This is a genomic window from Actinoplanes rectilineatus, assembly GCF_000962825.1.
Taxonomy (GTDB): Bacteria; Actinomycetota; Actinomycetes; order Mycobacteriales; family Micromonosporaceae; genus Actinoplanes; species Actinoplanes rectilineatus.
Genome location: NZ_JZKF01000009.1, coordinates 1 through 203,381 on the forward strand (window position 1 = coordinate 1; position 203,381 = coordinate 203,381).

The 203,381-nt window shown below is 70.9% G+C and carries 178 protein-coding genes; 125 read left to right on the top strand and 53 right to left on the bottom strand.

Annotation, left to right across the window (positions count from 1 at the left end):
* Positions 1-247: 247 nt before the first annotated feature.
* Both WH85_RS09480 and rpmB read right to left on the bottom strand, forming a co-directional pair.
* The gene (locus WH85_RS09480) at positions 248-1,186 is read right to left on the bottom strand and encodes an endonuclease domain-containing protein (protein ID WP_045741390.1); all 939 of its coding nucleotides are present in this window, start codon (positions 1,184-1,186) and stop codon (positions 248-250) included.
* Positions 1,187-1,324: 138 nt separating this feature from the next.
* A complete protein-coding gene (gene rpmB / locus WH85_RS09485) occupies positions 1,325-1,516 on the bottom strand; it encodes a 50S ribosomal protein L28 (protein WP_026207002.1) in 192 nt (63 codons plus the stop codon).
* A 176-nt stretch (positions 1,517-1,692) separates the two neighbouring features.
* On the opposite strand from rpmB, the gene WH85_RS09490 reads away from it, so the two are divergent.
* Positions 1,693-3,372 (top strand): DAK2 domain-containing protein, encoded by a 1,680-nt coding sequence (locus tag WH85_RS09490; protein WP_045741391.1) that lies wholly within the window; start codon positions 1,693-1,695, stop codon positions 3,370-3,372.
* Positions 3,369-5,561 carry an ATP-dependent DNA helicase RecG gene (gene recG, locus WH85_RS09495; protein ID WP_045741392.1) on the top strand — a complete coding sequence of 731 codons (2,193 nt, stop codon included), beginning with the start codon at positions 3,369-3,371 and terminating at the stop codon, positions 5,559-5,561. Before WH85_RS09490 ends, recG begins: the two co-directional genes overlap by 4 nt.
* A 72-nt stretch (positions 5,562-5,633) precedes the next feature.
* Here recG and WH85_RS52820 read toward each other — a convergent pair whose 3' ends face one another.
* The gene (locus tag WH85_RS52820) at positions 5,634-6,944 is read right to left on the bottom strand and encodes a hypothetical protein (RefSeq protein ID WP_045741393.1); all 1,311 of its coding nucleotides are present in this window, start codon (positions 6,942-6,944) and stop codon (positions 5,634-5,636) included.
* 104 nt (positions 6,945-7,048) lie between these two features.
* Positions 7,049-8,068 (bottom strand): LPXTG cell wall anchor domain-containing protein, encoded by a 1,020-nt coding sequence (locus WH85_RS09505; protein WP_045741394.1) that lies wholly within the window; start codon positions 8,066-8,068, stop codon positions 7,049-7,051.
* A 322-nt stretch (positions 8,069-8,390) separates the two neighbouring features.
* Between WH85_RS09505 and rsmD the strand changes: the two genes are divergently transcribed.
* The 9 genes from rsmD to mutM all read left to right on the top strand — a co-directional run bounded on the left by rsmD (position 8,391) and on the right by mutM (position 14,709).
* Positions 8,391-8,954 (top strand): 16S rRNA (guanine(966)-N(2))-methyltransferase RsmD, encoded by a 564-nt coding sequence (gene rsmD / locus WH85_RS09510; protein ID WP_045741395.1) that lies wholly within the window; start codon positions 8,391-8,393, stop codon positions 8,952-8,954.
* Positions 8,951-9,430 (top strand): pantetheine-phosphate adenylyltransferase, encoded by a 480-nt coding sequence (coaD, locus tag WH85_RS09515; RefSeq protein ID WP_045741396.1) that lies wholly within the window; start codon positions 8,951-8,953, stop codon positions 9,428-9,430. The genes rsmD and coaD overlap by 4 nt, the downstream gene beginning before the upstream one ends.
* A 106-nt stretch (positions 9,431-9,536) precedes the next feature.
* The gene (locus tag WH85_RS09520) at positions 9,537-10,034 is read left to right on the top strand and encodes an SPFH domain-containing protein (RefSeq protein WP_045741397.1); all 498 of its coding nucleotides are present in this window, start codon (positions 9,537-9,539) and stop codon (positions 10,032-10,034) included.
* Positions 10,035-10,111: 77 nt separating this feature from the next.
* Positions 10,112-10,669, top strand: coding sequence for a YceD family protein (locus WH85_RS09525; protein WP_045741398.1), 558 nt, complete (start codon positions 10,112-10,114; stop codon positions 10,667-10,669).
* A 54-nt stretch (positions 10,670-10,723) separates the two neighbouring features.
* Positions 10,724-10,897, top strand: a complete 174-nt coding sequence (gene rpmF, locus WH85_RS09530) for a 50S ribosomal protein L32 (RefSeq protein WP_014694262.1) — start codon at positions 10,724-10,726, stop codon at positions 10,895-10,897.
* A gap of 35 nt (positions 10,898-10,932) precedes the next feature.
* Positions 10,933-11,901: a fatty acid synthesis plsX protein gene (locus WH85_RS09535; RefSeq protein ID WP_045741399.1), complete on the top strand. Its 969-nt coding sequence runs from the start codon at positions 10,933-10,935 to the stop codon at positions 11,899-11,901.
* Positions 11,891-12,646: a ribonuclease III gene (gene rnc / locus WH85_RS09540; protein ID WP_045741400.1), complete on the top strand. Its 756-nt coding sequence runs from the start codon at positions 11,891-11,893 to the stop codon at positions 12,644-12,646. The genes WH85_RS09535 and rnc overlap by 11 nt, the downstream gene beginning before the upstream one ends.
* Complete coding sequence (locus WH85_RS09545; protein ID WP_052720279.1) at positions 12,643-13,821, top strand: mannosyltransferase family protein; 1,179 nt, start codon at positions 12,643-12,645, stop codon at positions 13,819-13,821. The genes rnc and WH85_RS09545 overlap by 4 nt, the downstream gene beginning before the upstream one ends.
* Before the next feature lie 15 nt (positions 13,822-13,836).
* A complete protein-coding gene (gene mutM, locus WH85_RS09550) occupies positions 13,837-14,709 on the top strand; it encodes a bifunctional DNA-formamidopyrimidine glycosylase/DNA-(apurinic or apyrimidinic site) lyase (protein ID WP_045741401.1) in 873 nt (290 codons plus the stop codon).
* On the opposite strand, the gene WH85_RS09555 is transcribed toward mutM, so the two are convergent.
* Genes WH85_RS09555 through WH85_RS09565 form a run of 3 tightly spaced genes read right to left on the bottom strand, consistent with a single transcriptional unit; the run spans position 14,677 to position 18,709 of the window.
* Positions 14,677-15,252, bottom strand: a complete 576-nt coding sequence (locus WH85_RS09555) for a spherulation-specific family 4 protein (protein WP_045741402.1) — start codon at positions 15,250-15,252, stop codon at positions 14,677-14,679. The genes mutM and WH85_RS09555 overlap by 33 nt on opposite strands.
* Positions 15,249-17,204 (bottom strand): hypothetical protein, encoded by a 1,956-nt coding sequence (locus WH85_RS52825; protein ID WP_245673873.1) that lies wholly within the window; start codon positions 17,202-17,204, stop codon positions 15,249-15,251. The genes WH85_RS09555 and WH85_RS52825 overlap by 4 nt, the downstream gene beginning before the upstream one ends.
* The gene (locus WH85_RS09565; protein ID WP_045741403.1) at positions 17,201-18,709 is read right to left on the bottom strand and encodes a DUF3492 domain-containing protein; all 1,509 of its coding nucleotides are present in this window, start codon (positions 18,707-18,709) and stop codon (positions 17,201-17,203) included. Before WH85_RS09565 ends, WH85_RS52825 begins: the two co-directional genes overlap by 4 nt.
* Positions 18,710-19,276: 567 nt before the next feature.
* Here WH85_RS09565 and WH85_RS09570 point away from each other — a divergent pair.
* From WH85_RS09570 to WH85_RS09580, 3 genes are all read left to right on the top strand, one after another.
* On the top strand, positions 19,277-19,471 hold the full coding sequence (locus tag WH85_RS09570) for a hypothetical protein (protein ID WP_045741404.1): 195 nt from the start codon (positions 19,277-19,279) through the stop codon (positions 19,469-19,471).
* A gap of 229 nt (positions 19,472-19,700) precedes the next feature.
* Positions 19,701-23,279: a chromosome segregation protein SMC gene (gene smc, locus WH85_RS09575; RefSeq protein WP_045741405.1), complete on the top strand. Its 3,579-nt coding sequence runs from the start codon at positions 19,701-19,703 to the stop codon at positions 23,277-23,279.
* Positions 23,280-23,287: 8 nt separating this feature from the next.
* Entirely contained in the window at positions 23,288-23,902 is a 615-nt protein-coding gene (locus WH85_RS09580) for an HAD family hydrolase (RefSeq protein WP_045741406.1), read from the top strand.
* Between the two features lies 1 nt (position 23,903).
* On the opposite strand, the gene WH85_RS09585 is transcribed toward WH85_RS09580, so the two are convergent.
* Positions 23,904-24,362 carry a DinB family protein gene (locus WH85_RS09585; RefSeq protein WP_083448909.1) on the bottom strand — a complete coding sequence of 153 codons (459 nt, stop codon included), beginning with the start codon at positions 24,360-24,362 and terminating at the stop codon, positions 23,904-23,906.
* 110 nt (positions 24,363-24,472) lie between these two features.
* On the bottom strand, positions 24,473-26,152 hold the full coding sequence (locus WH85_RS09590; protein WP_045741408.1) for an alkaline phosphatase D family protein: 1,680 nt from the start codon (positions 26,150-26,152) through the stop codon (positions 24,473-24,475).
* A gap of 140 nt (positions 26,153-26,292) precedes the next feature.
* On the opposite strand from WH85_RS09590, the gene ftsY reads away from it, so the two are divergent.
* From ftsY to WH85_RS09630, 8 genes are all read left to right on the top strand, one after another.
* Complete coding sequence (gene ftsY, locus WH85_RS09595; RefSeq protein WP_045741409.1) at positions 26,293-27,519, top strand: signal recognition particle-docking protein FtsY; 1,227 nt, start codon at positions 26,293-26,295, stop codon at positions 27,517-27,519.
* 64 nt (positions 27,520-27,583) lie between these two features.
* On the top strand, positions 27,584-28,381 hold the full coding sequence (locus tag WH85_RS09600) for an aminoglycoside phosphotransferase family protein (protein ID WP_045741410.1): 798 nt from the start codon (positions 27,584-27,586) through the stop codon (positions 28,379-28,381).
* Positions 28,382-28,568: 187 nt separating this feature from the next.
* Positions 28,569-29,939: an ammonium transporter gene (locus tag WH85_RS09605; protein ID WP_045741535.1), complete on the top strand. Its 1,371-nt coding sequence runs from the start codon at positions 28,569-28,571 to the stop codon at positions 29,937-29,939.
* Between the two features lie 33 nt (positions 29,940-29,972).
* The gene (locus WH85_RS09610; RefSeq protein ID WP_045741536.1) at positions 29,973-30,311 is read left to right on the top strand and encodes a P-II family nitrogen regulator; all 339 of its coding nucleotides are present in this window, start codon (positions 29,973-29,975) and stop codon (positions 30,309-30,311) included.
* Between the two features lie 5 nt (positions 30,312-30,316).
* Positions 30,317-32,584: a [protein-PII] uridylyltransferase gene (locus WH85_RS09615; RefSeq protein ID WP_083448902.1), complete on the top strand. Its 2,268-nt coding sequence runs from the start codon at positions 30,317-30,319 to the stop codon at positions 32,582-32,584.
* Positions 32,585-32,647: 63 nt separating this feature from the next.
* The gene (locus WH85_RS09620; RefSeq protein ID WP_045741411.1) at positions 32,648-35,107 is read left to right on the top strand and encodes a glycosyltransferase family 2 protein; all 2,460 of its coding nucleotides are present in this window, start codon (positions 32,648-32,650) and stop codon (positions 35,105-35,107) included.
* 55 nt (positions 35,108-35,162) lie between these two features.
* A complete protein-coding gene (locus WH85_RS09625) occupies positions 35,163-36,209 on the top strand; it encodes an O-methyltransferase (protein ID WP_045741412.1) in 1,047 nt (348 codons plus the stop codon).
* 20 nt (positions 36,210-36,229) lie between these two features.
* On the top strand, positions 36,230-38,293 hold the full coding sequence (locus tag WH85_RS09630; RefSeq protein ID WP_052720280.1) for an acyltransferase family protein: 2,064 nt from the start codon (positions 36,230-36,232) through the stop codon (positions 38,291-38,293).
* Between the two features lie 206 nt (positions 38,294-38,499).
* Here the strand turns inward: WH85_RS09630 and WH85_RS09635 are convergent, their stop codons facing one another.
* Positions 38,500-40,887: a glycosyltransferase family A protein gene (locus tag WH85_RS09635; protein ID WP_045741413.1), complete on the bottom strand. Its 2,388-nt coding sequence runs from the start codon at positions 40,885-40,887 to the stop codon at positions 38,500-38,502.
* Positions 40,888-41,014: 127 nt separating this feature from the next.
* Here WH85_RS09635 and WH85_RS09640 point away from each other — a divergent pair, with 127 nt between their 5' ends.
* From WH85_RS09640 to WH85_RS09660, 5 genes are read left to right on the top strand one after another with little or no spacing between them, the layout of a single operon-like run.
* The gene (locus WH85_RS09640) at positions 41,015-43,207 is read left to right on the top strand and encodes a glycosyltransferase (RefSeq protein WP_045741539.1); all 2,193 of its coding nucleotides are present in this window, start codon (positions 41,015-41,017) and stop codon (positions 43,205-43,207) included.
* 2 nt (positions 43,208-43,209) lie between these two features.
* Complete coding sequence (locus WH85_RS09645) at positions 43,210-43,911, top strand: hypothetical protein (RefSeq protein WP_045741414.1); 702 nt, start codon at positions 43,210-43,212, stop codon at positions 43,909-43,911.
* A gap of 35 nt (positions 43,912-43,946) precedes the next feature.
* Complete coding sequence (locus tag WH85_RS09650) at positions 43,947-45,503, top strand: hypothetical protein (protein WP_045741415.1); 1,557 nt, start codon at positions 43,947-43,949, stop codon at positions 45,501-45,503.
* On the top strand, positions 45,500-46,471 hold the full coding sequence (locus tag WH85_RS09655; RefSeq protein ID WP_045741416.1) for a glycosyltransferase family 2 protein: 972 nt from the start codon (positions 45,500-45,502) through the stop codon (positions 46,469-46,471). The genes WH85_RS09650 and WH85_RS09655 overlap by 4 nt, the downstream gene beginning before the upstream one ends.
* Entirely contained in the window at positions 46,458-46,829 is a 372-nt protein-coding gene (locus tag WH85_RS09660) for a GtrA family protein (protein ID WP_045741417.1), read from the top strand. Before WH85_RS09655 ends, WH85_RS09660 begins: the two co-directional genes overlap by 14 nt.
* Positions 46,830-47,067: 238 nt before the next feature.
* Here WH85_RS09660 and WH85_RS09665 read toward each other — a convergent pair whose 3' ends face one another.
* The gene (locus WH85_RS09665) at positions 47,068-48,330 is read right to left on the bottom strand and encodes a nucleotide sugar dehydrogenase (RefSeq protein WP_045741418.1); all 1,263 of its coding nucleotides are present in this window, start codon (positions 48,328-48,330) and stop codon (positions 47,068-47,070) included.
* Positions 48,327-50,084, bottom strand: coding sequence for a stealth family protein (locus tag WH85_RS09670; protein ID WP_045741419.1), 1,758 nt, complete (start codon positions 50,082-50,084; stop codon positions 48,327-48,329). The genes WH85_RS09665 and WH85_RS09670 overlap by 4 nt, the downstream gene beginning before the upstream one ends.
* 211 nt (positions 50,085-50,295) lie before the next feature.
* On the opposite strand from WH85_RS09670, the gene WH85_RS09675 reads away from it, so the two are divergent.
* The 17 genes from WH85_RS09675 to WH85_RS09755 all read left to right on the top strand — a co-directional run bounded on the left by WH85_RS09675 (position 50,296) and on the right by WH85_RS09755 (position 63,155).
* Entirely contained in the window at positions 50,296-50,553 is a 258-nt protein-coding gene (locus WH85_RS09675; RefSeq protein ID WP_245673874.1) for a hypothetical protein, read from the top strand.
* Between the two features lie 61 nt (positions 50,554-50,614).
* Positions 50,615-52,171, top strand: a complete 1,557-nt coding sequence (gene ffh / locus WH85_RS09680; protein ID WP_045741420.1) for a signal recognition particle protein — start codon at positions 50,615-50,617, stop codon at positions 52,169-52,171.
* Between the two features lie 109 nt (positions 52,172-52,280).
* Positions 52,281-52,877, top strand: coding sequence for a Uma2 family endonuclease (locus WH85_RS09685; protein ID WP_045741421.1), 597 nt, complete (start codon positions 52,281-52,283; stop codon positions 52,875-52,877).
* 49 nt (positions 52,878-52,926) lie between these two features.
* Positions 52,927-54,003 carry an amidohydrolase family protein gene (locus WH85_RS09690; RefSeq protein WP_045741422.1) on the top strand — a complete coding sequence of 359 codons (1,077 nt, stop codon included), beginning with the start codon at positions 52,927-52,929 and terminating at the stop codon, positions 54,001-54,003.
* A gap of 119 nt (positions 54,004-54,122) precedes the next feature.
* A complete protein-coding gene (gene proS / locus WH85_RS09695) occupies positions 54,123-55,529 on the top strand; it encodes a proline--tRNA ligase (protein ID WP_045741423.1) in 1,407 nt (468 codons plus the stop codon).
* Complete coding sequence (locus tag WH85_RS09700; RefSeq protein WP_083448910.1) at positions 55,526-56,185, top strand: ribonuclease FAU-1 family protein; 660 nt, start codon at positions 55,526-55,528, stop codon at positions 56,183-56,185. The genes proS and WH85_RS09700 overlap by 4 nt, the downstream gene beginning before the upstream one ends.
* A gap of 359 nt (positions 56,186-56,544) precedes the next feature.
* On the top strand, positions 56,545-57,045 hold the full coding sequence (gene rpsP, locus WH85_RS09705; RefSeq protein ID WP_045741542.1) for a 30S ribosomal protein S16: 501 nt from the start codon (positions 56,545-56,547) through the stop codon (positions 57,043-57,045).
* On the top strand, positions 57,023-57,280 hold the full coding sequence (locus tag WH85_RS09710) for an RNA-binding protein (RefSeq protein ID WP_014447131.1): 258 nt from the start codon (positions 57,023-57,025) through the stop codon (positions 57,278-57,280). Before rpsP ends, WH85_RS09710 begins: the two co-directional genes overlap by 23 nt.
* A gap of 2 nt (positions 57,281-57,282) precedes the next feature.
* Positions 57,283-57,852, top strand: a complete 570-nt coding sequence (rimM, locus tag WH85_RS09715; protein ID WP_211275326.1) for a ribosome maturation factor RimM — start codon at positions 57,283-57,285, stop codon at positions 57,850-57,852.
* Positions 57,849-58,613 (top strand): tRNA (guanosine(37)-N1)-methyltransferase TrmD, encoded by a 765-nt coding sequence (gene trmD / locus WH85_RS09720; protein WP_045741425.1) that lies wholly within the window; start codon positions 57,849-57,851, stop codon positions 58,611-58,613. The genes rimM and trmD overlap by 4 nt, the downstream gene beginning before the upstream one ends.
* 122 nt (positions 58,614-58,735) lie before the next feature.
* Positions 58,736-59,092, top strand: coding sequence for a 50S ribosomal protein L19 (rplS, locus tag WH85_RS09725; RefSeq protein ID WP_045741543.1), 357 nt, complete (start codon positions 58,736-58,738; stop codon positions 59,090-59,092).
* Positions 59,093-59,260: 168 nt separating this feature from the next.
* Positions 59,261-60,160 (top strand): signal peptidase I, encoded by a 900-nt coding sequence (gene lepB / locus WH85_RS09730; RefSeq protein WP_052720281.1) that lies wholly within the window; start codon positions 59,261-59,263, stop codon positions 60,158-60,160.
* Positions 60,157-60,819 carry a signal peptidase I gene (lepB, locus tag WH85_RS09735; protein WP_045741427.1) on the top strand — a complete coding sequence of 221 codons (663 nt, stop codon included), beginning with the start codon at positions 60,157-60,159 and terminating at the stop codon, positions 60,817-60,819. Before lepB (WH85_RS09730) ends, lepB (WH85_RS09735) begins: the two co-directional genes overlap by 4 nt.
* Before the next feature lie 160 nt (positions 60,820-60,979).
* The gene (locus WH85_RS09740; RefSeq protein ID WP_045741428.1) at positions 60,980-61,432 is read left to right on the top strand and encodes an NUDIX hydrolase; all 453 of its coding nucleotides are present in this window, start codon (positions 60,980-60,982) and stop codon (positions 61,430-61,432) included.
* The gene (locus tag WH85_RS09745; RefSeq protein ID WP_045741429.1) at positions 61,432-62,277 is read left to right on the top strand and encodes a ribonuclease HII; all 846 of its coding nucleotides are present in this window, start codon (positions 61,432-61,434) and stop codon (positions 62,275-62,277) included. Before WH85_RS09740 ends, WH85_RS09745 begins: the two co-directional genes overlap by 1 nt.
* Positions 62,274-62,594, top strand: a complete 321-nt coding sequence (locus tag WH85_RS09750; protein ID WP_045741430.1) for a DUF2469 domain-containing protein — start codon at positions 62,274-62,276, stop codon at positions 62,592-62,594. The genes WH85_RS09745 and WH85_RS09750 overlap by 4 nt, the downstream gene beginning before the upstream one ends.
* Before the next feature lie 75 nt (positions 62,595-62,669).
* Positions 62,670-63,155, top strand: a complete 486-nt coding sequence (locus WH85_RS09755) for a murein hydrolase activator EnvC family protein (protein ID WP_045741431.1) — start codon at positions 62,670-62,672, stop codon at positions 63,153-63,155.
* Here the strand turns inward: WH85_RS09755 and WH85_RS09760 are convergent.
* Together WH85_RS09760 and WH85_RS09765 are read right to left on the bottom strand one after the other, a co-directional pair.
* Positions 63,136-64,320 (bottom strand): aminotransferase class V-fold PLP-dependent enzyme, encoded by a 1,185-nt coding sequence (locus WH85_RS09760; protein ID WP_045741432.1) that lies wholly within the window; start codon positions 64,318-64,320, stop codon positions 63,136-63,138. The two genes, WH85_RS09755 and WH85_RS09760, sit on opposite strands and share 20 nt — an antisense overlap.
* Before the next feature lie 101 nt (positions 64,321-64,421).
* Entirely contained in the window at positions 64,422-65,558 is a 1,137-nt protein-coding gene (locus tag WH85_RS09765; RefSeq protein WP_045741433.1) for a tyrosine recombinase XerC, read from the bottom strand.
* Positions 65,559-65,642: 84 nt separating this feature from the next.
* On the opposite strand from WH85_RS09765, the gene WH85_RS09770 reads away from it, so the two are divergent.
* A complete protein-coding gene (locus WH85_RS09770) occupies positions 65,643-66,104 on the top strand; it encodes a pyridoxamine 5'-phosphate oxidase family protein (RefSeq protein WP_045741434.1) in 462 nt (153 codons plus the stop codon).
* 202 nt (positions 66,105-66,306) lie between these two features.
* Here WH85_RS09770 and WH85_RS09775 read toward each other — a convergent pair whose 3' ends face one another.
* Positions 66,307-66,711 (bottom strand): GntR family transcriptional regulator, encoded by a 405-nt coding sequence (locus WH85_RS09775; protein WP_045741435.1) that lies wholly within the window; start codon positions 66,709-66,711, stop codon positions 66,307-66,309.
* A 1,259-nt stretch (positions 66,712-67,970) separates the two neighbouring features.
* On the opposite strand from WH85_RS09775, the gene WH85_RS09785 reads away from it, so the two are divergent.
* On the top strand, positions 67,971-68,156 hold the full coding sequence (locus tag WH85_RS09785; protein ID WP_045741544.1) for an AlpA family phage regulatory protein: 186 nt from the start codon (positions 67,971-67,973) through the stop codon (positions 68,154-68,156).
* 129 nt (positions 68,157-68,285) lie between these two features.
* Here the strand turns inward: WH85_RS09785 and dprA are convergent, their stop codons facing one another.
* Genes dprA through WH85_RS09800 form a run of 3 tightly spaced genes read right to left on the bottom strand, consistent with a single transcriptional unit; the run spans position 68,286 to position 71,367 of the window.
* Positions 68,286-69,470, bottom strand: a complete 1,185-nt coding sequence (gene dprA, locus WH85_RS09790) for a DNA-processing protein DprA (protein ID WP_045741437.1) — start codon at positions 69,468-69,470, stop codon at positions 68,286-68,288.
* Positions 69,467-71,008, bottom strand: a complete 1,542-nt coding sequence (locus WH85_RS09795) for a YifB family Mg chelatase-like AAA ATPase (RefSeq protein ID WP_045741438.1) — start codon at positions 71,006-71,008, stop codon at positions 69,467-69,469. Before WH85_RS09795 ends, dprA begins: the two co-directional genes overlap by 4 nt.
* A complete protein-coding gene (locus WH85_RS09800; protein ID WP_045741545.1) occupies positions 71,008-71,367 on the bottom strand; it encodes a YraN family protein in 360 nt (119 codons plus the stop codon). Before WH85_RS09800 ends, WH85_RS09795 begins: the two co-directional genes overlap by 1 nt.
* Positions 71,368-71,757: 390 nt before the next feature.
* On the opposite strand from WH85_RS09800, the gene rpsB reads away from it, so the two are divergent.
* From rpsB to WH85_RS09835, 7 genes are all read left to right on the top strand, one after another.
* On the top strand, positions 71,758-72,666 hold the full coding sequence (gene rpsB, locus WH85_RS09805; RefSeq protein ID WP_045741439.1) for a 30S ribosomal protein S2: 909 nt from the start codon (positions 71,758-71,760) through the stop codon (positions 72,664-72,666).
* Between the two features lie 72 nt (positions 72,667-72,738).
* Complete coding sequence (gene tsf, locus WH85_RS09810; RefSeq protein WP_045741440.1) at positions 72,739-73,569, top strand: translation elongation factor Ts; 831 nt, start codon at positions 72,739-72,741, stop codon at positions 73,567-73,569.
* Positions 73,570-73,721: 152 nt separating this feature from the next.
* The gene (gene pyrH / locus WH85_RS09815) at positions 73,722-74,429 is read left to right on the top strand and encodes a UMP kinase (protein WP_245673880.1); all 708 of its coding nucleotides are present in this window, start codon (positions 73,722-73,724) and stop codon (positions 74,427-74,429) included.
* A gap of 59 nt (positions 74,430-74,488) precedes the next feature.
* The gene (gene frr, locus WH85_RS09820; RefSeq protein WP_045741442.1) at positions 74,489-75,046 is read left to right on the top strand and encodes a ribosome recycling factor; all 558 of its coding nucleotides are present in this window, start codon (positions 74,489-74,491) and stop codon (positions 75,044-75,046) included.
* Positions 75,046-76,137 (top strand): phosphatidate cytidylyltransferase, encoded by a 1,092-nt coding sequence (locus WH85_RS09825; protein WP_045741443.1) that lies wholly within the window; start codon positions 75,046-75,048, stop codon positions 76,135-76,137. The genes frr and WH85_RS09825 overlap by 1 nt, the downstream gene beginning before the upstream one ends.
* A gap of 43 nt (positions 76,138-76,180) precedes the next feature.
* On the top strand, positions 76,181-77,359 hold the full coding sequence (rlmN, locus tag WH85_RS09830) for a dual-specificity RNA methyltransferase RlmN (RefSeq protein WP_045741444.1): 1,179 nt from the start codon (positions 76,181-76,183) through the stop codon (positions 77,357-77,359).
* 37 nt (positions 77,360-77,396) lie between these two features.
* On the top strand, positions 77,397-78,761 hold the full coding sequence (locus tag WH85_RS09835) for a DivIVA domain-containing protein (RefSeq protein ID WP_045741445.1): 1,365 nt from the start codon (positions 77,397-77,399) through the stop codon (positions 78,759-78,761).
* 57 nt (positions 78,762-78,818) lie between these two features.
* Here the strand turns inward: WH85_RS09835 and WH85_RS09840 are convergent, their stop codons facing one another.
* Positions 78,819-79,055 (bottom strand): DUF2631 domain-containing protein, encoded by a 237-nt coding sequence (locus WH85_RS09840; RefSeq protein WP_045741546.1) that lies wholly within the window; start codon positions 79,053-79,055, stop codon positions 78,819-78,821.
* Between the two features lie 166 nt (positions 79,056-79,221).
* On the opposite strand from WH85_RS09840, the gene WH85_RS09845 reads away from it, so the two are divergent.
* Positions 79,222-80,772: a Rieske 2Fe-2S domain-containing protein gene (locus WH85_RS09845; protein ID WP_045741446.1), complete on the top strand. Its 1,551-nt coding sequence runs from the start codon at positions 79,222-79,224 to the stop codon at positions 80,770-80,772.
* A 393-nt stretch (positions 80,773-81,165) separates the two neighbouring features.
* On the opposite strand, the gene WH85_RS09850 is transcribed toward WH85_RS09845, so the two are convergent.
* Positions 81,166-82,725: a phytoene desaturase family protein gene (locus WH85_RS09850; RefSeq protein ID WP_045741447.1), complete on the bottom strand. Its 1,560-nt coding sequence runs from the start codon at positions 82,723-82,725 to the stop codon at positions 81,166-81,168.
* An 11-nt stretch (positions 82,726-82,736) separates the two neighbouring features.
* Positions 82,737-83,552: a YhjD/YihY/BrkB family envelope integrity protein gene (locus WH85_RS09855; RefSeq protein WP_045741448.1), complete on the bottom strand. Its 816-nt coding sequence runs from the start codon at positions 83,550-83,552 to the stop codon at positions 82,737-82,739.
* Between the two features lie 26 nt (positions 83,553-83,578).
* On the opposite strand from WH85_RS09855, the gene dxr reads away from it, so the two are divergent.
* The 3 genes from dxr to ispG are packed head-to-tail and all read left to right on the top strand — an operon-like array spanning position 83,579 to position 87,224.
* Positions 83,579-84,787, top strand: coding sequence for a 1-deoxy-D-xylulose-5-phosphate reductoisomerase (gene dxr, locus WH85_RS09860; protein ID WP_045741449.1), 1,209 nt, complete (start codon positions 83,579-83,581; stop codon positions 84,785-84,787).
* Positions 84,787-86,046, top strand: a complete 1,260-nt coding sequence (locus WH85_RS09865) for a M50 family metallopeptidase (protein ID WP_045741450.1) — start codon at positions 84,787-84,789, stop codon at positions 86,044-86,046. The genes dxr and WH85_RS09865 overlap by 1 nt, the downstream gene beginning before the upstream one ends.
* 5 nt (positions 86,047-86,051) lie before the next feature.
* A complete protein-coding gene (ispG, locus tag WH85_RS09870; RefSeq protein ID WP_045741547.1) occupies positions 86,052-87,224 on the top strand; it encodes a flavodoxin-dependent (E)-4-hydroxy-3-methylbut-2-enyl-diphosphate synthase in 1,173 nt (390 codons plus the stop codon).
* 207 nt (positions 87,225-87,431) lie between these two features.
* Here ispG and WH85_RS09875 read toward each other — a convergent pair whose 3' ends face one another.
* Positions 87,432-88,028 (bottom strand): PadR family transcriptional regulator, encoded by a 597-nt coding sequence (locus WH85_RS09875; protein ID WP_045741451.1) that lies wholly within the window; start codon positions 88,026-88,028, stop codon positions 87,432-87,434.
* 123 nt (positions 88,029-88,151) lie between these two features.
* Here WH85_RS09875 and WH85_RS09880 point away from each other — a divergent pair, with 123 nt between their 5' ends.
* Entirely contained in the window at positions 88,152-88,991 is an 840-nt protein-coding gene (locus WH85_RS09880; protein WP_045741452.1) for a GNAT family N-acetyltransferase, read from the top strand.
* A gap of 73 nt (positions 88,992-89,064) precedes the next feature.
* Positions 89,065-91,047, top strand: coding sequence for a hybrid sensor histidine kinase/response regulator (locus WH85_RS09885; protein ID WP_045741453.1), 1,983 nt, complete (start codon positions 89,065-89,067; stop codon positions 91,045-91,047).
* A 9-nt stretch (positions 91,048-91,056) separates the two neighbouring features.
* Here the strand turns inward: WH85_RS09885 and WH85_RS09890 are convergent, their stop codons facing one another.
* Positions 91,057-92,046, bottom strand: a complete 990-nt coding sequence (locus WH85_RS09890) for an LLM class F420-dependent oxidoreductase (RefSeq protein ID WP_245673875.1) — start codon at positions 92,044-92,046, stop codon at positions 91,057-91,059.
* A gap of 113 nt (positions 92,047-92,159) precedes the next feature.
* Here WH85_RS09890 and WH85_RS09895 point away from each other — a divergent pair, with 113 nt between their 5' ends.
* From WH85_RS09895 to WH85_RS09905, 3 genes are read left to right on the top strand one after another with little or no spacing between them, the layout of a single operon-like run.
* Positions 92,160-92,969: an ATP-binding cassette domain-containing protein gene (locus WH85_RS09895; protein WP_063775479.1), complete on the top strand. Its 810-nt coding sequence runs from the start codon at positions 92,160-92,162 to the stop codon at positions 92,967-92,969.
* Positions 92,969-95,098: a YhgE/Pip domain-containing protein gene (locus tag WH85_RS09900; RefSeq protein WP_045741455.1), complete on the top strand. Its 2,130-nt coding sequence runs from the start codon at positions 92,969-92,971 to the stop codon at positions 95,096-95,098. Before WH85_RS09895 ends, WH85_RS09900 begins: the two co-directional genes overlap by 1 nt.
* A gap of 9 nt (positions 95,099-95,107) precedes the next feature.
* A complete protein-coding gene (locus WH85_RS09905; RefSeq protein ID WP_045741456.1) occupies positions 95,108-95,716 on the top strand; it encodes a TetR/AcrR family transcriptional regulator in 609 nt (202 codons plus the stop codon).
* Between the two features lie 1,281 nt (positions 95,717-96,997).
* Here WH85_RS09905 and WH85_RS09910 read toward each other — a convergent pair.
* The 5 genes from WH85_RS09910 to WH85_RS09930 form a co-directional block, all read right to left on the bottom strand.
* Positions 96,998-98,053, bottom strand: coding sequence for an ABC transporter permease (locus WH85_RS09910; protein WP_045741457.1), 1,056 nt, complete (start codon positions 98,051-98,053; stop codon positions 96,998-97,000).
* Positions 98,050-98,982: an ABC transporter ATP-binding protein gene (locus WH85_RS09915; protein ID WP_045741458.1), complete on the bottom strand. Its 933-nt coding sequence runs from the start codon at positions 98,980-98,982 to the stop codon at positions 98,050-98,052. Before WH85_RS09915 ends, WH85_RS09910 begins: the two co-directional genes overlap by 4 nt.
* A 50-nt stretch (positions 98,983-99,032) precedes the next feature.
* Positions 99,033-99,854: a response regulator gene (locus tag WH85_RS53985; protein ID WP_045741459.1), complete on the bottom strand. Its 822-nt coding sequence runs from the start codon at positions 99,852-99,854 to the stop codon at positions 99,033-99,035.
* Positions 99,851-101,107 carry a sensor histidine kinase gene (locus WH85_RS09925; protein ID WP_045741460.1) on the bottom strand — a complete coding sequence of 419 codons (1,257 nt, stop codon included), beginning with the start codon at positions 101,105-101,107 and terminating at the stop codon, positions 99,851-99,853. Before WH85_RS09925 ends, WH85_RS53985 begins: the two co-directional genes overlap by 4 nt.
* 98 nt (positions 101,108-101,205) lie before the next feature.
* The gene (locus tag WH85_RS09930; RefSeq protein ID WP_425394627.1) at positions 101,206-101,601 is read right to left on the bottom strand and encodes a MerR family transcriptional regulator; all 396 of its coding nucleotides are present in this window, start codon (positions 101,599-101,601) and stop codon (positions 101,206-101,208) included.
* 577 nt (positions 101,602-102,178) lie between these two features.
* Between WH85_RS09930 and WH85_RS09935 the strand changes: the two genes are divergently transcribed.
* The 7 genes from WH85_RS09935 to WH85_RS09965 all read left to right on the top strand — a co-directional run bounded on the left by WH85_RS09935 (position 102,179) and on the right by WH85_RS09965 (position 112,356).
* Positions 102,179-103,675, top strand: a complete 1,497-nt coding sequence (locus WH85_RS09935; protein ID WP_045741462.1) for an amino acid permease — start codon at positions 102,179-102,181, stop codon at positions 103,673-103,675.
* Positions 103,676-103,687: 12 nt separating this feature from the next.
* Positions 103,688-105,034 (top strand): glutamine synthetase family protein, encoded by a 1,347-nt coding sequence (locus tag WH85_RS09940; protein WP_045741463.1) that lies wholly within the window; start codon positions 103,688-103,690, stop codon positions 105,032-105,034.
* A 12-nt stretch (positions 105,035-105,046) separates the two neighbouring features.
* Positions 105,047-106,408 (top strand): aldehyde dehydrogenase family protein, encoded by a 1,362-nt coding sequence (locus WH85_RS09945; RefSeq protein WP_211275323.1) that lies wholly within the window; start codon positions 105,047-105,049, stop codon positions 106,406-106,408.
* A 2-nt stretch (positions 106,409-106,410) separates the two neighbouring features.
* Entirely contained in the window at positions 106,411-107,175 is a 765-nt protein-coding gene (locus WH85_RS09950) for a 3-oxoacyl-ACP reductase (RefSeq protein ID WP_045741464.1), read from the top strand.
* 169 nt (positions 107,176-107,344) lie between these two features.
* The gene (locus WH85_RS09955) at positions 107,345-108,064 is read left to right on the top strand and encodes a gamma-glutamyl-gamma-aminobutyrate hydrolase family protein (protein ID WP_045741465.1); all 720 of its coding nucleotides are present in this window, start codon (positions 107,345-107,347) and stop codon (positions 108,062-108,064) included.
* The gene (locus WH85_RS09960; protein ID WP_045741466.1) at positions 108,049-108,786 is read left to right on the top strand and encodes a gamma-glutamyl-gamma-aminobutyrate hydrolase family protein; all 738 of its coding nucleotides are present in this window, start codon (positions 108,049-108,051) and stop codon (positions 108,784-108,786) included. Before WH85_RS09955 ends, WH85_RS09960 begins: the two co-directional genes overlap by 16 nt.
* 69 nt (positions 108,787-108,855) lie before the next feature.
* Entirely contained in the window at positions 108,856-112,356 is a 3,501-nt protein-coding gene (locus WH85_RS09965) for a SpoIIE family protein phosphatase (protein ID WP_045741550.1), read from the top strand.
* On the opposite strand, the gene WH85_RS09970 is transcribed toward WH85_RS09965, so the two are convergent.
* The gene (locus WH85_RS09970) at positions 112,343-112,657 is read right to left on the bottom strand and encodes an STAS domain-containing protein (protein WP_045741551.1); all 315 of its coding nucleotides are present in this window, start codon (positions 112,655-112,657) and stop codon (positions 112,343-112,345) included. The genes WH85_RS09965 and WH85_RS09970 overlap by 14 nt on opposite strands.
* A 91-nt stretch (positions 112,658-112,748) precedes the next feature.
* Here WH85_RS09970 and map point away from each other — a divergent pair, with 91 nt between their 5' ends.
* Complete coding sequence (gene map, locus WH85_RS09975) at positions 112,749-113,606, top strand: type I methionyl aminopeptidase (protein ID WP_045741467.1); 858 nt, start codon at positions 112,749-112,751, stop codon at positions 113,604-113,606.
* 322 nt (positions 113,607-113,928) lie between these two features.
* On the opposite strand, the gene WH85_RS09980 is transcribed toward map, so the two are convergent.
* From WH85_RS09980 to WH85_RS09990, 3 genes are read right to left on the bottom strand one after another with little or no spacing between them, the layout of a single operon-like run.
* Complete coding sequence (locus WH85_RS09980; protein ID WP_083448911.1) at positions 113,929-114,636, bottom strand: nucleotidyltransferase domain-containing protein; 708 nt, start codon at positions 114,634-114,636, stop codon at positions 113,929-113,931.
* Positions 114,637-114,688: 52 nt separating this feature from the next.
* Positions 114,689-115,108, bottom strand: coding sequence for a ferritin-like domain-containing protein (locus WH85_RS09985; RefSeq protein WP_045741469.1), 420 nt, complete (start codon positions 115,106-115,108; stop codon positions 114,689-114,691).
* A gap of 22 nt (positions 115,109-115,130) precedes the next feature.
* Entirely contained in the window at positions 115,131-115,619 is a 489-nt protein-coding gene (locus WH85_RS09990; RefSeq protein WP_211275324.1) for a hypothetical protein, read from the bottom strand.
* A gap of 147 nt (positions 115,620-115,766) precedes the next feature.
* Here WH85_RS09990 and rimP point away from each other — a divergent pair, with 147 nt between their 5' ends.
* From rimP to WH85_RS10085, 18 genes are all read left to right on the top strand, one after another.
* The gene (rimP, locus tag WH85_RS09995) at positions 115,767-116,390 is read left to right on the top strand and encodes a ribosome maturation factor RimP (RefSeq protein ID WP_045741470.1); all 624 of its coding nucleotides are present in this window, start codon (positions 115,767-115,769) and stop codon (positions 116,388-116,390) included.
* Positions 116,387-117,403, top strand: a complete 1,017-nt coding sequence (nusA, locus tag WH85_RS10000) for a transcription termination factor NusA (RefSeq protein WP_045741471.1) — start codon at positions 116,387-116,389, stop codon at positions 117,401-117,403. Before rimP ends, nusA begins: the two co-directional genes overlap by 4 nt.
* 34 nt (positions 117,404-117,437) lie before the next feature.
* Positions 117,438-117,767 carry a YlxR family protein gene (locus WH85_RS48580; protein ID WP_342669777.1) on the top strand — a complete coding sequence of 110 codons (330 nt, stop codon included), beginning with the start codon at positions 117,438-117,440 and terminating at the stop codon, positions 117,765-117,767.
* 107 nt (positions 117,768-117,874) lie between these two features.
* The gene (infB, locus tag WH85_RS48585; protein ID WP_083448905.1) at positions 117,875-120,967 is read left to right on the top strand and encodes a translation initiation factor IF-2; all 3,093 of its coding nucleotides are present in this window, start codon (positions 117,875-117,877) and stop codon (positions 120,965-120,967) included.
* Positions 120,968-121,148: 181 nt separating this feature from the next.
* The gene (locus WH85_RS10020) at positions 121,149-122,177 is read left to right on the top strand and encodes a TRM11 family SAM-dependent methyltransferase (protein WP_045741474.1); all 1,029 of its coding nucleotides are present in this window, start codon (positions 121,149-121,151) and stop codon (positions 122,175-122,177) included.
* A 33-nt stretch (positions 122,178-122,210) separates the two neighbouring features.
* A complete protein-coding gene (locus WH85_RS10025) occupies positions 122,211-122,504 on the top strand; it encodes a DUF503 domain-containing protein (protein ID WP_045741475.1) in 294 nt (97 codons plus the stop codon).
* A 73-nt stretch (positions 122,505-122,577) separates the two neighbouring features.
* Positions 122,578-123,042 (top strand): 30S ribosome-binding factor RbfA, encoded by a 465-nt coding sequence (rbfA, locus tag WH85_RS10030; protein ID WP_045741476.1) that lies wholly within the window; start codon positions 122,578-122,580, stop codon positions 123,040-123,042.
* The gene (locus tag WH85_RS10035) at positions 123,039-124,052 is read left to right on the top strand and encodes a DHH family phosphoesterase (protein ID WP_045741477.1); all 1,014 of its coding nucleotides are present in this window, start codon (positions 123,039-123,041) and stop codon (positions 124,050-124,052) included. The genes rbfA and WH85_RS10035 overlap by 4 nt, the downstream gene beginning before the upstream one ends.
* A gap of 400 nt (positions 124,053-124,452) precedes the next feature.
* A complete protein-coding gene (locus WH85_RS10040; protein ID WP_045741478.1) occupies positions 124,453-125,778 on the top strand; it encodes an MATE family efflux transporter in 1,326 nt (441 codons plus the stop codon).
* Positions 125,779-125,852: 74 nt separating this feature from the next.
* A complete protein-coding gene (truB, locus tag WH85_RS10045; RefSeq protein WP_245673881.1) occupies positions 125,853-126,695 on the top strand; it encodes a tRNA pseudouridine(55) synthase TruB in 843 nt (280 codons plus the stop codon).
* A 35-nt stretch (positions 126,696-126,730) separates the two neighbouring features.
* A complete protein-coding gene (locus WH85_RS10050) occupies positions 126,731-127,663 on the top strand; it encodes a bifunctional riboflavin kinase/FAD synthetase (RefSeq protein WP_045741480.1) in 933 nt (310 codons plus the stop codon).
* A 114-nt stretch (positions 127,664-127,777) separates the two neighbouring features.
* The gene (rpsO, locus tag WH85_RS10055; RefSeq protein ID WP_045741481.1) at positions 127,778-128,047 is read left to right on the top strand and encodes a 30S ribosomal protein S15; all 270 of its coding nucleotides are present in this window, start codon (positions 127,778-127,780) and stop codon (positions 128,045-128,047) included.
* A gap of 240 nt (positions 128,048-128,287) precedes the next feature.
* Positions 128,288-130,624: a polyribonucleotide nucleotidyltransferase gene (locus WH85_RS10060; protein WP_045741482.1), complete on the top strand. Its 2,337-nt coding sequence runs from the start codon at positions 128,288-128,290 to the stop codon at positions 130,622-130,624.
* A gap of 33 nt (positions 130,625-130,657) precedes the next feature.
* Entirely contained in the window at positions 130,658-131,962 is a 1,305-nt protein-coding gene (locus WH85_RS10065) for a M16 family metallopeptidase (RefSeq protein WP_045741554.1), read from the top strand.
* Between the two features lie 93 nt (positions 131,963-132,055).
* Positions 132,056-132,964: a phosphatase PAP2 family protein gene (locus WH85_RS10070; protein ID WP_052720286.1), complete on the top strand. Its 909-nt coding sequence runs from the start codon at positions 132,056-132,058 to the stop codon at positions 132,962-132,964.
* Entirely contained in the window at positions 132,948-133,706 is a 759-nt protein-coding gene (dapB, locus tag WH85_RS10075) for a 4-hydroxy-tetrahydrodipicolinate reductase (RefSeq protein WP_045741484.1), read from the top strand. The genes WH85_RS10070 and dapB overlap by 17 nt, the downstream gene beginning before the upstream one ends.
* 38 nt (positions 133,707-133,744) lie before the next feature.
* The gene (locus WH85_RS10080; protein WP_045741485.1) at positions 133,745-134,179 is read left to right on the top strand and encodes a hypothetical protein; all 435 of its coding nucleotides are present in this window, start codon (positions 133,745-133,747) and stop codon (positions 134,177-134,179) included.
* The gene (locus WH85_RS10085; protein ID WP_045741486.1) at positions 134,179-135,018 is read left to right on the top strand and encodes an MFS transporter permease; all 840 of its coding nucleotides are present in this window, start codon (positions 134,179-134,181) and stop codon (positions 135,016-135,018) included. Before WH85_RS10080 ends, WH85_RS10085 begins: the two co-directional genes overlap by 1 nt.
* Positions 135,019-135,207: 189 nt before the next feature.
* Here WH85_RS10085 and WH85_RS10090 read toward each other — a convergent pair whose 3' ends face one another.
* Positions 135,208-135,618, bottom strand: coding sequence for a thiol-disulfide oxidoreductase DCC family protein (locus WH85_RS10090; protein ID WP_045741487.1), 411 nt, complete (start codon positions 135,616-135,618; stop codon positions 135,208-135,210).
* A 4-nt stretch (positions 135,619-135,622) separates the two neighbouring features.
* Positions 135,623-136,186 carry a GNAT family N-acetyltransferase gene (locus WH85_RS10095; RefSeq protein WP_045741488.1) on the bottom strand — a complete coding sequence of 188 codons (564 nt, stop codon included), beginning with the start codon at positions 136,184-136,186 and terminating at the stop codon, positions 135,623-135,625.
* A gap of 42 nt (positions 136,187-136,228) precedes the next feature.
* Between WH85_RS10095 and WH85_RS10100 the strand changes: the two genes are divergently transcribed.
* From WH85_RS10100 to WH85_RS10120, 5 genes are all read left to right on the top strand, one after another.
* Positions 136,229-137,458, top strand: coding sequence for a winged helix-turn-helix domain-containing protein (locus tag WH85_RS10100; RefSeq protein WP_045741489.1), 1,230 nt, complete (start codon positions 136,229-136,231; stop codon positions 137,456-137,458).
* Positions 137,459-137,463: 5 nt separating this feature from the next.
* Positions 137,464-138,018 carry a DUF2752 domain-containing protein gene (locus WH85_RS10105; RefSeq protein ID WP_052720287.1) on the top strand — a complete coding sequence of 185 codons (555 nt, stop codon included), beginning with the start codon at positions 137,464-137,466 and terminating at the stop codon, positions 138,016-138,018.
* A gap of 26 nt (positions 138,019-138,044) precedes the next feature.
* Positions 138,045-138,938 (top strand): 4-hydroxy-tetrahydrodipicolinate synthase, encoded by an 894-nt coding sequence (gene dapA / locus WH85_RS10110; protein ID WP_045741490.1) that lies wholly within the window; start codon positions 138,045-138,047, stop codon positions 138,936-138,938.
* Between the two features lie 14 nt (positions 138,939-138,952).
* Positions 138,953-140,641 (top strand): ribonuclease J, encoded by a 1,689-nt coding sequence (locus WH85_RS10115; RefSeq protein WP_045741491.1) that lies wholly within the window; start codon positions 138,953-138,955, stop codon positions 140,639-140,641.
* Between the two features lie 87 nt (positions 140,642-140,728).
* Positions 140,729-142,282 (top strand): S1 family peptidase, encoded by a 1,554-nt coding sequence (locus tag WH85_RS10120; RefSeq protein WP_045741492.1) that lies wholly within the window; start codon positions 140,729-140,731, stop codon positions 142,280-142,282.
* A 121-nt stretch (positions 142,283-142,403) separates the two neighbouring features.
* On the opposite strand, the gene WH85_RS10125 is transcribed toward WH85_RS10120, so the two are convergent.
* A complete protein-coding gene (locus tag WH85_RS10125; RefSeq protein ID WP_342669778.1) occupies positions 142,404-142,841 on the bottom strand; it encodes a type III secretion system chaperone family protein in 438 nt (145 codons plus the stop codon).
* An 86-nt stretch (positions 142,842-142,927) separates the two neighbouring features.
* Between WH85_RS10125 and WH85_RS10130 the strand changes: the two genes are divergently transcribed.
* The 7 genes from WH85_RS10130 (at position 142,928) to pspM (ending at position 150,818) form a co-directional block, all read left to right on the top strand.
* Complete coding sequence (locus tag WH85_RS10130) at positions 142,928-145,453, top strand: FtsK/SpoIIIE family DNA translocase (protein WP_045741494.1); 2,526 nt, start codon at positions 142,928-142,930, stop codon at positions 145,451-145,453.
* Positions 145,454-145,666: 213 nt separating this feature from the next.
* Positions 145,667-147,121 (top strand): 30S ribosomal protein S12 methylthiotransferase RimO, encoded by a 1,455-nt coding sequence (gene rimO / locus WH85_RS10135; protein ID WP_045741495.1) that lies wholly within the window; start codon positions 145,667-145,669, stop codon positions 147,119-147,121.
* Positions 147,118-147,714, top strand: a complete 597-nt coding sequence (gene pgsA, locus WH85_RS10140) for a CDP-diacylglycerol--glycerol-3-phosphate 3-phosphatidyltransferase (RefSeq protein ID WP_045741496.1) — start codon at positions 147,118-147,120, stop codon at positions 147,712-147,714. Before rimO ends, pgsA begins: the two co-directional genes overlap by 4 nt.
* A gap of 17 nt (positions 147,715-147,731) precedes the next feature.
* On the top strand, positions 147,732-148,235 hold the full coding sequence (locus WH85_RS10145) for a CinA family protein (RefSeq protein WP_245673883.1): 504 nt from the start codon (positions 147,732-147,734) through the stop codon (positions 148,233-148,235).
* Positions 148,236-148,395: 160 nt separating this feature from the next.
* A complete protein-coding gene (locus WH85_RS10150) occupies positions 148,396-148,806 on the top strand; it encodes a helix-turn-helix domain-containing protein (RefSeq protein WP_045741497.1) in 411 nt (136 codons plus the stop codon).
* A gap of 339 nt (positions 148,807-149,145) precedes the next feature.
* On the top strand, positions 149,146-150,006 hold the full coding sequence (locus tag WH85_RS10155; protein ID WP_045741498.1) for a PspA/IM30 family protein: 861 nt from the start codon (positions 149,146-149,148) through the stop codon (positions 150,004-150,006).
* A gap of 11 nt (positions 150,007-150,017) precedes the next feature.
* Positions 150,018-150,818 carry a phage shock envelope stress response protein PspM gene (gene pspM, locus WH85_RS10160; protein WP_045741499.1) on the top strand — a complete coding sequence of 267 codons (801 nt, stop codon included), beginning with the start codon at positions 150,018-150,020 and terminating at the stop codon, positions 150,816-150,818.
* Here pspM and WH85_RS10165 read toward each other — a convergent pair.
* Positions 150,772-151,569 (bottom strand): DNA-formamidopyrimidine glycosylase family protein, encoded by a 798-nt coding sequence (locus tag WH85_RS10165; RefSeq protein WP_045741500.1) that lies wholly within the window; start codon positions 151,567-151,569, stop codon positions 150,772-150,774. The two genes, pspM and WH85_RS10165, sit on opposite strands and share 47 nt — an antisense overlap.
* An 87-nt stretch (positions 151,570-151,656) precedes the next feature.
* Between WH85_RS10165 and WH85_RS10170 the strand changes: the two genes are divergently transcribed.
* On the top strand, positions 151,657-152,388 hold the full coding sequence (locus WH85_RS10170; RefSeq protein WP_045741557.1) for a hypothetical protein: 732 nt from the start codon (positions 151,657-151,659) through the stop codon (positions 152,386-152,388).
* A gap of 43 nt (positions 152,389-152,431) precedes the next feature.
* Here the strand turns inward: WH85_RS10170 and WH85_RS10175 are convergent, their stop codons facing one another.
* Positions 152,432-153,220 carry an SAM hydrolase/SAM-dependent halogenase family protein gene (locus WH85_RS10175; protein WP_045741501.1) on the bottom strand — a complete coding sequence of 263 codons (789 nt, stop codon included), beginning with the start codon at positions 153,218-153,220 and terminating at the stop codon, positions 152,432-152,434.
* Positions 153,221-153,293: 73 nt separating this feature from the next.
* Here WH85_RS10175 and WH85_RS10180 point away from each other — a divergent pair, with 73 nt between their 5' ends.
* A complete protein-coding gene (locus WH85_RS10180; RefSeq protein ID WP_045741502.1) occupies positions 153,294-154,217 on the top strand; it encodes an LLM class F420-dependent oxidoreductase in 924 nt (307 codons plus the stop codon).
* 223 nt (positions 154,218-154,440) lie between these two features.
* Here WH85_RS10180 and WH85_RS10185 read toward each other — a convergent pair whose 3' ends face one another.
* Positions 154,441-159,132, bottom strand: coding sequence for an Lhr family helicase (locus WH85_RS10185; protein WP_425394628.1), 4,692 nt, complete (start codon positions 159,130-159,132; stop codon positions 154,441-154,443).
* Between the two features lie 179 nt (positions 159,133-159,311).
* Between WH85_RS10185 and WH85_RS10190 the strand changes: the two genes are divergently transcribed.
* Positions 159,312-160,925: a serine/threonine-protein kinase gene (locus tag WH85_RS10190; RefSeq protein WP_245673876.1), complete on the top strand. Its 1,614-nt coding sequence runs from the start codon at positions 159,312-159,314 to the stop codon at positions 160,923-160,925.
* A gap of 70 nt (positions 160,926-160,995) precedes the next feature.
* Here WH85_RS10190 and leuE read toward each other — a convergent pair whose 3' ends face one another.
* Positions 160,996-161,646 (bottom strand): leucine efflux protein LeuE, encoded by a 651-nt coding sequence (gene leuE / locus WH85_RS10195; protein WP_052720288.1) that lies wholly within the window; start codon positions 161,644-161,646, stop codon positions 160,996-160,998.
* Between the two features lie 34 nt (positions 161,647-161,680).
* Positions 161,681-162,919: a bifunctional pyridoxamine 5'-phosphate oxidase family protein/GNAT family N-acetyltransferase gene (locus tag WH85_RS10200; protein WP_045741506.1), complete on the bottom strand. Its 1,239-nt coding sequence runs from the start codon at positions 162,917-162,919 to the stop codon at positions 161,681-161,683.
* A gap of 79 nt (positions 162,920-162,998) precedes the next feature.
* On the opposite strand from WH85_RS10200, the gene WH85_RS10205 reads away from it, so the two are divergent.
* From WH85_RS10205 to rny, 6 genes are all read left to right on the top strand, one after another.
* Positions 162,999-164,345 (top strand): aminotransferase class I/II-fold pyridoxal phosphate-dependent enzyme, encoded by a 1,347-nt coding sequence (locus WH85_RS10205; protein WP_045741507.1) that lies wholly within the window; start codon positions 162,999-163,001, stop codon positions 164,343-164,345.
* Between the two features lie 64 nt (positions 164,346-164,409).
* On the top strand, positions 164,410-165,072 hold the full coding sequence (locus WH85_RS10210; protein WP_045741508.1) for a UdgX family uracil-DNA binding protein: 663 nt from the start codon (positions 164,410-164,412) through the stop codon (positions 165,070-165,072).
* 36 nt (positions 165,073-165,108) lie between these two features.
* Positions 165,109-165,309 (top strand): DUF3046 domain-containing protein, encoded by a 201-nt coding sequence (locus tag WH85_RS48590; protein WP_083448907.1) that lies wholly within the window; start codon positions 165,109-165,111, stop codon positions 165,307-165,309.
* A 195-nt stretch (positions 165,310-165,504) separates the two neighbouring features.
* Complete coding sequence (gene recA / locus WH85_RS10215; protein ID WP_045741509.1) at positions 165,505-166,551, top strand: recombinase RecA; 1,047 nt, start codon at positions 165,505-165,507, stop codon at positions 166,549-166,551.
* A gap of 17 nt (positions 166,552-166,568) precedes the next feature.
* A complete protein-coding gene (locus WH85_RS10220; RefSeq protein ID WP_045741510.1) occupies positions 166,569-167,285 on the top strand; it encodes a regulatory protein RecX in 717 nt (238 codons plus the stop codon).
* Positions 167,286-168,322: 1,037 nt separating this feature from the next.
* The gene (gene rny / locus WH85_RS10225; RefSeq protein ID WP_045741511.1) at positions 168,323-170,035 is read left to right on the top strand and encodes a ribonuclease Y; all 1,713 of its coding nucleotides are present in this window, start codon (positions 168,323-168,325) and stop codon (positions 170,033-170,035) included.
* 398 nt (positions 170,036-170,433) lie between these two features.
* Here rny and WH85_RS10230 read toward each other — a convergent pair whose 3' ends face one another.
* The 4 genes from WH85_RS10230 to WH85_RS10245 are packed head-to-tail and all read right to left on the bottom strand — an operon-like array spanning position 170,434 to position 173,837.
* Positions 170,434-171,402, bottom strand: a complete 969-nt coding sequence (locus WH85_RS10230; RefSeq protein ID WP_045741512.1) for an amino acid ABC transporter permease — start codon at positions 171,400-171,402, stop codon at positions 170,434-170,436.
* Positions 171,399-172,109 (bottom strand): amino acid ABC transporter permease, encoded by a 711-nt coding sequence (locus WH85_RS10235; RefSeq protein WP_045741513.1) that lies wholly within the window; start codon positions 172,107-172,109, stop codon positions 171,399-171,401. Before WH85_RS10235 ends, WH85_RS10230 begins: the two co-directional genes overlap by 4 nt.
* 43 nt (positions 172,110-172,152) lie before the next feature.
* Entirely contained in the window at positions 172,153-173,034 is an 882-nt protein-coding gene (locus WH85_RS10240; protein ID WP_045741514.1) for a glutamate ABC transporter substrate-binding protein, read from the bottom strand.
* 59 nt (positions 173,035-173,093) lie between these two features.
* Entirely contained in the window at positions 173,094-173,837 is a 744-nt protein-coding gene (locus tag WH85_RS10245; RefSeq protein ID WP_045741515.1) for an amino acid ABC transporter ATP-binding protein, read from the bottom strand.
* Positions 173,838-173,972: 135 nt separating this feature from the next.
* Between WH85_RS10245 and WH85_RS10250 the strand changes: the two genes are divergently transcribed.
* Both WH85_RS10250 and miaB read left to right on the top strand, forming a co-directional pair.
* Complete coding sequence (locus tag WH85_RS10250; protein ID WP_045741516.1) at positions 173,973-174,461, top strand: hypothetical protein; 489 nt, start codon at positions 173,973-173,975, stop codon at positions 174,459-174,461.
* 21 nt (positions 174,462-174,482) lie between these two features.
* A complete protein-coding gene (gene miaB, locus WH85_RS10255) occupies positions 174,483-175,997 on the top strand; it encodes a tRNA (N6-isopentenyl adenosine(37)-C2)-methylthiotransferase MiaB (protein ID WP_045741517.1) in 1,515 nt (504 codons plus the stop codon).
* Between the two features lie 467 nt (positions 175,998-176,464).
* On the opposite strand, the gene WH85_RS10260 is transcribed toward miaB, so the two are convergent.
* On the bottom strand, positions 176,465-177,673 hold the full coding sequence (locus WH85_RS10260) for a DUF349 domain-containing protein (protein ID WP_045741518.1): 1,209 nt from the start codon (positions 177,671-177,673) through the stop codon (positions 176,465-176,467).
* A gap of 181 nt (positions 177,674-177,854) precedes the next feature.
* On the opposite strand from WH85_RS10260, the gene miaA reads away from it, so the two are divergent.
* The 3 genes from miaA (at position 177,855) to WH85_RS10275 (ending at position 180,741) form a co-directional block, all read left to right on the top strand.
* Positions 177,855-178,763 (top strand): tRNA (adenosine(37)-N6)-dimethylallyltransferase MiaA, encoded by a 909-nt coding sequence (gene miaA / locus WH85_RS10265; protein WP_245673877.1) that lies wholly within the window; start codon positions 177,855-177,857, stop codon positions 178,761-178,763.
* Between the two features lie 195 nt (positions 178,764-178,958).
* The gene (gene dapF, locus WH85_RS10270) at positions 178,959-179,786 is read left to right on the top strand and encodes a diaminopimelate epimerase (RefSeq protein ID WP_045741559.1); all 828 of its coding nucleotides are present in this window, start codon (positions 178,959-178,961) and stop codon (positions 179,784-179,786) included.
* 226 nt (positions 179,787-180,012) lie between these two features.
* On the top strand, positions 180,013-180,741 hold the full coding sequence (locus tag WH85_RS10275; protein WP_045741519.1) for a glycerophosphodiester phosphodiesterase: 729 nt from the start codon (positions 180,013-180,015) through the stop codon (positions 180,739-180,741).
* A 343-nt stretch (positions 180,742-181,084) separates the two neighbouring features.
* Here WH85_RS10275 and WH85_RS10280 read toward each other — a convergent pair whose 3' ends face one another.
* Positions 181,085-182,545 carry an NAD-dependent malic enzyme gene (locus tag WH85_RS10280; RefSeq protein ID WP_045741520.1) on the bottom strand — a complete coding sequence of 487 codons (1,461 nt, stop codon included), beginning with the start codon at positions 182,543-182,545 and terminating at the stop codon, positions 181,085-181,087.
* A 152-nt stretch (positions 182,546-182,697) separates the two neighbouring features.
* On the opposite strand from WH85_RS10280, the gene hflX reads away from it, so the two are divergent.
* Together hflX and WH85_RS10290 are read left to right on the top strand one after the other, a co-directional pair.
* Entirely contained in the window at positions 182,698-184,110 is a 1,413-nt protein-coding gene (gene hflX, locus WH85_RS10285) for a GTPase HflX (RefSeq protein WP_045741521.1), read from the top strand.
* Between the two features lie 92 nt (positions 184,111-184,202).
* The gene (locus WH85_RS10290) at positions 184,203-186,032 is read left to right on the top strand and encodes a hypothetical protein (protein WP_045741560.1); all 1,830 of its coding nucleotides are present in this window, start codon (positions 184,203-184,205) and stop codon (positions 186,030-186,032) included.
* A gap of 60 nt (positions 186,033-186,092) precedes the next feature.
* Here the strand turns inward: WH85_RS10290 and lexA are convergent, their stop codons facing one another.
* Complete coding sequence (lexA, locus tag WH85_RS10295) at positions 186,093-186,878, bottom strand: transcriptional repressor LexA (RefSeq protein WP_245673878.1); 786 nt, start codon at positions 186,876-186,878, stop codon at positions 186,093-186,095.
* A 743-nt stretch (positions 186,879-187,621) separates the two neighbouring features.
* Here lexA and nrdR point away from each other — a divergent pair.
* The 4 genes from nrdR (at position 187,622) to WH85_RS10315 (ending at position 192,724) form a co-directional block, all read left to right on the top strand.
* Positions 187,622-188,149 (top strand): transcriptional regulator NrdR, encoded by a 528-nt coding sequence (gene nrdR, locus WH85_RS10300; protein WP_045741523.1) that lies wholly within the window; start codon positions 187,622-187,624, stop codon positions 188,147-188,149.
* Between the two features lie 56 nt (positions 188,150-188,205).
* Positions 188,206-191,124, top strand: coding sequence for a vitamin B12-dependent ribonucleotide reductase (locus tag WH85_RS10305; RefSeq protein ID WP_045741524.1), 2,919 nt, complete (start codon positions 188,206-188,208; stop codon positions 191,122-191,124).
* A 230-nt stretch (positions 191,125-191,354) separates the two neighbouring features.
* Positions 191,355-192,053: an HAD family hydrolase gene (locus WH85_RS10310; RefSeq protein ID WP_045741525.1), complete on the top strand. Its 699-nt coding sequence runs from the start codon at positions 191,355-191,357 to the stop codon at positions 192,051-192,053.
* Entirely contained in the window at positions 192,050-192,724 is a 675-nt protein-coding gene (locus WH85_RS10315; RefSeq protein WP_045741526.1) for a response regulator, read from the top strand. Before WH85_RS10310 ends, WH85_RS10315 begins: the two co-directional genes overlap by 4 nt.
* Here WH85_RS10315 and WH85_RS10320 read toward each other — a convergent pair.
* Positions 192,679-193,197: a Shedu immune nuclease family protein gene (locus WH85_RS10320; RefSeq protein WP_052720283.1), complete on the bottom strand. Its 519-nt coding sequence runs from the start codon at positions 193,195-193,197 to the stop codon at positions 192,679-192,681. The genes WH85_RS10315 and WH85_RS10320 overlap by 46 nt on opposite strands.
* A gap of 56 nt (positions 193,198-193,253) precedes the next feature.
* Positions 193,254-193,763, bottom strand: a complete 510-nt coding sequence (locus WH85_RS46845; protein WP_052720284.1) for a hypothetical protein — start codon at positions 193,761-193,763, stop codon at positions 193,254-193,256.
* A gap of 174 nt (positions 193,764-193,937) precedes the next feature.
* Here WH85_RS46845 and WH85_RS10330 point away from each other — a divergent pair, with 174 nt between their 5' ends.
* Positions 193,938-195,131: an MFS transporter gene (locus WH85_RS10330; protein WP_045741527.1), complete on the top strand. Its 1,194-nt coding sequence runs from the start codon at positions 193,938-193,940 to the stop codon at positions 195,129-195,131.
* 247 nt (positions 195,132-195,378) lie between these two features.
* Here the strand turns inward: WH85_RS10330 and WH85_RS10335 are convergent, their stop codons facing one another.
* Together WH85_RS10335 and WH85_RS52210 are read right to left on the bottom strand one after the other, a co-directional pair.
* A complete protein-coding gene (locus WH85_RS10335; protein WP_045741528.1) occupies positions 195,379-196,281 on the bottom strand; it encodes an alpha/beta fold hydrolase in 903 nt (300 codons plus the stop codon).
* Entirely contained in the window at positions 196,278-196,976 is a 699-nt protein-coding gene (locus tag WH85_RS52210; protein WP_063775480.1) for a DNA-binding protein, read from the bottom strand. Before WH85_RS52210 ends, WH85_RS10335 begins: the two co-directional genes overlap by 4 nt.
* A gap of 53 nt (positions 196,977-197,029) precedes the next feature.
* Here WH85_RS52210 and WH85_RS10345 point away from each other — a divergent pair, with 53 nt between their 5' ends.
* The gene (locus WH85_RS10345; protein ID WP_045741529.1) at positions 197,030-197,269 is read left to right on the top strand and encodes a DUF5522 domain-containing protein; all 240 of its coding nucleotides are present in this window, start codon (positions 197,030-197,032) and stop codon (positions 197,267-197,269) included.
* A gap of 62 nt (positions 197,270-197,331) precedes the next feature.
* Positions 197,332-197,883 (top strand): hypothetical protein, encoded by a 552-nt coding sequence (locus WH85_RS10350; RefSeq protein WP_052720285.1) that lies wholly within the window; start codon positions 197,332-197,334, stop codon positions 197,881-197,883.
* A 245-nt stretch (positions 197,884-198,128) separates the two neighbouring features.
* Here WH85_RS10350 and WH85_RS10355 read toward each other — a convergent pair whose 3' ends face one another.
* The gene (locus WH85_RS10355; protein ID WP_045741530.1) at positions 198,129-198,812 is read right to left on the bottom strand and encodes an iron-dependent transcriptional repressor DtxR; all 684 of its coding nucleotides are present in this window, start codon (positions 198,810-198,812) and stop codon (positions 198,129-198,131) included.
* Positions 198,813-198,965: 153 nt separating this feature from the next.
* On the opposite strand from WH85_RS10355, the gene WH85_RS10360 reads away from it, so the two are divergent.
* Positions 198,966-200,147, top strand: coding sequence for an acetoin utilization protein AcuC (locus WH85_RS10360; protein WP_045741531.1), 1,182 nt, complete (start codon positions 198,966-198,968; stop codon positions 200,145-200,147).
* 61 nt (positions 200,148-200,208) lie between these two features.
* Positions 200,209-202,764: a bifunctional acetate--CoA ligase family protein/GNAT family N-acetyltransferase gene (locus tag WH85_RS10365; RefSeq protein WP_157410915.1), complete on the top strand. Its 2,556-nt coding sequence runs from the start codon at positions 200,209-200,211 to the stop codon at positions 202,762-202,764.
* A gap of 40 nt (positions 202,765-202,804) precedes the next feature.
* Here the strand turns inward: WH85_RS10365 and WH85_RS10370 are convergent.
* The coding region (locus WH85_RS10370; RefSeq protein WP_045741532.1) for a sigma-70 family RNA polymerase sigma factor at positions 202,805-203,381 on the bottom strand (577 nt) is incomplete at its 5' end.

Below are 203,381 nucleotides of genomic sequence, written 5' to 3' on the forward strand. Positions count from 1 at the left end.
GGGGTGTGCCTTGTCGCGTCCTGCCTTGTCTCGTCCGGCCTTGTCTCGTCCGGCCTCGTCTCGGTTCGGCGATCTTGGTGCGTTGATCGTTGCCGGCGATGGGTAGTGCACCAAGATCTGCTCGCGTTCCGCCTTCGTCTCGCCCCGTGTGGTTCGGTTCGCCGATCTTGGTGCGTTGGCCACCGCCCGCGATGGGTAGCGCACCAAGATCTACGGGGCGGGGCGGGGCGGGGCGTGGCGTGGTGGGTTAGTGGGGAGGGGAGTGGGAGAGGGCGGCCTTCAGTTGGCTGATCACGTCTTCGGGGTGGTGGCGGATTGCCCAGGCGGGGAAACGCAGCACCCGGTCGCCGGGGAGCCACAGCGCGTTCTGGCGTCGCATGTCGGCCCACCACTGCTGAACGTCCATGTGGTGGCTGCCGTCCACCTCGATGTGGAGACGGTGTTCCGGGAAGTAGGCGTCGAGGTAGCGCCGCCGGCCGGTGGCATCCCGGCGGGTCTGCTGGAGCACCGGCGTCGGCAGGCCCGCCCTGCGGCACAGTCGGAGGAAGTCGGCTTCGGGGAGCGACTGTGCGCCGCCGGCTGCGCAGTCGAGCGCTTCCGTCATTGCGGCGTGATGGCGGGCGCGGGGGAGCGCGGACAGCACTGATCTGATCGCGTCGATGTGGGTCAGGCGTTGCTGCAGGCCGGCGCTGACGATCGCCCACGCGCGACGCGAGGAAGGCTGCCACTGTGCGGCGTCGACCAGTGAACGGGCGGGTGCCGTCGACGGTGGGCGCCCGTCGGGTTGCGGGTCGAAGCCGGCCGGGACGATCGTGCGGTGGGCCACGACCCCCGTCGGCACTCGGCGGGGTGCGAAACCCCGGTCGGGCAGCAGTACGTGGATCTGCGTGTCGTCGAAGCCGCGGAACCCGGACAGTTCGAGTGAGGTGAGGCCACCGAGCCAGGCTTGACGGCCGGCGAGGGTGCCCAGGACGGCGATCCACAGGTGGGCGCGGCGTAGGACGGGGCCGGCGTGGGTCACGTAGACGGCACGGTGCGGTGACTGCCAGCGGCCGACGGCGAGGCGACGTTCGATCATCGGAGCGGTGAAGTGGCGTAGGGCCTGGTCACGGCTCAGCACATGGTCCTGGCGGTGCAGCAGGTCGTGGAGTTCGCGGGACATGACCGCTGCCAGTTCGGGGGACATGACCGGTGATGCTGCCGACTGGGCGGGAGCGCCGGGTGGGGCTGTGGATAACTTGTGGAGAAGGCGGAGATGCGTGTAGCCGCCCATCCCCGGAGGGAGGAGCGGCTACACGTACAAACAGTGAGCTCGAGGCTCAGGTCAGGCGCGCACGACCTTGCCGGCCTTGATGCACGAGGTGCAGACCTTGAGCTTCTTGGTCGTGCCGCCACCGGCCGGGGTGCGAACCGACTGGATGTTCGGGTTCCAGCGGCGGTTGGTCCGCCGGTGCGAGTGGGACACGTTGTGGCCGAAGCCCGGCCCCTTGCCACAGACGTCGCAAACGCTAGCCACGGGATACTCCTGGGTTTGAAACGAAAACTGACCTGATCCAAAAAATCGGGGCGCCCAGCAAAACACATCGTCCAGGCAACCCGGCAAGGCTACCCGATGCCACCGGAGAACAGCCAATCGCCCCCGGTCAGGGTGCGTGCCCGGCGATTGTCGGGGGTGGTTAGTACGCTTTTCGCGTGCTGGACACCCTCGATGCCGCCGCGGTACGCCGCTGGTGCGACGGTGGGCTGGCCTCCCTCCGCGCGCATCAGCACGAGATCGACGAGCTGAATGTGTACCCCGTGCCGGACGGTGACACCGGCACCAACCTGGTCCTGACCATGGTCGCCGCCCACGATGCGCTGGCCGCGGCCCCGGATGTGCAGGTGATCACTTCCCGGTCGGACGGATCCGGATCGGGTGACCGGGACGCTTCCGGGATGTGGCAGGAGCCACCGGAGGAGCCGAGGGCGGGACCCGCCGGCCGTCTGATGCGGCTGATGGCCCGGGGCGCCCTGCTCGGTGCGCGCGGCAACTCCGGCGTGATCGTGTCGCAGATACTGCGCGGGATGGCCGACTCGTTCGCGGCGTCGGTCGCGGTCCGCGGCGTCGAGCTGGCCGGGGCGCTGCGCACGGCGACGGAGGCCGCCTACGCGGCGGTGGCCCGGCCGGTCGAGGGCACGGTCCTCTCGGTGGTGGCGGCCGCGGCCGAGGGCGCCGGCCGGATCAAGTCGGACGACCTGGTGGCGGTGGCCCGGGCGGCGGCGGCCGCGGCGTCGGAGGCGCTGGCCCGCACCCCGCAGCAACTGCCGGTGCTGGCCCGCGCCGGAGTCGTGGACGCCGGCGGCCGTGGCCTCTGCCTGCTGCTGGACGCCTTGGTGGCGGTGGTCACCGAGGAGACCACCGACATGAGGACCGCCGCCGAAAGACCGTCTGGCCGGCCGCCGGGAGCAGCCGTGCCACACCACCACGCGGCGGCCGGCGAGGTGGCGTACGAGGTTCAATACCTACTGGACGCCACCGAGGAGAGCGTCGCCCGGCTGCGGACCGTCCTCGACGGCCTCGGGGACTCGCTCGTCGTCGTCGGGACCGGCGACGGCGATCCGCCCACGTGGCATGTGCACGTCCACGTCACGGACATCGGTCCCGCCGTCGAGGCGGGGATCGAGGCCGGTCGCCCGTACCAGTTGAAGATCTCCGCTCTGGAGGAGAGACGCCCGGACCGTGACGCCCGTGGCGCGGTCGTCGTCGCCACCGGTGACGGGCTCACCGCGCTGTTCGAGGCGGAGGGCGCCACCGTCGTCGAACGCAATCCGTCCACCGCCGAGATCCTCGCCGCGATCCGGGCCACCGGCGCCGGGACCGTCGTGCTGCTGCCCAACGACGCGAACACGCATGCGGTGGCCGTCTCCGCAGCCCGGGAGGCCGACGGCGAGGGCATCCGGGTCAGCGTCGTGCCCACCCGCTCGCCGGTGCAGGCGCTGGCCGCGCTCGCCGTCCGGGACGACCAGCGGCCGTTCGCCGACGACGTGATCGCCATGGCCGAGGCGGCCGGGGCGTGCCGGTACGGCGAGGTGTGCACCGCCCAGCGTGACTCGTTCACCGTCGCCGGTCCGTGCCGTGCCGGTGACCTGCTCGGTCTGGTCGACGGTGAGGTGCACGTCATCGGCACCGATCCGACCGAGGTGAGCCACCGGCTGCTGGACCGGATGCTCGGCGGCGGCGGTGAGCTGGTCACCCTGGTGCTCGGCGCGGACGCCCCACCGGAGCTGGGCGAGAGCCTGCGCGGTCACGTCCACCGGACGTGGCCGTTCATCGAGTTGCAGTGTTATGCGGGCGGTCAGCCCCGTTACCACCTGTTGGCAGGAGTCGAATGACCACGACCGACACCCCGTTGACCGAGGTGCTGAGCGCGAAGCAGGCCAAGGACTTCGCCACCCACCTGGACCTGCACACCGCGGGCGACCTGATCTATCACTTCCCGAGGAGGTACGACGAGCGCGGCGAGCACACCGACCTGCGCCGTCTGGAGATCGACGAGCAGGTCACCGTGCTGGCGCAGGTGCAGGGGATCGCCGTCAAGCCGATGCGGGCGCGCAAGGGCAACATGCTCGAGGTGACCATCGGTGATGGTTCCGGGGCCACGTTGACCTGCACGTTCTTCAATCAGGCGTGGCGTGAGCGGGAGTTGCGCAAGGGCGTCTGGGGACTGTTCGCCGGCAAGGTCACCGATTTCCGGGGGAAGCGTCAGCTGAACGGCCCGGCCTATCAGCTGCTTGCCGCGGACGCCACGCAGGACGATGCGGCCGCCGAGATCGAGGAGTTCGCCGGGGCGATGATCCCGGTGTACCCGGCGGCGGCCGCGGTGCCGACGTGGACGATCGCGAAGGCGGTGGCGAAGCTGCTGGAGACGTTCGAACCGCCGGACGATCCGATGCCGGCCGCGGTCCGGGCGAAACGGAACCTGGGCGGCATCGGGACGGCGTTGCGGGAGATCCACCGGCCGAGCTCCGACGAGGCGCTGTACAAGGCGAAACACCGGCTGAAATGGGACGAGGCCTTTGCCGTACAGCTGACTCTCGTGCAGCGGAAAGCGCGGGCCGCGGCAGCGCCCGGCACCGCACGGCCTCGCGGGGAGAACGCCGGGGAGGGGTTGCTGGCGAAGTTCGACGCCGGGCTGCCCTACGAGTTGACCGAGGGGCAGCGGGCGGTCGGCGAGGAGATCGCGGCGGATCTGTCCCGGCCGCATCCGATGCACCGGTTGTTGCAGGGTGAGGTGGGTTCCGGCAAGACGCTGGTGTCGGTGCGCGCGATGCTGCAGGTGGTGGACGCCGGCGGGCAGGCCGCGCTGCTGGCGCCGACCGAGGTGCTCGCGGTGCAGCATTTCCGGGGCATCAGTGCCCAGTTGGGTGCGCTGGGCCGGGCCGGTGAACTGGACGGCGATCCGGCGGGCACCCGGTTGACCCTGGTCACCGGTTCGCTGGGGGCGAAGGCCCGGCGTGCCGCGCTGGCCGAGCTCGCGGACGGGAGCGCCGGCATCGTCGTGGGCACGCATGCCCTGTTGTACGAGGGAGTCGACTTCCGCGATCTCGGCCTGGTGGTGGTCGACGAGCAGCACCGGTTCGGTGTGGAGCAGCGGGACGCCCTGCGCGCGAAGGCGTCGCGGCCGCCGCACGTGCTGGTGATGACGGCCACGCCGATTCCGCGGACGGTGGCGATGACCGTCTACGGCGACCTGGAGACGTCCGTGTTGTCGCAGTTGCCGCGGGGACGTTCGCCGATCGCGTCGCATGTGATCCCGGCGATGGACAAACCGGCCTATCTGGACCGGGCCTGGGTGCGGATCCGCGAGGAGGTGCGGGCCGGGCATCAGGCGTACGTGGTGTGCCCACGGATCGGTGACGGGCCGGAGGACGAGGACGCCCCGCCGCCGGACAACGAGCCCGCCCGCCGGCCGCCGCTGGCCGTCACCGAGGTGTTGCCGCTGCTCGAGGAGAAATACCTCAAGGGTCTGCGGATCGGCATGCTGCACGGCAAGATGCCGCCGGACGAGAAGGACGCGGTGATGCGGACGTTCGCGGCCGGCGACCTGGACGTCCTGGTGGCGACCACGGTGATCGAGGTCGGCGTGGACGTGCCGAACTCCACGGTCATGCTGATCATGGATGCCGACCGGTTCGGGGTGTCCCAGCTGCACCAGTTGCGCGGACGGGTCGGCCGGGGTTCCGCACCCGGCATCTGCCTGCTGCACACCGAGTCGGCCGAGGGGTCGGCCGCCCGGGAACGCCTGGACGCGGTGGCCTCCACCACGGACGGCTTCAAGCTCTCCGAGATCGACCTGGAGCAGCGCCGCGAGGGTGACGTGCTGGGCGCGTCGCAGTCCGGCAAGCATTCGCATCTGCGGCTGCTGTCGCTGATCCGGGACGAGAAACTCATCAAGGAGGCCCGGGCCGAGGCGTCCGAGCTGGTCGGCGACGACCCCGATCTGTCCCGGCATCCGGCGCTGGCGGCCTCGGTCGCCGCGCTGGTCGACCCGGATCGCGCCGAGTTCCTCGAAAAGGGATGACGAAAGGCGCGCCGGCCCCCGCGGACCGGCGCGCCTTCCTCCGTGCGTCTATCAGGCGGTTCCCCGCGTGTATCAGGCGGTGAAGTTCACCTTGCGGCGACGGGCCATGAAGAACAGGCCGACGCCGACGATGAGCAGCAGGGCCGCCCCACCGGCGATGCCACCGGCGGCGGCGCCGGTCAGCGGCAGGCTCTCGTCGTCACTGACCGGGGTGGTCGCGACCGGGGTGGTCGACGGCGACTCGCTGGGGGTCGTCTCCTCGCTCGGGGTCTCCTCGGCCGGGGTGCTCGGCGACGGGGAGGTCTCGGCGGCCGGGGTGACCGGCGGCAGGGTGGTCTCGCCGCAGTTCGCCGGCTTGGTCCAGACGACCTCGCCCTTCAGCGCGTCCAGGTCACCCTCGACCTTGACCTTGAGGCCCTCGGAGCCGACGAAGGCCACGTTCTCGGTCTTGCCCGGTGCCACGGTGACGGTCTGCGCGTCGCCCTTGTTCGGGGTGAAGGTGACGGTCAGGTCCTTGCCCTCGGCCGGGTTGGTGACGGTGAAGCCGAGACCCTCGCAGGCCTGGACCACGGAGGCCTCGGGGGTGGGCGCCTCGACGGTCTTGCAGTCCTCGGGCTTGGTCCACTCGCCGCGGTACAGCTCCTTGTCACCGGAGTTCACCACGATGCCCTTGGCGTTGGCGGCCGGGATGACGACGGTCTTCGGCTCCGCGCGGGCCGCGAGCTTCTCGGTGGTGGTGAAGCCGTCGGCGGCGGCGATGCTGAACGACGAGCTGAAGGTGCTGCGGTTGATCAGCTTCAGCGCGACGTTGCCGTCACAGTCGGACAGGGCCTCGACGGCCGGCTCGGCCTTGCAGGTGCCCGAGCCGCCGTTGTAGTACGCGTGCTGCGGGTTGCCCGGGACGGCGGTCGACTGGTTGCCGGGCTTGCTGCCCTCTTCGCCGACCTTGCGGTTGCCGTAGCGGTCGCTCGAGTCGGTGAGCGGGTTGATGACCGTGTCACCGAAGACGAAGTCGACCTGGGTGAAGCACTGCGGGACCTCGACCTGGAACTCCAGCTTGTTCGACTGGAGCTTGGCCGCGGTGGCGGGCTCGAACTTCTTCACCGAGGTGTCGAGCACGTGCTGCGGGGTGGCGAACCGTGCCGACGGGGCGGTGTAGGAGACCAGCGTGAACGACTGCTCGGCGCAGAGCGGGCCGTTGAGCAGTTCGATGCTCGCGGTGCCCGCCGGGCCGTTGAAGGTGTGCTGGTACTTGGCGTCCGCGGGCTGGACGCAGGTGGTGGTGGCGGACGCCGGGGAGGCGATGCCCACCAGGCCGGTCAGGCCGAGGAGGACACCGGCCGCAACGGCAGCAGCTCGGTGGATGCGGGGGATGGTGTTCATATTTTTGTGGGCACTCCAGAAGAGGGGAACGAGCAGGGCGCGCCGATTGGTGGTCGGCGCGCCCTGTGAGGTGCCGTGTTACTGAGGTGGTGCTACCTGCGAGATCAGGCGGTGAAGTTCACCTTGCGGCGGCGGGCCATGAAGAACAGGACGCCACCGACGGCGAGGAGACCGGCGGCACCGGCGGCGATGCCACCGGCGGCCGCACCGGTGACGGGCAGGCCGCCACCCGAGCCACCGTCGCACTCACCGTCGTACTCGTAGGGGATCGTGACGGTCTCGGAGAACGACTCGCCCTCGTAGGTCACCGCGATGGTGAGGTCGATCGAGAAGCCCTCGGTCGCGCTGAAGGTCTCGCTCTTCTTCTCGCCCGGGGCGATGGTGAGGTCGCGCTCCTCGCCCTTGCTGGTCTTGTAGTGCAGCTTGATCGCGATGCTGTCCTCGGGGTTGTCGAACCCGATGGTCATCGTGGTGCAGGTGACCTCGAAGATCGGCTCGGGCTCACCCGGGAGGCTGTCCGGCAGCGGGCTGTCCGGGGTCTCGCTGGCGCTCGGGGTGGGGGAGGCCGTGGTCGAGGTGGACTCGGACGGCTCCGGGCTGGTCGACTCGGAGACGCTCGGCTGCGGCGACGGCTCGTCCGACTCGCTCGGGCTCGGCGACGGGCTCTCCGGCGTCTTGCCGCAGGTGCCGTCGAAGTAGGCGGTGTCCGAGGCGGGCAGCACGGTGTGGCCGTTGTCGAACTCGGTGACCACGGTCAGGCGCGCGTACTTCTTGTCGGCCTTGACCCGCTGCTGGGCGGTGATGGGGGTGTTCGCCGGGTTGGCGAAGTCCTCCGTCACCTTGAAGCCGTCGAAGTCGACCGGCTTCTCGCCGCCCGGCTTGCCGTTGCCGACGGCGGCGTCGACCGACTTGAAGCGGAAGTTGTTCACACCCTCGGGCGCGTTGCCGGTGACGGTCCACTCGACGACCCAGTCGCCCTGGGCGGTGTCACACCAGGCGTTCTTGGCGATGCTGGCGTCGGTGGCGAACGCGGGGGTGGCAACGACGGCGACGCCGGCCAAACCGAGGACGGCGCCGGCGGCCAGCCCGGCCGCGCGACGGAGCGGGGATTGAGACAGGTTCACGCCTTCTCCTGTGACATGGGGGTCAAGAGGACGTGAGGAGACGGCCGGCTGTCGCTGGTGGACGGTAAGCGAGAACCCGCGACGACGCCTCCCCGCGTCGTCGGCGGACGGTCGACCCGGGGCCGTATCGTCCGCAACGGAGGTTGACCCTAGCCATTCCTCGAGATCAAAGAAATGTCCCAGCGCGCACTTAGATAGTTGTGACCAAGCTGAGATCTTTGCTCCACCGAACGGGACGGTACCGTTGCGCGTTGTGGCCATGACGAGGGAAATGTTCACTCGAGAGTGGCTCTGCCGGGGTGGTCAAGTAGCGTCCCCTGTGATGACCAGGATTATCGCGGGCACCCACGGCGGCCGTCGTCTCGCGGCCCCGCCCGGTGCCGGGACCCGGCCCACATCGGACCGCGTCCGTGAGGCCTTCTTCTCCTCTCTGGAGACATTGACGGAAATCTCCGGTGCGCGGTTCGCCGATCTCTACGCGGGATCCGGCGCGGTCGGCCTGGAGGCGCTCTCCCGGGGTGCGGCGCACACTCTTCTGGTGGAATCCGATGCCAAAGCCGCACGGGTGATCCGGGACAACATCGCCACCCTGCGGGTCGGTCCGTCCGCCCGGCTGGCGACCGGCAAGGTTTTGCAGGTGCTGGCCGGCCCGCCGGACGGCGGCCCGTACGACGTGGTCTTCGCCGACCCGCCGTACGCCCTGGGCAGCGACGAGATCCAGTCGCTCCAGGAACAGCTGGTGATCAATGGATGGCTGGCCGAGGACGCCGTCGTCATCTTCGAGCGATCCAAGCGAACCGGGCCGATGACCTGGGTGGACGGCCTCGAGGAGGAGCGCACCCGGCGTTACGGCGAGACCACTCTTTGGTACGGTCGCCGATCATGAGACGAGCGGTGTGTCCAGGCTCCTTCGACCCGGTCACCAACGGGCATCTCGACATCGTGGGACGAGCCAGCCGGCTCTTCGACGAGGTCATCATCGGAGTCCTGATCAATCAGTCGAAGACCGGTCTGTTCACCATCGAGGAACGGCTGGAGATGCTGCGCGAGGCGACCGCCGAGTACGGCAACGTCCGTGTCGCCGCGTTCCACGGCCTTCTGGTGGATTTCTGCCGTGACCAGGGCGCGGCCGTGGTGGTGAAAGGTCTGCGCGCGGTCAGTGACTTCGATTACGAGTTGCAGATGGCGCAGATGAACATCGGGCTCTCCGGAGTGGAGACCCTGTTCATGCCGACCAATCCGCTCTACTCCTTCCTCTCGTCCAGTCTGGTCAAGGACGTGGTCAAGTGGGGTGGGGACGCGTCCGCGTACCTGCCCGACCCGGTGCGGGAACGCCTGATCAACCGCCTGAAGCAGAACTAGGCACGCCCGGCGCGCCGGAAACAGCGGCGGCGGTCACGCAGTAACGTGATCGGACCACGCCGTGTGAAGCAGCGGTGGGACGGGAGACGACAGGAGAGAGGCGCCGGTGGATCCGCTCGACCGTATCGACGAGATGATTGATTTCGTCCAGGAGGCGCGTTCCGTTCCGATGTCACGGACGAATTTCATGTTCGACCGTGCGGAAATGATCGATCGGCTCGAGATCCTCCGTTCCGAGCTCCCGTCCGAGCTGCGCAAGGCCGCGGCGGTCCTCGACGAGCGTGACCGGATCATCGAGGCCGGCCGCCGTGAGGCGGACCGGATCATCAACGAGGGTGAGGGCGAGCACGCCCGCCTGGTCTCGGTCAACGAGATCACCGTCTCCGCCGAGCACGAGGGTGCCCGGATCGTCGCCGAGGCGAGGACCGAGGCGCAGCGCCTGCGGGAGGAGGTCGACGACTACGTCGACACCGCCCTGGCCAACTTCGAGCAGTTCCTGACCCGGGCGCTGGCCTCGATCGAACGCGGCCGTGACAAGATGCACGCGCTGCGCGAGATCGGAACCTTCCAGGGTGAGGACGCGGAGCGCCCCCTTCCGTTCTGACAAGCAGCCCGATTCGACGACGTCCAGCAAGCTCAGGTAATGTTTTCGGTCGGCCTACCCATGGCTGAGGAATCACGATGCCCAAGTCACCGCAGAAGCACCTGGACCCCAGGCAGCCGCTGGTCGTCGACACGACGAAGCTCCCGCGACAGCCTGGTGCGACGCGTGCCCTGAATCGGGTGGCCCCGGCCCCGGCGGACCTCGGCCTTGAGTTGATCTCAGTCCTCGAGGGGTCCGACCTCACGCTCGATCTGAGCCTGACGTCGGTCTCCGAGGGCGTCTACGTCAGCGGCACCGTGCGTGGCTCGCTCTCCGGCGAGTGCGGTCGATGCCTCAACGAGATCGACAAGCAGTTCGAGGTCTCCATCGCGGAGTTGTTCGCCTACGAGGACAGCACCACCGAGGAGACCACCGACGAGGACGAGGTGGGCCGGATGCAGGGCGACCTGATCGACCTGGAACCGGTGGTCCGGGACGCGGTGGTGCTGACCCTGCCGACCAATCCGCTCTGCCGGACCGACTGCCCTGGGCTGTGCCCCGAGTGCGGGGTGCACTTCGACGACCTCCCGGCTGACCACAGCCATGAGGACGTGGATCCCCGCTGGGCCGCTTTGCGCAATCTCCCGGCTGAGTAGTCTGAGGCGGCTCCGCCGCAACACCCGCAAGATCGTCATTGAGGAGTAGGAACCGTGGCCGTCCCCAAGCGCAAGATGTCGCGCAGCAACACCCGCTCGCGCCGGGCGAACTGGAAGGCGACCGCGGTTTCGACCGTGGCCTGCCCCCAGTGCAAGTCGCCGAAGCTGCCGCACACCGCTTGCTCGGTCTGCGGCACCTACAACGGCCGTCAGGTCCTCGAGGTCTGACGTCGCGCGTGACTCGCCCGATCTTCGGGCGGGTCGTGCCCGAACGGTGGCGAACCACCGGTGCCACGGCTCCCGGACAGCGGACTGTCGGGGAGCCTGGCACCGCGCGGATCGCCGTCGACCTCCTCGGCGGGGACCAAGCTCCCGCCGTCGTGGTTGACGGCGCTCTACGCGCCTGTCAGGCCGATCCGTCCCTTCACCTGACCCTCGTCGGTCCGGCCAAGGCCGCCGACGCGGTTCTCTCTGCCCTCTCACCGGCCGACCGTCGCCGGATCACCACCGTCCCGACCGCGGCGGACACCGTCCGCTCGGCGGTCAAGGTGGTCGCCGAGGGCGGCGCCGACGCGCTCGTCTCCGCCGGGGACACCGCCGCGACGGTGATCTCCGCCGCTCGTGAACTGGGCCGCTGGCCCGGTGTCCGCCGGCCCCCGCTGGCCGCGGTGCTGCCCACCCGGTCCGGCCGTCTCGTGCTCCTCGACGTCGGCTCGACCGTCGACCCGGACGAGGAGACCCTCGTCATGCACGCCCGGCTGGGTGCCGCGTACGCCTCCGTCGTGAACCAGGTCACCGCCCCGCGTGTGGGTCTGCTCACCATCGGCAGTGAACCCGGCAAGGGCGACCGCCTGCGCCGCGCTCTCCCCCCGTTGCTCGCCACCCGCCCCCTGCCCGCCGGCGCCCGGTACGCCGGCCTGGTCGAGGGCGGTGACGTCGTGCTCGGTGCCGCGGCCGACGTCGTGGTGACCGACGGCTTCACCGGAAACGTCCTTCTGAAGGGCCTGGAAACCGGTTACGCCCTGGTCGGCTCGCCGAATCCGGACACCGAACTGCCGCCCCGGGCCGCGCTGCTGCTCGGTGTCGCCGGCACGGTCGTGGTCTGTCACGGCGCGGCCACCGGATCTGATCTGGCCGCGGGCATCGCCTTCGCGGCCGACCTGCATCGCCGCGCCTCGGTCGCGGCTATCGCCGATCTGCTGAGGTACAGCGAGGTATCACATGATGGATAAACGTCGTCGCCCGTCCACCGCGCCTCTCGAGGAGTCGTTCGGCGTGCCGTTCGGTGCCGAACTCCTGGAACGGGCGCTCACCCACCGGTCGTACGCGTACGAGAACGGCGGCCTGCCCACCAACGAGCGCCTGGAGTTCCTGGGCGACTCGGTGCTCGGCGTCGTGATCACGTCCGCGCTCTTCCACAACCACCCCGACCTGCCCGAGGGCCAGCTCGCCAAGCTACGGGCCAGCGTGGTGAACATGCATGCGCTGGCCGACGTGGCCCGCGGTCTGGGGCCCACCGGTCTCGGGCCGTACCTGCTGCTCGGCAAGGGCGAGGAGACCACCGGCGGCCGGGACAAGGCGAGCATCCTGGCGGACACGCTGGAGGCCCTGCTCGGCGCGATCTACCTGGAGCACGGTCTGGAGATCGCCGGCGAGGTGATCCACCGGCTGTTCGACCCGCTGATGGCCGAGTCGGCCGGCCGCGGCGCGGCGCTGGACTGGAAGACCAGCCTCCAGGAGCTGACCGCCGCACTCGGCCTGGGCGTGCCGGACTACGAGATCGAGGACTCCGGCCCGGACCACGCCAAGACGTTCACCGCCTGGGTGGTCGTCGCCGGCGACCGGTTCGGCGGTTCCGAGGGCCGCAGCAAGAAGCAGGCCGAGCAGCGGGCCGCCGCGGCCGCCTGGCGCACGCTGACCGAGCGGGCCGAGGAGGCGGAGAAGGCGGTGGCCTCGGAGAGCGTCGAGCCGGCATGACCGCCACGGCCGCCGAGGAGGAGACGACCGGGCGGGAGCCGACCCGCCTCTGGGACGCGGCCGGCGCCTGGCCGGGTGTACTCACCGCGGTCGGGCTGCTCGGGCTGACCCGGGTCGGCCAGCTGTTCATGATCTGGTGGCTGGGCGGCGCGTCGACCGGGGACGGCGGTCTCTGGCAGCGTCTGCTGGTGTGGGACGGCGGCTGGTTCCTGCGGGTGGCGATGGACGGCTACCCGACCGGCTACACGTACGCCGCCGACGGCACGCTGGAGGCCAACGAGCTGGCGTTCTTCCCGGTCTACCCGATGCTGATCCGGTTCGGCGCCGCGCTCGGCGTCGACCCGTCGGTGGCCGCGGTCGGTATCGCCTGGCTGGCCTCGATCGGCGCGGCGGTCGCCCTGCACCTGCTCGGGACCAGCCTGTACAGCAAGCGGGCGGGCTGGGCGCTGGTGGCGATCTGCTGCTCCGCGCCGGTCTCGGTGGTGCTCTCCATGGCGTACTCGGAAAGCATCTTCCTGGCCCTGGTGGCCGGGATGTTCGTGGCCGCGCACCGCCGGGTGTGGTGGGCGGCCGGGCTGCTCGGCCTGCTCACCGCGCTGAGCCGGCCGACCGGCGCGGCCGCGGCCCTGGGCCTGGCGGTGGCCGCCGTGATGGCGATCCGGGCGGACCGCCGGCAGATGTGGCAGCCGCTGACCGCCGCGGCCGTCGCGCTCTCCGGTGTGCCGCTCTTCCTCGGCTGGGTGGCGCTGCGGGTCGGCGACATGGACGCCTGGTTCCGGATCCAGACCGCGGGCTGGGGCACCTCGTTCGACTTCGGTCACAGCACGTTCGAGTTCCTGCGCACCTCGCTGAGCACAGGCGACGGCTGGATCCCGGTGAGCATGGCGTGGATGCTGCTGGTCGCGCTCGCCGCCGCGGTGATCGCCCTGCTCGGCAGGCCGTGGCCGCCGCTCGCGGTCTACGGCGTGGTCGCCATGATCCTGGTCTACGGGCAGGCCGGCTTCTACCATTCCAAGCCGCGGCTGCTGCTGCCCGTACTCTTGACCCTGCTCCCGGCCGTGCTGGCCGCCGCCAAGGCCCGGCCCCGGGTGGCTGTCCTGTCGATCGCCGCCTGGGCCGTCTTCGGCCTCTGGTTCGGCGCCTATCTCGTCACCGTCTGGCCCTACACCTTGTAAGAGAGGGACACCCCCGTGCCCGAGCTTCCCGAGGTCGAGACCGTCCGCATGGGCCTGGCCAAGTGGGTGGCCGGCCGCACCATCGCCGGCGTCGAGGTGCACCACCCCCGTGCGATCCGCCGGCACCTGCCCGGCGACGGGCACTTCGTCGCGGTGCTGACCGGCCGGACCATCCTGGACATCGCCCGGCGTGGCAAGTACCTGTGGTTCCCGCTGGACTCCGGCGACGCGATCGTCGGGCACCTCGGGATGAGCGGTCAACTGCTGATGCAGCCGGCCGAGGCGGCCGACGAGAAGCACCTGCGGATCCGGTTCAGCTTCACCGACGGCGGTCCCCAGCTGCGCTTCGTCGACCAGCGCACGTTCGGCGGCCTGGCGGTCTCCGAGGGCGGCGCCGAGCTGCCCGCCGAGATCTCGCACATCGCCCGGGATCCGATGGACCCGCTCTTCGACGACGCGGCGTTCTCGGCCCGGCTGCGCGGGCGGCACACCGAGATCAAGCGGGCCCTGCTCGACCAGACGCTGATCTCCGGGGTGGGCAACATCTACGCCGACGAGGTGTTGTGGCGCTCGAAGCTGCACGGCGTGCGGCCCACCGACCAGCTGACCGGGCCGGCCGTGACCCGGCTGCTCCAGCACGTGCGCGACGTGCTCGGCGAGGCGATCACGGCCGGCGGGACCAGCTTCGACGAGCTCTACGTCAACGTGAACGGGGAGAGCGGCTACTTCGACCGGTCGCTGAACGCGTACGGCCGGGAGAACGAGCCCTGCCCCCGGTGCGGCACGGCCATCCGGCGGGAGCAGTTCATGAACCGCTCCTCGTTCAGCTGTCCTCGGTGCCAGCCGCGTCCCCGGTCAGTCGGCGGCGTGCGCGCCGCGACCGGCTGACGACGCCGCCGCCGCGCTCAGGAACGGGCTGACGTCGGTCGCCAGCCCGAACCCGGCGCCCCGGCGGCCCATCAGCCGCCGTGCCGCGGTCAGCATCGCGGTGGGCACCCCGTGCACCAGGTGCCCGTCACCCGGCCGGGTTCCGTCGCCGTCCCAGCTCTGGTACGCCTCCCAGTCCCCGTCGAAGGTGCAGATCCGGACACCCAGGTCGCGGTAGAGCGGGTGGGTCGGCACGCCCGGGTTCAGCACCACCCGGTGCAGACCGCGCCGGGCCGCCAGCCGGACGGTCAGCGCCACCGGCCCGACCCCGCCGGATCCGGCCGGCGCCCGGTCCAGGAAGAGTCCCTCCACCCCGTCCGCGCGCCAGGTGTCCACGTCGGCGAGCACGTCGGCGAGTGACCGGCTGCCCCAGTCCAGGTCGATCAGCCCGAGGGCCTGGTGCAGGGTACGGCGGTCGCCGGGGCGGTCCCGGACGATCCAGGTGTCGGTGTCCAGCTCCAGTTCGGGGGCGGGGTGGGCGTACGAGGGGAACAGGGTCTTCACGGCGTCCTCCGGAGGTCGGCGGCTGTCAGGGCGACGATGAGCAGTCCGGCGAGATGGGTGGCCGCGAGCACGATGACCGCGGCGGGCAGGGGACCGGACGGCGAGGGGAAGAGGGCGAGCACCACCGCGGCGAACGGTGGCAGGGCGGACAGCGCGGCGGCGATCAGGGTGCGGGTCCGGGCGGCGAGCAGGAACGTGACGGCGAAGACCCCGCCGAGCAGGGTTCCGGCGGCCAGCACCAGCACCAGGCCGCGGGCGTCGGAGGGCAGCCGGTAGGCGGCGAACGCCAGACCGGCCGCACCGGCGAGCGGCGGCATCAGCCCGGCCAGCGTGATCGCGGTGATGTTGCGGATGTGCCGGTCCAGTTCGGCGGGGGTCTCCGCGGAGTCGAGGCCGGCGTCGATGCGGGCGGTGTGCCAGGTGATCAGGGTCTCCAGGACCGGCACGGCGAGCAGCAGCGGCAGCGCCACCAGCAGCGGCGTCGCGACCGGGCAGGCCTGCCAGAGCAGGGCCACGCAGATCGCCTGGGCGGCGCCGATCACCAGGTAGCAGGCGCCGCGCTTACGTTCCGCGGTGGTGATCCGGGTGCTCCGGTGGTCCGGGGACGGGATGAGCGCCGGGCGGAAGGCCCGGATCGCGACGGCCACGATCGCGGCCGGCAGGAGGGTCTCCACCGGCAGTTGCGCGGCCCAGCCGACCCCGCCGGAACCCACGAGCACCGCGGTCGCCAGCATCCAGCTCGGCACGAACCAGGCGGCCACCGAGCCTTCCGAGCGGGTCACCAGGGCGGCGGTCACCGAGCCCAGGGTGAGAAGGCCACCGATGCCGACCGTCGCGGCGAGCGCCCGGTCCGGCCCGAGCAGCGAACTCGGCGCGACCCACACCAGGGCGCACCAGAGGCCGGTCACCGCCGCGAATCCGCCGCTGACCACCCGCCCCGCCGCCGAGGGTCCGGCCCGTCGCGCGACGGTCACTCCCACGCTGGTCAGGGCCTGCGCCGAACTCCAGCCGAGCAGCAGCATGACGGCGGTGACCGGCCAGGCGACCTTGCTCAGCGCGCCGGTCGCGGCCACCGCGACGCTCAGCGGTCCGAGGTAGAGGAAACATCGGACCAGCGCGGCGTCCAGGATGCCGCGCCGGGCCGTTGCGCGCCCCGAGCTCTGCGGTCTTTCCCGGGGGTACGCGTCACCGGGGCGCTCGTTCGCGTCAGAGGTTTCCGCGGGCCCCTCGTATTCCGGGTACGGGTCCGCGGCCGACGCCGTCCAGTCCGACGCCGACCCGGTCCAGTCCGCGGCCGACGCCGTCCAGTCCGGAGCCGGCCCGGCCCAGTCCTGCCGCTGCTCGTGGTGGACAGCTTCGCCCAGTCCGGTCTCCCACGGGTTCCAGCGCTGGTCCAGCCCGTACCCGGTGACCGGCTCGTCCTCGGTGACGACCCGGCGCAGTCCGGTCTCCCACTCCCAGCCCGGTTCGGCCACCGGTTCGGGCAGCTGCCGGACGGGCTCCTCGTCGGCCCACACCGGCGTCCCCGGGCGTTCCGGCGGCGTCCACTGCCGGTCGCCGTCGGGGTCGATCCGGGGCTGGGTCCGGGTGGCCCACGGGTCCCAGCCGGGTTCGGCGAACGGCCCGCTGGTCCCGGGCACCACCTCGGCGTCCCCGATGGCCTCGCCCAGCCCGGTCTCCCACGGGTTCCACTGTGGTTCCGGTGCCCGGTAGGCCGGGTCGTGGTACCCGTGTCCGTCGACGGCCGGGGTGAGCCCGGTGGCCCACGGGTTCCAGGCCGGGATCTCGTGCACCCCGCTGTCCTCGGCCGCGTGCCGTCCCCGGCGGCGGGGGTGGGCGAGTTCGTCGCCGTACGGCGTCTGGTGGGTCTGGTCGGTGGCGTGCCGGCGGCGGTTGCGGTTGCGGGCCGACCGGGTGGTGCCGCCCCATCCGCCGCGGTCAGTGGTGGTCATGGGCAGGCCTCCCGGGTCAGCCAGCGCACCGTGGCCGGCATGGTGGTGCGCGGCGCCGGGACGGAGAGGGTCAGTTCGAAGGAGTGGACCGGTGGCGGGGCGGCCAGGTCGGTGTAGAGCGCGCCGTACGCGCCGACCACCCGGTCGACGGTGAAGTGCCGCAGCGCGCGGAGCCGGGCGGCCTCGCCGAGGGCGCGGCGGCGGGCGGTGTCGCGGAGCATCCCGACGACGGCGATGGCCAGTTCCTCCGGGTCGCCGGCGGGCACCACCACGCCGGTGTCACCGAGTGTCTCGGCGACCGGCCCGACGTTCACCCCGACCACGCCGCGTCCGGACAGCATCGCCTCGACCAGCCGGTACGGCGGGTCGGCGGGGCCGGGGACGTGCGCGACGACCTGTCCGGGGGTGTACCGGTCGCCGGCGCGGGCGGAGGCCTCGATGCGGACCGCGGCGCCGAGGCCGCGGCCGGTGATCCGGGTGAGGCAGTTCTCCCGGTGTGCCGGGGTGACGCCGGTCAGGTGCAGCACGGTGCCGGGTATCGCGGCGAGCACGTCGGTGAAGGCGTCCAGCAGCAGGTCCAGGCCGCTGTCCGGGCCGCCGCTGCCGGACCAGACCACGGTCGGCCCGGGTCCCGGCTCGCCGCTGCCCGGGTGGTGGCCCGGGTCGACGCCGGCCGGTACCGGGACCAGCCGGGAGGGCTGCGCTCCGTGGTCGAGGGCCCAGGCGTGGTGGTACGCGCTGAGCGGCGCGATCAGTTCCGCCTCGGCGTAGCCGGTCCGGGCGACGGCGGTGCGGAAACGGCGCAGGACGGTGCGCACCGAGGCGGAGAGCCGGTCTTCGGCGGGCCGTTGCCGGGGCACCGCGGCCCGGGCCTCGGTGAGCAGCAGGGGCGTGCCGGTGCGCCAGTGCCCGGCGAGTGCCGCGAGCAGGGGTGTGGTGCCGCCGACGCAGTGCACCAGGTCCACCTCGGGCACCGGTACGGCCAGCGCCCGCATGGCGTGCCGCAGCAGGGTCGCGGCGGTGCGCGCGTCACGCACGCTGAGTTTGGGCAGTCCGGGCCGGCCGGTGCGGGCCCGGTGCCCGCGCCAGGCGTCGGCGAGGGCGTCGGCGAGGGGGACGGCGCTCAGTCCGCCGGGGCGCCCGGTCAGGCGGGATATCCGGCGCAGGCCGTCGGCGAATCTCTCGCCCGCGACGACGCCGTCGCCGAGCAGGCCACGGCAGAGCAGGTCGGCGGCTTCGGCGGCGTCGTCGCTCGCGGGACCGCGCCGCCGCTGGCGGCCGGGGTCACGTTCGAGCGCGACGGCGCGCGCGGAGACGACATGGAACGGGAGCGGGTACGCGGGGGCGGACAGTAGTTCACGGTCCGTGACGGTCAGCAGCTCGAAACGGAAGGCCCGCAGCCCCTCGACGAGGCTCCGGCACCATCCACCGAGGGCATCCCGCCGGTACGGGTACCCGCCGCCGGTGAGGAGACAGATGCGCTCGCGCGACGGGGTGTGATTCACGCTGGGGGCAACGACACAACGAGGCGAAGTCACCGGAGCATGTCGGCTAGGCGACACAATTACGCACCTTTTAGCCCAATTTGTCGCCCATGTTTGCCCGTTTTTGTCCGAAGGGTGGCGTCTGTTGGGCGGAAAGTGATCGTGAAACGTCGTTTCCCTTGCGTGGAAACGAATCGTTGATCGTCTATTCACTCTGCGTCGATCCCGGGAATGATCACGCGAACGTCCGCATTTCGAGATCGACAGGTCGAGTGAAGATGTATAAGCCCAGCTGACGACCGGTGGTGGCGTGTTTCACTAGTATCAAGCGGGCAACCGGCACGGCCTCGGCTTGACGGAGGATCGGTATCGGCGGACTATGGAGTTGTCGCTAGTCGCGCCCACTCACGCCCCGGTTCATTCGTGGTGTGAGCATCTGCACCTAAGAAGCTCGTTGCTCACCTAGGCGGGTTTCTGTGCTCTCGCGTGCCCGTGAGCACAGGTGTTCGCGTATGCACTGGGCGCACGTTGGCCGGCATCTCCGGCAACGCATAAACAACGAGACGCAGCGCGTCACAAGGAGTCACGATGGCGAAGGCCCTCTTCGGCCACGTAGGTGCGGCGCCCGATCGGCGCCTCATCGACGAGGTCACTCGACTGCGGTCCCGGGTGCAGTCCCTCGAGTTCGAGGTCACCCGTCTGCGGGCAGAGAATGATCGTCTCGCGGCGGCGGCCGCTGAGGCAGACGACATTCTGCGGCTCTCCGAGCCCGCCCTGACCTGATCCGCCTCACCGATCGCCGGTGAGATCCGCGGGGTGACCTCCCGGCGTTCATCCCCTCGCTCCACAGAAGCACCGAAGAAAGAGCGCGCCTCCACATCCGTGGCGGCGCGCAGCTTTTTCTCCCGCTCCGCCGGTTGCACCGGCCGGTTCGGGCTCGGCGTGTCCATGCTCCGCCGTTTCCCTGCGGGTAGCCTGCCACCAGCAGAGTTCCGCCGACCCCCGGAGATCCGTGCATCTCAAGAGCCTGACGGTGAAGGGTTTCAAGTCCTTCGCGTCCGCCACCACGTTGCGGCTGGAGCCGGGCATCACCTGCGTGGTGGGCCCGAACGGCTCCGGCAAGTCCAACGTCGTCGACGCCATCGCCTGGGTGCTGGGCGAACAGGGCGCGAAGGCGTTGCGGGGCGGGAAGATGGAGGACGTCATCTTCGCCGGCACCGCCGGCCGCGCGCCGCTGGGCCGCGCCGAGGTGACCCTGACCATCGACAACAAGGACGGCGCCCTCCCGATCGAGTACACCGAGGTCTCGATCACCCGCCGGATGTTCCGCGACGGCGCCAGCGAATACGAGATCAACGGCAACACCTGCCGGCTGCTCGACATCCAGGAGCTGCTCAGCGACTCCGGCATCGGCCGTGAGATGCACATCATCGTCGGCCAGGGCCGGCTGGACGCGATGCTGCACGCCAAACCGGAGGACCGCCGCTCCTTCATCGAGGAGGCGGCCGGCGTCCTCAAGCACCGCAAACGCAAAGAGAAGGCGGTCCGCAAGCTCGACGCGATGCAGGTCAACCTGAACCGGCTCGGTGACCTCACCCACGAGCTGCGGCGTCAACTCAAACCGCTCGGCAAGCAGGCCGAGGTGGCCCGCCGCGCGGCCGGCATCCAGGCCGACCTGCGCGACGCCCGGCTCCGGCTGCTCGCCGACGACCTCTTCACGCTGCGCGGCACCCTGGACAAGGAGATCGCCGACGAGTCGGCGATGCGGGAGCGCCGCCAGCAGGTCGAGGAGGAGAACCGCGAGGTCCAGCGCTGGCTGGCCGACCTGGAGGCGGCCCACGCCGAGGACGCGCCACTGCTGCAGGCCGCCCAGGACACCTGGTACAAACTGTCCGCCCTGCAGGAGCGGTTCCGCTCCACCGAGCAGCTGGCCACCGAGCGCCTGCGGCATCTCGCGGCCACCCCCGACGACGAGCGGCCCGGCCGCGACCCGGAGATGCTCGAAGCCGAGGCCGAGCGGATCCGCGAGCAGGAGGAGGAGCTGCGCGAGGCCCTCACCGACGACCAGATGCGCCTGGCCGAAGCGGTGGAGTACCGCCAGGACCTGGAACGCCAGCTGGCCGCGGCCGAGGGCGCGCTGCGGACGGCCGCCAAGGCGATCGCCGACCGTCGTGAGGGCCTGGCCAAGCTGACCGGCAACGTGAACGCGGCCCGGGCCCGCACCACCAGCGCCGACGAGGAGATCGAACGGCTCGCCGCGGCGCACACCGACGCCCTGATGCGGGCCGAGGCGGCACAGGCCGAGGTCGACCTGGTGGCCGACGAGACGTCCGAGGCCGACCGGGACAACGCCGACCTGGACGCCCGGCACGACGAGGCGGTCGCCGCGCACGACCGGGCCGCCGCGGTGGTCCGGGAGCTCTCCGACGCGGAACGCGCCGCGGAGAAGGACGCCGCGAGCTGGAAGGCACGCGAGGAGGCGCTGGCGCTCGGCCTCAAACGCAAGGACGGCGCCGGGGCCCTGCTCGCCCGGGCGGGTCAGGTGCCCGGACTGCTCGGCAGCCTGGCCTCACTGCTGACGGTACGACCGGGGCACGAGGTCGCCCTGGCGGCGGCGCTCGGCGGTCTCGCGGACGGTGTGGCGCTCTCCGGCGTCGACGAGGCGATCGAAGCCGTGCGTACCCTCAAGATCTCTGATGCCGGCCGCGCCGAGCTGGTAATCGCCGCCCCGGCCGGACCGGGCATGCAGGGCCCGCTCGCGACGCTGCGCCCGGAGCTGCCCGAGGGCGCCGTCTGGGCGCCCGAGGTGGTCGACTGCCCCGAGCAGATCCGTCCGGCGCTGCTGCGCGCACTGCGCGACGTGGTGCTGGTCCCGGACCTGACCGCCGCCGCGGCGCTGATCGCCGCCAACGGCGAGCTGCGCGCGGTCACCCCGGAGGGCGACGTGCTGGGCACGTTCGCGGCGGCCGGCGGTTCGGCGAAGGCCACCAGCTACATCGAGGTGCAGGCAGCGGTCGACGAGGCCAAGGCCAAGCGGGCCGCCGCCGAACAGGCGATCGCCGAACTCAAGGAGCAACTCGGCGCGGCCCGGGCCGAGGTGGCCGAGCTCAAACAGGCCGTCACGGTCGCCGCGCAGGCCAAACGGGCCGCCGAGGGCGAACGCAACGCCGCCGCCCGCCGGCTCGCCGAGCTGGGTGCCGCCGCCCGGTCGGCCAAGGCGGAGAGCGAACGTCTCGGCGCCTCCCGGCAGAAGGCCGAGGCCGCCCGGGAAGCCGACCTGATCCGGGTCGCCGAGCTGGAGGAACGGCTGCGGCTGGCCGAGGACACCCCGATCGACGAGGAACCCTCCACCGAGGAACGCGACCAGCTCGCCGCCACCGTCCCGCAGTCCCGGCAGAACGAGATGGAGGTCCGGCTCGCGGTGCGTACCGCCGAGGAGCGGGTCTCCTCGATCGCCGGCCGCGCCGATTCGCTGCTGCGCCAGGCCACCGCGGAACGCCAGGCCCGGGAACGTGCCGCCGCCCGCCGGGCCGCCCGGGCCCGGGGCGCCGAGATCGCCCGCGCGGTCGCCCTCGGCGCGTCCGCCGCCCTGGAACACGTCGCCGTCTCGCTGGCCGCCGCGGTCGAGCACCGCGACGAACTGGCCCAGGCCCGCACCAGCCGTGAAGCCGAGCTGCAGGAGGTCCGGGCCACCGCCAAGCGCCTGGTCGCCGAGCTCGAACGGCTGACCAGCGAGGTGCACCGCGACGAGATGGCCCGCGCCGAGCAGCGGATGCGCATCGAGCAGCTGGAGGCCAAGGCCGCCGAGGACTTCTCCCTCGACGTCGAGACCCTGATCAACGAGTACGGCCCGGAGCAGCCGGTGCCGCCGACCCAGGCCGACGTCGCGGCGGCCGAGAAGGACGGCAAACCGGTTCCCGATCCGGTGCCGTTCCACCGGCCCACCCAGGAGAAGCGGGCCAACAAGGCGGAACGTGACCTGACCCTGCTCGGCAAGGTCAACCCGCTGGCGCTCGAGGAGTTCGCGGCGTTGGAGGAGCGCTACAAGTTCCTCAGCGACCAGCTGGAGGACCTCAAGGCCACCCGCAAGGACCTGCTCACCGTGGTCAAGGACGTCGACGACCGGATCCTCGAGGTCTTCGCGTCGGCGTTCGAGGACACCGCCCGCGAGTTCCAGCAGGTCTTCCAGGTGCTGTTCCCGGGTGGTGAGGGCCGGTTGATCCTGACCGACCCCGACGACATGCTCACCACCGGCGTCGAGGTCGAGGCCCGCCCGCCGGGCAAGAAGATCAAGCGGCTGTCGCTGCTCTCCGGCGGCGAGCGTTCGCTGACCGCGGTCGCCATGCTCTGCGCCATCTTCCGGGCCCGTCCCTCGCCCTTCTACATCATGGACGAGGTCGAGGCGGCCCTCGACGATGTCAACCTGGGCCGGTTGATTACCCTTTTCCAGCAGTTGAGGGAGAAGAGTCAGCTGCTCATCATCACGCACCAGAAGCGGACGATGGAGGTTGCGGACGCCCTCTACGGCGTCACGATGCGCGCCGGCGTCACCCAGGTGATCAGCCAGCGCCTCAACCGCGAAGAGGAGTAAGACAGCTTATGCGCGACCGCGCCCGGGCCTTGATGATCGACCTGGACGGTGTGCTGCGCCGCTGGGACCCGGCCCCGATGATCGCCGTCGAGATCGAGTACGGGCTCAAGCCCGCCTCGCTGCTCGAGACGTCGATGTCGTGGGACATCTACCGGCCGGCGATGGCCGGTGAGATCACCGACGCCGAGTGGATGAAACTGGTGGCCGACCGGCTGCCGCTGGACGAGGCGGCCTCGACCGCGGCCGTGGCGGCCTGGCAGGCGTACCGCGGCGAGGTGGACCCGGAGGCGCTGGCCTTCGTGCGCGAGGTGCGGGCCGCCGGGCGGCCGGTCGCCCTGGCCACCAACGCCACCGACCGGCTGCGCGGCGACCTCGACGACCTCGGCCTGACCGGCGAGGTCGACCTGGTGCTCAGCTCCTGGGAGCTCAAGGTGCACAAGCCGGCCCCGGAGTACTTCGAGAAGGCCTGCGAGCAGCTCGGCCAGCTGCCCAAGCACGTGCTGGTGGTGGACGACGACGACCGCGTGGTCGCCGGAGCCCGGTCGGCGAAGATGTCCGGTTATCGCTGGACCGGGCCGGAACACGTGCCGTACCTGCGTAAGGTCCTCGACCTGCCGGCCTGACTCAGTCCCCGGTCACGCCGTCGATGCGTTCGCGCAGCAGGTCGGCGTGACCGTTGTGCCGGGCGTACTCCTCGATCATGTGCAGGTAGACCCAGCGCACGCTCATCGTCTTGCCCCGGGGGTTGATGAACTCGGCCTCCAGCGGCAGGCCGGCCACCGCGGCGTCGGCCAGCGGCAGCTCCGCCAGGAAGGCGGCGTGATCCGCGGCGGCGTCGGCGGTCGCCACGTTCTCGAAGTCGGCGTCCGGCTGCTCCGGGGTGCCGTAGAGGTCCGGCAGGTCCGGGTTGTCGGCCGCGCGCTGGCGGAACCAGGCCCGCTCGACGTCGGTCATGTGCCGGAGCAGGCCGAGCAGGGTCAGGTTCGACGGCTCGACGGCGGCGGTCCGCAGCTGCTCGGCGGTGAGGCCGGCGCACTTGCCGACCAGGGTCTGCCGGTGCCAGTCCAGCCAGCCCTGGAGCATGGCGCGCTCGTCGCCGGTCAGCGGTTCATCGACACGGTGCGCCTCGGGCGCGGTCCAGGAAGTCACAACTCGACATCCTGGACCAGCGCCGCGGGTGCCCGCCACCGGTTTCAGGGGTGGTACGAGACGGCCGCCACGTCGAACAGGTCACCGTCGGTGCTGGTGCCCTCGATCCGGGCGGTGGCCTTGACGCCGTCCAGGGTCAGGGTGCCGACCGCGTTGCCGAAGTACGGGCCGGCCCGCCGCTTCCAGCGGATCGCCGGTTTGCGGACACCGGCCGCCTTGGACAGTCCGCGGACCATCCGGGCCACCGCCCGGGACCAGGCGACCCGCATCAGCGGGCGCATCGGGGCCGGGACCGCGTTGTGGATCGGCGAGCACGTCAACTGGTAGACCGGGGTGGCCATGGCGTGCCCGAAGTCGGCGCGGGCCACGTACGAGTGGTGCACGTCGCCGGAGAGCACGCTGATCGAGGCCGGGGCCGCGTACGCCCCACCGGCGCCGACCCGGTGTCCCGGTGCGTCCGGCCCGCCCTCGCCGAGCCGCCGGAACAGTTCGCCCAGCGCGTCGAAGGACTTGCCGAACGCCGCCCAGTGCTCCAGGTCGAAGGCCCGGCGTACCTGCTCGCCGAAGGCCGCGGTCCGGGTGTCGGGCGACTCGGCGATCCGCTCGTTCCACGCCTCCAGGTGGTGGATGGCGGGCGGCATCAGCCAGGGCAGCGACGAGCCGACCACCAGGTGGTCGTAGTCGCCGTGTGCCCGGTCCAGGAACCAGGACCACTCGCTGGCCGGCAGCATGGCCCGTGCGCCCGGTGTGAGTACCCGGTTGCAGCGGTTGTCCAGCACCACCAGCCGGGTGCGGCCGATGTCCAGGGCGAAGCTCCACTGGTACGGCTGGTCGAGGTTCTCCGCCGACTCGGGCTCGTCGACGGTCAGCCCGAAGTCGTGCATCAGGTCGGTGGCGTCGTCGACCGAGGTCACCTTCTGGAAGAGGGGGTCGGCGGCCAGCTCGTCCGGGCTGAGGTTGCCGATGTGCTGGTAGATCCAGTAGGAGGCGAGCCCGGCCGAGATCCGTTCCCGCCACCAGGGCTGCCGGGAGATGTCGGCGCGCCAGGAGGCCGAGGTGTTCCAGTCGTCGATGATCTCGTGATCGTCGAAGATCATCACGCTGGGGACGGTGGAGAGCAGCCAGCGGACCTCCGGGTCACGCCAGGACTCCAGATAGAGCTTCGTGTACTCCTCGAAGGAGACGACCTGGTCCTCGGGGCCGTGGTGCTCACCACCCCGGCGACGGCGCAGATATCTGCGGACCTGGGCCGAGGTCTCGTCCGCGTACACCTGGTCGCCGAGCAGGACGATCTGGTCGGGCCGGGCCTGCGGATCGGCCATCAGCCGCCGGGCGTACGCGTCCAGCGCGTCCGGCGGCAGCTTCTTGCGCGACGACTGCGGCGTCGCCTCGCGGCAGGAGCCGAAGAGCAGGCTCACCGGCTGATCGTGGTCGTCGGCCTGCCGGGTCCGGAGCACCGGTGCCGGGTACGGCGACTCCTCCTCGGGCCACACCACACGATCGTCCAGGAACACCCGATAGGGGTGCGCCGAGTCCGGGGTCAGGCCGGCCACGACGACGAGCGCGTAGTGGTGCCCGTACGCCGAGAAGGTGTCGGCGGAGCCGGCGCCGCCGCCCTCCACCTCGACCCGCACCCGTGCCGGCGCGCTGGTCTCCAGCCAGAGGGTGGCGCGCACGTCGACGACACGGCGCAGCACAGGGCCGATGAGTAGACGGGCGCTCACCGGAGCGGTCGGGGGGTGTGACGCATGGGAGAGCCTCCACGCTGGTTGTCGGGGGTGTCCCATCCTCTGTTACCCAGGGGCGGCACCGCCAGTGCGTGGCCTCCGCCACGGCCGCACGGCTCATCTGTCAGGATTCGGGAATGGAATACGTGGTCGCCGCAGTGATCCTGCTCGTGGTCCTGGTCGTCGGCGCGGTCGGGCTGGTGGTCCCGAAGATGCGCCGCAAGGAGATCCCGCCGCCCGCCGGGGGATCGACCACGACGTTGGAGCGCCCGCCCGCGGAGCCGCCCACGACCACGCCCGTGGTCCCGCCCACCGACGAGCTGCCGCCGCTGATCGAGCGCCCGGCCACGCCGCCGGTCGTCGTCGAGCCCGAGCCCACTCCGGTGGTCGTCGAGCCGGAGCCCGCACCCGAGACGGCTCCCGAGCTGGAGAAGCCGGCACCGACCGCGGGCCGCCTGGTCCGGCTGCGCGCCCGTCTGGCCCGCTCGAACGCGCTGGGCCGGGGCCTGCTCAGCGTCCTCTCCCGGGACCACCTGGAGGAGGACGACTGGGAGGAGATCGAGGACAGCCTGATCACCGCCGACGTCGGGGTCGAGGCCACCCAGGTGCTGGTCGAGCGGCTGCGTGAGCGGGTCCGGATCCTCGGCACCCGGACCGTCTCCGAGGTGCGGGCGCAGCTCGCCGAGGAGCTGGTCGCGGCACTCGAGCCGGACATGGACCGCAGCCTGAAGACCCAGCCGCACGAGGGCCGCCCGGCCGTCGTGATGGTGGTCGGTGTCAACGGCGCCGGCAAGACCACCACCTGCGGCAAGATCGGCCGGGTGCTGATCGCCGACGGGCGCAGCGTGCTGTTCGGTGCGGCCGACACGTTCCGGGCCGCGGCCGCGGAGCAGCTGAGCACCTGGGGCGAGCGGGTCGGTGCGGAGACGGTCCGCGGCCCGGAGGGCGGCGACCCGGCCAGTGTGGCCTTCGACGCGGTGAAGCGCGGTATCGAGACCTCGGTGGACACCGTCCTGATCGACACGGCCGGCCGCCTGCAGAACAAGGTCGGCCTGATGGACGAGCTCGGCAAGGTCAAGCGGGTGGTGGAGAAGCACGGTCCGGTCGACGAGACGCTCCTCGTGCTCGATGCCACGACCGGGCAGAACGGTCTGGAGCAGGCCCGGGTGTTCACCGAGGTGGTGGATGTCACGGGAGTGGTGCTGACGAAGCTCGACGGGACCGCGAAGGGCGGCATCGTCATCGCTGTGCAGCGCAAGCTGGGGATTCCGGTCAAGCTCGTCGGTCTCGGAGAGGGACCGGACGATCTCGCTCCGTTCGAACCGGCCGCGTTCGTCGAAGCCCTTCTCGACGGTGACGCGTAGGCTCGTTCACGTCGTGGTTACACAAGCCACGACGAAACACTCGTCGGATGCCGGGAGGGCGTGAGTGACGCAGGAGCCGGTGCGCGAGATCCCGCTGCACGGTGGCAACGTCAGCACGGTGTCCAAGATCGGTGACACGGTCCGGCGCAACGCCGGACCGTGGACACCCGCGGTCCACGCGCTGCTCAACCATCTGGAGCGGGTCGGATTCACCGGGTCGCCGCACGCGTACGGGATGGATGAGAAGGGCCGTGAGGTCCTCTCCTACCTGGACGGCGAGTGCGGCGAGTATCCGTTGGCGCCACACTGGGTGACCGAGGAGGCGCTGGTCACCGTCGGCACGATGCTGCGGATGTTCCACGACGCCCAGTACGGTTTCGTGCCCCCGCCGGGTGCGGTCTGGCGTTCGCTCGGGCCGCCGCCGCCGGACACCGAGGTGATCTGTCACCACGACGCCGCGCCGCACAACGTCGTCTGGCGGCCGGACGGCACCCTGTCCCTGATCGATTTCGACCTCGCTTCGCCGGGCTCACGGCTCTACGACGTGGCGTACGCGGCGTGGACCTGGGTGCCGCTCTTCAGTGACCGCGACTCCTACACCCTGGGGTGGAAGCGGCCGAACCGTCCGCGGCGGCTGCGGCTGTTCGCCGACGCCTACGGGTTGATCCCCCGGGACCGGCACCGCCTGGTGCGGACGATCCGTAAGAGGATCGTCGACCACGTGGAAGGCATCCGGCGGATGGCCGCGGCCGGCGACCCGGCGTTCGTCCGGATCGTGCACAAGGGCCATCTGCGCCGCCCGATGCGGGACCTTCGGTTGCTCGATTACGAGCGGCACACCCTTGAATACGCCCTTCGGTAGGTTTGGACCTGCCCGAACGGACTACTGTGAGGCTTTCTTCACACGTCGGAAACACGCCGTCACTTGCCGGTAATCGGCTCGCGACGGTGCGCGAAACAGGGGACCGGAAAGCTTCCGCAGCATCCGGCCAGGGGGCGCTGACGCCATGCTGAGCCGGGAAGGAGGGTTCCGACTCAAGGAGGCCAGCGTGCCTGAACCGACGATCGATACTGGCAACACCGCCTGGCTGCTCATCTCCAGCGCGATCGTTCTGCTGATGACCCCTGGACTGGCGCTGTTCTACGGCGGCCTCAACCGGTCCAAGGGTGTTTTGAACATGATCATGATGAGCTTCAGTGCGATGGGGCTCATCTCCGTACTTTGGTTCTTCTACGGCTTCTCCCTGGCCTTCGGCTCGGACGTCGGCCACGTCATCGGCAACATCGGTGATTATCTGGGCACCAAGACCTTCCTCGGCGCGGGCGACCTGTGGGGCGCCAGCGACGAGAACCCGAGCGGCACCGGCATCCCGCTGTACGTCTTCATGGCGTTCCAGATGATGTTCGCGATCATCACCGTCGCCCTGATCAGCGGCGCGATCAGCGACCGCGCCAAGTTCGGCGGCTGGCTGGTCTTCGCCGGAGCCTGGGCCACCCTGGTCTACTTCCCGGTCGCCCACTGGGTCTGGGGCGGTGGCTTCATCTTCGACCTCGGCGCGCTGGACTTCGCCGGTGGTACCGCGGTCCACATCAATGCCGGCGCCGCGGCACTGGCCCTGGCCATCGTGCTCGGCAAGCGGGCCGGCTGGCCGCGTGAGGCGATGAAGCCGCACAACGTGCCGTTCGTCGCCCTCGGTGCCGGTCTGCTCTGGTTCGGCTGGTTCGGCTTCAACGCCGGCTCCGAGCTCACCGCCGACGCCGTCACCGGTCTGGCCTTCATCAACACCCAGCTCGCCACCGCCGCCGCGGTCCTCGGCTGGCTGATCGTCGAGAAGATCCGCGACGGCAAGCCCACCCTGGTCGGCGCCTCCTCCGGTGCGATCGCCGGTCTGGTCGCCATCACCCCGGCCTGTGCCTTCGTCGCCCCCTGGGCGGCCACCCTGCTCGGCCTCGTCGCCGGTCTGGTCTGTGCCCTGGCGATCAGCCTGAAGTACAAGCTCGGCATCGACGACTCGCTCGACGTGGTCGGCGTGCACTTCGTCGGCGGCTGGATCGGCTGCCTCTGGATCGGCCTCTTCGGCACCAGCGACGTCAACGCCCTGGTCTCCAACGAGGGCCTGTTCTACGGCGGCGGCGTCACCCAGCTGGGCATCCAGGCTCTCAGCGCCCTGATCGTCACGGTCTACTCCTTCGTGGTCGCCTTCATCCTGGGCTTCGTGATCAACAAGACCATCGGCTTCCGCCTCTCCAAGGAGGAAGAGGTCGACGGCATCGACCTGGCCGAGCACGCCGAGAGCGCGTACGACCTGTCGCCCTCCGGTGGCAGCGGTTCCGGTGGAGCGTTCGCGATGGCCGGCATCAAGCCGGGCGTCACGCCGCCGGCCGAGGATGCTCCGGTGACGGAGAAGGTTTCCGGTTAAGTTCTGATGGCTGCTCCGATGGAAGGACTGAGCATGAAGCTGGTGACCGCAGTCATCAAGCCCTACCAGCTCGATGCGGTGAAGGAGGCTCTGCACGCCCTGGGCGTCGCCGGTCTCACCGTGAGCGAGGTGCAGGGTTACGGCCGGCAGAAGGGCCACACCGAGGTGTACCGGGGTGCCGAGTACACGGTCGAGTTCCTGCCGAAGATCAAGGTCGAGGTGCTGACCGACGAGATCGACGTCGAGAAGATCGTGGACGCGGTGGTCTCCGCCTCGCGGACCGGCAAGATCGGCGACGGCAAGGTCTGGGTGACGTCGGTCGACGACGTCGTCCGGGTCCGGACCGGCGAACGCGGCCTCGACGCGCTCTGACCGACATGACCAACCCGTTGAGTGAGCCGCCGGCGCCACCGGCCCGCCCGAGTGCCGGCGGCTCCCTCGACAAACTGCGTGCACACATCGGCGCCGCCGCCCGCGACCAGCGGGCGGCGGCGCTCGACGTATGGCTGGGCGAACTCTTCCCGTCCCACCTGCCCGGCGTCAGCCTGATCGCGGTCGGCGGCCTGGGACGCCGCGACTGCGCGCCGTACAGCGATCTCGACCTGGTCCTGCTGCACCGCGGCACGGCCGGGATCGACCGGATCGCGTCGGCCCTGTGGTACCCGATCTGGGACGCCCGCCTCGGGCTGGACCACTCGGTGCGTACCGTCCCCGAAGCGCTCTCCGTCGCGCACGACGACGTGAAGGTCGCCCTCGGCCTGCTCGACGCCCGGCACCTGGCCGGCGACCCGGCACTCTCCGCCGAACTGATCGCCGCGGCCGGCGACCAGTGGCGGCGCACCGCGATGCGGTTGATGCCGCCGCTGCGCGAGGTCACCGCCACCCGCTGGAGCAGCCACGGCGAGCTGGCCTTCCTGCTCGAGGGCGACCTCAAGGAGGCATCCGGCGGGCTGCGCGACGTCACCCTGCTGCGGGGCATCAGCCGGGCCGGCGTCGCCGACCTGCGGCCCGCCGTCCGGGCCGCCGGCCTGCGCCTGCTGGACACCCGTGACGCCCTGCACCTCGCCGTCGGCCGCCGGGTGGACCGGCTGGTCGCGCAGGAACGGGCCGCCGTCGCGGAACTGCTCGAGATCGAGGACCCGGACACGCTGCTGCGGCGGGTGTCGAGTGATGCCCGTACCGTCGCGCACGCCGTCGACGACGCCTGGCGTGCCATCGACCGCCTGCGCGGTGGACGCCGCCGGGGCGGACCGCCCGCGCAGCCGCACCGCCGGCCGGTCGCCCGGGACGTGGTGGAGCAGGACGGCGAGCTGGTGCTGGCCCGCACCGCGATCGGCCCGGTCCCGGACCCCAGCCTCTCGTTGCGGGTGGCCGCCGCGGCCGCCGCCGCCCAACTGCCCATCGCCCGGGCCACCTGCGAGTGGCTGGCCGCCTTCTGCCCGCCGCTGCCCACACCGTGGCCGGACACGGCCCGCGCGGCGCTGGTCACCCTGCTGGGCTCCGGTCCGGGTCTGCTGCCCGCCTGGGAGACCTGCGACCGGTACGGCCTGATCGACGCCTGGCTGCCCGAGTGGGCCCGGATGCGCAGCCTGCCGCAGCACCACCCGATCCACCGGTACACCCTGGACCGGCACCTGGTGCAGGCCGCCTACGAGGCCACCCGGTTCACCCGCGAGGTGGACCGCCCCGACCTGCTGCTGATCGGCGCGTTCCTGCACGACGTCGGCAAGGGCCTGCCGGGTGACCACAGTGTGGTCGGCGCGCCGATCGCCGCCGAGATCGCCGGACGGATCGGTCTGCCCGCGCCGGACGTGGCGACCATCGAGAAGATGGTCCGCCTGCACCTGCTGCTGCCGGACGTGGCCGCCCGCCGCGACCTGAGCGACCCCAAGACCATCTCCACGGTGGCCGCCGCGGTCGGCGAGCCGGCCACCCTCGACCTGCTGCACGCGCTGGCCCGGGCCGACTCGCACGCCACCGGGCCGGCCGCCTGGTCGGACTGGAAGAGCCGGCTGCTCGCCGAACTTGTCCGGCGGGTGCACACCGCGCTGGACACCGGAGCGCTGCCCGAACCGCCGGCACCGGACCCGGAACTGCTCGCCGGCGACCTGCCGGCCGTGCACCTGGACGGGGACCGGGTGGCGGTCGCCGCCGCCGACCGCCGCGGCCTGCTCGCCGCGGTGGCCGCCTGCCTCGCCATGCACCGGCTGGACGTGATCGGCGCGAACACCATCACCGTCGACAACCGGGCCATCGTCGAGTTCTACACCTCGCCGCGGTACGGCTCGCCGTACGAGCCGGTCTCACTCGCCGCGGACCTGCGCCGGGTGGCCGGCGGCGACGTGTCGGTGACGCAGCGGGTCCGGGCCCGGGCGATGAGCGCCCGCGGCGGCACCGCCTCGCCCCGGGTGGTCTGGCAGCGCGACGTGGCCACCGACGCGGTGGTGCTGGAACTGCGCGCCGCCGACTCACCCGGACTGCTCTACCGCGTGACCAACGCCATCGACGAAGCCGGCGGTGAGATCCGCGCCGCCCGCATCTCCACCCTCGGTGGTGACGTCGTCGACGCCTTCTACCTGGTCGGGGCCTGGTCCGACGAGACCACCCGGGAACGGATGGAGGCCGCGGTCCTGGCCGCCGTCTGAGCGTCACCCCGAGCCGCGCCCGGCGTTGAGCTGATCGACATTTCGGGTACGGACGGAGAGTCGATGGCCGAGGCGCAGCCTGTTGCGTTGCTGGACGATCACGTCACGCTGGCCGGCGCCGGGGCGGAACTCTCGCTGCCGAACGCCGCGATGCGCAACCGCTCGGTGGCCGCCCGCCAGGTGCTGGCCCGGGCGGGCGTGGGCGCCGGCGTGACACTGGACGAACTACTCACCGCGGCGCGGGACGGTGACGCCCGGCGCCTGCGCCGGTTGCGCCGCCGTGCCCGGCCGGACCTGCTGGCCGGGCTGGCGCAGACCATCGCCCTGCAGGAGGAGCTGCCCACCGACCGGGGGGACGCGCTCGCCCTGTACGAGCTGATCCGCACGGCACTCGGCGCCGCCGCTCTGCCGCCGGCCCATCAGGCGCTGCACGCCCAGCTGGCGTACGCCTGGCAGGGCCCGGACCGGGCGAGGGCGCTGCTCCGGGCGTACCGGCGGATGCCGCGGGCGGCCCGGGAGACGCTGGAGATCGATCTGGCGAACCCGTACGCCGGTGGATCCGCCCCGGAGGAGACCTGGCTGGCCCGGTTCGGCGCGCTCTTCCCGTCGCCCCGCCCGGCTCTGACCGCCGGGTCGGAGCTGCCGCCGTTCGACCGGTTGACCGCGATGGTGGACATCCCGGTCGAGCCGACCGGTCCGCGGGTGTCGGTGGTGGTGACCGCGTACCGTCCCGGTCCCGGTCTGCTCACCGCGGTCCGGTCGGTCCTGGCGCAGTCGTGGCGCAACCTCGAAGTGATCGTGGTGGACGACGCCTCACCGCCGGAGCACGACGAGGTGCTCGCCGAGGCGGAGTCGCTGGACGGCCGGGTCCGCCTGCTGCGCCTGCCCGCCAACGCCGGCACGTACGCGGCCCGCAACGCCGGTGTCGAGGCCGCCCGCGGCGAGTTCGTCACCTTCCAGGACTCCGACGACTGGTCGCATCCCCGGCGGATCGAGTTGCAGCTCGCCCCGCTGCTGGCCGACCAAGCGGTGGTCGCGAGCACCTCCGAGGGCATCAGCGTCACCGACCAGCTGGTGATGACCCGTCCCGGCATCCGCCGGCTGCGCGTCAACGTCTCGTCGCTGCTGTTCCGCCGGGAACCGGTGACCTTCCGGATCGGCTGGTTCGACCACGTCCGCAAGGCCGCCGACTCGGAGTTCGCCGAGCGGATCGAGAAGACCTTCGGGCCGGGGTCGGTGGCCCGGGTGGCCCGTCCGCTGGCCCTGATCCGGCTCTCCGAGGGCTCGCTGTCGCGGGCCGAGATCCGGGCGTACTGGATGCATCCGGCGCGGACCGCGTACATGTCGGCGTACCGCTGCTGGCACGCCTCCGGGGTGCCGCTGCGCCAGGAGCGCGGCGGCCCGGACCGGGCGTTCGTGGCGCCGGCCCACCTCACCGGCGGCGCCCCCGCGCGCCGCTACGACGTGGTGGTGGCCGCCGACTGGCGGTTCCTGGCCGGTGTCCAGCGGGCCGCGCTGGCCGAGGTCCGGGCGTTGCGCCGGGCCGGGTTGTCGGTGGCGATCCTGCACCTGGAGTCGATGCGGTCGGTGCACCGGCTGCGCCGCTCGCTCAGCGGCACCGTCCAGCAGATGATCAATACCGGTCGGCTGGACCAGGTCCTGGAGACCGACGAGGTCGAGGCCGCGGTGCTGCTGGTCCGCCAGCCGGAGGTGCTGCAGTTCGCGCCGGAGGACGGCTGCCGGGTACGCCCGCGCCGGCTGCTGATCGTCGCCGACCGGGCGCCGGCCCGGCAGGACGGCAGCGACCGGCGGTACACGGTGCCGGCGGCCACCGACGCCGCGAAGCGCCTGTTCGGCGCGGAACCCCTCTGGTGCCCGCAGGACGCCGGGGTCCGCGCCACGTTGGAGGGTGCGGACCTGACGGAGTACGACCTGCCGGCCGTCGCCGAACTCCAGGACGTCGCGCGGCCGCTGCCCGATCCGGCCGCCCCGCCGGTGGCCGGCACCGACCTGTGCGACGCCGGTGAGTGGCCGCTCGACGTGGCCGCCGCGCTCACCGTCCCGCGGCGCTGCAAGGACGCGGACGTACGCCTGCGGCTGCCGGAGACCTCGGTCCGCCCGGCCGGGCTGCCCCGGTCCTGGCTGGTCTACGAGGCGTCCGACCTGGACCCGCGGACCTTCGTCGCGCAGCTCGACTTCTATCTGCACTTCCCACCGGAGCAGACCGCGGAACTGCTGTCCCGGCCGGCCCTGGAGGCGGCCGCCACCGGGTGCGTGGTGCTGGTCCCGGAACGTCTCGGGCCGGCGTTCGGCCCCGCCGCGGTGGCCTGCCGGCCGTCGGACGTACCCGCAGTGATCCGGCGTTTCCAGTCCGAACCCCGCCGGTACGCCGACCAGAGCCGCCGCGCCCGGTCGGCGATCGCCCGGGAACACCATCCGCAGGCTTTCGCCGAGCGGATCGGCGCCCTGGTCCGGGCCACCTCCGGCGCTCCGGCGCAGCGGGTGCCCGCCGACGGGGCGTAACGGTGGCGCGATCAGCAGCGTTACCGAGGGTGAATGTAGCGATGAGGAGTTCCCGATGAGCAACCTGTCCCGAATCGGCCGTCGGGTGACCCGCCGGCTGCCGCGCCTTTCCGGACGGCAGGTAGTGGCCCTGTTCGTGGTCGGCGCCCTGTGCGCGGGGGCCGCGGCGACCGCGCTCACCGGGTACGGCCGGGTGTCCGCGGCGCTCTTCGCCGCCCTGACCGGCGTGATCCTGTCCGCGCTGCTGATGCTCTTCCGCCGGTTGTCCCGGGTGCAGCGGGCCGGGGTGGCCGCGCAGAAGGACCTGCGGACGACGGTGGAGGAGATGCAGCGGCGCCTGGTCGCCGCGGTGGAGCGGGAACGCCTCACCGCCGGCGACCGGCACCTGGAGTTGGCCGAGGCGATCGCCCGGGTCAAGCAGGTCACCGACCGCAAGGCCGGTGCCGCGCAGCTGCTCACCCTGCCGCGTGAGCTGGAGGCGACCGTCCAGCTGTTCCAGGGCTTCGTGCCGCGGGCGCCGATGCCGTCCTCCGGCGACTACGCGCTGAACCCGACGGACCTGCTCGAGGTGCTGCACCTGATCCGGACCCGGCAACCGCGGCGGGTGCTCGAACTGGGCAGCGGCACGTCCACGGTGTGGATCGCGTACGCCCTGGAGAAGGCCGGCGGCCGGCTGATCTCGCTTGACCACGACGCGGAGTACGCGCGGCGGACCCGGGACGCTCTGGAGGCGCACGGTCTCAGCGGTGTCGCCGAGGTCCGCGACGCGCCGCTCACCCCGGTCCCGGTGGAGGGCCGCGAGTACCCCTGGTACGACCCGGAGGTCCTGTCCGACCTGACCGACGTGGACTTCGTGCTGATCGACGGCCCGCCCGCGGCGATCGGCGCGGACGCCCGCTACCCGGCCCTGTACGTGATCGAGAAGCGCCTGGCGGACCGGGCGACGATCGTCTTCGACGACGCCGGGCGCAAGGACGAACAGGCCGCGATGGCCGCCTGGACCCAGCGGTTCGAGGGCCTGACCCGGGAGGGCGAACTGCTCGGCCGGCACGCGGTGCTCTCCTTCGTCCGGCCGGCCGCAATGGCCGCCGCGCACGGCTGACCCGTTTCGCCGGCTGATCGATGACCACGACGCTGACCCGCCGCGGCCCCCGCGCCCCGGCGGTCATCGCCGCGCACCGCCCGGCCCACCGCGACGACATCGAGGGCCTGCGGGCCGTCGCGGTGCTCCTGGTGGTGCTGGCCCACGTGGGCGTACCCGGCCTGGCCGGCGGCTATGTCGGCGTCGACGTCTTCTTCGTCGTCTCAGGGTTCCTGATCACCTCGCTGCTGCGGCGCGAGGTGGCCTCCACCGGTCGGCTCCGGCTGGCCCGCTTCTACGCCCGCCGGGCGGTCCGGCTGCTGCCGGTCGCCACCCTGGTGACGCTGGCGACCCTGGCCGGCAGCTGGTTCCTGGCACCGGCGCCCCGGTTCACCGAGCATGCGATGGACGCGCTGGCCGCGGCCACGTACACGATGAATCTGCGTCTTGCCGAGGTCGGCACCGACTATTTCGCCGGCAGCGCGCCCTCGCCGTTCCAGCACTTCTGGTCGCTCGCCGTCGAGGAGCAGTTCTACCTGGTCTGGCCGGTGCTGCTGGTGCTGCTGATGTGGGCCGGCCGGGGACGGCGCCGGGTGGTGGTGCCGGTGCTGCTGGTGCTGGTCTGCGTGTCGTTCTGGTACAGCACCCGGGAGCTGGACCGGGCCGCGTCGTGGGCGTACTTCGGTTCGCTCAGCCGGGCCTGGGAGCTCGGTGCGGGCGCCCTGCTGGCGTTCGGTGCCGGCTCGTCACGGCGTCGCCCGGCGCTGTGCTGGGTGGGTGGCAGCGCGATCCTGGCCGGTGCGGTCTTCTTCGACGGGGCCACCCCGTTCCCCGGTACGGCGGCGTTGCTGCCGGTGCTGGGCACCCTCGCGGTGATCGCGGCCCGGGGCAGCCGGCTGCTGGAGGCCGCGCCGATGCGCTGGCTCGGCCGGATGTCCTACGGCTGGTACCTGTGGCACTGGCCGTTGCTGTTCCTGGCACCGACCGGTCTGGTCGCGCGCTGCCTGCTGGCGCTGGGTGCGCTGCTGCTCGCCTTCCTGAGCCACCACCTGGTGGAGAACCCGGTCCGCTACCTGAAGCCGTTGACCGCGGTGCCGCGCCGGGGCCTGCTGCTCGGTTTCGGGTTGTCCGGCACCGCGGCCGCGGCGGCGGCGTTCGGCCTGCTCTTCCCACCGGTGGTGCCGACCGGCGCGGCGGTGGCCGACGCGCAGCGGATCATCTCGCAGGCCCCGAACCGGGAGCTGGAGCTGCGGCGGCTGGTGACGTCGTCGCTGTCGGCCGGCACGTTGCCGGGCAACCTGACCCCGGCGCTGTCGATGGTCGCCCGGCAGAGCCTGCCCCCGCAGGACGACGGCTGCCACGTCGGGCTGACCGGACCGTTCAAACCCAAGGGCGACTGCGTCTACAGCGATGCGAAGGCCGACCGTACGGTCGTGCTCTTCGGTGACTCGCACGCCCTGCAGTGGTTCCCGGCCCTGGCCGACTCGGCCCAGCGGCGCGGCTGGCGGCTCGAGGTCTACACCCGCAGCGCCTGCAGCCCGGCAGCGGTGGCACTGATCGAACGCCGCACCCAGCGCCGGTACGACGAGTGCGACACCTGGCGCGACCAGATGATCGACCGGATCGGCCGGCTGAAGCCCGACCTGGTCGTCGTCTCGTCCAGCGTGAATTACCGCGACCTGCTCGCCGACGCGCCGGGCGACCCGGACGCGGTGTGGCGCGACGGCTGGAAGAAGACCCTCGGCGAGCTGCGCGACCACGCCGGCGCGGTGGCGGTCATCGGCGACACGCCGTACTTCACCGCCGAGCCGGTCGACTGCCTGACCAGCCGGTCCACCGCGATCGGCAGCTGCGCCGGCGCGGCCCAGCAGGTGGTGATGGAACCCCGCTGGCGGCGGATCCAGCGGTCCACGGCGGTCGGGGCCGGTGCGCTGGTGGTGGACCCGCTGCCGTGGATGTGCAGCTCCGACAGCTGCCCGCTGGTGGTCGGCAACACCCTGGTCTACCGGGACAGCAACCATCTGACCGAGGCGTTCGTGCGCCTGGTCGCGCCGTTGCTGGACAGCCGCCTGCCCTGGGTCGGGCACCGGGACCGGAAGAAGTAGGCGCCCCTGCCGCGGGGACACCGCGGACCGGTGTCTGTGCACCGCACATCGGCGAACACCCGGCCGGGACCTGGTCCCGGCCGGGTGTGCTGTCGTCTCCGTCAGGTCGCCGCTGCGCCGCGTCGGCACGGCGACATCAGGTCGCCGGGGCGGCGCGTCGGCAGGGCGGCGTCAGGTCGCCGGCGCGGCGCGGCGACGCGGCGGCGTCAGGTCGCCGGCTGGAGCAGCGCGGCGATCGCCTCCGCGTACCGGTCGTGGTGGTGGTTGCGCCAGACGAAGTCGACGCCCCGGGCACTCTGCGCCCGCAACGCCCGCGGTTTGCGGTGCAGCCGCTCCACCACCGAGGGCACCTCGTCCGCCGCGCAGTACAGCGCGGACGTGCCGAAGGTGGTCGCGTACCGCATCGGCAGCACCGGAACACACCCGGCGGCCAGCGCGATCAGCAGCTCCGGGCAGGCGGTCACCGCCTCCTCGTCGGACGGCATGTGCAGGTAGAAGTCCAGCTGGTGGAGGAAGCCGCGGGTGTCGACGTCGTCCGGGCCGTACACCAGCCAGCCCCGGCGCGGGTCGGTCACGGTGCCGCTGCGGTCCAGCAGGCGCACGTCCAGGGCCCCGGCGGCCGGCAGGATCTCCCGCAGCCGGGCGAAGGCCGCCGCGTCGCCGGACCAGAGCAGGCCGAGCACCGGGCGGTCGCCGCGCGGACCGGGCCGGTGCAGACGCCACTGCCGCAGGTTCACCGTGCCGGGCAGGTCGGCCTCGGCGAGCCGGTCCCCGAACGGCCCGGTCTCCAGCGCGAACCGCTCGGCGGGACCGGCCGGCGCCCAGGACGGCTCCACCCCGAACAGGCGGCGGGCCTCGGACGCGCAGACACCGGCGGCCCGGGCCCACGCCGGGTCGGCCTCGACCACCACCCGGTCGGCGCGGACCGCCGACGAGTACCCGGGCGGGAAGGCCAGGAGCGCGGGGTCGTTCACCACGATCAGCCGGGCGTGCACCTCGTCGGTGAGCACGATCTGCTCGACCGTGCCGGTGTTCAGCATCTCCTGCAGGGTCCGGTTCAGGGCCGGCGGCTTCCCGGTGACCTTGCCGAGGGCGTCCAGGTGCAGCAGCGCCACCGAACGTCCGGGCTGGGCGTACGCGTGGACCCGCTCGGCGGCCGGCCAGTCGGTGTCGCTGTGCGCGGTCCAGTCGCCGGCCAGCACCGTGTCGTAGACGCGGCGGCGCTCCTTGGCGTCCCCGGCGAGCCGGCGTGGTGCCGCGAAGACCCGGGTGTCCGGGGTGATCGGGCGGAACGCGTCGGCCCGTCCGGCGGCCACGTGCCGGTGCCAGGCCTGGAACGCCGACAGGTACGCGTGCCGCGCCGGATGCATCCAGCCGGCCGCGATGTCGGCGCTGGACAGTGAACCCGGGCTGAGCCGGATCAGGGCGAGCGGCTCGCCACCCAGGTGCCGGACCGCGGGCCGGCCGAAGACGGCACGGGCGCGTTCCACGTACTCGGCGTCGGCGCCCTTGCGGACGGTGTCCAGGTAACCGAGCCGGGCCAGTGCGGCGTCCCGCCGGATCATCAGCGACGACAGGTTGTACGACCGGAACTCCGGGTGCCCCAGCCGGGACACCACCAGGTCCTCGGTGACCCGGACGCCCACCGAGGTGGTCGCGACCAGCGACTCCTCCGCGAGCAGCGGGGCGACCTGCCGTTCCAGGCGCAGCGGGTGCGACCAGTCGTCGGAGTCCTGGAACGTCACGAACTCGCCGGACGCGGCGTTCAGCGCCATGTTGCGGGCCTGGTAGGTGCCGCCGTTGGCGGGCATCCGCAGGATCCGTACCCGGGGGTCCAGTTTGGCCGCCCGGTCCAGCACGACGTCGTACCCCGGACCGGAGCCGTCGTCGACGACGAGGATCTCGTGGTTGGTCCAGCTCTGCGCCACCAGCGACCGGATCGTGGTGAGCAGCGCCGTCCCCGGCCGGTACGTGGTCACGATCGTGGTGATCCGGTGCGGGGAGCCGTTCCGGGCCGCGGTGTTCGAGCGGATCCGGTCGAACCGGCTCGCGTCACCCGTGGTCACGGTCAGTCCCGGCGCCGGCAGCAGCTCGCCGAACCGGGCCGGCCAGTCCTCCTCGGCGGCCAGGTCGACGCCGAGCGCCACCCGGATCGCCTCGGGCACCTCCGGGTAGTCGGCGAGCAGTTTCGCGGTGCGGACCGGCTCGCCCAGGGCGAACGCCAGCTGGGCGTGCACCCCCTGGTGTGCCGGGGCCACGCCGGCCGCGCCGAACGTGCGCAGCAGCGAGTCGAACAGTGCCAGGGCGTCGGTCCGGTCACCGGGGAACAGGTCCTGGCAGGCGATGACCCGGGCCAGCTCGCCGAGCGCCCAGGGGTCGGCGTCCGGGAACAGCCGTCCGTCGTGTGCTCCGCCGACCAGGTCGTCGACCCGGCGGCGGGCGGCCGCGTACCCGAGGACGGTCCGTGCCGCCGCCGACCGGGTGTGCAGGGCGGCCGTGGCCGGTCCCGCCGGCCCGCCCGCCGTCATGGCCCGCCACTGTTGATCCAACAGGTCCGCGCCGTACGCGTCCGGAGTGGTGTGTTGCCTGCGCATGGGGTCCCTGCCGCTAGGTGTCGTCGTCGAGGGGATCAACGTGTCACCGGTCACGTGCGTGACGCCGGGCGAAGGCCGTTCGTTGTTCCCGCGGGACATCGAGGCACCGAGAATCGGAGAACACATCATGACCGCGAACGTCCATGACGTGGCGATCCTCTCGGACTTCCGGTATCCGGGGGGCACCTCGGCCAGCGTGGCCGCCGAGGTGCGCGCGCAGGCCCGGGCCGGGCTGTCCACGGTTCTGGTGCATGTGCGGTCGCCGCACCTCAAGCACGACCGGCCGTTCAACCCGCTGATCACCGACCTGCTGCGCGAGGGCCTGGCGGTGCTGGCCGCGGCCGGTGAGCAGGTCGACGCCCGGCTGCTGCTGATCCGCCAGCCGCGGATCTTCACCGAGGACCTGGCCGTACCGCCCCGGATCCGGGCCGAGCGCACCGTGATGGTGCTCAACCAGGCGCCCGGTGACGCCGCCGACCCGGCCCGCTACTACGACTTCGCGGCGGTCCGGACCCGGTTGGAGGGCTATTTCGGCACCGCGATCGAGTGGGCGCCGATCAGCACCCAGGTCCGCGCCGAGGTGCTGCGGGCCGCGCCGGGCGCACCGCTGGAGGGCACCGACTGGCACGAGATCATCGACGTGGCGGACTGGTGGTCGGAGCGACCGGGGCCCTCCGGTGAGCTGCCGGTGATCGGGCGGCACGGCCGGCCCGACCCGGTGAAGTGGCCGCGGACCACCGAGGAGTTGCTGCAGGCCTATCCGGACGCGCCGGACGTCCGGGTCCGGGTGCTCGGCGGCGGCGAGATCGCGACCGAGCGTCTCGGGCGGACCCCGGTCAACTGGGAGATCGTCGAGTTCGGGACCGAGGCGCCGGGCGACTTCCTCAAGACGATCGACTTCTTCGTCTACTTCCACGACCCGGACCTGGTCGAGGCGTTCGGCCGGACCATCATGGAGGCGATGGCGGCAGGCGTACCGGTGCTGATCGGCGAGCATTTCCGGCCGGTCTTCGGCGACGCCGCGCTCTACACCACCCCGGCCGGGGTGGTGCCGCTGGTCCGGGAGCTGCACGCCGACCCGGAGCGCTACCGCGCGGTCGCGGTCAAGGCGAGGGACCTGGTCGAGCGGCGGTTCGGCTATCCGTCGCACCTGGCCCGGCTGGCGGTCCGTGAGGTACGCCCGCCCGGCGAGCTGGAACTGCTGCGTTCCACCGTGAACCCGACCGACGGCCGGCCCCGCGGGGTGCTGCTGGTCAGCGACAACGGCGTCGGTCTCGGGCACCTGTCCCGGCTGATGGCGATCGGTCGGCGGCTGCCGTCCGACGTGCCCGCGGTGATCGCCACCCAGTCCCACGGGGTGTCGGTGGCGCACCGGGAGGGTTTCCTGACCGAGTACATCCCGTCCCGGTCGGTCCTCGGCCTGCCCCGGCAGCGCTGGACCGCGATGCTGCGCAGCCGTCTGGAGCACCTGGTCGACCTGTACCGGCCGGCCGTCGTGGCGATCGACAGCGTGCCGCACGACGGCATCGTCGAGGCCATCGCCGCCCGCCGGGACGTGACCTGGGTGTGGGTGCGCCGGCCGATGTGGCGGCGCGACACCGGCGCGGAGTGGATCGCCAAGGGCGAGGTGTTCGACGGCATCCTCGAGCCGGGCGAGTTCGCCGAGGCGGCCGACGAGGGCCCGACCGTGCCGGACCGCGGACGGGCGCACGGGGTCGCCCCGATCACCTATCTGGACCGGCACGAGCTGGCCGAGCCGGAGGCGGCCCGGGCCGCGCTCGACCTCGACCCGGAACGCCCGGCCGCGCTGTTGCAGCTCGGCGCGGGCAACATCAACGACATCTCCTCGCCGGCTGCCCGGATCGCCCGGCAGCTGCGCGAGTCGGGATTCCAGGTGGTGCTCGCCGAGTCGGCGATCGCCACCGAGCCGATGCCGCCGGTGCCCGGCGCCCAGGTGGTCAAGGTGTACCCGATCAGCCGCTATCTGCGGGGGTTCGACCTGGTGGTGAGCGCTTCCGGGTACAACTCGTTCCACGAACTGCTGGCCTTCGGGGTGCCGACCGTCTTCGTGCCGAACCGGGAGACCTCGCTGGACGACCAGGTGAGCCGGGCCCGGTTCGCCGCGGCGGCGGGCACCGCGCTGATCGTCGAGGACCCGGACGGCGAGGATCTGGACCGGGTGCTGGCCGAGGCGGTCCGCGAGGACGTCCGTGCCGAGCTGCGGCGCCGGTGCGCCGAGGTGGGGCCGGGTAACGGCGCGTCGGCGGCCGCGGACTGGCTCGTCGAACTGGCCGACCGAACCGTACGAACCGGAGTGTGACCATGTCCGACACGCCCACCCCGCTGCCTCTGCTCGGCGAGGAGCTCGAACCGGCCCGCATGGAGGCCCTCGTGGTCCGGTTGCGGACCGTCGAGCAGGAACGCGACGCGTGGCGGCAGCGCCATGCGGGCGCGGCCGAGGAACGTGACGAGGAACGGGCCATGGTCCGTCAGTTGCGGGGCAGCGGCTCGTACCGTCTGGGCCGGGCGCTGGTGTCGTTCGTCCGTGACCCGTTGCGGTCCTCGCCCCGGCTGTTGCGCCGGCTGGCGAGCCGGGTGCGCCGCCGTAAGGCCAAGTCGCCGCGCAAGACCCGCAAGGCCACCCCGAAGACCCTGCCCACGCATCTGTACGTGGCCCTCGGCCTGGACCTTCCGGCGCTGCGCTCGTTCGTGCTGGCCGTCCAGCAGCGCCTGCTGGTGGAGGCCGACCACCGGGCCGTGGTGCTCACCGACGAGCCGTCGTTCTCGCTGCTCCGCAAGGTGGGGCTGATCATCGAGTACCTGCCGGACCGGCAGTCCTGGCAGCGGCACCGGCCGGCCCGGCCGTGGGACGGGGTGCTCGCCGAGCGGCTGGCCCACCTGTGCCGGGACCACACCGTCGCCCAGGTGATCTTCGTCGATCCTGATCATCCACCGGTATTGGCGGAGCTCCTTCGCAAAACCGACACAACCCCACCGGTGCAGCGGTCGTTGCAGCAGATGTGACCGCTGGAACCGCTACAATCCCTCACCAACCGGACGTGGGCCGGGGGCCGGGAACGCTGGAGAACTCCCCGCGTCCCGGCCGCCGCCTCTGGGCGCACGTCGTCCGCCGCTGCCTGCTGGTGCCGTTCCTGGTGCTGGCGCCGCTGGCCGCCGTGGCGCCCCGCGGAGACCAGCGGTTCAACCTCTACTGGCACGGCGGCCTGTTCCGCGACGACCCGCTGCGGATCATCACGCACACCATCGCGACCACCGAGACCTACCTGCGGCTGGGCAACTTCCGGCCCCTCGGACGGATGACCGAGAAGACGCTCGACCTGCTCGTCTACATCGGCATGCAGCAGCTGCACCTGCCGGCCACCGTCCTGCTGCGCCTGGTGACGCTCGGCGCGGCGATCGCGGTCACGTTCGCCGTGGTGCTGCTCGCCGAGAGCGTGCTGACCCGCGGGCGGATGTTCACCACCGCACCGTCCGTCGTCGCGCTGCTGCTGCCGTACGCGGTCGGCGCCGGTTTCGTCGCAGCCGGCCGCAACAGCACCACCACCCTCTTCGGCGGCCTCTACCTGAGCACCACCGCGCTGGTACTGCTGGTCGCGGTGGCCGCCTGCCGGCTCGCACGGATGCGGTGGTGGCACGCGGTGTTCGCGGTCACCGCCGGCGGCGCGCTGGCGGTCTACAACGAGCCCGCCTACTTCGCCGTGCCGCTGGCCACCGCGGCGGTGCTGCTGCGCAACCGGTTCGTCCTCGGACAAGGGGCGCGGGAACTGCTGCGCTCGCCGGGCGTACGGTTCGCCGCCCTGCTCTGGGCCGGGTTCCTGCCGGTCTTCGGGACCGTCCGGTGGGTGATCCGCGGGTACTGCGCCGACGGAGGTTGCTATCACGGTTCGGACATGGTGGTGGACCCGGACAGCCTGCTGGTGCTGCCGGTCCGGATGCTCGCCTGGACCCCGCCGATGTCCTGGCCGGCAGCGACCGAGCGGGCCGGTGCGAGCTGGCCGTGGGGCATCCTGCCGGTGGTGGCGCTCCTGGTGCTGGCGGTGCTCGCGTTGCGTACCCTCAAGATCTCGCCGGAGGCGGACCGCCCGGCCGGACGTGCCCTGGCAGGTCTCGCCCTCACCGCCCTGGTTCTGTTGACCTTCGGGGCGCTGCCCGCGGCACTCAGCGTCGAGATCCACACCTACTACCCCGGACCGGCCCTCTGGCAGCAGGGCTGGCGCGACTCGGCGGTCACCGCCCCCGCCGGCATGCTGCTCGTCGCGACCCTGCTGGCGTTCGCCGCCCGCACCGGACGACGCTCCGCCGGCCTCGTCCTGGCCGTCCTCGTGCTCGCCGCCACCGGAACCGTCGCCGCCAACCGGGCCTACGCCGACGCCGCGGCCGGCTGGGAGGCGTCCCAGCTGGACAACCGGATCGCCCTGGCGCTGGGCGCCTTCGAACGCGGCCGGGCCGGCGACGCACGGCGCTGCGCACTGCTCGACGAGGCCCTGCGCAGCCAGCAGGACCAGCCCTCCAAACAGCAGAGATACACCGATTCGCTGAACACCGCCGCCGAGGACCTCGCCGGTGTCCCGTTCTGCCGGGGGAACACGCCATGACCGACCCGCTGATCTCCGTCGTCGCACCGATCTACGACGAGGGGCCGGGCGTCGAACAGTTCGTCGCCCGGATCGCCGAAGTCCTCGAACCGGCCGGCCTGCGCTACGAGGTGGTCCTGATCGACGACGGCTCCACCGACGACTCCTGGTCCCGGATCGTCGGACAGGCGCAGGCCGACCCGCGGGTCCGCGGGCTCCGGCTGTCGCGCAACTTCGGCAAGGAGTCCGCCCTGCTGGCCGGGCTCGAGGCCGCCTCCGGCGATGCCGTCGTGGTGATCGACTCCGACCTGCAGCACCCGCCGTCCGCCATCCCGGCCATGGTCCGCCGGTGGCAGGACGGCGCCCACGTCGTCGAAGCGGTCAAACGCAACCGGACCGGCCAGTCGATCGGCAACCGGCTCAGCTCCCGCCTGTTCAACAAGGCGTTCACCGGCCTCACCCGGGTCGACCTGGTCGACGCCACCGACTTCCGGCTCCTCAGCCGGGCCGCCCTGGACGCGCTGCACCGGATGCCGGAACACTCGTCGTTCTTCCGCGGCACCAGCAGCTGGATCGGCTTCACCCGGGCGACCGTCGAGGTGGACATCGACCACCGGGCGGGCGGGGCGTCCCGGTGGACGCTGCGGGCGCTGTTCCGGCTGGCCGTCAACGGGCTGACGTCGTTCACCTCCGCGCCGCTGCACCTGGTCACCCTCGCCGGACTGGCGTTCGCGGTGTTCTCGGTGCTGCTCGGGGCGCAGACCGTGGTCCGGTGGGTCAGCGGGCACTCGGTCGCCGGCTTCACCACGGTCATCCTGCTGCTGCTGGTCACCGGCACGTTCGTGCTGATCGGACTGGGCGTGATCGGCGAATACCTGGCGCGCATCCACGAGGAGGTGCGCGGCCGTCCCCGCTATCTGATCGAGGAACGGACCGTCCGGGACGCGATCCCCGAACAGTGGGTGGTCGAGCAGCGTGCCGAGCGTTGAGCGCCTTCTGCGGTACGGGGTGAGCGGCGGACTCAGCGCCGTGACCCATCTCGGCGTGGGCTGGGGCGGCCATCACCTCGGGCTGCCCCCGGTCCCGGCGTCGACGATCGGATTCCTGGCCAGCATCGTGGTGTCCTACACGCTGCAGCGCACCTGGGTGTTCCGCTCGGGCGCCGGCCACCTGTCGGCCGGCCCCCGGTTCCTGGCCGTGACGGCGGCGGCGTTCAGCCTCAACACGGTCGTGCTGTGGGTGGGCGCCGACCTGCTGCACGGTCCCTATCCGCTGGTTCAGGCGGTCGCGCTGGTCCTCATCCCGGCGCTGAACTACGTCCTCAACTCCCGCTGGACTTTCGCCTGACCCCTCAGGCGTGTTGAGTTCGGGCGCCGTGGACGCCCAAAGTCACCACGCCTTTCGGGGTGTGTTGAGTTGGGGTGCTGTGGGCGCCGAAAGTCAGCACGCCTTTCGGGGTGTGTTGAGTTGGGGTGCTGTGGGCGCCGAAAGTCAGCACGCCTTTCGGGGTGTGTTGAGTTCGGGCGCCGTGGACGCCGAAAGTCACCACACTCCGAGAGGTGTGGTGACTTTCGGGAGGCGGCGTTCAGAGGCGGTGGGCCTCCGGGGCGGCCGTCACACCGCGGGTGTCGAAGAAGCGCTTCGCCAGCTTCGCGAGGTTCTCCGCGTCGTACTCGCGGTGGTTCTGTACCAGGATGACCAGGTCGGCCGAGGTGACCGCGCCCTCCAGATCCTCGGTACGCGACACCGGCACCCCACCCACGTTCCAGGTCGTCACGTGCGGGTCGTGATAGGCGACCGTCGCGCCCAGCCCGGCCAGCTGACGGGCCAGCGGGGTGGCCGGCGACTCACGCTGGTCGGCGATGTTCGGCTTGTACGTGACACCCAGCAGCAGGATCGTCGCGCCCCGGACGGCCTGCCCGTCCGCGTTCAGCAGGTTCTGGGCGCGGCGGGCCACATAGGCCGGCATCGTCGCGTTGATCTCCTGGGCCAGCTCGACGAACCGGAACGGGTAACCCAGCTTGCTGCGGACATTATGCGAAAGGTAGTTCGGGTCGATCGGGATGCAGTGGCCGCCGACGCCCGGTCCCGGGTAGAACGCCTGGAACCCGAACGGCTTCGTGGACGCCGCGTGGATCACATCCCAGAGGTCGATGTCCAGCTCGTGGCAGAACCGGGCCATCTCGTTGACCAGGGCGATGTTGACGTGCCGGTACGTGTTCTCCAGCAGTTTCGCGGTCTCCGCCTCCCGGGTGCCCCGGGTCCGGACCACCGTCTCGACGAATCGGCCGTAGAAGTCCGCGGCCGCGTCGGTGCACGACGTGGTGTAGCCGCCGACCACTTTCGGGGTGTTGTGCGCGCCGAACGTCTCGTTGCCCGGGTCGATCCGTTCCGGGGAGAACGCCAGGTGGAAGTCGATGCCCGCGGTCAGGCCGGAGAACTTCTCCAGCAGCGGGCGTACCTCCTCGTCGGTGGTGCCCGGGTAGGTGGTCGATTCCAGCACCACCAGCATGCCGGGGCGCAGGTTGCGCCCGACCGCCGCCGAGGCGCCGAGGACGGCCCGCAGGTCCGGTCCGTCGCCCTCGGACAGCGGCGTCGGCACGCAGATCACCGCGGCGGCGGCCTCCGCGATCAGGGTCTCGTCGCTGGTCGGCCGGAAACCGCCGTCGAGCATCGCCCGGATGTCCGCGTCGTCCAGGTCGTCCACGTGCGAGCGTCCCTCGGCCAGCCCGCGCACCACGGTCTCGTTCACGTCGAAGCCGAGCACCGACATGCCGGACCGGATCGCCTGCTGCGCGAGCGGCAACCCGACGTATCCGAGTCCGAGGATGACAACGTCGTAGCTCACGAGCTCTCCTTCATAGGCATGGGGCGTTTCGGAGGTAGGGACTGTCGTGGGGCGGTGGCCGTCCGGGTCGCCGCCGCCAGTGAGGTGGTGCCGGGACGCGGATGGCTCAGTTCGAACGGCGACACGAACGGCAGGTACGCCGGCAGGAACTCGGCGACCAGGGCCTCCTGGTCGGCGACCGCGGCGCCGGCCACGTCCACGTCGTTGAGGCAGAAGGCGTCCACGTTGCGCCCGCGCAGCAGCCGGGCCAGCCGGAACGGGGTCTGCGGCTCGGCCAGGTCGGTGTAGAGGTACCGGATCCGGCCCGGCGCGGCCCGGCCGGTCAGGTACGCGTAGTACTGCTGCAGCGACGAGAGCAGCGAGATGTCGTCCGGGTGCCGGAACTGGTGCTCCGCCGTCTCGGCGACCTGCGCGGTGAATCGCTTCTCGATCTCGTCGATGACACTGCGCCGCGACGGGTGCGGGGTGTGCATCATCTTGCGGGTCAGCACCCGCCCGAACGCCTCCTCGATGAGGCGCCGGTTGTTCTTGGCGGCCGAGTCGGCGGGCCGGTCGCCGGGACCGCGCGGGGCGGTGTCCACCTGCTGCGTGGACGGGAAGAACTTGGTCAGCCCGCCCGGGGTGAAGAACAGGTCCGGGGTGACCGGGCGGCCCAGGATCACGTCGTCGTTGAGGTACAGGAAGTGCTCGGCCAGGCCCGGGATCCGGTGCAGGCGGGACTCGATCGCCTGCGAGTTGAAGGTGGGCAGCACCCCGGTGTCCCCGAAGACCTCCCGGTGGCCGACCAGGGTGAGCTTCGGATGCGACAGGTCGAGCCAGCCCGGCACCTGGTCGTCGGTGACCAGGAAGATCCGGCGTACCCACGGGGCGAAGCAGTGCAGGGCGCGCATCGAGTACCGCAGTTCGTCGCGGCTGGCGTACCGGGAGTCGTTGGCGGCCTGCCCGTTGATCTCGCCGACCCAGCTGTTCTCGGCCAGCGCCCGGCTCTTGCGCCGTTGCCAGGCCTCGTCGCCGCCGTCGACCCAGGTGTAGACCACGTCGATCGGGAAGTCGATGCGGTCCGGGTCGACACCGGTGAAGGCCGGCCGGGTGCGGTAGCCGGTGCTGTCGCCGGGCGAGCTGAACGGCCCGAAAACCGTCTCCGGGGCGATCACGGGCGGTTCATCGGCGGGCACCGAGTCGGCGAGCGGGTTGCGGCGTGGCGCGTGCAGGCGGCCGTCGGCGCCGCCGGTCCAGAACTCGACCTCGCAGGCGTGTTCGGCGCCGAGCACCAGGTTGCCGCCGGGATCGGTGACCGGCCAGCAGACGGCTGCGGTCTTCGGGCCGGGGGTGAACCGGCCGGAGTCTTCGGCGGCCAGTTCCCGGAGCAGCCGCAGGACCCGGTCGCGGTCGCTTGCGGGCACCGCGACGGCGGTGCGCAGCGGGTCGGGTGCGGGCACCCGGAACCAGTCGACGTCGGCCAGGTCGAGGGCACGGACGACCCGGTCCAGGTTGTGCCGGCGGGCGCCGGCCGGGCAGGCGTCGGCCGCGACCCGGGCGATCACCCACCCGTCGCCGGTCCGGACCCGGAGGGTGCCGGGCCGGGTGCGCCGCCTGCGCCCGGGGACCGGTGCCGGTCCGAGCGGCATGAGGGTACGCGCAAAGCCGAGTCGCCGCTCCGGGGCGATCCGGGGGAGGAGCCGTGTCTCGGCAGCCTCGAAGATCCGTCGCCGGACCGACCAGGGAGTCAGCCGCAGGATCTGTCGCAGGGTCACACCCGTCGTCCTTTCGCCGCACGTCCGGACCCCTTAACGGCCGGACTGAGACGGAAGTTGCGCTCTATATCAGGAGTTGCACCTGTTACCTGCGGTATACGCCTTTCGTGAGCATCCGGGGCCTTGTTCGGAAGTGCTCACCCTTAGGGGAACGCTTCAGGGGTACGGCCGATGCGGGTGCTTGCTCCGGGGCGGCATGGTGGAGGAGAGCGTGCAGCGACGACGGCGGGAGGCCGTGATGGGCAAGGCACTGGCGTTTCTGGCAGCGGTGGTCGCCGGAGTGATCGTGGTCGGCTGGGTGGTCAGCTCGCTGCTCGGCGGCTTCCTCTACTACCTGATCGTGGGCGCCCTCGTGGTCGGCGGCGGCCTCTGGCTCTACGGCCGGATCAAGGGTGAGCTGGCGCCCGGCACCCGCACTCAGCGGCGGATCGAGGCGGCCGCCAAGACGTACCGCATGCGGATCCGGTGAGCTTCGTCAGCTACGGCTAGGCTTGCGGAGACGGGATTTACGACCAAGGGGAAGCCGCACCGTGTTTGACACCTTGAGTGACCGCCTCTCCGGGATCTTCACCAAGCTCCGCGGCAAGGGCAAACTGACCGACGCCGACATCGACGCCACCGCGCGCGAGATCCGTCTCGCCCTGCTCGAGGCCGACGTGGCGCTGCCGGTGGTCAAGGCGTTCATCGCCAGCCTCAAGGAGCGGGCGCGCGGCGCCGAGGTCTCCCAGGCGCTCAACCCGGCCCAGCAGATCATCAAGATCGTCCATGAGGAGCTCATCACCATCCTCGGTGGTGAGAGCCGGCGCCTGCAGTTCGCCAAGCAGCCGCCCACTGTGATCATGCTGGCCGGCCTCCAGGGCGCCGGCAAGACGACACTGGCCGGCAAGCTCTCCCGCTGGCTCAAGAACCAGGGCCACCAGCCGCTGCTGGTCGCCGCCGACCTCCAGCGGCCGAACGCGGTCAACCAGCTGCAGGTGGTGGGCGCCCGGGCCGGCGTCGAGGTCTACGCCCCCGAGCCGGGCAGCGGCGTCGGCGACCCGGTCAAGGTCGCGAAAGACTCGATCGAGGTCGCGCGGCGCACCGCCAAGGACATCGTCATCGTCGACACCGCCGGCCGCCTCGGCATCGACGCCGAGATGATGCAGCAGGCCGCCGACATCCGCGCCGCCGTCAACCCCGACGAGGTCGTCTTCGTCATCGACGCGATGGTCGGCCAGGACGCGGTGCAGACCGCCGAGGCGTTCCGCGACGGCGTCGGCATCACCGGTGTGGTCCTCTCCAAGCTCGACGGTGACGCCCGCGGTGGCGCGGCCCTCTCCGTCCGGCACGTCACCGGCCAGCCCATCCTGTTCGCCTCCACCGGTGAGAAACTCGAGGACTTCGACGTCTTCCACCCGGACCGGATGGCCAGCCGGATCCTCGGCATGGGTGACGTGCTGACCCTCATCGAGCAGGCCGAGCAGGCCTTCGACGAGGATCAGAAGGAGAAGATGACCAGCAAGCTGCTCGGTGGCGAGCAGTTCACGCTGGAGGACTTCCTCGACCAGCTGATCGCGGTCCGCCGGATGGGCCCGATCGCCAACATCCTCGGCATGATGCCCGGCATGGGCCAGCTCAAGGGCCAGCTGGACGAGCTCGACGACAGCCACTTCGACCGGGTCACCGCGATCATCCGCTCGATGACCCCGACCGAACGCACCAACCCGAAGATCATCAACGCCTCCCGCCGGCTGCGCATCGCCAACGGCTCCGGCGTCACGGTGATGGACGTCAACCAGCTGCTCAACCGCTTCGCCGACGCGCAGAAGATGATGAAGCAGATGAGCGGCATGATGGGCCTGCCGGGCGGCCGCCGCAGCGCCACCAAGAGCCAGAAGAACAAGCGCAAGGGCACCAAGGGCGGCAACCGTCCCCGCGTCGGCCGCGCTCCCGGTGGGATGCCGGGCGGGTTCCCGGGCGGCATGCCGCAGCTGCCGCCGGGGCTGGACCCGAGCGCGCTGGCCGGTGGACAGGGCATGCCGCCGGGCTTCAAGCTGCCCAAGCTCGACTTCAACAAGCTGAGCAAGCCGCCGAAGGACGACAAGTAGCCACTGCGCAATCCCGCGGGAGAGCGGCAAGCAGTCACTGACGAGTGAAGACGGTTGAGGTCGTTGTCATGGTTCAGGGAGTCTCATGACACCCCCCAAGGAGGAACCCATGACTGCGGCCCTCAACCTGACCTCGTCCGAGTTGCAGGACAAAGAAGACTGGACCGTCGACGACCTGGCGAGCCTTCCGAAGGGCCTCCGCTACGAGCTCGTCGACGGAAGGCTGATCTCGCCATCCCCTACAGCCCTTCACCAGGAGTTCTGTTTAGAACTCGTCCTCATGTTGCGAGCCGGTGAGTGTCCACCGGATCACCGGCCGATCTTCGACATGTCAATCGAGATCAACCGGAGCAATGAACCCCGTCCCGATGTGGTGGTGATCGAAAAGCGTTACGCCACACGGTCACCGGTGCCGGTCGCCGGCGCGCTGCTCGTCGTCGAGGTGGTCTCGCCGACCTCACACTTCCGGGACATGCACGCCAAGACGAAGGTCTACGCGGCGGCGAAGGTCGAGGCCTACTGGGTCATCGACCCGGCCTTCGAGAAGGGCGTCGCGTTGACCGAGTTCCGGCTCGATGACAGCGGCGTCTATGAGGTGATCACCAATACCGACAAGGTGTTCACGACGGACGTGCCCTACCCGGTGACGATCGATCTTCCGGCGTTGACCGCCCTGCGTGACGAGCTGCGCGCGGCCGCGGACTGAGGGCCGGGGCCCGAAACCGATCCGGATCCGGATCCGGTAGGACTTACTCATGGCTTTGCATGTGCGTGGGGCGGTTCTGCCGGACGGGGACGTCCGGGATCTGTGGCTGGTGGGGGACCGGGTCACCTATGAGCCGGTCGGCGGGGCCGAGACGGTCAGTGACGGTGGGTTCATCCTGCCGGGGCTGGTCGACGCGCACTGTCATCTGGGGATCGCGTACGGGGCCAAGCCGATCCAGAGCGTCGACGACGCCCGGGAGCTGGCCATGATCGACCGGGACGCGGGTGTTCTGGCGTTGCGGGACGCCGGGTCGCCGTACCCCTATCCGGAGCTTGACGACGAACCGGGCGTGCCGCGCCTGGCCCGGGCCGGGCGGCATGTGGCCGCGCCTCGGCGGTACCTGCGGGACATCGGTGTCGAGGTGGAGCCGGAGGACGTCGCGGCGGCCGTCACCGAGCAGGCGAAGGCCGGGACCGGCTGGGTGAAGCTGGTCGGGGACTGGATCGACCGGGGTGTCGGTGACCTGGCGCCGAGCTGGGACGCGGCGACGATGGCCCGCGCGGTGGAGGCGGCGCACGCGGCCGGGGCGCGGGCGGCGGTGCACACGTTCTCCGAGGAGGGCGTGGAGATCATGGTGCGGGCCGGGGTGGATTCGGTGGAGCACGGCACCGGGCTGACGGTGGACCTGGTCGACGAGATGGCACGGCGCGGCACCGCGCTGGTCCCCACGATGATCAACATCCGGACGTTCGGGAAGATCGCCGATCAGGCCCGGGAGAAGTTCGCGGGGTACGCCGACCACATGATCGCCCTGCGGGACCGTTTCCCGTCCGTGGTGATGGCCGCCTACGAGGCCGGTGTCCCGATCTACGTGGGCACCGACGCGGGCGGCGGCATCCGGCACGGGCTGGCCGCCGAGGAGATGCTCCACCTGCACGAGGCCGGGATCCCGGCGGTGGACGTGCTGGCCGCGGCGTCGTGGCGGGCCCGGGATTGGCTGGGCTTCCCGGGACTGGTCGAGGGCGGGCCGGCCGACCTGGTCGTCTACGACGAGGACCCGCGCGTGGACCTACGGGTGGTGCGGGCTCCCCGCCGCATCATCCTGCGGGGAGCCGTCGTCCGTTAGCCCGCACCGGCCGGAGATCGCGGGCAGTGTCCCGAGGGCGATCTCCCGTCGTCGTCGAAGGGGGACACGGGACGACCACCCGGCGGGTTGCATGTGGCGCGCGACTAAGATGCTGCCTCATGGCTCGTGTGCTCACTCCCCGCGCGGAGGACTTCCCCCGGTGGTACCAGGACCTGATCGCCAAGGCTCAGCTCGCTGACAACGGCCCGGTCCGGGGGACGATGGTCATCCGCCCGGTCGGCTACGCCATCTGGGAGCGCATGCAGGCCGACATGGACCTGCGGATCAAGGAAGCCGGCGTCCAGAACGCGTACTTCCCGCTGTTCATCCCGGAGAACTACCTGCGCCGCGAGGCCGATCACGTCGAGGGCTTCTCACCGGAGCTGGCCGTGGTCACCCACGCCGGTGGCAAGGAGCTCGCCGAGCCGCTGGTGGTGCGTCCCACCAGCGAGACGGTGATCGGTGAGTTCATGGCCAAGTGGGTGGATTCCTACCGTGACCTGCCTCTGCTGCTCAACCAGTGGGCGAACGTGGTCCGGTGGGAGCTGCGCCCGCGCACGTTCCTGCGCACCACCGAGTTCCTCTGGCAGGAGGGGCACACCGCGCACGCGACCGAGCAGGACGCGCGTGACCACGCCCGGGACATCCACAAGAACGTCTACGAGAAGTTCATGACCGACGTGCTGGCCATCCCGGTCGTGCCCGGTCGCAAGACGAAGAGCGAGCGGTTCGCCGGCGCGACGAACACGATGACCGTCGAGGCCATGATGCGCGACGGCAAGGCGCTGCAGATGGGCACCTCGCACGAGCTGGGGCAGAACTTCGCGAAGGCTTTCGACATCACCTACTCGTCGGCGGAGCGCACGGTCGAGCACGCCTGGACCACGTCCTGGGGCACCTCGACCCGGATGCTCGGCGGCCTGATCATGGTGCACGGCGACGACAACGGTCTGCGGGTTCCGCCCCGGCTGGCGCCGGTGCAGGTGCAGATCATGGTGGTCAAGGCCGGCGAGGGCGTCACCGAGGCGGCGGTCAAGCTCCGTGACGAGCTCAAGGCCGCCGGGGTACGCGTAAAGCTGGACGACCGTGCCGACATTCCGTTCGGCCGTCGCGCTGTCGACGCGGAGCTTCAGGGGATCCCGATCCGGGTCGAGGTCGGTCCCCGCGACCTGGCCACCGGAAACGTGGTGGTGGCCCGCCGGATCACCGGCACCAAGACCCCGGTCGCGCTGGCCGAGGTCGCCGCGATGGTGGACGCCTCGCTGGCGGCCGACCAGCAGCTGCTCTTCGACGACGCGCTGGCGTTCCGGGTCGAGCACACCGTCGACGTGAAGACGCTCGACGAGGCGATCGAGGCGTCGGCGACCGGCTGGGCCCGCGTGCCGTGGTCCGCGGTCGGCGACGAGGGCGAGAAGACGGCGAACGGCAAGGCCGTGACGGTCCGGTGCCTGACCCGCGAGGACGGCTCGATGCCGGAGTCGGACGAGGAGCCGGGCCTGATCGCCTACCTGGGCCGGTCCTACTGAGCACCCGGTTCGCGCCGGGTCGCCTGATCCTGCACCGCGACACCCATCTCGGCCGGATCGCCTTCGTGCATCCGGCCCGGGTGGTGTCCGACGACGACCGCGGGCTGCTGGTCTGGCTGGCGGCCGACTCGGTGATCGCGGTGGAGCGGGCGCTCGACGGGCGCGGGCCGCGGGACATGCCGTTCGCCGAGTGGTCGGCGGTCGGGCATGAGCCGCGGCTGACGACCTGGCGGGGCCCGGGGCTGTTGCGTTTCTTCCCGGTCGGCGCCGGCCACTCGGTCTGGTTCTTCCGGACGGCCGAGGGCGTCTTCCGGGAGTACTACGTGAACCTGGAGGAGCCGGCGGTCCGCTGGGACGACGGTGACGTGATCGGTTTCGACGTGATCGACCAGGACCTGGACATCGTCGGGCACTCCGACGGCACCTGGGAGTGGAAGGACGAGGACGAGTTCGCCGAGCGTCTCGCCCTGCCCGAGCACTACTGGGTGCCGGACGAGGCCGCCGTCTGGGCCGAGGGCCGCAGCGTGATCAAAAAGATCGAGGCGCACGAGTTCCCCTTCGACGGCACCTGGACCGACTTCCAGCCCGACCCCTCCTGGACCACGATCACCGAGTTGCCGCCGGGCTGGGACCGCCCGGTCGTGGCGCGGCACTGAGGTTTTGATCTTCACCACTCACGCAGAATGAAGGGCCAGGGCCGCCGTCAGGTGGGCCCCGGCCCGGCCTCGGCGGGAGGCGACGCCATCCGACCGCCCCGCCCACCACCCAAAAGCGGAAGAAAACCTCCCCATGCACCCGGATGCGACATAGATCTTCTGTTTTTGATCTTTGATGGGTATGTGAGCGGGCCGATTGCCCATACCTGCTTGCCGTCTGGCAGAATGGCTAGCTGGTATCCGGCATTTTCGAGGCGCCCTCTAACCCCTCGACATCGCCAATCCACGAGACATCGGTCCCGCATCCCCACGTGGGTTCCGGTCGGCTCACCCACGCAGTCACCAGGAGCGAATACACCGTGGCCGTTAAGATCCGGCTCCTGCGGATGGGCAAGATCCGCAACCCGCAGTACCGCATCGTCATCGCCGACTCGCGCACCAAGCGCGACGGTCGTGCCATCGAGTACGTCGGCATCTACCAGCCGAAGGAACACCCCTCGGTCATCGAGGTCAAGTCCGAGCGCGTGCAGTACTGGCTCTCCGTCGGCGCGCAGCCGTCCGAGGCCGTGCAGCGCATCCTGGAGAAGACCGGCGACTGGCAGCAGTTCAAGGGCCTGCCGGCCCCGCCGCCGCTGCTGGTTGCGCCGAGCAAGCAGAACAAGACCGAGGTCTACGAGGCCGAGGCCAAGGCCGCTGCGGGCATCGCCGACACCAAGCCGGCCACCCCGAAGAAGGGCGCCAAGGCCGAGAAGGCTGAGAAGCCCGCCGAGTCGAAGCCCGCCGAGGCTGCTGAGCCGACCCGCGAGGCTGTCGCCGAGACGGCAGAGGACCCGGCCGGTGCCGGCGCCGACGCGAGCTGACGGGGCGCTCCGGCCCGCGCTGGAGCACCTCGTCAAGGGGATCGTCGACAACCCGGACGACGTCCGGGTTCGTCTGGTCGACTCGCGCCGCGGCAAGCGGCTCGAGGTTCGTGTGCACCCGGAGGACCTGGGAACGGTCATCGGGCGCGGCGGACGCACGGCCAAGGCCCTGCGCCAGGTGATCGGTTCGATCGGCGGGCGTGGCATCCGGGTCGACATCGTCGACGCCTACTGATGCTGCTCGTCGTCGGCCAGATCGGTAAACCGCACGGCATCCGGGGCGAAGTCTCCGTTGTCGTGCGCACCGACGAGCCCGAGGCACGCTTCACCGCCGGTTCGGTGTTCACCACGGAGGTCCCCCGGGACCGCCGGGTGAGCGCCGGCCCGGCGGGCGCGCCGGCTCCCGGTGTCCGTTTCGAAGTGCCGAAACAGCTCACCCTCTCCTCGATCCGCTGGCATCAGGGCCGCGGCATCGCGGTGTTCGAGGGCATCGACGACCGCAACGTCGCCGAGGCGATGCGCGGTGTCTTCCTCCAAGTCGACAGTGAGTCTCTGGAGCCGCCGGACGATCCGGACGAGTTCCACGACCACCAGCTCGTCGGGCTGCGTGTGGTGTCCGCCTCCTCCGGCGAGGAGTACGGCACGGTGCAGCGCATCGAGCACGCGCCGTCGTCGGACCTGATCGTGCTGGCCAAGACCGGTGGCGGGACGGCGTTGATCCCGTTCGTCACGGCGATCGTCCCGACCGTGGACCTCCCCGGTCGTCGCGTGCTCGTCGACCTCCCGGAAGGCCTCCTCGATCTGTGAAGGTCGACATCATCTCGATCTTCCCGGACTACTTCGCGCCGCTCGACCTCTCGCTGGTCGGGAAGGCGCGAACCACCGGGACTCTCGATCTCTCTGTGCACGATCTGCGCACCTGGACATCCGACGTGCACCGGACGGTGGACGACACGCCGTACGGCGGCGGCCCGGGCATGGTGATGCGCCCGGAGCCGTGGGGCCGGGCCCTGGACGCGGTCGTCTCACCGGCCGCGACCCTGGTGATCCCGTCTCCGGTCGGCAAGCGGTTCACCCAGGCCGACGCCTACGAGCTGGCCGCCGCCGAGCACCTGGTGTTCGCCTGCGGCCGCTACGAGGGCATCGACCAGCGGGTGATCGACGAGGCGGCGAGCCGGATGCCGGTCCGGGAGGTGTCGCTCGGCGACTACGTGCTCTTCGGCGGCGAGGTCGCGGTCATCGTGATCATGGAGGCGATCACCCGGCTGCTGCCCGGCGTGATCGGCAACGCGGACTCGCTGACCGAGGAGTCGCACGCGGCCGGCCTGCTGGAGGCCCCGGTGTACACCAAACCGGCGTCCTGGCGCGATCTGGACGTGCCGGAGGTGCTGCGGTCCGGCGACCACGGCCGGATCGCCCGCTGGCGGCGGGACCGGAGCCTGCTGCGGACCGCCGACCGCCGTCCGGACATGCTCGCCGCCTACCCGCCCCGGGACCTCGACAAGTCGGACCGGAAGACCCTGACCGAGGCCGGATTTCAGATCCCGCCCGAGGGTGTGGCAGAGTAGGGAGGTTGCCGTCCTGCCCCGCGCCGTGGGGTGGAGGCGAGGATCCCCTGGACTCAGGGGGGATCAGAATCACCCGTCAGCGCACCGAACTCCCGGTGCGCACCGAGCACGAGGATGCAGCGATGAACACGCTGGACACTCTTGACGCCCTGTCGCGGCGTACCGATATTCCGGACTTCCGGGCTGGTGACACCCTCAAGGTGTACGCCCGGGTCGTCGAGGGCAACCGCTCCCGCGTCCAGATCTTCCAGGGCGTGGTCATCGCCCGTCACGGTGCCGGTCTCCGCGAGACCTTCAAGGTCCGGAAGATCAGCTTCGGCGTCGGCGTCGAGCGGACCTACCCGATCAACAGCCCGGCGATCGACCGCATCGAGGTCATCACCCGTGGTGACGTGCGTCGCGCCAAGCTCTACTACCTGCGTGAGCTCCGCGGCAAGAAGGCCAAGATCAAGGAGCTTCGGGAGAAGCAGACCGTCTGACCGGACGACGTGGTGCGACAGGGGTGGGCGCGGGCGGTTTACGCTTGCGCCTGTTCCGGACGCGCTCTGGTGAACCTTTCCAGTCCTACCGCTCGTAACTTTCCCTAGCCGGGAAACTCGGGCGGTAGTGCTGTATCCGGGGGCGGTTCGGCCGGTGAGCGGCAGGAGATGCGAAGCGTGGAACCGATGGAAGGTTATGGGCCGTCCTCGCGGCGGCGGCGGTCTGTGATCAGACGCAACAAGGAGATGCCGCTCTGGCAGGAACTCCCGCTGTTGCTGGTCGTGGCGTTCTGCCTGGCGGTGCTGATCAGGACCTTCCTGGTCCAGGCGTTCTACATCCCCTCCGGGTCCATGGAGAACACCCTGCTGGTGCAGGATCGCGTCTTGGTCAACAAGGTCGTGTACGACATGCGTGACCCGTTGCGCGGCGAGGTCGTGGTGTTCCGCGGCACCGACAAGTGGGCGCCCGAGGTCACCGAGGTGGTCAGCAACACGTTCCTGGCCAAACTCGGACGGACCATCGGCGACCTGGTGGGTGTCAGCCGCCCCGGCGAGCGCGACTTCATCAAACGGGTGATCGGGCTTCCGGGTGACAAGGTCGCCTGCTGCGACTCCGAGGGGCGGATCACCGTCAACGGGGTCGGGATCGACGAGCCGTACATCGCTGACGGTTTCAACTCCGATCTGAGCCAGCCGCCGATCGCCGGGCAGTGCACCAGCCGGCGGTTCACCGAGGTGACGATCCCCAACGGGCAGATGTTCGTGATGGGCGACCACCGGTCGGTCTCGCAGGACGCCCGCTGCCAGGGGCCGGTTCCCATCGAGAACGTCATCGGCCGTGCCTTCGTGGTCGTCTGGCCCAGTGATCGCTTCGCCGGACTCAGCGTGCCCGATGTCTGGCAGCAGTTCGCTGCCGCGCAGCCCACGGCCGCCGGGGCGGGTCCGGCGCCGGCCCGGCGCACCGATCCCGTGGTCGCCACGGAGATCCTGCCCTTACTCCTCAGCGTGGTTTTATCCGCGCGTTCCGGCATGTCGTTCGCGACTCGACGACGTAGGCTCCGAGCGTGATTGACGAGCAGACCGAAAAGCGCCCAGGTTCGTTCTGGCGCGAGCTTCCCATCCTGCTTGGTGTGGCGATCCTCGTCGCCGTGCTGGTGCGTGCCTTCGTCCTGCAGACCTTCTACATCCCCTCCCCGTCGATGGAGCACACCCTCAACGTCTGGGACCGGGTCCTCGTCAACAAGCTGGTCTACGACTTCCGCGACCCGCGTCGTGGCGAGATCCTGGTCTTCAAGGCGCCGACCGCGTGGCAGTCCGGCGCCGACGGTGAGGACTTCATCAAGCGGGTCATCGGCGAGCCCGGCGACAACGTGGTGTGCTGTGACGACCAGCAGCGCCTCATGATCAACGGGAAGTCGCTGGACGAGCCGTACATCTACACCGACGACGACGGCACCCGCAACCAGGTCGCCGACCAGCAGTTCAACATCACCGTCCCGGCCGGCCGGCTCTGGGTGATGGGCGACCACCGCGAGGCGTCCGGCGACTCCCTCGAGCACTACGAGCAGAGTCAGGCCACCGACGAGGCCGGCAAGATCCAGGACGCGACGATCACCATCGACTCGGTGGTCGGCCGGGCGTTCACGGTCTTCTGGCCGGTCGACCGGGCCACCTGGCTGTCGGTTCCGGACTCGTACGACACGATCCCCGACGCCTCGGGCAACTAGGCCGTGTCGCGTGGGTTCCGCGGGGCTGCGGCGTGACCCGGCCGGCACCTGGCGGCAGCCACCACCCGGACCCTGCCTCGCGCTCACGCGACCCACGAAACAGGGCCTGCATGCCGCTCCGGGTCGCAAGATCCTCGTCGGGCGCAATAGGCTTGTCGGCGTGACCGTGATTGACCGCCGTGCCGGCCGCGTCCTCCTCGTCGACCGCGACGAGCGGGTCCTGCTGCTGCACGGCGGCGATCCTGGCCGTCCCGAGCAGCGCTGGTGGTTCACCCCCGGCGGCGGCCTGGAGGAGGGCGAGACGACTGCTCTCGCCGCGCAGCGGGAGCTCTACGAGGAGGTCGGTCTCCGCGTCGAGCCCGGCGACCTGTCCGGCCCGGTCCACCACGAGGTGACCGAGTTCGAGTACGACTCCCGGCACTACCGCCAGGCCCAGGACTTCTATCTGCTCCGGGTGCCGGCCTGGGAGGTCGACACCAGCGGCATGGACGCCGAGGAGCAGAGCACCATCATCGCGCACCGCTGGTGGTCCGCCGAGGAGATCGCCGCGAGTGACGAGGCGATCTTCCCGCTCGACCTGGCCGGCCTGCTGCGCCGGGTGCTGGAGGTCTGATGCTGGCCCCACCGCGCACCGTCGTCCGCCGGGAGGCGGGCCTCTACGCGCTCGAACAGGCCCTGCAGCGCCGCGGTTTCCAGCGTGTGGCGGGCGCCGACGAGGCCGGCCGGGGCGCCTGCGCCGGCCCGCTGGTGGCGGCCGCCGCGATCCTGCCGGAGGGCAGGCGCGGGGAGATCCCGGGCCTGGCCGACTCCAAGCTGCTGACCGCCGCCGCCCGGGAACGCGTCTACGACCAGGTGGTCGACAAGGCGCTGGCCTGGTCCGTGACGATCATTCCACCGGCCGAGGTCGACTCCCGCGGCCTGCACGTGTGCAACCTGGCGGCGATGCGCCGCGCGCTCGCGTCACTGACGGTCCGCCCGGAGTACGTGCTGACCGACGGTTTCCCGGTCGACGGCCTGGGCGTTCCCGGCCTCGCGGTGTGGAAGGGTGACCGGGTCGCGGCCTGCGTCGCGGCCGCCAGCGTGCTGGCCAAGGTCACCAGGGACCGGCTGATGGTGGAGCTGGACGCGAGATTCCCGGATTACGGCTTCGCCGTACACAAGGGTTACATCACCGACGAGCACAGTGCCGCGTTACTTCGGCACGGCCCCTGTGCCGAACACCGCTTCTCATATGCGAATGTCGCCGCCGCCTCCGGGCGCGGCAACCGGCCTCCCCGGGCGCGCCGACCTGCCGAGCGTCCGGCGGACACGATTCCGTCGCTGTTCGACTCATCCGTTACCGAGCCGCTGCTGCTTCGGGAGGCCACTGAGGGTACCGTCGGCGTGGCGTCGGGCGAGCAGCCTCAGCCGTCGCCGTCGGTGGGGGAAGATGAGGCCATGGAGGGCGAGAAACGATGAGCGCAGAGGATCTCGAGAAGTACGAGACCGAGATGGAGCTGCAGCTCTACCGGGAGTACCGCGACATCGTCCGCCAGTTCTCCTACGTCGTGGAGACCGAGCGCCGGTTCTACCTGGCCAACCAGGTCGACCTGCACGTGCGCAACTCCGACGGCGAGGTGTATTTCGAGGTCGAGATGCACGACGCCTGGGTCTGGGACATGTATCGGCCGGCCCGGTTCGTCAAGAACGTGCGGGTGATGACGTTCAAGGACGTGAACGTCGAGGAGCTGGAGAAGCCGGACATCTCGTTGCCGGACGACGCCAACTTCGGCTGATCGCGGTCATCCACATGCGGCGGCCGTCCACAGGGCGGTTCGCGGCAGCGGTGTGAGCCGGGCAGTGTCGGCGGCATGTCCATCGCCGCACACTGCCTGTTGTTGCTGATCCTGCTCCTGCCGGGCCCGGTCCGGTCCGGACTGTTCGGCTGGCCGGTCCCGTCGCCGCCGGAGGTGACCCGGCGTTTCGACCCGCCGCCCGACCCGTGGCTGGCCGGGCACCGCGGCGTCGACCTCGCGGTGACCCCGGGCGCCCCGATCCGGTCGGCGGGCGCCGGGACGGTGGTGTTCGCCGGCACGATCGCCGGCCGGGGTGTGGTGAGCGTGGCGCATCCCGGCGGTCTGCGGACCACCTACGAGCCGGTGACGCCGTCGGTGGCGACAGGCGACCGGATCCCGGCCGGGGCGGTGTTGGGGACGGCACAATCGGGGCACCCGGGATGCCCTCGGGCGGCGTGCCTGCACTGGGGACTACGCAGGGCGGACCATTATCTGGATCCGCTCGCCCTGCTGGGGTTGGGGCGTGCCCGCCTGCTGCCGCTCACCGTTGATAGTCCCTGAGTAGCGCCGGGAGCCGCTCGGCCAGGCGGTGGAACTCCTCCGGCCGGTTGTAGACCTGGGCGCTCAACCGCAGCAGACCCCGCCCACCCCAGGCGCTGACCTGCGTCTCCGCCGCCAGCTTGTCGGAGATGTGCTGCCGCAGCGCGATCGCCTCCGGCTGCGTGGACGCCAGCCCGGCCGGCAACGGCACCACCCGCATCGCCACGCCCGGTCCGGGGTCCGGCAGCTCGGAGGGCGCGAGGCCGAGAGCCACACCGACAACCCTCTGACCGTACGCGGCAAGCGCCTCGTTGTGCCGCCGGACGTCCTCGACACCGAGCGTGCGCAACGTGAACACACCGGCGGGCGCGGCCAGCCAGGGCGTGTAGTCGATGGTTCCCTGATACTCCACCGACAACGGGAAGCCCTCGTCGTGCTCCCAGGACACGATCAGCGGGTCGATCCGGCGGCGCCAGGCCGGCGCCACGTGCAGAAGCGCCGTGCCGCGCGGCGCCCAGCCCCACTTGTGCAGGTTCCCGACCCAGAAGTCGGCGCCGATCGCACCCACGTCGACCGGCAGCATCCCGGGCACGTGGGCGGCGTCGACAAGCACCGTGACGTCCAGTTCGCGGGCGGCGGCGGCGATCTCGCGTACCGGAAGGAGTTTCGCCGTCGCCGACGGCAGCTGATCGACCACCAGCAGCCGGGTCCGGCCGGGACGCAGCGCGGCCCGAATCCGGGCGACCACCTCCGCGGCCGGCGCGTCCAGCGGAACGGCGACGGTCCGCGCGCTCGCCCCGGTCCGCCGGCACTCCCGTTTCACGGCGGTGACCACCGCGCCGTACGCATGATCGGTGAGCAGCACCTCGTCGCCGGCCGCCAACCGCACCGACTGCAGCACCAGCGACACCGCGGCGGTGGTGGTCGGAACCAGCGCGCTGCCGTCCGGATCCGCACCGAGAAAGGTGGCGAGGTGACGTCGGGAGTGGATGATCCGGTCCAACAGCCCGGTGCCGTAGAACCGCAGCGGATTGGCCTCCATCTCGTCCCGCAGCCGCTGCTGGGCGCGCTGCACACCGATCGGCAGGGCGCCGAACGAGCCGTGGTTGAGATAGGACACCGCCGGATCCAGCGAGAACAGCAGCCGGGCGCCGGGAAGGGGTACGGGCGGGACGTCGGCGCTCATGCCTCGGATCGTACGACGGCGGTCGCTCTCAGGCTCGTGGATGTGCCTCTACGGGTCACTCGCATGCCCGCGGGTGCCGGGGCGTCGCTCTCCCGCCGGTCTCATGCCCGTGGATGCGCCTGCTTGAACGCCGAGCGCAGCCGTTCCGTCGAGACGTGCGTGTAGATCTGCGTGCTGGACAGCGAACTGTGCCCCAGCAGCTCCTGCACGGCCCGCAGGTCGGCGCCCCCGTCGAGCAGGTGGGTGGCGGCGGAGTGGCGCAGGTCGTGCGGCCTGGTGTGCGGAAGACCGGCGACCCGGGCGGCGTCGGCGACGATCCGGCGGACGACGGTGGGCTGCAGACGGCCACCCTTGACCCCGAGGAACAGGGCGTCCCGGCTGAGACGGCCGCAGAGCTCCGGTCGCCCGTGCCGGAGGTAGGCGTCGAGGGCGTCCCGGGCGGGATGGCCGTACGGGACGGCACGCTCCTTGGCGCCCTTGCCGAAGACCCGGATCACCTGACGGGAGTGGTCGACGTCGGCGCGGTCCAGGTTGCAGAGTTCGCTGACGCGTACTCCGGTGGCGTAGAGAAGTTCGAGAACGGCCTTGTCCCGTAGCCCGGTGGCCGGGTGCTCCCCGTCGTCCGGTCCGTTGGCATGGGGTTTCTCGCCGGGCGGGTCCTCGCCGTCGGGGTCCTCGCCGTCGGGGTCCTCGCCGTCGGGGTCCTCGTCGCCGGGGTTCTCGTCGCCGGGGCGCTCGGTGGTGGGGTCCAGCAGTTCGGCGGCCTGGTCGGCGCGCAGGACGGTGGGCAGCGAACGGTGGGCGCGCGGACTGGCGAGCTGGGCGCCGGGGTCGTCGGGGGAGCGCCCGGTGCGCTGGGCCCAGGCGGTGAACGCCCGGGCGGACGCGGCGCGACGGGCCTGCGAGGTCCGCGCGGCACCGGTGTTCATCCGGGCGGCGAGCCAGCTCCGGAGGATCCCGATGTCCAGGGCGGCGAGGCCCGTGCTGCTCTCGCCGGCGACGTGGTCCTCATCCGCGTCGGGGCCTTCACCGGTGATGTGGTCTTCACCGGTTGTGCGGTCATCACCGGCGGGACGGCCCTCGCGGGTGGCGTGATCCAGCAGGGAGACGACATCGCCGACATACGCCCGGACGGTGTGCTCCGAACGGCCCTCGACGACGGCCAGGTGACGGCCGAACTCGTCGACCGCCTCACGCAGGTCGGGCGGTAGCGCCTGGTGCAGTTCACGGGTACCCATCGGAAACGACGGTCCAACGAGCGTGTCCCCGGGTCAAGTCTTCGGCGCGGTGTTTCTGTCGTACCCCGGGATTAGGGTTTTTCCATGGCACGCTGGGAAGAGATCGAGACAGAGGCACCGGAGTTCGCAGCCCGGGTGCGGGCGCTGTTCGACGCGGGGACCAACAAGACCATCGCCACCCTCCGCCGCGACGGCGCACCCCGGATCAGCGCGATCGAGACGCGGTTCGCCGACGGCGAGCTCACCTTCGGCATGATGGGCGACTCGCTGAAAATGGCGGACCTGCGCCGCGACCCCCGGTTGGCGCTGCACAGCCCGACCCTGGAGCCACCGGCCGACAATCCGGAGTCCGGCCCCGGCGACGCCAAACTGTCCGGTCGCGCGTGGGAGATCCCACCCCCGCCGGACGACCAGCACGAGGGCGCCGGTTTCTTCCGGGTGGACATCGACGAGGTGGCCCTCACTTACGTGGGAGTCCCCGCCGATCACTTGGTGATCGAGTCCTGGCACACCGGCAGGGGCCACCACCGCCGCACCCGAGCCTGACCCGTCGCCCGTCGGCTGTTGCCCGTCGGCTGTTGCCCGTCGGCCGTCGGCCGTCGACCGCCGACCGTCGGCCCTCACTTGGGTCCTGTCGCCGTCCCTGGTCACCCGTCCTCGGTCGCCGGCCCGCGGTCGCGGCCGGCTGTTGATTCGGCAGCCTTACCCATCCCGCAAGAGCGGCAACGAAAACACCTACGGGAAGGGGTCAGGGGCGGGTCAGCTGTACGCGGTCGGCGGGGTGAACCTTTTCGGAGCCGTCGGGGGCGGTGATCACCAGGACGGGGACGCCCTCGGCCAGTTTGTGGCGGCGGCGCTCGACGTCGGTGGGCATGCGGGCGCTTACCTTGTCGCCACGGGTCAGCTGCAGGAGCTGGACCGGCTCGGGGATGCGGACGAAGGTGCCGCGTGGGCGGTCGACGGTTACCAGGCCCTCGGTGCGCAGCTGACCGATGGCCTGTCGCACCGTGGTTCGGCTGATGCTGTAATCCTGGGCCAGGCGCAGCTCGCTGGGCAGCGCCTCACCCGGACCCAGCTCGCCGGACTCGATCTGCCCGCGCAGCAGATCCGCCAGCTGACGGAAGACCGCACGGTCCGCGGAATGATCGATCATGGTAACTATTTTACGACTTCATGATGCTCCATCATGTTGTACCTACAGTCCGATGTTGCGCGAATGGGTTCGTCGCGCTCAGAAGGCCGAGCTTGGTCGGACGACGGGGTGGGCCGCGGGTGGTTGGCGGCCTTCGGCCAGGTCAGAAATGGTGCTGACGGAGCGCGGCGGAGGTCGTCGTCCATCCATCGAGGACAGTCCGGCTTGCGGGCGCGGTGTCGGGGTGTCAGGGGGTGTCGGGGCGGGTTCGGGTCCAGGTCAGGAAGCGGTCGTGGGGGTTGAGCGGCGGTTCGCTGTGGGTTCGGAGGTCTTCGAGGGCCTGGTGCATCTGCGCTGACATGTAGATCCTCAGCAGTGACGGAAACTCCCGGTATTCGTGGAGCAGTTCGTTTCGGGCTGTCGGGCACGGCCACGGTTGCCCGCATGCCTCGCAGTTCCAGAGTGGCCGCGAGTGCACGTGCGGCTTCTCGCCCGTCGTCACCGTTCCCCCGTCGGGTCTCGTCGGTCTCCTCCTGCCTGTCGCTCATCGGGACGGGTGCCGGGGGCGTCCGCGGCGACGACTGTCCGAAGTGGGCGGATTGTGGAGTGGTGGTGGCGGGTGGGCGGGGTGGTGGCCACCCGGTGGTGTTCGCGATGCGTGAAGAGGCGAAAGCGCTATTAGCCGCGAATGGGGAGCATTTGCTCGGCAGGTGCAGGCGTGGGGGCGGGTGGCGGTGGGAGCGGTGCTTTGCGCGTACGCGGTGAGCGGGGTTTGCATTCGATCTCTTCTGGTGTGGAGGGTCAGTGGTTCGGCCGGCGGTTGCCGTGTGGCCTTCGGCGGCCCGGCTGTCCAGCTCGATGCTGCTGAGCTGGGGTTAAGCGCCCGGCTCTGCCGACTGTGGAGTCGGCTTGGGGTGAACGTGGCACGGAGTTCCGCGTGCCAGGCGGGTGATCGTCGTCGGACTGTGCGTGGTGGGAGCGGTAGAGGCCTCCCCGGCGTCCCGCCTGTCGTTGCGGCAGGAAGGGCGGGAAGGGTGGGGTCGGCGAGGGCGGTCTGCGGTCGATGCAGGGGGCCGGCAGGCCGCAGATGCAGCGCCGCCAGAGGGTCCGCCAATCGCGGCGGTGCCTGGGATGATGCGGTACCGGGATCATTGTCAAGCGACCTCTAGGCATGCAGCCACTATAATGTGTGGAGGACTACCTGTCCCTTATCAACTGGATAGCCGACTAATAGTCCCGCGCCTACGGTCGATCATGTGGGAGTGAAGCCGATCCGCCTCATGGGCGCGCACGAGATCCGCATCCGTCTCGGCGGAGTCAGCCGACAGCGGGCGTACCAGATCACGAGTCGCACCGACTTTCCGAAACCGGTCGCTGACCTGGCACAGGGCAAGGTTTGGGCCACCGAGGACGTCGAGGCGTGGATGAAGGTCCATCGTCGTGATCTGGACGAGTCCGAGGACTGACAGGCGCGGCGGGAATCGACCGGCTTGTCGGCCCCGGAGTCGCCACCTCGAGTGGTGAGGCCGGAATTCGGCGAGCCGGTCCCAACCATGTCGAATTTTCGGGCCGGAAGACCACTCGAAGGGGACCGGTCATGTCGTTCGATCGGGCGCGAGGCCTATCCCCTCATCCGTTCGTGTGACTAGGCCCGCCCCTTCCAACAGTGGAAGGCGCCGCAGGACGGTCCGGACACTGACCCTGGCCTGCGCGGCGAGTTCGTCCGGAGTGGACCAGCCGCGGGCCGGCACCGCCTCGAGGATCAGCGCGGACTCCTCGTCCAGCGCGTCCCGCGGATGTTCCCGGCCGCGCGCCGGGGCGCTCAGGTGCTCGCCGATCCGGCCGACCTCCTCCAGCACGTCGGCCGCCGAGGTGACCAGCCGGGCGCTCGGTTGCGTCCGCAGCAGTTCGTGGCAGCCGACCGACATGGCCGATGTGACCGGGCCGGGCACCACCAGGGCCGGACGGTTCAAGGAGATCACCCGGCCCATCGTCTGGACGGCGCCGCTGCGGGCCGCGGCCTCGACGACGACCGTGCCGGCGGTGGCCGCGGCGATCACCCGGTTCCGGATCAGGAAACGGTGCCGGAGGGGTTCGGCGCCCAGCGGCCATTCGCTGATCAGCAGTCCGTTCTGGGCGATCTCCTCGAACATCGCGGTGTTGCCGACCGGGTAGGGGCGGTCCACCCCGCAGGCCAGGACCGAGACCGTGCGCCCGCCGGCGGCCAGAGCACCCCGGTGGGCGGTGGCGTCGATACCGAACGCGCCGCCCGAGACGATCGTCCACTCACAGCCGGCCAGGGCGAACGCCATCTCGGTCGTGACGTGGGTGCCGTACTCGGTGGCGGCCCGGGCGCCGACGACCGCCACCGACCGGTGCAGGGTCTCGGCCAGGGGCGGGCTGCCGCGTACCCAGAAGCAGAGCGGCGGCCGGGTGTCCTGCCCGACCCGGCCGGGGACGCCGAGTTCCAGGGCGGCGAGGTCGTCCACCCGGGACGGCCACTCCTCGTCCGCCGGGACGACCAGGCGTACGCCGAGCCGGTCGGCGTGCCGGAGCTGGGTCTCCGCGGCCCGGCGGGGGTCGGTGGCGGCCGTGCGGGCGGCCACCGCGGCCCGGAGCCGGGCGTCCGGGGCGTCACCGTCGAGCAGGGCGTCCAGGGTGTCGGGCGCGCCGTGGTCGCGGACCAGCGCCCAGACGGTGCGGTCGCCGGGTTCGGTGAGCCAGGTCAGGGCGGCGCGGGCGGCGCGGTCCTGGTGACTGCCGGGTCCTCTGTCGATCATGTCGTTCCTCTCCTCGGAGTACGGGTTTCGCCCTGCCGCAGTTCGTAGGCCTCGTTCACCTCGCCGGCCGCCGGGCGGTCCCGTCCGTCCAGGTCGGCGACGGTCCAGGCCAGGCGCAGGACGCGGTCGAAGCCGCGGCCGGACAGGGTGCCGCGGTCGACGGCCCGGTGCAGCACGGTGGTGTCGCCGGCGGGCAGGCGCCACGGTGGCCGGCGCAGCACCGGTCCGGGCACCTCGGAGTTGGTCCGCCAGCCTTCGGCGGACCAGCGGGCGGCCGCGGCGGTCCGGGCCCGGTCCACCCGGGCGGCGACGCCGGCCGAGGACTCGGCGGGTTCGACCTCGACCATCAGCTGTGCCGCGCTCAGCGGCAGCACCGTGATCCGGATGTCGATGCGGTCCAGGAACGGTCCGGAGAGCCGCGCGAGGTAGCGCCGCCGCACGGTGGGCCCGCAGGTGCAGTGCCGGTCACCAGCGGACGAGGCGCACGGGCAGGGGTTGGCCGCGACGACCAGTTGCACGCGGGCGGGGTACTCGACGGTGCCCCGGGCACGGGACAGCACCACCCGGCCGCTCTCCAGCGGCTGGCGCAGCGCCTGCAGCGTGGCCCGGCTCATCTCCGGGACCTCGTCGAGGAAGAGGACCCCGCGGTGGGCGAGGGACAACAGCCCCGGCCGGGCGAGGCCCGCTCCGCCGCCGAGCAGCGACACCGTGCTCGAGGTGTGGTGCGGGGCCTGGAAGGGCGGCCGGCGGATCAGGCGGCCGTCGGGTGGCAGCACCCCGGCGATCGACTGCACGGCGGTGACCTCGAGCGCCGCGTCGTCGTCCAGCCGGGGCAGGATCGACGGGAGGCGTTCGGCGAGCATCGTCTTGCCCGCTCCGGGCGGGCCGAGGAGTGCCAGGTGGTGGCCGCCGGCCGCGGCCACCTCCAGGGCGTAGCGGGCCGTGTGCTGGCCGGCGATCTCGGCCAGGTCCGGTCCGGGGGCCGTCGGGGCGGCCGGTACGGGCGGGATCTCCGGCAGGGGTGTGCCGTCGCGGAGGAAGGCGAGGAGGCCGCGGAGCGAGTCGACCGCCCGGACGGTGACCCCGGGGATCACCATGGCCTCGCGGGCGTTGGCGACCGGCACGATGACCCGGGTCATCCCGGCCCGGACGGCGGCGGCGACCATCGGCAGGACGCCCCGCACCGGCCGGACGGTGCCGTCGAGCCCGAGTTCGCCCAGGAGCACGACGCCGTCCAGCGCGGCCGGCGGCAGTTCGCCGGCGCTCGCCAGCATCGCCGTCGCCATCCCGAGGTCGAACCCGCTGCCGTGCTTCGGCAACGCGGCCGGCAGCAGGTTCACCGTTATCCGCCGATTCGGCCATTCCTCCCCGGAGTTGACCAGTGCGGCCCGGACCCGGTCCCGGGCCTCGTGCAGGACGGTGTCCGGCAGGCCGGTCAGGACGACCGCGGGTAGGCCGACGGAGAGGTCGGCCTCCACCTCGACGAGATGACCGGTGACGCCGACCAGGCCGACGCAGAGGACGCGGGCGTAGCTCATCAGAACGCCCCGCGGATGTGGACGACCCGGGCCGCGCCGCGCGGTTGCGGAAGCACCTCGACGACGTCGAACCGGATCTGGCGGGCATGCCGGCCGGACTCGGCCAGCCACTGTCCGGCCAGTCGCCGCAGCTTGCGGACCTTCTTCGGGTTGACCGCGGCGGCCGGTGGCCCGAACGTCCCCGACCGCCGCGTCTTGACCTCGCAGAACACGAGGTCGTCGCCGTCGATCAGGATCAGGTCGACCTCGCCGTCCGGGCACCGCCAGTTGCGGTGCAGCAGGACGAGGCCGTGTTCCTCCAGGTGCCGGGCGGCGAGGCGTTCGCCGTACGCCCCGACGGCCCTTCGCTCAGTCGTCATGCCGGGGGACGGTGGCACTGTCGCGGCCGCCGTGCGCCCCGGCCTGTGAGATCACCGGTGATGTGGATTGCCGGTCCGTGCCCGCGCGATGTGATACCGGCGGACACCAGGGCGGAAAGCGGACAGAGCGTCCGCAGGTCGCCGGGGTGGGACCGAGGGCGGCCCGGGTGGGCGCACCGGTTGGCGTATGCTTGTCGACGGCGACCGCCCAGGCGGTCGACCTCGCGCGCCCTCCGACCGTTGCCTGTCGCAGCTTCGTCTGTGGCGGGGCCGGCGGCGACGGCCCTCCCTGGTCCCGATCTTCTCGGGTCCGACTGTGGCTGCCGACCGGGCGCCAGGACGCTCACCGCCGGTGGGCGTGACAACCAGGGAAGACCAGGGAGTTACACCATGGCCGTAGTGACCATGCGTCAGCTGCTCGAGAGCGGTGTCCACTTCGGGCACCAGACCCGGCGCTGGAACCCGAAGATGAAGCGCTTCATCTTCACCGAGCGCAACGGTATCTACATCATCGACCTGCGCCAGACGCTCGACTACATCGAGAAGGCGTACGCGTACGTGCGGGACACCGTCGCCGAGGGTGGCCACATCCTCTTCGTCGGCACCAAGAAGCAGGCGCAGGAGGCCATCGCCGAGCAGGCGACCCGGGTCGGCCAGCCGTACGTGAACCACCGTTGGCTCGGCGGCATGCTGACCAACTTCCAGACGGTGTACAAGCGTCTGCAGCGCATGAAGGAGCTCGAGGCTCTGGGTGACCTGACCGGCACCGCCGCGGGTTACACCAAGAAGGAGACCCTGCAGCTCTTCCGCGAGAAGACCAAGCTGACCAAGACCCTCGGTGGTCTGCGTGACATGACCAAGACGCCGTCGGCGATCTGGGTCGTGGACACCAAGAAGGAGCACATCGCCGTCGACGAGGCCCGCAAGCTGGGCATCCCGGTCATCGCGGTGCTGGACACCAACTGTGACCCGGACGAGGTCGACTTCCCGATCCCGGGCAACGACGACGCGATCCGTTCGGCCGAGCTGCTGACCCGGGTCATCGCCACCGCGGTGGCCGACGGCCTGATCGCCCGCTCCGGCCGTGGCCGTGGTGGCAACGCCGAGGAGAAGCCCGAGGCTGCCGCTGTCGCCGCCGGCGAGCCGCTGCCCGAGTGGGAGCGCGACCTCTACGAGGGTGCCGAGAAGAAGGCCGAGGAGCCCGCCGCTGCCGCTGAGGCGCCGGCCGAGGTTCCCGCCGAGGCTCCGGCTGAGGCCGAGGCCGTTCCGGCTGCCGCCGCGCCGGCCGCCGCGGAGTAAGACCAGCTTCCGGTCGCCGCCGCTGGGGCGGCGGCGACCGCACACCTCCCGTCTGACATCGAGAGAAGAGTCATGGCCAACTTCACCGCCGCGGACGTCAAGAAGCTCCGCGACCTCACCGCCGCCGGCATGATGGACTGCAAGAAGGCGCTCGACGAGGCGGATGGCGACTTCGACAAGGCTGTCGAGTTCCTCCGCATCAAGGGTGCGAAGGACGTCGGCAAGCGCGCCGGCCGGACCGCGGCCAACGGCATCGTCGCCCACTCGGGCAAGGCGCTGCTCGAGCTCAACTGCGAGACCGACTTCGTCGCGAAGACCCCCGACTTCGTCGAGCTGGGTCAGCGTCTGGTCGAGTTCGGCGAGAAGAACGCCGTCGCGGACGCCGCGGCGCTGCTCGCCGCCACGCTGGAGGACGGCAAGACCGTCGCCGACACCCTCCAGGACTACGCCGCCAAGATCGGCGAGAAGATCGTCCTGAACCGCTTCACGGTTGTCGAGGGCACCGTCGCCGTCTACCTGCACCGCAAGGCGCAGGACCTGCCGCCGCAGGTCGGCGTCCTGGTGGAGTACGCGGGCAAGACCGACGAGGCCGGTGACGCGGACGCCCGTGCGGTCGGCATGCAGATCGCCGCGATGCGCCCGAAGTACCTCACCCGTGAGGAGGTCCCGGCCGAGGTCGTCGAGACCGAGCGCCGGGTCGCCGAGCAGACCGCTCGTGAGGAGGGCAAGCCGGAGCAGGCGCTGCCCAAGATCATCGAGGGCCGGGTGAACTCCTTCTTCAAGGACTTCGTCCTGTTCGAGCAGGCGTCGGTCACCGACAACAAGAAGACCGTCAAGCAGGTCGCTACCGAGGCCGGCATCGAGATCACCCGCTTCGTCCGGTACGAGGTCGGTCAGGAGTAAGGCTCCGCAATCATTGGCACGGGAGGTCGGTCACGCGGTTCTGCGTCCGGCCTCCCGGTCGCATAAGGTCTCCTGCAGAAACGAAGGGAAGGCGGGTCATGACTATGGTGACCGAGCAGTCCGCCACGGTTGACGATCAGAACCCGCCGACCATGCGGCCACGGCGGGTCGTTCTCAAACTCTCCGGCGAGGTTTTCGGCGGTGGCGCGGTCGGGGTCGACCCCGACGTCGTCCAGGCGCTGGCACGACAGATCGCGACGGTCAACCGCCGCGGCATCCAGGTGGCCGTGGTGGTCGGCGGCGGCAACTTCTTCCGCGGCGCCGAGCTGCAGAAGCGGGGCATGGACCGCAACCGGGCCGACTACATGGGCATGCTGGGCACGGTGATGAACTGCCTGGCGCTTCAGGACTTCCTCGAGAAGGAGGGCATCGAGACGCGGGTGCAGACCGCGATCACGATGGCCCAGGTCGCCGAGCCCTACATTCCGCTGCGGGCGATCCGTCACCTCGAGAAGGGCCGGGTCGTCATCTTCGGTGCCGGCGCGGGCATGCCGTATTTCTCCACCGACACGGTGACCGCCCAGCGCGCGCTGGAGATCCACGCGGACATGGTCCTGATGAGCAAGAACGGCGTCGACGGCGTCTACACCGCCGACCCGCGGGTCGACCCCGACGCCCGCAAGCTGGAGAACATCACCTTCCAGGAGCTTCTGCAGCGTGGACTGCGGGTGGCCGACCAGGCCGCGTTCAGCCTCTGCGAGGAGAACAAGCTCCCGATGCTGGTCTTCGGTGCGGAGGGCGACGACACCATCGTGCGTGCGTGTGCCGGCGAGCGGATCGGGACCCTGATCACCGCCTGAGCGCGTCCACGTCCCCACATCCCGCACCACCGAAGACAGCAAGGAGGCGAGAAGAGCCGGTGATCGAGGAAACCCTCTTCGAGGCCGAGGAGAAGATGGAGAGCGCGGTCGAGCACGCCAAGGAGGAGTTCGCCGCGATTCGCACCGGCCGGGCGACCCCGGCGATGTTCTCCAAGATCGTGGTCGACTACTACGGCGCTCCCACTCCCGTGACGCAGATGGCCTCCGTCGGTGTTCCGGAGCCGCGCATGGTCATCGTCAAGCCCTACGATGCGTCCCAGTTGGGCCCGATCGAGCGCGCCATCCGTGACTCGGACCTCGGGGTCAACCCGAACAACGAGGGCAACCAACTGCGCATCCACCTGCCGCAGATGACCGAGGAACGCCGCCGCGAGATGATCAAGGTGGCGCGGGGCAAGGCGGAAGAGGGCAAGGTCGCGATCCGCAACGTGCGCCGCAAGGCCAAGGAGCAGATCGACAAGCTGGTCAAGGACGGCGAGACCGGCGAAGACGACGGCCGCCGCGGCGAGAAGGAGCTCGACGACGTGACGCACCGCTACGTCGCCGTCATCGACGAGCTCCTCAAACACAAGGAAGCCGAGCTGCTCGAAGTCTGATGTCCTACGTCGATCCGCGTGCCGGGCAGGCCTCCGGCGACGACACCAACGTGCCGGCGCCGTATGCCTACGGCCCTCCCGGCCTTCCGGAGGACCCGTATGCCGATCCCCGGCGCAGTCCGGCGGCCCCGGCATACCCGAATCCAGCTTGGCACGCGGATCAACAGGCCGTCACGAAAGAACCGCCGGTGACCCCCGAGCCGCAGGACGGGACCGACGAGTCCCGCCCGAAGGGCAAGGTCCGGGGCCGGCGGCGAGCCAAGCGCGGCCAGAAGCCCGGTGGCAGCCGCGCCGGCCGCAACCTCCCGGCCGCCATCGGGGTCGGTCTCGGCCTGGGCGGGATGGTCCTGGTCTCCCTGCTGATCTGGCGTCAGGCGCTGCTCGGCGTGGTGGCCGTGGCCGCCGCCGTCGGTGTCTGGGAGATGGCGCGCGCCCTGTCCCGATCGGGCGCCAACCCGCCGCTGATCCCGCTGATCGGCGGCGGCGTCCTGATGACCGGCCTCGCCTGGTACGCCGGCCCGGACGCGCTCACCCTCGGCCTGGTCGTGACGATTGGCGCCGCTGTGCTGTGGCGGCTGGCCGACGGGCTCGCCGCGGTCCGGCGTGATTTCACTCCCACCGTGCTGACCGCGGTGTACGTGCCGTTCCTGCTGAGCTTCGCGGCACTGCTGGTCCAGCCGGAGGACGGTGCCCTCCGGGTGATCTGCACCCTGGTCGCCGTGGTGCTCTCCGACACCGGCGGGTATGCCGCCGGCGTCTTCCTCGGCGCACACCCGATGGCCCCGAAGATCAGTCCGAAGAAGTCCTGGGAGGGCTTCGCCGGATCGGTGACCGCAGCCGCGATCGGCAGCGCCGCCCTGCTCTTCTTCCTGCTCGACATCCCGGTCTGGTTCGGCCTGATCTTCGGTGCCGTGATGTCGGTCGTGGCGGTTCTCGGCGACCTCGCCGAGTCCATGCTCAAGCGCGACCTCGGCGTCAAGGACATGAGCAATCTGCTACCCGGACACGGCGGCCTGATGGACCGGCTGGACTCGATCCTGTTCGCCGTTCCCACCGCCTACCTGCTGTTCTCGATCATCGCCCCTAGCTAGCTGTGGGCGACCACCTCGGCAGGCGTGAGAAGCTGGATATGCCATGACGATTCTTCCGGTCATCCCGATCAGCCCCGACCAGCCCGACGCGGTGACGACCCGCCGTCGCCCGAGCATGCCCCCGCGCCACCTCGCCGACCTGGATCTCGCCGGTCGGCGCAGCGCGGTGACCGAGCTCGGCGAGCCCGCGTTCCGGGCGAAGCAGCTCTCCACCCACTACTTCGGCCGCCTGGTGCGCGATCCCGCCGAGATGACCGACCTCCCGGCGGCGTCCCGTGACCGGATCACCGCCGACCTGCTGCCGAACCTGCTCACCGCGGTCCGTGAGCAGGAGTGCGACGACGGCGCGACCCGCAAGGCGCTCTGGCGTCTGCACGACGGGGCCCTGGTCGAGAGCGTCCTGATGGGGTACCCCGATCGGGTGACAGCGTGCGTCTCGAGTCAGGCCGGTTGCGGCATGGCCTGTCCGTTCTGCGCAACGGGTCAGCAGGGCCTGACGCGGAACCTGTCGGTGGCCGAGATCGTCGACCAGGTCGTCTATCTGGCCGGGGTGGCGGCGTCCGGTGCGGTCACCGGTTCACCCCCGCGGCTGTCCCGCGTGGTCTTCATGGGCATGGGCGAGCCGCTGGCCAACTATCCGCGGGTCATCCAGGCGGTTCGGCGGCTCACCGCGCCTGCTCCGGAGGGCCTGGGCCTCTCACAACGGCACATCACGGTGTCCACGGTGGGTTTGGTGCCCGCAATGCGCCGGTTGGTGGCCGAACAGCTCTCGGTGACTCTTGCGCTGTCCCTGCACGCCCCCGATGATGATCTGCGCGATGAGCTTGTGCCCGTCAACCAGCGTTGGAAGGTGGCCGAGGTGCTCGATGCCGCGTTTGATTACGCGGCGCAGACCGGCCGTCGGGTTTCCATCGAATACGCCCTGATCAGGGACGTAAACGATCAGCCCTGGCGTGCCGACCTGCTCGCCCGCCTTCTGAACGGCAAGCTGGCCCATGTGAATCTCATCCCGCTCAACCCGACTCCGGGCAGTAAGTGGGATGCCAGCCCGAAACCCGTCGAGCGCGAGTTCGTCCGCCGTCTACGAGAGGCCGGCGTGTCGACCACGGTGCGCGACACTCGGGGACGGGAGATCGACGGCGCATGCGGCCAGCTGGCCGCCGGCGAGCTGACGCAAGCGAGCGCAGGGGGCGCCGCAGCCGACGCGGAGGTGGCACAGTGACTGGGCTCAGGTCCCAGCAAGCGGAGTGGGAGACGTTGTGACGAGTCAGGGGCAGCGTTTCCGAAGGCGTGCACTACGACGGGGATACAAGGTCGACGAGGTCGACGGTTTCCTGGACCGCGTCGAGGCGACCCTGGCCGGCGAGCAGGTGGGCCCGCCGGTCGGTGCGCAGGAAGTGCATGACGTCGTCTTCCGCGTGCGTTTCGGTGGCTATGACGAGTGGCAGGTCGACCTTCACCTGGACCGGGTCGAGCGTCAGCTCGCCGAGTTCGAGGAGCGCGGCGGCCGCCCGGCTGATCCGATGCGTGACTCCATGCGCAGTGGCCTCACCGCGGTGCCGCAGAGCCCGCCCGGACCGCCGCCCGGGATGATGGGGCAGGGCGGTCCCGGCCCCGGCGGTCCCGGCCCCGGCATGGGCGGCCCCGGTCCGGACCGGATGGGCCCCCCGGATCGCATGGGCCCGCCCGACCGGATGGGCCCGCCCGATCGCATGGGCCCCCCGGACCGGATGGGCCCGCCCGACCGGATGGGCCAGCCGGTCGGCATGGGCATGGGTCCCGGCCCCGGCGGCCCCGGTGGTCCCGGCGGCCCCGGTCCCGGCCCGGGGCAGGGTCAGGGGCAGGGCCAGCCGATGAACCGGGCGGCGCCGCCGACCGAGCGCATCCAGATGCCGTCGCGCGACGACCGGATGATGCCGCCGCAGATGCCGCAGCGTCAGCAGCAGATGCCGCCGCCGGACCCGTATGGCGGTCGCTACGACGAGCCGCCCTACGGCCAGCAGCAGCCGCCGCCGCAGCAGCCCCCGCAGCGTCCGGGTCCCCCGCCGGGTTACGACCCGGGCGGCTACGACCAGCAGCCCGGTTACGACCAGGGCGGCTACGACCCGGGTTACGACCAGGGCGGTTACGAGCCCGGCCGGCACGGCAAGGCCGACATGACGGCCGAGATCCGGATGCCCGAGCGTGAGCGTGACCCCCGTGGTTACGGCGGCCCGCCGATGCCGCAGGGCCCGATGCCGGGTCAGCAGGGCCCCGGCCCGATGGCGAACGCACCGATGAGCGGTCCGCCGATGGGTGGGGGCTACGGCGGCCCGCCTCCTCCGCAGCAGCCTCAGCAGCAGCAGTTCGGCCCGCCGCTGGGCGAGCCGGGAGGCGAGTTGTACCGCGTCGACCAGCTGCGCCGCACGTTCCAGCCGCGGCGCTTCGGCAGCGGGTACGACCCGTCGCAGGTGGACCGGCTGTTCGAGGGCATCCTGCAGGCGATGACCGGCCGCGGCCCGATGCCGGTGAACGAGAACGACCTCGACATGCTGCAGTTCGGTCTGGTGCCGAACGGCTACTTCGAGGCCGAGGTCGACGCCGCACTGCGCGAGGTCAAGGACATCCTGCTGCGCCACCGGTGACGGCCGGACAGACAGTGAAGAGGGGGCCGACGGCCCCCTCTTTGTCATCCGGCAGAGCTACTGGTCGTTCGGGCGCAGACCGGCCTTGCGCAGGATCACATCGCCGACGATGGCGGCGACGAGCAGCACCGCGGCCACCACGAGCCACACCTTCTCGGTGTTGCCCTGCTGGTTGCCCCAGAAGAACATCAGCATGATCACCGCGGAGATGAGTGCCCCGCGCTGGGCCCGCTTCCGGTTGCCCGGCTTCAGCTGGTCGGGCGCGTAAACCTCGTGGTGTTCATCCGCAGCCACGGTGGCATCCTCCTCGTCGATGGTGTAACGCGGAAACCAGTGTGTCACGGGGTCGGCGGGCGGCACCCGGCAACCCGGTTGTACTTTCAAGGCGTGCCAGCGCGGCGTCGCGCTCCGCGCGGCCCGGCGCAGGCACGGTCAGAAGCCGAGATTGAGGAGCGATCTAGTGCGGATCACGGGCACCGGCCATGCGAGCATGCGCATCGACACCGCCGCCGGCAGCATTCTGTGCGACCCGTGGGTGAATCCGGCGTACTTCGCCTCGTGGTTCCCGTTCCCCGACAACTCCCAGCTGGACTGGGAGACGCTGGGGGACTGCGACTACCTGTACGTCTCGCACCTGCACCGGGACCACTTCGACGCGGAGCACCTGAAGAGGTTCATCAGTAAGAAGGCGACCGTCCTGCTGCCGGAGTACCCGACGAGCGAGCTCGAGGACGAGCTGCGGGAGCTGGGCTTCAAGAGTTTCCTGCGGACCAGGTCGGACGAGGTGCACGAGCTCGACGGCGGCCTGAAGGTGATGATCCAGGCGCTGATCAGCCCGACCGACGGTCCGATCGGTGACTCGTCGCTCTGGGTCGAGCACGACGGCATCCGGGTGCTGAACCAGAACGACGCCCGCCCCACCGACCTGCAGCGTTTCGCCGAGCTGGGCCACGTGCACGCGCACCTGCTGCAGTTCTCCGGCGCGATCTGGTACCCGATGGTCTACGAGCTGCCGGAGAACGCGAAACGGGCGTTCGGCAAGCAGAAGCGGGAGCGGCAGTTCGACCGCACCTGGCGGTACATCGACGACCTGAAGGCGGACCACGTCTTCCCGATCGCCGGCCCGCCGTGCTTCCTCGACGACGAGTTGTGGCAGTTCAACGACATCTTCGGCGACGAGGGCAACATCTTCCCCGACCAGTCGGTCTTCCTCTCGGAGTACGCGAAGGTCGGTGGCACCAACGCCGTCGTGCAGCTTCCGGGCAGTGTGACGGTGCTGACCGACGGCGGCGCCACGCAGACCACCGAGCACCCGACGCCGGTCGACGAGTTCTTCGCCAACAAGAAGCAGCACCTCGAGGAGATGCGGGTCCGCAAGGCCCCGATCATCGCCGCTGAGAAGGCGTCCTGGCGGCACCCGGAGATCGACGTGCTGGGCGAGCTGAAGAAGCGGATCGAGCCTCTGCTCGAGGAGTCGATCTACCTGGCGAAGGGCGTCGGCGGCCCGGTCCGCTTCGACCTGGTCTCCTACGACGGCGACGAGGTCGAGTCGATCGTGGTCGACTTCCCCGGCAAGCAGGTGCGGCCCTACGCCGACGAGAAGGTGCGCTACCGCTTCCGCACGCAGCGGGAGCTGATCGAGCACCTGATCTTCATCGACGAGGGCGACTGGGTGAACTCGCTCTTCCTGTCCTGCCGCTTCTCCGCGGCCCGGATCGGGCAGTACAACGAGTTCGTCTACGCGTTCTTCAAGTGCCTCTCCGAGGAGCGCCTGCAGTACGCCGAGGGTTGGTACGACGAGCACGAGAAGGCCGTCGACGCCGAGGACATCCAGTTCGACGACTGGACCGTGCAGCGCCGCTGCCCGCACCTCAAGGCGGACCTGTCCCGGTTCGGGATCGTGGAGGGCAACGTGCTGACCTGCCAGCTGCACGGCTGGAAGTTCGATCTGCCCAGCGGCCGCTGCCTCACCAGCGTCGGCCACAAGATCCGTGCCGAGAAGAACAGCTAGGTCAAAACCTTCTTCATGTACGGGCGGGGCCGTCCACAGCACAGTCGTGCGGCGCTGGACGCCCCGTCCCTAAGCCTCCACCGGCAGCATCGCCCGCAACAGCCCCCGCCAAACCCGTGTGTTGATTTGCGGCGCCCACAGCGCCCGAATTCACCACACCGCTCGGGGTGTGGTGATTTGCGGCGTCCAGGGCGCCCTAATTCACCACACCGCTTGGGGTGTGTTGATTTGCGGCGTCCACAGCGCCCGAAATCAACACGCTGCTTGGGGTGTGGTGAATTCGGGCGTCCAGGGCGCCCGAAATCAACACACGGATGGGTTGAGGGGGAGTGGGCGGTTGGTGCGGCCCCGGATCGCCTCTTTCGCGAGGACGGGGCGGGTAGCGCGTACCCCTTAAAGGTCTTGAAGGATCTTGATCGCCGCGTTGTGGCCGGCTGCACCGATGACGCTGCCGGCCGGATGCGCCCCGGCTGACCCGGCGTAGAGGCCGTCGAGTCCGGTCGCGTAGGGCATCCGCTGGTCGAAGGCGACCGTGTTGTCGACGTGGTGGATGTGCCCGCCGGTGATGCCGAAGTGCTTCTCGATGCCCGGCGGGGTCAGCGGCATCACGTCGACGACCAGGTCGGACGTGCCCGGCGCGTAGCGGTCGCAGAGCGCCAGCAGCTGATCCACGTAGCCGGGCAGGAGATCGTCCCAGGACCCGTCGGCCGGCTGGTAGGGCACCGACTGCACGAACAGCGCCGACGAGTGGTTCCCGTCCGCGTCGCGCAGGGACTCGTCGACGGTGGTGTGCAGGTACCACTCGACGGTCGGCTCCGCGGGGAGGCGGCCGGCCTGCACCTCGGACCACATCCGGCGCACCGACTCCATCGGGGCCTCGCCGGGCAGCAGGTGGATGGTGGAGCCGAACGGCGACGGCGCGCCCGCCGGCAGGCACGAGAACCGCGGCAGGTCGCGCAGCGCCAGGTTGAGTTTGAGGGTGGTCCCTGTCCGGCGGACCGCCGCCATCCGGTCGGTGAGCGCGGTGGGCAGCGCGCCGTCCGGCACGAGGCTCATCAGACGGTACGGGTCGCAGCCGCCCAGAACCACGCGTGCGGTGATCGAACGGCCGTCCGCGAGCACCACGCCACCGACCGCGCGGTTGTCGACGGTGACCGCGGTGACCTCGGCGTCCGTGAAGATCCGGGCGCCCGCGGCGCGGGCCGTCTCCGCGAAGATCCGCGACACGGTGCCCATCCCGCCCTCGGCGATCATCCAGGTGCCGTCCGCGCCGGGCAGCCGGCACATGTTGTGCACCAGGAAGTTGTGGCCGGTGCCGGGGTCGTCGGGGCCGGCGTTGAGGCCGGAGAGGCCGTCGGTCACCACGTACATCGCGGTGAGCAGGTCGCTCTTGAAGCCGAACCGGGCCAGGTAGTCGACGACCGAGCCGCGCACCAGGTCGAGGAAGGTGCTCTGCAGCTGGGGACGGATGTGCCGGTCGGCGATCTCCTCCACCGAGCCGGGTTCCTCCAGCCAGGAGGGGGCCAGGTCGGCCCGCAGCGCGGCGATCTCCACGGCGAGCGCCTCGTCGGCGGCCACGTCCCGTGGCGAGAAGAACTCCGCCATCTGCCGGCGGGTGTCCTCGCGGTCCCGGCCGAACAGCAGGTACGGCGAGCCGGCCGGTCCCGGTGTCGGCAGGAAGTAGTGCGGGTCACGCCGCAGGGTGGGGATCGTCACGTCCAGGGTTTTCAGCAGCTCCGGCGGCATCAGGCCGAGGAGGTAGGACCCGGTGGACTGGCCGAGTCCCGGTGCCTTGGCGAACGGCCGTTCGGTGCGGGTCGCCCCGCCGATCCGGCCGGCCGCCTCGAGGACGACGACGTCGAGGCCGGCACGGGCCAGCAGGATCGCCGAGACCAGGGAGTTGTGACCGGCTCCGATGATCACGACGTCGGCGCGGCCGGGAATGGGCGTCATGGCGACGGAGATTACCCGGCGGGGCTGTCCGGCTCAGTCGGCGAATCGTCCGATAAATACGTCTTGACGGTGTGGGTGACCGCGAACCCGGCCAGAAGTACCAGGTGGAAGAGGTACAGCCAGAGGCCGACCGCCACCATCGCGCCGATCTCGGTGAATCCACCGAACGGGACACCCAGGTCCAGCGGCAGCGCGCAGAACAGCACGGAACCGTGCAGGAAGCCGGAGAGGTTGGCCGCGGTGAACGAGCCGATCAGGATCGTCGGGCGCCAGGGTGGGCGGCCGGGGGCGATGTAGCGGTACACCCAGATCACCACCGGTGTCAGGACCAGCCAGGTGGACAGGAAGGACAGGACCACACCGAGGACGGACCACCAGCCGCCCCGGACCCAGAAGCCGCTCGTGGTGGGCAGGGCGAGGAACGAGGCCAGCAGCAGCGCGGGCGCGGCGGCCAGGACCGGGAGCCAGAGGATCCGGCCGCGCCAGCCGACCAGGGATTCGCCGGGTTTCCGCAGCGAGACGAAGGCGCGGCGCAGCCCCTCGCCGTAGAGGGTGGCCGGGAGCAGGCTGGCGAGGGCCTGCAGCGGCGTCAGGCCGAGTCCGGCGGTGATCAGCTTCGTGAGGGCCTCGGGCGCGCCGATCGCATCCGGCAGGGCGGAAAGTGTCCTGTTTGTCAATTCAAGAACTATTTTTTCGGATATTGCCAGCCCGGTCAGCCAGATCGCCAGCAACGCGACCGGCACCACCGCGATACCGGCGTAGAAAGTGACGGCCGCGGCGTGAAGAGAGACGTCACGCCCCTTCAACGGCCGGAAGAGGTCCCGCATGGGGTGCCTTTACCCACTACGGAAAGATGGTCCACATGCGTGACCTCGTTCTGCTGGGCTCGACCGGATCCATCGGCACTCAGGCCATCGACATCGTCCGCCGCAACCCCGACCGGTTCCGGGTGGTCGCGCTCGGCGCCGGCGGCGGCAACGTCCCCCTCCTCGCCGAGCAGGCCCTCGAGCTGGGCGTCGAGGTGGTCGGCGTGGCCCGGTCGTCGGTCGTCCAGGACCTGCAGCTCGCGTTCTACGCCGAGGCGCAGAAACGTGGCTGGGCCACCGGTGACTTCAAGCTTCCCAAGATCGTTGCCGGCCCGGACGCGATGACCGAGCTGGCCCGGCACCCGGCCGACGTGGTGCTCAACGGCGTGGTCGGCAGCCTCGGGCTCGCGCCCACCCTGGCGGCGTTGGAGGAGGGCCGGATCCTCGCCCTCGCCAACAAGGAGTCGCTGGTCGCCGGCGGCCCGCTGGTGCGCCGGATCGCGAAGCCGGGACAGATCGTCCCGGTCGACTCCGAGCACTCGGCGCTCGCCCAGTGCCTGCGCGGCGGCACCGACCGTGAGGTGCGCCGGCTGATCCTGACCGCCAGCGGGGGAGCGTTCCGCGGGCGCCGCCGCGAGGAGCTGGCGAACGTCACGGTCGACGAGGCGCTCAAGCACCCGACCTGGGACATGGGGCCGGTGGTCACCATCAACACGGCGAACCTGGTGAACAAGGCCCTCGAGGTGATCGAGGCGCACGAGCTGTTCGGCATCTCGTACGACGACATCGAGGTGACGGTCCACCCGCAATCGGTGATCCACTCGATGGTCGAGTTCACCGACGGCTCCACCCTCGCGCAGGCCAGCCCACCGGACATGCGGCTGCCGATCGCGCTCGGCCTGGCCTGGCCGGACCGGGTGCCGGAGGCGGCGACCCCGGTCGACTGGACGCTCGCGCACAACTGGGAGTTCCGGCCGCTCGACACCGAGGCCTTCCCGGCGGTCGAGCTGGCCAAGGAGGCGGGCCGGATCGGTCATTGCCGGCCGGCCGTCTTCAACGCGGCCAACGAAGAGTGTGTGGCCGCGTTCGTCTCCGGTCGGCTACCTTTCTTGGGCATCGTCGACACCCTGGAACGGGTGCTGGCGGCGGCCCCCGATTTCGCGGAGCCGGGTACCGTCGAAGACGTGCTTGCCGCCGAGTCGTGGGCCCGTGCCCAGGCGCAGCGGACGATCGCGACTGTGGCTGAAGGAGCCTGATGCTGTTCTGGCTTGGTGCGGCGGCGTTCGCGCTGACCATCCTGATCTCGGTGAGCCTGCACGAACTCGGCCACATGATCACCGGCAAGCGTTTCGGGATGAAGGTGACGCAGTACTTCGTCGGCTTCGGCCCGACGATCTTCTCGTTCAAGCGCGGTGAGACCGAATACGGTCTCAAACTCATCCCGCTCGGCGGCTTCTGCAAGATCGTCGGCATGACGCCGCAGGACGACGACGTCGCCCCCGAGGACCAGCACCGCGCGATGTGGCGCTTCCCGGTCTGGAAGCGGACGATCGTGATGGGCGCCGGCTCCGTCACCCATTTCCTGCTCGCGCTGGTCGGCGCGTGGGGCATGGCCGCCACCGTCGGTCTGCCCAACACCGACATCCCGCAGACCGCCGACGCGCAGCGGGCCGCCCCCGCGATGATCTACGTCGGCGACTGCATCCGGACCAAGCTCGACGACACCGCCGCCGACTGCGTGCCCGGCACCGGCAGCGCGCTCGCCGCCCCCGCCAAGGCGGCCGGCCTGCAGACCGGCGACCTGATCACCAAGGTCGGCAGCACCGCGGTGGCCAACTACGGCGAGCTGACCGACGCGATCCGCGCCTCGGCCGCCGGCGCCACCCCGTTCGAGTACGTGCGGGCCGGCCAGACCGCCACCGCCACGGTCGACCTGGTCACCGCCGAGCGCACGCCGGTCGAGGACGCCGACGGCCCGGTCTCGCAGGTCTCGGTCGCCGGCATCAGCTGGACCACCGACGCGCCCTCGGTCCTGCACTACAACCCGCTCACCGCGGTCCCCGCCGCCGGCGACTTCAGCTGGTACATCGTGAAGGGCTCGTTCAAGGCGATGGCCCGGATCCCGGAGAAGGTGCCCGCCCTGTGGCACTCGATCACCGGTGACGAGCGCGACCCGGACACCCCGATCAGCGTCGTCGGCGCCAGCCGGATCGGTGGCGAGGCCATCGAGAAGGGCGTACCCGAGGTCTTCTGGCAGGTCTTCATCTCGCTGAACATCTTCATCGGCATCTTCAACCTGCTGCCGCTGCTGCCCCTCGACGGCGGTCACATCGCGATCGCCTGGTTCGAGCGAGTCCGCTCCTGGCTCTACGTGCGCTTCCGCCGCCCCGACCCGGGACGCGTCGACTACTACAAGCTGATGCCCGTCACATATGCGGTCATCCTCATCGGTGGCGCGTTTACCCTGTTGACAGTCACCGCGGACATCATCAACCCCATTACGATCTTCAAGTGAGTGAGATGACTGCTGTCAGTCTGGGAATGCCCGCCCTCCCCCCGCCGCCGCTGGCCCCGCGCCGCAAGAGCCGGCAGATCAACGTCGGTGGGGTCCTGGTCGGTGGCGGCGCCCCCGTCAGCGTCCAGTCCATGACCACGACGCTGACCTCCGACATCAACGCCACGCTGCAGCAGATCGCCGAGCTCACGGCGTCCGGCTGCCAGATCGTCCGGGTCGCCGTCCCGTCGCAGGACGACGTCCTGGCGCTGCCCGCGATCGCCAAGAAGTCGCAGATCCCGGTGATCGCCGACATCCACTTCCAGCCGAAGTACGTCTTCGCCGCGATCGACGCGGGCTGTGCGGCGGTCCGGGTCAACCCGGGCAACATCCGCCAGTTCGACGACAAGGTGAAGGAGATCGCCAAGGCGGCCTCCGAGACCGGCACCCCGATCCGGATCGGCGTCAACGCCGGTTCGCTCGACAAGCGTCTGCTGGAGAAGTACGGCAAGGCCACCGCCGAGGCGCTGGTCGAGTCGGCTCTCTGGGAGTGCTCACTGTTCGAGGAGCACGGGTTCCGCGACATCAAGATCTCGGTCAAGCACAACGATCCGGTCGTGATGATCCGCGCCTACCGGCAGCTCGCCGAGCAGTGCGACTACCCGCTGCACCTGGGCGTGACCGAGGCCGGCCCGGCCTTCCAGGGCACGATCAAGTCGGCGGTGGCGTTCGGCGCCCTGCTCGCCGAGGGCATCGGCGACACCATCCGGGTGTCGCTCTCCGCCCCGCCGGTCGAGGAGATCAAGGTCGGTCAGCAGATCCTCGAGTCCCTCGGTCTGCGTGAGCGCGGGCTGGAGATCGTGTCCTGCCCGTCCTGCGGTCGCGCGCAGGTCGACGTCTACACCCTGGCCGAGCAGGTCACCGCGGCTCTCGAGGGCTTCCCGGTGCCGCTGCGCGTCGCCGTGATGGGTTGCGTCGTCAACGGTCCCGGTGAGGCCCGCGAGGCCGACCTGGGCGTGGCGTCCGGCAACGGCAAGGGCCAGATCTTCGTCAAGGGCAAGGTCATCAAGACCGTCCCCGAGTCGATCATCGTGGAGACCCTCGTCGAGGAGGCTCTGCGCCTCGCCGACGAGATGGGCGCCGAGCTGCCCGACGAGCTCCGCGAGCTGCTTCCCGGCCCGACGGTCACCGTGCACTGACCGGTTCCTGAGGAAAGGCCCCGCGCTGCACCGGCGTGGGGCCTTTCTCTTGCGCTTTCTTCTCCTGTACGCCGGAAGCACTCTCGCTGCCGGAGCGCCTCCGAGCGGTCGGCCACCACCATGCCGGGCTCGCCACGATCACGGTCGTCTCCGTCATCCGCCGGTCCCGGCGCGCCCGTGGGGAGACGGGCGCGCGGGACGTGACCGTCACTCGCTGTCGGCGAGGATGGCGTACAGCTTGCGCTTGGTGTCGTTGAGCACCTCGAGCGCCTTCTGCCGCTGCTCCGGCGTGCCGCTGAAGCCGACCTGCTTGAGCGCGCTCATGATGCCGACTGCCGCGTCGCGGAAGTCCTGCACCTGATTCATCGTCTCGTCGCCGATCTGGGCCCACGGCGGGTTCTGCGCCGCGGCCTCGGCCTCGGCCCGGCCCTCGTCGGTGAGCTGGAAGCTCTTGCGGCTGCCGTCGGCGGTGGCCTCGATCTTGCCCTCGTCCTCCAGGAGCTGCAGGGTCGGGTAGACCGAGCCGGGGCTGGGGCGCCAGATGCCGTTGGTGCGGGCGTCCAGCTCCTGGATCATCTCGTAGCCGTGCATCGGCCGCTCGAGGAGGAGTGCCAGGATCGCCGGCCGCACGCTCTGCCGGCCGCCGCGTCCGCCCCGCCGGGGGCCGTGCCGGCCGAAGTCGGGCGGGAATCCGCCCGGCCCGCCGGGGCCGCCGAAGGGGAATCCCGGGCCGAACCCGAAGCCGCGCCGGCGGCCCTCGCCGCTCCAGCCGAACCCGCCGTGTCCCTCGTGCATGTTCCTCATTTCCTTCTCCGTTCGTTCGTCGATAGTTAGACGATATATCGGCAACGTGTCGGCGGCAAGGGTTTCTGGGATCGTGGGCTCGCGGCACGTGTCACGACGCCGGAATCTGGCAATGTGGTACCTGTGTTGACGGTGCCCATTCGCCAGCTCGGTGAGCCCGAGCGCGCGGCGGTCGAGCGGATTCTGGACGCCGACCCCTATGCGGGCGCGCAGATCTCCGAGAGAGTCGCCGCCCACGGCCTGAACTGGTGGCGGTCCGACGGCCGGATCTACGGTTTCGAACAGGGCCGCCGGATCGAGTCGATCATCTGGTCCGGGGCGCACCTGGTCCCGGTCGGCGCCACCCCCGCCGCCACCGCGGCCTTCGCCGACCTCCTCGGCGCCGAACCCCGGGTCTGCTCCTCGATCATCGGCCGGTCCGAGGCGGTCCTCGACCTGTGGAACCGCCTCGGCGGCCACTGGGGACCGGCCCGAGACGTCCGCCCCCACCAGCCGCTGCTGGTCACCGACCGGGACGCCCCGGTGCGGGCCGACCCGGGCGTACGGCTGGTCCGGTCGAACGAGATCGACCAGCTCTTCCCGGCGGCCGTGGCGATGTACACCGAAGAGGTCGGCGTCTCCCCACTGCAGGACGACGGCGGCCGCGGCTACAAACGCCGGATGGCCGAGCTCGTCAAACAGAAACGGGCCTACGCCCGGTTCGACGGCGACCAGGTGGTGTTCAAGGCCGAACTGGCGATCATCACCCGGCGGACCACGCAGGTGCAGGGCGTCTGGGTGCACCCCGATCACCGGGGCAGCGGACTCGGCACGGCGGCGATGGCGGCCGTCGTGGCGGACGCGCTGCGCCGGGTCGCGCCGACGGTCAGCCTCTACGTGAACGACTACAACGCGCCGGCCCGCCGGGTCTACGCCCGGTGCGGCTTCGTGTCCGCGGGATCCTTCGCCACGGTTCTGTTCTGAGCCTGCCACGGCCCGTCCGGTCGCGTTCGGCGAGCGGCTGAGAAGCGCGGACGGCCGACCTAGGCTGGAGAAGGTGAGCGCACCGTCCGACGCCGTGGTGATCGGCCTCCTCGAAGCGGCTCCGGACGCGATCATCGGCGTCGACCGGGACGGCCGGATCACCGTCGTCAACGCGCAGACCGTTCGCATGTTCGGATACGAACGGCACGAGCTGATCGGCGAGCCGATCGAGATGCTGGTGCCGCACCGCTTCCGGCCGCGGCACCCGGCCCACCGGCGTGACTACCTGATCGACCCGCAGCCACGGGCGATGGGGGCCGGCGTACCCCTGGCCGCGCTGCGCAAGGACGGCAGCGAGTTCCCCGCCGAGATCAGCCTGTCGGCGCTGGCCTCCGAGGACATGGTGGTCGCGGCGGTCCGTGACGTCAGCGACCGGATCCGGCGGGAGGCGAAGTTCCAGGGTCTGCTGGAGGCCGCCCCGGACGCCATCGTCGGCGTCGCCGGGGACGGCCGGATCACCCTGGTCAACGCGCAGGCAGAACGGCTGTTCGGCTATCCGCGCAGCGAACTCCTCGGCCTGCCGATCGAGACGCTGGTGCCGGATTCGGCGCGCACCCGGCACCCCGGCCACCGGCACCGGTACTTCGCCGACCCGGAACCCCGGCCGATGGGCTCCGGCAGCCAGCTCAGCGGGCGGCGGAGGGACGGCAGCGAGTTCCCGGCCGAGATCAGCCTGTCCGCGCTGGAGACCGAGGACGGACTGATCGTGTCCGCGGCGATCCGCGACGTCTCGGAACGGATCGAGGCGGCCGCCGAACGCCAGCGGATGGAAGCCGAACACCAGCGCCTCGCGGCGGTCGCCGAACGGGAACGCCTGGAGGCGCAACTGCACCAGGCACAGCGACTGGAGAGCCTGGGCCAGCTGGCCGGCGGGGTGGCACACGACTTCAACAACCTGCTCGCGGTGATGCTGAACTACACCACGCTGGTCGCCGACCTGCTTGAGGAGGCGGCCGCGGACGACCCGGGCGGCTCCTGGTCGCAGGCGGCCGGCGACCTGCAACAGGTGCTCCGGGCCGGGCAGCGGGCGACCGAACTGACCCATCAGCTGCTGGCCTTCGGCCGCCGCGAGGTGGTCCGACCTCGGGTCCTCGACCTCAACGTCGTCATCCGCGAAGTGGAACAGCTCCTGTTGCGTACGCTCGGCGAACACATCCGGCTGCACGCCGAACTGGACCCGGGCCTGCGTCCGGTACTGGCCGACCCCGGGCAGATCGAACAGGTGCTGCTGAACCTGGCGGTCAACGCGCGGGACGCGATGCCGGGCGGCGGGACGCTCACCGTGCACACCGGCAACCACGTGGTGGGCCAGGGCGGCGACCAGTCGATGCGCCCGGCCGCCCCACCCGGCCGGTACGTGCGGCTGCGCGTCGCGGACACCGGCGTCGGCATCCCCGCCGACGTGCTGGAACGCGTCTTCGAACCGTTCTTCACCACGAAACCGGCGGGCGAGGGCACCGGTCTGGGCCTGGCCACCGTCTACGGCATCGTCACGCAGGCCGGCGGGTACGCGAACCTGCACTCCACGGTCGGCGCCGGCACCACGTTCGTCGCGTTGCTGCCGGTGACCCACGAGGTGGCCGCGGCGACCGCCCAGCCGTCCGCGCCGCAGCAGCTGAAACGGGGCGGCGAGACGATCCTGGTGGTGGAGGACGAGGCCGCCCTGCGCGCGGTCACCGAACGGATCCTGACCCGTAACGGCTATCAGGTGCTGACCGCGAGCAGCGGGCCCGAGGCGATCAAGGCGGTCGAGGACCGGCATCTGCACATCGACCTGCTGCTGACCGATGTGATCATGCCGCACATGCACGGTCAGCAGCTGGCCGAGGAGATCCGCCGGGTCCGGCCGGAGTTGCCGGTGGTCTTCATGTCCGGGTACGCCCAGCCGTTCATCACCGGCGAGGGCACTCTCGAACCGCACACCATCCTGATCACCAAGCCGTTCAGTCAGCCGGAGTTGCTGGATCGTCTGCGGGACGCGTTGGACGGGATCTGAGGCCCGTTCTCACGTCGTCGTGGGACCGAGCGCGGTGATCAGCTCCAGCAGGGCGGGCAGGCCGTGGCGGTCCAGCTCCGGCGTCGGGGTCAGCGCCATGATCGGCACGGTCACACCGGCGTCCGCGTAGGCGCGCACCCGGTCGCGGCACTGCTCCGGCGAACCGTGCACGATCAGCTCGTCGACGAGCGCGTCCGGGATCGCGGCGAGCGCACCCTTGCGGTCGCCGGCCGCCCACGCCTGCCACATCGGGGTGAGCGCCTCCCCGCGGCCGAGCCAGCGGTGGAACGCCGCGTAGGCCGGGACGGTCAGATAGGACGTGATCAGGCGTCGGCCCACGGTGCGTGCCCAGGCGGCGTCCTCGGTCGGGATCAGGAAGATCCGGGTGGCCACCTCGAAGCCCGGCCCGGCCTCCTTGGTCTCGGCGAGCGCGGTGGGCACGTCGGACGCGGCCAGCCAGTTCAGGATCACGCCGTCGGCCTCGGCCGCGGCCAGCCGGAGCATGCCGGGGCGCAGCGCGGCGAGCATGAGCCGCGGCGGGACGGCCGGCGGGCGTTCCAGCCGGAACCGCTTGACCGTGAACGTCGCGAAAGCCTCGTCGACCTGCTCACCGGCGAGCGCGGCGCGCAGAAGGCGCAGCATGTCGCGGCTGCGGTCGAGCGGGCGATCGAAATCGGTCGCGTTCCAGTCGCCGACGACGACCGGTGAGGACGCGCCGATGCCGAGTTGGAAACGGCCGGGCGCGGTTTCGGCGAGGGCGGCGGCGGTCATCGCGAGCAGGCCCGGTCCGCGGGTGAAGACCGGGGCGATGGCGGTGCCCAGGCTCAGCCGGGGTTCCCAGGCGGCGGCCAGGGTGAGCGGGGTGAACCCGTCGGTGCCGTTCACCTCCGCGGACCACACGTCGGTGAAACCCGCGTCGGCCAGGGCCGTGTAGACGGCGGCGTGATCGGCGAGCGGAACGCCACTGAGCGGCACGGTCATGCCCCATCGCATCGACATGTCCCCGATCCTGCCGGTACGCCGGGCGTGATGTCCACCACCTCGGCAGGGCCGGACGACCTTTCGTGGGTATGTTTCTGCACTGACCAGTCAGTCTAAAAAGGGAGACCGCCATGTCGGTGCTCACCGCGACCGGTGCCGGCGTGCGACACCACCGCCGCTGGCTCCTGCGGGACCTGACCCTGACGGTCCAGCCCGGACAGACCGTCGCGATCATCGGCCCACCGGGCAGCGGGCGCACCACCGCGCTACTCGCCCTGGCGAGACGGCTGCGGCTCAACGCCGGCACGATCCAGCTGACGGGTACGGCGGAACTCGGTCACGTTCCCGGCGTGACAGAGCCGGAACCCGTGCTGACGGTCCTCGAACACGTCCAGGAACGACTGGCGCTGCTCGGCCGGCCGGGCCTGCGCGGGCTCCTCACCGGGGCCGGTGCGGACGCCGCCGGGGTGCCACTGCACGGGCTCGACCCGGCGATGCGGGGACGGGACCTGTCGCCGTACCAGCGCCAGGTGCTCGGCGTGGTGCTGGCGGGACTGAGCCGGCCGTCGGTGCTGGCCCTCGACGGGGTGGACGCGGGACTCGATGCGGCGGAACGGGACGACCTGTGGCGGCTGCTCGGCACGGTCACGGCCGGTGGGGTGGCGGTACTGGTGACGGCCCGGGAACTGGAGCCGGGACGGGCGGCCGCGACGGTCACGCTCGACGATCCGCGTCTCGGGGAGCCGGGCCGGGCGGTCGTCGAATGGTCCGGCCCGGAGTCCGCATCCGGAACGGATCCGACGGACGTTCTGACAGATCTGCGAGCGGGTCAAGACCTGGGGCAGGCCGAGACGGTCGAGTTGCTGGTCACTGCCGGCCGCGTACAAGAAAAAACAGACACCGAGGGTGACGCCCCCACATCGAAGGACGAGGCACAGTGATGGGCGCATTGTCGCTTGCCGGCTGGGAACTGCGGCGCTTCCTGCGCGGGAAGCTGACCGCCGCGGCGCTCGCGGTGCTGGCAGTGGTGCCGTTGTTGTACGGGGCGCTGTACCTGTACGCGTTCTGGGACCCCTACGGCCGTCTCGATCACATCCCGGCGGCGCTGGTGATGCAGGACCAGCCGGCCGAGACCGAGGACGGCGAAACGGTGCACGCCGGGCAGGACCTGGCCGACGAACTGATCGACCGCGAGATCTTCGACTGGCACGTGGTGGACGCGGCGGACGCCTCGGCGGGGCTGACCGACGGCACCTACCAGATCGAGCTGAGCATCCCGGCGGACTTCTCGTCCCGGCTGGCCGGAGCACCGACCGCCGGGCAGAAGGCGCAGACCGCGCAGCTCGACGCGGTCAGCGACGACGCGACGAACTACCTCTCCGGGGTCTTCGCCCGGACCGCCTTCGACGAGGTCCGCGCGGCCGCGGCAGCCAGCGCGTCGGCGAAGTACTACGACAAGATGCTGATCGGATTCACCGACCTGCGGACCGAGACCGAGAAGGCGGCCGACGGCGCGGACCAGCTGCACGACGGCGCCGACCAGGCGGAGGACGGCGCGGACACACTGGCCGGTGGCCTGGACTCGGCGCACACCGGAGCCGGGCAACTCGCCACCGGACTGAACCGGGCCGGCACCGGCGCGGACGCCCTGGCAGACGGGCTGGAACAACTCGACGAGGGCGCGGCGCAGCTGGCGACGGGCACCGCGCAAGCCGCACGCGGCGGCCGGAAACTGGCCGACACGGTGGACGCGGCAGCCGACCGGATCGAACCGGTACTGCGGAACAACGCGGAGACCATCGCGGACGCGGCGGACCAGGTCGCCACCGGCGCGGCCACGCTCGCCGACAACATCGGGGCGGTCACGGACGCCGCGGACAAGACGGTGACCGACGCGCGGAAACTGCGGGACTACCTGGACGGACTGCCGGACGACACCCCCGGGATCGCCGCGGCACGGCAACTCGCGGACCGGCTGCTCACCGACGCGACGGCCATCCGCGACCGGATCGACGCCGCCGACCTGACGTCGCTGCGCACCGACCTGCAGGCCGTCGCCCGGAACGCACGGAAGATCGCCGACGCGGCCCCGCACCTGGCCGACGACGTGGCGGCCGCCCGCACCTCCGTCGACGACCTCGCCGACGGGCTGGACAGCATCGCCACCGGTGCCGCCGAGCTGAAATCGGGCACGGCCGAGGCGGTCACCGGCGCGACCTCGCTGAAGAACGGCATCTACCGGCTGTCGAGCGGCGCCCGGGAACTGAACGGTGGACTGTCCGAACTCTCCACCGGCGGGCACCGACTGGCCTCCGGCCTGACCGACCTGACCGGCGGCGCGGGACGACTCGCCGACGGACTCGCCGACGGGGCCGCGCAGATCCCCTCCTACGACGACTCCTCGGACCGCGCCGGAGTGCTCGCCGACCCGGTGGCCCTCAACCGGCAGGTCCGCAACCCCGCCGGCACCTACGGCGTGGGGTTCGCGCCCTACTTCCTGGCCCTCGCGCTCTGGGTCGGCGCAATGATCAACTACATGCTGCTGCGGCCGATCAACCGCCGCTACCTGATGGCCGGACACCCGCTGCGGGTCGCCCTGGCCGGACTGCTTCCCGGCGTGGTGATGGGGGCCGTCCAGGCGACACTGCTCTACGCGGTGGTGCACCTCGGACTGGGACTCGACCCGGTCCACCCGTGGGCGACCTGGGCGCTGATGGTCGGCACCGGCACCGTGTTCGCCGCGGTGATGCAACTGCTGGGGGCACTACTCGGACCGGCCGGCCGCGTCGCCGCCCTCGTCCTGCTGATGCTCCAGTTGACGTCGTCCGGCGGCACCTACCCGGTCCAGACCACGCCGTGGATCTTCCAGGCGGTCCACCCGCTCCTGCCCATGACGTACGTGGTGGAAGCGTTACGCCACGCGGTCGACGGTGGTCCCGTGACGACGATCGTGCACGCGGCCGTGGTCCTGGCCGGGTTCGGGGCGGGCGCGTTCACGCTGACGGTCGCCACCGCGGGCCGCAAACGGCGGATGCGTACCGCGGACCTCCACCCCGAGCTGGTCCTTTAGGGTTCTGTCGTGGCTTCTTCCGCGGGCTCCCCCTCCGACGGCCGCTCCCGGCGGCGGCGGGACACACGTCAGAGGTTGTACGAGGCGGCCGTGGAACTGATCGCCGAACAGGGCTTCTCGGCGACCACGGTGGACGACATCGCGCTGCGGGCCAAGGTGGCGAAAGGAACGGTCTACTACAACTTCACCTCGAAGACGGAGCTGTTCGAAGAGCTGCTCCGGCACGGGGTCGGCCTGCTGACGGCCTCCTTCCGCGACGCGGTCGAAGGGTTGCCGCCGCGGGAGGCGGTGCGGGCGTTGGTGCGGGCCCAGTTGGAGTACATCCAGAAATATCGGTCTTTTGCGCAATTATTGTTGTCGGAGATGTGGCGCACCAACCGGGAGTGGCAGCAGACCCTGATCCTCCTGCGCTCCGAAGCGATCGAGGTGATCGCCTCCACCGTCCGGGCCGGCGTCGAGTCCGGCGAACTCCCCGCCGACCTGGACGTGCAGGTGGCGTCGTCGGCGCTGTTCGGCGTCGGCCTGGTGGTGGCCGTCGACTGGCTGGTCTTCCAGCCCGACCGCCCCATCGAGGACGTCGAGGAGTCCTTGCTGGCCATAGTCCGCCGAGTAGCCTGACCGGTCTCCCTCACTGGCGGCCGCTCTCGACTCACGCCTCCGCACCGCGGCATCGGACTCTTCCTCGCAGCCGCAGCCGCAGCCGCAGCCGCAGCCGCAGCCGCAGCCGCCGGCCGAGTCGTTCCGGCCGTCGTCCACGGTCCGTCTACAGGCCCGGTTCGACCGTGGGCGACGGCCGGGCGACCCCGAGCCGTTGTTGGCGGCTGTTTTCCGTCCGCCGAGCAGCCGTGGGCGACGGCTTGGAAGGCTCGGCCGTAGGTCACGGTTGGTTCCGCCGGTCTGCGTCGACCGTGTGCGGCGGCTGGCGACACGGCAACGGGCACGTCCACGTGAGTAGTAGGCGGGCCGTTGTGTGTCGTCGGCCGTGCATGGCCTTCGCCGTTCCTGGCAGCGGCGTTACGCAGGTCGGTTGTCGCGTTTTGCGAGTTGGCAGCCGTGGGTGACGGCCGGGCGACCCCGAGCCGTTGTTGGCGGCTGTTTTCCGTCCGCCGAGCAGCCGTGGGCGACGGCTGGGCGGGCTCGGCCGTGGGGCACGGTCCGTTTTCGTGCTGGAGTCGACCGTGGGCGACGGCTGGGCGGGCTCGGCCGTGGGGCACGGTCCGTTTTCGTGCTGGAGTCGACCATCACCGACGGCTGGGCGACCTTCAGCCGTCGGTGATGGTTGTCTGCGTTGCGGGAGAGCCGTGGACAACGGCTGGGGTGACTGACGTGCCACTCGGGCCGTGTTGACCTTGGGGGGAGTGCTGGGACTAAGGAGGTGCGGGCCTACAGACGTGCGGGCCTACGGACGTGCGGACGTGCGGACGTGCGGACGTGCGGACGTGCGGACGTGCGGGCTTGCGGACGTGCGGGCTTGCGGGCCTGCGGGCCTGCGGGCCTGCGGGCCCGCGGAGTGGAAGACCTGACGGCGGCCCGACGAGAGGGTGAGTGACTGGGCTGGCAAGAGGCCGGCCGACGAGCGGCCAGGTGGACGAACGAGCGTTCGTGTAGACGGGCGACCTGGTGGACGAGCGGGCTGCGGCGGAGAGCGGCCGGGGAGCGAACGGCTGTGACCAGGCGAGTGGACATCTGGCGGCGTGCAACCGGGCGAGTGGACGTGCGACCGGGCGAGTGGACGTGTGGCGGCGTGCGACCGGATGGGTGGACGTACGACCGGGTGGGTGGACGTGCGGCGAGTGGGCGGGCGGTGTGGCGGCGAGCGGGCGGGAGCGAGGGGAGTGCGGGCGGGGAGCTGGCCGGCAAGGGTGGCTCCCCGCCGTTGCGGGTGCCGGGAGGAACGGGTCAGGTGTTGCGCCAGGCTGTGGCGAGGGACGTGCGGCCGTTGGTGCGGAGCAGGGAGTTCTGGTAGATGCGGGCCCCGACCGCCAACGTTGCCGCAGCCGTCAGCAGGAGCAGCAGCAAGGCGATCACCGGTTCCCACGGGGCTGCCTCGCCGGTGAAGAGGCGGATCGGCATGGCCACCGGGGCGGAGAACGGGATGTAGGAGAGGACCGTCATCGCGGCCTCGTTCGACTGGACGCTCAGGACCACGAAGAACGGGATCATTATGAGCATCTGGACCGGGGTCGAGGTGCCGTTCACGTCCTCCTGGCGGGCGGCCAGGGCGCCCACCGCGGCCCAGAGCGCGGCCAGCGCGACGAAGCCGACCAGGAAGAACGGCAGGAACCAGCCGACGGCGGGGATCACGGCGCTGATCAGGGTGGTGTCCACGCCTGCGGTGCGCATGCCGATGACGGCGGCCGCCAGGAGCAGGGCCAGCTGGCCGAACGCCAGCAGGGTCATCGCGGCGACCTTGCCGATCAGCAGGGCACGGACGGGGACGCTGGAGACCAGGATCTCGACGACGCGGGTCTGCTTCTCCTCGGTGACGCTCATCGCGATCTGCACGCCGAACAGCAGCGTCGTCATGAAGAACAGGAACGAGATCGCGAACGGGACGATGAAACGGGCGACCGGGTCGACGTCGTCCGGGTCGAGTAGTTGCACCGGGGGCGCGGTGCTCAGGGCGCCGACCACGTCGCCGGGGGTCTCGTCGAGGGCCAGGACGCGCGGGCCGTCGACCACGGCGGCGTCCACGTCGCCGGAGCGGACCAGCTGTTCGGCGGTGGCCTCGTCGGGGACGGTGCGGACGTCCAGGCCGGCCTGCTCGAGGACAGCGGCGGTCGGTGCGCCGACCACGGCGACCCGGGTGGCTCCGCCGTCGAACAAACTCGGCAGGACGGTGCCGCCGACGGCGAACAGGAGCAGGAACACCGTACTGAAGAGGAAGGTCTTGTCCCTGATCTTGACCTTGATCTCGCGGGCCATGACCAGTCGGGTGGCGGCGAACGTGGTCACTGGATCACCTCTCGGAAGATCTCGGCCAGCGTGGGGCGGACCGGGGTGAAGGCACGGACCGGGCCGCGGGTGAGGGCGGCGCTCAGCACCTGCTGGTCGTCGACGCCGGTGGCCAGGTCGAAGACGGCATGCCGGCCGTCCAGGTCGACCAGGGTCACGCCGGGCTGGTCACGCAACCAGCCCGCGTCGCCGTCCACCTCGATCCGGAAACGCGGCAGGGTGTACGCCTCGCGAAGCGCCGCCCGTGCCCCGGCGGCCCGGATCGTCCCGTCCGCGATGATCACCAGGTCGTCGCAGAGGCGTTCGACCAGGTCGAGCTGGTGGCTGGAGAAGAGGACCGCGGCGCCGGCCGCGGCACGTTCGCGCAGGACGGCGAGGACGGTGTCGACCGCGATCGGGTCGAGGCCGGAGAACGGCTCGTCGAGGACCAGCAGCTCGGGGTCGTGCACGAGGGCGGCGGCGATCTGCGCCCGCTGCTGGTTGCCCAGGGAGAGGCGCTCGACGTGGTCGTCGGCGCGGGCCGCCAGGTCGAGGCGTTCGAGCAGCGTGCCGGTGTTGCGCCGGGCGTCGGCGGCGCTCATGCCGTGCAGCCGGCCCAGGTAGATCACCTGTTCGGCGACGGACATCTTGGGGTAGAGGCCGCGCTCCTCGGGCATGTATCCGAAACGCTGCCGGACCGGCCGGGTCAGCGGTGCGCCCCGCCAGGTGACCGCTCCTGCGTCGGCGTCGAGGACCCCGAGGATGATCCGCATCGTGGTGGTCTTGCCGGCGCCGTTCGCGCCGACGAAACCGGTGAGCCGGCCGGACTGCACGGTGAAGGTCACGTCCTTGAGGACCTGACGGTCGCCGAACGATCGGTCCAGAGCCTCGACATTCAAAGCCGTGGCCTCATCCAGAGACGGGGCTTCGACATTCAGGACCGTAGTCATGGGCCCAACGCTAGTTTTCCTCGGACTCCGTGTCGTCCGGCTCGGGGATGTCATCCCTGAGTAGGACGCACCACCCCCAGCTCGTACGCGAGAACGACGGCCTGTGTCCGGTCCCGTGCCCCGAGCTTGGTCAGTACCCGGCTGACGTGTGTCTTGACGGTCGTCTCGCCGAGGTGCAACGCCGTGGCGATCTCCGCGTTGCTGGCGCCCCCGGCCAGCGCGACCAGCACCTCGTGCTCGCGCGGGGTCAGGTCGCCGAGGCGAGTGCCCGGGGTCAGGTCGCCGAGGCGAGTGCCCGGGGTCAGATCGCCGAGGCGAGTGCCGGGGTTCGGGTCGCCGAGGCGAGCACCCGGGCCCAGGTCGCCGAGGCGAGCGTCCGAGCTCAGGTCGCCCGGGCGAGCGTCCGGGTTCGGGTCGCCCAGGCGGCCGGTCGGTTCGGGAGCACGTGGCCGTGGCGTGGTGAACTCCGCGATCACCCGCCGGGTCACCGACGGGGCGAGCAGCGCGTCTCCGGCGGCGATCACGCGTACCGCCTCGGTCAGGGCCTCCGGGGTGCCGTTCTTCAGCAGGAATCCGCTGGCCCCGGCCCGTAGCGCCGCGAACAGATAGTCGTCGCGGTCGAACGTGGTGAGGATCAGCACCGACGGCCCGTCCGCGGCGGTGATCCGGCGGGTGGCCTCCAGCCCGTCCAGGACCGGCATCTCCACGTCCATCAGGACCACGTCGGGTCGCAGGTCGAGGGCGAGTTCGACGGCCCGCAGACCGTCGGACGCCTCACCGACCACGGTGATGTCGTCCTCCATCTCGAGGATGACCCGGAATCCGGAGCGGACCAGCTGGTGGTCGTCGGCGAGGAGGACGGTGACGGTCACTGCCGGCCGGCCAGGGGGAGGCGGGCCCGGACCCGGAAGCCCGGTTCCCGGGTACGCGGACCGTACTCCAGGGCGCCGTCGTGCACAGCGACACGTTCCCGCATGCCGATCAGTCCCATGCCACCGGTGCCGGCGGGTGCGGCCCGGCCGTCGTCGGCCACGTCCAGTTCGATCTCGTCGCGGAGGTAGCGGATCCGGATGTCCAGTGCGGTGGCTCCGGCGTGCTTCAACGTGTTGGTCACGGCTTCCTGGACGATGCGGTAGGCGGCCTGGGACAGCGAATCCGGCAGCGGCGCCGCGTCACCATAGATTCCGAAGTCGACGGTCAAGCCGGATTCGCGAGCGCGGTCGACGATCTCCGGCACCCGGTCGATGCCGGCCGACGGCCCGGGTGCGGCTCCGGCCGACGACCGCAACGCCCCCAGCATCCTGCGCAACTCGTCCACCGCGGTCCGCGCCCCCTCTTCGACGGCCGCCAGCGCGGTCCGTGCCTTCGGTGAGGACGGATCCCTCTCCAGGGCGCGGCGCGCCGCCGACGCCTGGATCCCCATCACCGACACGTGATGGGCGACCACGTCGTGCAGTTCCCGGGCGATGCGTACCCGTTCGTCCACCGCGGCACGCTCGGCCACCAGTTCCTGCGCGGCCCGCAAGGCGGAGGCCTGCTCCTCGATCCGGTGCCGGTGCCGGGCGTTGGTCCACACCGCGTCGCCCATCAGGTGGACGAAGGCGAAGTACGCGATGTTGAGGATGAACGTGTTGAGGATGAGCGACCACACCGCGGGCAGTTCGCCGGACGACCGTTCGATGGTGATGTCACCGAACGAGATCACGAACGAGACGACCAGGTAGGCGAACATCACCGCGATGATGCCGGCGCGGACCACGCGTACCCGGGAACGGTCCTGACCCCACGCACCCAGCGTGTAGATGGCCGCGAACAGCACCCCCGAGGTGATCTGCTGCTCCTGCGCGCCGCGCCACTGCGCGCCGAGGTAGGCGGCCGAGACGACCACCGCGACGATCTCCGGCTGACTCCGCCGCCAGGCCAGCGGCAGGACCGTGGCCAGCACCCAGGCGAGTTGTTCGGGCAGTCCGGGCACGCCGTCGTGGCCGAGGATGCCGGCGCTGCGGGCCAGGAACAGGTTGAGGACGGCGGCGGCGGTGACGGCGAGGGCGATCGCGGCGTCGGCGCGCCGCTGCCGGGCGGTCGGGCCGGGACGCCGCCACTGTCCGGCGTGCGGGGCTGCCATCCGGTGACGATGTCATGTGTGGTCGGTGGCGGCCATCCCGGGAGAGGTGACGATGTCATGCGTGGTCTGCGGAGGCCATCCCGGGAGAGGTGACGATGTCACGCGTGGTCGGTGGCGGCCATCCCGGGCGTGACGCCGGGTGGCGTACGTCGCGTCTGGGTGGGGATGCGGGCGTCCTCGCCGGGGCCGAGCCGGCCGCCGAGTTCGCGGATGTGCCGGTGCGCCGCGGCGAGCCGGTCCTCCAGGGTGACGATCCGGCAGGCGGCGGCGAGCAGGAAACCCTCGTCGAGCAGCACCCGGACCCGGGCGGCGAGGTCGAGTTGGTGACGGGAGTAGCGGCGGTGGCCGCCGTGTGAGCGTTCCGGCTCGATCAGGCCGGTCCCGTCGAGGCTGCGCAGGAAGGCCGGGGTGACGCCGATCATCGCGGCGGCGCGGCCCATGGTGAATGCGGGAAGGTCGGGGTCCGGCTTCGCGGGCATGATCCCCTTACTCACAACATGATCCAGGGCCCCGGCGGGTAACCGGGGCCCTGGCTTTTCAATTCTTGTGCCGAGCAATCTCGGCGCATGTGGTCGACAGGCTGCGTGCCGCTAGCAGTCGACCTGAGTGATGGGCATCGGCTGCGATCACCTCTCGTCGGGCCGGGGACGTGTTTGCGCGTTGCTGCGGTATCTCGTCCTCCTATCCAACTCAGCGTCTTGTGCCATTTGCTGTGTCGGTCGTTGCCGCCCGACACACCAAAGGTATGCCCACCGGAAGCAGATTTCTAGACTCGCCGCTGTAGATTTTTTAGGCTAAAAGTCAGACTGACCTGCGGAAACAGTTTCGGTGATCTATGGGGGAGCGGCGGCGTGGAGCGGGCGCTTGCCAGGAGAGAGGTGACCGCGCCCCACGCCGCCGCCACGGGTGGAGATCAGCGGCCTTCCGAGGTGCCGCGTGAATCCAGGCTCGCACCGGCGGGTGGACGCGGCAATGCAATTAACGCCGCTCATTGACGCCCGTAACACGACGGGGAGATCATCACGGGATCTCGTGGCTCACGTCACACCCTTCGGGCAAGGGGGCAATCGGATGACCACTGACGAGGAACGACTCGCCCAACTCGGATACCAACAGGAGCTCCATCGCCGGCTCTCCGGCTTCTCCAACTTCGCCGTCTCCTTCTCGATCATCTCCATCCTGGCCGGTGCGATCACGTCGTACGGCATCGCGATGACCGCCGGCGGACCGATCGCCATCACCCTGGGCTGGCTCTTCGTCGGCGTCATGGTGACCTTCGTGGCCCTGGCCATGGCGGAGGTCTGCTCGGCGTACCCGACGGCCGGCGCGCTCTACTGGTGGGCCGCCGCCCTGGCCAAACGCAACAAGGCCGCGTGGGCCTGGTTCGTCGGCTGGTTCAACTTCCTCGGCGAGGTCGCCGTCACCGCCGCGATCGACTTCGGCGCGGCGATCACCACCTCGGCCTTCCTCAGCCTGGCCTTCGACATGGAGGTGACCACCGGGCGGACCTTCCTGATCTTCCTGCTGATCATCGGCGTGCACGGCCTGCTCAACACGTTCGGCGTCAACCTGGTGCGATTGCTCTCCGACGTGAGCGCCTGGTGGCACCTCATCGGTGTCGCGATCATCGTGGCGGTCCTCGCGATCGTCCCGGACCAGCACAAGCCGATCTCCGAGGTGTTCCTCGAGGTCCGCAACGAGACCGGCTTCACCTTCGCCGGAGCGGGCGTCTACGCGGTGCTGATCGGCCTGCTGATGGCGCAGTACACGTACACCGGCTACGACGCCTCCGCGCACGTGGCGGAGGAGACGCACGACGCCGCCCGGGCCGCACCCCGCGGCATCGTGATGTCCGTGGTGGTCTCGGTGATCGCCGGATTCGTGCTGCTCTTCGCGATCACATGGTCCATCCAGGACTACGACGCGGCCCGGACCAGCGACCTGGGCCTGCCGCCCGCGCAGATCTTCATCGACGCGGCCGGCCACGACCTCGGCACGTTCCTGCTGTTCATCTGCATGGTGGCGCAGTGGTTCTGCGGGATGGCGTCGGTGACGGCGAACTCCCGGATGTCCTACGCGTTCGCCCGCGACGACGCGATCCCCGGATCGAGGATCTGGAAGAAGGTCAACCCCCGCACGGGTACGCCGACCAACTCGATCTGGCTCTGCGTCAGCCTGTCCACCCTCCTCGTGCTGCCGTCGCTCTGGAACACCACGGCGTACCTGGCCGCCACCTCCATCGCGGTGATCGGCCTCTACATCGCGTACGTCGGACCGGTCCTGCTGCGCCGCCGTGACCCGGACTTCCAGCCCGGTCCGTGGAATCTGGGGCGGTGGAGTGCTCCGATCGGATGGATCGCGATCGGGTGGGTAGGAGTGATCTGCGTGCTGTTCGTGCTGCCGACGGCAGGGCCGATCACCGCGTCGAACTTCAACTACACGATCGTGGCGGTGGCCGTCGTGCTCGGCGCGGCCACCGTCTGGTGGTTCGCCGGTGCGCGGAAGTGGTTCACCGGGCCGAAGCAGAACCTGATCGAGAAGGCCGCCCACGGCGAGCCGACCGACTGATAGGACAGGCATATGGACCTCGAGGATCTGGACGTGGCCGTCGGCAACGGCAGCATCGACACCGTGCTGCTGGCCCTGACCGACATGCAGGGCCGGCTGCAGGGCAAACGGCTGCACGGGCGGTACTTCATGGACGAGGTGGTCTCCGGCGGCAGCGAGGGCTGCAACTATCTGCTCGCCGTGGACGTCGACATGAACACCGTGGACGGCTACGAGATGTCCTCGTGGTCCACCGGGTACGGCGATTTCGTCATGCGGCCGGACTTCGACACGCTGCGGCCGGTCCCGTGGCAGCCGGGCACCGCCCTGGTCCTCGCCGACCTCTTCGACACCGCCGGCGATCCGGTGCCGGCCTCGCCGCGGCAGATCCTGCGCCGCCAGCTGGACCGGCTGGCGGCGCACGGCCTGACCGCGTTCGCCGGGACCGAGCTGGAGTTCGTCCTCTACCGCGACACCTACGAGGAGGCGTTCACCAAGCGGTACCGCGATCTGACGCCGGCCAACCAGTACAACGTGGACTACTCCCTGCTCGGGACCGCCCGGGTCGAACCGCTGCTGCGCCGGATCCGCAACGACATGTTCGGCGCCGGGCTGGTCCCGGAGAGCGCCAAGGGCGAGTGCAACCTCGGCCAGCACGAGATCGCCTTCCGGTACGCCGACGCGCTCACCGCCGCCGACCACCACGTGATCTACAAGAACGGTGCCAAGGAGATCGCCGCCCAGGAGGGCATGGCGCTCACCTTCATGGCCAAGCCGAACGAGCGGGAGGGCAACTCCTGCCACATCCACTTCTCGTTGCGGGGCGAGGACGACCGGTCGGCGATGCTCGGCGACGGCCCGGCCCATCTGAGCGTGACCGGTCAGCGGGTGCTGGCCGGCCTGCTCGCCACGATGCGCGAGTTCAGTCTGCTGTTCGCGCCGAACATCAACTCGTACAAGCGGTACCAGCCCGGGTCGTTCGCGCCGACCGCGCTGCGCTGGGGCGTGGACAACCGGACCTGCTCGCTGCGGATCGCCGGTCACGGCGAGGGCATGCGGGTGGAGAACCGGGTGCCGGGCGGGGACGTCAACCCGTACCTGGCGATCGCGGCTCTGGTGGCGGGCGCGCTGCACGGGATCGAGAACGAGTTGTCGCTGGAGGACGAGTTCGCCGGGAACGCGTACCACGACGAGACCGCGGAACGGGTGCCCGGGACGCTGCGCGAGGCGGCCGGACTCTGGTCGGACAGCGGCGTGGCGGAGGCCGCGTTCGGGTCCGGCGTGGTCGCGCACTACGCGAACATGGCGCGGGTCGAGCTGGCCGCCTTCGACGCGGCTGTCACGGACTGGGAGTTGCGCCGCGGATTCGAGCGAATGTGATCTAGTGACGCCATGAACGTGACGGACGTCATCAATCCGGCGAACGGCGCGGTCTTCACGACCGTACCCTCGCTGGGTCTGGAAGAGACCGACGCGGCGATCGAGCGTGCGCGGACCGCTTTCGGTGAGTGGCGGCGGGTCGCGCCCGGGGATCGGGCGCGGCTTCTGCGCCGCTTCGCCGCGGTGGTGGAGGACCACCTCGAGGAGCTCGCCCTTCTGGAGGTACGCAACGCCGGCCACACGATCGGCAACGCGCGCTGGGAGGCGGGCAACGTCCGGGACGTCCTGAACTACTACGCGGGCGCGCCGGAACGGCTGTCCGGCCGGCAGATCCCGGTGCCCGGCGGTCTCGACGTGACCTTCCACGAGCCGCTCGGCGTGGTCGGGATCATCGTGCCGTGGAACTTCCCGATGCCGATCGCCGGCTGGGGATTCGTGCCGGCGCTGGCCGCGGGCAACACGGTCGTGCTGAAACCGGCCGAGCTGACGCCGCTGACCGCGATCCGGCTCGCCGAGCTGGCGCTGGAGGCGGGACTGCCGGAGAACGTGTTCCAGGTGCTGCCGGGCAAGGGGAGTGTGGTCGGTCAGCGGTTCGTCACGCATCCGGCGGTTCGCAAGGTGTGTTTCACCGGGTCCACGACGGTCGGCAAGTCGATCATGGCGGGCTGCGCCGATCAGGTGAAGCGGGTGACGCTGGAACTGGGTGGCAAGAGCGCCAACATCGTCTTCGCGGACGCCGACCTCTCAGCGGCCGCGGCGGCGGCGCCGGGCGCGGTCTTCGACAACGCCGGCCAGGACTGTTGCGCGCGGTCGCGCCTGCTGGTCGAGGCCTCGGTCTTCGATAGATTTCTAGCGCTTTTCCAAGAAAATGTCGCAAAATTCCGGACATCTGACCCGACCAGCGAAGAGTCGGATATGGGCCCGCTGATCTCGGCTGGCCAGCGTGCCACGGTCGCCGGCTACGTCGGTGGAGCCGACGTCGCGTTCCAGGGAACCGCACCCAGCGGCGACGGATTCTGGTTCCCGCCGACCGTCCTGCTGGCCCGCTCGGCCGACGACCCGCACTGGCGGGAGGAGATCTTCGGGCCGGTGGTCAGCGTCCTGCCGTTCCGGGACGAGGCCGAGGCGATCCGGCTGGCCAACGACACCGAGTACGGCCTCTCCGGCTCGATCTGGACCCGTGACGTGGGCCGTGCCCTGCGCGTCTCCCGGTCGGTCGAGACCGGCGCGCTCAGCGTCAACAGCAACTCGTCCGTCCGCTACTGGACACCGTTCGGTGGCATGAAGCAGTCCGGTCTCGGCCGTGAGCTGGGCCCGGACGCGTTGCTGTCGTTCACCGATGTCAAGAACGTGTTCATCTCGATGGGGGAGTGACAGTGGAGCGTCTGCAGGACCGGGTCGCCGTGATCACCGGCGCCGGCAGTGGGATCGGCCTGGCCACCGCGCGGCGGTTCGCCGCCGAGGGCGCCGAGGTCGTGTGCGTGGACATCTCGGCGGAGGCCGGTGAGGCGATCGCGCAGGAGGTCGGCGGCGAGTTCGTGGCCTGCGACGTCAGCGACGAAGAGCAGGTCAAGGCCCTCTTCGACGGAGTCGCCGAACGCCACGGCCGGGTGGACATCGCCTTCAACAACGCCGGCATCTCCCCGCCCGACGACGACTCGATCCTGGTCACCGGCATCGAGGCGTGGGAGCGGGTCCTCAAGGTCAACACGACGAGCGTCTTCTTCTGCTGCAAGTACGCCATCCCGCACATGCAGCGTCAGGGCAAGGGCTCGATCATCAACACCGCGTCGTTCGTGGCCCTGCTCGGGGCGGCCACCTCGCAGATCGCGTACACCGCCAGCAAGGGCGGCGTGCTGGCGATGACCCGGGAACTGGGTGTCCAGTTCGCCCGGGAGGGCATCCGGATCAACGCGCTCTGCCCCGGCCCGGTCGCCACCCCGCTGCTGCTCGAACTGTTCGCCAAGGACCCGGAACGGGCCGCCCGCCGGCTGGTGCACGTGCCGATGGGCCGGTTCGCCGAACCGGAGGAGATCGCGGCCGCGGTGGCGTTCCTGGCGAGTGACGACGCGTCGTTCATGACCGCCGCGCAGTTCGTCGTCGACGGCGGGATCACCGGGGCGTACGTGACGCCGCTCTGATGTTTCAAAGCCCACGGGCTGGGGCACGATTCCTCATACGCCCAGCTGGAACAGGGTGTAGGGGTCGAATCCCCGCCGGCCCGGGCCGATCCCCGTGCCGGTGGGACAGAAGGGCCCGTCACGCGGCGCCGGTCATCCGGCGCCGCGCGCCTGTGATTACGGTGGAGCGATGCGTCCGATCATCGGGATTACGACCTACGTGGTGTCCGCCTCCTGGGGCGTGTGGCACGACCTCCCCTCCACGCTCGTGCCGCACGACTACACCGAAGCGGTCCGGCTGGCCGGTGGCCGACCGGTCCTGCTGCCCCCGGACGACCTCGACGCGGACGTGCTGCGGGCCCTCGACGGCCTGGTGCTGGCCGGCGGACCCGACGTCGACCCGTCGCTGTACGGCGCCGCCCGCGGCCCGTTCACCGAGACCCGGCCGGACCGGGACGCCGGCGAGATTGCCCTGCTGCGCGCGGCCCTGGACCGGGACATGCCGGTCCTCGGCGTCTGCCGGGGAATGCAGCTGCTCACCGTCGCCGCCGGCGGCACGCTCCACCAGCACCTGCCCGACGTTCTCGGTCACGAGAAGCACCGGCCCGCCCCCGCGGTGTACGGCGAGCACGACGCGACCTTCGCCCCCGGCAGCCGGATCGCCGGACTGATGGGCGAGGACGTCACCATCAACTGTTTCCACCATCAGGGCGTCGCCGACCCCGGATCACTGACCGTCACCGGATGGGCTGAGGACGGCCTGCCCGAGACGGTGGAAGATCCGGGACGCCGGTTTGTTCTCGGCGTTCAGTGGCATCCCGAGGTGAGCCGCGATGTGCGCCTCTTCGGAGCCCTGGTCGCGGCGGCCGCCGGAGTCGAGGAGGAACCCGCCGCATGCGCAGACCGCTGATCGGCCTCACCGCGTACGCCCAGCAGGTGAAGTACGGCCACAACGACATGATGGCCGGCATGCTGCCGATGACCTACGTGAAGGCCGTGCACGCCACCGGCGGACGAGCTGTGCTGATCACCCCGGACGACCCGGGCACCGACGTGATCGAGTCGCTCGACGGCATCGTGTTCACCGGGGGCAACGACGTCGACCCGGCGCACTGGGACGAGCCCCGGCATCCGGAGACCGACCCCGACGAGACCCGTGACGAGGCCGAGTTGCCGCTGATGCGCGCCGCCCTCGCCGCCGGCCTGCCGATCCTCGGTGTCTGCCGGGGCATGCAGGTGATGGCGGTGGCCACCGGCGGCTCGCTGCACCAGCACGTGCCCGACCTGGTCGGCCACGAACGGCACCGCGCCTCGACCGGCACCGACCCGCTGGCCGCGAACGCGTCCGACTACGGCCGCCACGACGTGGTCGTCGAGGAGCGGACGGTCGCCCACGAGGTGTTCGGGCGCACCCTGACGGTGAACTCGTTCCACCACCAGGCGGTCGCCGAACCGGGTGAGTTCGTGCCGGTCGGCTGGTGCCCCGACGACCGGATCATCGAGATCATCGAGCATCCGGCGCACACCTTCGCGCTCGGCGTGCAGTGGCATCCGGAGAGGACCACCGACCTGCGATCGTTCGAAGCCCTGGCCCGGGCGGCGTCGCGGACCCGTGCGACCGCGTCCGCCTGACCGGGCGACCGTGCTCCGGCGGTGTTACGGTGCCACCGGATCGGATTCCTTGCAGTGGGAGGCGTGGTGATGGGCGTCCTGCCGAGGCGGCTGAGCAACGCCTTCGAGCGGGGTGGCGAGATGGGCGCCCGCATGTCCGCACTGGACTGGTCCACCAGCCCGGTCGGTGATCCGTCCGGCTGGCCGCCGGAGCTGGTCGACGCGGTCGTCACGATGCTCGCCTCACGCGCGCAGATCGTGATCTTCTGGGGTCCGCAGTGGGTGGCCTTCTACAACGACGCCTACATCGTCACGATGGGCGACAAGCACCCCGGCCACCTGGGCCGTCCCGGCGCCGAGATGTGGGCCGAGGCCTGGGCGGTGCTGCACCCGCTCTTCGACGGGGTGGTGGAACGCGACGAGTCGTTCTACGCCCGCGACCACCTGTTCCGGATCGAGCGCTACGGGTTCCTCGAGGAGACCTGGTTCGACATCTCCTACGATCCGATCCGTGACGACGAGGGCCGGCCCGGCGGGGTGATGTGCATCGTTACCGAGACCACCGGGCGGGTCCTCAGCGAGCGCCGGGTGCGCACGCTCAGCGCCCTCGGCCGCCGGCTGGCCGACTCGCCCGATCAGGACGCCCTGGTCGCCGAGGTGCTCGCGGTGCTCGGCGAGAACACCGCGGACATCCCGTACGCGTCGCTGTCCCTGAACGACCCGGACCCGTCCCCGGCCGTCGCCGCCGTGATCAAAAGCGGTCGTCCGGGACGGCTCGACGACGCGCTGGTGCTGCCCGTCGGCTTCGGCGCGGACGCCGACGGTGCGCTCGTCCTGGGCGTCAACCCGTCCCTGGTGATGGACGACGACTACCGCGACTTCCTCGACCTGGCCGCGGCGCAGATCTCCCGGGCGGTGTCCAACCTGCGGGCGTTCGAGCAGCAGCGCCGCCGTGCCGCCGAACTGGCCGCGCTGGACCGGGCCAAGACGAACTTCTTCTCCAACGTGAGCCACGAGTTCCGGACCCCGCTCACCCTGATCCTCGGCCCGCTGGAGGACCTGCTCGACGACCCGGTCGTCCCGGCGGAGGTCCGCGAACGCCTCGCCCCGGTCCACCGCAACGGCCTGCGCCTGCTCAAGCTGGTCAACACGGTGCTCGACTTCTCCCGGCTGGAGTCCGGCCGGATGCGCGCCGAGTACCGCCCGACCGATCTGGCCCGGCACACCGCCCGGCTGGCCGGCACGTTCACCGCGGCCACCGAGCGGGCCGGCCTGGAACTGGCCGTCGACGCGCCGCCGCTGCCCGAGCCGGTCTACGTCGACCAGGAGCTCTGGGAGAAGATCGTCTTCAACCTGCTCTCCAATGCGGTCAAGTTCACCCGCCGAGGCCGGATCACCGTCCGGGTCCGGGCCGACCAGGGCTTCGCGGCGTTCACCGTCGGCGACACCGGCATCGGCATCCCGGAACACGAGCAGTCCCGCCTCTTCGACCGGTTCCACCGGGTCACCGGCGTCTGGTCCCGCAGCCACGAGGGCACCGGCATCGGCCTGGCCCTGGTCCGTGAACTGGCCGAACTGCACGGCGGGTCGGTCGCGGTGCGCAGCCGGCCGGGCCGGGGCAGCGAGTTCACCGTCCGGATCCCGTTCGGCACCGGCCACCTGCCCGGTGAGCGGGTCAACGAGGAGCCGGCCGCGGCCGAGTCCGCCGACTCCCGTCTCTGGGTCGACGAGGCCACCTGGTGGGCCGGTGACGGCCCGGCCACCCCGGTGCCGGTCGACGAACGCTCCGGCGGCCGCATCCTGCTCGCCGACGACAACGCCGACCTGCGCGAACACGTGTCGCGGCTGCTCGCGCCCTACTGGGACGTGGACACCGTGGTGGACGGCGTGCAGGCGCTGGCCGCGGCCCGGGAGCGGCCGTTCGACCTGGTCCTCACCGACGTGATGATGCCCCGGCTGGACGGCTTCGGCCTGATCGCCGCCCTGCGCGCCGACCAGAGCACCCGCGACGTCCCGATCGTGGTCCTCTCGGCCCGGGCCGGCGAGGAGGCCGCGGTCGAGGGCCTGGCCGCCGGTGCCGACGACTACCTGGTCAAACCGTTCTCCACCCGGGAACTGATCGCCCGGGTCCGGGCCAACCTGGAGTTGGGCCAGCTGCGCCGGGAGATCGTCAACCGGCTGCGGGGCGTGGTCGACGCCGCCGTCGCGATCAACGCGGTGCCCAGCACCGCCGGGGTGCTCGACATCGCCGCCCGGCACGCGCAGACCATGACCTCGGCCGGCCGGGTCGTGCTGACCGTCTCCGGCGCCCGCGCCGAACGCGACGGCGGCGCCGACCCCTCCGCCCCGCCGGACGTCGAGCTGCCGCTGCCCGACACCGGCGGCGTCTCCCTCGGCGAACTGCGCGTCTGGTCCGGCGCCGGCACCCCCGCCGACCACGTGGTACTCACCCAGCTGGCCCGGCTCGTCGGCCTGCGCCTGGCCAACGCCCGGCTGTACGAGAGCGAGCACCGGATCGCCAGCACCCTGCAGCACAGCCTGCTCCCGCAGACGCTGCCCCGCGTCCCCGGCGCCATCGTGGCCGGGCGCTACCTGCCGGGCAGCAGCGAGGCCCTGGTCGGCGGCGACTGGTACGACGCCATCGCCGGACCGGACGGCGAGGTGATCCTGGTGATCGGTGACGTCGTCGGCAAGGGCGTGCACGCCGCCGCGGGCATGGGTCAGCTGCGCAACGCGCTCCGGGCGTACATCCTCGAGGGTTTCGACTGTGGCTCGTCGCTGAGCCGGCTGAACCGTCTGGTGGACACGCTGGGCCGCCGCCAGTTCGCGACGGTGCTGTGCGTGGCGTTCGATCCGCGCAGCCGGCGGTTGAGGTACTCCTCCGCCGGGCACCCCTCTCCCGTGCTGGTGAAACAGGGCGAGGCCGGGACGTTTCTGTACCGGACGGCGCTGGGTCCCCCGATCGGGGCACTCGGTGATGTCGACTATCCGACCCGGGAGGTGGAGCTGGAGGCGGGCAGCCGGCTGCTGCTCTACACCGACGGACTGATCGAGGACCGGGTACAGGCCATCGACGAGGGCCTCGCCGAGCTGACCGCGGACGCGGCCAAACCGACCGACCACATCGAGGACCTGCTCGACGCCCTGCTCGCCAAGGCCGGCCGCCAGAAACGCCGTGACGACATCGCCCTGATCGCCCTCGAGGTGACCGAGCCGCGCGAGTTCGTGCTGCGGCTGCCCGCCGAACCGGGCCGGCTCACCGTGCTGCGCCGCCGCCTGGAGGACTTCCTCACCGCGCACGCGGTACCCGACGAGGACGCGTTCGACCTGGTCGTGGCGGTCTCCGAGGCGGCCGCGAACGCCATCGAACACCCGGTCGAGCCGGCCGAGCCGATCATCGTGGTGGAGGCGTCCCTCGACGAGGACGCGGTGACGGTGACCATCGTCGACACCGGCCGCTGGCGCCCGGCCACCGACCCCGGGTTCCGCGGGCGTGGGCTGGCCCTGATCGGCGCGCTCACCGAACTCTCGGTGCGCCGATCCCCGAACGGCACCTCGGTGACCCTGCGCCGCCCGATCAGACGGACTTGAGCCAGGGCTGACCGCCCAGGCCGGCGATGTCCAGCACCCGGCGCACCCGCTCGGAGGGGATGACCTCCAAGGCGCCCGGGTAGTGCTCGGCGAGCCGGATCAGCGTGTGGATGGCCGCCGAGTCGAAGAAGGTGACGGCCCGCAGGTCGAGCGTCGCGCGACCGGTGCGGTCCGCGGTGGCCGCCCGGAACACCTGGTCGGCCGTGGCCATGTCGACCTCACCGGTCACGGTGACGGTGACCCGGTCACCGGTCACCTCACCGATCGCCGAGAAATTCGGGTCCTGGCCGTCTTGATCCACCAACACACGATTTCACAGCGTCACGGGAGCGGCAAGAACAGGGCGGTCCGCTCCGGTTCGGGCGTGCCGCGGGGCGGATAGTCTGTGGTACATGACCGTACGTGCCCCTCTCGTGCCGGGAAGACAGTCGCGTGAGCGCGCGGTCCCGGCGCACATCGTCCGCCCCGAATACGTGGGGAAGAAGCGGCCGCGGGAGTGGCGGGGCTCGCATGTGCAGACCCCCGAGACGATCGAGCGGATGCGCGTCGCGGGCCGGATCGCCGCCCAGGCCACCGAGCTGGCCGGGGAGCACTGCAAGCCCGGCGTGACCACCGACGAGATCGACCGGGTGGTCCACGAGTTCATCCTCGACCACGGCGCCTACCCGTCGACGCTCGGTTACAAGGGCTTCCCCAAATCCTGCTGCACCTCACTCAACGAGGTCATCTGCCACGGCATCCCGGACTCGACGGTGCTCGAGGACGGCGACATCATCAACGTCGACGTCACGGCGTACCTCGACGGGGTCCACGGCGACACCGACGCCACCTTCTGCGTCGGCGAGGTCGACGACGAGGCCCGGCTGCTGGTCGAGCGCACCCACGAGGCGATGATGCGCGGCATCCGGGCGGTCGCCCCGGGCCGCCCGATCAACGCCATCGGCCGGGTCATCGAGGCCTACGCCCGCCGTTTCGGTTACGGCGTGGTCCGCGACTTCACCGGCCACGGCATCGGCGAGACGTTCCACTCCGGCCTGTACATCCCGCACTACGACAACCCGCGCCTCGACACCGTCATGGAACCCGGTATGACCTTCACCATCGAGCCGATGATCACCCTGGGCACCCACGACTACGAGGTGTGGAAGGACGGCTGGACCGTGGTCACCAAGGACCGCAGGTGGACGGCCCAGTTCGAGCACACCCTGGTCGTGACCGAGGACGGCTACGAGATCCTGACCCTGCCGTGATCCGGCCGCGTGCGGTGCGGTCACTCTCCTTTTCGTGTACGCGATGACGACGGTCCCGCCTCCACCCGCACCCCGAGTGCCGCGTCCGCCGGTGGTCGGAGTGTCGCGCCTGTCGTGACCGCCGCGTCCGGGGCGTGGCGGTTCCGGGCGGTCTGCACCGCCGCGGTCACCACGGCGGGCGGGCTTCGGGCGTGCCTGAGAAGTGCCCGTCCCGCCCGCGACCGGGGTGCGGGTTCGCCCGCGAGCGGCGGCGGGTTCGCCCGTCCCGTCCGCGACGGGGGTGCGGTGCTCCGGGCGTACCCGAAAAAGGGGGAAGGTCCCGTCAGTCGAAGAGGGCGCCCAGTGCGCCGTCCACCGGCCGTCCCCGGGCGCCGAGCTCCTCGCCCTGATATTTCAGGATCGCGCCCAGCTCCTGGGTGTCCGCGGACGCCAGCCCGGTCCGGCGCACCGCGTCCGCCGCGTTGCGGAAGTGGGTGCGGGTGAGCAGCCCCGTCACCAGCGCCGCGTGCAGCCGGGCCTCGGCCATCAGGATCAGGGCCGCGTCGGTGTCGAACCACTGGGCGAGCCGGACCGCGCGGGTGTGCGCACCGCTCGCCACCGCCCAGTCGTGCCGGGCCATGCCGGTGAACTCGATCGGGCGGGCCTCGGCGAGCAGGCTGAGGTGGGCCTCCCGCTGGTCGGTGAACCATTTCTGCGGGTCGTGCAGGGGGAACGTGGTGATGTACTGGTCGGCCTGCAACGGCCACCGCGGTGTGAGCGCCCGGGCCTGCCCCAGTCCTTCCTCGCCGGTCGTCACGCGCAGCTCGACCGGGATGCCGTCCACCTTGCGCAGTGCCGGTTTCGGGCCGGTCTTGGGCCGGTAGGTGACCACGACCAGGTTGATGTCGCTGCCGTCGTTGTCGTCGCCGTGGGCCATCGAGCCGCACAGCCCGATCGCCTGTACGTCGGCGGGCCAGCGTTTCTGGACGGCGTCGCGCAGCCGGGCTGCCAGGGAGCCGCGGACGGTGGTGGTGTCGAGTTCCTCGATCACGCCCTCATTCTCTGCCATCCGGGGTGGGACGGCATGCCGAAGAGGGCGACGGTCACCCGGCCCGGCCGGGGAAGGCCATGGTCAGGGGGGTGATGCCGCCGAGTTTGCGCCACCGCGTCGCGCGAATTGCGGAGTCGGTCATCGCGGACAGAGCGTCGGCGCGTTCGGTGTCGGTGGTGACCGGGAGGACCACCCGCCAGGCCTGGGCCACACCGTCCTCGATGTGGACGGCGAGTCTCAGTGCGGACGTGCGGTCGGCGACCTCGAACGGCAGGGCGTATCCGGGTGGGTTCGGTGCGGCGCTCGCCTTGAGCTCGTCGAGCCGGTCCACCAGCAGGTCGCGGCGTTCCCGGTGTTCCTGCTCGGCGGCCCGGGCGCGGTCCTGCTCGTTGTCCTTGAGGTGCACGCCGATCAACCCGTACGCGTAGATCGCGGCCTCTTCGGCGGCGAGCGCCGCGGCCAGTTGCTCCATCACGTCGCGAAACCCTATCGGGTCAGCGCAGCGCCTCGGCGTGTGTCGCCCGGCTGGCGGCGATCGATCCAACGAGGGCGGCCCGTTCGGCGGGTGCCGTCCGGCAGGCCGCGACCGCGTTCTTCTGCGCCGTCTGCTCGGCCTTGCGCAGGTCAGCGGTGCTGTCGCCGTCGGTGGCCGAACCGGATGCGGACGGGGCGGCCACCGCCGAGGGCAGGGTCGCGCCGATCATCGTGGCGAGTTCCGTCGCGTGTGCACGATGGTCCTCGGCGAGCGGGGTGAGCCGGTCGGCCAGGGCCGGCTGGGCCACCACGGCCCGCTCGTAGGCCGCGGCCATCGTCAGGGCCTCGTCGAGCAGCGGCTGCAGCGCGTCCGGTGCCGGTGGCGGCTCCGGATCGTCGCCGAAGCATCCACCCAGTGTCGTCGCGCCCGCCACGGCTCCGGCCGTGGCCAGCACCCGTCGCCGTGTGTGTCCCGTCTCTCTGATCGCCACCCGATCAGTCAACACCATGCCGTCGACCTGCGGTGGGGGTGGATTCGGTGCGGCGGCGCTCCGGCCGTCCCCCGGGCGCGTTACGCTCTGCGTCAGCCGCGGGGCCTTTGTCTGCCCGGCGGCATATAGTCGTGGCAGCGCAAAGCTAACGAGAGGTCGAGCCCGATGACGCAGCGTGGCCGCGCCGGGGCCCGACCCGGTGGGCATCCCCATAGCCGACGCACCCGCCCCGAACCCGAGGCGCGGACCCCTGCTCCTCCCCGTGTCGACCTGACCGCGGCCCGCGCCCGGGTCCGTGCGGTGATCGAGCCGGTGGTCGCCGGGGCCGGTTACGACCTGGAGGACGTGAATCTCTCCCGGGCCGGGCGGCGTTTCGTCGTGCGGGTGATGGTCGACACCGACGGCGGCATCAGCCTGGACGACGTGGCGGTCGTCTCCCGGGCGATCTCCACGGCCCTCGACGAGGCCGAGGAGTCCGGCGGCGAGTTGCTCGCCGGGGAGTACCAGTTGGAGGTCGGTTCTCCGGGCGTCGACCGGCCGCTGACCGAGCCCCGGCACTGGCGCCGCAACATCGGCCGCCTGGTCGAGGTGGACGGGCTGACCGGCCGGATCGTGTCGACCGGTGACACGGGTGTGGTGCTGGACGTGGACGGCGTCTCGCGCGAGCTGGCGTTCGACGGGCTCGGCGCGGGCAAGGTCCAGATCGAGTTCAAGCGTATGGACGAAGCCGATTTCGGCGACGAAGACGACGATGACGATGACAATGACGAAGGGGAGGGCGAGGCATGAACATCGACCTCGCGGCGCTGCGCGCCCTGGAGCGCGAGCGGGAGATCCCGTTCGAGACGATTCTGGCGGCCATCGAGACCGCGCTGCTGACGGCGTACCGGCACACCGACGGCGCGGAGAGCCACGCCCGGGTGGCGATCGACCGTAAGAGCGGCGTGGCGTCGGTGCTGGCTCAGGAGTTCGACGCCGACGGCACGATGGTGCGGGAGTGGGACGACACTCCGCACGACTTCGGCCGGATCGCGGCGATGACCGCCAAGCAGGTGATCCTCCAGCGTCTGCGGGAGGCCACCGACGAACAGCACTTCGGTGAGTACGCGGGACGCGACGGCGACCTGATCACCGGTGTGGTGCAGGCCGACGCGGCCCGTGCCGAGAAGAACATCGTGACGGTCGACCTGGGCAAGCTCGAGGCGGTGCTGCCGCAGTCCGAGCAGGTGCCCGGCGAGCAGTACCCGCACGGCGCCCGGATCCGGTGCATCGTGGTGCACGTGGCCAAGGGTTTCCGCGGCCCGCAGATCACCCTGTCCCGCTCGCACCCGGCGCTGGTGAAGAAGCTCTTCGCCCTCGAGGTGCCGGAGATCGCCGACGGGACCGTGGAGATCGCCGCGATCGCCCGTGAGTCGGGTCACCGCACCAAGATCGCGGTGCGGTCGACCGTCTCCGGCGTGAACGCCAAGGGCGCCTGCATCGGCCCGATGGGTCAGCGGGTCCGCGCCGTGATGAGCGAGCTGCACGGCGAAAAGATCGACATCATCGACTGGTCGGACGACCCGGCCCAGTTCGTGGGCAACGCGCTCTCCCCGGCCAAGGCGCTGCGGGTCGAGGTGGTCGACGCGGCCACCCGTACGGCTCGTGTCACCGTGCCGGATTTCCAGCTCTCGCTGGCGATCGGCCGGGAGGGACAGAACGCCAGATTGGCTGCTCGGCTGACCGGTTGGCGCATCGACATCCGGCCGGACAACGAGCCTGCCGGAGTCTCGGACCGTGATGCGGCCGAGGCGGGGAACTGACCGGATACGCGTCCGGCCCGATCGAGGGGTAGACTTGGACTCGGTCGGCCCGACGCGAACCTGCGTTGGATGCCGCAACCGCGCGCCGGCCGCTTCATTGCTGCGGTTCGTCGCGGCTGGATCCGGGGAAGCTTTCCGGCTTCTGCCCGATCCTGGCCGCCGACTGCCGGGCCGGGGAGCGCATCTGCATCCCGATCCGGCTTGCTTCGCGCAAGCAGAGCGACGACGCGCCTTCGGGCGAGCGTTGCGCCTTACCGGTGTTGCTGACGCCGGTCTGCTAGCCGAGCACATTCGTGCGGTCTCCGTGCCGCACGAACCCACCGATGACGAGGCGTCGGCGCCCCGTCACGACCCAGCAAGGTAGGACGACCCAGATGAGCACACGATGAAGTCCCTGAAATGACCAGGCTTCTAGTGCACGAGTGAGGTCTGTGCGGGTACTGCTCGCACGACCTCGAAGTGAGGAGTGCAGTGCCAGGCAAGGCCCGCGTACACGAGCTCGCAAAGGAGCTCGGGGTCGACAGCAAGACCGTTCTCGCCAAGCTCAAAGAGATGGGCGAGTTCGTCAAATCCGCGTCCAGCACCGTCGAGGCCCCGGTGGCCCGGCGTCTGCGGGGCGCCCTCGAGGCAGGTTCCGGTGGCGGTTCAGCCCCGACCTCTGCCCCCTCTGCCGGCGGTGGAACCCCGTCCGGCTCTCCCAACTCGTCATCGGCCCCGCGTCCGGGTCCGCCGATGGCCCGTCCGCAGCCTCCGCGTCGTCCCGGCCCGCCGTCCGGCGGTCCGAACGCGCCCACCTCGCCGGCTCCGTCCCCGGGTCAGTTCGCCCGGCCGAAGCCGCCCGGTGGACGTCCCGGCCCGACGCCCGGTCCGGTCGCCAAGCCGGCCAGCGCGCACGACATCGAGGTGGCGGCCGCTGAGGCGCGCGCCTCAGCGCTGAAGGCCGAGCAGGAGGCCTCCGTCAAGGCTGCCCAGGCAGCTCAGGCCGCCCGCACCCGCGACGCCGAGCGTCGTCCGGGCCCGGCCGAGGGTGGCCCCGCGCGCCGCCCGGGTGGCCCCGGCCCCGGCAGTGTTCCCCCGCGTCCGGGTTCTCCGGCGGCCACCCGTGCCGCCGGTCCGCAGAACCCGCCCGGTGAGCGTGGTCCCCGTCCCGGCCCGGCCGGTGGCGCTCCCCGCCCGCCCGCGCGTGGCCCGGGTAACAACCCGTTCGGTGTCTCCGGTGGTGGCGGTCAGCGTCCGTCGCCGGCTTCGATGCCGCGTCCCAACCAGCCCGGCATGCCGCCGCGGCCGAGTCCTGCGTCGATGCCGCCGCGGCCCAGTCCCGCGTCGATGCCCGCGCAGCGTCCGGCCGGTCCCGGTGGCGGCCGTGGTGGCCCCGGTGGCGGCGCAGGTCGTCCCGGTGGTCCCGGCGGTGGCCGTGGCGGTCCCGGTGGCGGTGGCGGTGGCTTCCGTCCCGGTGGCGGCGGCGGTGCCGGTGGTGGCTTCCGTCCCGGTGGTGGCGGTGGCGGTGGCTTCCGTCCCGGTGGTGGCGGTGCCGGTGGTCCCGGTGGCGGTTTCCGTCCCGGTGGCGGCGGTCCGGTCGGTGCCGGTGCTCCGGGTCGTCCCGGTGGTGGCGGTGGCCGCGGTCGTGGCGGCGGTGCGGCGGGTGCCTTCGGGCGTCCCGGCGGCCGGCCGACGCGTGGCCGCAAGTCGAAGAAGCAGAGGCGTCAGGAGTTCGACAACCTGTCGGCTCCGCAGATGAGCTCGGGCGCTCCGCGTGGTCAGGGTCAGGACATCCGGCTCTCCCGTGGCGCGTCGCTCTCCGACTTCGCCGACAAGATCAACGCCAACCCGGGTTCGCTCGTCCAGGAGATGTTCAACCTGGGTGAGATGGTGACCGCGACGCAGTCGGTGTCCGACGACACCCTGCTGCTGCTCGGTGAGCACCTGGGCTTCAACGTCGTGATCGTCAGCCCCGAGGACGAGGACCGTGAGCTGCTCGCGCAGTTCAACATCAACCTCGACGCCGAGGTGGCGGAGGACCGTCTGGTCACCCGTCCGCCGGTCGTGACCGTCATGGGTCACGTCGACCACGGTAAGACGAAGCTGCTCGACGCGATCCGCAAGACCAACGTGGTCGCCGGCGAGGCGGGTGGCATCACCCAGCACATCGGTGCCTACCAGGTCGTCGTCCCGCACCAGGGCGAAGAGCGGGCGATCACCTTCATCGACACCCCGGGTCACGAGGCGTTCACCGCCATGCGTGCTCGTGGTGCCCAGGTGACCGACATCGTCATCCTCGTGGTGGCGGCGGACGACGGCGTCATGCCGCAGACGGTCGAGGCGCTCAACCACGCCAAGGCCGCTGAGGTCCCGATCGTGGTCGCGGTGAACAAGGTCGACAAGCCGGACGCCAACCCGGACAAGGTCCGGCAGCAGCTGACGGACTACGGCCTGCTCGCCGAGGAGTACGGCGGCGACACCATGTTCGTCAACGTCGCGGCCAAGCCCGGCATCGGCATCGACGAGCTGCTCGAGGCGATCCTGCTGACCGCCGACGCGTCGCTGGAGCTGACCGCTCCGATCGACGGCCCCGCTCAGGGTGTCGCGGTCGAGGCGCACCTGGACAAGGGCCGCGGTGCGGTCGCCACCGTCCTGGTGCAGAAGGGCACGCTGCGGGCCGGCGACTCGATCGTGGCGGGTGGCGCGCACGGTCGCGTCCGCGCCATGCTCGACGAGAACGGCAAGCAGGTCGCCGAGGCGGGTCCTGCCCGTCCGGTCCTGGTGCTCGGTCTGACCTCGGTGCCCAGCGCCGGTGACACGTTCCTCGCTGCTGAGGACGACCGCACGGTGCGCCAGATCGCCGAGCAGCGTCAGGCCCGCCGTCGTGCGGCCGCGTTCGCCAACTCGGGGACCAAGGCCACGCTCGAGACGCTCATGGCCCAGCTCAAGGAGGGCGAGAAGACCTCCCTCACGCTGGTCATCAAGGGCGACAGCTCGGGTTCGGTCGAGGCGCTCGAGGACGCGCTGTTCAAGATCGAGATCCCGGACGAGATCCAGCTCAAGGTCATCCACCGCGGCGTCGGTGCGATCACCGAGAGCGACGTCAACCTGGCGTCGGCCTCGTCCGAGCAGACCGCAACGATCATCGGCTTCAATGTCCGGGCCTCCAACAAGGTCAAGGAGATGGCCGACCGCGCCGGCGTGGAGATCCGCTACTACAGCGTGATCTACCAGGCCATCGAGGAGATCGAGGCGGCGCTCAAGGGCCTGCTCAAGCCGGAGTACGAAGAGGTCGAGCTGGGCACCGCGGAGATCCGCGAGGTCTTCCGCTCGTCCAAGATCGGCCTCATCGCCGGCTGTATCGTCCGGTCGGGTCTCATCCGCCGCAACACCAAGGCGCGCATCCTGCGCGAGGGTGTCGTGGTGGCCGAGAGCGTCACGATCAGCTCGCTCAAGCGGTTCAAGGACGACGCCACCGAGGTCCGCGAGGGCTTCGAGTGTGGTCTGACCCTGAGCGGCTTCGGCACTCCGCAGATCGGCGACGTCATCGAGACCTGGGAGATGCGCGAGAAGCCTCGCGTCTGATCGACCCAGCGATGGACGGCCTCGGTGCTTCGGCACCGGGGCCGTTCCCCTTTCTCCACCCTTGGGGGTACGCGCTACCCGGCGTACCGTGGCTGCCGCGCGAGGCGCCGCACCGGCACGCCTGTGCCGCGACCGCCGGGCTGAGCTGCCCACCTTCCGGGGCGCCTGAAAGGATGTCGGCATGTCCCGGTATGCCATGCTGCTCGCCCCGTCCGCCAACCGCGTCTACGCCGATCAGGCGTCCCGGATCTCGCAGGCGGAACTGGCCGGGTTCAGCCCGGTGCTCTCCGCCGAACTGTCCGGGATCGACGCCACCACGATCGGCGGTGTGGAATACCTCACCTTCGACGGTGAGCTGACCACCCGTGACATCGCCTACCTGTCCAACCTCTCGTCGGCGTACGCGTTGTTCGAGCGGGTCGACGAGGAGTTGCTCCGTCCGCTCGCCCTCAGCCCGCTGGCCCGTTACGACAGCGACCTGATCACCATCCCGAAGTACGCGGGCAAGACCAACGAGCAGTTCACCAAGCTGGTGCTGAACCTCACCCTGCTCGGCTCCGCCTTCGCGCCGCGGATGCTCGACGGCAACCTCACCGTCCTCGACCCGCTGTGCGGCCGCGGCACCACGCTCAACCAGGCTCTGATGTACGGCTTCGACGGCATCGGTGTGGAGATCGACGGCAAGGACGTCGAGGCGTACAAGCTGTTCCTCCAGACCTGGCTGAAGCGTAAGCGCCTCAAGCACTCCGCCGAGCTGGTCCCGGTGCGCCGGCAGGGTCGACGGGCGGCCCGCCGGCTGGAGGTGACCCTGGCGGCCAGCAAGGACGACCACAAGGCCGGCGCGGTGCAGAAGCTCATCGTGCTGAACGCCGACACCACCGGGCTGGACGGCCTGATCAAGGGCAATGTCGCTGACCTGATCGTCACCGACCTGCCCTACGGGATCGCGCACGGCAGCTACGAGGAGGACGGCGGCGGCATCTCCCGGCGCCCGCTGGACCTGCTGGAGCGGGCCGTGCCGGAGTGGCTGAAACTGCTGCGCCCGGGTGGTGCGATCGGTATCTCCTGGAACACCAAGGTCGCGAAGCGGGAGCTGGCCGAGGACATCCTGCTGGCGAACGGCCTGAAGCTGATCGAGTTCCAGCCGCTGGCGCACCGGGTGGACCAGGGCATCGAGCGTGACGTGCTGGTGGCCCGGAAATACAGCTGAATCCGGTGCGGCCCGGGCGTAACCTGCTCGCTGATGTATACCGAGACCGCAATCTTCGACCTGCTCCTGCCCGGTGATTCGCAGTCGCTGAAGCAGAAGCGCTCCTATGTCCGCCCGATCATCGCGATGCTCCGGAAATTCGAGGTGAGCGCCGCCGAGGTGGGTTTCCACGACCTGCACGGCCGGGCACAGATCGGTGTGGCGGTGGTGGCCGCCGAGGCGGCTCAGGCGCGGGCCGTCGTCGACACCTGTGAGAACCAGGTGGCGGGCCGTCCCGAGATCGAGTTGCTCTCGGTCAAGCGACGGCTGTACGGCGACGAGGACTGACGTGGGTACGCTTCAGCAGTTAAGGGCGGGGGCCGGTGCGGACCCGCGGGATCCATAGTCGGAGGTGGGCGATATGTCGGACCCAGCCAAGACACGTCGGCACGCTGAGCGTGTCCGGGAGTTGGTGGCTTCGCTGGTGCGGGAGATCAAGGATCCCCGTCTCGGCATGGTGACGATCACGGATGCCCGGCTCACCGGTGACCTTCGTGAGGCCACGGTGTTCTACACGGTGCTCGGCGACGTCACCGAGCAGGCCGGCACCGCAGCCGCGCTGGAGAGTGCCAAGGGCATGCTGCGCAGCCGGGTCGGTCACGCGCTCGGCCTGCGGCACTCGCCGAGCCTGGCGTTCGTGCTGGACAACGTGCAGACCCACGTCAAGGAGATCGACGACCTGCTCGCCGCGGCACGCCACCGCGACGAGGAGGTCCAGCGGCTCGCCGCCGGCAAGCAGTACGCCGGTGACGCGGACCCGTACAAGTCGGATGACGAGGACGAGGACGACGCCGAGCGGGTCGGTGCCCGCGAGGATCAGGGGTGACCCTGCCCTCCGGGCCGTCGGCCGACCAGTGGGCCGCCGCGGTCGCGGCGGTCCGCTCGGTCGGTGCCGACGACGAGGTGCTGCTGATCTGTCACGTCAACCCGGACGGGGACGCGCTGGGCAGCATGCTCGGTTTCGGTCTGGGACTGCGGCGGCTCGGGTTCACGCGTGTGCACGCGACGTTCCCGGGTGTGTTCACGGTTCCGGGGCCGTACACGGAGATGCCCGGCCTGGATCTTCTGGTGCCGGAGGCGGAGGCCTTCGCCGATCCGCGGCTGGTCCTGGTCTTCGACGTGGCGAGCGAGTCGCGTCTGGGTGGTCTGGCCGGCCGTCTCGCCGCTCCGCGCAGCGTGGTGCTCGACCATCACGCGTCGAACGCCGGTTTCGGCGGGGTGCGCCTGGTCGACCCGCATGCGGCGGCGACCTCGGTGGTGGCCGACGAGCTGCTGTCGCGGCTGGGTGTGCCGCTGGACACCGGCATCGCCGAGTGCTTCTACATCGCGCTGGCCACCGACACCGGCTCGTTCAGGTTCGACATGACCACGCCGGCGGTGCACGAGCTGGCCGCTCGCCTGATCGCCACCGGCATCCGGCCGGGTGACATCTCCCGCCGGATCTTCGACAGCGGCCCGTTCGGGGCGATGAAACTGACCGGTGAGGTGCTCGGCCGTGCGGTGCTCGACGAGTCCGCGGCCGGCGGCCGGGGCATGGTCTGGACCTGGGCGACGCTCGACGACCTGGACCGTCACGGTCAGCCGCCCTATGTGCTGGACACGCTGATCGACCCGGTGCGCCGGGTGGCCGAGGCGGACGTGGCGGTGGTGGTGAAGCAGACCGGCGCCGCCGAGTGGTCGGTCTCGATGCGCAGCAAGGGCGCGGTCGACGTGAGCGCGGTGGCGATGACGCAGGGCGGCGGCGGGCACCGGCTGGCCGCCGGTTTCACCGGTCACGGCGAGGCGCGGGACGTGGTCGACACCGTCCGCCGCCTCCTCGACCTGCACCTCACCTGATCGTGTGTCCCGGATCCCGGGATCCGGCCGTCCGGGCCGGTGCTGAACGATAGTTTGGGAGCTGAACGGTGATTTGGTTCCCGCGCGGCTGACACCGGCCGCCTTCCGTGGGGACCACGAGCCACCCGGGTCCACCGGCCCGGGCCGGTGTCCCTCTCCGCCTCCCGGCGATCCCGGGACCGGCCACGGACACCCTGCTCGACCGCTTCCGGGCGCCGCGACGCGCCCACCAGATCCGTGGAAGGACATCCTGATGGCTGCCAAGCCGAAGCCGCCGCCTGCCGACGACGCCCGTGAGCAGGCCCGCCGAGCCTTGCAGACCTCGCTGGACACGCGCCAGTAGGTGTAAGTGACGGGCTGCCTTGCGGCCCTTACATGTGGGCGGGCATCATGGGACACCATGAGCCCGCCTGCCGACGGTTCCCGCACCGCCTCCGCCCGCCGGATCGCCTCTCTCGCCCTGCCCGCCCTGGTGGTGCTGGCCGCCGAGCCGCTCTACGTGCTGGTGGACACCGCGGTGGTGGGTCACCTGGGCGCGGTCCCGCTCGCCGCGGTCGCGGTCGGCGGCACCACCATGTCGGTCGCCGTCTGGTTCGGCATCCTTCTGGCGTATGGGACGACCGGCCGGGCCGCCCGCCGGTTCGGCGCCGGCGACCGGGACGGCGCGGTCGCCGAGGGGGTGCAGGCGTCCTGGCTGGCCCTCGCGGTCGGCCTGCTGCTGGCCCTGCTCGGTCTGCTCTTCGCCGGGCCGCTCGCCCGTGCGCTGGCCGGCAACCCGGAGACCGCCGACGCCGCCGCGGACTGGCTGCGCATCGCCGTGCTGGGCATTCCCGGTCTGCTGCTCGCCGCGGCCGGCAACGGCTGGATGCGCGGCGTGCAGGACACCCGCTGCCCGCTGACCATCGTGCTCGGCGCCAACCTGCTCTCCGCCGTGCTCTGCCCGGTCCTGGTCTATCCGCTCGGCCTCGGCCTGACCGGCTCGGCCATCGCCAACGTCACCGCCCAGTCGGTCGGTGGCGGCCTGTTCCTCGCCGCGCTGATCCGCGAGACCCGCGAGCTGCGCCCGGTGCCGGCGGTCATCCTCCAGCAGGTGGTGCTCGGCCGCGACCTGCTGATCCGGGGCGGCGCCTTCCAGGTCTGCTTCCTCTCCGCCACGGCGGTCGCCTCCCGGTTCGGCGTCGCGGCGGTCGGCGCCCACCAGATCGGCCTGCAGCTGTGGTTCTTCGCCGCGCTGGTGCTGGACGCGGTGGCCATCGCCGCCCAGTCGCTGGTCGGAGCGGCGCTCGGTGCCGACGACGCGGACGAGGCCCGGGACGTGGCCCGCCGGGTCACCGTCGCCGGCGGGATCTCCGCCGTGGTCTTCGCCGCCCTGGTCGCGGCCGGTGCCTCGGTCGTGCCCCGCTGGTTCACCGGCGACCCGGCGGTGCACGACCAGGCCGCGGTGATCTGGCCCTGGTTCGTGGCGCTGCTGCCGTTCGCCGGTGTGGTCTACGCCCTGGACGGGGTGCTGATCGGGGCCGGGGACGTGGCGTTCCTGCGCACCTCGACGGTGATCGGCGCGCTGCTCGGCTTCCTGCCGATGATCTGGCTGTCGTACGCCCTCGACCTCGGCCTGGGCGGCGTCTGGGCCGGCCTGGGCCTGCTGATCATGACGCGGCTGGTGGCGGTGGTGTGGCGCTGGCGGTCCGGGCGATGGGTGGTGCTCGGCGTGGCCCGGCAGCCGTGAGGCCGGGAGACCCCGCCTAATAGGGTGGTCGGGTGAACACGGACGGACTGATCGTGGTGGACAAGCCGGCCGGGATGACGTCGCACGACGTCGTCGCCCGGATCCGGCGGCTGGCGAAGACCCGGCGGGTGGGGCACGGCGGCACGCTCGACCCGATGGCCACCGGTGTGCTGATCATCGGGGTCAACCGGGCGACCCGGCTGCTGACCTACGTGATCGGCTCGCGGAAGAGCTACACCGCGACGATCCGGCTCGGCCAGAGCACGGTGACCGACGACGCCGAGGGCGAGGTGACCGCCACGACGTCGGCGGCCGAGGTGACCGACGAGGCGATCCGAAACGGTCTGGCCGCCCAGCGGGGTGAGATCGACCAGGTGCCCAGCGCGGTGAGCGCCATCAAGATCAATGGGCAGCGGGCGTACAAGCGGGTGCGCGACGGTGAGACGGTGGAGATCCCGGCCCGCCGGATCACCGTGTTCGCCCTGGACGTGCTGGACATCCGCCGCGACGAGCCGGACGTGGTGGACGTGGACGTCGACGTGACGTGTTCCTCCGGGACGTACATCCGGGCGATCGCCCGGGACCTCGGGACGGCCCTCGGCGTCGGCGGGCACCTGACGGCGTTGCGGCGTACCGCCGTCGGGGGACTGACCCTGGACTCGGCGGCCACCCTGGAGGACCTTGAACAGCGGGCTCCGGACGTGATCGGCCTGCCCCTGGCGGAGGCGGCCCGGCAGTCGTTCCCCCAGCGCACGGCCACCGAGGAGGAGACCCGGACGCTGCGGCACGGCGGTCCGCTGAGTGCGGTCGGCATCGAGGGGCCGTATGCGGTCTTCGATCCCGCCGGTGAGGTGCTCGCCGTCGTCAGCGAGCGTGAGGGGCGGGCCCGGGCCGAGATCGTCCTGGCCCCGGCCTGATCGATACGCTGGGTCTCGACAGAAGGAGCGTTCGGATGCAGCGATGGCGGGGGTACGAGTCCGTCCCCTCCGGGTGGGGCCGGTCGGTGGTGACGATCGGCGTCTTCGACGGCGTGCACCGCGGACACCAGATGATCATCGGGCACGCGGTGAAGCGCGCCCGCGATCTCGGCCTGCAGTCGGTGGTGATGACCTTCGACCCGCACCCGGCCGAGGTGGTCCGGCCCGGTTCGCACCCGGCCGTGCTCACCGAGCCGCTGCGCAAGGCGGACCTGCTCGAGGGCCTGGGCGTCGACGCGCTCTGCGTGGTGCCGTTCACGCCGGCGTTCTCCCAGCTGGCACCGGACGAGTTCGTGCACGGTGTGCTGGTCGAGGCGCTGCACAGTGCGGTCGTGGTGGTCGGCGACAACTTCCGGTTCGGGCACCGGGCGGCCGGCGACGTGACGATGCTCGAGTCGCTGGGGCACACGTTCGGCTTCACCGTGGAGGACGCGCCGCTGGTCGAGGAGGAGGGCCTGGTGTTCTCCTCGACCTACATCCGCAGCTGTGTGGACGCCGGTGACGTGCGGGCCGCCGCGGCGGTGCTGGGCCGGCCGCACCGGCTCTCCGGCGTGGTGATCCGCGGTGATCAGCGGGGTCGCGAGCTGGGCTTCCCGACCGCGAACCTGATGATCCAGCAGTATGCGGCGGTGCCGGCCGACGGTGTGTACGCGGCCTGGCTGACCCTGGACGCCAAACCGGACGAGCGCCTGCGGGCCAGTGTGTCGATCGGCACCAATCCGACCTTCAACGGGCGGGAGCGGCGGGTCGAGGCGCACGTCCTGGACTTCTCCGGCGACCTCTACGGCGAGCAGATCAGCATCGATTTCGTCGGGCACCTGCGGGAGCAGCGGACATACGACGCCATCGAACCGTTGGTGGCCCAGATCCGGGCGGACGTCGAAGAGACCCGGGTGATGCTGCGGTAACCCCCTGGTAGGGTTGGTTCGTCGTCGGATTATCCGACACCGGTCCCGCACACCTGCCCGACGCCGCGGGTCGCGGGTCAACCGTGAAATCGGCAACACAGAAGTTCGGAGAACATGGCGCTCGATCAAGAGACCAAGAACAAGATCATGGGCGAGTATGCGACCAAGGACGGCGACACCGGTTCGCCCGAGGTTCAGGTCGCGATGCTCACCAAGCGGATCGCCGACCTGACCGAGCACCTCAAGGTGCACAAGCACGACCACCACAGCCGTCGTGGTCTGCTGCTCCTGGTCGGCCAGCGCCGCCGCCTGCTGAACTACGTTCAGAAGAAGGACATCGCCCGTTACCGGACGCTCATCGAGCGCCTCGGCCTGCGTCGATAGTCTGCTTGTCAGGGAGCGACCCCCGGTCGCTCCCTGAAACACTTCCTTCGGGGTAATCCCCTCGACGGAACCCGTTCCGAAACGGAACACTGCCACCCACGGACCCGCGCGGATCACCAAACCGTCAGCACCGGTCCTCGGTAGTGGTTCCCAGGCAGCTCTCCTGGGCACTTCGATCGAAGACCGGCTCTCCTGAACCGCGCTGTTGACCGCCGGGTCCTCGACGAAGGAGTACCAAACTTGACAGAGCAGAACAACGCTCTCGGAACCGACTTCCGCACCGCCGTGATCGACAACGGGTCGTTCGGCACCCGGGAGATCGTGTTCTCCACCGGCCGCCTCGCACAGCAGGCCGCCGGTTCGGTGATCGTCCAGCTGGGCGACACCACCGTCCTCTCCGCGACCACCGCCAGCAAGCAGCCGAAGGACCACTTCGACTTCTTCCCGCTGACCGTGGACGTCGAGGAGCGGATGTATGCCGCGGGCCGCATCCCCGGCTCGTTCTTCCGTCGTGAGGGCCGGCCCAGCGAGGACGCCATCCTCACCTGCCGCCTCATCGACCGCCCGCTGCGCCCGTCCTTCACCAAGGGCCTGCGCAACGAGGTCCAGGTCGTCGAGACGATCCTGGCGCTCGACCCCTCCCACCCGTACGACGTGGTGGCGATGAACGCGGCGTCGATGTCCACCAAGCTCTCCGGTCTGCCGTTCAGCGGTCCGGTCGGTTCGACCCGGGTCGCGCACGTCGACGGCCAGTGGATCGCGTTCCCGACCATCGAGGAGCTCGAGCGCGCCACGTTCGACATGGTCGTGGCCGGTCGCGTCACCGCCGAGGGCGACGTCGCGATCATGATGGTCGAGGCCGAGGCCACCCCGCAGGCGGTCAAGCTGATCGCCGCCGGTGCCACCGCTCCGACCGAGGAGGTCGTCGCGAGCGGCCTGGAGGCCTCCAAGCCGGCCATCCGCGAGCTGTGCCGTGCGCAGAGCGAGCTGGCCGAGATCGCCGCGAAGCCGGTCGCCGAGTTCCCGGTCTTCCTGGACTACCAGGACGACGTCTACACCGCTGTCTCCGAGGCCGTCCGCCAGGAGACCGCCGAGGCGCTGAAGATCGCCGGCAAGCAGGAGCGTGAGGAAGCCCTCGACCTGGTCAAGGCGAAGGCGCACACCCTGCTCGACGAGCGTTTCGAGGGCCGGGAGAAGGAGATCAGCGCGGCGTTCCGCTCGGTCACCAAGTCCGAGGTCCGCCAGCGGGTGCTGCGCGAGCAGATCCGCATCGACGGCCGTGGCCCGCGTGACATCCGTCCGCTGACCGCGCAGATCGGCGTGCTCCCCCGGGTGCACGGCTCGGCGCTGTTCGAGCGTGGCGAGACCCAGATCCTGGGCGTCACCACGCTGAACATGCTGCGCATGGAGCAGGCGCTGGACACTCTCGCCCCCGAGAAGACCAAGCGCTACATGCACAACTACAACTTCCCGCCGTACTCGACCGGTGAGACCGGCCGGGTCGGCTCGCCGAAGCGCCGCGAGATCGGTCACGGCGCGCTGGCCGAGCGGGCCCTGGTGCCCGTGCTGCCGTCGCGCGAGGAGTTCCCGTACGCGATCCGTCAGGTCTCCGAGGCCCTCGGTTCCAACGGCTCCACCTCGATGGGTTCGGTCTGCGCCTCGACGCTGGCCCTGCTCTCCGCCGGTGTGCCGCTGAAGGCGCCGGTCGCCGGCATCGCGATGGGTCTGATCTCCGACGAGGTCGACGGCAAGACGCAGTACGTCGCGCTGACCGACATCCTCGGCGCTGAGGACGCGTTCGGCGACATGGACTTCAAGGTCGCCGGCACCAGCGAGTTCGTCACCGCCCTGCAGCTGGACACCAAGCTCGACGGCATTCCGTCGGACGTGCTGGCCGGCGCTCTGCAGCAGGCACACGAGGCCCGCGCCACGATCCTCGGTGTGATGACCGCGGCGATCGAGGCTCCGGCCGCGATGAGCGAGCACGCCCCGCGGGTCACCACGGTGAAGATCCCGGTCGACAAGATCGGCATGGTGATCGGGCCGAAGGGCCAGACCATCAACGCGATTCAGGACGAGACCGGCGCCGACATCTCCATCGAGGACGACGGCACGATCTACGTCGGTGCGACCAACGGCCCGGCCGCCGAGGCCGCGGTCGAGCGGATCAACGCGATCGCGAACCCGACGCTGCCGAAGATGGGCGACAAGTTCCTCGGCACCGTGGTGAAGACCGCCGCGTTCGGCGCCTTCATCTCGCTGCTGCCCGGCCGTGACGGCCTGCTGCACATCTCCAAGGTGGGCGACGGCAAGCGGGTCGACAAGGTCGAGGACTTCCTCAACGTCGGCGACAAGGTCGAGGTCCAGATCGCGGACATCGACGCGCGCGGCAAGATCTACCTCGACAAGGTCCGCCCGGAGGGCGAGGAGGCTCCGGCCGCCCCGGCCGCCGACGGTGCCCCGTCGGAGAACCGTCCGCCCCGCGAGGAGCGTGCTCCCCGCGGTGACGGTGGTGGCGAGCCCCGTCGTCGCCGGTCGCGTCCGGCCGGTGAGCGTGGCGGAGAGCGCCGCGACTAAGTGACAGACACCAGCAACCACGGGCCGGCCACTGTGCCGGCCCGTGTTGTCCCCACGGCGACCACCCCGCAGGAAGCGGTCAACAAGACGGTCCTGCCCAGTGGCCTGCGCATCATCACGGAGGCGATCCCGACCACCCGCAGCGCCGCGCTGGGGATCTGGATCGGCATCGGCTCCCGGGACGAGACGCCCGAACTTCACGGCGCCTCCCACTTCCTCGAGCACCTGCTCTTCAAGGGCACCCACAAGCGGACCGCTCTGCAGATCTCCGCGGAGATCGAGGCGGTGGGCGGGGAGACGAACGCCTTCACCACGAAGGAGTACACCTGCTACTACGCGCGGGTGCTCGACGCCGACCTGCCGCTCGCGGTGGACGTGCTCTGTGACGCGGTGGCCGACTCGCTGCTCGAGCCGGCCGACGTGGAGACCGAGCGGGGCGTCATCCTCGAAGAGATCGCCATGCACGAGGACGAGCCCGGGGACGAGGTCCACGACGTCTTCGCCCAGGCGATCCTCGGCGATCACCCGCTGGGCCGGCTGATCTCCGGCACCCCGGAGTCGATCACGCCGATGACCCGGGACGCGATCGACCGGTTCTACCGCGAGCGGTACACCGCTCCGGAGATCGTGATCGCCGCGGCCGGCAACCTGGACCACGACACCGTGGTCCGGCTGGTCGAGAAGGCGGTGGCCGGGACGGCGCTGGACACCGGTCCGGCCCAGCCGGCCGTCACCCGTGCGGCGGGTCCGGTGGTGCCGGTCCTCGCGCCGCAGACCGTCTACGTCGAACGCGACACCGAACAGGCGCACATCGTGCTCGGCGGCGTCGGCATGGGTCGTCACGACCAGCGCCGGTTCGCCCTCGGTGTGCTCAACAACGTGCTCGGCGGAGGCATGTCCAGCCGGTTGTTCCAGGAGATCCGGGAGCAGCGCGGTCTGGCCTACTCGGTCTACTCGTACGCCGCCCAGTACGCCGATGCCGGCCTGGTCGGCGTCTACGCGGGCTGCGCCCCGGCGAAGGCCCCCGAGGTGCTCGACCTGATCCGGGCCGAGCTGGCGCGGGTGGCCGCCGACGGGATCACCGCCGAGGAACTGGTCCGCGGCAAGGGCATGGCCAAGGGTTCGTACGTGCTGGGCCTGGAGGACACCGGCTCCCGGATGAGCCGGCTGGCCAAGTCCGAGCTGCTGCACGGCGACCTGATGTCCGTCGACGAGCTGCTGACAAGGGTCGATGCGGTGACGCTCGACGAGGTGCGGGCGGTCGCCGCGGAGCTGTTCGCCGGCGAGTTCTCGCTCGCCGTCGTCGGACCGTTCGACGAGACCGGCTTGCCCTCCTAGCTACCCTTGGACCCCGTGACGACGCTGGAGACCCCGCCCGAGACCCCCGCGACGCCGCTGACGCCGGACCGGCGCAAGCGGCGCATCATCGGGATGACGATCTGGGCGGTGGTCTTCGCCGTCGGTGTCTGGTTCGTCGGTGTCCCGACGAGCGACCCGCTGATCGCGTTCGGCTGGCTGTGGCTGGCCACCATCGCGTGGCGCAACTACGAGCCGTGGAAGACGCATCTGCGCTTCCTGCGCGACTGGCTGCCGGTGGCGCTGCTCCTGGTGGCCTACAACGTCTCGCGGGCGTACGCGGACGACTTCTTCGCCCCGCACGTCACCGAGCTGATCAAGGCCGACGAGTGGATGTTCGGCTGGTTCACCGGCGGTCAGGTGCCCACCACGTGGCTGCAGGAGCACCTCTACCAGGAGGGCGTCACCCCGTGGTGGCTGGCGCCGATCACCCTCGTCTACGCCTCGCACTTCCTGGCCGTGCCGACCATCGCGGTGATCCTCTGGGTGCGGAACCGGGCGACCTGGCTGCGGTTCATGCGCCGCTGGATCACCCTGTGCGTGTTCGGCCTGATCACCTACTTCCTCTACCCGGCGGCCCCGCCGTGGTGGGCGCACAAGTTCGGGTACCTCCCCGAGGCGGTGGCCCGGATCTCCACGAACGGCTGGGACGTGCTGGGCCTGCACGGCGCCGGCAACACCCTGAACGCGTTGCAGGTGCAGCAGTCGAACCCGGTGGCCGCGATGCCGTCGTTGCACACCGCCTGGGCGATGCTGGCGGTCGCGTTCTTCCTGCCGATGGTCCGTCGGCGCTGGTGGCCGCTGCTGTTCGCGTACCCGTTGGCGATGACCTTCACCCTGGTCTATACGGGCGAGCACTACGTGATCGACGTGCTGGTCGGCTGGGCGTACGTCGGCGTGGTCTTCCTGGTGGTGGGGCTCGCCGAGCGGTGGTCGGCCGGGCGGCGCGATGGGTTAAATTCACCGGGTGACGAACGTGGCTGAACCCATCCGTGTCGGTGTTCTCGGTGCTCGGGGCCGGATGGGCCTCGAGGTGTGCAAAGCGGTCGACGCCGCGGCCGACATGGAACTCGTCGCGATGGTCAACCAGGGTGACCGGCTGGAGACCGCCGCCGACGCGGGCGCGCAGGTCCTGGTCGAGTTCACCAATCCCGACGCGGTGATGGACAACCTGCACTGGGCGATCGAGCGCGGCATCCACGTGGTCGTCGGCACCTCCGGATTCACCGAGGACCGCATCGGGCAGGTCCGCGCGATGCTCGCCGGCAAGCCCGGCGTCGGTGTGCTGATCGCGCCGAACTTCGGGATCGGCGCGGTGCTGATGATGCAGTTCGCCGCCCGCGCCGCGAAGTACTTCGACTCGGTCGAGATCATCGAGCAGCACCACCCGCGCAAGCTCGACGCGCCCAGCGGCACCGCCCTGCACACCGCGCGCCTGATCGCCGAGGCGCGGGCCGAGGCCGGCAGCGCGCCGATGCCGGATGCGACCAAGGAGGAGCAGCTCGGCGCCCGCGGCACCGACGTCGACGGCGTCCGGGTGCATTCGATCCGGGCCGCCGGCCTGGTCGCCCACCAGGAGGTGCTGTTCGGCACGCCGGGGGAGACGCTGACCATCCGGCACGACTCGCTGGACCGGCAGTCGTTCATGCCGGGGGTGCTGCTGTCGGTGCGCGGGGTGCTGACCCGCCCGGGCCTGACGCTGGGCCTGGATCCGCTGCTCGGCTGAGTCCGCACCGTTGCCTGCGGCCGCTATGTTGACCAGCGATGACTGAGCTGACGACCGCCGGCCGCCGGGTGCGGGTCCTGGCGACCCTGGCCGTTTTCGGCCTGTTGCTGGCCGGGACGTTCTGGGGGCAGGACGACGACTTCCCGTTCGGCCCCTTCCGGATGTATTCGACGGCCCCCGACCCGAACGGCGCCGCCAAGGACACCCGGGTCGAGGGCGTCGACGAGACCGGCGCGGTGGTTGCGATCACCGAGGCGAACAGCGGGATCCGGCGGGCCGAGATCGAGGGCCAGCAGGCCGCTTACCAGGAGGATCCGTCCCGGATGAGCCGGATCGCCGAGGCCTACGCCCAGCACACGCCGGGCGCGCCCGCACTGCGGGAGGTGCGGATCGTGGTCCGCTGGCACGAGATCAAGGACGCCCGCCCGACCGGGAGGTCGACCGACGAGGTCATCGCGGACTGGGTGCGCTGATGCTCAGAAGATGGTTGTTCGAGCCGGTCCCGAAAGGCCGGATCGCCGCCTTCCGCACCGTGGTCTACCTGTTCGTCGCCGCCGACCTGGTGATCTTCACGCCGTGGGTGCGGTCGCACGCGAACACCCCCGGTGATCTCTACGAGCCGTTGTTGATCGGCCGTCTGCTGCACCTGCCGACGCCGGGTCCGCTGCTGGTGCACGGCATCTTCTGGACCCTGCTGGCGCTCTCGCTGGCGGCGGCGAGCGGACGGGCGCCGCGTCTGCTGGGCTGGCCGGTCTTCCTGCTCTACGCCGAGTGGATGATCATCGCGATGAGCTACGGCAAGGTCGATCACGACCGGGTCGGCCTGCTCCTCGCCCTCGCGGTGCTGCCCACGGTGGGCCGGGCCCGGCACGGCGACCGGGAACCCACCGAGGCCGGTGGCTGGGCGCTGCGGGTCACCCAGATCGCGGTGATCTGCACCTATTTCCTGGCCGCCCTGGCCAAGCTCCGCTTCGGCGGCCTGGACTGGCTGACCAGCGGCGTGCTCGCCCAGGCGATCATCCGGCGCGGCACCGGCCTGGCCGACCTGATCGCCGCGGTCCCCGGTCTGCTCATCCTGTCGCAGTTCGGGATCATGGCGTTCGAGCTGCTCAGCCCGCTGGTCTTCGTGATCCCGCAACGCTGGCGCACGGCGGTGGTGGCGTTCTTCTACTCGTTCCACGTGATGGTCTTCGCGACGATCACCATCTCGTTCGCGCCGCATCTGGCCGCGATGGCCGCTTTCCTGCCGCTGGAGAAACTCCGCCTGCGGCGTCGTCCCACCCCGTCGGTCGAGCCCGCTGCCACCGGTTGACGCTCCTTCTCCGGTACGCGGTGAAGCACGCCGAAGTGGCCCGCGGCGGGACGGCCGGACCGTCTCCCGGCAATCCGGCCCGGCGGCCGCGTCCTCGGCCCTGACCCGGCAGCCGATCGCGGGGGAGCCACGGGACTCCCGCCTTGCTCGTACCATGAGAAGAAGCGGGGGAGGACCGCCGGGAGATCGTCAGGCGGGGTTCTCGGCCGGCGGCTGCGGACGCCGGTTCTGCGGGATCGCGCAGGCGGCCGTGCCACCCGGCATGAGGTGCCGGTGATCGGCGACCCACTGGTATGCGGGCCAGGCCAGGGCCCGCACCGGACCCACGCCGAGCGCCGAGCCCGCCAGCGACCAGGCCCGGCCCGCGTCGCGCAGCAGCAGGGCGATGGCGTCCGGCCCGGCCGCGGTGGTCCGGTCCGTGGCGACCCACTGCACGGCGGCCTCGCACTCCTCGACGGTCAGCCCGAGCTCGTCCAGGTCGGCGAACTGCCAGGGGATCACCGTCGCGGTGGTGGGGATGCGCTGCTCGATGAACTGCGCGCACGTGGTGCAGAAGGAGCAGTCGCCGTCATAGACGAAGGTCGGCACGTTGTCGGTCACGATCTCATTCTCCGCCGACCGCTACGTGCAGGCGAAGCTGGGGGACGAGAAGATCGTCGACGTCCAGGGCGCGGCCCGCGCCGTCGGGTTCCCAGCCGGTCGAGCCGAGGAATTTCCGCATCGCGTCGTCGGCCTCGTAGACCCAGGCCACCGCTGATCGGAATCCGTCATCACGCCAGTGGTCGACGGCGGCCGCGAGCAGCCGGCTGCCGTGTCCGCGGCGTCCCCAGCGCGGCTCGATCAACAGATCGGTGATCGCCACGACGTCGTCCGGGAGCGGCTTCTCCTCGGGCGCCAGCGCCTGCTCGTCGGCGGGCCCGGCGGCCACGAAACCGACCACCGTGGACACCGACTCACCCTGCTCGACGGCGGTCAGCACCCGGTGCCGGGCGGAGGGGGCGGCGGTGATCGCCTCGGTCCAGCCACGGGCCAGGTAGTCCTCGTCCAGGCCGGCCAGCACGTGCGGCGGGAACATCCGCCGGTAGGCCGTGCGCCAGGTGGCGAGCTGGATGCGGGCGATCTCCGATGCGTCCTCGGGACGCGCGGGGCGGACGAAGCCGAGTGCCATGGCGGCAACTTTGTCACACCCCTGGTCTACTCTGCTGACTCGATGGCACTCCCCGACTCCCTGTCCCTGGCCCAGGCTCGCCGGATCACCCTGGCGGCGCAGGGTTTCGCCGACGCCAAGCCGGGCGGCGCGACCGATCTGCGCCACCTTCGCCGGGTGTTGCGCCGACTCCATCTGATCCAGATGGACTCGGTCAACGTGTTGCAGCGTGCCCACTTCATGCCGCTCTACAGTCGCCTCGGCCCCTACCCGGCCGGTCTGCTCGAGCGTGCCGCCTATCGCAGGCCCCGGGAGTTGTTCGAGTTCTGGGGGCACGAGGCCTCGCTGATCCGCGCTGACCTGCAGCCGTTGTTCCGCTGGCGGATGGCCCGGGCGCACGAGCTGGCCTGGGGCGGCATGCGCCGGATCGCCCGGGACCGTCCGGAGCTGGTCGACTGGGTGCTCGCCGAGGTGCGGGAGCGGGGTCCGGTCACCGCCGCCGAGATCGAGAGCGACGTGCCGCGCAGCAAGGACCACTGGGGGTGGAACTGGTCGGAGGTCAAGCAGGCGCTGGAGTGGCTGTTCTATTCCGGCCAGGTGACCGCCGCCGAGCGGACCACCTCGTTCGCCAGGCGTTACGACCTGCCCGAGCGGGTGCTTCCGGCGGCGGTGCTGGCGGTGCCCGATCCGGAGCCGGCCGACGCGTTCCGGTCGCTGGTCGAGCTCTCCGCCCGGGCGCTGGGGGTGGCCGCCGAGCCGGAGCTGCGTGACTACTTCCGGCTGCCGCTGCGCGAGTGCCGGGTGGCGATCGCCGAACTGGTCGAGGCCGGCGTGCTGCGCCCGGTGTCCGTCCCCGGGTGGAGATCCGCCTATCTGCACGCCGAGGCCCGGCTGCCGCGCCGGGTCGACGTGGCCACCCTGGTCAGCCCGTTCGATCCGCTGATCTGGGAGCGGGCCCGCACCGAGCGGCTGTTCGGCATGACCTACCGGATCGAGATCTACGTGCCGGCGCCGCAGCGCACGCACGGCTACTACGTTCTGCCGTTCCTGCTCGGTGACCGGTTCGCCGCCCGGGTCGACCTCAAGGCGGACCGGCAGGCCGGGGTGCTGCGGGTGCCGGCGGCCTGGCTCGAGCCGGGGGCGGCGCCGGAGGAGACGGCCGAGGCGCTGGCCGCCGAGCTGGTCCGGCTGGCCGGCTGGCTGGGCCTGGGCAGCGTGGCGGCACCGGACCGGGGTGACTTCGCGGGCCCCCTCATGAGCGCTCTGCAGGCGCGCGCCGCCGGTGTACCGTGACGGCCATGAGCGTGCAGAGTTCGTGGGGTCATCTGCCGCCCTGGCTCGCCGACCAGCCGGTCCAGGGCCCGCCGGTGCCGCCGGAGTGGTTCGTTGCGCCGCACATGCCGGAGCCGGACCGTCTGACCCGCCTGGTCGACCGGTTGACGCGGCGGTCGCCGATCTGGCTGGCGCCGCTGGCGATCCTGGCCTGCGCGGGCGCCGCGGCGGGTTACACGCTGGCCAGTGATCCGGCGTCGGCGCAAGCCGGTGCCGCGCCGACGTGCCTGCTCAAATACCTGACCGGTTTCGTCTGCCCGGGGTGCGGCGGCACGCGGGCCGCGTGGTTCCTGATGCACGGCGATCTGCCGGATGCCGCCCGGCATCACGTGATGTTCGTGTTCGCGGTGCCGTTCCTCGTCTACATGTATGTGGCCTGGGCCGGGCAGCGGGTCTTCCGGTGGCGGCTGCCGCAGTTGACGATCAGTCCAGCGGTCATGATCACATTCATGGCGGTCTGGGGTGTGTGGAGCATCCTGCGCAACCTCCCCTGGGCCCCGTTCACCGCTTTCTACGTGTGAGCGGAGCGTCCGATAGGTTGTCAGGTATGACGCACGACCCGCGGCCCTTCGGACGGCTGCTGACCGCCATGGTGACCCCGTTCACCCGGGAGGGCTCCCTGGACATCGAGGGAGCGGCCCGGCTTGCCGCCTACCTCGTCGACGAGCAGCACAACGATGCGCTCGTGGTCAGCGGGACCACCGGTGAGTCCCCCACCACCTCCGATGCGGAGAAGGAGACTCTGCTGAGGGCCGTGGTCGAGGCCGTCGGCGACCGTGCCCGGGTGCTCGCCGGGGTGGGCACCAACAACACCGCGCACACCATCGAGCTGGCCCACACCGCGGAGAAATCCGGGGCGCACGGCCTGCTGGTCGTCACGCCCTACTACAACAAGCCCCCGCAGGCCGGCGTCGAGCGGCACTTCCGCTCCGTGGCCGACGCGGTCGGGCTGCCGATCATGCTCTACGACATCCCGCACCGGGCCGGCACGGCGATCGCCACCGAGACGATGGTCCGGCTGGCCGAGCACGACCGGATCGTCGCGGTCAAGGACGCCAAGGGCGACCTGATCGCCAGCTCCTGGGTCACCTCGCGGACCCCGCTGGCCTACTACTCCGGCGACGACGCCGCCACGCTGCCGCTGCTCTCCATCGGCGGAGCGGGCCTGGTCGGCACCTCGACGCACTTCACCGGCGCCCTCGCCAAGAAGATGATCGAGGAGTTCGAGGCCGGCGACGTCGCCTCCGCGCTGGATCTGCACCGGCAGGCATTGCCGTTGTTCACCGGCATCTTCCGCTCTCCGGGGACCATCCTGGTGAAGGCCGGACTCAACGCCCTCGGGCTGCCGGCCGGTCCGGTCCGGTCGCCCCTGGTCGACGGGACCGACGAGGAACTGATCCAACTGCGCCAGGACGCCGCCGCGGCCGGCATTCAGCTCTGACAGGAATGAGGCGAATGAGTCACGCTCACGTGGAGCTGGGTCCGCCACCCCCGTTGCCGGAGGGCGCCCTGCGCGTCATCCCGCTCGGTGGGCTCGGCGCCATCGGCCGCAACATGACCGTTCTGGAGTTCGACGGCAAGCTGCTCGTCATCGACTGCGGGGTTCTCTTCCCCGACGTCGAGCAGCCGGGCGTCGACCTGATCCTGCCCGACTTCGCACCGATTCTGGACCGTCTCGACGACGTCCAGGCCATCGTGCTGACCCACGGGCACGAGGACCACATCGGTGCGGTGCCCTACCTGCTCGCCCACAAACCGGACATCCCGCTGGTCGGTTCGGAGTTCACGCTCGCCCTGGTCGAGGCCAAACTCGCCGAGCGCCGTCTGGACCCGTACACCCTGACCGTGCGGGAGGGCGGCACCGAGCGTCTCGGCCCGTTCGAGTGCGAGTTCTTCGCGGTGAACCACTCGATCCCGGACGCGCTGGCGGTGGCCGTGCGCACGCCGGCCGGTCTGCTGCTGCACACCGGCGACTTCAAGATGGACCAGGTGCCGCTGGACGGGCGGATCACCGACCTGGCCGGGTTCGCCCGGCTCGGTGCCGAGGGCGTCGACCTGCTGCTCTCCGATTCGACGAACGCCGAGGTGCCCGGGTTCGTGGCGCCCGAGCGCGACATCGGCCCGGTGCTCAGCTCGATCTTCGGCAAGGCGAGCGGCCGGATCATCGTGGCCAGCTTCGCCTCCCACGTGCACCGCGTCCAGCAGGTGATGGACGCCGCCTGGGAGTACGAACGCAAGGTCGCCCTGATCGGCCGGTCCATGGTCCGCAACATGGGCATCGCCCGTGACCTGGGTCTGCTGCGCATCCCGGACGGCCTGCTGGTCGGCCTGGACGAGGCCACCCACCTGCCGCCGGACGAGATCGTCTTCATGTCGACCGGTTCGCAGGGCGAGCCGATGAGCGCCCTGGGGCGGATGTCCACCGGCGACCACCGGCACATCACCATCGCGCCGGGTGACACCGTCGTGCTGGCCAGTTCCCTGGTTCCGGGCAACGAGACCTCCGTCTACCGGGTGATCAACCAGCTCTCCCGGGCCGGTGCCACGGTGATCCACAAGGAGACGGCCAAGGTGCACGTCTCCGGGCACGCGCCCGCCGGTGAGCTGCGCTACCTGCTCAACGTGACCCGGCCCAGCAACCTGATGCCGGTGCACGGCGAGTGGCGTCACCTGCGCGCCCACGCCCAGCTCGGCATCGAGACCGGTGTCGCGCCGGATCGGGTCGTGCTCTGCGAGGACGGCGACGTGGTCGACCTGGTCGAGGGGCATGCCCGGGTGGTCGGCAAGGTCCGCAGCCGCTACGTCTACGTGGACGGCCTCGCGGTCGGCGACGTCAGCGAGTCGCTGCTGACCGAGCGGCGCATCCTCGGCGACGGCGGGTTCATCGCGGCCACCGTGGTGATCGACTCGGTGACCGGCAAGGTGGTCGGCGAGCCGAGCATCTCGGCGAAGGGCTTCTCCGAGGACCCGGACGCGTTCAATCCGGTCATCCCTCTGCTCACCGCGGCGCTGCACCGCTCGGCCGAGGACGGGATCACCGACACCCACCAGTTGCAGCAGGTCGTCCGGCGGACGGTCGGCCGGTGGGTGAACGACGCGTACCGTCGGCGGCCCATGATCGTGCCAACCGTCGTGGAAGTCTGACGTCTTTTCAACCATTCTCGGTTTCGCTGCGTACTCCTTGGCACGGTGCCGCCCCCACGGCACCCGTGGCGGAGGGAGTTCTCCAAGATGCAGCGCAGACCGATCGTCGTGACGGCGGTGGCAGTGGCGGCGACCGCGGCGGCGGTGGCCTTCACTCTGCCGTCGCTCGCGGGAACCGAGGCGACGTCCGAGGCTCCGGCCGCGAGCAAGTCGGACGGGGGCCTGTCCCCGGACCTGCTCGCCGCTATGAAGCGCGACCTGGGTTGGGACAGTGAACAGGCGGCGGCGCGCCTCGCCCGTGCGGAGTGGGCGGGCGGTGTCTCGGCCACGCTGGCCGCGCAGACCGGCGCCGACTTCGGTGGTGCCTGGCTCGCCGAAGACGGCAACACGCTGAAGGTCGCGGTCACCGACTCGTCGGTCAGCGACGTCGTCAAGAAGGCCGGCGCGGTGCCGGTGCTGGTCAAGCGCAGCGAGGCCTGGCTGGACGGCGTGAAGAGCACCCTCGACGAGGTCAAGAAGGCCTCCGAGGACGTGACCGGCTGGTATGTGGACGTCGCCACCAACAAGGTGGTCGTGGTCGCCACGAGCAAGTCCGCCGGTCAGGCGTTCGCCGAGGCCGCCGACGTGCCGGCCGGCTCGGTGACGGTGAAGGTCAACAAGGCGCAGCCGAAGCCGCTCGTCGACATCCGGGGCGCCGACCCGTACTTCATCAACCTCGACGGCGGTCAGGCTCGCTGTTCCATCGGCTTCTCCGTGGAGGGCGGTTTCGTCACCGCCGGCCACTGCGGGGCCGAGGGTACCGAGACCACCGACCCGGACGGGGTGGAGCAGGGCACCGTCGAGTTCTCGGTCTTCCCGGGCGACGCCGACATGGGCTTCGTCGCGACGAACGACAACTTCACGCCGCGCGCGGTCGTCAACGACTTCAACAACAACGAACTCCCGGTCGCCGGCAACACCGAGGCCCCGGTGGGCGCGGCGGTCTGCCGTTCCGGTTCCACCACCGGCACGTTCTGCGGCACGATCCTCGCCAAGAACCAGACCGTCCGGTACCCGGAGGGCGCGGTCACCGGCCTGACCCGGACCGACGTGTGCGCCGAGGGCGGCGACTCCGGCGGCCCGTGGCTCTCCGGCGACCAGGCGCAGGGTGTCACCTCGGGTGGCTCCGGCGACTGCACGGTCGGCGGCGAGACCTTCTTCCAGCCGGTCAACGAGATCCTCGCGGCGCAGAACCTGACCCTGGTCACCACCGAGGGCGACGCCGAGGAGACCGCTCCGCCGGCGGAAGAGGGCGCGGAGGGTGCGGAGGGTGGCGACGAGGCTGCCGCCGCCTGTGACTCCTTCCCGATCCAGGGCGAGGCCGCGATCAAGAAGGCCGGTCAGGCCGTGGCACAGCCGAACGGCGGCTCGTTCCGGGCCCGTGCCGGCACCCACACCGCCTGCCTGCAGGTCCCGGACGGCGCCGACTTCGACCTGGCGCTGCAGAAGGCCAACAACCGCGGCACCTTCCGGACGGTCGCCGAGGCCACCGGTGACCAGGTCAAGGAGCTGAGCTTCACCGGTCGCGCCGGCACCTACCGGTACGTCATCGTCTCCAACTCCGGCACCGGCACCTACTCGCTGGGCTTCAACGTCGCCTGAGCTCCCACCCAACCGTGACCGGGTGTGGAAGCCACCCGGTCACGGTCGGCGCCGGGTGGCGGACGACCTCAGCCCGGCCGGGGAGACCGCGGCCCGGCACGGAACCGGGGTCCTCACAGCATCACTGCTGCGGGGGCCCCGGTTCGGCGTTTCCGGACTTGAGCTCGCCGAGCGCCTCACCCAGGCGGCAGCCGGTCGCGACGCCGCACAGGATCACCTGATCCAGCTGTTCGGCGGTGACGCCCTGCTCCCAGTCGGTGGTGACCTCTCCCACCACGACCGCGGCGCCGTCGTCGGTCACGTGCACGTACGCCTTCGGCCACAGCTGGTCCCGGTTCCACGTGTTGCAGAACTCGTAGAGCCGCGGGATGTCGTCGACCGAGAAGACGTGCTGCATCATGGCCCGGACCTGCAGGATCTCCCGGCGTTCACCGAGCCGGAAGAAGTAGATCAGGTTGCCCTGGAAGTTGCCGGCGATGTCGCCGTCGGCATCGACGAAGTACGAGAAACCGCGCGTGTCCAGCGCGGCCTTGATCATGTCGTTGCTGAGAGGGTGCACCTGGTGATGGTAATTGCCCGGAAAGCGAGAAGCTGTCACGGTGCGCCTTCTCGGCGGATCGATCCCGCGGCGCTACGGTGACATCCATGGCGGGCCGTACTCCTCCGGCGAGCCGGGGTCGCGCCGCGTCGTCAACGCCGCGCGGCGCCGCGACTCCGCGTGCCCGAAAGACCCCGGCGAAAGCCGCCCCGGCCAAGAAGGCCGTCGCCCGCAAGGCCGCGCCCCGGCGTGCACCGGCCCGCCGGACCTCGGCCGGCGCGACGATCGGCGGTGGCATCAACTCGCTGTGGACCGGCATGGCCTCGGGCGTCGGCTGGGTGGCCCGCGGCGCCGGCCGGCAGGCCGCCAGCGCCCGGGACATCGCCCCCGAACACCGCCGGGACGGCGCCGGCCTGCTCATGCTCGGCTTCGCCATCCTGATCGCGGTCGCCGTCTGGGCGAACAGCGCCGGGCCGTTGGGCGCCTGGATGGCCGACACCGTGCGGCTCTTCCTCGGCAGCCTGGCCGTGCCGCTGCCGCTGCTGCTCTTCTACGGCGCGGTCCGGCTGATGCGCCAGCCCGCCGATCCCGACCACCACGGCCGCACCCTGGTCGGCTGGTCCACGATCATCATCTCGACGGCCTCCCTGCTGCACGTCTCCGGCCAGCCGACCGGCGAACTGGAGATGGACGAGGCGGGCGGCCTGCTCGGATTCGGCGTCGGCGGCGTGCTGGAACGCGCGGTGACCGCCTGGGTGGCCGTACCCCTGCTGCTCCTGCTCTTCGTCTTCGGCCTGCTGGTGATCACCGCGACGCCGATCGCGAAGATCCCGGAGCGGATCGTGCTGCTCTTCGACATGGTGCTCGGGCGGTCCGCGCCGCGGAACCCGGCGCCGATCGTGATCGACGAGGACGAGGAGTACTACCCGGACGAGCTCGTCGAGGAGATCGAGGAGGAGCCCAAACCGCGGCGCCCGGCACGACGGCGTCAGGGCACGATGGCCGAGCCGGCCCCGGCCGTCGCGCCGATGGACGACTTCGACGAGGAGATCATCCTCCACGACACGGTCGCGCTGCCGAAGATGCCGGTCAGCCGCAAGAAGCCGCCGGAACACTCGCCGCCGCCGATGCAGGCCGAGCAGCTGGACATCTCCGCGGTCAAGGGCGACTACCACCTGCCCCCGCCGAACCTGCTCGCCGCCGGCGCCCCGGCGAAAGCGCGCAGCCGCGCCAACGACGAGATCATGGCGGCGCTCTCCGGGGTGTTCGACCAGTTCAACGTCGACGCGCAGGTCACCGGCTTCACCCGCGGACCGACGGTCACCCGCTACGAGGTGGAGATCGGCCCGGGCACCAAGGTCGAGCGGATCACCCAGCTGTCGCGCAACATCGCGTACGCGGTGAAGTCCCCCGACGTGCGGATCCTCAGCCCGATCCCGGGCAAGAGCGCGGTCGGCGTGGAGATCCCGAACACCGACCCGGAGAACGTGTCGCTCGGCGACGTGCTGCGTTCCGACGTGGCCCGCCGCGACCAGCATCCGATGCTGGTCGCCCTCGGCAAGGACATCGAGGGCGGGTTCGTGGTGGCGAACCTGGCGAAGATGCCGCACATCCTGATCGCCGGCGCGACCGGCGCGGGCAAGTCGAGCTGTCTCAACACGCTGCTGGTGTCGCTGCTGACCCGGGCCACCCCGGACGAGGTCCGCCTGCTGCTGGTCGACCCGAAGCGGGTGGAGATGACGGCGTACGAGGGGATCCCGCACCTCGTCACGCCGATCGTCACGAACCCGAAGAAGGCCGCCGACGCCCTCGAGTGGGTGGTCAGCGAGATGGACATGCGGTACGACGACCTCGCCGCCAACGGGGTCCGGCACATCGACGACTTCAACCGTAAGGTCCGCAGCGGCGAGATCACCGCGCCGCCGGGCAGTGAGCGGGAGATGAAGCCGTACCCCTATCTGCTGGTGATCGTCGACGAGCTGGCCGACCTGATGATGGTGGCCCCGCGCGACGTGGAGGACTCGGTCGTCCGGATCACCCAGCTGGCCCGGGCCGCCGGCATCCACCTGGTGCTGGCCACCCAGCGGCCGTCGGTCGACGTGGTCACCGGCCTGATCAAGGCGAACGTGCCGTCGCGGCTGGCGTTCGCCACCTCGTCGCTCGCCGACTCCCGGGTCATCCTGGACCAGCCGGGCGCGGAGAAGCTGCTGGGCCGCGGTGACGGACTGTTCCTGCCGATGGGCGCCTCGAAGCCGACACGCATCCAGGGCGCCTGGGTCGACGAGTCGGAGATCGCCGCGGTCGTCGGGTTCTGCCGGGAGCAGCGCGAGCCGGAGTTCCGGGAGGGCGTCACCGACGCGCCGCCGAGCAAGAAGAAGCAGATCGACGAGGAGATCGGCGAGGATCTGCAGCTGCTGCTCCAGGCGATCGACCTGGTGGTGTCGAGTCAGTTCGGTTCGACGTCGATGTTGCAGCGCAAGCTGCGGGTCGGGTTCGCCAAGGCGGGCCGGCTGATGGACCTGATGGAGTCGCGGGGCATCGTGGGGCCGTCCGAGGGGTCCAAGGCCCGCGACGTGCTGATCAAGCCGGACGAGCTGGAGGAGACGCTCGCCGGGCTGCGCGTCGACGGCTGATCCGAGGTCGTCCCGCGACGCGAACGGCTTGCGGAGGGCCACCGGGCCCCGGGCGAGCGCCTGCCGCACGGCCGGATCCGCTCCGGTGGGATGGCGCCGTCGGCCGGCTTTCCGCGCTCGTCACCCGGCCCATCGTATTGTCAATCTCACTCGGGGCCGGAAGCCGACCGAGCGGAGGAACGTCCTCGCCCGGTTGCCCGGTAACCTTGTCGGGTGTCTGTGACCCCACCCACCCGCCGTGTCGCGCTCCTGACCCTGGGCTGCGCCCGCAACGAAGTCGACTCGGAAGAGCTGGCAGCCCGTCTCGACGCCGGTGGCTGGGAGGTCGGCACCGACGCGGAGAACGCCGACGTGGTCCTCGTCAACACCTGCGGCTTCGTCGAGAAGGCCAAGCAGGACTCGATCGACACCCTGCTGGCCGCGGCCGACACCGGTGCCAAGGTCGTGGCGGCCGGCTGCATGGCCGAGCGCTACGGCAAGGAGCTCGCCGAGAACCTTCCCGAGGCGAACGCGGTTCTCGGCTTCGACGACTACACCGACATCGCCGGCCGTCTCGACGGCGTGCTGCGCGGTGAGAGTTTCGACTCGCACACCCCGCGGGACCGCCGTGAGCTGCTGCCGATCACGCCGGTCGCCCGGCACGCCGCCAAGGTGGTGGTCCCCGGGCACGCGACCGTCGACGAGCACACCCCGGCGCACCTGCGCACGGTGCTGCGCCGCCGGCTGGACACCGGCCCGGTGGCGTCGCTGAAACTGGCCAGCGGCTGTGACCGTCGCTGCGCGTTCTGCGCGATCCCGGCCTTCCGTGGTGCCTTCGTCTCCCGCGACCCGCAGGAGCTGCTGGCCGAGGCGGAGTGGCTGGCCAAGTCCGGCGTCCGCGAGCTCGTGCTGGTCAGCGAGAACAGCACGTCGTACGGCAAGGACCTCGGCGACCCCCGGATGCTGGAGAAGCTGCTGCCCCAGCTGGCCGCGGTCGACGGCATCGTCCGGGTCCGGGCGAGCTACCTGCAGCCCGCCGAGACCCGTCCCGGCCTGGTCGAGACGATCGCGACCACTCCGGGTGTGGCTGCCTACTACGATCTCTCCTTCCAGCACTCCAGCGAGCCGGTGCTGCGCCGGATGCGCCGTTTCGGGTCCACCGAGCGCTTCCTGGAGCTGCTCGACTCGGCCCGCAAGCTGGCGCCCGAGGCCGGTGCCCGGAGCAACTTCATCGTCGGGTTCCCCGGCGAGACCAAGCAGGACGTGGACGAGCTGGTCCGGTTCCTGACCGAGGCCCGCCTCGATGCGGTCGGCGTCTTCGACTACAGCGACGAGGACGGCACCGAGGCGGCCGGCCTGGACGGCAAGCTCAGCGAGGCGACGGTCAAGCGGCGCTACGACCGGGTCACCGCCCTGGTCGAGGAGCTGTGTGCGCAGCGGGCCGAGGACCGGATGGGCAGCACCGTCGAGGTGCTGATCGACACCATCGAGGGCGACGAGGTCGAGGGCCGGGCCGAGCACCAGGCGCCCGAGGTGGACGGTTCCACCACGCTGGTCGGCGGCGAGGGTGTCGACCTGGCCGCGCTGCGCCCGGGCGATCTGGTCCGGGCCAAGGTCACCGGGACCGAGGGGGTCGACCTGATCGCGGTCCCGCTGGAGATGATCTCTGCGGCCCCGGTGGCGCGATGACCGACGGGCCCGCTCCGATGGCCGCTGCCCGCACTGTGTCGCTGTACAACGCGGCCAATGCGCTGACCGTGGTCCGGATCGTGCTCGTCCCGGTGTTCCTGGCCCTGGTGGTCCTCTCCGAGATGCGTGACGCGGACTGGCGGATCACCGCCTGTGTGGCGTTCTGCGTGGCGTCGGCGACCGACTTCCTGGACGGCTGGATCGCCCGGCGCTGGTCGCTGATCACCTCGTTCGGCAAGGTCGCCGACCCGATCGCGGACAAGGCCCTGACCGGCACCGCGCTGGTGCTGCTCTCGGTCTACGACGTGCTGCCCTGGTGGGTGACGATCCTCATCCTGGTCCGCGAGTGGGGGGTGACCGCGCTGCGCTTCTGGGTGATCCGCTACGGCATCATCCCGGCGTCGCGCGGCGGCAAGCTCAAGACCGGCCTGCAGATCGTCGCCATCGCGTGGTACCTGTGGCCGTTCCCGCACCCGTTCCACCTCGTCGGTGTCTGGTTGATGGGCGCGGCTCTGGTGGTCACCGTGGTCACCGGCCTGGCCTACGTGGTGGAGGCCCTGCGCATGCGCGCCTCGGCCGGGAAGAGCGTCTGAAGGAGTCTCCCGTGGAGATGGAGATGGAGATGGAGATGGCGGTGGCGGCCGCGGCGGCCGTGCGCGCGTTGACGGATCGTTGCGAGACGGTGGCCACGGCCGAGTCGCTCACCGGTGGTCTGGTCGGCGCGACGCTGGTCGCCATCCCCGGGGTGAGCTCTGTCTACCGTGGTGGTCTGGTGGTCTACGCCACCGATCTCAAGCAGAGCCTGGCCGGGGTGCCGGCCGGTCTGCTCGCCGAACGCGGCCCGGTCGACCCGGACGTGGCGCTGGCGCTCGCGGCCGGGGCACGGGACCGGTGCGGCGCCGACTGGGGCGTGGCCACCACCGGGGTGGCCGGTCCGGATCCGCAGGGCGGCAAGCCGGTCGGGCTGGTCTACGTCGCCGTCGCCGGTCGATCCGTCGCCGAGGTCCGCGAGTTGCGGCTGACCGGCGGCCGGGAGGCGATCCGTACCGAAAGTGTGACGGCCGTCCTGCAATTGCTCGATGACTCTCTCCGCTCCGCCCCGGCACCGGTCTGATCAGGGAATACCTCCGATACCGTGCGGGTTGTCCGGATCGGTGGCCGACCATGGAAAAGACTGAATTCGGCGGGGCGGGATGTCGGCACCGCTCGCGCCAGGTACGGTTGCGGGAAGCCTCCGGCGTATGCCGGCGGCCCTGCCCGCAGGAGGAGGTGCCATGGTCCTGCTACGCCGCGTTATCGGCGACGCACTTCGGGCGCGCCGGCAGGGACAGCACCGCACGCTGCGCGAGGTGTCGACCGCCGCGAACGTCAGCCTGGGTTATCTGTCCGAGATCGAGCGTGGTCAGAAAGAGGCCTCCAGCGAGTTGCTGGCCGCCATCTGTGACGCGCTCGGCGCCCGCCTCTCCGAACTGCTCGGTGAGGTCAGCAACACCCTCTCCGTCGCGGAGAGCATGGAGGGCGTTCTCGTCCCGGTCAGCGACCAGCCGGAGCCATCGCGGCCCGAGCCTGCTCGCGCCATGACGGCGGACGGCAAGGTGTCCGTCTCGGTGCGCCAGGATTCGCCGCTGAAGACGACGTTGCACGCGACCCGCAAGAGCCAGCGGGACATCGTCTACGCCGCTTGATCATGATCACACGACGAACGGACCGCTCCCGGGGGAGCGGTCCGGTTTTGTTTCGGGGTACGTGCCGGAGAGGCGGACGGGCCGCGGCATGGCCGGTCTCCCGTTGCGGCACCGGTCCCGGGGGCGTCTCGGCCGGTCGGCGGTGCTTGGCGGGCTGTCCGCGTGTCGCCGAGCGGCCTCAGGGGGGCGTAGCCTCGAAGCCAGGGGAGACCCTGAGATCCCCCGTAGGTCACGTGACGCCGCTGGCGTCGGGCTGACACGATGGGTGCCGCATCACCGTCAGGACTGTTCACGACGGTGATGCGTCCGACGGAGCGACATTTGAGGGGATACCGCGAGATGGCGAATCCGTTCGTCAAGGGCTGGCACTACGTGATGGCGCTCTTCGGCGCGAAGATCGATGAGTATGCCGACCCGAAGGTCCAGATCCAGCAGGCCATCGAGGATGCCCAGCGGCAGCACCAGGCCCTCGTTCAGCAGGCCGCCGCCGTCATCGGCAACCAGCGGCAGCTCGAGATGAAGCTGTCCCGCCAGATGTCCGAGGTCGAGAAACTGCAGGGCATGGCCCGGCAGGCGCTGGTGCTGGCCGATCGGGCCCGGTCCGGTGGTGACGAGGCCGAGGCGCAGAAATACGAGTCGACCGCGCAGACCCTGGCCACCCAGCTGGTCTCCGGCGAGCAGGCCATGGAGGACCTCAAGACCCTCCACGACCAGGCGCTCGCCGCGGCCGGTCAGGCGCGCAAGGCCGTCGAGAACAACGCGATGGTCCTGCAGCAGCGGATCGCCGAGCGGTCCCGCCTGCTCAGCCAGCTCGAGCAGGCCAAGATGCAGGAGACGGTCGCCAAGTCGCTGGAGTCGATGTCGCAGCTGACCGCGCCGGGCAACACGCCCTCGCTGGACCAGGTGCGCGACAAGATCGAGGAGCGGTACGCGAACGCCATGGGCCGGGCGGAGCTCGCCTCCAACTCGGTCGAGGGCCGGATCCTCGAGGTGCAGAAGTCCAGTCTGGACCTGGCCGGTTCGTCCCGGCTGGAGCAGATCCGGGCCAGCATGGCGGGGGAGAAGCTCGGCGCCGCGTCGGCGCAGCCGTCCGTGGAGCAGCCGGCGACGCCGGCCGCCGACCCGGCCAGTGTGGCGCGACTGGACGAGATCCGCGCCAGCATGAACCAGAAGCGCGGCGACACGAGCGCCGCCGGCTGAGTGGAGCGAGCGTGGACGCGAGGGGGAAGTACTTCAAGCGGCTCAGGAAGCTGCGCAAGTCGGCCCGCCGATGGAGCGTCCTGGGCGGCGGTCTGACGGCCGCCGCCGCGGTCCTCACCCCCTACCAGGGGATCGGCGCGGCAGACGCGGCCTGGGCCGCCGGGGCGGGCGCCTCGGTGGTGCTGGCATGGTGGCGGTGGAGCGATCACCGGGCGCTGGCCGCGTCCCCGGCGCCCGCGGAACTCCCGCCGGCCCCGGTGCCCGGCCTGACCGCGGCGCTGGAACGCTTCCCGGCCGGACGCACCGTCCTGCACGAGGTCCGGCGTCAGAAGAACCGGTACTCCTTCCGCGGCTCGATCATCGCCGGCCCGTGGGACCGGCTGGAGATCGCCTCGCAGGCGATGACCGGTCTGGCCGGCCGGCTCACCGGCGAGGGGCAGGCCGCGGTCCTGGAGGCGGCCACCGCCGAGCAGTGGCTGCGTGACCTGGGCCAGCGGATCGCCAGTGTGGAGCGCGCCATCCCGCTCAGCCGGGCCGAGCAGCGCACCGGCCTGGAGCAGTCGCACACCGCCCTCGCCGAGCAGTTCGTCGACGGGGTCGTGGCGTTCGAGCAGCTGGTGGCGGCCGCGGCCAGTTTCGTCGCCGAGGACGGTCACCCGATCGCCGAGATACGCCACCCGGCGTATTCGGGACTGGTCGACGCGACCGACCGTCTGCGCGGGATCGCCGAGGGGCTGGCCGAGATGCGGGACGCGACCCGGCCGTTCACGACCGCTGACGTCTGGGCTGGCAGCCGGGACACCAGTAAGTGATCCGTTCGCCCTTCTCGTCCTTCTGGATGGCCGCACCGCACCGGCGGCAGGGTTGGGCGCGGCGGCCGTACACATAACTGATCTCGCTGCGGCGCAGCGAGCCGGTGGTGGTCTGGAGCCAGCGTCCCCGGTTGGAGGCGACCAGCTTCTGCGCCAGCACCACTGTGGCCCGCAGGTCGGGCACGTCGGCCACCGGCGTCCACGGCCACAGACCGCGCAGAAACAGCGTCTCCGCCTTGTAGAGGTTGCCCACCCCGGCCAGGTTCCGCTGGTCCAGCAGGGCTTCGGCGATGGTGGCCGTGGGGTGGGCGGCGATCCGGCGGACCGCCTCGTCCGGGTCCCAGTCCGCGCCGAGCAGGTCCGGCCCGAGGTGACCGACGAGCGTGTCCTCGGCGGCGGTCGGGACCAGCGTCAGGTCGTGCAGGTGGAAACCGACGGCGACCGACCGGGCGGTCCGCAGCGCCACCCGGATCAGGTGGGCGGGGCGACCACTCCAGCGTTCGCCGGGGGCGTATGTCCGCCAGGCCCCCTCCATCCGCAGATGCGAGTGCAGGGTGTGCGGCGGCCGGCCGTCCCGGGTGAGGCGCAGCAGCAGGTGTTTGCCCCGGCTGGCCGACTCGGCGACGGTCCAGCCGGTCAGGTCGGTGGTGGCCAGGCGCGGCACCCGGAAGTCGGAGCCGGTCAGCACCTCGCCGGTGAGCGCCTTCTCGACGACGCGAGCGGTGTTCCAGACGGTGTCCCCTTCCGGCATGACCCCATCCTGCCCGCCGTCGCGGGGAAGAAACCTCGGGCGGAAATGCGCGTGACCGCGTGTGCGCCGGCTGACATCCTGGCCGGCATGGATCTGGACATCGCACCGATCGGTGATCGCACCTTCCCGGAACTCGCCGATCACTGGCCGGTCTTCATGGGCGAGGATCCGAACGGTCCCCTCTACTACCGGCACTACCGGCGGCTCTGGCCGGAGTTCTCGCTGGTCGCCGTCGACCGGGACACCGGACTGGCGGTCGCCAAGGCCCACTCGGTGCCGATCGCGTTCGACGGCGACCTCGCCGCGGGACTCCCCGAGGACGGCTGGGACTGGGTGATGCGCACCGCCGCCCACGACCGCCTCGGCGGCGTCACACCGACGGTCGTCTCCGCCCTGGAGATCCTGGTGCGTCCAGACCTGCGCGGCACCGGACTCTCCGGGCGGATGCTCGCGGCGATGCGCGACAACACGGCCAAGCTGGGCTTCACCGACCTGGTCGCGCCGGTCCGGCCCAGCGGCAAGGCCGCTCAGATCACCAAAAGCATCGATGTGTACGCGTCTGAGCGCCGTCCCGACGGCCTCCCGGTGGATCCGTGGCTCCGGGTCCACGTCCGCGCCGGTGGCACGATCGTGAACGTCGCGCACCACAGCATGGTGATCGCCGGAACCCTGGAGGCGTGGCGGACCTGGACCGGGCTGCCGTTCGACGTCTCGGGGGCGGTGGCGGTGCCGGAGGCGCTGGTGCCGGTGCACTGCGACGTGGAGCAGGATCACGCCGTCTACATCGAGCCCAACGTCTGGGTCCACCACCGCCTCTGACGGTCCCCTGCGGTCGATTTTTACCCTTCTTGGCCGGTTCTGATCAGCGGGCGGAGATCCGGACGATGTCGCCCGGGACCACCGAGAGGACCACGACCGCCCGGCCCTTGTTGATCGCGAGCGCCACGTGATCGGCGGAGTCGGCGAAGACGAGCATGTCGCCCGGCCCGACGTCGGCGAAGGTGGCGCCGTGTCGGGCCCGGACGTTGCCGTTGACCAGCAGATCCGTCCCCAGGCCGGTGAGCATCGACGACTCGGCCGCCAGCTGCACGTTGCCGAACCGGTCCACGGTCAGCACCTCGGCCTCGATCCAGCCGTCCCCGAGGGTCACCAGCGGATCGGGCAGCCGGTCCAGCGTCGCCGGGTCCACCGCCGGACCGGCCTCGGCGGGCGGCGCCCCGGCGGCGAGGCGTCCCGCGGCGGGCGCGAACACGTCCCGCCCGTGGAAGGTGCGGGACACGTCGCCGAGCGCCCAGTCCTTGTTGGTCAGCTCGTACGCCGCGTCGATGCCGCCCAGTGCCTCCGCCGCCCAGATCAGCAGGCCGTTGTCCGGGCCGACCAGCAGTCCGTTCGGGGTGCTCAGCACGACACCGCGGCGGGCCGTGCCGACGCCCGGGTCGACCACCGCGAGGTGTACCGAGGCCGGCAGATGGGGCACCGTCTGCGCGAGCACGGCCGCTCCCCGGGCCACGTCGGCCGGCGGCACATGGTGGGTGATGTCGATCACGCGGACGTCGGGGGCGACGCGCGCGATGGAGCCTTGGCATGCGGCGACAAAGCCGTCAAAAGTGCCGTAATCGGTCGTGAAACTGATCCATCCATAACCGGCCATGGTCCATGACGTTACTGCCTGTTGTTATCGGATGCGTGCCGGGCACGCCGCCGGGGCATGGCAGTGTGGATCCATGCGTCTCGTGATCTTCACCGAACCCCAGCAGGGTGCCAGCCACGACGATCTCCTGCGGGTCGCCAAAGCCGCCGAGGACGGCGGCTACGACGGTTTCTTCCGCTCCGACCACTACGTCAAGATGGGCGACGGTTCCGGCCTGCCCGGACCCTCCGACGCATGGATCACCCTGGCGGCGCTGGCCGTGCAGACCTCCCGGATCCGGCTCGGCACGCTGGTCACGTCGGCCACGTTCCGGCTGCCCGGCCCGCTGGCCATCGCGGTCGCCCAGGTCGACGCGATGAGCGGCGGCCGCATCGAGTTCGGTCTCGGCGGCGGCTGGTTCGAGAACGAGCACACCGCGTACGGCATCCCCTTCCCGCCCGTCGGCGAACGCTTCGACCGGCTCGAGGAACAGCTGGAGATCATCACCGGTCTGTGGGGTGCCGACGCCCCCTACAACTTCACCGGCAAGCACTACCAGATCGTCGACTCGCCGGCCCTGCCCAAGCCGGTCCAGTCGCCCCGCCCGCCGGTCATCATCGGCGGCCACGGCAAGAAGCGCACCCCGGCCCTCGCCGCCCGCTACGCCGCCGAGTTCAACACCCCGTTCAGCAAGATCGAGGACCTGCCCGCCCAGTACGAGCGGGTACGCGCCGCCAGCGCCGCGATCGGCCGCACCGAGCCCCCGGCCTTCTCCGCCGCCGCGGTCCTGTGCGTCGGCCGCGACGACGCCGAGATCCGCCGCCGCGCCGCCGCCATCGGCCGCGAGGCAGACGAGATGCGCGAGAACGGCGGCATCGTCGGCACCCCGGCCGAAGCCGTGGACATCATCGGCCGCTACGCCGAGGCCGGCGCCTCCCGCCTCTTCCTCCAGGCCCTCGACCTGTCCGACATCGATCACCTGGACCTGGTAGCCGCCGAGGTGGCGCCCCAGCTCTGACCTCGCCCCGCCACCCACGCGATTCGCACTCCGCATAGCCGGGCGCACGTAAGCCCGAGCCGCACGATTCCGGTCCCGTCAGGAATCGGATTCCGTGCGGGTCGGGTCGGGGTCGCGTGGGTGTGGGTCGCGTGGGCGTGTGTTGCGTGGGCGTGAGTCGCGTGGGCGTGAGTCGCCCACCGGGAGACGGTTCCCCACACGGGGCGGCAGCGGCTCCCCGGTCTCAGGCACGCAGTCGCAGGCCCCGTGGGGTGGCGCGGAAGCCTGCCGTCGTCAGCGCCTCCCGCAGAGGCGACGAGTGCACCGATTCGCCGTCTGCGCGTTCCACCGACATCGTGCCGAGTGCCCCCGACCGGACCGCCCCCGCCAAGCCGTGCGCGGCAGTGGTCAGCGCCTCGGTGTCGTCCAGGAAGGACAGCAGGGTGCGGCCGCCGCGTTCCACGTAGAGCACCAGCTCGCCGCCGACCAGCACGACCAGGGCGCCCGCCTTGCGTCCCGCCCGGTGCCCGGCCTTGACGGCCGTCTCGCCGTCGCCGCTGTCCACGATCCGCTCGGGCCAGGGCAGGGCGGCGCCGAACGGGTTGGCCGGGTCGGTGGCCGCCAGCACCACCGACGTTCCGGTGCGCCGGACCGGGTCGGACGGCTCGGACAGCGCCCGCAGCCGGTCCACCGCCCCCGGCACCGCGAACTGCGCCGCCCCCAACCCCTCCACGAAGTAGCCGCGCCGGGCCGAACCGCGTTCCTCCAGCGCGGCCAGCACCGGGTAGACCGCGGAGAAGCCGCCGGTCACGCCCTCGGCCATCACCGCGCCGCGGGTCACCACACCGTGCCGTTCCAGGAGCAGGTCGGCGAGGGCCGCCGCCCGCCGGGTCGGGTCGGGATCGCGGTCGGGAAGGCGGGACCAGCGGCCCGCCATGTTCAACGGTCCGGTGCGGGACGGCATGTTCGGCCGGCCGGGACGGCGGTACCGGCTGCGGGCCGGCGCCGCCTTGGCCCGGTGCGCCCCGCTGCCGCCGAGCAGGGCACGGAGTGGTGCGAACGTGTCGTTGGTCAGGTGGCCGGCCCAGATCAGATCCCACACCGCGGACGCCAGCTCGGTGTCGTCGGTCGAGCCGACCCGGTCGGAGAGCGACCGGAAGAACAGCGCCTGCCCGTCGCCGAGCGACTCCAGCACCGCCTGGTGCAGTGGTGTCGCGGCGAACTCCTCGTCCGGCGGGGGCAGCAACAACGGGGCGCTGTCCGCGTACGCCATGGTCACCCACCCGTCGCCGCCGGCGATCGACCCGGACCCGGCCCACAGCACCTCGCCGCTGCTGCACAGTTCGTCGAGTTGGGGCGGGGCGTAGTCGGCGACCCGGGCAGGCAGGACCAGACGCTCCCAGGCGGATGCCGGAATCGCCAGACCCTGCACCTGTTCGAGGGTCGCGGCGAGCCCGTCCACACCACGGCTGTTGCCGCCCACCTGCTGCCAGCGGGGCAGGAACGCGGCGAGCACCCGGGGCGGCACCGGTTCGATCTCGCGGCGCAGCGCGGCCAGCGACCGGCGGCGCAGCATCCGCAGCACCTCGGCGTCACACCATTCGGTGCCGGCGCCGTCCGGGGAGAACTCGCCGGAGGCCACCCGGCCGGTCGCGCTCAGCCGTTTGAGTGCCTGCTCCACCACGAAGACACCGAGACTGAACCGGGCCGCACAGGTCGCCGCCGCGAACGGCCCGTGGGTCCGGGCGTAGCGGGCCACCAGGTCACCGAGCGGGTCGGCGACCGGTTCCAGGTAGGCCTCCGGGATGCCGACCGGCAGCGCGACCCCGAGCGCGTCCCGGTAGCGTCCGGCGTCGTCGATGCCGATCCAGCGTTCCTCGCCGGCCACCCGCACCTGGACCGCGCGGCGTGCCCCGGCCAGTTCCACCGCCCACTCGGGGCGGGCGCCGCGCTCGGCCAACTCGGCGGTGGACAGGTCACCCAGCACCCGGAGCAGTTCGGCGGTGTCCTCGGCGTCGCGCGGGGTGCGCTGTTCGGTGCGCCACTGCAGCTGGGTCTCGGTCTCGGCGACGACCTGGGGATCCAGGAGTTCCCGCAGGTCGACCCGGCCGAGCAGCTCACCGAGCAGGGTGGAGTCGAGGGCCAGCGCGGCGGCCCGGCGTTCGGCCAGCGGGGCGTCACCCTCGTAGAGGAAGGCGCCCACATAGCCGAAGAGCAGTGATCGGGCGAACGGGGACGGGCGCTGCGTCTCGGTCTCGACCAGGCGCACCTTGCGGCCGGCGATCTCGCGCATCAGGCCGGCCAGACCGGGTACGTCGAAGACATCCTGCAAGCATTCGCGGGCCGCTTCGAGGGTGACCGGGAAGTCGGCGAACTCCCGCGCGACGTCGAGCAGCTGGGCCGACCGCTGCCGTTGCTGCCACAGTGGCTGCCGTCGTTTCGGGTCGCGGCGGGGCAGCAGCAGCGAACGGGCCGCGCACTCCCGGAACCGGGAGGCGAACAGTGCGGACGTGCCCACCGACTCCTCGACGATCTGGGCGATCTCCTCCGGGTCGAAGGCGACCAGGTCGGCGCCGGGCGGCTCCTCCGCGGTGTCCGGCAGGCGTACCACGATGCCGTCGTCGGAGGGCATCACCTGGCCGTCGACGCCGTACCGCTCGGACAGCCGGCGGCCGATCGCCAGCGCCCAGGGCGCGTTGACCCGGGCGCCGAGGACGCAGTGCACGGTCATCCGCCAGTCGCCGAGTTCGTCGCGGAAGCGTTCCACCACCACGGTCCGGTCGTCCGGCAGGTGCCGGGTCGCCTCACGTTGCTCGCGGAGGTAGGAGATCAGGTTGCCGGCCGCCCACTCGTCCAGTCCGGACTCGCGCAGCGTCGCGGTGGCCTGCTCGTCGCCGGCCCGGGTGAGCCCCCGCAGCCGGGCGCCGATGGCCCGGCCCAGCTCGATCGGCCGGCCGGGGGAGTCGCCTTTCCAGAACGGCATCCGGGCCGGTGCTCCGGGGGCGGGCGAGACCAGGACCCGGTCCGGGGTGATGTCCTCGATCCGCCAGGACGTGGAGCCGAGCAGGAAGACGTCGCCGACGCGGGATTCGTACACCATCTCCTCGTCGAGCTCGCCGACCCGCGACGCCTTCTCCGCGCCGGCCAGGAACACGCCGAAGGCGCCCCGGTCCGGGATGGTGCCGCCGCTGGTCACGGCGAGACGCTGTGCGCCTTTGCTGCCGGTGAGCAGGTCGGCGCCGCGTTCCCAGACCAGGCGGGGACGCAACTCGGCGAAGGCCGTCGACGGGTAGCGGCCGGAGAGCATGTCGAGCACGGCGTGCAGGGCGGAGTCGGGCAGCTCGGCGAAGGGCGCGGCCCGGCGCACCAGCGCGGCCAGCTCGTCGACCTGCCAGGTGTCCAGCGCCACCATCGCGACGATCTGCTGGGCGAGGACGTCGAGCGGGTTCCGCGGGTAGCGCAGCTCCTCGATGGCGCCGGTGCCCATCCGTTCCGCCACCACGGCACAGGAGACCAGGTCGCCCCGGTGTTTCGGGAAGACCACGCCCCGGGACACCGCGCCGACCTGGTGCCCGGCCCGGCCGATACGTTGCAGGCCCGCCGCGACGGAGGGAGGGGCCTCGATCTGTACGACGAGGTCGACCGCGCCCATGTCGATACCGAGTTCGAGGCTGGAGGTCGCGACGACAGCGGGCAGGAGTCCGGACTTCAGCGCCTCCTCGATCTGCTTGCGTTCCTCCCTGGACACGCTGCCGTGGTGTGCGCGGGCCACGATCGGCGGCGCCCCGGTCGTGGCCGCCGACTGAGCCATGATCGCCGCGGGCATCCGGACCGGCGGGGCGCCCGGCGAGGAGCCCATGAACGCCGTGGACATCGGGTCCGACGGCGCTCCGGGCGGCACGGTCACCCCCGGCGCGGCAGGACGGGACGAGGCGGATTCGGCGGATCGCGGTGCTTCACGCGTACCCGATGAATCGCCGGAATCGGACGCACCCGGGTCTTGGCCGGAGCGTTCGGCGGAGAGCTCGTTGAGCCGGGCGCACAACCGCTCGGCACCACGCCGGGAGTTGGTGAAGACGATCGTCGAGCGATGGGACTCGATCAGATCGAGGACGCGCTCCTCCACGGCGGGCCAGATCGACGGCGTGTGCCTGCCCTGCCCGGGGTCGTCGGCGCCGGGCTCGGGCCGCTCGTCGAGGCGGGTCATGTCCTCCACCGGGACCTCGACCACCACCTCGATGGTCTTGCTGCTCGGCGGCTGGACGATCTCGACGTCGTGTGCGCCGCCGAGGAACCGGGCCGTCTCGTCGATCGGCCGGACCGTCGCGGAGAGACCGACCCGCTGCGCCGGACGGCCGAGGAGGGCGTCCAGCCGTTCCAGGGAGAGGGCCAGGTGGGCACCACGTTTGGTCGCCGCGACCGCGTGCACCTCGTCGAGGATCACCGTCTCGACGCCGCGCAGCGAATCTCGGGCGGCCGAGGTGAGCAGCAGGAACAGCGACTCCGGCGTGGTGATCAGGATGTCCGGCGGAGTGCGGGCGAAGCCGCGTCGCTCGTCGGCGGGCGTGTCGCCGGTGCGCATGCCGACGGTGATCTCCGGCGGCGGCAGGTGGAGACGCCCGGCAGCCTGCCGGATGCCGGTCAGCGGGGCCCGGAGGTTGCGCTCGACGTCGACCGCCAGCGCCTTGAGCGGGCTGACGTAGAGCACCCGGCAGCGCCGCCGGGCCTCCTCGGGCACCGGCTCGCGGGCCAGGCGGTCGAGCGACCAGAGGAACGCGGCAAGCGTCTTGCCGGACCCGGTCGGGGCCACCACCAGGGCGTTGCGGCCCGCGCCGATGGCCCGCCACGCGCCGGTCTGGGCGGCGGTGGGCGCGGCGAACGCGGCCGAGAACCATTCCCTGGTGGCCGGACCGAATCTCTCGAGCACCTCTGGCACGTGGTTCATCCTCCTCCAGGGGTACGACAAAACCCGGCGACCGGGTGATCGGCGTTCCGTGGGCGGTCTGTACCCGATTATCCTGAAACCCGACCCGATGAGCAGTTACCTGATGGCGGTGAGGCGGAGTGCTCGTTGCCGGCCGTTACCGTCTTCTGGAGCCGGTCGGTGCCGGGGGGATGGGCCGGGTCTGGCTGGCCCACGACCAGATGCTCGATCGCGAGGTGGCGGTCAAGGAGATCATCCCGCCCGCCTGGATGACCGAGGCCGAACAGGATCTGCTGCGTCACCGGACGATGCGGGAGGCACGCAGCGCCGCCCGGCTGAGCCATCCGAACGTGGTCCGGATCTACGACGTCGTGCACGTCGGCGACCTCTCCTGGATCGTCATGGAGTACATCCCGTCCCGCTCCCTGCACCAGGTCCTGCACGAGGACGGCCCGTACGCCCCGCCGGCCGCGGCCCGGATCGGGCTGGCCGTGCTGGACGGTCTGGACGCGGCGCACCGGGCCGGCGTCCTGCACCGTGACGTGAAGCCGCACAACGTCCTGATCGGGGACGACGGCAACGTGGTGCTGACCGATTTCGGCCTGGCGATGATCGTCGACGAGGGTTCGATCACGACGCCGGGGCTGATCGTCGGCTCCCCGCAGTACGTGTCCCCGGAACGCGCCTGGGAGGGTGCCTCGACCGTCGAGTCGGATCTGTGGTCGCTGGGTGCGACGTTGTACGCGGCCGTCGAGGGCCGGTCGCCGTACGCGCGGGACACCGCGATGGCGACGCTCGCCGCCCTGGCCACCGAACCGCCCGGCGATATGGACCGGGCGGGACCGCTGGCGGTGGTGCTGGAGGGGCTGCTGCGGTACGAGCCGGAGACCCGGCTGACGGCTGACGAGATACGCCCCCTGCTCCAGTCGGTCGCGGAGTCCGAAGACGCGGATGGTGAGCGGTGGCCGCTTCCCGCGACCGAGGGGAAGCCGTTCGACCCCGACGCGGCCTCCCGCGAACTGGTGGTCAGCGAGCCGATCCTCGCGGCCGCCATGTCCGCCCCGAAGCCCAGCGGACCGGAAACCGCCCGGAGATTCCATCCCCGGCGGGCACTGATCGCCGCCGGGCTGATGCTCGCCGTCCTGGTCAGCGGATTCTCCGTGCTCCATTCGGCCGGCGACGACGAGGCCGGCCGCGGACAGCCGGCCCGCTCCGTCGCGGCGAGGACGACCGGCACGCCCGTACCGAAGGCGAAGGTGGCCGAGGCCTGCGACCAGGCCTCGCCCGCCGCCCGGAAGACCCCGCAGAAGGGCGCCCTCCGCGGCGTCAACGGCTGGAACCTCCAGGCCGGCTGGTCCTACTTCACCGGCGGCTCCGGGTTCCACCTGGCGGTCCCGGACGGTTGGGACTATCACCGCACCGGAACCACGTACTGCTTCCGGAACCCGAACGCCTCACAGGTCCTGAGCATCGACGTCGGTCAGGACCCGAAGCGGAACCCTCTCGAGGCCTGCCGTGCCGAGAGCCGCCGTCGTACGGGCCCCGGATATCAGCTGATCGGCATCGCGGCGGTCCCGTTGATCCATGCGGCCGCCGACTGGGAGTACCGCTACCGGACGCCTGCCGGTGCTCCCCGCCGGGCAGCCGTCCGGTGGTTCGTGAGCGGCGGCAAGGCGTACGTCATCGGCTGGTCGACGTCGGAGAACGCCTGGACCACCGAGCTCAGCCACGCGCAGATGGTCCGCGGCACGTTCTGGACCGATCACGCCCCGCCGTCGGCCACCGGATCCGCCGGGGCGGGGTGACGCGCCACACCGCCGTCGCGGTGGCCGGTTTGACCTGTCACCCTGCCGTCGCGGTGGCCGGTTCGACCCGTCATCCCGCCGTTGCGGTGGCCAGTTTGATGCTGAAGCCCACGAAGAGCGCGCCCACGCCGGTGGCCGCGCCTGCCGCCAACCGCCGGCGTTCCCGGAATTGCCCGGCCAGGTAGCGCCCGCCGAAGATCAGCGCGCTCAGGTAGAGCGTGCTGAAGAACTGCACGACCGCCCCGAGCACCAGGAACGACAGCTCGGGATGGGGGTAGCCGGGTTGCACGAACTGGATGAAGAACGAGACGAAGAACAGGATCGCCTTCGGGTTGACCAGGCTGATCAGGGCCGCCCGCCGGAACGGCTGCCGCATGTCGACCGGCTCCTCCGCGGGCGGGGCCGTCGGCTCGGACCGGCTCCGCCACTTGTCCCACGCCCCGCGGAGGATGCCGAAGCCCAGCCAGGCGAGGTAGGCGGCGCCCGCGTATTTCACGACCAGGAACAGCGCGGGGTAGGTCCGTAGCAGGGACGCGACCCCGGACGCCGAGAGGATCATGAGCACCGCGTCGCCGAGGAGGACGCCGCCGGCCGCCTGGTAGCCGGCCCGTACACCGCGGCGCGCCCCCACCGACAGCACGAAGATCGAGTTGGGCCCGGGCAGCAGCACGATCGCCACCACACCCAGCACGTACGTCCAGAAATCCGTTATACCCAGCACCGGCCGGTCCCTCTCCACGCGGTGAAAGCCATGATCATCCGGCGTCCAGGCGGTCGCGCAGACGCCGGGCCGCCGCCGGCCACTCCTCGACCGTCATGGCGAACAACACGGTGTCGCGCCAGGTGCCGTCGGGACGCAGCCGGTGGCGGCGGATCACACCGTCACGGCTGGCGCCGAGCCGGGCGATGGCCTGCTGGGACCGTTCGTTGCGGATGTCGGTGTACCAGAAGACGCGCTCCGCCCCGAGCACGTCGAACGCGCGCTCCAGGAGCATCAGCTTGGCCTCGGTGTTGACGCCGGTCCGCCACCACCTCCGGCCGACCAGGGTGTGGCCGATGCCGACGGCCTTCCGGTCGGTGTCGATGTCGTGATAGGAGGTCATGCCGATCACCGTGCCGGTCGCCGGGTCGACCTGGGCCCACGCGGCCCGGCGGCCCTCCCACTGGTCGCGCAGCGCGGTCGTGATCTCGTCGGCCAGCTCCGCCGGTGAGGCCGGTCGCGGCCGGGGCAGGAACCGCCAGACCTCGTCGTCGTCGAGCGCCTCGAACAGTCCGGGCAGGTGTCCCGGAGTGAGCGGCTCCAGCCGGACGTGACGGCCCGTCATGACGGCCGGCGTCTGCCAGGCCGACGGGGCGCCGGGCAGGTAGGCCGGGGGAGCGGCGGTCACCTCGGGCTCGGTCACCGGCGGTCCGGCCACGGTCCGCAGCGGGAGGACGCCGGCCCAGTGCGGCAGGTCCCGGTCCTCCGGGTCGTCGACGGCGCCGGCCGCGCGCTCCCGCACCGAGACCTCGACCAGCGGAAGCGCCAGCACGCTGGTCTGGGCCAGCTCCTGCCGGGAGGGTGGGCGGCTGTCCGCGGCCCGGCCCGCGCCGACCTTGTCGGCCAGCACGGCCAGGAAGCGGGCCTTCTCCGCCGGGTCGGTGACCGGGCGGGCGACGCCGACGACGACCACCGACCGGTAGTTGGCGCTGTGGTTGAACTGGGACCGCGCATAGACCAGGCCGTCGAGGAGGGTGACCGTCACGCACACCGGGATGCCGTCGCCACGTGCCGCGAGGGCCATCCGTGCGCCGGTCGATCCGTGCAGGTAAAGGGTGTCGCCCACCCGGACGTGCAGGTTGGGCAGGACGCGTGGCTCACCGTCGACCACGAAGCCGACGGCGCAGTCGTAGGCCTCGTCGAGGATCGCGTGCGCCTTGTCACGCTGGTAGCTCATCCTCTGGCGGTAGCGGGTGGCCGTGGTGCGTTCGGTGGGGGTGTAGAGGTCGGTCATGGGTGCCTCCGCCGGGTCGATCATGGTGCAGCGGTGCCTCGAGTTGCAGGGATGCTTGTGCTAGTACAGAATGGCCGCTGTGGCAGCACAGTATCAGGTCAACGGGAGCAACGCCGCCGAGATTTCGGCGAGCATCGAGGCCGGCATCCGGGGCGGCCACTTCCTCTTCGGGACGTCCCTGCCCGCGGTGCGGATCCTCGCCGGGGACCTGCGCGTCAGCCCGGCCACGGTCGCCCGCGCCTATCAGGACCTGCGGCAGCGAGGCGTGGTCGAGAGCGAGGGGCGCAAGGGCACCCGGGTCCGGTCCCGGCCCGCGCTGGCCCTGCTCCGGTCCGACCTGCGGCCGTCGATCCCACCGGGGATGCGCGACCTCTCCTCCGGCGAGCCCGACCTGCGTCTCCTGCCCCGGCTGGGTCCCGCTCTCCGTGCGGTGGCCGACCGCGGCGAGCCACCGAGGGGATACGCGCCGGAGAGCGTACTGCCGGAGCTGGCCGCCGCCGCCCGGTCGCGGCTGCGGGCCGAGGGCATCCCGGTCGACGGCGCCGCGATCACCGTGACCGCGGGCGCGCTCGACGCGATCGAACGCCTGCTCCTCGCCCACCTGCGCCCCGGTGACGCGGTCGCGATCGAGGACCCCGGCTGGGCCAACCTGATCGACCTGCTCGCGGCGCTCGGCCTGCGGCCGGTGCCGGTCGCCGTCGACGAGCAGGGCATCGACCCGGCCGCTCTGGCCGGTGCGCTCCGCGCGGGGGCCCGCGCTGTCGTGGTCACCGTCCGGGCGCAGAACCCGACCGGCGCCGCCACCGGAGCCGACCGGGCCGTCCAGCTCCGCGAGTTGCTGACCGGTCATCCGGGGGTGCTGGTCGTCGAGGACGACCACGCCGCCGAGCTGGCCGACCGTGAGCCGCACTGCATCGGTCCGGTGACCAGTTCCTGGGCGTTCGTCCGGTCCGCCTCCAAGCCGTTCGGGCCGGACCTGCGGATCTGCGTGGTCGCCGGGGACGAGACGACCGTCGCCCGGGTGGCCGGGCGGATGCGGCTCGGGATGGGCTGGGTTCCGGCGCTGTCCCAGCAGATCCTCCTCCACCTGTGGCAGGACCCGGAGGTCACCGCCCTGGTGGCCGGCGCCGCCAGGGCATATGCGCAAAGTCGCACCGCCCTTCGCGACGCCCTACTCGCCGCCGGTGTGCCCGCGCGGGGGGAGACCGGCATCAACGTCTGGATCCCGGTGCCCGACGAGACCCGCGTGGTCTCGGCGTTGCGGGACGAGGGCATCGCGGTGGCGCCCGGCTCGCTGTTCCGGATCGGGTCCGGGCCCGGCATCCGGATCACCGTCAGCACCCTGGCGGAGGCGGAGATCCCGGTCGTGGTGGCCGCTGTCGAGGCGGCGATCCGCCCGCGCGGGGTGGTGTCACCGATGCGGTGAGGGTGTCCCCCGACAGGGGCGGGGCGGTCGTCACGGTGACGAACGGCACGGGTAGAACGGTGGGATGCCATGGACCGAGGCGCCCGCCGGCGCGCAGCAGTGGGTGCCCCCGCACCCGCAGAGCATCGACGCCCTGAAACAGTCCGCCGCCGACTGCCGGGGCTGTGAGCTGCATGAGAACGCCACCCAGACGGTGTTCGGCCGGGGCGCCCCGCACGCCCGGATCGTCTTCGTCGGCGAGCAGCCCGGCGACGTCGAGGACCGGCACGGCCTGCCGTTCGTCGGCCCGGCCGGCCGGCTGCTGCGCGAGGCCGTCGACGACGCCGGCATCGACCCGGCCGATCTCTACATCACCAACGCGGTCAAGCATTTCCGGTTCGAGATGCGAGGCAGCCGCCGCATCCACCAGAACCCGGGGCCGACCCACATCGCCGCCTGCCGGCCGTGGCTCGTGGCGGAGTTCTCGTTACTCAATCCGCAGATGGTGGTGATTCTGGGGGCGACGGCCGGACGGGCCCTGCTGGGGTCGTCGTTCCGGGTGACCCGGGACCGCGGCAAGCTGATGTCGTGGCCGGCCGCGTCCGAGCATCCGGAGGACTTCCCAGTCGCCGAGATCCAGGCGCTGGCCACGTTCCATCCGTCGGCGGTGCTGCGGGCCGACGACCGGGAGACGGCCTACCGCGTGCTCGTCGACGACCTGCGGACGGCCGCCGCGGCGGTCGCGTAGAGATCGACCGCGCCGCCTCTTGGGTAGGCTCGGGCGGTGCGGTTGACAGAATTCTGGGGACGACTCGAGCAGTCGTTCGGATCCGGTTATGCCCGGAGCATCGCGGCGGATCAGGCGTTCTCGGCGCTCGACGGCCGGACCATCAACGAGGCGATTGCTCAGGGTGTCGAAACCGTTACCGTCTGGCGCGCGGTGGTGGCGGCATACCCCGATCGTGTGCCCTCGCGACTACGCTGAGCTGCTTTAGAACGTTTGTTCTGGCGTGTCACTCGATCGTCGTACAGGTGTTCGGCTATTGTCCACAGCGGCTCGGCCATCCACAGCCGGAGGTGGGGTGGATGATTTTTGTCGTACCCACCGCATACCGTGTCGGCCGTGGTGAACAAGAGCTCTTCGACGAAGAACGCGAAGTCGAATACAGGGGTGGCGGCAATGGCAGCAGGACCGGATAGGGAAAAGGCGCTCGAACTCGCGCTGGCACAGATCGACAAGCAGTTCGGCAAGGGCTCCGTGATGCGGCTCGGGGAGCGGCCGGTCGTGCAGACCGCCGTCATCCCGACCAGCTCCATCGCCCTCGACATCGCGCTCGGCGTCGGCGGCCTGCCGCGCGGCCGGGTCGTCGAGGTCTACGGCCCGGAGTCGAGCGGTAAGACGACGGTCGCCCTGCACGCGGTCGCCAACGCGCAGAAGGCCGGTGGGCTCGCGGCGTTCATCGACGCCGAGCACGCTCTCGACCCCGACTACGCGCAGGCCCTCGGTGTCGACACCGACGCCCTGCTCATCTCGCAGCCGGACACCGGTGAGCAGGCGCTCGAGATCGCCGACATGCTGATCCGCTCGGGCGCCCTCGACATCATCGTCATCGACTCGGTCGCCGCCCTCGTGCCGCGTGCCGAGATCGAGGGTGAGATGGGCGACAGTCACGTCGGTCTGCAGGCGCGACTGATGAGCCAGGCGCTGCGGAAGATCACGGGTGTGCTGAGCAACACCGGCACCACGGCGATCTTCATCAACCAGCTCCGCGAGAAGATCGGCGTCATGTTCGGCTCGCCCGAGACCACGACCGGTGGCCGTGCGCTGAAGTTCTACGCCTCGGTCCGGCTCGACGTGCGCCGCATCGAGAGCCTGAAGGACGGCACCGACGTGGTCGGCAACCGCACCCGGGTCAAGGTCGTCAAGAACAAGGTGGCCGCGCCGTTCAAGCAGGCCGAGTTCGACATCATGTATGGCAAGGGCATCTCGCGGGAGGGTTCGCTCATCGACGTCGGCGTCGAGCAGAGCATCGTCCGTAAGTCCGGTGCCTGGTACACGTACGACGGCGACCAGCTCGGCCAGGGCAAGGAGAAGGCCCGGGAGTTCCTCAAGGAGAACCCGGACGTCGCCGCCGAGATCGAGAAGAAGATCCTCGAGAAGCTCGGCGTCGGCCAGAGTGCCAACGACGCGGCCGGTGGCCCCGAGCTGCCGCCGGTCGACTTCTGATCGGCGGGTAGTCCGCGATGGCCGGACGACGTGGCGCACGGTCCGGGCGTGGATGGGATGCCATCCCGCCCCGGGCCGGCGCTGACGCGCACCCGGACCAGGACTCCCGGGATGCCGACGCCCGCCCGGGCCGGAATTCCCGGGGTGCCGACGCGCGCCCAGATCGGAATTCCCGGGGTGCCGACGCGCCCCGGCCCGAGCCGCGGGACGAGTCCGAGGTGGCCCGGGAGATCTGTCTGCGCCAGCTCGCCGTCCGCCCCCGGACCCGGGCCGAGCTGGCGAAGGCCCTGACCCGCAAGGAGATCTCCGACGAGGTGATCGCCGAGGTCCTCGACCGTTACGACGAGGTCGGCATCATCGACGACGCCGCGTTCGCGCGCGCCTGGGTGTCCAGCCGGCACCACGGCCGAGGGCTGGGCCGGCGCGCGCTCGCCAACGAGCTGCGTCAGCGTGGGGTGGATGCCGAGGTGGCCACCGAGGCCCTGGAGGCGGTCGACGACGAGGCCGAGGCGGAGACCGCCCGTGCCCTGGTCGACCGGAAACTCCGTACCGCCCGGGGCGCGCCGGATGCCGTGTTCCGCCGCCTGGTGGCGATGCTCGCCCGCAAGGGCTACCCGGCCGGCGTGGCGATCCGGGCCGTCAAGGACGCCTTGGCCGAGCGGGATGCCGAGGCCGCCGAGTTCGCCGACAACCTGGATGCCGACGCCCTGGCCGACGAGGCCGCAGGGCAGTGACGCGGGCCGGTTCGACACCGGCCCGCCCTGATCGCGAACAGCCGGTAATGGCCCGATCTACGCGGCTCCCACCGATATAGTCCTGATGTGAGGATCCTTCCTCTGTCATCCCTTCGGCGGGATCTTCCGTGGCGTCCACGTGGCCGTGGCGGTGGAGCCGGCCACCACATCACCCGTTCTTGTCACGCTCCGTGTTGCATTCCCTCGCTCTCGCGGCAGGGGCCGACCCGTCGAGGCGGCGCTGAGGCAGAGGTGGGGCGGCGACTCGAGGGCGTCATCGCACGGTACGCCGGAAATATCCCGCTGAGATCGTGAGCTGGGCGTAAGCGCGTCTGTGCCGTACGTCCTATCCGCTGCCGAATCATGAGTCCTTGACCGAAGCGGTGCTTGCGACCTAGCCTCGCGTTACACAAGGTTTGTTCGACCATTGCAAGCAACAGACACAACATAGATCGCATTACATTACGGCATCACTTGAACTTGCACGGATGCAAGTTCGATGCGCCCGCCGGCCGCTGACCGCGTGGCCGGCGGCATGACATACCGGCGGTCAACCCCACAACTCCACACACTCTGATCCGAGCGGCACGTGGCCGGCCCGGAGCCGGGAGGCATACCCGATCCGCGGGTCTCCGGGCTCCTGAGTCGACCGCGGCAGGGAGACTCGTACCGGTTCTCAGCCGACAGCCGAAAGGCCGGCGGTGGAGAAGCAACCGGAGACGGCCGGAATCCGGCAGGTGTATGCCGACTCCGGCACATGCCGATCTCGCTGCCGTATCGAGCCGACCCGCGACGGACACGCCACGAGGGCACCCGCTGACCGGCGGGTGCGCGACGAGGGCGCGTCCCGATCGGGCGTGCTGCGGCGGCGTGGCGGACGCCGGAGCCGGACGTGCCCCACCACGGGTGCGCGCACGGGAGGAGAGTGTCGGGCCCGGGGCCCGGTGCCGTCTGCGGTCGTCTGTCTTTGGTCGGGCATCCCGCACATAGCCCGCGCGCGTGCACACCGCGCCGGCGGCGAAGGGAGACGCGGCGAGATGACCCCCGAGTACTGGGTGCTCGTAGTAGCGATCGTCGTGCTCGCCGTATCCGTGACAGTCGGTCTGCTCCTGGGCGCCCGTGCCCTGCGCCGGCTCAGCGCGGACCGCCAGCACGCGCAGGACCGGGTCGGGGACGCGCAGGCCAAGGTGGCCGCCGCGGACGCGAAAGCAGCGACCGTTCGTGCGGAGACCGCCGCCGCGAAGGCCGAGGCGTCCTCCGCCCGTGCCGAGGCCCGCCGGGTTCTGGAAGCCGCGCACACCGAGGCCGACACCATCCTGGAGCACGCCCACCGGCAGGCCGAGTCGGACGCCGAGCAGGTCCGGGCCGCGGCCCGGCGCTCCGGCGAGCGGGAGATCGCGCTGCTCAACGCCACGGTCAAGGAGCAGTCCGCGGAGGTGGAGCGCCGCGCCGCCCGCATCGACGAGCGGGAACGCCTGCACGCCGAGGAGGTGGAACGCCTGCTCGAGCGGGAACGCCGCCTCACCACGCTGGAGTCCGACCTCAGCTCCCGCGAGTCGGAGTTGACCGCCCGCGAGGCCGAGGTGGCCCGCAACGAGGAGGTCAAGCGCCGTGAGCTGGAGCGGATCGCGGGCCTGACCGCGGACACCGCCCGGGTCGAGCTGATCGACGCCATCGAGGGGCAGGCGAAGCGCGAGGCGGCGATCCTGGTCCGCGACATCGAGACCGACGCCCGCAACACCGCGGACACCCGCGCCCGGCACATCGTGGTCGACGCGATTCAGCGGATCGCGAGTGAACAGACCGCGGAGAGCGTGGTCAGCGTGCTGCACCTGCCGAGTGACGAGATGAAGGGCCGGATCATCGGCCGGGAAGGCCGCAACATCCGGGCCTTCGAGTCGACCACCGGGGTCAACCTGATCATCGACGACACCCCGGAGGCGGTGCTGCTGTCCTGCTTCGACCCGGTGCGCCGGGAGGTGGGCCGCCTGACGCTGGAGAAGCTGGTGCTCGACGGCCGGATCCACCCGCACCGGATCGAGGAGGTCTTCGAGTCGGCCAAGAGCGAGGTCGACCGGCTCTGTGACCGGGCGGCCGAGGACGCGCTGGTCGACGTCGGGATCACCGACATCCACCCGGAGATGGCGAAACTGCTGGGCCGCCTGCGCTACCGCACCAGTTACGGACAGAACGTGCTGAAGCACCTGGTGGAGACCGCGCACATCGCCGGCATCATGGCCGCCGAGATGGGCCTGGACGTGGCGACCATGAAGCGCGCCGCGTTCCTGCACGACATCGGCAAGGCGCTGACCCACGAGGTGGAGGGCAGTCACGCGCTGATCGGTGCGGACCTGGCTCGCAAGTACGGCGAGCACGAGGACATCGTGCACGCGATCGAGGCACACCACAACGAGGTGCCGCCGCAGACCATCGAGGCGGTGCTGACCCAGGCCTCGGACGCCTGTTCCGGTGGCCGCCCGGGCGCGCGCCGGGAGAGCCTCGAGGCCTACGTCAAGCGCCTGGAGCGGATCGAGGAGATCGCCGGCGGCAAGATCGGCGTCGAGAAGGTCTTCGCGATGCAGGCCGGCCGCGAGATCCGGGTGATGGTCCGCCCCGACGACATCGACGACATCGGCGCCGCGGTCCTGGCCCGCGACGTGGCGAAGCAGATCGAGGAGGAGCTGACCTACCCCGGCCAGATCCGCGTCACGGTCGTGCGAGAGTCCCGAGTCACGGAACTAGCCCGATAAGACCTTTCCGAGGGTACGAGCCACACCTCACCAACCGCACCACCACCGCCCCGGAGCCGGCGGCGCCCGGCACCCTGCCCACTCCCGGCCGCCCGCGCCCGCCGGCTCATGCCCCAGCCCAGGCGTGTTGAGTTGGGGCGTTGAGGGCGCCCGAATTCACCACGGTGGTGGGTGTGTGTTGAGTTGGGGCGTTGAGGGCGCCCGAATTCACCGCGGTGGTGGGTGTGTGTTGAGTTGGGGCGTTGAGGGCGCCCGAATTCACCACGGTGGTGGGTGTGTGTTGAGTTGGGGCGTCCACGGCGCCCGAAATCAACACGCGGAGGGTTTTCTGCGCTGACGGACGGCAACGGCCGCCCACCCCGAGAGGTGAGCGGCCGTTTGACCGAATCTGATGGCGCCTAGACGCCGCTGGCACCGCCCTCGGCCTGTGACACCAGTGCCACGGCCGGCGGGTTCTGGGTCGGCGTGTCCGCCGTCTTGCGTCCCCGGGCCAGGCGCCGCTGCACGTACTGGGCGAGCTTGGACAGCGAGTAGTTCACCAGGATGAACAGCACCGCGATCACGATGTAGACCTGGATCGGGTTGCTCAGCGCGCCGATGATCTGCTTGCCGATGTTCAGGATCTCCTCGTAGCTGATGATGAAGCCCAGCGAGGTGTCCTTGAGAACCACGACCAGCTGACTGATCAGGGCCGGCAGCATGATCCGGAAGGCCTGCGGCAGCAGCACGATGATCGTCGTCTGCAGCGGGGAGAGGCCGATTGCGGCCGCCGCCTCGCGTTGTCCCGGCGGCAGGCCCTCCATGCCGGAGCGCAGGATTTCGGCGATGACCACGGAGTTGTAGATGGTCAGGCCGATCACCAGGTAGAACAGCGTGTCCATGGTGATGCCGAACTCCGGCAGCCCGCGGGCCACAAAGAAGATCGTCAGGACCACGGGCAGGCCGCGGAACACCTCGATGCAGACCCGGGTGACCGCCGAGAGCAGCCAGCTCAGACCGCGCAGCAGGTAGGAGACCGGCGTTGCGAACCCGGTGAACCGGCGCTTGACCAGGGTTTTGAGCTGGATCCGCAGGACCGCGACAAGCGTGCCGATCGCCAGCGAGCTGACGATCGCGAGCGCCGCGGCGGTCAGTGTGTTGACGATGCCGACGGAGATCCGGTCCCAGACGGCGCTGAAGTTCTCGTTGCCCGGGTCGATCAGCGGGCCCCAGAGCTCCAGCGTGAGCTGGCCCTTCTCGTCCATGGGCAGGTAGACCAGGAAGTACGCCCCGACGAGGATCAGCAGACCGACCAGGATGCTCAGGACCAGGGTCAGTCGGCGCTGCCGCGGTCCGGGTACGTCGTACAGCACGCTCTGCTGGCTCATCGGGCGGCCACCGCCTGCCGCCGCTCGATCCGGTCGAGGAGGGCGCCGAGGGGCACGGTCATGATCAGGTATCCGATCGAGATGCCGATGGCGACGGGCACGAAGGCGAATCCCTCCGCCGAGGTGAGCTGGTCGGCGCTCTGCGAGAGGTCACCGACCACGCCGAAGAAGCCGATCAGTGCCGAGTTCTTGATCATCGCGATGATCACCGAACCGAGCGGCACGATGCAGGCCTTCCACGACTGCGGCAGGACCACGAAGCGCAGGTTCTGGGTGAAGGTCATGCCGATCGCCCGGGCCGCCTCGGCCTGGCCTGGCGAGACCGCGTTGACGCCGGAGCGGAGCGCCTCACAGACGAAGGCGGCGGTGTAGAGCACCAGCGCGATCAGGGCGAACCGGAAGTAGGGCAGGTCGGTGCCGAGCCGGGTGAAGACCTGGTCCAGCACCGGGATGCGCAGGAAGTCGGCGTTGGAGCCGAGCACCGGCAGACCGAACGCGGCGAAGAACATCACCACGGTCAGCGGCATGTTGCGGAAGACGGTGACGTACGCCGTACCGAGGGCTCGCAGCGGCGGCACCGGAGAGATTCGCAGTACCGCCACGACGGCGCCCAGCACGAGGGCGCCGATCGCGGCGAGCACGCAGATCTGGAAGGTGAGCCAGAAGCCGCCCGCGAAGACGTCGAACCTGTCGATGAGCACATTCACGGGTCGAACTTCCTCCCCAACTTCTGATCAGTGACGGTGAATGTCAGTACTTGTCGACGGTCGGGGCGGTGCCGAGCTCCGCGCCGAACTTGCCGGCGGTGTCGTCCCAGGCCTTCTTCCAGCTACCGTCCTGGAACGCCTTCTCCAGGGTCTCGTTGATGAAGGTGCGGAACGCGGTGTCCTCGAGCTTTACACCGATGCCGTACGGCTCCTTGGTGAAGTTCTCGCCGGCCAGCTTGTACTTGCCCTCGTTCTTGGCGATGTAGCCGAGGAGGATGACGTTGTCCGTGGTCACGGCGTTGACCTGGCCACCGTCGAGCGCGGTGACGCACTTGTCGTAGGTGTCGAAGAGCACGACCTGCGAGGCGACGTCCTTGACGTAGGTCTTGATCGTCTCGGCCGGGGTCGAGCCGGTGACCGAGCAGACCTTCTGCGTGCCGTCCTTGAACGAGTCCGGCCCGGTGATCGCGGCGTCGTCCGCCTTGACCAGGATGTTCTGGCCGGCCTCGTAGTACGGCCCGGCGAACGCGATGCGCTTCTTGCGCTCGTCGTTGATCGTGTAGGTCGCGACGACGAAGTCGACGTTGCTGTTGACGATCGCGTCCTCACGGACCTTCGACGGCGTCTCGACGTACTCGATCTTGTCCTCGGCGATGCCGAGTTCCTTGACGATGATCTTCGCGACCTCGACGTCGAAGCCCTCCGGCTTGCCGGAGAGGCCCTTGAGACCGAAGCCGGGCTGGTCGAACTTGGTGCCGACCTTGATCGAACCCGCCTTGTTCAGCTTCTCCATCGTGCTGCCCGCGGCGAAGGTCTTCGCCTCGCCACCGCTGCTTTCGGTGGAGTCGTCGCTACCGCCACAGGCGGCGATGCCGAACGAAAGGGCCGCAACCGTGGCCAGTGCGGCTACGCGCGTGAAACGCATATCTCTGTTTCTCCTTCTTCGATCGGGCAGCCGCGGGGGCGGCGGACCCGAGGGGCACGTCAGTGCGTGAGGATCTTGGAAAGGAAGTCCTTGGCGCGGTCGCTCTGCGGGTTCGCGAAGAACTCCGCGGGCGGCGCCTGCTCCACCAGCTGGCCGTCGGCCATGAAGACCACGCGGTTGGCCGCGTGCCGGGCGAAGCCCATCTCATGGGTGACGACCACCATGGTCATCCCCTCTTTGGCCAGCGACGTCATCACGTCCAGCACCTCGCCGACCATCTCCGGGTCGAGCGCACTGGTCGGCTCGTCGAACAGCAGCGCCTTGGGCTGCATGGCGAGCGCGCGGGCGATCGCCACCCGCTGCTGCTGACCGCCGGAGAGCTGAGCCGGATATTTCTCCGCCTGACTGGCGATGCCGACCCGTTCCAGCAGCGACAGGGCCCGCTCACGGACCACTGCCGTCTTCTCCTTACGCACCTTGACCGGACCCAGCATCACGTTCTGCAGGATGGTCTTGTGTGCGAACAGGTTGAAGGACTGGAAGACCATGCCGACCTCGCTGCGCAGCTTGGCAAGAGCCTTGCCCTCAGCCGGCAGCGGTTGTCCGTCGAAGATGATCGAGCCGGAGTCGATCGGCTCCAGCCGGTTGATGGAACGGCACAGCGTCGATTTGCCGGACCCCGAAGGTCCGATCACGACGACCACCTCGCCGCGCGCAACAGACAGGTCCACGTCCTGCAGCACGTGCAAGGGGCCGAACCACTTGTTGACGCCCACAAGGTCGATGAGAGCCTCGTCTGTCACCCCTGGTCCATCCGCTCGTCGGTTCACTCGAATGCACACACCCTAGGGGTCGCTCCGTATCGGATTGTGTCGAGAATGGTCACGGAGCGGTAACGCAGCCGGTCCGGGGCTCGAGGGGTGTACACCATGATGGGTATGGCGGACGGCTTCCTGGCGGACGACCTCTGGAACTGGTGTGCCGCGGGACGAATCGACCCCGGCCGGGTGCGCGGCGCCCTGGCCGGCGCCCTCGAACGCCCGGTCCTCGACCTCGGACCACCCGGCCCTGCAGGCGCTCTGCTCTGCGACGTCTATCACGTCGGCGGTGACCTCCCGACCGTGATCGACGTCTATTTGGCCCCCTCCGACGTCGCCGAGGAGACCGTCGCGAGCGCCGTTGCGGTCCGGCTCGGCGTCGCGGTCCTGCTGCCCGACGACACCCTCAACCCGTCGCGGTACGTACTCGCCGAACCCGACGGGACATTACGCGCCGTACACGTCGACGAACGGGAGACCGACGACGGTGTGGAACGCCGGCACGTCCGGCCGTGCACCGGAGCCGACCCGGCCTGTGTGCTGGCCGACGGGTGTGGCCGTTCGCGCTTCAAACCGACCCCCACGCCGGAGCGTCCCGCTGCGGCTTAAGAGGTAGCGTGGTTCATTGCCATGACTACCGAGATGCAGGGCAGCGCCCACCAAGAAACCGGGCAGCGCACCTATGACGTGCGCACCTACGGCTGCCAGATGAACGTGCACGACAGCGAGCGGATCTCCGGCCTGATGGAGGACGCCGGTTACATCCGGGCCGCCGCCGCGGACACGGCCGACGTGGTCGTCTTCAACACCTGCGCCGTCCGCGAGAACGCCGACAACCGTCTCTACGGCAATCTCGGCCACCTGCGCCCCACCAAGGTCAAGAACCCGGGCATGCAGATCGCCGTCGGTGGCTGCCTGGCGCAGAAGGACCAGGGCGAGATCGTCAAGAAGGCGCCCTGGGTCGACGTCGTCTTCGGCACCCACAACATCGGCTCGCTGCCCACCCTGCTGGAACGCGCGCGGCACAACGAGGAGGCCCAGGTCGAACTCCTCGAGTCGCTCGAGGTCTTCCCGTCGACGCTGCCCACCAAGCGCGAGTCGAACTACGCCGGCTGGGTCTCCATCTCGGTGGGCTGCAACAACACCTGCACGTTCTGCATCGTCCCGTCGCTGCGCGGCAAGGAGAAGGACCGCCGCCCCGGCGAGATCCTGGCCGAGGTCCGTGCCCTGGTCGCCGAGGGCGTCTCCGAGGTCACCCTGCTCGGGCAGAACGTCAACTCGTACGGCGTCGAGTTCGGCGACCGGCTGGCCTTCGGCAAGCTGCTGCGCGCCTGCGGCGAGGTGGACGGCCTGGAACGGGTCCGGTTCACCAGCCCGCACCCGAAGGACTTCACCGACGACGTGATCGCCGCGATGGCCGAGACGCCGAACGTGTGCCACTCGCTGCACATGCCACTGCAGTCCGGCTCCGACCGGGTGCTCAAGGCCATGCGCCGCAGCTACCGCCAGGAGAAATACCTGGGCATCATCGAGAAGGTCCGGGCCGCGATGCCCGACGCCGCGATCACCACCGACATCATCGTCGGGTTCCCGGGCGAGACCGACGAGGACTTCGAGCAGACCCTCGAGGTGGTCCGCAAGGCACGCTTCTCCAGCGCCTTCACGTTCCAGTACTCCAAGCGTCCCGGCACCCCCGCCGCGACCATGGAGGAGCAGGTCCCCAAGAAGGTCGTCCAGGAGCGTTACGAGCGCCTGATCGCCACCCTCGAGGAGATCAGCTGGGCGGAGAACAAGAAGCTCGTCGGCGAGAAGGTCGAGGTTCTGGTCGCGGTCGGCGAGGGCCGCAAGGACGAGCGGACCGGCCGGATGAGCGGACGGGCCCGCGACGGCCGCCTCGTGCACTTCGCCACCGGCGAACTCACCGGCCCCCTGGCCCCGCGTCCCGGCGACATCGTCGAGACCGTGATCACCTACGCCGCCCCGCACCACCTGAACGCAGACGGCGCTCCGCTCAGCCACCGGCGCACCCGGGCCGGCGACATGTTCGAGACGGGCCGCACCCCGAAGCTCAAGGGCGTCTCACTGGGCCTGCCGACGATCGGCGTCCCGGCTCCGCTGCCGCCCGCCGACGGCTGCGCCATCTGACGCTGCTCTGAGGCCGACGGCCGCGCTGCTCTGAGGCCGACGGCCGCGCTGCTCTGACGTCGACGGCCGCGCCGCCGTGACGTCGCCTCTGGCCCGACAGATCCGCTAGACAGGGGATTTGTCGGGCACGGGTGCCCGTCGAGGCAGGAGCCGTCTGATCGGGCTGCCAGTGCCGCCCTTGGGCCAGCCGCCCCTGGACCAGCTGCTCTTGGACCAGCTGCTCTTGGACCAGCTGCTCTTGGACCAGCTGCTCTTGGACCAGCCGCGTCTGACCAGCCGCGTCTGACCAGCCGCGTCTGACCAGCCGCGTCTGAACGGGCCGTCAACGTGAACACGTGACGGCCGTCCGGGCGGGCGTGTGGCGAGCACGGGTTGATGCCGCCGCTACGGGAGTGCTTTCGGGCGTACCCCGGAAACGCCGAAGGCGGCGGACAACGGCCCGCCGCCTTCGCGCGAAAGCGCAACCCTCAGCTGGTCTGCTCGGCCAGGGCGAGGAACTGCTTCTTCGAGGTGAGCGCCTGCTCGGCCTCCTTGATCCGGCGGTTGTCGCCGGCCGCCTTGGCCCGCTCCAGCCGCTGCTCGGCCTCCGCCACCTGGTCGCGCATCTGGCGCAGCAGCGGGTTGTCCTGCGGGCTGGTCTTGCGCCACGCGGAGTCCATCGCGACCCGGATCCGCTCCTCGGCGGCACGCCAGCGGCGGTCCAGCGAAGCGGCGGCCTCCCGCGGCACCCGTCCGGCGTCGTGCCAGGCGGCCTGCGCGTCACGAAGCTTGTTCTGCGCGGCGCGGGCGTCCGCGTCCACGTCGACCGCCTCGAGCTCGGCCAGGATGGCCTGCTTCTTGTCCAGGTTGCCCTGGTACTCCGCGTCGCGGGCCGAGAAGACCTCGCTGCGGCGGGTGAAGAACGCGTCCTGAGCGGCCCGGAAACGTTCCCAGAGGCGCTGCTCGGCCTCCTTGGCGGCACGGGGCGCCGCCTTCCACTCCGTCATCAGGTCCTTGAGACGGTTGGCAGTGGTGTTCCACTCGTCCGAGCCGGAGATCGCCTCGGCTTCCTTGACCAGCTCCTCCTTGGCGGTCTGCGCCTGCTTGCGCTGACCGTCGAGGGTGGCGAAGTGGGCGCCACGGCGGCGGGTGAAGCCGTCCCGGGCGGCGGCGAACCGCTTCCACAGCTCACCGTCGGTCTTCTTGTCGACGCCGCGGATGGCTTTCCACTCGTCGAGGATCTCCTTGAGCCGGTCGCCGGCCGTCTTCCACCCGGTGGCGTCGGCGGCGATCTTCTCCGCCTCCTCGACCAGGGCGGTCTTGCGGGCCAGTGCCTCGGTCCGGGCCACCTCGCGGGCGGCGCGGGCCTCCCCGGCCTTCTCCTCGGCGAGGGCGGACAGGCGCTCGAGGCGGGCGCCGAGCCCGTCGATGTCACCCACCACGTGCGCCTCGTCGAGCGTCGTGCGCAGGCGCTTGACGCTGGTCAGCGAGTGTGACGCGTCGGCGGCGCCGGACTTGAGGCGAGCCTCGACGAGGTCGACCTCGGTCACCAGGTCCTCGAATCGCCGAGCGAAGTGGGCCAGCCCCTCCTCGGGGGTGCCCGCCTGCCAGGAGCCGACCACCCGGTCACCCTCGCCGGTCTTCACGTACACGGTGCCGTCGGCATCCACGCGCCCGAAGGTCGTCCAGTCGTTCATGAGCTCATCCTCGTCCTCCCGGCGTCACCGGCCCGAACCGGGCCCGTGGCCACCGCCACAGCGCAGTCTGAATGCCAACCTTCCCACCGGCATTCTTTCTCGCGCATTGTCACAGGTCCAACCCGGTTAGGGGAAAGCTCCCGCCGACGACCGTGACACAACGGTGTCCTACGGTTGGTTCGTGCCGTTCCGGACAGGTCGCAACGTGGTCACCGTCGTCGGTCCGACGGCGGCCGGCAAGTCGGCTCTGAGCATCGCTCTCGCCCACGAGCTGGGCGGTGAGGTGGTCAACGCGGACTCGATGCAGCTCTACCGCGGGATGGACATCGGCACCGCCAAGCTGACTCCGGCGGAGCGTCAGGGCGTACCCCATCATCTGCTCGACATCTGGGACGTGCGCGAGCCGGCGGCCGTCGCGGAGTACCAGCGGCTGGCCCGCGCGGCGATCGACGACATCCTCGGCCGGGGACGGGTGCCGCTGCTGGTCGGTGGCTCCGGTCTCTACGTGCGCGCGGTGCTGGAGGACTTCGAGTTCCCCGGCACCGACCCGGTGATCCGGGCGCGGCTGGAGGAGGAGCTGGCCGAGCGGGGTTCCGGGGTGCTGCACGAACGTCTGCGCGACCGCGACCCGGAGGCGGCCGGCAAGATCCTGCCGTCGAACGGGCGGCGTGTCGTCCGGGCGCTCGAGGTGATCGAGCTGACCGGCCGGCCGTTCACCGCGTCGCTGCCTGATCCGAAACCGGTCTACGACGCCGTCCAGGTGGGCGTCGAGCGGGACCCGGCCGACCTGGACGAGCGGATCGCCCGGCGTGTCGACCTGATGTGGGAGGCGGGCCTGGTCGACGAGGTCAGGGGGCTCGACGGCATCCGGGAGGGCCGGACCGCCCCGCACGCACTGGGCTATCGGCAGGCGCTCGCGCAGATCGACGGCACGCTCACCGAGGAGAGTGCAAAAGCGGACACGGTGCTGCGGACTCGCCAGTTCGTCAGGCGTCAGCGGTCCTGGTTCCGCCGGGATTCGTCGATCGTGTGGCTGGACGGCGCCGACCCGTCGCTGGTCCGTGCCGCGCTGGCGCTCCTGGAGGACTGACCTGCCCGTCGAGGGCTGACCTGCCCGTCGGGTTGATGTGCCGGAAGAGGGACGTCCGCCGCTCCGGGAACCAGGCGACGGAACGGATGACGGAACGGACGACGGGAGAGGCGACGGGGCACGTGACCGAGCCGGCCCTCCCGGCGCGCTGATGCTCTTGGCGGGTTGACAGGAGCTTGCGCGATGATGGGCGGCGTGCGTTTTACCAAGGGCCACGGAACTGGCAACGACTTCGTCATCGTCCCCGACCCGGACGGGGAGCGGGACCTGTCCCCGGAGCGCGTCGCGGAACTCTGCGACCGCCGGTTCGGCATCGGCGGTGACGGCGTGCTGCGGGTGGTGCGCAGCGCCAAAATTCCGGAGGGCGCCGGTCAGGCCGGTGCCGCCGAGTGGTTCATGGACTACCGCAACAGCGACGGCTCGGTCGCCGAGATGTGCGGCAACGGCGTCCGGGTGTTCGTCCGTTACCTGATCGAGAACGGACTCGCGACCCCGGGACCCGAGGGTCTGCCGGTGGCCACCCGAGCCGGGATCATGGTCGCGCTGGTCGAGGGGGCGTCCATCCGGGTGCGGATGAAGACCCCTTCGGTGTACGCGGGAAGCACCGCGACCCTGGGCGCCCTGACCGTCCCGGGTGTGGCGGTGGACTGCGGGAACCCGCATCTGGTCTGCGGCCTGCACGACGGGGTGACCCTGGATTCCCTGGATCTGACGACGGCCCCCGGTCACGACGCCCGGGTGTTCCCGTCCGGGGTGAACGTCGAGTTCGTCGAGCCGGCCGAGCCGCTCGACGGCCGGGACGGGCACGTCCGCATGCGGGTGCACGAGCGCGGCTCCGGCGAGACTCTGTCCTGCGGGACCGGTGCGCTGGCGGTCGGCGCGGTGGCGTTGCGCGACGCCGGGCTGGACCGGGGTTCGGTCGCCGTGGACGTTCGGGGTGGCCGTCTGGTCGTCACCCACGACGAGTCCGGCTGGTGGCTGGCCGGCCCGGCGGTGCTGGTGGCCGACGGCGAGGCCCGCTGATGCCCGGTCCGCTGATGCCCGGTCCTGCTGTTCGCCTTCGGTGCGCTCGTCCACTGATCATGCGTTCGCAGCCGGATCGTTCGCATTCGGGTCGTTTGCTGTCGGTTCGTGCTCAGGAGACTCGTCTCCGGACGGCCGGTGTTCAGGTCGCTTGTCTTCCGACAATTCGCTCTCGGGCCGTTAGTTCTTCGGGCGGCCGGGAGACTCGGATCGGCGGGATGCGCTGATGCTGCATCGCGTCGCGCACCGGGGCTACTCCGCGGTCGCGCCGGAGAACACGCTGCCCGCCTTCGCCGCCGCGGTCCGGGCGGGCGCCACGTTCGTCGAGTTCGACGTGCGGGTGACCGCCGACGGTGTGCCCGTGGTGATTCACGACCGGACGGTCGACCGGACCACGTCGGGGCACGGCCGGGTGTGGGAGTTGCGGCACGACGAGATCGCCGGGCTGGACGCCGGTTCGTGGTTCGGGCCGGAGTTCGCCGGCCTGCGGGTACCGACCCTGGCCGAGACCCTCGATCTGCTGCTCCCGGCCGCCGCCGAACTGCTCGTGGAGATCAAGTCACCGGCCACGCTCGCCGAGGTCAAGACGATCGTGGACCAGTTGGCCGAACGGGACCTGCTGAGTCGTACGGTGCTGCAGAGCTTCGACCCGGACGTGGTGCGCAAATGCCGCGAGGTGGCTCCGGAGGTGCGCCGGGGCCTGCTGCTGTTCCGGTTCGACGCCGAGACGTCGTCGCTGGCCGCGGAGACGGGCGCGATCTTCTGCAATCCGCCGGTCGACGACGTACTGGGCGGTCCGGCGGTGATGGCCGAGTTGTCGGCGGCCGGCATCGGCGTCATGCCCTGGACCCCGAACGACATGTCACAGTGGCCGGCCCTGGTCGAGGCGGGGGTGTCCGGCCTGATCACCGATCGCGTGGGCGAGCTGACCGGCTGGTCCCGCGCCCACCCGTAGCGCCCCCAATCCCCACACACGTCGACGTCTGTGGCGTTTTAGGACGCTGTGGGCGGCCGAAGTCACCACGATGGCTGAGATGTGTGGTGAGTTGGGGTGCTGCGGGCGGCCGAAGTCACCACGCGGGGTGGGTGGGGGTGACCACTCACGCAGGTCGCCCCGGAGGGCTTCGCGATCTGGACGCGTCAGCGGCCAGCGAAGCTCTCCGGGGCCCTCGGCGGGAGCGACGGTCTGCACCACCCACCCCGCTACGACATCGGTTGTCCGATTTTGACCTTGAAGCCGTGGACGATCTTGAAGTCTTGGACGACCTCGTGGGCCTGGACGACCGGGAAGGCCGGTTCTAGAAGATGCCTTCCGGCGCCTGGTCGAGCTCGGACTCCGGGGTGGCGGCCGGGTTCACGGGTGCCGGCACCCCCTTGACCACCGCGCGGATGGCCGCGGCGACCGCCGGGGTGACGCGCGCGTCGAACACGCTGGGGATGATCACGGTGGGGTTGAGCTTGTCCTCGCCCACCACGTCGGCGATGGCGCGGGCCGCGGCCAGGGCCATCTCCTCGGTGAACTCCTCGGCGCTGACGTCGAGCATGCCGCGGAAGACGCCGGGGAACGCCAGCACGTTGTTGATCTGGTTGGGCTGGTCGGAGCGGCCGGTGGCGACGACGGCGGCGTGTTTGCGGGCCTCGCGCGGGTCGACCTCGGGGTCCGGGTTGGCCATCGCGAAGACGATCGACTTCTCGGCCATCCTGGCGATGTCGTCGCCGGTCAGCAGGTTCGGGGCGGAGACGCCGATGAAGACGTCCGCGCCGACGATCGCGCCGGGCAGGTCACCCGAGTAGTTGGCCTTGTTGGTGTGGTCGGCGAGCCACTGCATGGCCTCGTTGAGACCGTCCATGCCGCGGTGCAGCGCGCCCGCCCGGTCGTAGGCGATGATGTCGCCGACACCCTGGCGGAGCAGCAGTTTCATGATGGCGGTGCCGGCCGCGCCGGCTCCGGAGACGACGACCTTGACGTCCTCCATGCGCTTGCCCACGACCCGCAGCGCGTTGGTGAGCGCGGCCAGCACGCAGATCGCGGTGCCGTGCTGGTCGTCGTGGAAGACCGGGATGTCCAGCTGTTCGCGGAGCCGCGCCTCGATCTCGAAGCAGCGGGGCGCCGCGATGTCCTCCAGGTTGATGCCGCCGTAGGCCGGTGCGATGGCCTTGACGATCTTGACGATCTCGTCGGTGTCCTGGGTGTCCAGGACCACCGGCCAGGCGTCGACGCCGCCGAAGCGCTTGAACAGGGCGGCCTTGCCCTCCATCACCGGCATCGCGGCGGCCGGTCCGATATTGCCCAGGCCCAGGACGGCCGAGCCGTCGCTGACCACGGCCACGGTGTTGCGCTTGATGGTCAGGCGGCGGGCGTCGGCCGGGTTCTCCGCGATGGCCATGCAGACCCGGGCCACACCGGGGGTGTACGCCATCGAGAGCTCGTCACGGTTGCGCAGCGCGACCTTGGAGCTGACCTCGATCTTGCCGCCGAGGTGCAGCAGGAAGGTCCGGTCGGACACCTTGCGGACGTCCACACCGTCCTGCGACTCCAGCTGCTTGACGACCTGATCGGCGTGCGCGGCGTCGGCGGTGTCGCAGGTCAGGTCGACCAGGACGCGCGTCGGGTCGGAGTCGACCACGTCGAGCGCGGTGACGATGGCGCCGGCCTCGCCGACGCACGTGGTGAGCCGTCCGATGGATGATGCGTCCGCGGTAACGGCGATGCGAATCGTGATCGAGAATCCTGCGCTGGGCAGGCGGGTGGTCACCACGGTGGTCCCTCCGACGTTGGTGGGTGAGTCACCCGCATTGTCGCTCTTGCGGAATAGTCGATTCCCCGGCGGTGGTTACTTGTGAGTCAGCCACTGTTATGTGGATGCGCTCGCCCGCGTGGCATGTCACGATCGGGCGTAGGAGGTCACTTTTGCGAAACACGTACCAGACACCCGTCCTTGACGAGCCGGATCTCACCTCCGGCGATCTCGAGCTCGAGGAGCGGCACTCGCTCAGGCGGGTGGCCGGTCTCTCCACCGAGCTGACCGACATCACCGAGGTCGAATACCGCCAGTTGCGACTCGAGAGGGTCGTGCTGGTCGGGGTGTGGACCGAGGGCAGTGTCACCGAAGCCGAGAATTCACTCACCGAGCTGGCCGCGCTGGCCGAGACCGCCGGTTCCGAGGTCCTCGAGGGCCTGATCCAGCGGCGCAAGCAGCCCGACCCGGCCACCTTCATCGGCCGGGGCAAGGTCGACGAGTTGCGTGACGTGGTCGTCTCCACCGGCGCCGACACCGTCATCTGCGACGGCGAGCTCTCCCCGTCCCAGCTGCGCAAGCTGGAGGAGGAGGTCAAGGTCAAGGTGGTCGACCGGACCGCCCTGATCCTCGACATCTTCGCCCAGCACGCCAAGAGCCGCGAGGGCAAGGCCCAGGTCGAGCTGGCCCAGCTGCAATACCTGCTTCCCCGTCTCCGCGGCTGGGGTGCGACCCTGTCGCGCCAGACCGGTGGAGCCGGTGGTGGCGGCAACGGCGGCGGCGTGGGCCTGCGTGGTCCCGGCGAGACGAAGCTGGAGATCGACCGCCGGCGGATCAACACGCGCATCGCGAAACTCCGGCGCGAGATCAAGGCCATGAAGACGGTACGCGAGACCAAACGGTCCCGCCGTACCGCGAGCGGTGTCCCCGCCGTGGCCATCGCCGGTTACACCAACGCGGGCAAGTCCAGCCTGCTCAACCGCCTCACGAGTGCGGGTGTGCTGGTCGAGGACGCGCTGTTCGCCACCCTCGACCCGACCACCCGGCGCACCGCAGCCGAGGACGGGCGGGTCTTCACCCTGTCCGACACGGTGGGGTTCGTCCGGCATCTTCCGCACCAGATCGTCGAGGCGTTCCGCTCGACGCTCGAGGAGGTGGCCGAGGCCGACCTGGTGGTGCACGTCCTGGACGGCGCCCACCCGGACCCGGAGGGCCAGGTCAGCGCGGTTCGTGAGGTGCTCGGCGAGGTCGGGGCCGACCGGATCCCCGAGCTCCTGGTGGTCAACAAGTGCGATGCGGCCGACGAGGAGACGATCCTGCGGCTCAAACGGACATGGCCGGATGCCGTGTTCGTCTCGGCCCGCTCCGGGTTCGGCATCGACGAGCTGCACAAGGCCGTCGCCGACCGGCTCCCACGGCCGGCGGTCGACCTGCGGGTCCTGCTTCCGTACGACCGGGGTGACCTGGTGGCCCGGGTGCACCGGTCCGGTCAGGTGCTGCAGTCGCGTCACCTGGACGACGGAACGGAGCTACACGTACGGGTGGATGAGCAACTCGCGGCTGAACTTTCCGCGTATCACTGTTGAAAGCTGCTGTTGAAACCGACTTCACGGGCAGACCCGTCAGCGTTGATCCACGCGTAATACCTTTGGGCGACGCCGCATGCGACACTGTGCGGATGCGGCGTCTCGTGTGCTCGATCATCGTGGGTCTGGGCTTGGTGATGGTCGGTTCCTCCAGCGCGTCAGCGGACGATCCGACCCCGGCGCCGACCGTCAGCGCCAAGTCGACTCCGGGCAAGAAGATCTGCGAGATCGACGACAAGGACCTCGACGAGGTGTCCGGTCTGCTGGTCACCAAGACCGGTTTCGTCGCGATCAACGACAGTGCCGACGTCGACGCCAAGAAGAAGGTCTTCTTCCTCGACAAGGACTGCAAGGTCGAGAAAGAGGTCGACTACAGCGGCTCCGGCCCCCGCGACACCGAAGACATGATCCTGTCGCCGGACGGCGAGACGATCTGGATCGCCGACATCGGTGACAACAACGCCCGCAACGGCGGGGAGACCCGCTCGACCGTCGGCCTGTGGAAGATGGCGGCCGACGGCAAGGCGGAGCCCAAGCTGTTCCGGATGACCTACCCGGACGGCGACAAGCACGACGCCGAGGCACTGCTGCTCGACGGGGACGGCCTTCCGCTGGTCGTGACCAAGGAGATCGGCGCGGCGGCCGGCGTCTACAAGCCGACGGCGGCGCTGAAGGCGGGCGAGTCCGGCGTGCCGATGAAGCGGGTCGCCGAGATCAAGCTCTCCGCCACCGAGACCGAGGGCAACGCCCTGGCCCGGATCGGCAACAAGACCATCACCGGCGGCGCGGTCGCCCCCGGCGGTGCCAAGGTCGTGCTCCGGACGTACACCGACGCGCTCGAGTGGGATGTGGCGGACGGCAACGTGGTGGCGGCGCTGACGAAGGTGCCGCGGACCACGGGCCTGCCGAACGAGCCCTTCGGTGAGGCGATCGCGTACGGCACGGACGGCAAGACGTTCTACACCGTCTCCGACATGAACGGTAAGACCGACGAGGTCAAGAACTACATCCGGCAGTACACCCCGGCGACCACCGTCGCGGAGAAGTCGAAGAAGTCCGCGGACGACGCGGCCAACGCCTCGTGGTACTCCGATCTCACCCTCGACGACATCACCTACATGGTGGGCGGTGTCGGTGCGCTCGGCCTGATCCTGGTCGGCATCGGTGTCTTCGGCATCATGCGGTTCCGCAAGTCGCCGCAGTCCCGGGTGGCCGCCGAGGCCGACGCGGCGCCCAGCGGTGGCATCAACACCGTCGACCCGGAGACCGAGCTGATCGGGGTGGGCGGTGTGCCGCAGCGGCACATGGCGGCCAACGCCGCCGGTGGCGGTGGCGGTGGCGGGCCGGTCTACGGCGCCAAGTCCGGGCCGCCGGCCGGGGCGGGTGCCGGTGCCCCGCCGCGGGGCAACGCGGCGTACAGCGGTGGTGGAGCTCCCCAGCAGCAGCCCCGGGGTCCGCAGGGACCACGCGGCCCGCAGCCTCAGCAGGGTCGCCCGCAGCAGGGTGGCGGTCCGAAGGGCCCGCAGCAGGGTCGTCCGGCGCAGCCCGCCCAGCAGCAGCCCGGTCGCCCGCAGCAGCCGGGTCCGGCCCGTGGCGGCCAGCAGCAACCACCGCCTCCGCGGGGTCCGCAGCCCGGTCGCGGCCCGCAGCCTCAGCAGGGTCGCCCCCAGCAGGGTGGTCGTCCGCCGCAGGGCGGCGCACCGCAGGGTGGCCGTCCGCAGCAGCAGCCGGGTCGTGGGCCCGGTCCTCAGCAGGGGCAGCAGCCCGGCGTCTACGGCGGCGGTCCCGGCCCGCAGCAGGGCGGCGGTCGTCCGCCGCAGGGGCAGCAGGGCGGCCGTGGTCCCGGTCCGCAGGGTCAGCGCCCGCCGCAGGGCGGTGGTGGCCGGCCTCCGCAGGGACGCCCGCCGCAGAACGGCCGCTGAGTCAGTCGTGCAGAAAGGGCCGGGGTCGCTGGATTTCCAGCGACCCCGGCCCTTTCTCTGTCACACGCGGCGCAGCACCGCCACGACACGACCCATGATGGTGGCGTCGTCACCCGGGATCGGGTCGAACGCCGGGTTCGCCGGCATCAGCCACACGTGCCCGTCGCGCTGCCGGTAGCTCTTCACCGTCGCCTCACCGTCGATCATCGCGGCGACGATGTCACCGGCCTCGGCGTTGGGCTGCTGCCGGACGACCACCCAGTCGCCGTTGCAGATCGCCGCGTCGATCATCGAGTCGCCCTTGACCTCGAGCATGAAGACCTCGCCCTCGCCGACGAGTTCGCGCGGCAGCGGGAAGAAGTCCTCCACGGCCTGTTCGGCCAGGATCGGGCCACCGGCGGCGATCCGGCCGACCAGCGGCACGTACGCCGGCTGGGGGCGGGCGGCCCGCAGCGCCTCGTCGTCCACCATCTCGGCGGGCGCACGGACGTCCACCGCCCGCGGCCGGTTCGGGTCGCGGCGCAGGTAGCCCTTGGTCTCCAGCGCCTTCAGCTGGTAGGCCACGCTCGACGGCGACACCAGGCCGACGGCCTCGCCGATCTCCCGGACACTCGGCGGGTATCCGTAGCGTTCCACCCAGTCCCGGATGAACTCCAGGATGCGGCGCTGCCGGACGGTCAGGTCGGTGGCGACGACCTCGGGCACGTGGCCGACCGGTGTCACCGACCGCAGCTGGGGGGCGTCGGCACCGCGGGAGCGGCTCGGCGTCCGGCGACGCGCGGCGGGGGCGCCGGCCTCGGGCTTCCTGGACTGTTGCTGTTGACTCGTGCGGTCGTCGGTCGACACGTCCGCCCTCCCTGTCGGCCAGTGCCTCGTCGGCACGTGAAGCATCGCGGAGCCGGACGGAACGCCGTGGGGATGGCGTACTTCCGGCTGACCCCTCTTGACGGAAAACCGTAATCGGCAGGTCCGACATATTCAAACATCTGTACGAGATTCTCCCGGCGTGTCGTACGGCAACGCTCGACTTCCGTACCCCTGTTCTGATAGACCCTCGTACGGGCGTTCTATAGAACGCGTGTCCTAGAAGGGGGATCGTCATGGTGGTCAGTGGTGTGCGACACGCCGAGCCTCCCTTGCGGCTCACGCGGCGTGGCCGGGTCGTGCTCCTGGGTGTCTTCTTCCTGATGTCGCTGCTGGCGAGTGTCGTCTTGTTCACCACCGCTTCGCAGGCCTGACTTGCGCTGTTCCGATGTCCCGAGTTGATCATCGGATGGGTACGTTGTCCGATTCCCCGGCGCGTCGCGCGGCCCTCGCCGGACGCGACGCGTGATGGTGACATCACCCCAGGTGGTGAGGTGCAAAATACGGCGCGTCGGCATGCAAGTGAACTTGCGTCGGTGTCCGCCGGGGCCTAGCGTCTACCCCAACATCTAGTGGCTACACGGATGTAAGTCATCCACAGGTTGGGGTTACTCCACCTCGGGTTATCCACAAGCCGTTCACAGCGGTGCACTGGTCTGGACCAGCGCGGCGCTGCGTTTCGGCGTGTCCGGATCCCGATCACGGGGGTTCCGGAGGGGGAAACGGTGCGCTGTCCGTACTGCCGACACGCCGATTCGCGCGTCGTCGACTCACGAGAGGCCGACGACGGTCAACTGATCCGTCGCCGCCGATCGTGCCCCGAGTGCGGCAAGCGGTTCACGACCGTCGAGGAGGCGGTTCTCGCGGTCGTCAAGCGCAGTGGCGTCACCGAACCCTTCAGCCGGACGAAGATCATGAGTGGTGTCCGCAAGGCCTGTCAGGGCCGGCCCGTCGACGACGACTCCCTCGCGCTGCTCGCGCAGCGGGTGGAAGAGGCCGTCCGGGCCCGCGGCGCCGCCGAGATCCCCAGCCACGAGGTGGGCCTCGCGATCCTCACGCCGCTGCGTGAGCTGGATCAGGTGGCCTACCTGCGCTTCGCCAGCGTCTACAAGTCGTTCGACTCTCTCGACGAATTCGAGAACGAGATCGCTGCGCTGCGCGAGGCACGAGAAGCGCCGGCCGTCAGGGAAACCGGGACGCGACATGCTGTCGCGCCGCGGTCCGGCGCCCGCGCACCCAAGCTCAACGGCTGATCACAGCCGAATTCAAGCGACACTGTCCGCGTTTCTACCAGGGGGAGCACATCCATATGGCCGGAGACGGCATCACTGCGGGTCGCCAGCGCAACCGTGCGAGCGGGAGCACCGGCGCAGCGGCCGGTGGGCTGCGCGTGGAGCGGGTCTGGACGACTGAGGGTGTCCACCCGTACGACGAGGTGGAGTGGGAACGCCGCGACGTCGTCATGACGAACTGGCGCGACGGCTCGATCAACTTCGAGCAGCGGGGCGTCGAGTTCCCGGCGTTCTGGAGTGTCAACGCCGCGAACATCGTCACGACCAAGTACTTCCGTGGCGCGGTCGGCGCCACCGAGCGCGAGCAGTCGCTCAAGCAGCTCATCGACCGCGTCGTGAAGACCTACCGCCGGGCCGGCGAGGAGCACGGGTACTTCGCGACCGCCGCCGACGCGGAACTGTTCGACCACGAGCTCACCTGGATGCTGCTGCACCAGGTGTTCAGCTTCAACTCGCCGGTCTGGTTCAACGTCGGCACCAAGTCTCCGCAGCAGGTCAGCGCCTGCTTCATCCTCTCGGTCGACGACTCGATGGACTCCATCCTCGAGTGGTACAAGGAGGAGGGGCTGATCTTCAAGGGCGGCTCCGGCTCGGGTGTGAACCTGTCCCGGATCCGGTCGTCCAAGGAACTGCTGTCCTCCGGTGGCACCGCCAGCGGCCCGGTCAGCTTCATGCGCGGCGCGGACGCCAGCGCGGGCACCATCAAGTCCGGCGGCGCCACCCGGCGTGCCGCGAAGATGGTCATCCTCGACGTCGACCACCCCGACATCGAGGAGTTCGTCTCGACGAAGGCGCGCGAGGAAGACAAGATCCGCGCGCTGCGGGACGCCGGCTTCGACATGGACCTGGGCGGCGCCGACATCGTCAGCGTGCAGTACCAGAACGCCAACAACTCGGTCCGCGTCAGCGACGAGTTCATGCGGGCCTACGAGGCCGGCACCGAGTTCGGCCTGCGCAGCCGGATGGACGGCGAGGTCATCGAGACCATCGACGCCAGGAAGCTGTTCCGTGGCATCGCCCAGGCCGCCTGGGAGTGCGCCGACCCCGGCCTGCAGTACGACGACACGATCAACGACTGGCACACCAACCCCGAGACGGGCCGGATCACCGCGTCCAACCCCTGCTCGGAGTACATGTCGCTGGACGACTCGTCCTGCAACCTGGCCTCGCTCAACCTGATGAAGTTCCTCAAGTCCGACGGTGGCTTCGAGGTCGAGAAGTTCGTCAAGAGCGTCGAGTTCATCATCACCGCGATGGACATCTCGATCTGCTTCGCCGACTTCCCGACCGAGAAGATCGGTGTCACCACCCGGGCCTACCGCCAGCTCGGCATCGGGTACGCCAACATCGGCGCCCTGCTGATGGCGTCCGGCCTGCCGTACGACTCCGACGGTGGCCGCAGCGTCGCCGCCGCGATCACCTCGCTGATGAACAGCACGGCCTACCGGCGTTCCGCCGAACTGGCCGGCGTCGTCGGGGCGTACGACGGTTACGCCCGTAACGCCGACGCGCACCAGCGGGTCATGCGCAAGCACGCCGCCGCCAACGACGAGCTCCGCCCGCAGGGCAAGGTCGCCACCGAGATCGTCCGTGAGGCGACCCGGCAGTGGCAGTCCGGCAACAAGATCGGCGCGAAGAACGGCTGGCGCAACGCGCAGGCCTCGGTCCTCGCCCCGACCGGCACCATCGGCCTGATGATGGACTGCGACACCACCGGCATCGAGCCCGACCTGGCTCTGGTCAAGTTCAAGAAGCTGGTCGGCGGCGGTTCCATGCAGATCGTCAACCAGACGGTTCCGCGTGCCCTGCGCAGCCTCGGCTACCTCGAGGAGCAGGTCGAGGCGATCGTCGAGCACATCTCCGAGCACGGCAACGTGATCGACGCCCCCGGTCTCAAGCTCGAGCACTACGCGGTCTTCGACTGCGCCATGGGCGAGCGGGCCATCGCGCCGATCGGCCACGTGCGGATGATGGCGGCCGTCCAGCCGTTCATCTCCGGCGCGATCTCGAAGACGGTCAACATGCCGGAGACGGCGACCGTCGAGGAGATCGAGGAGATCCACTACCAGGGGTGGAAGCTGGGCCTCAAGGCGCTGGCGATCTACCGCGACAACTGCAAGGTGGGCCAGCCGCTCTCCGCCGCCAAGTCGAGCAAGGCCACCGCGCCCGCGCCCGCCACGGCCGAGGAGAAGGCGGTCGAGAAGGCGGTCGAGAAGATCGTCGAGAAGGTCATCGAGTACCGCCCGGTCCGCAAGCGCCTGCCGAAGAAGCGTCAGTCGGAGACGGTGTCGTTCTCGGTCGGCGGCGCCAAGGGATACCTCACCTCGTCGTCCTACCCGGACGACCGCCTCGGCGAGGTCTTCCTCAAGATGTCGAAGCAGGGTTCCACCCTGGCCGGCGTGATGGACGCCTTCTCGGTCGCCATCTCGATAGGCCTCCAGTACGGCGTCCCGCTGGAGACGTACGTCGCCAAGTTCACCAACATGCGCTTCGAGCCGGCCGGTATGACCGACGACCCGGACGTGCGCATGGCGTCGTCGCTGATGGACTACATCTTCCGTCGTCTGGCGCTGGACTTCCTGCCGTACGAGACCCGCGCCGAGCTGGGCATCTTCACCGCCCAGGAGCGGACCGCCCAGGCGCAGGCCGAAGCGGCGGCCGAGGCCGCCGCGGAGGAGATGGCCACCCAGGCCGCCGCCACGTCGGTGCCGACCACCCCGTCCGGGGCGAACGGTGTCACCGTGGCCGAGGCCAAGGCGGCGTCGGAGAAGGAAGCCCCGGTCGTCATCTCCGCGGGTTCCTCGACCGAGCTCTTCGAGATCGTCACCGGTCAGTCCGCGGACGCGCCGCTCTGCTTCACCTGCGGCACCAAGATGCGCCGGGCCGGCAGCTGCTACGTGTGTGAGGGCTGCGGCTCGACCTCCGGCTGCAGCTGAGGCTGACCTCTCTGCATAGAGAGGCTGACCTCTCTGCATAGAGAGCGACAGCGAGATGCCTCCCACCCGGTGACGGGTGGGAGGCATTTTTCGATGACTGTGGTCGCCACTGATCCGGGACGGGCGCCGGGGCGGTCGGCGGGGCAACGGCCGACGGTTCCACCGTCTGGCCCGACAGGGCGTTCACCGGCTTTCCGGGAGCGACCGGTCCCGGGAAGTTAGGCTGCGGCATGCTCACCGACTTCGCACCCGCACCGATCAGGGGAGTCATCTTCGACTTCCACGCCACACTGGTCGGGGGTGGCGACTCCGGCCGGTGGATCGACGCCGCCGTCCGCCATCTGGTGGACGGCGGGGGCGCGAAACCCGACCTCGGCGCCGACCAGCTCGCGGGTCTCCGGGAGCATCTCGACCGGATCTGGCAGCACGCGCACGGGATCGACCCGGCCAGCGAACGGGACCTCAGCCACGACCGGCACCGGGACGTCTTCACCCGGGCCGTCGCCCTGTTCCCCGGGATCACCCCCGATCTCATCACTTCGCTGTACGCCGTGATGCCGGACCAGTGGCTCCCCTTCGACGACGTGCTCCCGGTCCTGCGGGAGTTGCGGTCGCGGGGCATCCGGGTCGTGGTGCTGTCCAACATCGGGCTGGACATCCGGCCCCTGCTCGACCGGGCCGGCGTGAGCGGCCTGGTCGACGGTGTGGTGCTGTCCTTCGAGGTGGGACTGGTGAAGCCGGATCCAGCGATCTTCGGCCGTGCGCTGGAGCTGCTGGGCGTACCCGGTGATCAGACCTTGATGGTCGGCGACAGCCCGCGGGACGATGTCGGCGGAGTGCCGTTGAGGATCCGGACGTTGATCCTGCCGCCGACCGGCGGCCCGGTGCACGGGCTGAGCGCCGTCCTGCAGATGGTCGGGGCCCGATGATCCGTGTGCTGGTCGTCGACGACCAGCCGATGATCCGCGCGGGCATCCAGGCGATCCTGAACTCGCAGGAGGACCTGTCCGTCGTCGGTGAGGCGGCCGACGGCCGGGCTGCGATCGAGCGCTGCCGGTCCCTGCGGCCGGACGTGGTCCTGATGGACGTCCGCATGCCGGTGCTCGACGGTCTGGCCGCCACCCGCGAGTTGCTCGGCACCCGGCAGGAGCACGTGCCGAAGGTGCTGATGCTGACCACTTTCGACATCGACGACTACGTGTACGCGGCGCTGCGGGCCGGCGCCTCCGGTTTCCTGCTGAAGGACAGCGAGCCGGAGGAGCTGATGCGGGCGGTCCGCGTGGTGGCGGACAGCGAGGCCCTGCTGTCGCCGCGGATCACCCGCCGGCTGATCGAGAACTTCGTCGACTCGCAGCCGGCGCCGCTCACCGCGAGCACCGCCCTCAACGCGCTGACCGACCGGGAACGGGAGGTGCTGCGGCACATGGCGATGGGGATGAGCAACGCCGAGATCGCCACGGCGTTGTACGTGGCCGAGCAGACCGTCAAGACACACGTCAGCCGGATCCTGAACAAACTCGGTCTGCGGGACCGGGTGCACGCCGTCGTGTTCGGTTACGAGAACGGCCTGGTCGTCCCGGGCCGGCCGGAGAAGGCCTGATCCAGCAGCTGCCGATAGGTGACCACCCGGATCCGGGCCAGGTGACTGTTGAACGACCGTAACGCCCGGTGCACCACCTCCGCGCCGGGCGCCGGGAATCCGATCAGGACGGTCGCGGTGATCCAGGTGTCGTCGTCCCACGGCGGATGGAGTTCGTCGACCCCGGTGAGGTAGTCGGTCACCTGCGACACCGCACGGTGCACGTGCTCGGTGACGATCGTCCGGCCGCGGCGTTCGACGACCACCGGCACGGCGGCGCGGCGGGGTACCACCACGTGCCGCGTACCGTCCGGCAGCAGCAGCGGGATGTCGTGGCAGGCGCCGGTGACCAGCCGGCGCGTCGCGGTCATCGGGTGGTACGTGCCACCCAGCACCCAGAGATTCCGCTGCAGCACCACCTGCAGGTCGCGTTCGGTGCTGCGCGGGTCGGCGACGGCGGCCTCGAGGTCCGCCGGAAGCGTCGGCATGCGCATGTGTCGATCGTCGGGCCCGTGCGGCCGGGCCGACCGACTGCGGGTGCGATTCCGCGTCAGGATCTGTGCGGGACGGACCGGAGCCAGGCCCCGAACTCGACCGCGTCCCGTACCCCGTGCTCCAGCACCGCCGTGTAGATGTCGAACCCGCTCACTTCGCCGGGATACTCCGGGCGCTGGTGCCAGAGCGTCTTGATCGCGAGGATCGCCTGCCGTTCCTCCTCGGTCAGCCGCCCGGCGAGTTCCCGGTGCCATGCGCCGGCAGCCGCGTGATCGTCGTGCAGCCAGACCGACACGTCCACCCGCCACTCACCGACGGTGAGCGTGATGTGGTGCCGCTCGTCGCGTTCCTTGCCGGTGGGTGACCGTTCACCACGCTCGTCGGAGTAGGCGAAACCGGTCAGCCCGGGGATCCCGACCGCGCGGCCGAGGAGGGCGACGACGTCATCCGGTCCGTACTGCGGGCCGCCGTGCATCATGACGTCGAGGTCCCGCCACACCATCAGCCCGGAGACGAAACTGCCGGTCGGCTCCACCGGGCCCAGCGGCTCCAGCGATGCGAGCACGGAACGTGCCTCTGCCTGCAGCTCTTCTGGCCGGCCCATCTCGCTCCCCTTCGGTCGTCGCCCCGTCCCCGGATGCCATCGACGGATGTGGCCGTTCCGGATCCGGCTCCCCACCATGATCCACCAGGTTGCGCGTCGCCGACACGAACCGATCCGGCGCGGTAGGTTGATGCTGTGGCCAGCCTCGATGTCGACCAGCCGCGCCTGCTCGTCGCCCGCAACGCCGTCGGGGCCGCCTTCGCGATGAACGGCCTGGCCTACGCCGGCTGGCTGTCCCGGGCGCCCGCCGCCCGCGAGGGTTTGGAGATCTCCGCGGCCGGGTTCGGCCTGTTGCTGCTCTGCATGTCCGCGTCGGCGGTCGCCGCGATCCCGCTGGCCGGCCCGCTCGTCCAGCGTCTCGGCCCGGCCCGCTCGGTGATGCTCGGGTGCGCGTCGGTGGTCACCGGCCTGACCGTGCTGGCCACCGGTGTCCTGCTCGGTTCGCCGGTGGTGGCGGGCGCCGGCCTGCTCTTCGCCGGCATGGGCACCAGCACGTGGGACGTCGCGATGAACGTCGAGGGCGCCGACGTGGAACGCCGCCTCGGCCGCACGCTCATGCCCCGTTTCCACGCCGGGTTCAGTCTCGGCACGGTCGCCGGCGCGGCCATCGGTGCCGGCGCCGCCGCGACCGGCCTGCCACTCTGGGGGCAGCTCTACGCCACGTCCGCCCTCACCGCCGCGATCATGGTGTTCGCGGTCCGCCGCCTCCTGCCGCACGTCCGGCCGGAACCGGGCGAGGAACGCGGCATGACCGTCGCCCAGGCCTGGCGCGAACCACGGACCATCCTGATCGGACTGGTCATGCTCGGTTTCGGTTTCACCGAGGGTGTCGCCAACGACTGGCTCGCCATCGGCCTCGTCGACGGTTACGCGGCGAGCGACACGGTCGGCGCGGTCGGCTTCGGCGTCTTCGTCACCGCGATGACCCTGGCCCGCCTCTTCGGCGGCCACGCCATCGAACGCTGGGGGCGCGTCCCCATCCTCCGCGCCACCGCCCTGACAGCCCTGGCGGGACTCCTCCTGGTCGTCTTCGGCGGTTCACCGGTGGTGGCCCTGGCGGGCGCCCTGCTGTGGGGTGTGGGCGCCGCCCTGGGCTTCCCGGTCGGCATGAGCGCGGCCGCCGACGACCCGGCCCGGGCCGCCATCCGCGTCTCGGTGGCGGGCTCCGTCGGCTACGGCGCCTTCCTGGCCGGCCCGCCCCTGATCGGCTTCGCCGCCGAACACTTCGGCATCCTGCCGTCCCTGCTGTGCGTGCTGGGTGCTTTGGCCATCGGCTTGGGCGCGTCGGGCGCCGCACACCCCCTCGAACCTTCCCGGGGTACGCCGTGAAGCACGCCCGCCGCCACCCGCCCCGCCACCTCCCACGGTCCGCCTGACGCCTTACCGGCCCGCGTGGTGCTTCCTCCCGGCCGCCGCGCGACATGTCCCGTGCGGGTTTGATCCAGCGACGTTCGCCCGGTTTCGCGCTGATCGGCAGGGTTTCCGCATCGACCTGACTCTCCTCTGTGGGCGCGCTTCGTCCCGTACAAGATGATGTGTCGGGTCTGGTCCGTCGGTCATCGTGCGGTGCGGACGGTCAGCGGTGCTCGGTCAGGAAACCGGTGATCACGGCGGCGAGAGCGGTCGGCTGCTCGATGACCATGGCATGTGAGGCGTCCGCCAGGGAGAGGTAGCGCAGGTTCGGCGCGGCTTTCGCCTGCTCGACCAGGAAACGGCGGTGCGCCGCGTAGAGCTCGGCGAACGGCTCCTGCTCCGGCAGATCCCGGGTCGGCAGCACGACCAGTTCGGGGCAGGTGGTCGCCGCGTAGACCGGGGTCAGATCGAGCGCGTTCATCAACGCCCGCAGCTGGCTCGTGGTGGCGGCGGTCGGGCGTAGCGACGTCTCACCGTTCTGGTGGGCGAGACCACGGCGGAAGCCCTCGACCCACACCTTCTCGTTGGCGCCCATGTCGCGGGCCGCCATCTGCTGCCGCTCGACCAGGTCGGGCAACTGCTCGGCCGGAATGACCTGACCGGCGGACGCCTCGATCGCGTCGAACACCGCGTGCAGCCGGGCCAGTTCCGCCTCGGCCTTCTCCGGGTCCAGGCCGGACAGATGGAGGGCCCGGGTGGGCGGCGGGTTGCCGTCGAGGCTGACGATGCCGGGCGACTCGGGGTGCCGCTCGCCCCACAGCGCGGCCAGCATGCCACCGAGCGAATGGCCGACCACAGCCGGGCGCTCCAACTCGAGCTGCACACAGACCGCCGCCAGGTCCCCGAGGGCTGCATCCCAGGTCCACTGGCCGTCCCCGGAACGCCCGTGCCCCCGCAGATCCACGGTGACCACCCGGTGGTCCGGACGTAACGCCCGAGCCAACGTGGTCATGTGAGCCAGGTTTCCGCCCGCCCCGTGCAGCAGAAGCAGAGGCGGCGCCTCACCCCCGAAGTCCCGAACAGCGAGCGGCAGATCGCCGGCGTCGATAAGGCGGTCGTTGATCATAAAGAGTCCCTTGTGGAAGTAGGTGCTGCCGAGCCCGATTCGGTCGAGCCCGGGCCGGCGGAACTTGAGGCGTTCGAGGCCGGGGTGGCAGGGGCCGCAACGTCTGGAACCGGGCCGGCTTGGACCGGGCCGGTTTGGACCGGGCCGGTTTGGGCCGGGCCGGTTTGGGCCGGGCCGGTTTGGGCCGGGCCGGTTTGGGCCGGGCCGGTTTGGGCCGGATCGGCTTGGACCGGATCGGCTTGGACCGGATCGGGCGCGGGCGGGCCGCGCAGCCGGTCGCGGATGGCGGCGACCGGGACGCCCCCGTCCGGATGGCGGGGCAGGCGGCCCCGCCGCACCAGGTCGTGCACGCCCTGGCGGCTGATGCCGAGCATCGCGCCGGCCGTCGCCAACGACACCGACTCGGTGTAGGGGTGGCCGATCGTGCGGACCACGGCTTGGCCGAGCGGCGCCCGCCACCAGTCGACGTCCGGCGCGAAGGGCTGATCGCCGGAGTAGAGCGTGGCCATCAGTCTCACGATCGTGCGGACCGATCCGGCGTTGCCGTGCTCGATGCTCTCGGCCCAGCGCTCGGTCTCATGAGTCAGGCGTTGCCGCAGCCCGGCGACGGCCTCGTCGTCCTCCAGCAGGATCTCGAGGGGGTCGAGCAGGCGCACCTCGATCAGGTGGAGGAGGTGGTCGCCGAGGTCGCTCACCCACCCATCCTTCCGCTACTTGACATGCCACGTCAAGTAGTAAGGTTCGGCTCGTGAAGCGTCTTCCGCTGGCGCCGCGCGCCCTGACCGAGCCGCATCCGAGCCGTCTTTCGGCCGGCCATCCCCGGCGGCCGGAGATCCTGGCGGCCCATGCGGCGGCACTGGACGGTGGGCAGGCGGGCTACCTCGATCCGGATTCCGGACTTTTCGTGTTGAGCGCCGGGTTCCTGGCCGACCGCGGCACCTGCTGCGAACGTGGTTGCCGTCACTGTCCGTACATCGATGACCAGTGAAACGAGTCTTTCGCTCGGGCCTGCGGGTTAGTACCGTGTGCCCGACCCGGGAGGATCATCCAGTGCGTACGAGTCTCGCCGTCCTCGGCGCCCTCGCCCTGTTCGCCGTGTCCGGTTGCAGCGTGCGCGAGGAGAGCGCCTCCGCAGCCCTGCCCCCGGTCGAGGTGGTCGTGCCACCCGCGGCGTCGGCCGGTGGCGCCTGCATCCTCTGGGACTGGGGTTTCATCGAGGAGAAGATCGGCGTCCGGTTCTCGGTGGCGGCGGCCGACCAGATCGACGACACGTCCACCTGTGTGGTGCAGAACGTCGAGGCGTGGCCCGACCTGGCACTCTCGGTCGTCGAGACCACGAAGGCCGACGCCGACCTGTTCCTGGCCGAGCGGATGCCGGCCAAGGCGACGAAGCTCAAGGGCCTGGGCAAGGCCGGGTACCGGCTCAACACCAAGGCCGGCGGCGGCCACGGTCCGATCGTCGAGATCGGCTGGTTGAGTGAGGCCAAGCAGCTGCAGACGTTGCGCTTCACCTTCGCCAAGGGCGCCAAGGCGGACGCCGTCACCGCCATGAACAAGAAGCTGCTGGTCCTGGCGAAGGCGATGTCCACGACCGACGGCTGACCCGGCCGGCGGAGAAGCGGCCCGACGGCTGACCCGGTCGGGCGAAGAGGCCCGACGGCTGACCCGGCAGGGGGAGAAGCGGATCGACGGCTGACCCCGGGTGGGCCACGGCCGGCTACCCGCTGACTCGCGCCACCGCGGAACACATCCGTCGGGAGAACCGGCGGACTGGGGAACGACAGACGCCACCGTCCCGCAGCAGCGGAACCGGTGGCGTCAGCGTCGGAAAGCCGAGGGCGAGGACCTCAGCGAGCGGCCACGAACACCCGCGAAGCCACCTCACGCGGCAACCGGATCTTGTCGCCCGAGCGGTCTATGGTCACCCCGTCGCGCTCCTGGGCCACCGTCACCGTCGTCCCCGGGTCGATCCCGGCCGCGTGCAGCTGGCGCAGCACGTCGGCGTTGGTCTGCACGCTCTCGCAGATCCGCCGGACCACCACGCTGCCGGACAGCCCGGGGAAGGCGAGGTTGCGCTCTCCGTGCAGCAGCGACTCGGCGGTCTCGTCCGGGGCGCCGAGCTGGTCCAGCCCCGGGATGGGGTTGCCGTACGGCGAGCGGGTCGGCTTGTTGAGCAGTTCGTAGACGCGCTTCTCCACGGCGTCGCTCATCACGTGCTCCCAGCGGCAGGCCTCCTCGTGGGCCTCCTCGTAGGGCATGCCGATGACGTTGACCAGCAGCAGTTCGGCGAGACGGTGTTTGCGCATGACCGCGACGGCGGCGCTGCGGCCCAGCTCGGTGAGGACGAGATGACGGTCGCCCTCGACGGTGAGGAGCCCGTCGCGCTCCATGCGGGCGACGGTCTGGCTCACGGTGGGACCGCTCTGGCGCAGGCGCTCGGCGATCCGGGCGCGGAGAGCGGGGATGCCCTCTTCCTCGAGCTCGAGGATGGTCTTCAGATACATCTCGGTGGTATCGACGAGATCGTTCATGATACGGCCCTCCCAGCAGCGATAATACCTCGTCACCGGGGGTTCGCTTCCGCCCCGAGCAAGTGGCATACGACCCTACCCGACCCAAAACAAGTGTGCTAACGACACATGCTCCCCCGTCCGAGGGATGGGCCGCGTGGCAGCATGTCCCGCATGGCGGATGACGCGACTGCTGTGGTGTGGGACAGTGCGCTGCTCGATTACGACATGGGTGATCATCCGCTGGATCCGGTGCGGGTGGAACTGACCATGGTCCTGGCTCGCGAGCTGGGTGTCCTGGATCGTCCCGGTATTCAGATGATCACTCCGCGTCCGGCGAGTGAGATCGATCTCACCAGGGTGCACCGCGAAGACTACCTCGAGGCGGTGCGGCTGGCACCGATCGATCCGTTCTTCACCGGATGGGGGTTGAACACCCCGGACAATCCGGTCTTCGAGGGGATGCACGAGGCGTCGGCGCGGATCTGTGGGGCGACCATCGCGGCAGCCGAGGCGGTCTGGACCGGTGCGGCCCGCCGCGCGGTGAACGTGTCCGGCGGCCTGCATCACGCGATGCCGGCCCGGGCCGCCGGTTTCTGCGTCTACAACGATCCGGCGGTTGCCATCGCCTGGCTGCTGGAACATGGTGCCGAGCGGGTGGCGTACGTGGATGTGGACGTGCACCACGGTGACGGCGTGCAGACCGCGTTTTGGAACGACCCGCGGGTGCTCACGGTCAGCCTGCACGAGAGTCCGCTCGCGCTCTTCCCCGGGACCGGGTTCGCCGACGAGACCGGTGGCCCGAAGGCGGAGGGCACCGCGGTGAACGTGCCGCTTCCCCCGGACACCGGCGACGCCGGCTGGCTGCGCGCCTTCCACGCGATCGTGCCGTCGGTGGTGCGCGCGTTCGCCCCGGAGATCATCGTCAGCCAGTGCGGCGCCGACGCGCATCTGCTGGACCCGCTCGCCGACCTGCGGTTGTCGGTCGACGGTCAGCGCGCGGCGTACATCGCCATCCGGCAGCTCGCGGACGAGGTCTGCGACGGGCGCTGGGTGGCCACCGGCGGCGGCGGGTACGCCCTCGTCGAGGTCGTCCCGCGGGCCTGGACGCACCTGCTCGCGGTGGCCAGCGGCGACCCGATCGCCCCGTCGACGCCGACGCCTGCGAGGTGGCGGACCCTCGCGGCGACGCGGCGTCCGGGCACTAGGATTCCGGAGACGATGACGGACGGCACCGAGCCGGTGATCGAGCACTGGTCGCCGGGCGACACCGACCCGATCGACCGGGCGATCCAGGCCACCCGCCTGTCGGTCTTCCCCCTGCACGGCCTGGACCCGCACGACCCCCGGGACTGAGTCACGGCACCGCGGAGAAGAGCACGAAGAGCGCAGAAGACGCAGCGAAGCGTCGAAGGAGGTGGGCGCGGTGAAGCGCAGCGCCGACGTGCTGCTCGCTGATGGCAGCACCGTGCACCTGCGGCAGATCCGTCCCGAGGACGCACCGGCCATCGTGGAGTTCCACTCCCGGATGAGCGACCGCACCCGCTACCTCAGGTACTTCTCGCCCTATCCGCGCATTCCGGAACGCGATCTGCTGCGTTTCGTCAATGTGGATCACCGGGACCGCGAGGCGTTCGTGACCGTCTCGGACGGCCGGATCACCTCGGTCGGCCGTTACGAGCGGCTCGGCTGGGATTCCCCGGAGGCCGAGGTCGCCTTCGTCGTCGAGGACGCGCATCAGGGCCGGGGCATCGGTTCGGTGCTGCTGGAACATCTGGCCGAGGCGGCCCGGGAGTGCGGCCTCACCCGCTTCGTCGCCGAGGTGCTCCCGGAGAACAGCGGCATGCTGCGGGTCTTCGGCGACTCCGGCTACCAGGTGCATCGACGGTACGCGGACGGTGTGGTGCATCTGAGTTTCCCGATCGCCCCGACCGAGCGGTCGCGGGAGGTGCAGGAGTCGCGGGAGCATCTGACCGAGGCCCGTTCGATCGCCCGGCTGCTGTCGCCGCGGGGTGTCGCCGTCTACGGCGCGAGCGCGAGTGGTCAGGGTGTCGGCGCGGCGATGCTCGGCAATCTGCGGGACGGCGGCTACACCGGCGAGCTCGTGCCGGTGCATCCCGCCGCGGACCGGGTCGCCGGGCTCACGGCGTACCGGAGGGCGGCGGATGCCGGAGTGGCGATCGACCTTGCCCTGATCGCCGTGCCCGCCCCCGCAGTGGCGGAGGCCGTGGCCGATGCCGCGCGTGCCGGGGCCGGTGGTGTCGTGATCGGTTCGGCCGGGTTCGCCGAGGTCGGTCCGGAGGGCGCGGCCCGGCAGCGGGATCTGATCGAGGCCGCGCACGTGCTGGGTCTGCGGGTGATCGGCCCGAGCAGTTTCGGGATCGCCAACACCGATCCGGAGGTGCGTCTCAACGTCACCATGGCGCCGCGTCTGCCGTCGGCGGGGCGGGTCGGTTTCTTCGCGCAGAGCGGCGCGCTCGGGGTGGCGCTGCTGGCCGAAGCCGATCGCCGGGGGCTGGGTCTGTCGAGTTTCGTCTCGGCCGGCAACCGGGCCGACGTGTCCGGAAACGATCTCCTGCAGTACTGGCAGGACGATCCCGGCACCGACGTGGTGCTGCTCTACCTGGAGAGTTTCGGCAATCCGCGGAAGTTCGCCCGGCTGGCCCGCCGGATGAGCCGGGTCAAGCCGGTGGTCGCGGTGGCCTCGGCGACCCGCCCGCCGGGTCTGGCCGGTGACATGCCGGGTCCGGACGTGCATGCGGTGACCGCGCTGTTCGCCCGGTCCGGCGTGATCCGGGTGGACACCGTGCAGGAGATGTTCGACGTCGGCATGCTGCTGGCGCATCAGCCGCTGCCGTCGGGGCGCCGGGTGGCGGTGGTGGGCAACTCGTCCGCGCTGGCCGAACTGGCGGTGGTCGCCTGCCGGGCGGCCGGCCTGGTGATCGCCACCGGCTATCCGCACGACATCAGTCCGCTGGCCAGCGCCCATGACCTGGCCGACGCGCTCGCTGACGCGGCGGTCGACGACGGGGTGGACGCGCTGGTGGTCGTCTATGCGCCGCCGGTTCCGGGTCAGTTGTCGGAGGAGGACACCGACTTCGCCACCGCGCTGGCCAGTGTCGCCCTGGCCGGGGAGAAGCCGACGGTGGCCACGGTCGTTTTCGGTCAGGTGCCGCCACGGGTGCCGGCCTACCCCTCGGTCGAGGAGGCGGTCCGCGCCCTGTCCCGGGTGGTGACCTACGCCGAGTGGCTCCGGCGCCCGCCCGGCGTGCTGCCGACCCTGTCCGATGTGGATCACGCCGCGGCCGAGAGGGCCGAGACCGCGATCGATCTGTTGGCCGCCTATCGCATCCCGGTCGTGCCGTCGACGCTCGTCGACGACGAGGACGGTGCGGTCACCGCGGCGGCCGAGCTGGGATATCCGGTCGCGCTCAAGGCGGCGGGCGGGGGGTTGCGGCACCGGATCGACCTCGGCGCGGTGCGCCTCGCCCTCAAGGACCCTTCCGGGGTACGCGCTGCCTACCGCGAACTGGTCCGCGACTTCGGTCCGGGCGTCCTGGTGCAGACCATGGTCGCGCCCGGGGTGGCCTGTGTGGCCGAGGTCGTCGAGGATCCGGCGTTCGGTCCGGTCGTCGGCTTCGGGCTGGGTGGCGTGGCCAGCGAGTTGCTCGGCGACCTGGCCTGGCGCGCGGCCCCGCTGACCGACCGGGCGGCCGAGGCGCTCGTCGACGAGCCGCGCGCGGCCCCGCTGCTGCACGGTTACCGCGGGTCCACCCCGGTCGACCGGGCGGCCCTGATCGACCTGCTGCTGCGGGTGGGGCAGATCGCGGACCGGCATCCGCGGGTCCGTTCGCTGATCCTCAACCCGGTGCTGATGCGGCCGGACGGCTTCTCCGTGCTGCACGCGGCCGTCGAGTTCGGCGACGCCGGCGTCCGCCCGGACACCGGCCCGCGCCGGCTGCGCAGCCCGTGAAAAAGCCCCCGGCTCACGACCGGGGGCTTTTCTACGAGGTTCAGGAGGCGTAGGCCTCGAGGCGGGAGGCCCGCTCCGGGTCGCGCAGCTTGAGCATCGTCACCTTCTCGATCTGGCGGATGCGCTCGCGGCTCAGACCGAACTCGCGGCCCACCTCGTCGAGGGTGCGCTGGCGGCCGTCGTCGAGGCCGAAGCGCAGCCGGATCACCGCGGACTCCCGCTCGGAGAGGGTGGCCAGCACGATCTCCACCTCGCTGCGCAGTTCGCCCTGCGAGGCGCCCTCGCCGGGCTGGCTCGGGCCGGCCGCGGCGACGAAGTCACCGAGGGCGCTCTCGCCGTCCTCACCGACCGCCTGGTCCAGGCTGACCGGCTCCCGGTCGTACGAGATGAGCTCGATGACCTGGAACTCCGGCACGTCCATCGCCTTGGCGATCTCGCTGATGCCGGGTTCGCGGCCGAGGGCGGCGGCCAGGTCGCGGCGGCAGCGGACCATCCGGTTGACCTGCTCGACCATGTGTACCGGGATGCGGATGGTGCGGGCCTGGTCGGCCATGGCGCGGGTGATGGCCTGGCGGATCCACCAGGTGGCGTACGTGGAGAACTTGTAGCCCTTGGTG

Bases quoted from the DNA above. Each gene is read 5' to 3' on its own strand.
- WH85_RS09480 (WP_045741390.1), bottom strand. From the start codon at position 1,186: ATGTCCCCCGAACTGGCAGCGGTCATGTCCCGCGAACTCCACGACCTG.
- recG (WP_045741392.1), top strand. From the start codon at position 3,369: ATGACCACGACCGACACCCCGTTGACCGAGGTGCTGAGCGCGAAGCAG.
- WH85_RS52820 (WP_045741393.1), bottom strand. From the start codon at position 6,944: ATGAACACCATCCCCCGCATCCACCGAGCTGCTGCCGTTGCGGCCGGT.
- rsmD (WP_045741395.1), top strand. From the start codon at position 8,391: ATGACCAGGATTATCGCGGGCACCCACGGCGGCCGTCGTCTCGCGGCC.
- coaD (WP_045741396.1), top strand. From the start codon at position 8,951: ATGAGACGAGCGGTGTGTCCAGGCTCCTTCGACCCGGTCACCAACGGG.
- WH85_RS09525 (WP_045741398.1), top strand. From the start codon at position 10,112: ATGCCCAAGTCACCGCAGAAGCACCTGGACCCCAGGCAGCCGCTGGTC.
- rnc (WP_045741400.1), top strand. From the start codon at position 11,891: ATGATGGATAAACGTCGTCGCCCGTCCACCGCGCCTCTCGAGGAGTCG.
- WH85_RS09545 (WP_052720279.1), top strand. From the start codon at position 12,643: ATGACCGCCACGGCCGCCGAGGAGGAGACGACCGGGCGGGAGCCGACC.
- WH85_RS52825 (WP_245673873.1), bottom strand. From the start codon at position 17,204: ATGACCACCACTGACCGCGGCGGATGGGGCGGCACCACCCGGTCGGCC.
- WH85_RS09570 (WP_045741404.1), top strand. From the start codon at position 19,277: ATGGCGAAGGCCCTCTTCGGCCACGTAGGTGCGGCGCCCGATCGGCGC.
- WH85_RS09580 (WP_045741406.1), top strand. From the start codon at position 23,288: ATGCGCGACCGCGCCCGGGCCTTGATGATCGACCTGGACGGTGTGCTG.
- WH85_RS09585 (WP_083448909.1), bottom strand. From the start codon at position 24,362: ATGCTCCAGGGCTGGCTGGACTGGCACCGGCAGACCCTGGTCGGCAAG.
- ftsY (WP_045741409.1), top strand. From the start codon at position 26,293: ATGGAATACGTGGTCGCCGCAGTGATCCTGCTCGTGGTCCTGGTCGTC.
- WH85_RS09610 (WP_045741536.1), top strand. From the start codon at position 29,973: ATGAAGCTGGTGACCGCAGTCATCAAGCCCTACCAGCTCGATGCGGTG.
- WH85_RS09615 (WP_083448902.1), top strand. From the start codon at position 30,317: ATGACCAACCCGTTGAGTGAGCCGCCGGCGCCACCGGCCCGCCCGAGT.
- WH85_RS09620 (WP_045741411.1), top strand. From the start codon at position 32,648: ATGGCCGAGGCGCAGCCTGTTGCGTTGCTGGACGATCACGTCACGCTG.
- WH85_RS09625 (WP_045741412.1), top strand. From the start codon at position 35,163: ATGAGCAACCTGTCCCGAATCGGCCGTCGGGTGACCCGCCGGCTGCCG.
- WH85_RS09630 (WP_052720280.1), top strand. From the start codon at position 36,230: ATGACCACGACGCTGACCCGCCGCGGCCCCCGCGCCCCGGCGGTCATC.
- WH85_RS09635 (WP_045741413.1), bottom strand. From the start codon at position 40,887: ATGCGCAGGCAACACACCACTCCGGACGCGTACGGCGCGGACCTGTTG.
- WH85_RS09640 (WP_045741539.1), top strand. From the start codon at position 41,015: ATGACCGCGAACGTCCATGACGTGGCGATCCTCTCGGACTTCCGGTAT.
- WH85_RS09645 (WP_045741414.1), top strand. From the start codon at position 43,210: ATGTCCGACACGCCCACCCCGCTGCCTCTGCTCGGCGAGGAGCTCGAA.
- WH85_RS09655 (WP_045741416.1), top strand. From the start codon at position 45,500: ATGACCGACCCGCTGATCTCCGTCGTCGCACCGATCTACGACGAGGGG.
- WH85_RS09685 (WP_045741421.1), top strand. From the start codon at position 52,281: ATGACTGCGGCCCTCAACCTGACCTCGTCCGAGTTGCAGGACAAAGAA.
- WH85_RS09690 (WP_045741422.1), top strand. From the start codon at position 52,927: ATGGCTTTGCATGTGCGTGGGGCGGTTCTGCCGGACGGGGACGTCCGG.
- proS (WP_045741423.1), top strand. From the start codon at position 54,123: ATGGCTCGTGTGCTCACTCCCCGCGCGGAGGACTTCCCCCGGTGGTAC.
- rplS (WP_045741543.1), top strand. From the start codon at position 58,736: ATGAACACGCTGGACACTCTTGACGCCCTGTCGCGGCGTACCGATATT.
- lepB (WP_052720281.1), top strand. From the start codon at position 59,261: ATGCGAAGCGTGGAACCGATGGAAGGTTATGGGCCGTCCTCGCGGCGG.
- WH85_RS09745 (WP_045741429.1), top strand. From the start codon at position 61,432: ATGCTGGCCCCACCGCGCACCGTCGTCCGCCGGGAGGCGGGCCTCTAC.
- WH85_RS09750 (WP_045741430.1), top strand. From the start codon at position 62,274: ATGAGCGCAGAGGATCTCGAGAAGTACGAGACCGAGATGGAGCTGCAG.
- WH85_RS09755 (WP_045741431.1), top strand. From the start codon at position 62,670: ATGTCCATCGCCGCACACTGCCTGTTGTTGCTGATCCTGCTCCTGCCG.
- WH85_RS09760 (WP_045741432.1), bottom strand. From the start codon at position 64,320: ATGAGCGCCGACGTCCCGCCCGTACCCCTTCCCGGCGCCCGGCTGCTG.
- WH85_RS09765 (WP_045741433.1), bottom strand. From the start codon at position 65,558: ATGGGTACCCGTGAACTGCACCAGGCGCTACCGCCCGACCTGCGTGAG.
- WH85_RS09770 (WP_045741434.1), top strand. From the start codon at position 65,643: ATGGCACGCTGGGAAGAGATCGAGACAGAGGCACCGGAGTTCGCAGCC.
- WH85_RS09775 (WP_045741435.1), bottom strand. From the start codon at position 66,711: ATGATCGATCATTCCGCGGACCGTGCGGTCTTCCGTCAGCTGGCGGAT.
- WH85_RS09785 (WP_045741544.1), top strand. From the start codon at position 67,971: ATGGGCGCGCACGAGATCCGCATCCGTCTCGGCGGAGTCAGCCGACAG.
- dprA (WP_045741437.1), bottom strand. From the start codon at position 69,470: ATGATCGACAGAGGACCCGGCAGTCACCAGGACCGCGCCGCCCGCGCC.
- WH85_RS09795 (WP_045741438.1), bottom strand. From the start codon at position 71,008: ATGAGCTACGCCCGCGTCCTCTGCGTCGGCCTGGTCGGCGTCACCGGT.
- WH85_RS09800 (WP_045741545.1), bottom strand. From the start codon at position 71,367: ATGACGACTGAGCGAAGGGCCGTCGGGGCGTACGGCGAACGCCTCGCC.
- rpsB (WP_045741439.1), top strand. From the start codon at position 71,758: ATGGCCGTAGTGACCATGCGTCAGCTGCTCGAGAGCGGTGTCCACTTC.
- tsf (WP_045741440.1), top strand. From the start codon at position 72,739: ATGGCCAACTTCACCGCCGCGGACGTCAAGAAGCTCCGCGACCTCACC.
- pyrH (WP_245673880.1), top strand. From the start codon at position 73,722: ATGCGGCCACGGCGGGTCGTTCTCAAACTCTCCGGCGAGGTTTTCGGC.
- WH85_RS09825 (WP_045741443.1), top strand. From the start codon at position 75,046: ATGTCCTACGTCGATCCGCGTGCCGGGCAGGCCTCCGGCGACGACACC.
- rlmN (WP_045741444.1), top strand. From the start codon at position 76,181: ATGACGATTCTTCCGGTCATCCCGATCAGCCCCGACCAGCCCGACGCG.
- WH85_RS09850 (WP_045741447.1), bottom strand. From the start codon at position 82,725: ATGACGCCCATTCCCGGCCGCGCCGACGTCGTGATCATCGGAGCCGGT.
- WH85_RS09855 (WP_045741448.1), bottom strand. From the start codon at position 83,552: ATGCGGGACCTCTTCCGGCCGTTGAAGGGGCGTGACGTCTCTCTTCAC.
- dxr (WP_045741449.1), top strand. From the start codon at position 83,579: ATGGTCCACATGCGTGACCTCGTTCTGCTGGGCTCGACCGGATCCATC.
- WH85_RS09865 (WP_045741450.1), top strand. From the start codon at position 84,787: ATGCTGTTCTGGCTTGGTGCGGCGGCGTTCGCGCTGACCATCCTGATC.
- ispG (WP_045741547.1), top strand. From the start codon at position 86,052: ATGACTGCTGTCAGTCTGGGAATGCCCGCCCTCCCCCCGCCGCCGCTG.
- WH85_RS09875 (WP_045741451.1), bottom strand. From the start codon at position 88,028: ATGAGGAACATGCACGAGGGACACGGCGGGTTCGGCTGGAGCGGCGAG.
- WH85_RS09890 (WP_245673875.1), bottom strand. From the start codon at position 92,046: ATGTCGATGCGATGGGGCATGACCGTGCCGCTCAGTGGCGTTCCGCTC.
- WH85_RS09895 (WP_063775479.1), top strand. From the start codon at position 92,160: ATGTCGGTGCTCACCGCGACCGGTGCCGGCGTGCGACACCACCGCCGC.
- WH85_RS09900 (WP_045741455.1), top strand. From the start codon at position 92,969: ATGGGCGCATTGTCGCTTGCCGGCTGGGAACTGCGGCGCTTCCTGCGC.
- WH85_RS09915 (WP_045741458.1), bottom strand. From the start codon at position 98,982: ATGACTACGGTCCTGAATGTCGAAGCCCCGTCTCTGGATGAGGCCACG.
- WH85_RS09925 (WP_045741460.1), bottom strand. From the start codon at position 101,107: ATGGCAGCCCCGCACGCCGGACAGTGGCGGCGTCCCGGCCCGACCGCC.
- WH85_RS09935 (WP_045741462.1), top strand. From the start codon at position 102,179: ATGACCACTGACGAGGAACGACTCGCCCAACTCGGATACCAACAGGAG.
- WH85_RS09940 (WP_045741463.1), top strand. From the start codon at position 103,688: ATGGACCTCGAGGATCTGGACGTGGCCGTCGGCAACGGCAGCATCGAC.
- WH85_RS09945 (WP_211275323.1), top strand. From the start codon at position 105,047: ATGAACGTGACGGACGTCATCAATCCGGCGAACGGCGCGGTCTTCACG.
- WH85_RS09955 (WP_045741465.1), top strand. From the start codon at position 107,345: ATGCGTCCGATCATCGGGATTACGACCTACGTGGTGTCCGCCTCCTGG.
- WH85_RS09960 (WP_045741466.1), top strand. From the start codon at position 108,049: ATGCGCAGACCGCTGATCGGCCTCACCGCGTACGCCCAGCAGGTGAAG.
- WH85_RS09965 (WP_045741550.1), top strand. From the start codon at position 108,856: ATGGGCGTCCTGCCGAGGCGGCTGAGCAACGCCTTCGAGCGGGGTGGC.
- map (WP_045741467.1), top strand. From the start codon at position 112,749: ATGACCGTACGTGCCCCTCTCGTGCCGGGAAGACAGTCGCGTGAGCGC.
- WH85_RS09985 (WP_045741469.1), bottom strand. From the start codon at position 115,108: ATGGAGCAACTGGCCGCGGCGCTCGCCGCCGAAGAGGCCGCGATCTAC.
- WH85_RS09990 (WP_211275324.1), bottom strand. From the start codon at position 115,619: ATGGTGTTGACTGATCGGGTGGCGATCAGAGAGACGGGACACACACGG.
- rimP (WP_045741470.1), top strand. From the start codon at position 115,767: ATGACGCAGCGTGGCCGCGCCGGGGCCCGACCCGGTGGGCATCCCCAT.
- nusA (WP_045741471.1), top strand. From the start codon at position 116,387: ATGAACATCGACCTCGCGGCGCTGCGCGCCCTGGAGCGCGAGCGGGAG.
- WH85_RS10020 (WP_045741474.1), top strand. From the start codon at position 121,149: ATGTCCCGGTATGCCATGCTGCTCGCCCCGTCCGCCAACCGCGTCTAC.
- WH85_RS10025 (WP_045741475.1), top strand. From the start codon at position 122,211: ATGTATACCGAGACCGCAATCTTCGACCTGCTCCTGCCCGGTGATTCG.
- rbfA (WP_045741476.1), top strand. From the start codon at position 122,578: ATGTCGGACCCAGCCAAGACACGTCGGCACGCTGAGCGTGTCCGGGAG.
- WH85_RS10040 (WP_045741478.1), top strand. From the start codon at position 124,453: ATGAGCCCGCCTGCCGACGGTTCCCGCACCGCCTCCGCCCGCCGGATC.
- truB (WP_245673881.1), top strand. From the start codon at position 125,853: ATGACGTCGCACGACGTCGTCGCCCGGATCCGGCGGCTGGCGAAGACC.
- WH85_RS10050 (WP_045741480.1), top strand. From the start codon at position 126,731: ATGCAGCGATGGCGGGGGTACGAGTCCGTCCCCTCCGGGTGGGGCCGG.
- rpsO (WP_045741481.1), top strand. From the start codon at position 127,778: ATGGCGCTCGATCAAGAGACCAAGAACAAGATCATGGGCGAGTATGCG.
- WH85_RS10070 (WP_052720286.1), top strand. From the start codon at position 132,056: ATGACGATCTGGGCGGTGGTCTTCGCCGTCGGTGTCTGGTTCGTCGGT.
- WH85_RS10080 (WP_045741485.1), top strand. From the start codon at position 133,745: ATGACTGAGCTGACGACCGCCGGCCGCCGGGTGCGGGTCCTGGCGACC.
- WH85_RS10085 (WP_045741486.1), top strand. From the start codon at position 134,179: ATGCTCAGAAGATGGTTGTTCGAGCCGGTCCCGAAAGGCCGGATCGCC.
- WH85_RS10095 (WP_045741488.1), bottom strand. From the start codon at position 136,186: ATGGCACTCGGCTTCGTCCGCCCCGCGCGTCCCGAGGACGCATCGGAG.
- WH85_RS10100 (WP_045741489.1), top strand. From the start codon at position 136,229: ATGGCACTCCCCGACTCCCTGTCCCTGGCCCAGGCTCGCCGGATCACC.
- WH85_RS10105 (WP_052720287.1), top strand. From the start codon at position 137,464: ATGAGCGTGCAGAGTTCGTGGGGTCATCTGCCGCCCTGGCTCGCCGAC.
- dapA (WP_045741490.1), top strand. From the start codon at position 138,045: ATGACGCACGACCCGCGGCCCTTCGGACGGCTGCTGACCGCCATGGTG.
- WH85_RS10115 (WP_045741491.1), top strand. From the start codon at position 138,953: ATGAGTCACGCTCACGTGGAGCTGGGTCCGCCACCCCCGTTGCCGGAG.
- WH85_RS10120 (WP_045741492.1), top strand. From the start codon at position 140,729: ATGCAGCGCAGACCGATCGTCGTGACGGCGGTGGCAGTGGCGGCGACC.
- WH85_RS10130 (WP_045741494.1), top strand. From the start codon at position 142,928: ATGGCGGGCCGTACTCCTCCGGCGAGCCGGGGTCGCGCCGCGTCGTCA.
- pgsA (WP_045741496.1), top strand. From the start codon at position 147,118: ATGACCGACGGGCCCGCTCCGATGGCCGCTGCCCGCACTGTGTCGCTG.
- WH85_RS10145 (WP_245673883.1), top strand. From the start codon at position 147,732: ATGGAGATGGAGATGGAGATGGCGGTGGCGGCCGCGGCGGCCGTGCGC.
- WH85_RS10150 (WP_045741497.1), top strand. From the start codon at position 148,396: ATGGTCCTGCTACGCCGCGTTATCGGCGACGCACTTCGGGCGCGCCGG.
- WH85_RS10155 (WP_045741498.1), top strand. From the start codon at position 149,146: ATGGCGAATCCGTTCGTCAAGGGCTGGCACTACGTGATGGCGCTCTTC.
- WH85_RS10165 (WP_045741500.1), bottom strand. From the start codon at position 151,569: ATGCCGGAAGGGGACACCGTCTGGAACACCGCTCGCGTCGTCGAGAAG.
- WH85_RS10170 (WP_045741557.1), top strand. From the start codon at position 151,657: ATGGATCTGGACATCGCACCGATCGGTGATCGCACCTTCCCGGAACTC.
- WH85_RS10175 (WP_045741501.1), bottom strand. From the start codon at position 153,220: ATGGCCGGTTATGGATGGATCAGTTTCACGACCGATTACGGCACTTTT.
- WH85_RS10180 (WP_045741502.1), top strand. From the start codon at position 153,294: ATGCGTCTCGTGATCTTCACCGAACCCCAGCAGGGTGCCAGCCACGAC.
- WH85_RS10190 (WP_245673876.1), top strand. From the start codon at position 159,312: ATGGGCCGGGTCTGGCTGGCCCACGACCAGATGCTCGATCGCGAGGTG.
- WH85_RS10200 (WP_045741506.1), bottom strand. From the start codon at position 162,919: ATGACCGACCTCTACACCCCCACCGAACGCACCACGGCCACCCGCTAC.
- WH85_RS10210 (WP_045741508.1), top strand. From the start codon at position 164,410: ATGCCATGGACCGAGGCGCCCGCCGGCGCGCAGCAGTGGGTGCCCCCG.
- recA (WP_045741509.1), top strand. From the start codon at position 165,505: ATGGCAGCAGGACCGGATAGGGAAAAGGCGCTCGAACTCGCGCTGGCA.
- WH85_RS10220 (WP_045741510.1), top strand. From the start codon at position 166,569: ATGGCCGGACGACGTGGCGCACGGTCCGGGCGTGGATGGGATGCCATC.
- rny (WP_045741511.1), top strand. From the start codon at position 168,323: ATGACCCCCGAGTACTGGGTGCTCGTAGTAGCGATCGTCGTGCTCGCC.
- WH85_RS10230 (WP_045741512.1), bottom strand. From the start codon at position 171,402: ATGAGCCAGCAGAGCGTGCTGTACGACGTACCCGGACCGCGGCAGCGC.
- WH85_RS10240 (WP_045741514.1), bottom strand. From the start codon at position 173,034: ATGCGTTTCACGCGCGTAGCCGCACTGGCCACGGTTGCGGCCCTTTCG.
- WH85_RS10250 (WP_045741516.1), top strand. From the start codon at position 173,973: ATGGCGGACGGCTTCCTGGCGGACGACCTCTGGAACTGGTGTGCCGCG.
- miaB (WP_045741517.1), top strand. From the start codon at position 174,483: ATGACTACCGAGATGCAGGGCAGCGCCCACCAAGAAACCGGGCAGCGC.
- WH85_RS10260 (WP_045741518.1), bottom strand. From the start codon at position 177,673: ATGAACGACTGGACGACCTTCGGGCGCGTGGATGCCGACGGCACCGTG.
- WH85_RS10275 (WP_045741519.1), top strand. From the start codon at position 180,013: ATGCTGCATCGCGTCGCGCACCGGGGCTACTCCGCGGTCGCGCCGGAG.
- WH85_RS10290 (WP_045741560.1), top strand. From the start codon at position 184,203: ATGCGGCGTCTCGTGTGCTCGATCATCGTGGGTCTGGGCTTGGTGATG.
- WH85_RS10305 (WP_045741524.1), top strand. From the start codon at position 188,206: ATGGCCGGAGACGGCATCACTGCGGGTCGCCAGCGCAACCGTGCGAGC.
- WH85_RS10310 (WP_045741525.1), top strand. From the start codon at position 191,355: ATGCTCACCGACTTCGCACCCGCACCGATCAGGGGAGTCATCTTCGAC.
- WH85_RS10315 (WP_045741526.1), top strand. From the start codon at position 192,050: ATGATCCGTGTGCTGGTCGTCGACGACCAGCCGATGATCCGCGCGGGC.
- WH85_RS10320 (WP_052720283.1), bottom strand. From the start codon at position 193,197: ATGCGCATGCCGACGCTTCCGGCGGACCTCGAGGCCGCCGTCGCCGAC.
- WH85_RS10335 (WP_045741528.1), bottom strand. From the start codon at position 196,281: ATGATCAACGACCGCCTTATCGACGCCGGCGATCTGCCGCTCGCTGTT.
- WH85_RS10355 (WP_045741530.1), bottom strand. From the start codon at position 198,812: ATGAACGATCTCGTCGATACCACCGAGATGTATCTGAAGACCATCCTC.
- WH85_RS10360 (WP_045741531.1), top strand. From the start codon at position 198,966: ATGGCGGATGACGCGACTGCTGTGGTGTGGGACAGTGCGCTGCTCGAT.